A 230,686-nucleotide genomic window follows, 5' to 3' on the forward strand; every position below is an offset into this window, starting at 1 on the left:
TGGCTGCGAGTTTGTCGCGATGCTTTCCCTCCAGACGCTGATCCAGGTCATCGGTGGCATGCGCCATGGCCCGAACCTGATTTTCCATGGTCATGAGCGATGTCCGTCGCGGGAGCGTGCCGAGCTCGGCCACCTTGCCGTCCAGCGCGGCATGCCGGGCGTCGAGTTCCAGCACGGCGCTGTTCAACGATTTAAGTTCGTCGATCTCCCGGCCAAGCCCGGCCACGTTTTGGTGCAGGGCGTAAAAAAAGACAAAAAGAAGCAGGATGGTGCAGGCAGCAAGCCCTGCAGCCAAGCGGTCCTTTCCGAACACGTCTTTTGATTCCATGATACCTCCCAATCAGCACTCGTCTGAAAAATACCGAATTTCAGCAATCGGAATAACGTGAAACAAACGGCAGGCTCAGGGTCAGTTGATGAGAGCCTGCAAAGGCGCCGGAATGCCTCCACCCCGGTTAATGAAGCCTGCGGAAACGCCGTTGCTGCGCACGGGCATGATTTCGGCCTCGCCCAGCAAGCCCCCGAAATGAACCCGGTCGCCGGCCTTTTTGCCGGGCACCGGGATGAGGCGACAGGCCGTGGTCTTCTTGTTGATCATGCCGATGGCCATCTCGTCAGCAATGATCGCGGACAAGGTTTCGGCCGTGGTATCGCCCGGCAAGGCCACCATGTCGAGCCCGACTGAACACACGGCGGTCATGGCTTCCAATTTTTCAAGACAAAGGTGTCCGGCGGAAGCGGCAGCCGCAATGTTCAAATCCTCGCTGACGGGGATGAAGGCGCCGCTTAAGCCACCGACTCGCGAACTGGCGAAAGCGCCGCCCTTCTTGACCGCGTCGTTGAGCATGGCCAGGGCCGCCGTGGACCCGGGCACGCCGATGGCTCCCAGGCCCAGGGACTGAAAAATTTCGCCCACGCTGTCGCCGACGTTGGGTGTCGGGGCCAGGGAAAGATCGACAATGCCGAATTCCACGGCCAGAATGCGGGCCACTTCGCGGCCGATGATCTCACCCACGCGAGTGACCTTGTAGGCCGTGCGTTTGATCACGTCGGCCAGTTCGCCCAGATGCGCGCCCGGATTGTCCTGCAAGGCGCGGTCAATGGCCTTCTTGACCACGCCGGGGCCGCTGACGCCGACATTGATGACGGAACTGGCCTCGCCCACGCCCAGATACGCGCCGGCCATGAACGGCACATCCTCGGGGATGTTTGCGAAAACCACCAGCTTGGCGCAGCCCAGGCCGTCACGGTCGGCCGTGCGCGCGGCAGCGGCCTTGATGGTCCGCCCCATGAGGGCCACGGCGTCCATGTTGATGCCAGCCCGGGTGGTGGCCACATTTATGGATGAGCACATGCGATGGGTGATATCCAGGGCCTCGGGAATGGCATCGATGAGGGCCAGATCGCCTTTGGCCATCCCTTTTTCAACCAGAGCCCCGAATCCGCCGATGAAATCGACGTTCACGTCCTTGGCGGCCTGATCCAGGGTCTTCGCCACCTCGACCATGCCCCGGCTGTCGAAGGGAGCGGCGGCCACGGCGATGGGACTGACCGAAATGCGCTTGTTGACTACGGGAATGCCGTAACGGTCTCCAACTTCGTCGCACACGGTGACCAGATCTCTGGCCAGGGTGGTGATGCGTTTATATATGGTATCGGTAAATCTGGACAGGTCGTGGGACGCGCAGTCGAGCAGGCTGATGCCGAGCGTCACTGTGCGTACGTCCAGATTCTCGTTCTTGATCATGGAAAGGGTGGAAAGAACCTCGCGGTCGTTGAGCATGCCTGGTCTCCTAAACTCTGTGAATCGTTTCAAATATGTCACGGTGCTGGACCGACGCGTCAAGTCCGAACCCGGAACACGTCTCCTGCATGACCCGCCGCAGGTGGCGATGCTCCACTCCCGCGGGGACATCGACCTCGAAGATCATGATCATCTCGTCCACGCCGTCTTCCTGGGTGATGATGGCCCGGAAATGAACCACGTTGCACGCGAGCGAAGCAATGGCCTCTGTCACGGCGGCGATGGTCCCGGGCTTGTCCACGCCTCTGGTGGTTATGACAAAGGGCTCCGTCGCAGCGACCGCAGCCGGAGCGGAAGCCGCCATGGGGCGCAGGTGGGCGCTGAGTTCCATTTCTCCCAGAGCGGCGTTCAGGCTGCTCCCGATTTCATCCAGTGGATGGCCTTCCGGGTTGAGAACGATAAAAATGGATGCGAACTCGGTTTGCAGGATGGTCTGGCTGACATCTTCGATGTTGCAACCATGGGTAAACAGGATGGTCGATATTTTTGCCAGGATACCCGGCTTGTCTTTGCCGATGACCGACAGCACGAATTTATTCATTGATCCTCCAAATCGTGGGAAAGTCCTGGTCTATTGCTTGGGGCGCGGGCATGCGTCAAGCCTTATCCCCACGCCGCGCTGGCCAAACAAAGTGGAAAAGGCTAGGTGGCTGGCACCTTAGTACATCAACCCCACCCGAGGTAATAATGACACAAATAGGAACCCCGCTCTCCCCTTCAGCCACCAAGGTCCTTCTGCTCGGCTCCGGCGAATTGGGCAAGGAGGTCGTCATTGAACTGCAGCGACTTGGCGTGGAAGTCATCGCCGTGGACCGATACGAAAATGCCCCGGCCATGCAGGTTGCGCATCGCAGCCACACCGTTTCAATGCTGGACGGCCCTGCTCTGCGCAGGATCATTGAGACTGAAAAACCGAATTTCATCGTCCCCGAAATCGAAGCCATCGCCACCGACACCCTGGTGGAACTTGAAGCCGAAGGGTACACCGTCATCCCTACCGCCCGCGCCGCAAAACTGACCATGAACCGCGAAGGCATCCGGCGCCTGGCCGCCGAGGAACTGGGCCTTCGGACTTCGCCCTACCGCTTTGCCGCGACCTACGAAGAATACATGGACGCCATCCAGACCGTGGGCACCCCTTGCGTGGTCAAACCCATCATGAGCTCCTCCGGCAAAGGGCAATCTGTGGTCAAGGCTCCCGCCGATGCCGAGAATTCCTGGAAATATGCCCAGGAAGGCGGCCGCACGGGCAAGGGCAAGGTCATCGTCGAAGGATTTGTCGACTTCGATTACGAGATCACCCTGCTCACCGTGCGCCACACCGGAGGAACATCATTCTGCGCCCCCATCGGCCATTTCCAGAAAGATGGAGACTACCAGCAATCCTGGCAGCCTCAACCCATGAGCGAGGCGGCCTTGGCCGAGGCCAAACGCATGGCCGAGGCAGTGACCGGAGCCCTGGGCGGACGCGGGATTTTCGGCGTGGAATTCTTCATCAAGGGCGACACCGTCTATTTCAGCGAGGTTTCCCCCCGCCCTCACGACACTGGGCTGGTCACGCTTATCTCCCAGGATCTCTCGGAATTCGCCCTGCACGCCCGCGCCATCCTCGGACTGCCCGTACCGGTCATCCGCCAGCTCGGACCCGCCGCCTCCAGTGTCATCATGGCCGAAGGATCTTCGAATAGCGTGTCGTTCGGCAATCTTGAAGCCGCGCTGTCCGAGCCGGACACGGACGTAAGGCTGTTTGGCAAACCCGAAGTTTCCGGTAAGCGGCGCATGGGCGTGCTCGTCGCCCGCGACGAAAGCCTGGAAAAGGCCCTGGAAAAAGCCAAAAAAGCCGCCAAGGCGGTGACGATCACACTCTGAGGCGTTTGGAGGCCGAGGATTGTCTTGTCAACGCCTGTGGCTTGGCATAGACAGCTTCGGTCCTGGCGATATCCGCCGCACCCACCCGGCGCGAATCCGGCACGCAGGCTTTGACAGCCGGACCGCCGCCGAGCCCCACAAGGAGACAACATGTTGAAAAAATTTGCTTTGCTTCTGTGTTTGATGCTGATCTGCAGCACCGCCTACAGCGGTGAAAAAGAACATCGCGCCCTGGCTGAAGAACTGATCAAAATCACCGATGGCGACACCGTCATGGAAAAGATGAAAGCCCAGGTGACCATGATCTTCCAGCAGATCGCGTCCCAGATGAACATTCAGGAAGCCGACAAGCCCAAGCTGGAAAAATACTCGGCCCGCTTTGACGCCATCCTGAAAGAAGAGATGTCCTGGGAAAAGGTCAAGACGCAGTATCTGGACCTCTACACCTCCGTTTTCACCGAGGAAGAAACCAAAGGACTGGTTGACTTCTACAAATCCGACCTGGGCAAGAAAGTCACCGCGAAGATGCCCGAGCTCATGCAGCAGAGCATGACCGTGGCCCGCACCTATATGCAGGGCGTGGTACCCAAACTCGAAGAATTGACCGAGGAGATGCGTGTGGAGTTCGAGGGCGCGAGTTCCCCGGCCCCGGCCACGCAGGCTCCGCAGGAAGAGAAAAAGCAGTAAGTCCCCTTTTTCGTGCTCTGCAAAAGGCTCCCCCGGCATCCCGGCGGAGCCTTTTTTCATGCCTTCAGGACACGAGCGCGCGGATTTCGCGGCGCGCTGCCTCCAGAAATTTCGGATACTTATCCTTGACGGGAGCCGACAACTCCATGGACCACTCGCTGATGGTCAAGGGTTCGATGCCGATGACCATGAGTTCGGGTTTGTTTCCCAGCAACTCCGCCATTTTCAGCGAATCCAGCAGATCGATGTCATGCAGCGACAGGCGCTGCTGATAATTGTCCCGCAGGTTCTCCTCCGTAAAACGATACACCGTTCCGGGTTCCCGGCCGCCCTTGACGGTGTCGAGCACAAGAACGCGTTCGTATTCCTGAAAAATATAAAAAATATCCTGAGTAAAGGTGGCTCCGTCCAGAAAATCGACCTTGTCCGGATCCCACTCATTTTCCTGGCCGAGTTCCTTGACCGCGTGCACACCTGCGCCATCGTCGGTCAAGAGAAGGTTGCCCACTCCGAGCACCAAAAGTCGTTTCATGCCATACTCTCCACATCCAGCGTTCTCGCGGCAGCAATCATCTGCGCTGTCGTAATTTTGATCCTAAAAAAAAGGGCCGGTTTCCCGGCCCTTCATGGTTCATTCAATCCGCGTTAGTCAATGTTGACAACGTGTTCTTCACCGGTCTCAGCGTGCAGCACGTGCACGGCACAGCCCAGTCACGGGTCGTAGGAGCGAACCAGGCGCCCCACATTGACGGGATTCTTGATGTCGGGAACCGGCACGCCGATGAGGGCTTCCTCGATCGGACCGCGCTGGCCCATGTCATCTCTGGGGTTGGCGTTCCAAAGAGTCGCAGACACGATCTGATAATTCTCGATCTTCTTGTCTTTGATCTTCAGATAGTGCAGCAATGCGCCGCGGGGAGCTTCCGTGAAACCGGTGCCTTCGGCGGCATCCGGAATCTCGGACTTGACGTAGGTTTCGGCGCCGGGCTGAACCTGCTTGAGCCATTTTTCAACGGCAACGGCGGTAAGCCAGGTCTCTTCCGCACGAGCCACGTGGCGGCCCATGATGGAGAAAGCCTTGTCGCCCAGATCGCGGAAGTTCTTGGCTTCAATGCCGTAGAGTTCCTTGAGCAGCTTCTGGCCAACGGGGCTCAGTTCCGGGTTCTGGACCCACATGCGGGCCAGCGGACCGACTTCGCAGGGCTTGTCCTTGTAACGGGGAGCCTTGACGAAGCTGTATGCGCCGGGCTTGTCCGGATTGGGATTCGTCTCGCCGACGCTGTAGTGCAGGCCGCCGGGAGCGGAATGGTCAAAGAAGGAATGTCCGACATATTCCTTGACCAGCTTGGAATCGAATTCCTCGTCCTTGCCGTCGATGTAGACACCGGGTTTGAGCAGGAAGGTCTTGTAATCGTCGTCTTCGGGGAAAACACCGAAAGCGATGACGTTCTTCCAGCCGATGCCGGTCTCGAACAGATCGGTGTACACGGAACCCAGAGTGTAGATCAGAGGCAGATATTCCTCGATCACGAATTTCTGGACTTCCTTGAAGCGGGCTGCGTATTCGGCAACCTTGTCCGCTGTGGGAATCTCGGTTGCACCGCCCACGACCATGCCCTGAACATGAGGCATGCGACCGCCGAACATGGCGACCATCTCATGACAGATGCGGCGGATTTCCAGTGCCTTCAGGTACTGATTCAAGCCGTAGGTGTTGGTTGCATCGGCCTTGGCTCCGTCCTTGATGCGATCCGTCAACAGATCCGCATTGGCGTAACGGGGAACAAAGGGGGATACATCGGGGCCCTTGACATAATCCAGGGCGGCCAAGTGATAAAAATGCAGAATATGAGACTGCAGATAGTTGGCGCCGAAGATCAGGTTACGGGTAATGCGGCCATTGGTGGTTACTTTGACGCCGAAGGCGTCATCCTGGGCCATGACGGAAGCCGTACAGTGCGCCGTGGGGCACACGCCGCAGATGCGCTGTACGATCTGGGAAGAATCCCTGGGATCGCGGCCGCGCAGAATCTGCTCGAACCCACGGAACATTCCGCCGGAACACTTGGCATCGACGACCTTGCCGTCTTTGACTTCAACTTCAATCTTGAGATGACCTTCAACCCGGGTCAACGGATCAATGGAAATCTTAACTTTCCCGTCAGCTGCGGGAGTAGCTGCTTGTGACACGTGCGTCCTCCTTGATTATTCCGCTACATAGAAAGGAGACTTTCCGTCCGGAAAGTCCGGTTCCACACAGCCGATACACACGGCGTTCTCGACACACCAGTTTATGCCGTTGTTCCAGCGACGCTTGGCGCAATCGGCATAGGTGGACGGACCCTTGCAGCCAAGTTCGGCCTTGCAGCCCGGCTTGGTGAAGGTTTCCGCGAATTCGGAGTTGTCGTATTTATCAAGATACGGACAGTTCTCGTGGATGTTGTCGCCAAAGAACAGCAGCGGGCGGCCGTCATCATCCAATTCGGGCAGGGGATGCTCGGTCGGATTGAGGACATGGCTCCATGCGGCAACCAGAGTGCCGACCATCCAGTCCGGATGGGGCGGACATCCGGGCACGTTGACCAGCAGTTTTTCGATCTTCTCTTCGGCAAAGAAGTCACGCACGCTCTTGGAGCCGGTGACGTTGCCTGCAGCCGCGGGAATGCCGCCGTAAGCGGCACAAGTACCTATGGCCACGGTGGCCAGAGACTTGGGTGCCAGATCCCGGATCAGTTCCATCATGGTGATTTCATGATGATGCCCTTTGGCATCCAGAGTTTCACCGACAACGCAGTAGCGACCTTCCTTGGCGGTGGGGATGGCACCTTCCACCAGCAAGAAAAAGTTGCCGTTAAACTTTTCAGCAATTTCGTACATATGCGCCAATGCCATCTCACCTTCACTTGCCATGACGGTGGGATGGAACTCAAGGCTGATCACATCCAGCAGAATCTCCTTGATTCTGGGATGGACTGCGTTGAGCAGAGAAACGGAGCAACCAGTACAACCCTGTCCCTGTACCCAGATGACCGGAGCTTTTTTGGCTCCTTCGGTCATGGCGTGCACGATGCCCGGATGATAAATCTGGGAAATTCCCAATCCGGCGACACCTGCGGAGCACAGTTTTACGAACTCACGTCTGCTAAGACTCATACCCTCCTCCTTCAAAAAGGTAATAGCGTGCAGAGACTTCGGCCTTTTTTTCACGAGCTGTCAGATATCCTTAAATTTATTGATATGTCAACGCACTTTGGATCGAAAATCACGATCACTCCAATCTGCGCACAGCAACAGATACAGAGCAGCAATTCGTGGCATGATAATACAATGTGAACAGATAAAATGTTACTTATTAAAAATAAATAACACAATACTGTTTTGCTTTATTCACCTTGATTATCGAAATTTCCGCAAAAGCGTGCGTGTCATATGATTGATTGCTTCGAAAAAACGGGGGTCCGCAAAAAGTCATTTCATCACGCGAGAAATCACTTATTCTCGGGCAGGTAAAATATAAAAACATTGATTTGAAGAAAATGACGACTTTTTGTGGTGAGATGTCCACCTGGCAAGCGGGAACAATGGCATTCATTCACGGCGAGGATAATAGGCATGAGTCGAGTTATGCTGCCATAAAAAATTGTTGATATGATACCCGTCGGAAAAAAAGGTCACTGAACCGAGAATAGGCTCGGGGGAATCGGGGCTCTCTCCGTAGACATAAATAAAACGGTTGAACCGAAAAAGCTGGCGTCTGAGGCCCATTGTTTCGGCATGTAAAATAAGATGCCCGCTGCCGGCACGGTCATCTTCGATCCACACCTTGCCGGACTTGCCCATGGAATACTCGCCAACATAATTTTCCTCGACGAACTCCTCCGTGGCCACGCCATGCATGAAGCGGGCTTCGGCGCCGTGTTTGAGAGCGTCTTGTCCTGATTCATTGGCCAGCACGGTCACCCCGGCGCGGGGAACAATCTGCCCGATCGGCGTTTTACTCTTCACGCTCTCCTGCAGCGCGGGGCTCGGATTGCGCACACGTTCCGGAGCAGGCTCTGCCTGGGCACGAGGTTTTGACTGTGCGGGAGGGGATTTTTCTTTGGACACGGCTTTCACCTCCGGGACTGGCTTTCGAACCGGACTGGAACTGGCAGCAGAAACTGACGATGTGACATCCGAGGAAGTGACTGGACGCGGCGTTACTTTCTCGGCCACGGGGACTTGGGCAGCAGGAGATACGGTCTCGTCAGATAGCGCAACGATGTCCAACAGCAGGAGCCTGTCTTTGACCAACTGCGGCACGGGGCGAAAATCCGCCATCCAACCACTTAGAGCGTGGAGAAGCAGCGACAAAACAATGCAGCCCATCAACACGAACTTTCGGATGCCAAAAATACGGACATCCTGTCCCATCCTCTTCAATTGGGCAGCTTGAATGCCCTGATCAAAGTCCGAAAGTGTCAAAAAACCCGTCTCGGAAGGACTCATATTGTTATTTCCTCCGACCCGTGATAATTTGGAATAATATCATAGCGTTCCACGGGAGGCGGATATGCTGAAGCTGTCCTTGACTATGCTTATCTTGTGCGCGGTCACAGCCGACGCAGCAACACTATTAAATATAAGCATTGTTCATAGCTATCACAAGGAGTACGCTTGGGAACAAAGTTTGACCAGCGGCCTTTTGGACACCTTGCCGAAAAACGCAACCCTCGATCATTTTTACCTGGACACCAAGCGCCTGCCAAAAACCCAGCACGAGGAGCGTGCCAAAACAGTTTTGCAGCAACTGGCCGCAAGCCAACCTGACCTGATCATCCTCTGCGACGACAATGCGGCCAAATATCTGGGCCCGCACCTCAAAAACGGTTCAACTCCGGTCGTATACGTCGGCATCAATCGCAACCCCAGAGACTACGGCCTCTTTCCTGCCCTCAACATGACCGGAATTCTCGAGCGCCCTCTTCTCAAGCGTTCGCTGCATTCCATGTGTCGACTGGTCAACCCGGATGATACCAAGGTGCTTGTCCTGTTTGACTCTGACTCCACATCCGATGCCGTACTGCACGAAGCTTTCAAAGGAGAATCGTATTTCAACCTGGGCAAGGTGCGCGTAGAACTCAAGCAATTCGAATTGTTGGAAAACTGGCAAAACGCACTTCGTAACGCCAAAGCCGAGGGTTTCGACACCGTCTACATCGGCCTCTACCACACTTTGCGCAACAGCGTGGGCGAGCATGTGCCGGATGCAGAGGTGATCGCCTGGGCCAACGCCCACGCCCCTGTACCCATTTTCGCTTTTTGGGATTTTGCGGTCGGCAAGGGTAAAACAATTGGCGGACATGTGCTCAGCGGACGCGACCAAGGTCTGGCAGGCGGCGAAATCGTGACCGAAATTCTGAACGGCAGACCGCCAGCGGCAATCCCTCCCCGTTCCGCAAAGGAAGGTTCATACCAGTTCAGCATTCATGAATTGAATCGATTCGGCATTACGCTGCCGCAAAAAATCCGGCAACAGGCAGTCATGCTTCCGTGAACGAAACAAAACCGCTGGCCCAAAAGAACCTTCCATGCCTTGACCCGGAGCAGGTCACTCATTACCAGCCTTTTCCATGAGCATAAAAAACGCCAACCAAAAAAAGCAGCAGATTTTGGACCATGAATCGCAGCTGGCCCGCCAACTGGCCATGCAGGTTCTCGAAAAACCCAAACCGCCCATCTGGATGATTTTTGTACCAATATTCTTTGTTTTCTTCGTACAAAAGATGAACCAGTACAAAAGCGGGCTAACGGAATTCGTCGACAACTACATAAGGGCACGGCGGCACGCCTTGGAGGCGGCCCTGGAAGCCGAAGAGACCGGAAATCCTGCGAACGTGGCGGGACTTGTGGAAAAAGTGGGGAATATTCCGGAGCAGGCAAAGCCTTTTTTCGCGGACTGGATGGCCGTCCTGGTCGACCACTATCGTCTGCTGCTGACCGCACAGGGCAATAGCCATTCAACGCTGGTGCGCGCCGGCTACCACAGCAAAACGAACTATCTGCTGTTCTGCAATTGCCTGAACAAAGCCGAAAACGCGTACAGCATGGCACTTCTTCCGGAAATGGAAGGAGACAACCAGGACCTTCATCATGTCATCAAAAAAATAGACGCCTGCGTCACAAATCTGCGTCGACAGGATGCTGACGCAATCTTCCCTTAAAAACGAATACCCTGACACGGCCCAAAGCTCTTAAGCCAAGCTTGCTTCAACATGACAATAGATTGGCAATGCCGCACGAAAATAGCGCATTGCCAATTTTCATTTCAAAGCCATTTCTCCATCAAAACACAGCATTATTGACACTTCACAACAAATAAAAACGTATTCAATGGCTTAATTTTCCTGCGGGATACACTCACGCTGAAATGAAAGCCGACGCCCTGGTAAACTACAGCATATCTTGCATCTGAGTAAAAAAATCTCCGCGTTCAAAGGCCGGAGAATGCGCTTTTTCCAGTCGGTCCAAACTTGCAAGAAACGCTTCCCACCCCTCAATCTCCTCAATTTTGGCCTTGTCGCAGAAGATCTTGAAACGTGTGCCACGTGGGCACTTGGTCAGATTTATCTCAAAACTGTGTCCTTGCGTGTACACGGTCCAATGTGCGGACCAACTGCTTCTATCGCCTTCTGTTTTTTTGAATTTTTCAAAAAACGCCTCGAATATTTCGACAATACGCTTCTCGTCCATTTTTCCTCCTTATATCCTAAAATGGTTCTTTTGCGCGTCATTAACGGCAAGAAGGTAAGCACTTTCTCCGCGCTTCGGCAACTCTGAAACGCAGACTTGCCTTTTGACCTCAGCCGGGCGTATTGGTAGGACCAATTTCACGGGAGAAAACTGTGACAACATCCATTCAGCAAAAAAGAACTTACGAAGAAATCACCACACGTCTGCAGACAATGGTGCAGAACGATGACCTGAAACCTGGCGATCGCCTGCCGCCGGAACGCCAACTCGCAATACTGTTCGGAGTTTCGCGCAATTCCGTACGCGAGGCAATCAAAAGCCTGGAGCAGCACGGCATGCTGGTCAGCAGGCCAGGGGCAGGCACCTTCATTGCCGAAAATAATCCGGCCAGCCTGGCGTCGGCCATGGGCGACGCCTTTGCGCGGGAAAGACACCGTCTGGACGACATCTTTGAACTGCGCCTCCTGCTTGAGCCTCAGATCGCTCATCTGGCCGCCCAGCGCATCAAACAGCATGAGCTTGCGGAGTTGCAGGACCTTATTCACGCCTATAAAAAAAACCTTGGGGATGGCCTGCCCGTCTTTTTTTTCGATCAGGCTTTCCACGACGCCATTGCCGCCGCTACCGGCAACCAATCCATCATCCTGCTCATGGAGCAGATGCATGATCTGCTGCGCGAAAGCCGGGATGAGGCGCTGCAATCGCCCGCCCGCAATGCCAAGTCGCTGGAGGATCATCATGCAATCCTGGCGGCCTTGAACTCACACGATCCGGAGCGTGCCCGGGAAGCCATGACGGAACACCTCAAACATACCAGAGAGATAGTTTTTACCTCAACCACGGGAGAAAAATAATGAAGGAAATACGAAAAACCGCCCGCGATCTGATGACCGGCTTCTGTCGCGTGTGCCCTGTTTGCAACGGCAAGGCTTGCGCAGGAGAAGTTCCAGGAATGGGCGGACTCGGCACCGGCTCGGCCTTCATGTCCAACGTACAGGCTTTGGCCAAAGTGACTTTCAACATGCGTTTGGTGCATGAAATCACCGAACCCGATACCAGCACCAGCATCCTGGGACTGGACTTGTCCATGCCCGTCATGGCGGCGCCCATCGGCGGAGTTTCATTTAATATGGGCGGGAAGCGCACTGAAGAAGAGTACATAAAGGCGATCATCGACGGGAGCCGGCAGGCAGGAATCATCGGCTGTACCGGAGACGGAGTGCCGCCCTTCATCCACGAATCCGGGCTGGCAGCCATCGCGACTGCGGGCGGACACGGCATCCCGTTCATCAAACCCTGGGAAGACGCCGAACTCTACGAGAAATTAGCCAAGGCCAGGGACTGTGGAGCCAAAATCATAGGAATGGACATCGACGCGGCCGGCCTTATCACGCTGCGCAAAATGGGACGCCCGGTCTCTCCCAAATCGGTGGACACGCTGCGGGAGATCATTGCCAAGGCGGGAGTGAAGTTCATCATCAAGGGCGTCATGACCCCGGAAGACGCGTCACTGGCTTTGCAGGCAGGAGCCGATGCCATAGTCGTTTCCAACCATGGCGGACGAGTGCTCGATCATACGCCGGGAACAGCCGAGGTATTGCCGGGCATCGCAGGACAGATGAAGGGAAAACTGGGAATAATCGTGGATGGAGGGGTACGCACAGGTGCCGACGTACTCAAGATGCTCGCCCTGGGAGCGGACGCAATCATGGTCGGCAGGCCTTTCAGCATAGCAGCCATGGGCAATCTGACCGAAGGCGTTGCTACCTACAGCGCCACACTTCGCACCGAACTCATGCAGGCCATGGTCATGACCGGCACGGAATCGATAGCGAAGGTTTCACCGACGATACTCTACAGCAAGGCCTAAAAAAAGGGCCGGAAAACCGGCCCTATCCCCTGTATTTCAACCCGGTCTCGTAAACCGGCAATCCTCTCTCGGGGATTTCCTTGCTCCAGCAAACGGCCACAGGGTAACGGTCGAATTCGCCCATGGATGATTCGGGAGAATAACCTTCCAGAGAAAGCTCGAGCTTGGCGTCCTTCTGGATGGGCGTACGGGTCTTGAGACACAGGCCACCGTCGCTGTAATTGATCAAACGGGCATACTGGGTCTTGCTCTGACCTTCATAGACATACCGAACAGGCACCAGGCAGTCTTTGCGAATATGCATGCGCTTGTTTTCAGACATTGGATTCCTCCTCGCGTTTGGCCCCGACCTTCAGGAGTCGGGAGTGAAACTCAAATATTTAAAAGACGACATAATTATAGCCGATTCCAGCAAAAGAGGCAATTATCCAATTTTTGAAAATATCAGCAAAAAAAATACTTGCCATTTGCAACACCCCTCTATATTAACCGACTTCGCTTTCGGGGCAACCCAAAGCAAATACGGCGAGGTAGCTCAGACGGTTAGAGCATGCGGCTCATATCCGCAGTGTCGGGGGTTCAATTCCCTCCCTCGCTACCAGAATCAAAAAAAGGACTTAAGCCAGACAGCTTAAGTCCTTTTTTTATTTTCCGTTTCCAATTGCACACAAATCGCAAAATCTTTTCCAATAAGATTCATCACCGATCAACAAATTCCGCACGCTGCCAATCCAAAAACGACGAGAACAAAACCGGTAACCGTTTTCAAGAAAACCAAGCCAATGCGGTCTGGATTTAAACTATAGAGTGAAGCAAACAGAATCGCCCCCCACGGGGCATATCGATAAAAATTCAACATATTGAATAGTTGCATTTATTCATAAAAACTATAACAGAAAATTGATTATTGAAAAATAGCCCGAAATGTGAAAATGAAGACACGTTAAAGAAAGACGGGTTTGAACGATTCCCAAATACGGATTATAGTGGTGACGCCTGATGAATATTTTCGACAAAAAAGGAACACGTAAAAACACGAAAATCTCATTTCGCACAGACGATGAAACTTTCGCTAAACTCAAATCAATTTGCAGAATAGAAAACAAAACGACTTCATCTTTAATTGAAAACATACTTACAGAATATGTGCTGATCCATGATAACGACTCGCTTCTAGAACAAGAAAAAAGGCTTTCTCCGCGAAAAAAATGCTCAATACCTGCCGTGATATTTGCCAATAACGACAATGATAAAATCTATTATAATTGTTTAATCAAAAGTTTATCAACAAATTCCGCACAACTTGTTTTAAAAAATGTTTTATTGAACGAAAAATTTCAAAATAATTTTCATATCCTTTTTAATTTACCAAAAAGCAATCATCCGCTACTTCTTCCTTGTCAACTTATCCGCTCAACTTGCATGGAAAAAGAATGCCTGATTATTTCAAAAATTATTTTTTCAAACAATGCAGACAGCGAAATTTTACTAAAGTATTTGCAAAAAAATGATTTTACAGAAATTAATGATAAAAAATAATATTTTTTACCGAATCATCAATAATTTTATGAAAAAAGGACATACTGATGGAAACTAAAAATTTGCTAAAAAGAAGAGTTTTGCGAGACGATGTTGCGGAATACTTGATGGAATCCATTCTCAAAGGGGATCTCAACCCTGGAGACAAAATAATCGAATCAAAATTGGCAAGAGAACTGTCCATCAGCCAAGGCGCAGTACGAGAGGCCATCCGCGACCTCATCGCTCAAGGCGTATTGGAGACGGAACCCTACAAGGGAACGCGCATACGGACCCTCACGAAAGAACAGCTCAATGATTACTATGACGTACGCACGGAAATTGAAGCGCTGGCTGTGAGATGGAGCATCATCAAACATGAATCTAAATATCTTGATCTCGCCTTTTTAAAAAGCTGCGTGGACAATATGAAAATCTGCGTCGATAACAATGACTCGAAAAACATGCGAAAACACGACATGGCTTTTCATTTGGCCATAGTCCAAGCAGCGCATAGCGAATCACTTGAAAAAGCGTGGAACTCACTGGGAAATTACTACTGGACCTACATTGCGGTTTACTACGACCATGCCGCTTCATTGCTGCAAGCTCAAGTCGTAAAACACCAAACCATGTACGAAGCCATCGCAGCAGCCGACATCAACGCCTACGCGAACTGTGTACGCGGCCACTACTTCGATACTGACCAACTCTTTCCAGAAAAGAAATAAATCACGGCAAACTGCTAGAAAAAATCACACAGCATAGAAAAGAGAAAGGCCGCTAGTCAACTAGCGGCCTTTCTCTTTTCTATGCGCAGAGAGAGAAACTACATGATACGAGGCTGAATGAATATGAGCAGTTCAGCTTTGGACTTGGCATCGTAGGTGTTCTTGAAGAGCCAGCCAAGGCCAGGCACATCACCCAAACCGGGTATCTGGTTCGTATTGCTGGTTTCCGTGGTTTTTTGCACACCGCCGATAACAATGGTCTCGCGATCACTAACCATCATTTTAGTTTTGGTCTGCTTTGTGTCGATATCACGCCCGTCACTCTTGGGGCTATCGTCACTTATCTCCAGATCCAGAATAAGCTTGTTATCCGGAGTTATCTGAGGAAGGACTGAAATTTTTAAAACAGCTTCCTCGTACTCGGTCGTGGTGCCACCACTCTCGGATTCAGTCGCGGTGGCAAGCTTGGTGCCCTGTTGTATCTCAGCTCTGTTGTTGTTGAGCGTCAGAATTCGAGGAGAGGAAATCGTTTTAACCAGATTGTTGGCTTCACCGAGTTGCAGTGCGGCATCCAGCGCAAACAAGTCTTCGCCCAAAAATTTACCTATTGTCCCGCCAAGGGTGATTCCATTGACAGTATTGATTGCATTAAGGCCCGTGGAAGCAAAAGTGCCGCGCCATTGCTCACTCGGAAGGTTTGCTGCCGTTTCCGTAGCATAAGACGTACCCCATTTGACCCCAAGACTTCTCTGAAATTCATCCGTAGCGTAGACAAGCCGGGCCTCGATCATAACCTGTCGTTCAGCGCGATCCAGTTTCTTGATGAAACTGTCCACCCGCTTCAAGGTGTCTTCAGTGTCGGTTACAATCAGAATGTTCGTACGCGGATCCGAAGAAACGGAACCGCGACCGGTCAACATCGTCTTGACCTTGCCTTCAAACTCGGCGGCGGTGTTATAATTGATTTGCATGTATTCAGTCTTCAGCGGAGCAAGATTCTGCATGCTGACCTGCGCCTGAATGGCGGCCTCGCGGGCTTTCTGCAGCTGAACGCGTTCTGCTTCAAGTTTGGTGGTCGAAGCGATGCGCATGATGTTGCCCTTTATGACCATGCCCAGACCTCTTTGCAAAAGTACCAGATCAAGAGCCTGATCCCAAGGAATATCGACAAGCTTAAGAGAGATTTTCCCTGAAATATCATCATCAAGAATCAAATTGTAGCCGCTGATTTCAGAAATAAGACGCAATACATGTTCAACATCAGCGTCCTGTAAATCAATAGATATCCTCTCACCAGTATAACGCTCTTTCATGCCTGGAAAAAGGGTATTGAGCTCTTGAATTTCGCTCGCATTTTCAGCAATCGCGTCTCCGGCTCCAGCAGCTTCGGCGACGGCACTATCGGCTTGAGCCACCTGAGTGCCTTTCCCCTTGATCAAGATATGTGTTTCGTCTCCTTTACGCAGAACGGACAAAGCGGGATTTTTTGCGCCGGCGAATGAAAGATAGGCGTTGCCATCATTACCGTTAAGCGCGGTGACGTAATCAATTGATGATCCAAGCTTTGTCACATCATATTTTTTCAGCAACGAATCCTGAAATTGCACTTTGCGGAACGTAAGTTTGAAATCTCCATCTTGCCCAGGGGTCACTTCAAAAGGCAAACTCGAATAAGTGACGACCTGCAAAGAATCATTTTTAGGTTTGAAATTCAGAGACGTAATGTAGTTCGATGGAAGCTGTGGAGATATCGCTTCGTCTGCTACCAACATCAGGCGTCCAAGGGTGTCAGATTGTTTCGATAAAAGAAATTTACTGTTCTCATTCAAAACAATATTCAAAGAGGCAACCCTTTCTCCATCCATATCTTTTTTAATATCAGAGACAAGCGCTGTAACACTTGCCGGTAGTTCAAAATCAGTAACCGGCGGAGTGAATGAAACTTTTATATTGTCATTAGCATCGTGATCAGCATAAATTTGCGCATTGGCATCCAGTGGAATATCGATGATTGTTTTGCCTAACGCTTCAGAAACCACCACTGTTTGCAAATCTTGAACAGAAAGGCCAGCTGCATCACCTGTTTCCATATTAGCAGGCTTAGAGTGCGTTGCGCAAGAAGTCAGCACAACGATACAACCTAAAAATAAAAATCCAGATATCGCTCTGAAGATCTTCATAGCACTCTACTCCTTCTCTTGCCGCAATCTTAAATTAATTAATCGCTTTTTAGCTTCACCAAAAACATCAATGACATCTTCCTCGACGACAAGAACTTCATTCCCGATAGAAGTAACGACGCCATCATACAATCCTATAGTCATCCCAGGGCGAATCAAATACCCTTTGCCATCCGGCAATTCAACCATCGCCATGGAATTTCCGCCCTCTTTGTTGATAATCCCGATGAGCTTTAAGCTGCGGACATCCACTGTTTCCAGCGGGGTGGCCGCCTTCTTTTCAATTTTGGCTTTTTTGGCGGCTTGCATGAGCTCGTATTCGCGAATCTTCACGAAAGATACGAACGGGTCTATTTTACCCTTCGCGTCATACGGGGGCTGTTGTGGCGTTATCCAGTCCGGAAATTCCTGACCGGGCGTATCCGTCGTACCCTCGGCGGCATAGACAGTCCCACATAAGAAAAACAAAACTGTCAGGGTCCAAATGTGTACTTTCATGGCGTCTCATTCACTTTTTTTTCTTATTTTGTGATTTTTGCGCTTCACGAGCCTTGATTTCGGCCTCTGTAAGAGCCCTGTAGACCTGAAGAACAAGACTGGTGTTCAGATACTTTTCCGTCGGAGAAAAATCCGAAACAGGCGAAAAAGTGATATTCTGAATGGTTACAAGCCGATCAAGACGCGAAAGGCGATCAAAATAGGTGACAAGGCGATGAAATGTCCCGCTTATTTGCAGTTGAACCGAACGCGTTGCGTAAAATTCCTGTATTTGCTCGGCACCAGGCTGAAACAAAATAAACTCCACATTTTCGTCTCGGCCCAATTTCTCAAATGAAGAAAGGAGCATCTCAAGTGCCCTGGCATCCTCAGGGAGCAAGGTCTTGGCATAATAAAGTTCTTTTTTCCGCAAGGATAAATTACGCTCCAACTCGGGTAGTTTGGCTACTTGGGCGCGATAAAGGGCGATATCCTTGTCGAGTTTTTCGATGGTCTGCTCGGCCTTTGCAATCTGAGCCAATTTGCCATCAAGGATAAAGTACCAATACGCCCCATAAACCAAACCAGCCAAACCGAGCAGTATCAACAACAACTGCAGGGATGACAATTCAGCAAATTTTTTGGAAACTGTAGATTTATCCATTTGTTGTTCCATTCGTACTTATGTTCTCGAAATACTCCTGGGCCTTGACAGAACATTCGAAGGAAACCAGGCCAAGCCCGTCAATTTCGCGACGAGAGGTCCTTCGCGTGTCCACACTGGCAATATATTTCGACAGACGAAGCCGTTCAACGAAGCTCACAAAAGCCTGATTATCCAATGCGACTCCGCTGAGGGCAATGTTGCCATTGGCGTCAACATTGAATTTTTCAAACCATAATTTATTCTGCGGAATATTGATGACGACCTCATCAATATATTTGACCGGCAATCCTTGGCGAAGGCGAACTTGCTTGATGATCTTGATCCTTCCATCGATATCCTGAAGTTCTTGTATGGTTTGATTCACCTTTGCTACTTCTTTTTCCAAAAGCGTCTTTGTCTGCGTTTTTTTAGATACTGACGCATTCAATTCCGCTAGTTGAGAAGAAAAAAAGTAGTCTACGGCAAAAACGGATCCCAGCACCAACAGGACCCCTAACACGAAAAAAACAAAACTTTTTTCAATGTTTGTTGTTTTAGTTCGCTTTTGCTGAGGAAGTAAATTAATTTTGATCATAGCTGGCTTCCAATATTAAATTGCTCTCAAGGCAAGGCCAAAAGGAACAACCATTTGCGGACCTATTTCTTCAAGATATTCTTTCTGAAAAGAATTCCTGTCGACAAAAATTTTACGGAACGGGTTGTGATATTGAACATCCAGATCGAGTTCTTTCTGGAAGACATCTTTCAGTCCGCCGAGCAACGCGCCACCACCAGACAGATAAAGGGACTCCGCAGGCACAACATTGCTCGAAGATGAATGATAAAATCCTATCAAACGCTTCAATTCGTCACACCAATTCTTGAAAGTCTTGTTCACGGCGTCCGCAATAGCCTTGGCGTTCTTTTCATCAAGATCATCCTTGCCACCCAACTTAATACGCTCCGCTTCCATTCTTTTCAAATTGAGAATGGAGGCAAGGGCTTCAGTTACAACCCGACCGCCAAACGATACTTCTCGCAAAAAAACCGGCTGTCCATTATGATAAATGCAAAAAACGCTTTGCGCACCGCCAATATCAAGGAGATAAACAGGCTTTTCCTGCAATTCTGGGTAGTTATACTCAAAGCTATTACATATCGCAAAAGAATCGACGTCTATCACCGAGAGGGACAATCCAGACTGGGTGATCACATCGCTCAAGTTCTGCACAACCTTCTTTTTGCTGGCCACAAGCAGAACGTCATAACTCTTTTCTTTTGCCCCGGGGCCCAGAACTTGAAAGTCGAGGTAAACATCGTTGATATCGAAAGGAATGTACTGACGAGCATCTTTGTGGACCGTGTCTCCCAAAGTCTTGGGTGAATCAGACTCAAAAGTGACACGCTTAACTATAACCGCATGTCCCGCCATAGAGGAAGCGACCACTTGGTCCTTTAGCAGAAGCTGCGACCAAAGACCTGCGATCTTCTTTGCTGTTGCCGAATTATTATCAAGATCACCAGGCTGCCATGGGCTTCTGGCAATGCTCTCCAAAATAAAATCACCTTTTCCCGGCCGAATCTTTACCATTTTCAGCCATTCGCTTCCAAGATCCAAACCGACACCGGCATTTTTCTTAGAAAATAAACCTAATTTTTTCACAGTGTTATATCCTCAACGATTTTTTTCTCCACTCAAAACCCTGCATTTACTCGTCGATAGTTAATTTATTAACACAAAACATTCAGCCCATGCAAGAAATAATGCGTTGAAAAACAGTGAGCAGCATAATCGACTTTCTGCCTTTTGAAACTTAATCCATCGACACAAACAAAACTCATTCTGTCTACCTGCGCAGAAGTCAACGCCATAACTCCATCTGAAATTTTCACCGATACGTATCGATCTGACCAAATAACGAGCAATTAAACTTCTTGCCGTGGTTTAAAAGATAGCGGCAAAAGCTTTCGCGCCTCAAAATTCTCATTTTTACCCTGGTCCCTCATCCTTTCAGCAGGTCGAACAATAAACCCGAGTTCTTGCCTACGGGGACAGTGAGACGTCAATTCGGCAAAAAAAAGCCCGATTCTTATGAAAGAAACGGGCCTGCGGGAATCAAACAATGCTGATCCGATAAAAAAAGCATCCACGCGATACGAAGTTACTGTGGCGCCCTACAAACAGATCGGTAAAAATGAACGATAGTGAAAAATTCAAACCATAAATACTTTTTTAAAACAAGCTCACGGCTATCCACTTAGCGATCAGAAAAACCTTTGAGCAGCGATTGTCATAAAAAGGAGCTCATCACCAGCTCTCGCGTAGCGAGAAGTCGTCATCCTCAGAAAAAGGAAATCCTGCTTTCCACGTTCCGGAAAGCACGGGACTCGACCTGACGGGTACTAGCCCGTCTCCCCATCCAAGGCGCGCGTTCGCGGGAATTGCATTTTTCCGTAAGCAAACACCAATCACTCTTTCCCATTAGACCTTTTCAAGATTGGCAAGTAAAATCTGACCGAACTCGGCACATCCCACCTGCTTCGCTTTGGCCATCTGACCTGCAAGATCAACCGTCACTCGGCCCTCGGAAATGGCCAGTTCAACCGCGCTGCGTATTTTTCTGGCGGCTTCGTTCCAACCCACGTGCTCAAGCATCAACGCCCCGGAAAGAATCAAACTGCCGGGATTGGCGAGATCTTTTCCTTCGATTGTCGGAGCGGTCCCGTGCGTGGGCTCGAAAAAGGCCAAGTCGCTGCTCATGTTCACACCCGGAGCCAATCCAAGTCCACCGACCTGGGCGGCGAGGGCATCGGAAAGATAATCACCGTTCAAGTTCGGCGTGGCGATGACATCGTATTTCTCCGGCCTGATCAGCACCTCTTGAAACATGGCGTCGGCGATGCGGTCCTGCAGCACAACCCGGCCAGGAGGACAACACTCCTCCCCCTCGCGAACCACCACCCCGGAAAACTCCTCCGCGGCAAGCTCATAACCCCAGTTGCGAAAGGCGCCTTCCGTGAACTTCATGATATTGCCCTTGTGGGCCATGGTCACGCTTTCACGTCTCTGATCCAGGGCAAATTGAATCGCTTTGCGAATAAGTCTTTTGGAGCCCTTTGCCGTCATCGGCTTGATACCTATGCCGCTTTGCTCATCCACGTTCGCGCCCATTTCGTCCCTCAGGAAACTAATGAGCTTTCTGGCTTCAGGACTGCCTGCCTGCCATTCAATTCCTGCGTACACATCTTCGGTATTCTCGCGAAAAATAACCATGTTGACGCGTTCAGGATGCTTGACCGGACTTTCAATCCCCTTGAAATACTGAATGGGCCGGATACAGGCAAACAAATCCAGCGTCTGGCGCATGGTCACATTCAGGCTGCGAAAGCCCTTGCCGACCGGCGTCTCAAGTGGTCCCTTCATGGCCAGATCAGCCGTCTTCAACGTGTCCAGGGTCTCTTGCGGAAGATAGGAGCCTGTTGCCTCAAAAGCTTTCTTGCCTGCCAACAGTTCAACCCATTCAAAACCGCGGCCGTCTCCAAAAGCCAATTCGACGGCTCTGTCGAGAACAGGACGACCGGCCGCCCAAACTTCCCGTCCAATCCCGTCGCCTTCAATAAAATATACTCTGCGTTTCATACTTTTCTCCTCGATCAAAAAAATAAAACCCCTCGCGGGGTTTGGGGATAGTAAAAGATTATTGATCACGCAACCGCCAAAAAACGGCATCAGCGCGGCCAATGACATAGCCAGGGCATCAATTTCGAAAAATTCCGCTGCAAGTCATTCCCGAGCGCCTGTCCTGACCTGCAGGGGTAGGCGGACTTGCGCCCGTCAGGACGAGGCCGTTCTTTTCAGGCGGTATAAAAAGACATGGAGCACCTTCTTCAAGACGAAGACTCTATTTGGCATCAACTAAAGCAGACTTCCACCATAAGAGCGCCATGCTGCGTTTCAAAAGGGATTGCCAAAATGGCGCTTGTTGAAACATGCCTGATTATATGTCCGGCCCCAGTGATCACAGAGGGTATCGCCCCCTCGAAAATCATGCCCATGCCGACCAAGCCTTTACGGGCCTGTCCGGAGATCATGTTTGTCAGTTCGCCGACAGCGTCAGTGACAACATCGTTTATTTCGGACTGCTCCTCGTAAAGCATCGCGCTGACAATACCCAATGCCGACGCCGTGGTGAAGGTCAGGGACATGGTCCCCCTGCTCTTGCCTTTGGGATTGGAAAATCCAATCACGCCCGTTACATCCCCTTGAGCGCCGGCATGCTGCTTGACAAAAGGAGTACCCACCTTGACATCGGTCATCGCCATCGTCTTCAAAACAGAGGTCGTCGCCTCCACGAACTGCGCAATTATTCCCTTTATGGTATCATTCATATTGACCCGCCATGTTGAACTCGAAATTTATTGAATACAGGCACACAGTCCATGATCGTAAAAAAACGCATACGTCACTGCGAGCGCACCATCAAGTGAAACAAGGTCTGCACATACTTCCCCGAAACCACGTCGGCCAGGGCGAAAAGCGGCAAGGAGCCCCGGGCAATTCCTCCGGCAAAGGCAAGCCACAATTCAAGAGACAGATTGCCGAGCGCCGGGTCGAGAGCTGTTTCCCATAACCCGCCGGCCCTCTCTTCATCCAACCCGAAAAAACGGCATCGCAGCGGTCGTCCGGCAAAAAGAATGCATTTTCCATTCTCCAGCAAGGGGCACCTCGCGCTGGCGTCGGACAAACAATACGCTTCGGCCGAAACCTGACTGTCGGCAAGACGTTCCCTGCGCGCGGTCTCCACGGCCCTGGCGATGACCTCCAAGCGTTTTTCGCTGGTCAGTCCGACGTTCATCCTTTGGGTCAGATACACAGCCTCGATCATCGATAATTTGATCGGCGTGCTGCAACACTTGTCATGATCGCGTCCGCATTTGGAGGCGATATCGCGCGTCTCGTCATCAACCCTGGCCTGCAGCGCTTCGTAATCACGAAAGAATGGACTCAGATCAACGGCCTTGTGCATTTCCAGAGAAGGCTCGCGCACAGTGAGCTTCGGGCTTTGCTTTCCATATTTCCGGATTGTCCACCACTGCGAGAAATTGGCGGGCTTGGATCTGAGCGTTCTCAACTTGAACCAGGCAAGGCGGTGCCCCAAACCCCTGCGCAGCAGGTACGCGTTGAGCACCGTTCCGGTCCGCCCGATTCCATGACGGCAATGTATGAGCACCTTCTTGCCCAGGTAGATGGCTTCATCGAGCCAGGCCAGCGCCTTTTCCAATTCAGCCAGTTCCGGGGCCTCTTCGTCGGCAAGGGGCATGTGATACACTTCAAAGCCGGCGGCGCACTCGATGTCGTGCAGATCGCAAAATTCACCGCACAGATTGAGGATCGCTCCAATGCCCTCAGCGCGCAGGCAATCAAGCTGCTCATAGCTCATGGGAGCCGCCCCGACTGCGAGCTGATCCGTGACCCAGGTTGCGGAATAGGCGCTACGGCTCATGCTCTTTCCTCCGGAAAAAATCGCTGCAGAAAAAGGGACGCCTCACTCTTGGCCTCGGCCGAATCTGCAAGCTTCACATCCATGAGCCGCGTCACCGCCAAAACCAGGCCCAAGACCTCCAGGGCATGAGCGGTCTCGGCCGCGGGCATGCGCATGTACGATGCATCGAGCATGTCGCCCTTGATGGTTGTTTCGTAACCGAAATATTCCAGGACCTGGCGCACAAAGATCAGCCGGTGCATGCGTTGCGGCAGGGCGGCGCCGCCGCCTTTAAAACGGAATTTGATGTAGTTCGCACCCGGCAAATCTCCACAAAGGGCATCCACAATGGAAAAATGATACCCGAAGCGGATGTTCAAGTGCATGTACTCCGAGGCAATAATCGAGTAGCTGGCAAGAATCCGTGAATCCTTGCTGAAAATTCCCGCGCTGACCCGGTCAAAGGCCTCCCAATCAACGTGCAGCTGACTTTCATCCCAGGCCACGCGCTCATCGGCCAGTCCGGACCACAGCGCGCGAAGCGGAATGCAGGACAGCGCGCCCACATCCACCGGACCTTTTTCTGCTGCGCTGTCTGCAAGCCCGCCTCCCAGATCGAGCACATACATGACCAGCGGAAGGGTCGTCTCCAGCCGCCTGGATTTGCCAAGCCCCCTCCCGCCCCTGTCGACCAGAGAAAACATTTCAGCGACGCTCTTTTCATGACAAAACCGGACCAGGTCATGCAGCGATCGACACCCCTCCGGCGTGAAATTTTCATCCTCGGGGTCCAAAAGGCTGAGACGCACCGTGCATGAAGCCAGCTCCTGGTTTTCGGCCCGGACCTGGGCGTGAGTCTTCTCGGCCTCCTCGTTGCGCGCCATGATGCTCGGCAAGCAGCGGTCGAAAATTTTCCCTGCCGCCGCATCCACCGTGACGACCGCGCCCTCCTCCAGGATGCCGGGCTCGCATCCCACGACCACAGGCACCCGTCGCTCACGGGCCACTGAGGCCAGGTGGCTGGCTCTGCTTCCGTTACCCGCCACGATGGCGGCAATGCGATCCAGAAACTGCGAGAGCGCAGGGCGCAGCGTGCTGGTCACCACTACCGACCCCTTGGGAATTCCGCGAAAATCGGCTCCGGATGAAACATGATGGACCGGGCCGCAGGCAGCCCCCGGAGACGCGCAATCCAGCTCTGAAACCAGTTCCATCGCGGTAGCGATTTCTTCTGCGGAAAAAGCCTCCCTGTCCTGTTCCTGCTGCAAGGGTCTGGACTGCAGGATCGTGAGCCCGTCCGGCCCGAAGGCCCATTCCACATCCTGAGGCTGTCCGAAAACTTTTTCAAGATGCATGGCCTTTTTGCCGAGCTCGCAGAGGACCTGGTCGGGGATGGCCGCTGAGCTTTCACAGACACAGCCCATCAAGATGGACGGCTCGGGCTCCCGGGTCAGGTAATGCTTGCCCGGGGTCACCGATCCATCCACCAAATCCGCAGCCAGCCCGCCAACCACATAGACCCCCACTGCGTTGCCGCCCACCGCCGAGCATGCGGGATCGAAGGTGTAGACAACTCCTGCGGCCGAAGCCTCCACCATGGGCAGAACAAGGGCGGCCATGGCCGTATTGTTGTCGGTGAGGCCATGTCGCACCCTGTAGGCCAAAGCCCGGGGGCAATATTTCCCGGCCAGAACTCGCTTGTAGGCGGCAAGCACGTCAGACAGCTCAACATCCAGCTCGCTGGCGTATTGACCGGCAAAGGAGATGTTTCCGTCCTCGGCCAAGGCGCTCGAACGGACGGCCAGACGCCGGCCCTCAAGATTCATGTTCTCCACCGCCCGCAGGATCTCGTCTGCGATATCCGCAGGTACTTTGGCCGCCAGGATAAGTTCCTGCAATTCTCCGGTTACACGGACAATGGCGTCATTATTGGACAGGGACACGTCCTCGAAACGCTTCTCGATCTCCTTTTCAAGGTCGTTGTCCCGCAGATAGCGGGCGAAAGCCGAGGCCGTGATGACAAATCCCGCAGGGGTCGCTACGCCATTGCGACGGACGATGGCCAGGTTGGCGGCTTTTCCTCCGACCTGGTCAGGATGGTCCGCGGCTTCATCCAGGGTCAGCACATAAGGGGGGGCAAAATCGAGCGGAGGCTGCGTCACCAGAACGGAAATATCCGCCGCAATGCGCTCCAGCGCCTCCGGGAGACTGGCGTACGCATGAGGGTTCATGTCATAGAGACTGGTTGTCATGTCGCGAACAGCCTGCACGAGCTGTCCGGTCAAGAATCTGACCCGGGCCACGTCCGCCGGATCATAGCCGTATATGGGCGCTTCAAGATCGGCGATCAGGTCCAGGGCCTTGGCATCGCTGTCCAACAGCTCCTTGAAGTGTTCGTATTTTTCACGAATGAGCCTGTTCGGAGCCAGCAGACGGGTGAACCAGTGTCGTAACAGGCGGGACGCGGTCATGGGACCTCATCCTGGTGATCAGCACCCTGCCGCAAAACATCCGCGACCTTGGATTCGAGCTCTTCCTTGTCGATGGGCTTGACGCAGTACTCGCTGGCTCCAAGCTTCAAGGATTCACGGGCTGTTTCCAAGGTGGGGTAGCCCGTCAGCATGATGACCTTGATCCGAGGGGCGAGCTTCTTCATCTCCGCCAGCACCTCGACCCCGGTCATCCTTTTGAGCTTGATATCGAGAATCGCAAGATCCGTAGCGCCTTTGGCCGCGTGACGGATGGCCTCCTCTTCTTCGGTGAACGCCGTGACCTGATGTCCCTGGCGCTCCAGAATCCTTTTCACCAGAACGCCCGCATCGGAAACATCATCCAACACAATAATCGATGCCATGCATCTCTCCTTACGATAAATTCTTGGCCAGCGGAGTAATATCGCCAAAGCCGTTCATCTATGCCCGCTACGCAGCACAATTCGTCAACGCGGATCCTAATATTCGGATCCGTGATCCAGGGGAATATCAACAGTAAAGATTGTTCCCGGTCCCTTCACGGCCCCCTCCGGCAAAGGAGGAAGGTCGAAATCCGCCGGCAACGGGCTGTCCGCGCGAATGTCGCCCATATGATCCTTGACGATGCCAAAGGACACGGACAGCCCGAGCCCCGTTCCCTTGTCCACCGCCTTGGTGGTGTAGAAAGGATCAAAAATCTTCTTCAAAGACACTTCGTCAATGCCGGTGCCGCTGTCAGCGACCTCAAGCGTCACTATCCCAAGAGGCGTCCTAAGTTTGGTGACCACGACGATGACGCCTCCGCTCTCGGGCATGGCATCTTTTGCGTTGTTGAGCAGATTGATCCAGACCTGCTTCAACTTTTCCGGGTCTCCGTAAATGATGGGAAAACTGTCATCAAGCCTGGTCACGATCCGCACCCTGTCCATTTCAAAGGAATGTCGAACCAGACTTACTGATTCCATGACCGAATTATTGAAGCACATCTCGCGCTTATCAGTCTGGCCCTGGCGGGAAAAGCCCAGCAGGTCGGCCACGATCTTGCGGCAGACCTTGGCCTGTTTCTCGATGACCGCCAGATCCTGACTCATCTGGCCGTCAGCGGGCACATCCTCTTTCAGGAGCTGCGCATATCCGAGGATGATGCCAAGGGGAGTGTTGATCTCATGCGCCACGCCTCCGGCCAGCTTGCCGATGGATTCCATTTTTTGCGCCTGGATAAGCTGCTGCTCATATTCCTTGATATCGGTAACATCCCGATCCATGCGCAACAGGCTGACAATGCGACCCGACTCGTCGTGCACCGGAATCTGGACCACATGAAACCATTTGCGCCCACCCGGGCCATCGACGCGCTCCTGCCTGTCCACGCGCTCACCGGTGATGAGCACCTCCCGCCCTTCGAGATTTCTGCGCTCCGCCTCTTCCTCCGAAAAAAGGTGAAAATCGTTGAGCCCCCGGATTTCAGCCACGGTCTTCCCCACGCTCTGCGCAAAAGCTCGGTTGGACGTCTGATAAATCATGCGCGTGTCCACCAGGGAAATGAGGTCGGGGTTCATGTCCAGCACCGTGGACAAAAGCCGTTGCTGGTTGGTCAGAGTCTGCTCGGCCTCGCGCAGGCCGCGGATGTGGTCGCGCAGGGTAAAGGCCATAAAATCCAGCGATTCGGCCAGGTCCTGAATTTCATCACCCACATTCTGCAGAAAAACAGGACAATCCCGGCAACTTGAGGGCTTCGGCCCGATTATACAGGCATGACCGGCACATTTCGTGTCCGGCACCAGCCAGCAACGACGTACGCGGTCATGATGGGCCGGACAGCTTGTCTCCGTGCAATTCATGATTTCCCAGCAGAAATGCTCGCCCGGTAACACGGACAGGTTGTCGAGGCTCCCCGTGACCAGATCTTCGGCATGAGCGCGAAGCTTGGCCAGGCGGCGGGTCACTGTGCGGGCAAAAACGCTGCCCAGGGCCATGGCCGCAAGCAGCACCCCGCCGAACATGGTCGCCAGGGCCGATACGAATTGCTTGGTGGTTGCGTTCAAGCGGGACTTGGACAGGCCGATCCGTACTGTCCCGATACGCTCTCCGGCGACCATTATAGGCGCTGCGAAATCGTAGACGAATATCTGCCCCGTATCGATGAGCTGGACATGCACCCGTTCATCGCTGCCAACGCTGTTGGCCCCCACCAATTCGACGGGGTAACCCTTGACGAAGGAGTGGGTGACGACCCGGTTGTCCGCGTTCTGGACAAAAGCATAAACCACATCGCCAATTTCGCTGACCAGATTTCTAAGGACCAGATAATCCTGGGCCAAAAGCGGATTCACGGCGCGGGCGGCGAGGCTCTCGACCAGGGCGGCCCCGCGCAGCTTGTTCTCCGCCACCAGAGCCGAGGACGTCATTTTGGACACAACGGGCAACAGGACTGCCGCCATGCCAAGCACGATGGCGATGATGCCCAGATTGAGCTTTGTCTCGAATTTGAATCTGGCAAAAAAGGATTTCACTGAAAATCCCCATTCAGATTCAAGCGTCGCATCAGGTTTCTGATAGGTTCATAGTCCTCGTCGCGGGCCGAAATGATGTCGATCATTCCAGCGGCGGCAAGGACCGTGGCATCCTCGCGCCGATTCATGCTGAGGTCCAGCAAAGCACGGGCGATCTTGTCCTTGATGGCCGGGTCGAAACCTTTGCGTACGGAATACACCCAGCCCGGGTACGGACGGCTTTCAGCCAGTACTCGAATCTGCTCCATATCTATCTTGTCGCGCACGACATCAAGCGTGCCCTTGCGGATGGTGCCGACATCGTAGGCGCCCGTATACACCGCCAGAACTACCGCCTCCTGCCTCCCGCCGGCTCCGGTGGCGAAAGAGAATTCCTGAAAATCCTTTTGCGTGATGCCATGGTCGAAGAAGAGGCCAAGGGGATATAAAAAACCCCCTGCGGAATTGGGGTCAACGGCGATGATTCGTTTTCCTCGACAGTCCGCAAGGCTGTTTATGGCGGGGTTGTCGGCGCGCACGATGATCTGGCCCTGGAAATTGGCGCCTCCATCAGGCTCGACAATGCGTGCGAAGGCTTCGGAGCCAAGCCTGGCCAAGGATATGTAAACGAATGGATTGGTGAAGGAGATGTCTATCTCCCCGCGTTCCACCATCTTGATGTGTTCGGCGAACGTATTGGGAAAGACCTGCCGCAGGGACAGCCCGGTCTTATGCCGCAGGTATTCAAGCAGGCGGCGATGGCGTTCAAAAGACACGGAGTGGGAATACTGGGGCAGATAGGCATAGGTAATGGCCGAGGTCGACCCGAGCGGGGCGACGCTTTCGACCTTTGACATGTCCACCTTCACGACGGACTCGTTCTCCGTGCAGGCGGTCATGGTGAACACCAATAAAAGAATCAGGAGTCGCGCAAACGTCATGGTCCCTCTTCGGCAATATTATTTCTATCCGATGCCTTACCTCAAAAGGCCAAAACCAACAACCAGAAGGTTTCTTCGTCCTTTAAGCGCAAGCGCTTCCGGCCATCCGGATTCATTGCGGAAAGCGGCATCATCAGAGGATGGTCCAAGGCGTAGGCCGAGGCAATCGTCCACGCTGCATGCAGGCCGGAGGCTTTTTTTGGGAGCAGACCCTTGCGTCCTTCATCAATGCTTGATGCGCGGCCGCCGACATTGTATCGGTATGCACGTCGATAAACCTCAACACCGGATACAATCATGCACTCGGTCAAACGACTTGCCCACATCGATTTCAATATTCCGGGCGTGAAAGCCGTCGGAATGGAACTGATGAGACTGATCAACTCCCCAAACCCCGATATGGAAGCCTTCGCCCGGACCGTCGAACTCGACCCGGCCATATTTGGCTCCATCCTGGCCTGCGCCAATTCCCCTTTATTCGCCGGCATTGCGGAAATTTCGGATTTGCGGGTTGCGCTGAACCGACTTGGCATGAAGGAAATTCGCCGAATCATCTTCCATGTGGTCCTCGAATCGGCATTCAGATCCGACAACGCGGAAATCAACAAGCTCCTGCGCGCCATCTGGAAACAGAATCTGGCCGTTTCACTGACGATGCAGCGACTTATCCAGGAATGCCCGCAGGTAAAGGCCCTGCCCATGGAAATGGTCTCCATGATCTACCCCCTGGGCCTCATGCACGTCATCGGCATTCCGGTGCTCGCCATCAATTTTTATGAGCCATTCGCAAAATTCATCCATGAAGACCTCTCGCGTCCGTTGCCGGAAATCTATGCGCGTGAAAAAGAGCTCTTCGACGGATTCGATCACTTTGAACTGGGCGCGGAATTGATCAAGCGCTGGGGCTTTCCGGATTTTGTGCCCGATATCATCTCAACCTACCATGTGCCTGAACCGAGCCTCGACGCACACAGCCGCACCTTGCATTCCCTGCTGCGCTTTGCCCGCCATCTTGCCCAGGAACTTGGTTTTGCGGCGCTTCCCGGCGCACCCGAGGGCTTTTGGCTCGAAAGCAGCACTCTCGACGTATCCAAGGTGAACACCCAGGAGATCATGGCCGATGTCACTGATCAGCTCAAGAAAATAACCGCCATGTTTTAGTGAGCCGCCCTGGATAAAAAACAAGGCCGCCGCGCCCATTGCGGACGCGGCGGCCTTGTTTCGTGCCAAACCGGATTGACCGGACGGTCAGAATTTATACGTCACGCTCAAGCCCGCCATGTGGGCACTGGCGTCTTCACGGGTCAGTTCGAGGATGCCTGCTTTGGGTCTGGCCTCATAATCTCGATCCTTCATCCAAAGATAGCCGTAGGACGCGTCCACGGCCCAGGCTTCGTTTATCTTCCAGCCGGTGCCCAGGGTCACAATCTGCCGGTCCGTACAGGGCACGGCATAATCCTCATAATCGTCATTGACCGGAGACTGGTCGTAAACGTAGCCCGCGCGCAGATCGATGCTATCGGTCAATGCGTACTCGGCGCCGAACTGGAATCTCCAGGTGTTGTGCCAATTTTTGGTACTTTCCAGCTTGTCGCCGAATCCGGGTTGCGGGTCATCATAATTGACGATCAAAGATTTGTAGGAACTCCACCTGGTCCACACCGCATCGAATTCCAGACTAAGGCGCTCCATGGGCTTGACCATCACCCCCATGGTCACGGACTCGGGAATGGGCTCGGTGCCGGTAACATCCGTGCTCTTGAAAGAAAGAGGCACTGTTCCCTTCTGCGTAAAGTCTCCATCGCCATGCACCGTCAGCTGGATTTCGCTGCGCCACATGAGGCCGAACGCAAGCCAGTCGAAGGGTTTGTAACGCGCTCCGAGATTCATGCCGTAGCCCCATCCATCGGCGGATATTTCATGCAGGTAATCGGAGTTCGGTACACCCGGAGCCTTAAAGGTCATATCATATCCAAAATCCAGATATGTCGCCTCCACGCCCACGGCCAGGGAAAAGGCGTCGGAAAACCTCAGGGCCATGTTGGGATTGATGGAGACGGACTTGATGGCCGCGCGGGAGCAGTTGTAGCGTCCCGCCCAGGTATCGGCATCCTCGTACTCGGTACCCAGTCCGACCCGGGAGAACATGCCCAGCCCGAACCAGTAGTTGTCCGAAAGCTGGTGCGTGTAATACATGGTGGGCAAAGCCCAGACCGAATCCGCGAAGTCCATGTCTTCCACCGCATCCGATTTCACATCCATGGTCGCAGAAGGTGCAATGGCCGTGGCCCCGATCTGAATCTGCTTGCCCGGTACGTCGGTGATGCAGGCCGGATTGTAGGCCACGGACGAAGGGTCCCCGTCCCGGGCCACCATGGCCCCGCCCAGAGCGTTGCCCCTGGCGCTCCACTCATAGACGCCATAGCCTGCGGCCCATGCCTGCAATGGATAAAGAACAACGCACAGCACAAAAATCCATCTTCGCATTTCTCTTCTCCCGCTTGTGATTTGGCCCGCCAGTGTTGACAGGGCCGCGATACTGTAGCAGGCAAAAATATAACGTCAATGAACTATTGTGCGTTTTTAGTTCATTTTTTATGAATCACCCTTTTTGCCATACAGCGTCGGTGAATCGATGACAGTAAACGACCTTTTGGATTTCTACTCCCCTCGGCTTGAGGACATGAGCGATCTGGCATTGATCCTTGACCAGACGGGCGCGGTGCTCTTTGCCAACGAGGCGGTGCGCAAAATCCAAAGCGCTCCGCCCAAGAGCCTTGCTCCAGAGGACATCATCGAACAGTTGCAGAACCAAGGCCGGGCCGGAGAATTCTCGAACCTGCCAGACAACACCCCGCCTGTGCGCGAGGCCCGGTTACGCGTCATTCTCCCCGATGGCGCGGGGACACGCCACGTGAACTGGAAATTCGTCGGCATCCCGGCGACTGACGGCGCGATTACGCTTGCATGGGGCACCTTTCGTGCTACCGGCCCCGGCCAGGAAATGGGTTTCACCGTCCTGCCAAACGGCATCATCCAGGCCGCAAGCCCTGCCTTGTGCAGCATCTGCGGCTACTCGCGGGACGAACTTGTCGGCAGGCCCGCAAGACAATTCTATTACACTGCCGCCTCGCGCAAGCGCATCGTCAATCAATTGAATGAGCGCAACGAAGTCGAAAACGGAGCGGTCACCCTGCGCTGCAAGGATGGCTCCCCGCTGACTCTCTGGTACAGCGCCGAATCCATACGGGGCACAAGCGGGCGGCTTCTTGCCTACAGCGGATTCTTCCAGCAACGCCCCTTCACCTTTTCCTCCAAGCTGGCCGGGGAATTCACGCGTATCGTCGACGCCCTCCCCGACCTGGCCTGGGTCAGCGGACGGGACTTGCGCATCGTCGCGGCCAATCAGGCCTATCTGAGGGCCTACAAACGCGAACGCGCCGAAGTCATCGGTCAAAGCGAATACGATTTTCTCAATCCCGAACAGGCGCGTTTTCCCATCGAGGCGGCTCTCAAGGTCTTTGAAGAAAAGCAGGAGCTCCTGCACCCCGCCGTGCCTCATCTGACTGATCCGCAGGTCTGGTACAGGGTCATCCGCCGCCCCATCTTCGACGACGACCGCCAGGAGGTCATCGGTCTTCTGGGGATTGCCCAGGATATTTCCGCCAAGGTCGTGCAGGAAAACGCCTTCATGGAGCAACTGCGCGCCCGGGAGGAGGATGTGGTCGTGGTCACCGACGACCAGGGCCGCATTCTGCGCCGCTCGGCCCAAACGTTGAACCCTTCGATATACGGACGGCCACAAACCTTTGACGCCTACACCCTCGACATGCGGCCGGTACTCGACCTCTTGCATGCCGATGATCTGCCCGCAGTGCGAAAGGCCATGCACCTTGTCCTGCGCGAACGTCGTGAACAGCACCTGGAATGCCGCATCCGCAACCAGGCCGGAAACTACTCCACCGTCCTCGCCAGGTTGCTCTTTCACGATGCCATATACGGCGAACCTCGCATGTACGTGGTCGTGCGCGACATTACCGAACAGATGGGCTTGCGCAAGGCGACCATGGTCATCGAACGGCTCAAGCTGGCCTCGGGCGCGCACACGGACCGGGAGCTGGCATCTTTTCTCAATGTATCCGCCGCAGCCATTTCCAACGCACGCAAAAACGAGAGAGTCCCTCCGGACTGGATCATCGACACCGGATTGCGCACCGGCCGCTCCATCGACTGGATCGTCAGCGCGGTGGTGCCCAATCAGGTCTGAATGCGACTCGCCGCACCGCATCATGGGAACATGTGAGCATTGTGCTTGCGGCGCGACATGGATAGAAATCCCACTTTGAACACCAACCGGAGATTTTCCGTGAAACCATTACTTCATCTACTGCTGCTGCTTTTCGTGATCCCGGCCTGCGCAGGCCATCAGGCAAACTCCTCGGCGGCACAGGATAAATGGCTGGCCCTGAACAGGGAATTCATCGCGCTTCACACCAAAGGCTCCTATGACCAGGCCTTGACGGCGGCCCTGCAAGGAGTCGCGCTGGCGCAGGGATTCATGCCCAGGGATAACGCCGACCTGGCTACATCGCTGAACAATCTCGGCGTGACGTACGCGGCCATGGGCAGGTTCGAGGAAGCCAGGGACCCGCTGGAAAGAGCCCTGGCCATGCGCGAAAAAGTACTGGGTCCCAATCACATGGAAGTGGCCACGACCCTAAGCAATCTCGGAGAACTTTACGTGGACATGAACCTGCCTTCCGACGCGGAAGATGCGTTCATCAGGGCGCTTGAAATCCGGGAGGCCGAACTTGGATCCGAGAACGCCGATCTTGCCGAAACCCTGAACAACCTTGGCGAACTCTACCTTCGCAGAGGACTTCTCGATCAGGGCGACACATTGCTGCGACGGGCGCTGGCCATCAGGGAGAACAAACTGGGGCCCGGTCATCCGCAGGTCGCCCGCACCCTCGACAATCTGGCCGCAATAGAACAGGCCCGCAAAAACTATCCGCAGGCCCAGGAGCTGCTGGAACGATCGCTGCGCATCAAGGAAGCGGCCCTGGGACCTGATCACCCCTGGCTGGCCGTCACCCTGACCAGCCTGGCTGAAGTCCTCATGGCCCAAGGCATGATCGCCGACGCCGAACCTATGGCGCGCAGGGCCGTAAACATCGGAGAGGCGGCGTACGGCAGGGACGGCGTGCGCATGGCCCTCCCCCTGGCGACCCTGGGCAACCTGATGCGAAGCCAGGGGCGGTTCGACGAAGCCGAAGAGATGCTCACCCGTGCGCTGCACCTGCAAGAACAGGCGTTGCCGGCGGATCATCTCGACATCGCAATTTCCCTTGGCAACCTGGCCTCGGTTCATTATGCCCAAGGTCGCTTTGCCGAGGCCAGGTCGGATTATGAACGCGCGCTCGTCATCAGCGAAGCAGGCCTAGGCCAAAAGCATGGGGATGTAGCCCAGCTCCTGCATAATCTGGGAGTGGTGAACCGCAAGCTCGGCGATCTGGATCAGGCCGGAACCTTGCTCATGCAGGCCCTGTCCATCCGTGAAACTCTGTTCGGCCCATCGTCTCCCTCTGTGGCCGACACTCTGGAGGCGCTGGCTTTCACCGTGAAGGATGCTGGCGACACGGCTTCAGCCAGCGCATATCTTGAGCGGGCCAAGGCCATCCGCGGACAGAAAGAGTGACAAAAACGACCGGGAAACCGCAACCTTCGGCGTTTTCCTGGTTCGTTTCGGGAAAAAGTCGGAATCTCGGGATTAGACGTTTCACTTCTTTTTCGATAGGTGGATAAACTTCTTGCCGTGGCGATATTCCGCCACCACGATTCAAGACGAATTTCAATTCAAAGACAGGAGCGAGTTACAACGCAATGTTTGCGATCATAGGCTTATTGGTTGTTATAGGCTGTGTTGCGGGCGGCTACATCATGGCCCACGGAAACTTCAGCGTTCTGTGGCAGCCTGCGGAATTCGTCATCATTCTCGGCGCGGCGATCGGCACCTTCCTCGTCGCCTCGCCGATGAAGGTCATCAAGCTTACGATGAAGGGCTTCCCAGCGCCTTCACGGCCAAGGCGCCAGGCAAGGACGAATACCTCCAATTGCTGCGCACCCTCTACGACCTGCTGACCCTGGCCAAGCACGAAGGCATCATCGCCCTTGAAAGCCACGCCAACAAACCCAAGGAAAGCAGCATCTTCACGCCATACCCCTTTGTCATCAAGAACCACCACGTGCTCGATTTCATCTGCGACAACGTGAAGACCTATGCCATGGCCGGCATGGAGCCTCATGAATTCGAAACTCTCATGGATATCGACATCGAAACGCATCACGAAGAGGAGATGATCGCCGTCGGCTCCATCAACAAGCTCGCTGACTCCATGCCCGCTCTGGGCATCGTGGCCTGCGTTCTGGGCGTGGTCATCACCATGGGCGCTCTCAACGAACCGCCGGAGGTTCTGGGCGCGCACATCGGAGCGGCCCTGGTCGGAACGTTCTTCGGCATCCTGATGGCTTACGGCTTCGTCGCTCCGTTCTCCACCAACGTCGAACACCAGGTCCGGGACCAGCACACGCTCCTGAATGTGGCCAAGACCGCCATCATGTCTTTTGCCCTCGGGTGGGCTCCGGCCCTGGCGCTGGAGGCCGCCCGCCGCGCAGTGCCCAGTTCGTCCCGCCCCACCTTTGAAGAACTTGAAAACGCCGTGCGCAAGAAATAGTCCGACCATGGTTGAACAGGATAAAGTGAGACATCATGGCCGATAAAAAAGCCGTCATCATCAAAAAGGTCAAAAAAGGCGGACACGGAGGGCACCATGGCGGTGCCTGGAAGATCGCCTACGCGGACTTGGTCACGGCAATGATGGCCTTTTTCCTTTTGATGTGGCTTTTGAACAACGTGAGCGAAGAGAAGAAAGAGCAACTGTCCATCTACTTCAAGGAATTCTCGGTCATAGACGGCCTGCCCCCGTCCATGAGCGTGGGCGCAGGCGGACAAAGCGCCGCCGATCCGCAGCTCAAGCCGCTCATCATGGAAGGAACCACCGGCATGTTCGCCGAAGGCAAATCCCAGGAGGAAATCCTCAAGGAAGCCATGGCCAAGATGATCGAAGAGCGCCTGAAGGAATACAAGGAAGAACTCATTATCGACACCTTTGATAACGGGGTGCGCATCCAGATGCTCTACGGCGAGGGAAACCCTTTTTTCGATTCGGCCAGTTCCCAGCTGACCGGCGACGCGCGCAATGTGCTCAAGGTCATCGCCGACACCGTACGCGACCTGCCCAACCAGATCGCGGTGGAAGGCCACACCGACGCCGTCCCGCTTGGAGGCCCCAGTTCTCGCTACACCAACTGGGAACTCTCCACGGACCGGGCTTCATCCGCACGCGTCATCCTTGAAGAATTCGGGCTGGACCCCAAACGCATGGTCAGGGTAGCGGGATATGCCGCCACGCAACCACTGATCCGCGAAAATCCGGAGGATCCCCGCAACCGCAGAGTCAGCATTCTCCTCTTCAACGACCCCACCCGGGCTCCTGTGGACATGAATTCGACGTCCGGGGAAAATGGCCAGCTGTCCGTCAATCCCCTCCTCAACGGAACAGCCGTGCCGATGGCGCCTGCAAGCGCGCCGCCCCTGCCCTCCAGAAACTGAACTGTGTCCTTGTGTCGTCACCATGCCTGCGACACGAAAAAAGAAACCCCTGCTCGCAGTCACGCGCAGGGGTTTTCCTTTTTTTAACTGGGACAACAGCCAGTCACATCAAAATCCGGCTCAGGATGCGGCTGACGCCACCCCGAATACGCCCCGTCCCGGGGAGCTTGAACGGCGGGGATTGCCGGAACGTCCGGCAGGAGAGCGCGAGTCGGAGGTATTTCTCGGCGCAGGCCGTCCTGATCTGCCGGAAGGGGCATTGCGGCCGGGAGTTCTGCCGGGCGCGCGGGCAGGACGCGGTTCTTCAAAGGAAGCCTCGTCGCCGCCGCTTGAATAGGCAAAACCTTCAAGACGCACCCGCTCCAGACGGCCACCCAGGATGCGCTCGATGGCATTGATCTGGGCCGAGTCTTCCGGCGAGACCAGGGTTATGGCCTCGCCGCTCTTGTCGGCGCGGCCGGTGCGTCCGATACGATGAGTATAGCTCTCGGCCGTATCCGGCAGATCAAAATTGACGACATGGGAAATGCGCACGCAGTCGATGCCGCGAGCCGCTATGTCCGTGGCGACCATGATGCGGTATTTGCCGCTGCGAAAACCATCCAGGGCTTCCTGTCTGCGATTCTGGGACAGGTTGCCCTGCAAGGATGTCGCAAGCATTCCTTTCTGCTCCAGCTTGCGGGCCAGGCTCTTGGCGCGATGCTTGGTGCGGGTGAAGATGAGCACGCAGTCATGCGGAGTCCTGCCCAGATACGCTTCAAGCAGGCCCATCTTCTGCCCGGCGGAGACCGGGTAAAGAGTATGCCGGATCTTTTCGGGCGGAGCCGTATTGGAGACCTGCACCACCGCGGGCTGAACCAAAACCTGATCGGCGATCTTGCGGATCTCAGGGGGCATGGTCGCGGAAAAAAGCAGATTCTGCCGTTTGGCCGGCAACTTGGCCATGATCCGGCGCAGGTCCGGCAAAAAGCCCATGTCGAACATGCGGTCCGCTTCGTCGAGAACCAGGGCATTCACATGAGACAAATCCACCAGACCGCGATTGACGAGATCCAGCAGACGTCCGGGACATGCCACAAGGACGCTCGCCTGGCGGGCGGCTTTGACCTGCGGAGTTTCGCCAACGCCGCCGAAAACCGCCGCGGAGCGGATGCCGGTCTGTTTGCCAAGCGAAATGAACGTTTCGTGAATCTGCAGGGCAAGCTCGCGGGTTGGAGCCAGAACAAGCACGCGCACCGGGCCGCGCACGGAAATACCGTCCGTGATCATACGCTGCAACAGCGGCAGGGCAAAGGCAGCGGTCTTGCCGGTGCCGGTCTGGGCCAGGCCGAGAACATCCTTGCCGGCGAGCACCGAAGGAATGGCCTGAATCTGAATGGGGGTGGGGGTAACATAGCCGCAGTCACGGATGCCAACGTTCAAACGCTGGTCAAAAGAAAAAGAGGAAAAATCCACAAATGGTCCTGTGGTTGGAGGAAAATCAACGACTGGCGTGATGAACAATCGAAGGCCGGACGTGCCGGAAGAATGGAAAATCTCCAAGACGAGATGATGACGGGCCGTTGCCGGACAGGGTCCACAAGGCTTCAAGGCTCTAGTCTGCTCACGCGAGAGAGGTGAGCCATAAGCCCCTTTGATATGGAATGCAAAGGAAATAATGGCGGCAAAAATGCAAAAAGGCTGCCCCGATAACGAAGCAGCCTGATTTTTTTGTGGTGGGCCAACAAGGAATCGAACCTTGAACCTGCTGATTAAGAGTCAGATGCTCTACCAATTGAGCTATTGGCCCGCGCAAACAGAAGGGCTTACTAGACAGCCGGGCGAACATTGTCAAATAAAAAATTGTGATCCGGTGAATGAAACTGCCTCGCCAGCAGCCATCCCCTTCATGACGTCGCTGCAGAAAGTTGCCATCCCCGTGAAGAAAGGGATCCTTGTATTCTCAACTAGCAGTAGCGTCCTTTAAGGCGGTTGTGCATCTTCCAGACACGCAGTATGCACAGGCACCCTCATCAAGCAAGCCAAGGACGCCATGCCCGACGTATCCCAGCTCCACTCCATCCTCGACTCCGTCAGCTATGCCATCGTGGCCATGGACCTGGATGGCAAGGTCGTCCACCTCAATGAACGGGCCAGGGCCTTTCTCGAAGCCCAGGGGCGCCGCTTCTCGGACTGCGTAGGCCGAGACGTGGCCGAGTTCCTTCCCATCGCGGCCCCGCTGGCCAAGGCCGCCCTCTCCACCGCGGCCTTCCGCAACGGCACCGGACGCATCGTGGACCGAGGCGTGAAGCTCTTTTTCGAAATCACCCCGCACATGCGCGACGGCGAACTGGCCGGGGCGATCGTCAGCCTGCAGCGCCCCGAGCGCTTCGAGGAACTGGCCACCAAGCTCGATTCACACCAGAAACTCCTGCAGACTTTTCAGGCCGTTTTCCAGGCCTCCAACGACGGCATCTGGGTCTGCGACGGAAGCGGCACGATCATGTCCATCAACAAAGCCTCCGAACGCCTGAACGGCATCAGGGCCGAGGATTTTCTGGGCAAAAACATGTCCGAGGTCGTGGCTGGCGGTTTCGTGGACCAATCCGTGACGCTCATGGTGCTCAAATCCAAGGCCCAGGCCAGCATCATCCAAAGCGCGACCAGCACGGGCAAGCAGCTGCTGGTCACCGGCACACCGACCTTTGACGGAAAGGGAAACGTGTCCCTGGTTGTGGTCAACGAACGCGACCTGACCGAACTCAACATGCTGCGCCGGGATCTGGACCAGGTTCAGCGCGAGCAGGCCAAGGTCAAGGACGAACTGGCTGGAGTGACCATGCTTGAACTGAACTCCCAGGGCCTGGCCATGGAGAGTCCGGGCATGCGGCGCGTGGTGGCCAAGGCCATGAAACTCTCCCACTTCAATACCTCGAAAATCCTCATCCTGGGCGAGTCGGGCACGGGCAAGAGCATGATGGCCAAGTTCATCCATCAGAACAGCGCGCGCCGGGACAGGCCGTTCATCTCCGTCAACTGCGCGGCCTTGCCCGAATCCCTGTTCGAGGCCGAGCTGTTTGGGTACGAGCGAGGAGCATTCACCGGGGCCCTCAAGGATGGCAAGGCAGGCCTTCTGGAGGTTGCCCAGGACGGAACCTTCTTTCTGGACGAGGTCGGCGAGACCCCACTGCATCTGCAGGCCAAACTGTTGAAATGCCTGGATGACAATGAATTCACTCCCGTAGGCGGCACCAGACCCAAGAAGATTCGCTGCTCCATCATCGCCGCCACCAACCGCAACCTCGAAGAACAGGTCAAGGCCAAGGCCTTTCGCAAAGATCTTTACTACCGCCTGAACGCCCTGGCGCTGGAGATCCCGCCCTTGCGCAGCCGCCCCGAGGACGTGCTTGAGCTCACCGAAAAATTCCTGACCATGTACAACGCCCAATACCAGACAGAGAAACGCATCAGCCCCAAAGGCATGGAGCTTTTGCTGGGTCATTCCTATCCGGGCAATGCGCGCGAACTCAGAAACCTGATCAAGCAGGCAGTGGTCATGAGCGACGAGGGTGTCATCGACGAGGCTCTTGGTATTGCCATGAGCGGAGAAGCGCAAAGCGAGGACCTGAATCTAACCATAGCGGTGGAGAAAGTGGAGCGGGAGCTGCTCGCACGGGCCCGGAAGATCTACGGCAGCACGCGGGAAATCGCCCGCCACCTGGGCATCAGTCAGCCCTCGGTCGTGCGCAAAATGGGCAAGCACAAAATCCGATGATTTATTTTTGAATCAAAAACAACCCTTTGTTTTATCTATATCTTTTTTGACCTAAATATACATAATAGCCTGATATTTTGAACATATTCATCCATCACGCTACTTTTCTCTCCATATCCGCCATTTACAGCCCCAAACATGATTCATTAATGAATCAACCAGTTCTCCATTCCTGACGTACGTTCAGAGCATCCGCGAACATAAAGATATAATCCGCCCTTTTCATCAATTAGGCTCTTGCCATGGCTCCTGATCACGATCGGACCCGTATTGTTGGGTCAAGTGGTCCAAGGATGCATTTTTGACATCCACCGCAAAAATCACGTTCCTGAACGATTATGAAGCGGCTACCTAGGCGAATTTTCGCACAGCCGCAGGCAATCCGCCCCAATCCTGAGCAAAAAAATTGCAAATTAGTCAATCGCTAAATATTTGCGATGCTTGAGCACCCAATTGAAACAATTTCGATTCAAAAATGAATCAAAAAGCTCGCCTTTTCACGCAACTACAATTCAATCACCTTGAATACTTGAATTTAACAAATTGGTTCGTTACTTGCTTTATGTCGTGAAAATCTGCACCAGGAAGTGGACCATGACAAATAACGCATTGTTTGAACGCAGGAAAAAGGCTGTCCCGCGCGGCGTGTTCAACACCGCCCCCATCTTTGCCAAGAGCGCCTCCGGTGCCACGATCACGGATGTGGAAGGCCGCGTGTACATCGACTTTGTCGGCGGCATCGGCGTCATGAACGTCGGCCACTGCAACCCCAAGGTGGTCGAGGCCATCAAGACGCAGGCCGAGAAGCTCGTGCACAGCTGCTTCCATGTCGTCATGTACGAGGGCTATGTGGCTCTGGCCGAAAAGCTCATCGAACTCGCTCCCGGTGATTTCGAGAAAAAGGCCGCCCTCTTCAACAGCGGGGCCGAGGCCGTGGAGAACGCTATCAAGGTCGCCCGTCACGCCACAGGCCGTCAGGGCATCCTGGCCTTTGACGGGGCATTCCACGGCCGGACTCTGCTGGCCATGTCCCTGACCAGCAAGGTCAAGCCCTACAAGCTGGGTTTTGGCCCCTATGCCCCTGAAATATATCGTCAGCCCTACCCCTATTGCTACCGTTGCCCCGTGGACTGCGAGTATCCGTCCTGCGGGATCAAATGCGTGGACGTGATCAAAAAGAGCTTCATCGGCAACGCCGCGGCCGAGCATCTGGCCGCCGTCATCATCGAGCCCGTGACCGGCGAGGGCGGCTTCATCGTCCCACCCAGGGAATACTTTCCCAAGCTCAAGGCCCTGTGCGAAGAAAACGGCATCGTCTTCATCGCCGACGAGGTCCAGACCGGATTCGGCCGCACGGGCTCCATGCTGGCCATGGAGCACTGGGGCGTAATCCCGGACATCACCGTGGTCGCCAAGAGCATGGGCGGTGGCATGCCCATCTCCGGCATCGTCGGCCGTGCCGACCTGCTGGACGCGCCGCAGATCGGCGGCCTCGGAGGTACCTACGGCGGCAACCCGGTCAGCTGCGCCGCGTCCCTGGCGGCCATCGACGAACTCGAAACCCACGTTCTGGCCAAGGGCCAGGCCCTTGCCGCCAAAGCCCAGAGCGCCTTTAAGTCCTGGCAAGAACACTATCCTCTCATCGGTGATGTGCGCGGCCTTGGCGCCATGCTGGCCCTGGAACTGGTCCATGACCGCACAACCAAGGAACCGGCTCCCGACAAGACCCAGGCCATGGTCGCCCGCTGCCGCGACAACGGCCTGTTGCTGCTGGCCTGCGGCAACTTCGGCAACGTCATCCGCACGCTCATGCCCCTGGTCACGTCCGCAGAAGAACTGGAAAAAGGACTCGAGATCATGGAAGAAGCACTGGCTTTCGTATCCGCCAAATAGCGTAGCCATTTCGAGGCAGGAAATCGGTTTCACGCTCGGGCGGAGCCTCGCATCTTGATAAGGAGAAGAAGTGAAAGGTTTTTACAATCGCATACTTCTGGTCGACCTGAGCAGCCGGTCCTTTACCATCGTATCGCTACCGGACGAGCTCCTGTCCGTCTGGCTGGGTGGCAAGGGCCTGGCGACCAGGCTTCTCATGGACTTGAACCCGGCCGGGGTGGAACCCATGTCTCCTGAGAATCATCTCATCTTCGCCACGGGCTCCTTCTGCGGAACGAGCATGTGGGGCGGGAGCCGCTACGGAGTGTTCACCAAGTCGCCCCTGACCGGGCGCTACTGCGAATCCTACTCCGGCGGCAAGGCGCCCGAAGCCATGGACGCGGCCGGATTCGACGCCATCGTCCTGCGCGGAGCTGCGGATACTTTCATGGCCCTGACCGTGCACGCGGACGGCTGCGTCTTCCACGACGCGGGCGAACTGTGGGGCAAGGACAGCTTCGAGACCGAAGATCTGGCCCTTGAGCGCTTTGTCATGCCGGAGCTGCCCCACGCCAGGAAGGGCGCGGTCGTTATCGGGCCCGCCTCCGAGCAGGGCGTGCGCTACGGCATCATCAGCAACGACTACTGGCGCTGCGCGGGCCGATCGGGGGCGGGCACTGTCATGGCCGCCAAGAAGATCAAGGCCATCGTCTTTCAAGGCGACCGCAAACGCGAGCCAGCCAATCCCGAAGGCGTGACCGAGTTCGCCAAGAATTTCATGCTCAAGAACCGCGAAGGCGCGGGAGTGAAGGCCTACAAGGCCTACGGCACGACCATGATGGTGGCCATCATGAACACCGCCGGAGCCTTCCCGGCCAAATACTGGACCCAGGGGACCTGCGACCACTGGGAAAAGATCAGCGGCGAGACCTATCACCGCGAGCACCACGTCACCCCCCACGCCTGCGCCAAATGCTTCATGGCCTGCGGACGCATGGCCACCCTCGCCAAGGGGCGCCACAAGGGGCTCAAACTCGAAGGCCCGGAATACGAGACCATCTACGCCTTCGGCGGGCTGTGCATGATCGAGGAGATGGACGAGATCGCCTACTTGAACGACCTCTGCGACCGCCTGGGAATGGACACCATCACGGCCGGGAACCTTTGCGCCTTCGCCATCGAGGCCGCCAAAAGAGACAGGATCGAACTCGACATCGACTACGGCAATGCCCGCGCCATCGCCCTGCTCATCGAACAGATCGCCCGGCGCGAAGGCATTGGCGCGGTCCTGGCCGACGGCATCGTGCCCGCCGCCAAGGCCTGGGGCCTGGAAGACCTGGCCGTGCACGTCAAAGGCATGGAGCCGGCCGGATACGATCCGCGCGTCCTGAAAGGCATGGGCCTGACCTACGCCATCTCCGATCGCGGCGCCTGCCACCTGCGCACCACCTTCTACAAGCCCGAACTGGCGAAAATGATCCCGGCCGACATCGTGGAAGGCAAGGCCGCCATGCTCATCGATTTCGAGGACCGCCTGATCATCTTCGACACCCTGGTCCTGTGCCGCTTCTACCGCGACATGTACGACTGGCAGACCTTGAGCCAGGGCATGACCGAGATGATCGGCGAGGGCTGCTCCGCCGAGAATCTGCGCGCCACGGCCCGGCGCATCCGCAACCTGGTGCGCGAGTTCAACATCCGCGAAGGCCAGACCCCGGACGAGGACCTGCTGCCCAAACGCCTGCTCGAAGAAGCCCTGCCCAGCGGCCACAGCCTCTCGTCCGAGGAGATGGCCTACATGCTGGCCGACTATTACGCCTTGCGCGGCTGGAACGAATCCGGAGCGCCGAGTTGAACGTGCCTCGAAGCCCAAGATTCAAGCGCAATTCAAGGAGACCCCATGGAGTATAGTCTTGAGGCCTACGCCATCTACAAGAACTACGGATCCGTCACCGCGCTGACCAATGTGGACGTGCGGGTTCGGCCCGGGGAGTTCTTCACCCTGCTGGGGCCGTCAGGATGCGGCAAGACCACGCTGCTGCGCATCATCGCCGGGCTCGAGATGCCGGACTCGGGCACGATCATGCTCCGGGGCGCCAACCTGACCTCCCTGCCGGCCAGGGAGCGCAACGTGAACACCGTGTTCCAGAACTACGCCCTGTTCCCGCACCTGAGCGTGGCCGACAACGTGGCCTTCGGGCTGCGCTCGCGAAAATTTCCCGAAGAGGTGATCGGCTCCAAGGTTCATGCGGCCCTCGATATGGTACATATGACCGAGTTCGCCGCGCGCATGCCCGACCAGCTCTCCGGAGGCCAGCAGCAGCGCGTGGCCATGGCCCGCGCCCTGGTCAACGAACCCGAGATCCTGCTCCTCGACGAACCCATGTCCGCCCTCGACGCGAAGCTGCGCACCACCGTGCAGGAAGAGCTGCGCCAACTGCAGCAGCGCCTGGGTATCACCTCCATCCTCGTCACCCACGACCAGGACGAGGCCCTGACCGTGTCCGACCGCATCGCGGTCATGAACCAGGGGCAATTCGTGCAGGTCGGCACGCCCATGGAGATTTACGAGCGGCCGTGCAACCGCTTCGTGGCCAATTTTCTGGGCAAGGCCAACATCATCGAGGCCACCCGCGCGCCGGGCGGAGTCCAGTCCGAACTGGGCTTCTTGCAGGTGAACGGCGTGGACTGGGAAACGGGCTATCTGGCCATCCGGCCCGAACGGGTCCGCCTGCGCGACGAGGCCCCGAGCGTCAACGGCGTGCAGAGCCGGGTGCGGGACGCCTTCTATCGCGGCGACCATCTGGACATCTGGCTCGAAGCCGGCAACCTGCGCCTGCGCACGGCCCCGCACCGGGCCATCGCCAGCGGCGACATGGTCTGGGTGGAGCTGCCGGCCGAGGCCCTGGTGGTGCTCCATGACTGACAACGTCATCTGGTATGGCGAACTGACCACCTCGCGCAGCCTGCTGCGGCGCGGTCTGGCCCATCTCTCGCCGGGCATCGCCTGGACCCTCGTCTTTCTGGCCATCCCCATGCTGGCCCTCATCCCCGTCGGTTTCGCCTCGCGCGGGAGCTACGGCCAGATCGTGTGGGAATTCACCTGGAACAATTTCTACCGTCTGCTGGGGTACGGCACCTTCGGCTGGTCCCCGGACTACCTGATCATCCTCGGGCGCAGTTGCGTGGTCGCGGCCGTGACCACGATCATCTGCGTGCTGCTATCCTACCCCCTGTGCTTCTACATCGCCTGCAAGCCGGCCCGGAAGCGCTACTTCTGGCTGACCCTGGTCATCATCCCGTTCTGGACCAATCTGGTCATCCGCACCTATGCGTGGCTGCTGGTCCTCGCGCCGCAGATGCCCCTGGCCAAACTCGCTTCCTTGCTGGGCTTCATCGCTCCCGACGCGCCGCTCTACCCCACGCCGTTTGCCGTCTATCTCGGCATGGTCAGCACCTTCCTGCCCTTCGTGACCATGCCGCTCTACGCCAACGTGGAGAAGCTGGACTGGTCCCTGGTCGAGGCGGCCCGCGATCTCTACTCCGGCTCCTGGCGTGTGTTCCGGCACGCCATCTTGCCCCAGACCACGCCGGGCCTGGCCGTGGGTGTGACCCTGACCTTCATCCCGGCCATGGGCATGTTTCTGGTCCCTGATTTCCTGGGCGGGGCCAAATACATGCTGGTCGGCAATCTCATCCAGCAGCAGTTCGGCACCAGCCGCGACTGGCCCTTCGGCGCGGCCGTGAGCCTCGGGCTCATGCTCCTGACCTTCATTGGCATCTGGGTGCTGCGCAAGACCGGCGGCAAGGAGGCGGTGCATTGAAGATCCATCCCTTCTTCCGTCTGGTGGCCATCGGAGCCCTGTGCTTCCTTTACATTCCCCTCTTCGCCGTGGCCGTGTTCTCCGTCAACGCGTCGCGCTTCGGCCTGACCTGGAAGGGCTTCACCCTGGACTGGTATTTTCAGCTGGCCGCCAACTCCCTGGTCCTGGAAGCGGCCCGCAACACCCTCTTTCTGGCCGTTGTCTCGACCATGGTCTCCACGGTTTTGGGCACGGCCGTGGCCATCGGCATCAAGCGCCACCCCTGGGGCAAGCGCTGGGCCGGATTCTTCGACCTGATCCTGCATCTGCCCGTGGTCACGCCGGAGATCGTCTTCGCCGCCGCCCTGGTCATCGCCTTCGCCCTGCTGCGCTATGTTTCGTCGATCTTCGACCCGGGCATGCTGAACATGGTCATCGGCCACATCACCTTTCAGATCGCGTTCGTGGCCCTGGTCGTGGGCAGCCGTCTGGCCGCCATCTCCACGAAAATAGAGGAGGCCGCCCGCGACCTCTACGCCGACAACCTCTTTCTGCTGCGCCACGTGACCCTGCCGCTGCTGCGGCCCGGCATCGTGGCCGGGGCCATGCTGGCCTTCACCATGTCGCTCGATGACTTCGTCATCAGCTTCTTCACGGCCGGGCCGTCGTCCATGACCCTGCCGCTCTACATCTATGCCCAGGTCCGCCGGGGAGTGACCCCGGACATCCACGCCCTGTCCACCATCGTTCTGCTGATCACCATTCTGGCAGTGGTTATCGCTGAACGTTTTTCACGCACTTCCACCAAGGAGAAAAAACATGCGTAAGATCCTGCTCACTCTCGCCTTCGTGTTGCTGACCACCGCCTCGGCCTGGTCGGCCCAGGAACTGAACCTGTACATCTGGTCCGAGTACATGGGGCCGGAGATCGTCCCCAATTTCGAGAAACAGACCGGGATCAAGGTCCGCGTGGACTACTACGAGACTATGGAAGACATGATGGCCAAGCTCCAGGCCGGCGGCGCCAGCCAGTACGACCTGGTCGTACCTACAGACTACGGTATTCCGGCCATGATCAAGCTCGGCCTTCTGCAGGAACTGGATCACTCCAAGATCCCGAACATGAAGAACCTCAACCCCAAGTTCATCGACGTGCCCTACGATCCCAAGAACGCCCACACCGTGGCCTATCAATGGGGTACCCTCGGCATGCTCTACAACAAGAAGAAGATCACCGGCCCCATCTCCTGGGCAACCATGTTTGATGCGGACAAGCACGCCGGGTCCTTCGTGCTGCTCGACTCCGTGCGCGAGATGCTGGGCATCGCCCAGTGCTACCTCGGCATGAGCGTGAACACCACGGACACCGAAGAGCTCAAGAAGGTGGTCGAACTAATGCTCGCGACCAAAAAGAGCCCGAATTTCCAGGGCTTCGAGGGCGGAGTCGGCGGCCGGGCCAAGGTCCTGTCCGGCGGGGCCGTAGCCGCCGTGACCTACAACGGCGATGGACTGCGCGGCGTGGAGGAAGACCCCGAAAACGTGGCTTTCGCCAACCCGATCGAGGGAACGGTCATCTGGGTGGACAACATGGCCATCCCGTCCAAAGCCCCAAACCCTGAAGCCGCTTACGCGTTCATCAACTACATCCTGGACGCCAAGGTCGGGGCAGGCCTGTCCAACTGGACCCGCTACCCCACCCCCAACGACGCGGCCAAGCCCTTCATCACCCCCGAAGACCTGCAGAACGAAGCCATCTACCCTTCGGATGAGTACATGGGCAAACTGCAGTTCATCAACGACCTGGGCGACGGGGCGCGCATCTACGACGAGATGTGGACCATGATCAAGACGCGCTAGCTCATCAGCAACGCCACACTCCGCGGACGGCACCCCCGTCCGCGGACAACCCGCCGCACCGAAAGCCCTGACGCCCGGATCGGGCGAGTGCGGCCCGTACGCAAAATTTTTTGGAGAACATCATGCATCGCGACATCTCAAAGGCCCGGGCTGAAGCCCGTTTCATGCTCGAAGCCATCCACACCCCCGACGACCAGCTGACCCTGGAGCAAAGGCAGGACATCGCCAGGAAGACCGTCGAGAACTTCCGGGACAACATCAACAAGGGCTTTCTGAGCTACCGAAAATCCGTGACCCAGGCCGAGGATTTCGCCTACACCGAATGGCAGGGCCAGGGTTCGGTCATGCGCGACGTGCTGGGCCGGGAATTCATCGACATTCTCGGCGGTTTCGGCCTCTACAGCCCCGGCATCCGCCACCCCAAGATCGTGGCCGCCGTCAAGGCCCAGCTCGACCGCTCCCCGCAATACAGCCAGGAAATGCTCGACCCCCTGCGCGCCCAGCTGGCAAGGGTCATCGCGCTTTTGACCCCCGGAGATATCCAGAACGGATTTTTTGCCAACAGCGGCACCGAGGCCGTGGACGGGGCCATGAAGCTGGCCAAGATGTACACGGGCAAAGCCGGTTTCATCTCCACCTTGAAGGGCTTTCACGGCAAGTCCCTGGGCGCGCTCTCGCTCCTGGGCAAGGCCGTGTACCGCGAACCGGCCATGCCGCTCCTGGAGAGCGTGATCCACGTGGAATTCGGCGACGCCGAGCAGGTCGAGCGCGCCCTGTCCATCGCCCGGGCCGTGGGCCAGGGGGTGGCCGCCGTGGTGGCCGAGCCCATCCAGGGCGAAGCCGGGGCCGTGGTGCCGCCGGACGACTACTGGCCGCGCCTGCGCGAGATCTGCGACCACTACGGCGTGCTGCTCATCGCCGACGAGGTCCAGACGGGCTTCGGCCGCACGGGCACGATCTTCGGCGTGGACCACTGGGACGTGACCCCGGACATCATGTGCTTCGGCAAGGCTCTCGGCGGCGGCGTGGTGGCCATGAGCGCCTTCTTCGCCAAGGCCAGGATCTGGGAATGCCTGACTCCCAACCCCTTCATGCACACCACGACCACGGGGGGGAACCCGCTGGCCTGCGCGGCGGCCCTCGCCCACATCGAGGTCATGCTCGATGAGGACACCCCCGGCCAGGCTCGGGACAAGGGCGCGTACGTCATGGGCAAGCTCAGCGAACTCAAGGGACTCTACCCCGGCATATTGGAGAGCATCACGGGCAAGGGCCTGCTGATCGGCATGAACTTCGTGGACGACGAGATCGGCTACAAGGTCGCGGCAGGACTCTTCGCCCGCCGGGTGCTGACCGCCGGGACGCTGACCAACGCGAAGGTCATCCGTTTCGAACCGGCCCTGACCATTTCCTATGAGCAGATCGATGAAGTCTTGAACCGACTGGAAGACACCTTCAAAAGCATCGCCGTGTAAGGAGGAGACATGAATCTGTACACCGGCTCCGTTCTGCATGTGGATCTGACCGCGGGAACAGCTCTAGCCATGCCCCTGCGCCAGGATTGGCTACGCGAGTACTGGGGCGGATGGGGTCTGGCGGCGCGGTATTTTCAGGAATACTCCGCGCCCGGCACCGATGCCCTGTCTCCGGACAATCCGGTGATCATCATGACCGGCCCGCTCTGCGGCACCCTCGTGCCCTTGAGCGCCCGCTTCTGCTTCATGTCCAAGAGCCCACACACGGGCACGGTCTTCGAGTCCAACGCGGGCGGAGCCTTCGGGCCTGAGCTGAAATTTGCCGGCTTCGACGGGATGGTCATCACCGGCAGGTCCGAAAAACCGGTGTACCTCTTCATCCGGAATGGCCGGGCCGAGCTGCGCGATGCCTCGAAACTCTGGGGCCTTGGGATCTTCGAGACCGAGGAAAAACTGCAACAGCTGACCGGCGGGGCCAAGACCCTGTCCATCGGTCCGGCGGGGGAAAACCTCGTTTCCTTCTCCTGCATCGGGACCGAGGCCTACCGACAGCTGGGACGGGGCGGCACGGGCGCACTGTTTGGCTCCAAGAACCTGAAGGCAGTGGCATGTAAGGGCACGGGCGCGGTGCGCGTAGCCGACATGAAGGGCTTTTTGTCCATCATGACCCAGGCCAAGACCGAATCCCTTTTGACCGGCGACAACCTGTGGGCCAAGACCGACGGCACCCCGGTGCTGGTCGACCTGACCAACGAGATGGGCATCCACCCGACCCGCAACTTCAGCCTTGGCGTGAACGCGGAGAAATCCGGCCTGGACAGCGACGCCATGAAGGCGGCACGCGCCGGAGAGCGGGCCTGCTGGTCCTGCCCCATGGCCTGCGGCAAGTTCACCCGCATAGACGGGGTGGAGATTGAAGGCCCGGAATACGAGACCCTGTGCCTGGGCGGCTCCAACTGCGGCGTGAACGATTTGGCCAGCATCGCCCGTTTCAACCGCCTCTGTGACGACCTGGGCCTGGACACCATCTCAAGCGGCGCGACCATCGGCCTGGCCATGGACATGGCCGAACAGGGACTGCGCGACTTCGGACTGCGCTTCGGCGGCGTGCCGGAGTATCTGGCCGTGGTGGAGGAGATGGCCCGCCTGTCCACGGACCGGGGCCGCGACCTGGCCCTGGGCGTGAAACGGCTGGCCGCAAAATACGCGGCCGAAGACCTGGCCGTCGAGTCCAAGGGCATGGAGTTTCCCGCCTACGAACCACGCGGCAACCACGGCATGGGTCTGGCGTACGCCACCAGCGAACGCGGGGCCTGCCATCTGCGGGCCTTCACCATCTTCGCCGAGAATCCCTTTGACGGCGCGCAACTGGCCAAGGACGTGGTCGCGGCCCAGAACCTGAACGCTATCAAGTGGGCCATGTGCATCTGCGATTTCTGGGGCACGATCACCACCGAATACCTGGCCCGGCAGCTCACGGCGGGTCTGGGCGAAACCGTCACGGCCGGGGAGCTGGACCGTGCCGGCGAGCGCATCTGGAACCTGCTGCGCCTGCTGAACAACCGCGAAGGGTTCACGGCCGCCGATGACAGCCTGCCCAAAAAGATCCTTACCCAGGCCTTGCGCGGCGGACCGCACGAAGGCCGCACGCTGGACATGGATGAGCTTGAAGCCATGAAATCACTCTATTATGCGGCGCGGGGCTGGAATGCGGACGCCGTGCCCAGGCCCGCAACCCTGGCCGCCCTAGGTCTTGAGCCATTGACGAACGCGGAGGTGCGGCATGCCTAGAATATTGGTGGCTCTACCGGAAAAATGCACGGGTTGCGGCCGCTGTCAGGCTGCCTGCTCGGCCGCCCACGACGGCGTCTTCGCTCCGTCCCTGGCCCGCCTCGGGATGGACAACTTCCCGCTCCTGGGCCGCTCGGTGCCCAGCGTCTGCTTCCAGTGCGCCAACCCCGACTGCCTGGCCGCCTGCCCGGAAGGAGCGATCCGCCACGACGAGTCCGGCACAGTGCTGGTTCACACGGACAAATGCACAGGCTGCGGCGGCTGCGTGGACGCCTGCCCCTGGGGACAGATTCGGATGGGCGCGAAAAATGTGGCCATCAAATGCGATTTGTGCGGAGGCGAGCCAAGCTGCGTGGCCGAATGCTCGGCGGAAGCCCTGGTCTTCACCGAACCGGACAAGGACCTGCGCAAACGGCGCGGGATGCAAATGAAAGAAAGATGCACGGTTGGATCGCCGGAGGGGAAAAGGGCGGAGCTGGCGCAAAGGCTGGTGGAGTCGAAAAACGGCATGTAGGGCCGCGAACGGTTGATGCTGTACACAATGACAGCATCAACCGCGCAAGGTCCGCTGTTTCAAAGAGGGATGGACTTAGACATTGGAGGAATCACAAGACCCGCTACAGGGCGACTGAGGTGATTCCGATTAGTTCGGCTGCGGGCTGGTTTGGCTCAATCGTCATGACTCTTCGCTTATATGCTCCAACTCCTGCAGCGTCGGGATGTTATCCTTTCCAGCAGACTGCCGAATCTGCCACTGCGCACTTCTCGGGGTCGGCGGCGATGCGTGTGCAAATTTTTCACGCAGACATCGCTTTTTTTTGATCGGGCGGTATCGTCTATTCACCACAAAACGTTACGAGCCCTCTCTGGACGACGCTTTTCCCGTGCTAGGGTTAATCAGTGGTACAAGAATACCCTCTCGCACGCTTTATGCTAGAAACGTGCTCTCGCGCATAATTAAAAATGCACAATCAAGGAGCATGAGCGGTCATATGAGAATTGTTCAAAAAGTCGTGCTGATCGGATTTCTCGGAGTTTTGGCCACCGGATGCATGTATCCGGGCGGACGCCCCGACTACACCGGTTCCGGCGCTTTGAGCGGCGCGGCCACGGGTGCGGCCATCGGCGCCATGGCCTCGCATTCCGGAGAAGGAGCGTTGGTTGGCGGGGCAATCGGCGCCATCGCCGGAGGCATCATAGGGCACGGCATGGATGCGCAGCAGGAAGCGCAGATCCAGGCCCAGGCCCCGCAGACGTATGAGCGGATTCAGCAGAATGAGCCGCTGCGCGTCGCAGATGTGAAAGAACTGGCACGTGCGGGGGTCAGCGATGAGCTTATCATCAGCCAGATCCGCAATTCTCGGACGATCTATCATTTAGCCACAGCCGAGATCATCGGCCTGAAAAACGATGGTGTCAGCGAGAACATCATAGATTTCATGATCAACACGCAGACCCACACGCCCTCGGAGCAGTTCGTGGCCAGACCAACCCGGACAGCTCAAATTCCAGAGACGATTTATGTGCTGCCCAGGCCGGGCCTTTTCTGGATCGGCGGCGCATGGATGGGGCCAAGAGATCATTGGGGCGGGCACAGGGGCTGGCACCGTCCGTACAGGCCATACCGCCACGGACACTACGGTCCAAGTCGCAATGGCCGCTACGGTCACTCAAGACGATGGTGATGGATAACGGGAACTTCGACAGCGGGGGAGCGAGCTTTCAAATGCTCCCTCGCTTGGGCTTTACGTCTGCTACCGATCCAGTTCCTTGATGGTTCTGACCGGAGGCAGACGAAGTGTCAGATCGTCCAATTTCTTATAGTCTGCCCAGTTTGAACAGCAAAGCGCTCAACGCATTGTTTTGCTGCAGGGGATTGCTGGCGATTGAGATGATGTTCTCGTTGATGCTCGGGTCGTCTTTTCCGAAATCCGGATTTACGCTCAATATCTCGAATATATAATCACTGGCTCTCTTGGGGCTGTTTTTTTGTTTGATCATTTTCAATTTTCCATGCGCGATATGGTGACAAATTGCGGCATTATACAGTGCCGTGGACCAGAAATCGACGTCCATTTTCGTGCTTCTCTTCTCTTCTCTGACCGCCAAAAGAGAATAAATACTGCAGGCTCCATCCGGATCACTGAGTTTATTCATCCGAAAATAGGCGATCTCGCTCAGCAACGTCTTATCGACGTGTCCGTTTCGTAGCGCAATTGTCACATACTCTTTCGACATCTCGACCGATTTATGGTCAACACAGACATTTGCGATGTCAACAATCAAACTGGACACGCGATCTTCAGATGTGATCTTGCGAGCTGCGTAGATTGACTTTCCGAAAAACTCTTTCGCCTCATCCTCTTTATTGAGTGACAAGCATAAATCGCCGATCTTTTCGAAATTCGTGTAATCGAGCGTGTTGATCTGCGCGAACTTTTTGAGCCAAAAAATCTCGCCACGTTTCCTTTTGGTCACCGAGCACAGTTTCGCGAGGCTCGCATACGCCTGAAAGCTGAGTTGCTCGTCCTGTAACCCGCGTATGTAGCACCGGCCGGCCTTTCTGTATTCCCCAAGCGCCAGATGCACATCCCCGCAAAAAAGAAGAGCCGGGTGCGTTTGCTCGTATTCCGCAGCTATTTTCTGACAGATCGCAAGCGCCTTCCCGTGCTCTTGCTTCTCAAGGCAGCCCTTTCCAAACTCGATAAGACGATCCAAGATGGAAGCTTCCGCAAAAAGGGACATGATCCGGGACTTGAGATCATTGGGCATAAACGGCTTTATCAGAACAGCCCGGGTTCCGCGGGCGTAAAGCAGACTAATCAAACCATGGTATGCCTTATCAACAATTGCGATGGCTTTTAGTTTATCCTGATACTTTACATAAATATCATCCAGTAAATGAAAATAGACGGCACTATTTTCATTGTTGAAGTCCAATATAAGCAGCAATTCTTTGTATTCTTCCAAAGAATTAATAAAATTCTTGTGCGCTTTTGATTCCCTGAAGTCATCCGTAACGAGAATAACGTAAGCAGATAAGCCAAGCTCGTTAACCATAGTGGTGATTGTTTTCCGAATCCCCATTTCCCGGCATAAAATACATATCTTGCCATTATTGCTAACAAAAGAAGCCAAGCTGGAGAATTGTTCCTGCGCCATGATCCCCTCAAAAAATGTTTTTCTCGATGGAACACATTTTGTCTCTTTAGCCAAGAAATCAATAATCATAACAATTTCATGGTATTGTAGTAAAACTGCCCCCTCTTTTTTTCCAATCGAATATTCTAAAAAAACAGCACAGGGCAAAAGACATTTGAGGTGGATTCTTTCGATGACCGCCGAAAGATGCTGCCTTGTCCGACTTGATGGTTCGAGCAGATCAGGCACTGTTCAAAGCCAAGAACATGGGACGCAATCGATTTGAATGCTTTGACTGAAGCTCTGAAATGACAAAGGGGAGTTTTCTCCCCTTTGTCCGCGTAGCCGAGTGTGCCGCAGACAGTTTATCCCCCGGCACAGGCCAAAACCGGAGACAGTCGTTAAAGCGAGCTTAAGGTCAATCTTTCTTCACCTGCTTGTCCTGTTTTTCCTTTTTCTTCCCGGCTTCTTTGCTGGCTTTCTGTTTTTGCAACTTTTCCTTATCCTTCTTTCCGCCTTTGTCGCCCATGATCCGCTCCTTGGTGTAAAAGATCCTGTTCATACAATGGCTCCAGATTTCAGGCCCTATCTGCGCGCAAGGGGAATCGGAGCTGCCATAAAGGAAATTTGATATCTGGTAGCACGTTGGCAACCGCGCGGCAATGTCTTCATAAGATTGAAATACTAAATTTCATATCACGCAGCGAGCTGTCATCTCCCGCATCTTCGCGGAGTGGACACACTCACCGGAACTGACTAGATAATGATTTGCGGAAATCGTCGTCAGGGTCTTGCCCCTTTTTTCTGACTTGATCCAATCCCCGGAAATCCCGATTCGCCCACACGCTTTTTTATCAACAGAATTTTGAAGGAATATTATGTCATTTGATCAACTTGGCCTGCGGGTCGAACTACTGAAAGCTATCAAGAACAAAGGATATGAAGCCCCCACCGCCATTCAGGCCCAGGCCATACCCGTCATCCTTGCCGGAAGGGACATTCTGGCCCGCGCCCAGACCGGGACAGGCAAGACAGATGCCTTCGGCCTGCCTATCGTCCAAATTCTCGGTTTAACGCGAGGCAACGGCCATCACCCCCGTGCCTTGATCCTCACCCCCACGCGGGAACTGGCCCTGCAGGTCGGCGAGAGCATCAAAGCCTATGCCCGCAAGGTCTCCCTGCGCTGCACCGTAGCCTTTGGCGGGGTGCGCATCGAACCTCAGATTGCGCGCCTGGAACGCGGCATTGACATTCTGGTGGCCACGCCGGGACGTCTGCTTGATCTTGCGAGCCAGGAACATCTGAGCCTCGCATCCATTGAATTTCTGGTTTTCGACGAGGCCGACAGGATGCTTGACCTGGGGTTCAGCGGAGAGATCAACGCAATTCTCGACCTCCTGCCCACAGTGCGCAGGACCATGCTCTTTTCCGCCACCTACACGCCGCAGATCAAGGCCCTGGCCGCAAAGATGCTGGACAAGCCCGAATACATCGAGATCACTCCCGACACCGCCGCCGCTGAAGCGGTGCAGCAGAAAGTGCACCACGTGAATAAAGACAACAAGCTTCCCCTGCTGCTGCATCTCATCGAGAAGCAAAAACAGGATCGCATCCTGGTCTTTGCCCGCACCCGGACCTGGGCCAACAGGCTGACCGACAAGCTGGCCGCCCACGGGATCAGTGTCGCGGCCCTGCACGGCAGCAAGAGCCAGTCCCTCAGAAAGCGGACCCTGGAAGAATTCAAGGACGGCAAGATCCATATCCTCGTGGCCACGGATGTGGCCGCGCGCGGACTGGACATCAGCAACCTGCCCCTCGTGGTCAATTATGATATCCCCAACTCCCCCGAGGATTACGTGCATCGCATCGGACGCACAGGCCGGGCCGGCGTCAGCGGCATCGCCGTGTCCCTGGTCAGCCCCGAGGAGCGCAACCTGCTCCTGGCCATCGAAGACCTGCTGCGCCACCAGATCCCGGTGGAAGCGGTCAAGGGATTCACTGAAGACAGCGACGTCCCGGATTTCGTGCTCTACCGCCCCGGTAATCCCAAAAGCGAGCGAAACGCCCCCAGGGCGATCAAGGAACTGGTGGCCAAAAAATCTCCAGCCAAGCTGACCGTTCAAGGCCGAGGCAAGAAACCCAAAGACGCGGGTCCGGAATCAACGACGCGCGGCAACAAGAACGAAAAATCGGACGCCCGAAAAGCAGAAGACAAAGACACCAGGCCGGATTCCAAGCCACGCGGCAGAAGCACCGGAAAGCCAGACGCGCGGTCAGGGAAAGACTCCGGTCCGGACGCCAAGGGACGCGGCAGACGAAACGAAAGAACAGATACCAGGACAGGGTCCGAGAAGAATTCCGGTCCGGAGTCCAAGGGACGCGGCAGAAGGAACGAACGGTCGGAAGATTCCCGCGCCGGGGCCGATAAGCGCGGAGGAAACACGCGCGGCAAGGCCGCCCGGCCCGATTCCCGGCCCGCCCAGCCAGCCAGGGGGCGGTCCAGAGGCAGAGGCTAGGTCTTCTCCAATCAACGTTCAAACTAACGTGAGCTGACACATGCATATCGCAGACAGGATAAGCAGACTGGGAACCGAGACGGCCTTTGCGGTTGCCGCCCGCGCGGCCGCGCACAAGGCCGCCGGGCATGAGGTTTTCCCTTTTCATCTGGGCGACATGAACATCCCTACCCCGGCCAACGTCATGGAGGCGGCCTGCCGCGCCATGCGCGCCGGCAAGACCGGCTACTGTCCGAGTCCCGGCATCCCCGAGCTGCGCGACGCCCTGGCCTTGGACGTGAACGCGGCCAGAGGGACCTCCTACGCCATGGAAAACGTGGCGATTCAACCCGGCGGCAAACCGGTCATCGGCAAGTTCATAATGGCCTGCATGAATCCCGGCGAGGAAGTGCTCTACCCCAATCCCGGCTACCCCATTTACGAATCCCAGATCGAATACCACGGCGGAGTCGCCGTGCCCTACCGCTACCTGCGGGATACGAGCGGATTTCATATCGATCTGGATCATCTTCAGAGCCTGATCACCCCGCGCACGCGAGCGATCATCATCAATGACCTGCAGAACCCGCTCGGGGCGCAGTGCTCGGACGCGGAACGGAACCGCCTGGCCGAACTGGCCATGCGCCACGACCTGGCCGTTCTTCTGGATGAAGCCTATTTCGACATCCGCTACGGCGGGAAAAGCGTCTCCCTGGCCTCCATCCCGGGCATGGCCGAGCGCAGCGTGATCCTCTACACCTTCTCCAAGAAATTCGCCATGACGGGCTGGCGTCTGGGCGCAGCCATCGGCCCACGTGAGATCATCGATGTCGTCGCCAAGCTCAACGTCAACGACGAGTCCTGCTCCAACCATTTCGTGCAGCACGGCGCCCTCGAAGGCCTGACCGGCGACCAGTCCGGACCATTGGCCATCCTGTCCACACTCAAGGAGCGGCGCGATGCTGCGGTGGAACTTCTCAACTCCATGTCTGGCGTTGACTGCCCCAGCCCCGAGGCCACCTTCTACCTCTTCCCCGAGGTCACGGAACTGATGTCTCGCAAGGGCTTTACGGACGATTATGCGAGCTTCGCCGAGGACATCCTGGTCAAAACAGGTGTCTCGCTCTGTACCCGGCTGCATTTCGGACGCCCACTCCATGGGGAGGAACGACGCTTTATACGCCTGGCCTATTCCGGGATCGACGTGGACGGAATCCGCAAAGGACTCCTCGCATTAAAGACGTATGCGGCTCAATAATCTCACTGCAAAAAGCCTTCATTCTTTTCAAGAAATGGATGCATGTGAACTATGCGGAAATACTGAATTCCACCTGACAGCTACATGCCCGCGTTCCTCCGCTGGACGCGCGTTCACGGGCATGGCTTTTTTAGACATGTGCCGGCTTTTTGCAGTCACCTTTCGTATGGCTGAAAAAAAAAACGAATATGCTGATAAAATTTACGTAGCAGCATAATATGTCAATTCCATTAATTCGTATTTTATCTTTTCAATTTATACCGCTTATTGTCTCCAAGACATAGGGCTTTCCTTGACGAAGCTCTGACAGGTTGTGGATTCCGAGTTTTACGAGAATATTTGACCTGTGCTTGTTCACCGTCTTAATGCTTATAAAAAGAATTTCAGCGATCTCTCTGCTTTTATTCCCATCGATAATGAGTTTAACAATTTCTTTTTCCCGTGACGTAAGGTTATGCAAAGGGGGAAGAGAATTTCGATGGTGGTTGACCAAAAGATAATCCTCAACAATTATCTTGGCCAACTTTGGACTTATAAACATCTCGTTTTTCATGGAATAATGAATCCCTAAAAACAATTCTTCCGGGCCGGAACCCTTGAGCACGTAGGCGTTGGCGCCGAGGGCAAGGGCCTGAAACAGCAGTTCGTTATCCTCGCAGATGGTCAGCAGAATAACAGGGACATTCGGCGCCACCTGTTTCAACTGCCGCAAAACCTCCGTGCCGGAAATGTCAGGAAGCATCAGGTCAAGCAGGACAATATCCGGATGCAACATGCCAAAAAGCCTTACCGCCTCCTTGCCGCTGCCGGTATCTGCATCAATGCTGAACCCACCCCGCATCTCGATCATTGTCTTCAGCCCTTTGCGCAATAAAAGATCGTCTTCAACCAAAAGAATCTTTTTTTTCATACCCTTCTCCGTAAAAATTGCGTCTACTCATTGCTCGTTCAGCGTACCTGACTTGGATTTGAGGATAGGCTTGAGAAGATACTGCAGCACGGTCTTCTTGCCAGTGAGCACATCCACTTCCGCCACCATGCCGGCTATGATCGGAAGATCTTTTCCATCCCGGCTTTTCAGGGACGCTTTGTCCGTACGCACCTTGATAAGATAGTAGCTCAGATTTTCCTGCTCGTCTGTTATGGCATCGGCGCTTATGTGCTCCACGACGCCTGGCATGCTTCCATAGATAGAAAAGTCATAGGCCGTGATTTTCACCTCAGCAGCCTGACCGGGGTACAGAAAGGCGATATCCTGCGGCAGGACCTTGGCCTCTATCAAAAGAGTGTCTTCCTGCGGTACGATTTCAAGCATTTCCTTGCCCGCCCCAACGGCTTCTCCGATTGTGGTCACAAAAACCCGCTTCACCGTGCCATCTACCGGAGACCGGACACTCGTGCGGTCCATTTTGTCTTCCAACGCTGGCAAGGTCTCTTTCACGCCCTCCATTTCCGTGCGGATCTTACTCAACTCGTCCAATATGGCGGAACGCTGCTTGCCTTTCTCTTCTTCGATGCGATGGTTTGCGCCCTCGACAGCCGCTGCCGCCTTCGGAATTGCCAGACGCGACTCGGCAATCTCGCCGGAAAGATCGGAAAGTTCCCGTTGCGCTCGCAAGAGGTCCATGTCCGAAGCCGCGCCCTTGGCCGTCATGCTGCGGATCATGTCCACTTCTTTCAACAGAAGCGCATGCGTTCTGAGCTGAAAGTCCATCCTGTTCTTGAACTCTTTGAACTCCTGCGAGCGCTGCTCCCGCTCACGCTCAAGTACGCTCAACGCGGCACGGCGACTGTCGTTTCGAGACCGCAAAAGCTGGCGCTGGTTTTCGACAAGGTGCGGCTTTTGGCTCAAAATATCTGGCGGAAAATCTATGTCTTCCCTGGCGTTCAGTTCCGCTTCCAACCGGGCGATGGCGAGGGTCGAATCAAGGAAGCCCGACTGCTGCTCCCGATACCTGGACTCCATCTGAATCTGATCAAGCAAAATGAGCAGTTGCCCTGTGCCGACCAGATCCCCTTCCCGCACCAAAATCTCTTTGACTATCCCCCCCTCGAAATTTTGAATGCGCTTTATTTCGGATGACGGGATGACCTTGCCTATACCCCGCACCACTTCATCAAGCGGTGCATAGGCTGCCCACGAAACGGCGACTATAAAAACAAGGGCCACCGCAATCAGGAGAACATTGGCCGCAAACTGACGGGAGGAATCGAGTTCGCGCAAGTCGTTCACGAATCCGCCTCCTTCGCCTCGGATGCTTTTCGATCCGGACCGGCCTGTTTTGAAAATCTTCCTGGGAGAAGAAGCATGCGAGCTGTCCGCGGCAGTGGCGTTCGTATCTTCTGCCTGAAAACCGGACTGATCGTTTTGCGAACTCATTTCTTTTCTCCCATGCATTGCAGTTGTGCTTGAACGTCAGAATTTTCTTAAGATGCAGTTGCAGCGAAAACAGATTCCAAGACCATTATCTGTTACCAATCATAATATATGAAACTAAAATTTATTTCATAAAAAATCTTTAAATTTTATTCATAACAAAATAAATCTTTGATAATTAATATTTCATTCAAAGACGCAACAAATACATCTACAAGTTTAGAATCAAAATGCTTATCTTTCTCACTTACAATGATTGATACCGCATCGTCTACTGAAAAAGAATCCTTATAGGACCTTCGAGAAAGCAATGCATCAAAAACGTCAACGAGTCCGACAATCCGTGCTTCAATGGGAATATTCGCACCGCGCAAACCTTGAGGGTATCCTTTTCCATCCCAACGCTCGTGATGAGACAAGGCAACAATATGCGCTACCCGTAGCAAATCAGACTTACCATCTGCCAAAGCTCTTGCGCCAATCACGGTGTGTTGCTTCATGATTTCAAACTCTTCAGGTGTAAGCTTGCCGGGCTTAAGCAAAATATGATCTGAAATACCAATCTTTCCAAGATCATGCATTGAACTCGCCAAACCCAATTGCGCAGCGTCTTCCTGAGACATTCCACACTTCAATGCGATCAATTCTGTATATGCCTGGATTCGTTTAATGTGATTCCCTGTGTCTGTATCACGCAATTCTGCAGCAAGGCATAATCTGAAAATTGTTTCCCGCTTGACTTCATTCAGTTCGATATTTTTTTCTTCAAGCTTTTTGGTCCGTTCTGCCACCTTAAATTCAAGGCTCGTATTATATTCTTTCAATTTTCTTTCTGCGATTTTGAGCTTTAAATGAGTTTTTATCCTTGCATTAACTTCAATTATATCAAATGGTTTTTTTATATAATCAACAGCACCAAGCTCAAAAGCTTTATTCAAAGTTAATGGATCACGTTCTGAAGTTATAAAAATCACAGGAATATCATTAGTATCTTTATTTTTTTTTATATATTTACAAACATCAAGGCCATTCATATATGGCATGGAAATATCAAGCAGTATTATATCAGGCAAAGCGTAAGATAAAGAATCAAACGCTATCTTGCTATCTTGCGATACTGAAATTTTTGAATAAGAACTTAGCGCCTCAATCAATACAAGTATGTTAATTTCATAATCATCGACAATTAAAATTTTGCATTCATTCAACTCTTCATCAATTTGATCATTCGGTACTTGCAAATTAATATTAAATTCAGAGTATTCGTCAATACTGTATTTATACTGCATAAATCCCCCTGCGATAAATTATTAATTCATTTTGAAAAATAAATTATCACTAATATCAAAGAATCACCATCAATATGTACTCAAACTACTTGGTTATATGCCGCAGCTACAATGCCTAACCAACAGTATATTTATCATCATTTTGATACATAATTTTATACGCAATTACGCATGGAGCGTTGTTTAAAGCGAAACCAAGTCACGAAAAATTAATCGCCACTCTAAAAAAAACGCTATTAACTACTTGTAATGTTATATATAATAGCTTCGGAAATAAAACAGCCAAACTCGCACCGAACATGGTTTTTTCCATGCAACAGCAAGCAAAAATCAGCAGCACAGTCCTGAAATGATGGCCACGCACAAGATATTGAAATGAGTACGTATTCAGAAAAATGAAAGGCAAACAAAAGCGGAAATGAAGGCATGCCACACCATACAAATTTAATTATAACATAAATTCGTATAGTTATACTAAAAAAATACAAGCAGAAAAGCTAAATTTTCGAAAGAAGCGAACTGGAGGAAAAAATCGACCAAAACGCGGATACCTCAGAAGCGGACTGGGGACCCGATCCCTGCACCCCATTCACCTCTTTCTCCCCACTTCCGCTGCGCCTCAAGCGTTCCGTCGTGGGCCGGGCGAGGGCTGGCGGCTGTTTGACCGAGCCCAGGCATCGTTTGCTTTCCGGCCGCGTGCCGGACAACGCTCCGCACGCTGTCCAAAACTCAAGGCTGGGAAGCATTACGAGGCCCGCGAGGGAGTTCCGGCAGACCTTGTCCGGTCCGCGACGGAACGCGTTTCCCGCCAAAAACATGCCTCCAGCATACGAGGGGACGCGCCCCCAGCACCCCGTTCACCGTTCTTTTCTCACCCCTTACGCTCCGCCTCAAGCGCTCCGTCGCGGGCCGGGCAAGGGCTGTCGGCTGTCTGACCGAGCCGGGCATCGTTTGCTTCCCGGCCGCGTAGCGGACAACGCTCTGTCCCCCTGTCCAAAACACAAGGCCGGAAAGCATTACGAGGCCCGCGAGGGAGTTCCGGCAGACCTTGTCCGGTCCGCGACGGAACGCGTTTCCCGCCAAAAACATGCCTCCGGCGGGCAGGGGGCGCCCCCCCTGCATCCCATTCACCTTTCCTCACCCCTCATTCACGCAAGATCAAGTACCGCCTATGCTTCAACCTCCACGACCGCTGCTTCGGAAGCATTGGTCATGACGGATTGAATCCCGTTATCCCTTGAAGCCACTGACTCATACTGCTGACTGGCGCCGATGACCTGATGATTTGCGGCAAGAAGGCTGAATGCATATTTCCCGGACTTTGTGTCGATCTTTTTGAACCGCCCTTCATCAACTGCATTCTTTTTAACCGATTCAATCCCGTTTTTACATCCGCTTTTGTCTTTGTAGCCTTCACTTGCGAGTATAATCTGCCCATTCCCGGCCTTAAGACGAAAACGAAATTCCCCGGCCTTATCCTTGTACATTTCAAATTTCCCAGACATTTTACCCTCCTTATGCGGTGAAAATTACGTAAGAAACATCGATTTACACTGTTCTAGTTGCACAATTTCGACACCCAAGGCAAGAACGGAGCATATTTTTTGTTCATCGCATAAGAAAAACATAAAATGACATCGTCAAATCAATTTACCAACAATTCCGAATCACTACAGTCCAAAACAAAAGGCACGAATTTCCGCTGCCGCAAAAATTCGTGCCTCACCAAAAACGCCCTTCAAACAGACGTTTAACGCTTCCGAATCTGCCTCTTATCTCCAATACGCATAGTGATCTTTTCCTTGTCCAGATATTCGAGCACCGGGATGGCAAACTTGCGCGTCAGGTCCGTCAGATCGCGAAAGTCCTGGGGGCCCATCTCCTGATTGGACCCGAAGAAGCCCCGCACGCGGGCGACAATCTCGTCCATGGCCGTTTTGGCGTAATAAAACTCCTCGCTGATCTTGATGAGCACGCCCTCTTCCATCAGCAGCCGGTACATCTGCGCCACATCCTTGGCTGTCAGCCCGTTTTCCTCCAGAAACGCCTTGGTGGTGGGCGGCATGAATCTCGCTTGCACATAGGCCGTCTCCATCAGCGTACGCAATCCCGACTGATCCGAGGCCAGGGAAACCACATGTCCCGGCAGTCGCAGGATGTCGGCTTCGAGCACCACCTGGCCGGATTTGACCAGCCGCTCAACCAGGAAGTGCACCAGCTTGGGGTGCATGCCCCGTCCGAATCCCGAAATCAGCTCAGCCCGCGACAATCCCTGACGCATGGGTTCGCGGCGATGATAGTCGCCAAGGTAGGCCAAACAGTCTCCGGCCAGGCCGTCGAGCACGTCCGCGCCGACAAAGCGCCTGTCCTCGCGGTCGAACTGGAAGGCCAATTGCTTCCCGCCCAGGATCTGCAGGGTCTTGTCGAGAAGCTTGGACTCCATGTCCGTCATGATGCGCAGTTCGGCCACGGTCAGGCCGCCGCGCCCGGCCAGGCGCAGCTGTGCCAGCAGAAGCTCCTCGCCGGATATGGACCCCAGGGTGCTTAAGGTCTCCATGTCCTTGGAGTGGCGGCGAACCTTGCGGCCCAGCGGGTTGATGATCCGGCCGCCGGCCACGGTCTGCAGGGGCGAAAAGGAGCGCACGATGCAGCGGTCCCCGAATACGCCCGGCAGGGGTCGCGGAAAGCGGACCTGGCAGACCGCTGTCTCGCCCGGTTCGAGCTTGTCGCGGTCGAGAAAAAAGAGCTTGGCCAAAATCTCGCGCGAGCCGTGGTGAAAATGAACTTCCGTGCGGTGTTTCAGGGGGTTGGGCGAGGATGACAGACACATCATTTCCACGTCCCAGACCGGGGAGGGAAAAAGGGTCTGGGGATGGGCCAGCACCTCGCCGCGCTCAAGCTCCGCCACCTCCAGGCCATACAGGTTGACGGCGGTACGCTCGCCGGCGTGGGCCGTTTCGGCGGCCGTGCCATGCACTTGCAGGCCGCGTACCTTAGAGCGGTGTCCGGACGGGACAATCTCGATCTCCTCACCCAGGCGCAGGGCTCCGGAAATGGACGTGCCCGTGACGACCGTGCCATGCCCTTTCATGGTGAAGACGCGGTCAACGGGCAGACGAAACAGGTCCGAACGCCGGTCAGGGGCAAAAGTCGAGGACAGTTCGGCGATGTGGCCTTTCAGCTCTTCCAGTCCCGCGCCCGTGTGGGCCGAAACCGGGACAATGGGCGCGCCCTCCAGAAACGATCCGGCCAGATAAGCCTGCACTTCCTCATGCACCAACTCAAGCCACTCCTCCTCGACCATGTCGGTCTTGGTCAGAGTCACCAGCCCGGCCCTGATACCCAAGAGCGAACAGATCTCCAGATGCTCGCGGGTCTGAGGCATGATGCCCTCGTCGGCGGCAACCACCAGCAGCACGAAGTCAATGCCAGCCGCTCCGGAGACCATGTTCTTCACGAAGCGCTCGTGCCCGGGCACGTCGATGATGCCGAGGCGAATCTGCGGGGTCAGGTCCAGGTAGGCGAAACCCAGCTCGATGGTGATGCCGCGCTTCTGCTCCTCGGCCAACCGGTCGCAGTTGATGCCGGTCAAGGCCTTAATGAGGCTCGTCTTGCCGTGATCGATATGTCCGGCCGTACCCATGATGACAGGCATGCGTCTTTCTCCCTAGCTGCGATAGAATGCGTTGTAGGCTTGCACCGTGGCCAAAAGGTCGGCCTTGGAGCTGATCTCGAAAGGGCTGTGCATGGACAGGACTCCGGGGCCAAAATCGATGATTTCCATGCCGTAGATTGCCAGCTCCTTGGCCACAGTGCCTCCGCCGCCCTCGTCCACCTTGCCCATCTCGGCCATCTGCCAGGGGATGTTTTCGGCTGCCAAAAGCGCGCGGAACCAGGCCACGTATTCGCAGTCGGCCTCGCTGGCTCCGTACTTGCCGCCGTGGCCGGTGAACTTGGAAAAAACGGGGCCAAAGCCCAGCAGGGATGCGTTGTATTTGTCGTGCACGTCCTGATAATCAGGGTCCATGGGGCAGTGCACGTCGGCGGACACGGCCTTGGTTCGCCCGAGGACGTGACGCAGCTTTGTGTCCGGCTCCCAGGCATCGAGGATGTCGGCCAGGGCGTATTCCATGAAACGGGACTTGGCGCCCGTCGCCCCGTCGGACCCGATCTCCTCCTTGTCCCACAGGAGCAGAATCTGGGTATGCCCCCCAGCCGGCGCGGCCATGAATGCCTTGAACGCCGCGAATACGCACAGGCGGTCGTCCTGTCCGTACCCACCGAGCAGGGCGCGGTCCAGGCCCACGAAACGGGCCTTGCCTGCGGGTACGATCTGCAGCTCGGCGCTGTAGAGATCCTCCTCGCGGATGGCGTAACGCTCGAAAAGAAGCTCCAGCACCCGCTGGCGGACTTTGGCGTCCTCGTCGGTGGCGGCCGGTTCGTGGCCGATGGCGATGTTGAGTTTTTCGGCCACGAAAGCCTTCTCCACGGTCTCCTCGCGTTGCTTGCGGGCCAGATGCGGCAGCAAATCGAGCACCGTGAAGACGGGATCGGTCTCGTCCTCGCCGATGCAGACCGGGATGACCCGGCCGTCCATGGCCACGATGGTGCCGTGCAAAGCCAGGGGCCGGGCCAGCCACTGGTACTTCTTGAGGCCGCCGTAATAGTGGGTCTTCATCAGCGCGACCTGACATTCCTCATGCAGCGGATGCTGCTTCAGATCCAAATGCGGGGTGTCGACATGGGCCGTGATCAGACGCAGGCCCTCGGACAAAGGCTTGCTCCCTCGCCGGGCCAGCAGCGCGGCCTTGGAACGGAAGGGCAGGATGACCAAATCCTGCCCAAGGTCGGCGGAGAACCCGCAGACCTCGGCCTGTTCGGCCACCCAGGCGACGGTTTCGCGCTCGGTCTTGCACCGGGTCAGAAAGTCCAGGAATTCATTGGCCAACAAATCCATGTCGGCCCTATCATCGCTTGCCCCGTAGCGGTCCCAGCAACTTGCAGTCTTGTGCTTGAGCACCTCATCCATCGCAGCCTCCCATTGCAACCCGGACAACCGCCCGGAAACGAAAAAAGGGAGCGGAATCACTTCCTGCTCCCCACGAAACCGAGGACAATCCGGCATCAATCCATCTTGTCGAAAAACTCTTTTTCCGCGCCGCACTTGGGGCAGACCCAATCTTCGGGCAAATCCTCGAAAGCGGTTCCGGCAGGAATGTTGTTTTCCGCATCGCCTTCCGCCGGATCATACACATAGCCGCACGGGCATTCCCATCGTTCCATGGCCATAGGAGCCTCCATTGTATTTAAGGTGAACGAATCTGCTCTCGCAAAAAAGTCTAGCTTTTCTTCTTCAAGGCCTCGGCCAGGGCGCTGCCCAAAGAGCCCATGTCAGGCCCGGAAGACTGGGGCTTGTACCCCTTCCAGTCCGACACTTCCTCTTTCTTGCCGGTTCCGAGGCTGATCTTGCGCTCGCGGAGGTTCACGCTCTCGATGCTGACCACGACGGTATCGCCCGTGTTCAGTTTGTCGAATTTGACCTCACCATCGGCCCTGGACATGACGGACTGGGGCAGGAGTCCGGTCACGCCCGGCTCCAGGGAGATGAAAAGACCGAACTGCTGACGTTTCTCCACAGTGCCCTGCACGGTCTGGCCCACGGGATACTTTTCGGCCACATTCATCCACGGATCGCCTTCGGCATCCCGCATGCTGAGTGAAATGCGCTGCTTCTCCACATCGATCTGCTTGACCACGGCCGCGACCATGTCGCCGACCTGGACCACGTCACCGGGCTTGTTGATGCGCTTCGCGTAGCTCATCTCGCTAACGTGCACCAGACCCTCGATGCCGGGAGCGATCTCCACGAAGGCACCAAAATCCATGAGCTTGACCACTTTGCCCGTAACCTTGTCGCCATCCTTGAAGCGCTCGCCAATGGTCTTCCAGGGGTCGTCCTGCGCCTGCTTGATGGACAGGGACAGGCGGGTCTCGCCGGGCTTCTTGCCCGCGCTTGTGCCAAGATACTTGACCCGCACCTTGTCGCCCACGCTAAGGATCTCTTCCGGGCTCTGAATTCTGGCCCAGGCGATTTCGGAAATATGCACCAGCCCTTCCACGCCCGGCACCAGCTCCACGAAGGCTCCAAAAGCGGCCAGGCGGGTGACCGTGCCTTCGACGATGTCACCGTCGCTCACAGTCTCGAAAAAGCTGGCGCTGGCCTGCTTCTGCTCCTCTTCGAGCAGGGCCCGGCGGGATACGACGATGTTGCGACCGTTCTCGGAAACCTTGGTGATCCGGAACTGCAGGGTCTGACCAACATAATCCTCGGGGGTCGCGACGTAGCGCGCATCGATCTGGGAAACCGGACAGAAGGCGCGATGCTTCAATATTTCCACATGAAAGCCACCCTTGATCTGCTCCCTCACTTTCCCTTCCACCGGCACGCCGCTGTTATAGGCGTCTTCGAGCATATTGAGGCCGCCGATGCCCGTCAGAGCCTTGGACAAACGCACGCTGTCGTCAGTCACGCCCACCACGTAAAGTTCCAGCGTATCGCCTTCGGCGACACTCAACTCTCCGTCGTCGTTCAGCAATTCCTCGCGGTCCACGATGCCATCCACGGACGCTCCGCAATCCACGAAAGCCGCCTTCTGACCAATGGAAATCACTGTACCGGAAATCTTGTCCCCAGCCTTGAGGGCTGTCTTGCGCTGGGATTCATAGGATGCGAACAGCTCGGCAAAATCTTCACTCATGATTGACTACCTTACTTCACCGTAAACCGTCATTCAAAACGGGTAATGGAGTTAATGGACACCTGATCGGCGGGTGCGTGTTCGTGATCGCCCTGGGGTTTGACCCGGACTTTTTCAATTTTCTTGACCACATCCATCCCGTCAATGACCTGACCGAAAACGCAATAGCCGAACTCATCCTCGCCCTTGTGATCAAGGTCCGGGTTGTCGACCGTGTTGACAAAAAACTGGGCGCAGGCGCTGTGCGGATCGGCGGTGCGAGCCATGGCCACGGTGCCTTCGAGATTTTCGAGGCCATTGGCGGCCTCGTTGGCGACAGGCGGCCGGGTGGGCTTTTCGCGCATCATGTTGTCGAGTCCGCCACCCTGGATCATGAATCCTTTCACGACCCTGTGAAACAGGGTGCCTACATAGAAATCATCATCCACATAACTCAAAAAATTGGCCACAGTCAGCGGCGCCTTGTCCGCGAACAGTTCAACCAGAAATTCTCCTTTGGTCGTATCCACCAGGACCACCGGATTGCTCATTCTTCCCTCCAGAAAATGGTCTCCAATAAAGGAGCATAAAAATATACGGCTCTCCCCAATTTGGCAAACTCTTTGCCGTGTCCCGGCCAAATGAATGCCAGGGCGAAACCGGCCTCGCTCCGAGGCGAATATCACATTATTTACGGCATGTCCGCAAAACGAATCAACATGCTTGAATCATTCGCCAAAAAGGACTAAAAAGCCCCTCGTCCGGGCCCCGCGCGCGTTGCTTCGCCCTGAACCCGACGCACGCCACAAGGCCGCTACTCGCTCTTGCCCCTGCGGTATCCGTCCTTGAAATCGTCCGCCGCGTTTTCCACGCCCTTGACCGTTTTGCCGGTCACTTCACCCACGGTCGAACAACCAGCCCCCAAAAAGACCGCCAGGCAGACCAGCGCCACCCATTTCCTCCACATGCAAACCTCCTATGCGGATGCGCGGCGAGGATGCAAAGCCCCGCCACGCGCTTCGTTCAACTCTGCCTGCCCTTTTGGCAGGCGGACCTGTCGCAGAGCCCCCCCACTTTCCAGCCGTCAAACGAGGCATGATCCTCGCGAGGCTCCACGTGGATGGTGGTCTGGCTCCCCGGCAAGCCGGCCTTTATGGATTCTTCGATGTCGCAGCACAGATCATGCGACTCCTGCACAGTCATGGATCCGGGCACGAGCAGGTGAAAATCCACGAACCTGACGGACCCGGACTTGCGCGTGCGCAGAGCGTGAAAGCCTGCCTCCGTCCCCCCGATGCGTTTGATGACATCCGTGATCAGGAAAATTTCATCCGTCGGCAACCCCTCGTCCATAAGCCCAGCGGCAGAGCGGCGGACCAGCCCCACGCCGGTCCAGATGATGTTGACGGACATGATGAGCCCCAGGATCGGATCAAGTATCTGCCAGGAAGGCGGCGCGAAATGCATGACCGCAAGCGCGGACACCAGCCCGGCCGAGGTCCATACGTCGGTCAGCAGATGTTTCGCGTCGGCCTCCAGCACGATGCTGTCATATTCGCGGGCGGCGCGGAGCATTATCCTGGACACTGCGAAGTTGACGGCACCGGCCAGCGTGGCCACGACAATGCCGGTTCCCAGAAAATGCAGCTCCTGCGGATGCAAAAAGCGCTGCGCCGAGGCGTAGGCGATACCCAGAGCCGCGATGCAGATCAAGATGCCTTCCATCCCGCTGGAAAAATACTCGACCTTGCCGTGACCGTAGGCATGGCTCTGGTCCGCAGGACGGTACGCGAGAATGATGGCCATGAGCGCGATGAGCCCGGCGGTCAGGTTGACCACGGACTCCACGGCGTCGGAAAAAAGCCCCACCGACCCGGTCAGGAAAAACGCCCCGAATTTGAGGGCCATGGTCAAAAGCGAAGCGCCTATGGAGAGGTAGGCATATTTCCGGGCATGGACCAACATCGCGGACCTCTTATATTTCAGGAGCTCCGGCGGGTACCAGGCAAATGAATGTCAGTGCGCGGTCTCCGGCGTTGCGGATCTGATGCTCCTCGTCCCCGGGAACAAAGACCGCATCTCCCCCAGCGACACGGGTCCATTCGCCGGCATGGAAGACCTCTCCTTCGCCTGCGTGAAAAAAAATCTCGTGCTCCCAGGCATGAGCGTGGCGCGGCGTGTGTCCGCCCGGCGCAAGATCAAAGCGGCGCATGCAAAAATTGTTTGCCCCGTCGATGCGGCCGATAACCACCCTGCCCGTCACCCCTCTGGCGACGTCGGAATCAAAATGCACGGCTTCCGCGGCCGTTGTAGGCATGATTTTCATTGTATCTCTCCTTTCCGGCGCATTGCAATGCCGGATCAATAATTCCAGACATCAAAGAAATTAAACCCGATAAGCACATGCACATCCTTGCGTACGGACAGAAAAACGCTTCCGCGCACCGGACAGTAGGAAAATTTTCCATTGTCGAGCATCCAGAAATCATCCGCACGATCCTGGACAATGGCGAAGGAGTGCCTTCTGCCCGCGAACTCGACCGAAACCACGCCCAGGGAGTCGTCGGGAAACCCTGCGTCACGCAGTCTGTGCATGATGGCTATGGACTGATCCAGGCTGATCCCCCGCCCCTCGTTCATGGTCACCGAAGAAGGACGCCAGAGATCTCCCAGTTCGTGCCGGATCTCAAGCAGGGTACGCCGATGGATGCGGCGCATGAGCGGCAGGTCCACCGTACCCTTGACCTCTTTGGTCGGACGGTCATTTTCAAACGTCATGGACTCCATCTGCGCCTTTTGCCAGGCACAGACATCGTCATAGAGAGGACTGTTGCGAACCCGGTCATTCCTGACGAAGGCTCTCTTGCCCGGCCGCAGCCCGTAAAGACGGGCGCGCAAGGCTGAAAACACGTATCCGGACCAGTATTTCAAGGCATTCATTCATTGCTCCTTGCCGACAGTGGACGTTTCTTATTCAAGATCAGAGCGTTGTTTGTCAATTTATGCGAAATCCCGTGCCGCGTTGACAAAAAACAAGACGTTGCATATTGATTGGGTATTCAATTTAAAGAGTTAGCTTGTTTTTCCGCATTCTTGTGTCCGCCGGGCGGACATTTTTTTGAAATTTCGGAACACCCTTTTTCGCTATCCACCAACAGACGCACGAGAAAAACCATCATGGCCACGGGACCGACCAAAAAAGAACTGCTGCTCAAGGCTGCCAAAGAACTGTTCAGCGAACACGGTTATTCGGAAACGACGTTCAAGAAAATCTCAGAACGGGCCGGCGTGGCTCTCGGGCTTCTGACCCACCACTTCGGCAACAAGGAAAAGCTCTTCCTCACAGCCGGCCTCGATGTCGTGCACGAACTCGTGCAGACCATGCGGACCAACCTGCAAGGCGTTCCCAATGGCCTTGAAGCAGTCCGGCTCTTCGCCAAGACCTATTTTGATTTTGCCCGCAATCCACGCCAGGATTTCATGGTTCTGGTGCGCTGCTCACCTTTCAGCGATCTGAAGACCGTCGAAGACAAGGATGTGATGATCCGCAACTTCTCGGAACTTTACGACATCCTGGAAGAATGCGTGGAGCGCGGGGTGCATGACGGCAGCATCCGCAGTCTCGACCCTCACAAAACCTCGGTTGTCGTTTTCTGCAACCTTGTCGGCGGCATCAGGCACGGTCTGCTGACTCCCTACGGAGATGAAGGCCTGTTCGACGATATCGTTGAATTTGTCATTTACGGACTCAAAGCAAGATAAACGCAGCCACTGCGGTTCTTTTTTCTTATTTTTCCAATTGGCCTTTTGCTCTCGTAAGGTTTATCGGGAACTCATATCCCGGACTTTTTTCCACCCCGCGCTGGGCGGTGCAGGAGCAGGCAATGTTTGAAAAAAGAAAATGGCCACGAGTCCTCTGCCTGGAACTTTGCGAGATGCACCCAGGCTCCGACAGCGCCCGGAAGCAATCCTCGCGTGTACTCAACTACAGCTATAACGGACTGCTGCTCGAAACGGACATGCCGCTTGGCACGGGGCAATACGTCAAGATCGACGTACGGGGTAAGGCCATGGAGAACGCGCTGACAGGACTGGGCAGACGCGTAGGGAAGGTACGCTGGTGCTCGCCCCGGCCCGAACAGCTGTCCGGCTATTTTGCAGTGGGCGTCGAGATGCTCGGCGGCGTAAGCGAGGAAGCTCCCAGCCGCGAAACAGTCCGCTAACACACATGGCCACGGCAGCCGGAACGGCTCTTGGAGCCGCGCAGGATTCTTGCGTCATGACCGCGACCCCTCGGCCGGAACATCGACAAAATTCCGAACATCTGTCCACCCGGGAAACAAGTGCTTGAGCTTGAAGTCTTACACAGCTATGAGGGCACGACCAATTCAACGCAAAGCCCGGGCGTGACCATACCCAGCCGATCAAAGCATCATCCGGGCCATCGCCAAAAAAGCCTACGGACGTATGACAAAAAAGAATCGACATAAATTTCGCCGACCGGCCAACCTGTCCCTGAAGCGCAAAACCGCGTCTTCTCGGCTGACCGTGCCTTTTTTCGCCCTCCTGGGGGCGACACTCATCGGGGCCGCCATTTTCTTCAACTTCCTCGCGCCAAACGAAACCCAGTCCAGCATCGACTGGAGCGTTCAAGGCGTAACCACCCGGCACGAATACCAATACGACGATCTTAAAGACGATGGGGAGTTTGCAGATCCGCAACAGGAAGACCAGGAACTGCCCGAAGCGTACGCCCCGCGGGAACCGGAAATCACCCGCATGAGCGACACCATAAAAAGCGGAGATACGCCTTCGACGCTTCTGGAAGGCCATCTCGGACTTCCCGAGATCTATTCCCTGTGCAACGAAAGCAAGGACTTCTATCCCCTGGACAATCTCAGGGCAGGCCAGCCCTGGACCATGATCTATTCCAACAAGGCCCTGATCGGTCTGGAATATGAGATCGATTCAAACGAACGTCTGGTTGTTTCCCTGACCGATTCCGGCTATGAATTCCGACGCGAAGCCATCCCCTACGAAACGGAAACCAAAACCGTATCGGGAGTGGTCGAGAGCAGCCTGTTCGGAGCGGTGACCACCGCCGGCGAAAGTGAGGAACTGGCCCTGCGGCTGGGCAATGTTTTCGCCTATGACGTCGACTTCACGCGGGATCTGCGCACGGGTGACACGTTCAAGGTCATCATCGAGAAGAAATCCAGGGAAGGCAAATTCGTCGGGTACGGACAACTCGCGGCAGCCAGTTTCACCAACCAGGGGCAGACCTACTACGCCTACCAATACACGGACAAAAAAGGTAACACGGCCTATTACGACGAAAAAGGACGTCCGTTGCGCAAGGCCTTCCTCAAATCACCGCTGCCCTTCACGCGCATCTCCTCTGGCTATTCCATGAGCCGCCTGCACCCCATTCTGAAATACCGACGTCCGCACCAGGGCATCGATTACGCCGCGCCCACCGGAACCCCGATCAGCACGGTCGCCGACGGCATCATCGCGCAGGTCGGCTCCAACAAGTCCCAAGGCCGATTCGTACGCGTGATCCACAGCAACGGCTATGAGACCATCTACAATCACATGAGCAAATTCGCCAAAGTCTCCAAAAAAGGGGCGAAAGTGAAGCAGGGCGCGACCATCGGCTATGTCGGCAGCACCGGATACGCCACCGGCCCGCATCTTGACTTCCGCATGAGACAAAACGGCAAGCTCATCAACCCCTTGAAGCTCAAGACGATGCCGGCAGACCCCATTGCAAGCAAGGAAATGCCGGCCTTCAAGGCTGTGGTGGCCGCGTACAAAGCCCAGCTCGAAGAGCCCGTGCAGTCCGCAAAACTGGAGCAGGCCCCCGCACCCAATCCATAAGCGGACAAGGCGATAGATCCGCCCCCGCCCCGCGAATGCCTGCCGCCATCACCGGGCCATGTTTTGGCCCGTAGATCATTCCCCCGCGGCGTGCCTCGATGAACCCAAATCCAGCCGCGCAAGACAGACCTCCTTCGCATGCTCAAGGTGGCGCATCTGCAGAAGCACGGCGCCCTCGCCCGTCACGGCATGCCGTACCTCGAGCTTGTCTTTGTCCCTGACCTCCCGCGCGTGGCGAATGCGCACGCAGCCAAAAGGCGTTTTCATGCCGAACAGGGCCAGATGGTCCGCAATCCAGTCAAGGTAACGCAAATTGTTCATGTGCCCGAGGCCATCCATGTCGCTTGCGCGAACAGTGCGGATATCCGCGAGGCAATCATCCTGCGGTGCCTGCAAAGCCGCAAGCGGGTGGTCAAAGACCGGCTCCGGCATAAGCTCGGCCGGCAGATGGAAAAAGGAATCGGCCTTGCGTGGATGCCTTGTGGCAAGGTCCAGCCCGAGCCAGGCGCTCGTCCCTCGGGCGACCAACTGACCGTTTTCATCACAGATGCGGTAATCGCGATGGCAGAGAATTCTTTCGGCCCGGGTAGGCCACGTCGAAATTCGCACCATTTCGCCAAGTTCGGGATACCGCGATACATGCATGGCCTGTTCGCGCAGCACCCACGCCGTGTTCTGTGCAGCCAGCTGCTTCATGCCAAGCCCGAGCCGCTCGGCGTGCCCTCCTGCGCTCTCCTGGGCAAAACGGCACAAAGCCGAAAGCGTTATCCGGCCGGTTGCGTCCGTATGGTAGAGCTGTATTTTTCTGGTCTGTTCAAAAACCATCGCGCCGTCAGTATTCATTTAGTATCCTTGTGTTTTTTTTAAGAGGGCTTTTACACAAAATCTTGATATCAGTTATCTGGACAAAAAAATCGTCATACCCTCGAAGAAGGAGATCCATATATTTTAACCACTTGAAAAGAACAAACTCCCTTCTGAGCGGGAATGACTTTTTACGGCATCTCCCGACTTTTTGCCGCGAAGTCATAGGATAGTCTTGAAAAATTCGCGCACCCTCCGACTTCCAGTGTGACGTACATACTATTTCACATTGGCCAAGGGTCTTTGGTTGCATGATCGACTGAAGATGCTTAGAAACCCGTCTAGACTTGAATAGAGTCCTCAAAGCTCATGAACGTTCACCATTCGCAATCCCGGAGGAGCCATTACCTTGCCCCCTTTTCCGAGCAAAAACACGATATTGATCGTTGATGACGAACCCGTCAACATCAGGGCCCTTGAAATCGTCCTGGGAGATGAGCATGACCTGACCTACGCCACCACTGGCGAAATGGCTCTGGAGATGGCTCGCGCAGAACCACAGCCGGACCTCATCCTCATGGACATCGTCATGCCTGGCCTGGATGGCTTTGAAGTTTGCGCCGAACTCAAAAAGGATGACAAGACCCGCAACATCCCCGTCGTTTTTCTCACCGCCAAATGGGAAACCAGCGAAGAGGCCAAGGGACTTGAGCTCGGAGCCGTGGACTATATCCGCAAACCTTTCAGCCCTCCGATCATTCGCGCCCGGATACGCAATCATCTGGAACTCAAAAGGAATCGTGACCTGCTCGAAAACCTGTCCACCCTCGACGGGCTGACCAACATTCCCAACCGGCGCAGGTTCGACGAAATTTACATCCAGGAGTGGAACAGGGCGTTGCGTACAAAATCATCGCTGTCCCTGCTTTTCATCGATATCGACCACTTCAAGAACTACAATGATCTCTACGGCCACATGGCCGGCGACGACTGTCTCAAGGCCGTGGCCCGGGTTCTTCAGTCTTCCCTGGGCCGTCCGGCCGACTTTTTGGCCCGCTTCGGCGGGGAGGAATTCATCATCCTGCTCCCGGACACAAAAGAGCAGGGTTGTCTCCATCTGGCAGAAAACATCCGCCGCGCTCTGAAGGAATTGCATATCGAACACCTGGATTCTTCGGTGGCCGATTACCTCACCGTGTCCATTGGGGCGGTGACCTGCAACGACGTCACCCAGTGCGACCGCTCCTTTCTCCTGGAGCAGGCGGACAAACTGCTCTATCAGGCAAAGCACGAAGGCCGGAATTGTGTCAGGGCGAATAGCGTATCCTGCAAGACAAACTGACTCACGATTCCCGCCGGACCTTTCCGGCACGACTCAGGAGCAAGGGATGGTTTTCAAAACTTCACGGAGGAAATGATGGAACTGACAGGAAAGAAATTCGTGCTTCTGGTTGAAACACAGTTCAACGACCATGAATTCTGGTACCCCTATTTCAGGCTCAAGGAGGCTGGAGCACAGGTCGTGGTGGTCTCGGGCAAGGCCGGTCAGAGCTACGAGGGCAAATACGGAACTCCGGCCAAATCCGAAAAGGCTCCGGCAGATATCAATGTGGCTGAATTCGCGGGGATCATTGTTCCCGGCGGATACGCCCCCGACCACATGCGCCGGGATCAGAACACGGTCAGCCTGGTCAGGGCCTTCGACCAGCAGGGCAAGATCGTCGCGGCTATCTGCCATGCGGGCTGGGTGCTTGTTTCGGCGGGTATCCTTAAAGGTCGCACCGTGACCTCCTTCTTCGCCATCAAGGACGATCTGGTCAACGCCGGGGCCAAATGGCAGGATAACGAGGTCGTCATCGACAAGAACATGATCACCAGCCGCACGCCCGATGATCTCCCCGCTTTCATGCGTGCCATCATCGCCGCCTGCAAATCCTGACCAGCGGTCCAGCCGGGATGGCAGGCTATGGGCACTGCAAGACCAGGCGTGAGATTTCGTGAAATAGCTCCTGCTCGCGCACGACGCCCACAATCCTGCCTTCCTGCTTAACGGCCACACGACGACGGTTTTCTTCAAACAAAAGGTCGGCCACCTGCATCAGATTGGCTCCGCAATCCACCACCGGGGGCCTTTGGTTCATGATGTCACGCACGCATCTGGACTCAAGATCGCGCACCCGCGTGTTGAAAAGCCCCTGCCAGAACATTCCTGAATATTTCACTGCGTGATTCATCCCACCGTGCGCCGCTGCGACATAGTCCGGCCGCAGCGCCTCGATAAGATTGCGCATGTTCAGTACGCCCACCAGCTCTTCCCCTTCAAAAACCAGCACCGCCCTATGACCGCATTCCATAACCAGACCTGTGGAAATGAAATTCTCCGCCGCGACTTTGAGACGCTCTATGCCTTCCCGGACAGTGCTTGAAGCCTGCACGCAGGTGTACTCGTCGATGGGGATCATAAGTTCGGCGATCGTCCGCTCCCGCTCCTGGATTTCAGGCACCGGACGGACGGCGTCATGTATGCGGGCCACAAGGACATCCACATCGCAGGGCTTGCACAGGTAATCGAACGCTCCGGCCATGAATGCCCTTCGCGCGGCCCGCTCTTCGCCGTGTCCGGTAAGAATGATGACCTTGGTCTTCGGCTTCATAGCCAAAATACGCGGCAAGGCCTCGTCTCCGTTCAGCCCCGGCATCCGCACGTCGAGCAGAACAACGTCGGGGGTGATGGTCTCCAGAAATTCCAAAGCCTTATCGCCATTTTCCACCAAACTGACCACAAAGCGCTTGTGTTCCAGAATTTTTGCCATCGTATCCCGAAAACGCGCCTCATCGTCCACAATCACAATATGGGGCCTGCTCACCGTGCCTCTCCTCGTCTGTCCTTAAAAAAAATCACGTATCGGAAGACAATTTCCACATTTCATAGGCCACTTTGACCCTGTCAAGAAGGTGGCTCATTTCTATCGGCTTGATCAAAAAATCAAAAGCGCCGCTGGTCAGACACACTGCGGCATCGTCGGAGGTGGCATGACCGGTGAGAATGATGACCTGCACGGCCGGAAGGCTGCCCTTGATTTCCCGAAGCACCTCTTGCCCGGTCATTCCGGGCATCTTCAGATCGAGCACGACCACCTGGCATCTCTTGTCTTTAAGAATATCCACCACATTCTTGCCAATGGAACACAACTCCACGTCGATGCCCTTGCGCCGGAATATCTTGGCAGCGGTTTCCAGATAGCTTTCCTCGTCGTCGACCAGCAGAACCCGCAATGTATCATCCATGATCACCTCTTCATAAGCTCGAACATTCACGGACACTCCGTCCATCCGGCAAAAGAACCGCCAAGTCGGCGTGTTCCCATCACTCCAGGGAAGACGGAACTCTGGGCAAAAGGAGATAAAACGTCGACCCCTGCCCCTTCACGCTTGTAAAATCCAAAACTCCCTTCATGCTCTCAACTATCCCGTGACAGACCGACAGTCCCAACCCTGTCCCGCTGCCGGCCGGCTTGGTGGTGTAGAAGGGCGTGAAAACCAGCGTCTTCTGCTCTTCGCCAATGCCCGCGCCATTGTCCCTGATTTCGATACGGACCGTGTCCGCGCTCTCGGCGGAACAGGCCAGACCGATTTCGCCAGGCCGGACATGGGCGGTCTCGCTGATGGCATACATGGCGTTATTGAGCAGATTCAGTAAAACCTGCTGCAACCGGGCAGGATCGACGTGCACGACCAGACGCGTGGGTGGAATATCGACCCGCAGGGCAATGTTGCTGAGCTGAATCTTTTTTTGAATCATGGTCAGCACTTCGGGAATAAACGTGGACACATCGATGTTCTGCGCCTCGGACTTGCCCGCTCGTCCGAAACTCAGAATCGAATGGGTGATGCGCGCGCAACGGTCGATCTGAAGCTTGATCTGGTTGACGCTTGCGGCCATCTCGTCCACGTCGCCAAGAAACTCGGCGTCTTCTCCAGCCCTGGCCCTGAAATCCTGCAACAGCATTTCGATATAGGCCTGGTCGCTCTTCATGATTTGCAGAGGATTGTTGATCTCATGCGCAAACCCGGCGGCCATTTCGCCCAACTCGGCAAGACGCCCGGCCCGATACAGCTGCTCACGCAGCTTTTCGCGTTCCTCGTCACGCTGCAGCAGCATTTTCTCCACATATCCGGTCAGATACAATGACGACAAAAGGACAATGATGCCTCCGGAAAGCAGGGACATTCCCAAAAAAAGCAGCGTCGAATCGGCGGCGCTGAATAGTGTGCCGCAATGCTTACGCGCGCCCAGGATCCACCCGCCATGGCTCATGACGGTGCTTGAATAGGCGGCGTCGGAAAGTGAATCCCGGAACGCCGTGCCGACACGATCCATGAACACATGCTCTACCAGCGCCCGGTCTCTGGTCAGAACCTGCCCGCCGCTTCCGGCAATGACTTCCCCGTCAGGGTTGACGAGAAACAGATCGACTCCCTCGCCGCGTCCGACCGTGAACAAGCTGGTGAAAACCGCCGGATCCAGAGAAGCCCGCATGACAACGATCTCATCGCCGGCATTGACCCTCAAAGCCACAATGCAGAGAGGGAGGCCCATTTGGCCGGAGACCACGCTGCTGATGCTGCTGCCCCTTTCCAACGCTTCGTCCAGCCATCGCCCCGGCACAACGTGAGTTCCCTTGTAGACGCTTGGCCCCGCGTAAGCCAGCACCATCCCCTTGGGGCTTACGAGAGCGACATCGACAAGCCCCTTGTGCTTGACGGCCAAGGTCTCGAAAACGACGCGCAATCCGGCGGAATCGGGATATTCCAGCTGGGCCCTGGCCATGGCCAGATCGCCCAGAAAGTCATCCAGAAAACGATCCACCACACGCGCGTTGTACGCGGACAGCAGCGTCAATTTATCGAGACCGCTCTGCTGGGCATGATTCCAAAAAAGATACCCGCCCGTTCCCAAAGCCAGCAACACGGGAATGAACGGAGCCAGCAACATGGCCACGAAAAAATTCCGTTTTATGGTTTGTCGCGTGTACTGGCGCATGGCGTACCGCTAGCGGACCCCTGCTTCTTCAAAAGCGGTGTATGCCGTCTCGACGATTGTCTTCAAGGCCACGGGCTTGAGCAGATAGGCATAGGCCCCGTAGGCCATCCCGCGTATTCCCATTTCTTCGCCGCCATGTCCCGAAAGGAGGATGACCTGGATCTTGGGCCAGGCGAGCTTGATTTCGCGCAAGGTTTCTATTCCATCCATCCCCGGCATCATCACATCGAGGATGATCACATCAAAATGCTCTTTTCCAAGCAGCAGCAGCGCCTCCTGTCCGCTGCCTACTCCAGTGACCTTGAATCCCCTGCGTTCCATGCGTTTGACCAGGGTTTCCACAAAATCCTGCTCGTCATCGACCACCAGCACGGAAGGTCCTGCATGCACGAGCGCAATCTGAACGTCGGTCTTTTCAGTCATGATGTTTCACCGGCAAAAGAATTATGAACTCGGTCCCCTTTCCAGCCTCGGACTCGAAGCGGATGCTTCCCCCCAGCTTGTTGATGATCGAGTAGCTGATGGACAGGCCCAGGCCCGTGCCCTCACCCACATTTTTGGTGGTGAAGAACGGGTCGAAAATTCGCCGCTGCACCTCCTTGTCCATGCCCGGACCATCATCACGGAGGCTAATGCTGACCATATCCGTTTCCGCTTCATATCCGGTCTTCACCGTGATGTGGCCATTGCGGCCGATGGCGTCGATGGCGTTATTAAAAAGATTGAGGATGACCTGCTGGATCTGGGCGGCGTCGGATTGAATGGTCGGCAGGTCCGGATTCAGCGCCCAGATCAACTCGATATTTCTGAATCGGATTTCGTTTTCGAGAAAAGCGGTGGTCTGCTTCAGCACGTCGTTGATATAAAGGTCGTTGCAGACCGGCTCCATGCGCCGCGCAAAACCAAGCATGCGATGCACGACCGTGCCAGCCCGCTCGACATGCTGCTCAATCTTGTCCACGGCATCCACGAACTCCTGAAAATTCGGGCTGGCCTTGACATCCTCCTCTTCGAGCAGGTCGCGCATCCAACCCGCCTTCTCCCGAATGACCGCGAGCGGGTTGTTGACCTCGTGGGCCACCCCGGCCGCCAGCTTGCCCAGGGCGGCCATTTTGCTGGACTGGATCAGCTCCTCGTTCATTTGCGCCTGCTGTCTGCCCGCATTCTCCTGCTGGGCGACGATCATGCGCGTGATGATGAGGGTGCCGAGGATGATCACGGCGAAACCGCCCCCCATAACGCCCCATGTCGCCATCCGCGTCTTGAAAAGAGGCTGGAGCTCTCCGCGCTTGTCCTCTTCAATGACCAGGAGCCATTCCTTTTGCTCAAGCCAGATGCCGCCCACGAAAATTTCTTTCTGCTCGGCCTCGTGCTGCAGGACCTTGGCCCCGGAAAATGGCGTACCGAGCAGGGGCGCATAGATATCCCGACTCTTGTTCCCGAATCTGGGCCGGGTCTGCAGATCCCCGGCACGATTGACAAGATACGCATCTCCCAGATCCCCGAGTTGCAGCCAGCGCACCAAGGAATCGAAAATATCGGAGTCGATGGTGGCCCTCAGAATCCAGACCTTGCCCTTCTCTTGTTTTTGCACGGCGATGACCATGTGCGGAAAGCCACGAAAACCTTCGAATACGTCGGAGACGTAGACCTTGCGCAACATGACTTCATTGAACCACTTCTCATTCTTGTAATTGGCATGGGACAGATTGTAGGGGCCGGAATAACTGACATGCACCCCGTCCTCGTTGATCAGCCCGAGGTCGATAAACGTCTTGGAACTGAGCTGCATGGTGGCGAGAATGCTTTCCAGCAGCTCCGGAGAAGAGAGGTCTTTGACACTGTGGGAGTAGGCCAGTGTACGCAGCTGCGCGATCTGTTCGCGCAAAAAGAGATCAATGCCCTGACGTTTGTTTTCCGCGAGGGTGGCCAGGTTCGTCTGAACCTTGGAGTTGTAGGTGGCGGCGAACATGGAATACATCGTCACGCCCAAGGCAATGAGCGGAACCAGAGAAAAGCTCAGGGCGGTTATGGCAATCTTTGCCCCGAGCCCTTTGAGACCAAGTCCTGACATACCGGCTCCCCCAATCGAAATTCCCGCCGAACCTTGTTTCCATATATCCACAGCGCATCGTATACATATATGAGCCCTTCGGCGTGCGCAACAAGGCCGCGCCGCAAAAAGTCATCATTCCCTTGAAGAAAGCGAAAACCGGACTTGCCGGCCGTCGGTGAGAGGCGGCCTCATTATCTAGACTCTCGCGTTATCGGCCGGACGCACATAGCGGGTCGCGGGGCCCTGGCCGACACGGGTCAACAATCCCCGGCTGACCAGATCCTGCAGGTCATAGCTCGCGGTTCGCTTTGAAATTCCACCATCCAGGAGACCGAGCAGATCCTTGCTCGAAATGCTCCCGTGCTCGCGCACATATTCGCATGCGATGACCTGCCGGGAATTCAGGTCAAAAGGCAACCCGCCGTCATTTTGCGCGTTATCGTATTTAGCAGGCATTGAATTTTCAAAACCGTCCCCATTCTCCCGCGCAAACGAATCCGCGCTCTCGTCCTCGCCCTCGTTACGCGCCTTGCCGTTGATGCCGAGTTGCTCGGACTGTATCACCCGCCCCTCGGACATGACGGCCGCCGTGATGATCACGTGCTTGAGTTCACGAATGTTGCCCGGCCAATCATAGGAAATCAGAGCTTTCAAGGCTCCGCGTGAAAGGGCCAAGCCGGTTCTTCCAGCCATGTGCTCCCCCTCTTTCAAGAAATGCATGGCCAAAAGAGGGATGTTCTGGCGCTGCTCCCGCAGCGGCGGGGTCGTGATGGTGATGACCTTGAGCCGGTAATAAAGATCCTCCCGGAATTTCCCCGTGCCGATCAGGGCCTTCAAATCGACATTGGTGGCCGTGATCAGACGCACGTTCACGTCCACATCCTGGTCGCTGCCCAGTGGTTTGATCTTGCGCAGGGAAAGAGCCCGCAACAAGGCTTGCTGGACCTTCAGGGATGCGGACTGAATCTCGTCCAGAAAGAGCGTTCCGCCATCGGCCTGCAGAAAAGCACCGCGCCGGTCCCCCTTGCCGTCCGTGAACGCACCTTTGACATGACCGAAGAGGGAGTCGAGCAGAAGATTTTCATCCAGTTCACCGCAATTGATGGAAATGAACGGCTTGCCGTTTCGCGAGGAAAGACGGTGCACGGCTTCGGCGGCCAACTGCTTGCCCGTGCCGGTCTCGCCTTCGATGAGCACGTCCACTTCGACCTGGCTGGCCTTGACGATGTCTCGTTTCATCTGCTTCATAAACGGCCCCGCTCCGACAAGTTCGGGGAAGCTCTCGTCCAGCGTGGAGGCGGCGGGTCCCATGCTGAGCTCCACAGGCTCTTTCAAGGTCACGGATTCGATCTTCAGGTCCTTTGATTTAATCTCCTCAAACTGCGCCTGCAGCGTCCGGATCATGGAATTGATCGAATCCTTGAGCATCTCTGCCTCGTATCCCGTCTCGACCAGCCGAACCTCCTCCCACTCTCCCTTTTCCGTCAGATTCTTCACCGCATAGGCGAGCTCCTGCAGGCCGAGCGTGGTCCCCCTGGCCACCAGAGCGATGGCCAGCACCAGAACCAGCACGGAGATGGCACTGATGATGAGCATGACATCGATGTGCCTGTATCCTGCAAGATCGACCAGCACGCTACGGTCCTCGTAAGCGATTCCACCGATGACCGCTGCGTCCTGACCCGGCGACAAGCCCAGGCGCACCGGTGCGTAGGCAAGAAAATGTTCACTGTAGGGAGAACCTGAGTCCGCGCGCTTGAGCGGGCGGACAATATCTTTGTGACCCTTGCGAACATCCTCGACGGTCCGCCAATAGTTCTCATTGCGCTCCGAAGGACGGAACGCCTCGGGCAAGCCAGGTCTGCCAAGCGTTCCGGATAGCGTTTTGCGGATATTCAAGGTCCGCAAAGGCGAGTCATCATCAAGCTCCGACTCCGATTGGAATAGCGCCCAGCCGTCGACATCGAAAAAAAAGGTGTAACGCTGAAACTTTGGATTGCGCGGAAAAGCGAAGACGGGAGAGTTGGACGATTCATAGAGAGACAATACATTGCGGATCACCTGGGCGTTCAGGGAAAGATAGGCGTACCCGCCCAATTCCCCAGCAGGCCCCACATAGGGCGTGACCATGCGCAACGCCACGCGGGACACACGTTCACGCGGGTTTTCAGCGCTCGGATACGGTGTCTCCACCTCCCCGAACTCCGACAGCCATACTTCCCCGGCTTTCAACCCGCGAACATGCTCATACAGAAGCGCTGGACCAGGCCGAATGCCGTCCACTTCCTCCTGCGCCAATCGCCTGCTTTCCCCTTCGCGGCTCACAAAGACGACAGGCTCCCCTTCACGCAAGGGCATGAAGCCAAACTCCACAAACTCCAGCCCTTCAAGCTCTCGAAGATCCTTCAGATAGGCGGCCACGCCCTCCGCGTTCATCGGGTTGCGGGCTACAAAAAGCAGATGCCGCTTGCAACGTTCAAGCAGCGCTTCCACCGCGTGGGCGGTGGTCACGGCATGAATCCGTGAATTGCGTTCAAGGGCGAGGGAAATGAACTCCGAAGAAGCCCAATAGGTCGCATACCCCATCAGCGCGAGCACTATGAGGGAAGTGGGGATAAGCGTCACGAGCAGGCGCGTCCTCAGTTTGCGCCTGACAGGCGTGGATCTGACGCGCCATACCCGGGGCAACCATTCCAAAAAGACCTTCAGCTTGACCATACTCCCTCCCACTTTCCGATCCTTTCAAACGCGCCGCAAAATCGTGCAAATTAGCCTTCCTGCTAACAGATGCAGCGCACTTTGTTCAAGAAGAAAAGAAGCAATAAGCAGCAAAATTATGCAATTTTATTAATTCTTCATCGAGAATAAAAAATCATTGTGAAATTTATATCAAAATAATTATCATTTAAAACAAATTGTTAAATATAAAAAAACATATCGCGCAAAAAAACTTGGCACAGGAATTGTTAATCTCATCACAGCGTTTGCAAGATTATTTTAAGACTTGAAATCGGCAATAACCCTGCGTCGGAAGCGAAGATGGTGCACACTCTTCAACTCCGGCCCAACCCCAAGGAGCGATGGATAATGGAAGCATCCGTAAAAGACTTTATGGTCCCCATAGCCAAATTCCCCAGAATTTCGGACACGGCCACTTTCTCGGGAGCGGTCATGGCCCTGGAGCGGGCCAACGAGGAATACCTTTCCGGGAAGCGTGAACAGCGCATCCTGCTGGTGACCGACAGTGAAAACAAGGTCGTCGGCAAGCTCTCCCCCCTCGACGTGGTCCGCGGACTCGAACCGGACTACGAAAAGCTGGTCGACGAGCAAAGCAGCGTATACGTTGAAAAGTTCAGTTACGTGATCCAGCCCATGAAGGAGCAGACCACCCTGTGGGCCAAGCCGCTCGATGACCTCTGCACCACCGCCAAGGACATCCTGGTCAAAGATTTCATCCAGCCTGCAAAATCGTCCCAGATCATCGATCTGGACGCGAACCTGAACAATGCCTTCCACCGCTTTGTCATGTTCAAGCATGACTCTCTTTTCGTCATGGAAGGCAAGAAGCTCATAGGCCTTTTGCGTTTTTCCGACGTGTACAAGGAAATCGGCCGCAGAATCAAAGAGTCCTGCGGCCTTTGATACGCAGTTTGCTCAAGCGAAGTTGTCACCGACAAGCTAACACATAGAATATAAAAGGAGAGAATCCATGAGTGCACAAGACGTGCGAGATACTTCCCCAGATGAGCTCCTCATGCACGAGGAAGAGCCCCAGGGTCCGACGCAGTCCACCAAGGCCATGGTCATCAAGCTGCTGATCGCGGCAGGCATTTTTCTCTTGATCTATTTTCTTCCGCGCCCCGAAAGCCTGCCCGTTGAAGGCCACCGGCTCGGTGCCATCCTGGTGCCCGTGGTCTTCCTGTGGGTCTCCGAGGCCATCCCCATCGGCATCACCGCCCTTTTGGCCACAGCGCTCATGATCATTTTCAAAGTCGCCAAGTCGTCTGCGGCCTGGGCTCCCTACGCCAACCACACCGTCATGTTCGTCATGATGATCATCATGTTCGGCGTCATCCTGAACGAAGTCGGGCTGGCCAAGCGTTTGCTCTTTTTCATCCTGAAGTTCGCGGGAACAAAGGTGAAGCAGCTCAGCTTCTTCATCGCCGTAAGCAGCACCCTGCTCTCAACCCTCTTTCATGACGCGACCATCACCATCATCATGCTCTTCGCCATCCTGCCCCTCTTTCAGAGCATGGGCATCACGCCGAAGAAGAGCAACAACCTGAGCAAGTTCTTCATCATTCTCATACCACTCGCGGCATCGGCCGGCGGCTTTGGAACCATGCTCGGCGGCGGCCGCTGCGCCCTGGCCGTGGACATCACGCAGAAATACATCCTGGATACAACGGGTGTGGCTGTAAAAATCGGCTTCCTCAAGTACGCCATCATCGAATTCCCGGTTGCTCTCATCACTGCTGTCGCCACTTGGGCCATCTGTTACCTGATCTTCCGGCCCAAGGAAAAGGAACTGCCCGCTTCCGTCAAGATCGAGTCCATGCCGCCCATGAGCAACGCCGAGAAGGGCGTGGCCGCGATTTTCTCCGCCGCCTTCATTCTGTGGTTCGCCGGCGACCTGACCGGCTGGCACGTCAGCGTGGTCGCGGCCCTTGCTCTGGCCGGGTTTTGCGCCCCCGGCTGGGTCTCCTTCAAGACCATTTGCGACAAGTTCCCTTGGGAGTCCTGGATCGTCTTCGGTTCCGGCGTCTCCCTCGGCGCGGCCATGCTCTCCAGCGGCCTCGGCAAATACCTCGCCTCGGTCTGCCTGCCCTTGCTGGAAGGCCATGGCCAGTTCGTGACCTACTACGGAATCAGCTTCTTCGGTTCGGCACTATCAAGCATGATGAGCAACTCCGCAGCCGTGGCCCTGAGCTTGCCAGTGACCCTGCCCATGGCCAGCATGATGAACATGAGCGTGGAGGCCGTCGGCCTACTCTCGCCCATGGCCACATCCTTCATCATGCTCGTCATCGGTTGTCCTCCGACAATCATCGCCTACAGCACCGGCTACTTCACCCAGGTCGAATTCTCCAAGGTGGCCATCCCCTGGTGTCTCGTCCTGCTCGCCATCTGCGTACTTTCTGCCATGATCTACTGGCCGATGATCGGATTCAGCTAAGCCTTCTGTTCACGGGGAGGGAAAAGCGCCCCTCCCCCCTGCTCATTGATACGCCATATCGGATACGTTATGTGAAAAGAGAGAATTGCATCAATAACGACAAACGGTTGACCGTCCCGGACTGACGGTCAAAACGAGGAGGATATAATGGATAATCTGCCAAGATTGCTGCTGATCGATGACGAAGACCGTTTTCGCGAAACACTGGGCAAGCGTTTGATGGAAACCGGATACAATGTGAGCGGCGCAGCCAGCGGCATGGAAGCGCTGGATATGCTCGCCACCAACAAGTTCGACGTGGCCATACTTGACATCCAGATGCCGGGAATGAGCGGTATCGAAACCCTGGCCGAGATCCGCGCCAAGCACATTGGCGTGGAAGTGATCATGCTCACCGGCCACGGAGATGTGTCTTCGGCGGTGGAAGGCATGCGCCTCGGGGCTTATGACTACCTCATGAAGCCATGCGAGTACGAGTACCTTGTGGTCAAGATCCAGGAAGCCTACAAAATCAAAAAGGATCGCGACGAAAGGCTGCGCAAGGCCGAAGAAAAGGCCCTGCTCGACAAGCTGCAGAAAAGATGGGTCTAGGAGACGCCAGCCATAAGCCGCCATTGCGCTGGCACCTGATTTGACGGGCCGGGGGAAAACTCCCCCGGCCGCTTTCCTGAATTTTTCCTCATCATGTGGGCATACAAGGGGAAAACATGCTCGACGCTGGACGCTCATCACAAAGTCGAAGCCTGAGATACACGGTCGCCATGTACCTGCTCCTGCCGACGTTCTTCATCTTTATCTGCATTTTTTCGTACGCACTTCAGACCCTGGAAACACATTTCAGAACTCTGCGCGAAGCCGAAATCCACACGCTCGCAAACACATACCGCGAACGGGTCGAGCGGGAACTGCATGCAGCCGCGCAAGCGCTGCAGGCACTCGGACCGTCCTTGAAAAACAAGGCAAATATTGAAGCGGAACTCGCTGACGCTTATGAAACGTGGCACAAGGACATGGCGTGGCTGAAAGGCATTGTCATAACGGCACAAGACGGGGAACAGCTCGCCGTTGCCGGGCACCCCGATCTTGGGGATCTCAAGCCCACCCTCTCCGATCTTTCAGGCAGAACGCGGACGCCGTCCGGCCTTATCATCACGAAAATCCGCACCGGGTCCGACGGGCTTACGAATTTTCAGATCGCAGCCCCGTTGCGCAACGATGCACACGGTCGCCTCGCATGCCTGTCCGTGAACGCGGTCCTGTTCAGCGCCCTTCTGGACAAGGAAAGGATCGGCCGCACGGGAGAGGTTTTCCTGATCAACAAGACAGGTATTCTGCAAACCAGATCCGTGCTGCACGGAGGGATCCTGGACAGCGTGGATCCGGACCTGGCCGTGACAGCGCCGCGCAAAGACGTTATTTCCAAGCGGGAATGGAGGGGAACACGGCTATGGTCCAGCATCCTCTCCGTGGCCGGAAACCCCGACTGGCGCCTTGTGGTCCAGCGCGACGAACGGGAATTACGTGAGCCGCTCAACGTTCAAACCGTCCGTTTCCTGTTTTTCGGCGTGCTTGGGCTGGCCATTCTCATCGCCGCCGCGCTGTTCACCACCAAAAAGATACTGGCATGGCAGGAAAACATGGAACAGGAACGCGTCCGACTGGCCGACCATCACATGCAGGTCCGGAAACTTGACGCCATAAGTCAGCTTGGCGTGGGCATCGCCCACGAGGTCAACAATCCCCTGGCCATCATCGGCGAGGAGGCAGGCTGGATGCAGGACGTGCTCAAGCGCGAATCCTTCAAGGACCATCCCGATGCCGGAGAATTGCGGGACGCCCTGCGCCAGATTGTGACGCAGACCGCGCGAAGCCGTGAAATCACCCACAAGCTCCTCAGTTTCGGCGGCAAAACCGATGGCACCATCCGCGACGTACAACTCAACATTCTTGTATTCGACGTCGCCACCCTGCGCCGCCGCGAGGCTTCGCAAAAGAATATCGAGATCCACGAAAAACTGGAACCGGGCCTGCCTGTCATTCTCAGCGAACCGGCCTTGCTCCGCCAGTTGCTCATCAACCTGATCAACAATGCCATGGACGCAATGCCCGAAGGCGGCAGCATCACCATCAGCACGAAGCGCGATGACGACGACGGCGTCTGCCTGCAGGTCGAAGACACGGGATTTGGTATCCCCGAAGAAAACATGCACAAGATTTTCGACCCTTTTTTCACCACAAAGGCTCCAGGCAAGGGCGCGGGACTCGGCTTGTCCATCAGCCACGGCATTCTGCAACGCATAGGCGGACAGGTCTTCGCGACAAGTCGTCCAGGACGGGGGGCAACCTTCACGGTCCGCCTTCCCCTGGAAGCGCGGGCCATGTCCTCGTGACCAGAAAGGATGAAGGCTTGAACATGACGGAGCGCACAGCCACCAAACTGTCCGGGAATGCGCCCGACGCCCGCCAGAAACTGGAACAAAAATACCAGTTTTTCAAAAATCTGCTTTCCCGCAACAACATCGTTCTGGAACAAATGACGTCCCTGGAGCGCATGATCCACGAAGGCGGATCCTTCACCCGGGAAGAGGCCGTGACCCTGGTCGAAGCCATGGCGGAACATTGCCGTCATCTGGCGCAGGACGTGAACGCCCTGTGCGATGGCCAATTCCCCGAACTTTTCGAGAGCATCGAAACTGCCGCCGGGAACGCCTTGAATGCGCTGAACCGGCAAAGAACCTTCGACTTCTCCACTCTCATCCTGCCGCTTGAAGAGATCACCCTGGAACACCTGGAGGAGGTTGGAGGCAAGGCCGCGAACCTGGGAGAAATCCGCAACAAGATCGGTCTGCCCACCCCGTCCGGTTTTGCGGTCACGGCCTCGGCGGCCGCCCTCTTCCTGGAACAGACGGACCTGCTCGACACCTTGCGGCATCAGCTGGCGGCAATGGATTTATCGGACATCGCGGCCCTGGAAAAGGTCTGCGCCAAAGCCAGCGAACGGATCATGACCGCGCCGCTCCCTCCTGCCCTTGAACAGGGCTTGATGGACAAGACACGGGAAATAATCAACCGCTTCGGCCCGAAAGTCCGCCTGGCCGTGCGGTCATCCGCTGTCTGCGAGGACTCGGACGCATCCTTTGCCGGCCAGCACGCCTCGGTTCTCGGAGCCGCCCCGGCGACCTTGAGCCGGGCCTGGAGCGCCGTCGTCGCCAGCGCCTTCACCGCCAGAGCGGTGTTCTACCGCCGGACCAAGGGCTATTCCGAGCAGGACGTGATGATGAGCGTGCTGGTCCTGACCATGATCGAGTCCAAAGCCAGCGGCGTCCTCTACACCATCGATCCGAACTCGGCCCACAGCGACGACCTGCTGCTCGCGGCGGCCTGGGGCCTGGGAGTCAGCGTGGTCGACGGCTCCATGGACGTGGACTTCTGGCGCGTGCGCAGAGAGGACAAACAAATTCTTGTCACGCACGTCGCGGACAAAAAATCCGAATTCGTCGTGCTAGCCCAAGGCGGCATCGTGTCCAGGCCCGTGCAGGAGACACTGCGGGAGCAGCCCTGCCTGACGCCCACGCAGGTCGACATCCTCGCGGATTACGCCCTGCGCCTGGAAGCCCATTACGGCATGCCCATGGACATCGAGTGGGCGCTGGACGAAAAAGACCAGTTGATCATCCTTCAGGCCAGGCCCCTGCAACGCGCCGACGGCTTGAATCAGGCCGAATGCTGCAAACTCGTGCCGGGCCGGGCACCGCTTCTGTTCGGAGGTCAAACGGCCTCCCCCGGAGCCGCCTCGGGCCCGGTCTACATCGTTCAGCCGGACCATGAACTGAGCGCCGTTCCTCAGGGAGCCATCCTGGTGGCCCGGCAAACTTCCCCGACCTACGTCGCGGCCATGGGCAAGGTCGCGGGGATCATCACCGATGTGGGCAGCCCCAACGGCCACATGGCCTCGGTGGCGCGGGAGTTCGGCATCCCGACCCTGGTCGGTGCGGGCACGGGCACCGCTCTGCTGACCCATGGAATGGAGATCACCCTCGATGCCACCAACCAGGTCGTCTATGCCGGCCAAGTCGCGGAAATCCTGTCCAAGCGCAAGCCCGTGAACCTGATGAAGGGCAGCCCCGTGTACAAATCGCTGCAGGAGGCCATGAAGTTCATCAATCCCCTCCATCTGGTGGACCCGCAACTTCCGGAGTTTTCAGCGCAAGGCTGCCGCAGCCTGCACGACATCATCCGTTTCGCGCACGAAATGGCCATGCAGGAGATGTTTCGCCTCTCCGACGGCCTCTCCCCGCACACCGGCGTGGCCCGCGAATTGCGGGCAGTGCTGCCCTTTCGCGTCCTGCTGGTCGACCTGGGGGGAGGCATCACCTCAAAAGCCGCTTCATCCTGGGTTGAGCTGGCCGACCTGCGCTGCGCTCCCCTCATCGCCCTGCTCCAAGGCATGGGACATCCCCGGATTCCCAAATTTGCAGGGCGCACCCAAGAAAACCAGCCCCCGCCCACCTGCTATGCGGTCGTGTCGGACACCTATGTCAATTTAAGCGGACGCCTGGGCAACCACTTCGCCACCATCGACTCGTATTCGGGGCCGGTCATCAACGACAACTACATCACCTTTTCCTTCAAGGGCGGGGCCGCGCAATACGAGCAGCGGGTCCGGCGGACGCTGGTTCTGGCCGGAATCCTGCGCCGCCAGGGGTTCAGGGTCACCCAGAGCGCAGACTCGCTCAGGGCTGAAATCCGCAAGTACGACCAGCGCCGTTTTCTGGAGCGCCTGGACATGCTCGGTCGTCTCCTCGCCGCCGTGCGGGCTTTGGATTGGCGGCTCGACGACGACTCGGAAATCGCCAGGTACGTGGATGCGTTCATGAACGGCGATTACGCCTTCAGCCACCAGTAACTTTTCGCATTCCCCCGAAATGACCGATCCTGTCCGGTTGCCTGGACCCGCCGGTCTGTGTCACTACTCGTTTACACAACACGAGTACCCGGCCCAGCCCTCGGACGGATATCGCGGAGCACGCATGAACCTGATCCAGCGCGTCAAGAACATCTTTTCCCCTCCAGCCCCGACCAAGGAGCAGGACAACGAGCAGGAAGACCTTTTCAGGGCCAGATACCAGGCCTTTCGCAGGCTCCTGTCCGCGAACAACGGCGCGCTGGACTTCATGACGGAACTGGAGGAGGCCGCCCAGGGGCATCGCCACTTCGGCATGCATTTCGTCAGATCCAGGGCCACGGGAGCCACGGCCAAAGTCTACAATATCGTGGAAAACCTGCTTTACCTCGCGCCTGGAAAATATCTGGGGCTGCGCGATGCCCTGCGCACCATACAGGACCAGATTCAACAGGAACTCACGCTCAAGCAGACAAGCCGCCGTCAGGAGCTTGTGCTCGACCTGGACCGGATAACCGCCCATGACGTGGAGGACGTCGGCGGCAAAATGGCCAATCTGGGTGAGCTGCGCAACACTCTGCAGATCCCCGTTCCTGCCGGATTCGCCATCACCGCGCAGGCCTACATGGTCTTCATGCAACAGAGCGGTCTTTGGGACGAGATCAACTGCCTCGTGCTTGGGCACCCCATGGCCTCGCACTTCGGGGCCTGCACCCTCCCCGGGCACTCCGACGATGACGAAGACGAGACGGAAAATAACGGCACCGACCAGCCCATCGCCCTTCTGGAGATGTGCGCCAAGATCCGAGGCATGATCCTCGCGGCCGAGGTGCCCAAAGAGCTGGAAGAGGCTCTCCTCTCCGCCTACGACCGCCTCTGCGCACGCGAAGGCGGGCAGATCAACGTGGCGCTGCGCTCAAGCGCCCTGGGCGAGGACAGCGCAGGCGCGTCCTTTGCCGGGCAACACCGCTCGCTGTTGAACCTGGACCGGGACAGCCTCCTGGAAGGCTACAAGGAGGTCGTGGCCAGCAAATATTCAGCCCACGCCATGACCTATCGCTACATGCTCGGCATCAGGGACGACGACGTGCTCATGTGCGTCGGATGCCTGAGCATGGTCACTTCGAAGGCGGGCGGGGTCATGTACACGTCCAACCCGCTCAACGCCGCGGACAACCGCCTCCAGATCACTTCGGCCTGGGGAATGGCCAAGGGCGTGGTCGACGGCACCGCCACTTCCGATCGGTTCCTGCTCGAAAAAGGCCCCCCGCCCCGCATCGTCGAACGATCCGTGCCGCGCAAGGAATCCGCCCTGGCCTGCTCCGGGACCGAAGGCGTTTGCAGGGTTTCCGTCGATCCGGAGCTGGTGGGATTGCCGACCCTGGACGATGCTCAGATTTTCGAACTCACGGCCATGGCCTCTCGCATCGAAGCCCATTACGGAACTCCCCAGGACATCGAGTGGGCCTACACTCCCGAAGGCCGCCTGTTCCTGCTGCAAACGCGCCCCCTGGACATTCGCCAGACCCAGCCTGCGCCGGAATTGCTGCCGGGCGCACAGCCCCTGATCCAGGACGGGCAGACGGCCAGCTCGGGCACAGCCCACGGAGTCGTGCATATCGTCAAGAAGGACGTGGACATTCTCGTGCTTCCGGAAAAGGCGATCCTGGTCTGTGTCGAGGCGACACCCAAATGGGCCGCCGTCCTGAACAGATGTCAGGGCGTCATCGCCGAACAGGGCAGCGCGGCCGGCCATCTGGCCAACGTGGCCCGCGAATTCAATGTGCCGGCGCTGTTCGGCGTTCACTCCGCAACAAGCATCCTTGAAGCCGGTCAGGAGATCACTCTCGACGCCGACAACAGGGCCGTTTACGCAGGATTGCAGGAAGCGTTGCTGGACCGGAACCCGGCGCGGCCGAACATGATGGAAGGCAGCCCGGTTTTTCAGACCCTGCTGAATGTCAATCGCTTCATCACGCCGCTGGGGCTTCTCGACCCCGACGGCATCGACTTCACTCCGGCCAACTGCAAGACGCTGCACGACATAACCCGCTTCTGCCATGAAAAATCCGTGCAGGAGATGTTCAGTTTCGGCCGCGACCACAATTTTTCTCCCAGGTCGAGCAAGCAGCTCAAGACCATCGTGCCCATGCAATGGTGGATCATCAATCTTGAGGACGGATTTCTCACTGATACCGGCGACAAAATGATCCCGCTGGACAAGATCTCCTCCGTCCCCATGCTTGCGCTCTGGCGAGGCATAGTGGCCTACCCCTGGGAAGGACCTCCCTGCATCGACTGCAAAGGCTTCATGTCGGTGCTTTTCCAGTCCGCGACGAACCGGAACCTGGAACCGGCCATGGCATCCCAGTTCTCGGAAAAAAACTATTTCATGATTTCGAAACACTTCTGTAATCTGCAGTCCAGGTTCGGGTATCACTTCACGTCCGTAGAAGCCCTGGCAGGGCCACGGCCGCGAGAGAACTACATCCGCTTTCAGTTCAAAGGCGGGGCCACGGACCACCAGCGCAAAGTCCGCAGAGCACGATTCGTCGGAGAAATACTTGACGAGTTCAATTTCCAAACACGGGTGCGGGAAGATGCGCTCTTCGCCCGACTGGACGACTGCGACCAGGAATTCATCGAAAATCATCTGGAGATCCTGGGCCACATCCTCATCCATACACGGCAGCTGGACATGATCATGAACAGGGAAGACGTGGTCCAACTCTACAAAAAACGCATCCTGAACCAGCTTCACGCTATGATGGATGCAAAAAACACGGCCTGATTCAGGCCCGCATACGAGGAAAAATGAGCGACAGATCAAATGAAAACACTCCAAGCCATGCCGTCATGCGCGGAGTCATCATCGGCGGTTCCATCGGCATGATCGCCAGTTGGTTCGGCTATGAGCCGGTCAAGGCTTTTTTCATGGGCGTCGTCTGCGGCATCTTCGCCGCAGGCACCAAGATCATGGCCGACAGAATGCGCAAGAAATAGGCCTTGACTTTTGCTTGCTTTGCAGTACTAGCTGAAATCAAGAACCAGCCGCATGCGGATTTAAAATGGTTCCAATGTCTCAAGGTGGCGTTCAAAAGAAACCGACAACCAAATCTGTACCGCAGAGGCGTGTTGGAAGGAAATCAGGAAAAAACCTCTAAGCAGGCGTGTCGGCTGTAAACATCCCTAGGGAACGTCTTTCGATTTGAAGAAAGAGGCGCGTTGGTCAGAAACCAAAAACAAATTGTTGGTTGAAAGGCGCGTTGGAAGGAAACTCCCAAGGTAACACAGGTAACAGACTGTAGAGGCGTTTATTCCAGTCACAATGACAACATGGATGCCAACCGCCGGCCCAGAACCGGCCCGGCGAACAGACCGGAATCACATCGCATTTGGTATTTAGTCATCTCGGTTTTACGCGAGGCGGGAAGCAAAAGTCTCCCGCCTCCTTCTTTTTTGAAACCGCCGCGAACAACCCGGGCCCAAGCCGTCGCACACACCCGGTATAGAAACACCTCCCTCTTTACGCGACCCACATGACGCTTTTTCATTTTTCACCAATGGCCAGGCAGCTTGCATAAGAGAAGCATTTCAGTGTACGTGGGTACGCGTAAACATAAACCAACGCCAATTCAGGACACCCCATGTACTGTAAAAAATGTAAATTCCATTCCTTTGATCATGTCAGCGCATGCCCCAAGTGCGGAGCAGACTGGGAAGAATCCCGCAAGGCTCTCTACCTGAACTGGATCCTCGCCTCGGGAACCAACTGGCTGGTCCATGACGCAGTAGCACCACAGTCCGTGCCCGAGTCTTCAGCAAAGCCGGCGAAAGTCGAGGCTCATACACACAGCATGAGCGCTTCGGCGACGGACTATTTGGCAGCGCCCCCGGCACACCCTGCGGCAGCCGCGACGAAAAATACCGACATCGACGTCTCGAATTTTCCGGATCTGGATTTCAGCATGGCCGAAGCCCCGGCCAAAGACCCAGTTCCCGCGAAAAAAGCCCCGGCACCCAACGCGGACGAGGACCTGTTTCTGGAAACACTCCCGCCCGAAGACATGGTCGAGCTTGACTTCAGCGCGTCCTTCGACACTCCGGCCGCTCCGCAAACACCTGCTCCGGCCAAGGCGAAGCGCGAAGACCTGTTCATTCCGGAACTGGAAGAAATGCTCGCGCCTTTGGATGACGAGCCTCGATCTAAAGGCGCTTCGGCCAAGAAACCTTCATTCTCCCCGGAGACGGAGATTCTTCTTGATTTCGGAACCGATTCTTCGGAAAATCCTTCCGGGAAATCAGGCGACGACGACCTATCCTTCCTGAGTCTCGAAGATCCCAAGAAATCCTCATAGGTTCAGCCACAAGTGCTCACGCAAGAAAACCAGAGCCTCATGCGGGCTCTGGTTTCTTTATGCGCGACTCAATATGCCCAAGTGCAGCGCGGCGCTTGAATGAAGCGCGCCGCCCCCGGTGCAAGCCGGCAAAAGGGCCTGAAATCGTGAACGGAAAAGGGGGAGGCGCTCTTGATGCAGGAAAAAAAGGCTTGACTTTTATGTTTGATTCGAAAAATAAAGCGAGTTTCCGGTGATCAGCGTGAAGCCGCTATTTTCACCGGCCGAAGACGCGGCAGCATTTCAGGACAAAATTATGGAGGAGCCTCATGGCAGTAGATTTCAGTAACGCCGTTACGACCGACGAAGGCGTTCAGGTCAACGGCGTTGTAATGCACCAGATTGTGGAACAGTGTGAAGGCTGCGAGCGGATCAAGGAATTCGAAGGCGCCAAGTACTGCGGCACCTATCCCCAGCCCGCCGCCAAGTGGAGACTGGGAATCTGCAATTTCTCGACCCACACCAAGACCGCGCCCGGCAAGGGCAAGGCCAAGGTCAACCCGCTCAAGGCATCCAAGCGCGCAGCCAAAGGCCGTTAGAGCCTTTCATCACGGACTACGTACAAGGCAGGACTTTCCTGCCTTTTTTTTCTTCAAAATTCCGGGCACAAGAGACACCACACGTCATCCAGATCCCCGAAGGACGCCACCATGCTCAGCACTGTACTTGAACTCCTGAAAAACAGCCGCGAGGAATTGCTGCGACTGCAGACGGACCTTGTGGCCATCCCCGCCCTCGGGCCGACCAACGCGGGTCAGGGCGAAAAGGCCAAGGTGGAATACCTGGCCGAGTATGCGAGCCGATTCGCAGGCGTCCGGACGGAAATGATCAAAGCTCCGGACGACAGGGTCGAGTGCGGCTACCGGCCCAGCCTGATCGTCAGGCGGCCGGGAAAAAGCCCGCGCACGCTGTGGCTCATCGCCCACACCGACGTCGTGCCCACCGGCGACCTGTCCCTGTGGGAAAGCGATCCGTTCGTGCTGCGCCAGGAGGGCGACCTCATCTATGGGCGGGGCGTGGAAGACAACCACCAGGGCATGGTCAGCGCGCTGCTCCTGCTGCGCGCCCTGGAAACGGTCGCAGCGCGGACTGACCTCTCGTTAGGCATCCTGCTCGCGGCCGACGAAGAGACGGGCAACACGTACGGCATCGAATACATCATGACCCATCACCCGCAGGTCTTCGCGCCAAATGACCTCATCGTCATCCCGGACTTCGGTACTCCGGCAGGGGATGCCATCGAGGTCGCTGAAAAAAGCGTGCTCTGGCTCAGATTCACGGTACAGGGCAGGCAATGCCACGCCTCGACCCCGGAGGCCGGAGTCAATTCCCTGGTCGGCGCTTCGGCGCTGATTCTGGCCCTGGACAGGCTGCACACGGTCTTCGACGCGTGCGATCCGCTTTTCGATCCGCCCATGTCCACCTTTGCGCCGACCAAGATGGAAGCCAACGTCCCCAACGTGAACACCATCCCGGGCCAGGACGTCTTTCATCTCGACTGCCGCGTGCTGCCCTCGTACCCGCTGGAAGAGATCGAGCAGGAGATACGCCTCATCTGCGACAAGGTGGAGGCCGAACGGGGCGTGCGCATCGCCTTTGCGCCCGTGGTCAGGGAGCAGGCCGCCCCGGCTACTCCTGCAGATTGCGAGGCCGCAGAACGACTGACCGCCGTCCTTGAAAAAACACGCGGGCTTGCGGCACGCGCAATCGGCATCGGCGGCGGCACGGTGGCGGCCGCGTTCCGCAAGCGAGGACTTCCCGCCGTGTGCTGGTCCACCCTCATGCATACGGCGCACCAGCCCAACGAACACGCGTCCGTGACGGCCACCCTCGCCGACGCACGGGTGTTTGCCCATCTCCTCTTCGAAGACCAGGCATAAGAACATGATCATCCCAACCGTGCCCGAAACATTCGACATCATTGTCGTGGGCGCCGGCCATGCCGGGTGCGAAGCGGCCATGGCGGCCGCGCACATGGGCATGCAGACGCTCCTCTTGACCATCAACGCCGACCGCATCGGACACCTGTCCTGCAATCCGGCCATCGGCGGCCTGGCCAAGGGCCACATGGTCAAGGAGATCGATGCTTTGGGCGGGATGATGGGCAAATGGGCCGATCAGGCCGGAATCCAGTTCCGCATACTGAACACCCGCAAGGGCCCGGCCGTGCGCTCCAGCCGCGCCCAGATCGACCGGGCCGAATACGTGAAGGTCGTGCAGCAGGACATCTTCACCTGCCCGAACCTCTTCGTGCGCCAGGAGACCGCCGCGTCGCTGACCGTGGAGGACGGACGCGTCACAGGCGTGGTCACCACCCTGGGCGAGACCATCCCCTGCCGGGCGGCGCTTTTGACCACGGGCACCTTCCTGCAGGGCCTCATTCATGTCGGCCTCAACAATTTCAGCGGCGGCCGCTACGGCGATCCGGCCAGCAGCGGCCTCTCGCCCCGGCTGCGCGAACTGGGCTTCGAACTGGGGCGCCTCAAGACCGGCACCGTGCCCCGGCTGCTCAAGTCATCCGTCGACTATTCGGTCATGGAGGAACAGGCCGGCGACAACCCGCCCCGGCCTTTCAGCTTTGACAGCCCCGGCATCAGGCTTCAGCAGCTGCCCTGCTTCGTGACCTACACCACGGAGCGCACCCACGAGATCATCCGCACCGGGTTCGACCGCTCGCCCATGTTCACCGGCGTCATCAAAGGCACCGGGGCGCGCTACTGCCCGTCCATCGAGGACAAGATCGCCCGCTTCCCGGAGAAGGATCGGCACCAGATCTTTGTCGAGCCCGAAGGCCTGACCAGCCACGAGGTCTACCCCAACGGCATCCCCACCAGCCTGCCGCTGGACATCCAAAAGGCTCTCGTCGCGTCCATCCCCGGCCTGGAAAAAGCCCAGATCATCCGGCCGGGCTATGCCATCGAATACGATTACGTCCCCCCGACGCAGCTCAGACCCACCCTGGAGAGCAAGCTCGTGCGCGGGCTGTACATGGCCGGGCAGATCAACGGCACCTCCGGCTATGAGGAAGCGGCCGGGCAGGGCCTGTGGGCGGCCATCAACGCGGTCCTCGCCCTGCGCGGCGAGCCGGAGCTGATCCTGACCCGCAGCCAGGCCTACATCGCAGTCCTCGTGGACGATCTGGTCACCAAAGGCACGCTCGAACCCTACCGCATGTTCACCTCCAGGGCCGAACACCGCCTTCTGCTGCGCGAGGACAACGCCGACGAGCGCCTGACCGCGATCGGCCGCGACCTGGGTCTGGTCGATGACAGCCGCTGGCAGCGATTCACCCGCAAACAGACCGCCGTGAATGAGATCATGGCCGGAATGGAAGCGCTGCGCGTGCGCCCCGATGCCGCGACCAGAAACCTGGTCGAGGCCATGGGCGGCACCATCCCGCAAAAGGCCGTCAGCCTCAAAGAGCTGCTGCGGCAGCCGGAGCTGACCATCGACATGCTCACGCCGCTGTGGCCGGAGCTTGAAAATTTTGACGGGGAAGCATTGGAAGAGGCAGAAATCAAGACCAAATACGAAGGCTATCTGCGGCGCCAGCAGGAATTGGTGGATCGTTTCGAGAAGATGGAGCAGACCACGCTGCCCGAAGACATGAACTATACGGGCATCCCCGGCCTCTCCCGCGAAGTCGTGGAAAAACTGACCCGCGTCCAGCCCCGCACCCTGGGCCAGGCCGGACGCATTTCCGGGATCACGCCCGCGGCTTTGTCCTGCCTGGAAATTCAGCTCAAAAAAATCGGCCGGCTCTGATCAGGGCCGGTCTTTCAGCCCTGCGCGGTGGTATCGGGCGGCCCAACCCAGAAAAAGGGGTTGCAGGCCACTTCCCACAAAAATCCGTCAGGATCGCGAAAATATCCGGAATACCCACCCCAGAAAACCTTCTGCCCCGGCTTGACCAGTTCGGCGCCCGCAGCCACGGCCTGGGCCAGCACGGCATCGACCTCGGCTTCGCTGGCAACATTGTGGGCCAGGGCAAATCCGGGAAAACCTCCACCCTCAGGCGATACGGTGGCATCCTCAGCCAGCGCTTCCCGCCCGTAAAGCCCCAGCCACGTGCCGTTCAAGGTGAAAAACGCAACTTGCGGGTCTTCGCCCATCAGCGGGAAACCCAGTCCGTCCCGATAAAACGCCTTGGACCGTTCGAGGTCCGCCACTCCAAGTGTGATCATGCTGACGCGCGGCTGCATGGATTTCTCCTTCATGAAGTTTCGTCGCCCAATTCCGAAGCGCAGTGAGCGAAAGACGGCACATAAAACCCGTCCACCAGCTCCTGCGCCAGGGCTTCGAGCCGCTCCACGAAATCGTCGTCCAGGACCGACTCCAGGGTTTCATCCGAGGGCATGACGTCTTCCGCCGGCCCCCGCACCTTCAAGAGGATGACCCGGCCGTTGCTCATGACCTCGTAGCCCACGACTTTGGCCAGGCCGCGACCATGCAGTTCACTGACACGATTCTGAATAATCTCGAAAAGTTCCAGTCCCGTATCGGGTCTGGTCACGATGGAAAAAACACGTTCCGCCACGTTCACCTCCTGTGCAGCCTCCCGCTTTCATGTTTATCCAGGCTTGTAAACCATTTGCCCAGCCCTTCACAATCGCGCAAAAGACACATACCCTTATTTTTTTCGAACCACATTCATGGGAAAGCACTTATGAAACAACTCGTCGCGACCCGCATGGACCGATGCATCGGCTGCCATTCATGCTCCCTGGCCTGCGCCCGCGCGGTCCACAAATGCCTGTCCTGGGAAAATGCCGGCATCCGCATCCTGTCCTCCGGCGGCCTGTCCACCGGCTTTCTGGCCAAGGTCTGTCTGGCTTGCAACCCTGCCCCCTGCGCGGCGGCCTGCCCCACGGGCAGCCTCAAGCAGCGAAAAGGAGGCGGGGTCATCCAGCAGAAGAAGCTCTGCATCCAGTGCGGCAAATGCGTGGCCGCCTGCCCGGTGGACGCCATCGCCCAGGACCGCCAAGGCAATCCATATGTCTGCATCCATTGCGGCAACTGCGTGGGCTTCTGTCCTCACGACTGTCTGGAAATGCAGGAGGTGGAAGCATGATCTCAAGCACCTTCAAAATACTGGAAGTGAACCTGTCCTCGGGCCGCTCCACCATCCGCAGCCTGCCCGGCGTCGCCACGTATCTCGGCGGATCGGGTCTGGCCGCGAAGCTTCATCTCGATTACGCCAAGCCCGAGCTGGCCTGGGATGATCCACTGCAACCCCTGATTTTTTGCATCGGCCCCCTGACTGGATTTTTTCCGCTCATGAGCAAGACCGTCTGCGCCTTCACATCGCCCCTGCACGGCCAGTACGCCGAGTCCCACGCCGGAGGCCGCAGCGCCCTGGCGCTGCGCTTTGCGGGCCTCGATGCACTGGTCATCATCGGCCGCTCCGAGCGTCCCATGGTCCTGCATCTGGGCGCCAATGTCATCGAGTTCATGGACGCGGGCTACTTGTGGGGCAAGGACGCCCTGACCACTGGCAAGCTGCTGCGACGTATCCTCAAGGGCTCCGGCCACCGGACCATCATGCGCATCGGCGTGGCTGGCGAGAACAAATCGGCCATGGCCTGCATCAACGTCGACACCTACCGCCATTTCGGCCGCCTCGGCGGCGGCGCGGTCATGGGCGCCAAGAACGTCAAGGCCATCGCCATCGAAGGCAACGGCTCCCAGGGCCTGCCCGAGGGCAAGGACTACGGCGCGCTGTACGACGACATCTACCGCAAACTCACCGACACGGACATGATGCGCAAGTACCACAACCTGGGCACGGCCTCGAATCTGGAGGCGCTCAATGAACTCAAAGCCCTGCCCTGGCGCAACCTGCAGGCCACCTCGGACCCGGGCATCGAGGGCATCACGGGCGAACGCTTCGCCGACGACACCTTGTTGCGCAATGCGGCCTGTTCGGGATGTCCGGTGGGATGCATCCATATCGGATTCGTGCGCGAGAAGTTCGACAAGGACAACCAGTACCTCTACAGGCAGGTCGGTTACGACTACGAGCCCATCTTCGCCACCGGCTCCATGCTCGGCCTGACCCATGCCCCGGAAGTGCTCACGGTCATGGACGAAGTGGAGAAGGCCGGACTCGACGTCATGAGCGGCGGCGTGGCGCTGGCCTGGGCCACGGAGGCGCTGGAAAAAGGAGTGGTCACGGCGGAACAGACCGGGATCGAACTGCGCTTCGGCGATGTCCAGGGGTATCTGAAAGCCGTGCACCTGCTAGCCGGGGCGGCCAGCGAGTTCTGGAAACTCCTCGCGGCCGGGACCATGGTCGCGGCCAAACATTACGGAGGCGAGGATTTCGCCTGTGTCCTGGGCCAGGAAATGGCCGGGTACGCCACGGGCGAGGTCTTCTACGTGTCCCAGTCCCTGGGCCTTCGGCACTCGCACCTGGACACCGGGGCCTACAGCTACGACCAGTCGAACGCGCCCAAGGACGTGGACAAGGCCCTGGCCTTTCTGCTGGAGGACGAGCGCGAGCGGGTGGTCCTGACCTCCATGGTGGCCTGCCTCTTCGCCCGCAAGGTCTATGAGCCGGACACGCTGCGCCAGTGCCTGACGGTGCTCGGCGGACGCGAACTGGCCGACAACCTTGACGACGCGGCGGCCTCCATCCAGAAACTGCGTTGGCAGGCCCGGATGGCGGGCGGCTTCGACCCCATGGCCGTGAAAATTCCCAAACGCTTTCTGGAGGTCACCACCTGGAAGGGTCAGGCTGACCCAGAATACCTTGAAAGCTTGCGCCTGGCCTATGCCACGGCCATCATCGAGATGAGCAAGCTCCCGCAATAGACCGCATTCAACGACAAGGCGCAGGCCGGGGAAAATGTCCCCCGACCTGCGCCTTGCGCTCATTTCTCCAGTCCCACTTCCGCCACTCTTCGATACTCCGGCCCGGAGGACTTCAGGATGCTCTGCCAGAGCACGACATGACTCACCGTGAACGCAGGCCAATCCCTCTTCAAATCTACGAGCAGACCGGACCAATCGTCGCTTCGCATGGCGGCCTTGACCCGGGCCACGGTCAGGTGCGCGGCAAAGGGTTTCGACTCGGCCACAAACCCGGCCTGAGCCAATCCTCCATCAAGTTCCTCAAAATACGCCGCGCACTCCTCGCGCCCCTGGCGCAAACCGACCCAGATCACACGCGGCGCGCCTTTGGGAGGAAAAAAACCGCCCGCGCCCCCCTGCATCTCAAAACTTCCCCGAGCCGCCTCCCGCATCGCCTGGACAATGGCCACAACCCTATCCTCATCCACTTCGCCCAGAAACTTGAGCGTCACATGAGCCAGATCCGGCCGCACCCACGACATCTTCGAAGTCAGACGCTTTTTCCACGCCTCTTGAATCCTGCCAATGATTTGCGCGTACTCGCCGGGAAGGGGGATGCCTATGAAGAGACGCATGGATACCGCTCCGATAGATTTTCTTCACGCCGCCGAAAAGACATGGATCCCCGCCTGCGCGGGGATGACGCGGAGACGGAACGACTGGGATTCATTAGGAACGGACAAATGACAGGTGTGACTGCGCTCTTTCCATTTCCCCTTCCGCGCTGTCGCCAAGCGTGGGCGGGGTTGGGCGGAGACGGTGCGTCGACTGTCTGACCGAGCCAGGCATCGTTTGTTTCCCCGCTGCTGGTCCGCCCAAAGCGCATGCCGATGTTCTCTGCACGCAGCGGGGAAACATTACGAGGCCAGCGAGGGAGTTTCGACGCTCCGTCTCCGTCCAACCCTGGCCACGCGTCCACCGACCAATCGCCAACTCCAAAACTGACTCCAACTCCGGTTCCGGCCAGCCCCGACCACGCGCCCGGCCAAGCGCCAACTCAATTCACACTCGCGCCTTAAAACGCCGTCTCCCCCTCCTGCCCGGCATACGCGTCAACCAGCTCCCACAGGGTCCGCACGCCGAACCCGGTCCCGCCGGGTCTGAAGATGGACGCATTCTCATCGGTCCAGGCCGGCCCCGCTATGTCCAGATGGGCCCAGTCCACTCCTTCGGGCACGAAATTCTTCAAAAACATGGCCGCATAGATCGCCCCGCCCTCGCGCGTGGCGATGTTCTTCAGATCCGCCACTTCACCCTTCAGCGGCACGCCGTACTCCTTCCACAGCGGCATGGGCCAGAACCTTTCGCCCACCCGGCTGCCGCTTTCGCGGATGCGCTGGTCCAGCTCCGCCGTGGTGGAGAAAACCGCGGCGACCTTGGTGCCCAGGGCCACGAGGCACGCCCCGGTCAGGGTGGCCAGATCGACCAGGATCTCGGGCTCAAAGCGCTCGCTGTAGGCCAGGGCGTCGGCCAGGATGAGGCGGCCCTCGGCGTCGGTGTTCAGGATCTCGATGGTTTTGCCGTTCATGGCCGTGACCACGTCGCCGGGTTTGGTGGCCCTGCTGCCCGGCACGTTCTCCGTGCATGGCAAGAGCCCGACGACGCGCCGCCCTCCTCCCCCGGCCTGGCCCAGGGTCTTGAACAGCCCCAGGATGGCGGCGGCCCCGGCCATGTCCCCTTTCATTTCATGCATCTTGGCGGAAGGCTTGAGCGAGATGCCGCCCGTGTCGAAGGTCACGCCCTTGCCCACAAAGACCAGTGGCTTCGCATCGCTGCCCGGCATCGAATCGAGCACGATGAACCGGGCGGGGGTGTCGCTGCCGCGAAAAACCGAGGCAAAGGAGCCCATGCCCATGCCCACGATCTCCTCGGGGCCATAGACCTGCACGCCAAACCCGAATTTTTCAGCCAGATCACGGGCAACCCCTGCCAGATATTCGGGTGTGGCCACGTTGGCCGGGGTGTTGACCAGATCTCGGGCCAGGGCGGCTCCATCCGCCACAGCCAGGGCCCGGGCCACTTTTGCCTCCATGTCCGCCTCGCCGCTCCAGACCGCCAGGCTCGCAGGACAGTCCTCTTCGCCGGGGTCGGATTTGAAGGCGACGAAACGATAACTGGCCAGCCGCGCGGCCACAACGCATTCCAGCGTCAGGTCGTCGGCCAGCTCCAGCCGATCCAGATGGTCGGAAGCCACCGCCAGGGAGGCAATCTCCTGGCTGGCCGCGGCCCGCACAGCCGTGCCCACGGCAGCGCGAAATCCTTCCAGATCAAGATCGTCCGCCTTGCCAAGGCCCACCAGCAGGCAGGTTCCGCCCGCTGCGGAGCACAGTCTGGTCCGCCCGGCCTTGCCCGAAAAAGAAATCTCCGGATCAAGCCCGACACGTCGTGCGCGATCCTGATCCGCTTTGTCCCACCCCTTTCCTTCGAAACGAAACATGAGCAGCACGGCATCTTTCAACTCGCCACCATCCCGAAATACATGTATATTCACGGCAACCTCGTCAGTATGAAATATTTGAATGCTTTCCCGAAGCAATAGGTCTCTTGAGAACGAGAGTAAAGACGGTTGCCAGACGCCGCAAAGGAACTATCTGTAACTTCAAATATTATCAGGAGTTGAAGCATGGAACAGAACCGGACTGTCGCCGTCCTCGGGGCCACGGGTTACATCGGAGGCCGTCTGGTTGCAGCGCTGCTGGAGCGCGGCTGGAATGTACGCGCTGTGGGCCGCAATCCGGAAAAGCTGCGCTGCAGGCCTTTCGCCGCCCATCCGAACGTGGAGCTGGTCCAGGCCGACGCCCTGGATCAGCCGGCGCTGACCGACGCCCTGCGCGGATGTCACGCGGCATACTATCTGGTCCATTCCATGTATCCCGGCGTGAAGAATTTTGAGGATCGCGACAAGCGAGCCGCCATGATCATGCGTGATGCGGCCCGGGAAGCCGGTCTTGAGCGAATCCTGTATCTGGGAGGGCTTGGCGACACGGACAAGGATTTGAGCGAACATCTCAAATCGCGCATGGAAGTCGGCGAGATTCTCGGCAGCGGGCCGGTCCCCCTGACCTGGCTGCGGGCGGCCATGATCATCGGTTCGGGCAGCGCGTCCTTTGAAATCCTGCGCTACCTGGTGGACCGCCTGCCGCTCATGATCACCCCGGCCTGGGTCAAGTCCCTGTGCCAGCCCATCGCCGTGACCAATGTGCTCGAATACCTGGTCGGCTGCCTGGAACATCCCGAGACCTCCGGCCGCACCATGGACATCGGCGGCCCGGACATCCTCAGCTACCGCGATCTTTTCGACATCTATGCCCGCGTGGCCGGACTACGGCCGCGCATCATCATCCCGGTGCCGGTACTGACGCCGAGGCTCTCCTCCTACTGGATCCAGATGGTCACCCCGGTCCCATCCAGCCTGTCGCGCCCCCTGGCCGAAGGACTGCGTAACAAGGTCGTATGCCGGGAAAACAGCATCCGGGAGCTTGTTCCGACCCGCCTACTCGGCTGCGAAGAGGCCATCACGAGGGCCCTGGACCGCACGGTTCGGCACGAGGTGGAAACCTGCTGGTCCGACGCGGGCCTGCAGCGCGTACCGGAATGGATAGACTGCGGCGACGCACCCTACGCCGGAGGCACGGTGCTGGAATCGGCGCACACCCTGACCCTGGCCGCCACCCCGGCCCAGGTCTGGAATGTGATCGTCCGCCTCGGCGGGGACGAGGGCTGGCTGCATGGGAACTGGATGTGGAAAATCCGCGGAGTGGCCGACAAACTCATCGGCGGCCCAGGCCTGCGTCGCGGGCGGCGTGATCCCGAAGAACTGCGCGTCGGTGACGCCCTGGACTTCTGGCGGGTGCTGGTCGTCGAGGAAAATCGCCGCCTGCGCCTGCTGGCCGAAATGAAACTGCCGGGCGAAGCGCTGCTCCAGTTCGATATTGATGAAGAGGACCCAGGCCGCACCAGATTGACCCTGCGCGCCCGTTTCCTGCCCCGGGGATTGTGGGGCATGATCTACTGGTATCCGCTCATACCTGTGCACGGCCCGCTCTTCCGGGGCATGCTCACGGCTCTGGCCCGCAAGATTGGAGGAAAAATTCTTTTCGGACCCGTCACCCCACCCAAGGAGGGCTCGCAATGCCGACTCTGATGACACAACCAAACTTTGTAGAAACCACCATAGCCGAACCCGAGATCCGCGAAACCCTGGAGAACATCCTGGGAGAACAACGCTCCGGAGTCCTGGCCACCTCCTTCATGGACATACCGCTGTGCAGCCAGATGGCTTTCGTGACTTCGCATGACTTGCGGACCATTATCATCGTCACGCCACGGAAGACCGCGAAATACGACAACATGAGCTCCAATCCCAACGTGTCCTTCCTGGTCAGCACGGCCCGCAACGATCCGTCCGATCCGGCCAGCGCCCAGGCCCTGACGGTGACTGCGTTCGCCACCGAGCTCGACGGAGAACGCAGACACAAGGCGGTGACTCTTTTTTCAAGGAAGCATCCGAATTTGAGCGCCTTTGCGGCCGCATCCGACAGCGCGGTCATGGAGCTTAAAGTGGACAGCTACTGCCTGGTCAACAACTTCCAGCAGCTGACCCGCATCGGACTTGGATGACGACGCTGGTAAACATTCCCTGATCCTGGACACCAAGGCCATAATCAGGGAATATTTCAAGAAACAAACCAGAACCGACGCATGCAGCCAAGGGTTTGCTGCCTAGGCAAGGAGAATATCATGAACCGACCCATCCGGCTGGGTGTCAGCCGTTGCCTGCTCGGGGACAAGGTCCGTTACGACGGGGGGCACAAGCACGACCCCTTTCTGACCAAGACCCTGGGCGAATATGTGGAATACGTCCCGGTCTGTCCGGAGGTGGAATGCGGTTTGCCCATTCCGCGAGAAGCCCTGCGTCTGGTGGGTGATCCGGATTCCCCGCGCCTTCTGACCCAAAAAACCCGCGTCGACCACACCAAGCGCATGCAGGACTGGGCCGCGGGTCGTCTGGCCGAGCTGGAAAACGAAAACCTGTGCGGCTTCATCTTCAAGAGTAAATCCCCGTCCAGCGGCATGGAACGGGTCAAAGTCTATTCGGAATCGGGCAACCTTGCCGGCCAGTCCGTGGGCATCTTCGCGCGCATGTTCATGGAGCGCTTTCCCCTTCTGCCCGTGGAGGAGGAGGGCCGCCTGCACGACGTGCACCTGCGCGAAAATTTCATCGACCGCATCTTCGTGCTCCGCCGCTACCGCGATACGCTCAAAGGCGGTCAGAACCTCGGCAACCTGATCACCTTCCATACGCGGCACAAACTCCAGATCCTGGCCCACAGCCCCGAAATCTATCGGGCCATGGGCAGGCTGGTGGCGAGCGGCAAGTCCATGCCCAAGGAGCAGCTTTTCAAAAACTACCACGAACATCTCATGACCGCGATGCGCATGAAGGCCACTCCGCCTAAACACCGCAACGTGCTGCAGCACATCATGGGCTACTTCAAGAACGATCTGCTCCCGGATGAAAAGCAGGAACTGCTCGACCTGATCAACCAGTACGCGCGCGGCGTGCTGCCACTCATTGTTCCCGTGACCCTGCTCAACCACTATGTGCTCAAATACGAGGAATTCTACCTGCAGAACCAGACGTATCTCAGGCCTCACCCCCTTGAACTCAAGTTGTGCAACCACGCCTAGGGCACGCCGCAGGAGACGCGCATGACGAACGCTTATGAGGTCATCAGCCGCTTCGACCCGGACTTCCCGCGCAAGCGGGCCGGACAGCTGCTCACCGACACCTCGGAATTCATGAACATCAGTTACGGCGATGTGATCGATCTGAATGGGAAATATTTCCTGGTGCTGCGGGACGAAAAAGAGCGCAGCTTCGGCGTGGAAGATCCCAAATATTGGGTCAAGCGATGCCGGGAGCTGTCCACGGGAGAACGAAAGATCCTGAAGCTGGTTTTTTACGAGCGCTTCCCCGTCTCCATGGGCAGCATGGAGATCGAGTGCTTTCGCAGCCCGCGCAAGGAGGCGCGCATCCTGGACCTGGTCAAGGGAGACATGCGCTTTATGCAGGGCTACTCCCACGATGATGCGGCCGGGAACAACGTGCGCGTCCTCGACGTGGTCAAGGGCAATCTGCTCTCCCTGCACATCGACCGCCTGGAGGCCGATCATAAAACCTATTTTTTTGAAATGCTGCCCGATATTCTGGATAAATTCGCCGCAGCCTGCCGGGCCATCGAATTCCTGCACAAAAATGGCGAGAACCATGGCGATATCCGCCGCGATCACCTCTGGCTGGAACAGGGCACGGACAACTATGTCTGGATTGATTTCGACTACACCTACGAGTTCCAGGAAAACCCCTTCGGCCTGGACATCTTTGGCCTCGGCAACCTGCTTTTGTTCCTGGTCGGCAAGAAATTCTGCACCACCTTCAACATCCCTCGCCCGGATTTTGACGGCAAGGCGGATGTTTCCTTTGAAGCGGCGGATTTTTCCCTGCTTTTCAGGAACCGCCTGGCCAACCTGCGCAAGGTATACCCCTATGTGCCCCATGCGTTGAACAACGTGCTCATGCACTTTTCCTCCGCCTCTGAGGTGTTCTATTTCACTGTCGGAGAAATGCTTGAAGACCTTACGCCCTGCATCGACGAAATTCGTCGCGGGCGACTCAACACGTAAGGAGAAATCATGGACCCGAAAAAAATTCTCATTGCCGTGGATGCTTCGGACAACGCAGCCCGCGCCGTGACCTATGTCGCCGAACTGCTGGGAGCCAGCACGGGCTTTCTGATAACGGTCCTGTATATCGAACGCCCGCCCAATCGCGACCTGTATCCCGACGAGGCCTCCTGGGTCGAGGCGGGTCAAACCCAGGAGCTGCGCATCCGCACCTTCCTGCAGCAGGCCAAGTCCAACCTGACCGGGCAGGGCATTCCGCCGGACGCGGTAACCATCTCCTACGTTCCGCATTGCCAATCCCCGGTGAATCCGGCGGCGCAGCAGTGCAGCATCGGCACGTCCATTGCCCGCGACATCCTGCAGGTGCAGCAGCAGGGCGATTTCGGGACCCTGGTCATCGGTCGCCGGGGAGTGTCCCGCGCGGAAGAGTTTCTTTTCGGCAGCGTGACCACCAAGGTCACCCATCTGGCCAAAGACTGCACCGTCTGGGTGGTGCAATAATTCATACGGAGGAAAACATGCCCTGCCTTGAACTTACGACCAACGTGCGCGTTCAGGACAAGAACACGCTCATGCGCTCTCTCTCCGCCTGCGTCTGCACGGAGCTTTGCAAGGCCGAAACCTATATGATGGTCATGGTCAAGGACGAGATGCCCATGCTGTTCGGAGGCAACGACGAACCCGTGGCCCACATGAGCCTGCGCGCCCTGGGCCTCAAAGATGACCTGATCCGGAAACTTGCCGGCGCGCTGACGGAGATGATGCACACGGAACTGGGCATTGAAAGCCAGCGCGTCTATATCGCCTTCACGGACGTGGACCCCGGCATGTGGGCCTGGGACGGCCGCACCTTCGCCTGACCCGGCGTCTTGCCTGCTGCGGGAGCCTCGTGTAAAGGAGCCGGGCGTCGGGACGACTTCGTCCCGGCACCATCCAAACGAGGTATCCATGACAGAAAAGAACTACGCCCAGAGCATCGCCGGCGACCTGTTCCACATGATCGAGTCCGCCCGGGAACAAGGGGTGAACGTGGACGCGGGCTTTCGCAACCAGGCCATGTCCAGTCCGAGCATGACCCTGACCTACATGTTCCTGACCAAGAACGACCTGCTGAAAGTCCCGGCTCTGCCCGCCCAGGTCAAGCAGCAGGTCCGCCGCTCCAACGCCATGGCCGTCATCGAGCTGGCGAACGCCAAAGGCGTGAAGCAGACTGCGGGCATCCACCTGATCTGGTCCAGCGCCACGGCCTGCTCCAAGATCGAGTCCGAGGCCCAGATGCTGGAAGGCATCCAGATTCAGGGACTGGCGGCCTTCACCGCCCAGATCAAGAGCACGCTCAGAAACGATATTCCACGCACCATGGACCAGCAGGTTCCGGCCGACGCAAAGTAGGGACGCGGCCCGTCCCGCTGGATTCGCATTCGCCTTCCGGAGATTTTCATGCTTTTGAAACTGTGCTTTTCGACGCTGATCTGCGCCTTTATCGGCTGGATCACCAATTTCATCGCCATCAAGATGCTCTTCCATCCGCGCCGCCCGGTGCAGATCGGCAGCCTGACGGTGCAGGGCATTTTCCCCAAACGCCAGAAGGCGCTGGCCATGAACCTGGCGGCAGTAATCGAAGGCGAACTGCTGTCCCACGACGACATCCAAAGCGCCATGCGGCGGCCGGAATTCGCGGCCAAAATCAAGGACAAGATCGAGGATGGATTCGCCGAGTTCCTGTCCAAACGCCTCGGGACCCTCAGCCCCATGATCGCCATGTTTCTGGACGGCCCCATGATGGACAAGATCAAGGGGCTGCTGGACAAGGAACTGGACCGCATTGTGCCGGGCTTGCTTGAAACCGCCACCAATGAACTGGAAACGTCCCTGGATTTCAGGAAGCTCATCCAGGACAAGATCGAAAACCTCTCCATGGAACGGCTTGAGGTCTTGCTCATGTCCATCATGTCCAAGGAGTTCAGGTTCATCGAAGTGGTGGGAGCGGTGCTCGGCGCCATGATCGGGCTGATCCAGGGGCTGATTTTTTTCTAATCCCGCTCCCTTGCCCGCCCTGCAATGGCCGCCTCGCGCGGCCATTCGCATTTCAAAGCCCCTCCGCCTGGTTTCCCCCGACATGAATTTCAATCCCGCTTGCCTTGAACCGAGAAAACGCGATACGGACAACGGCAGATATCCCGTGAACTCGTGCCCGGCAGCGCTGCCCACGGCATCCGAAATTCACTTGCTTTGTCCGAAAACGTCATCACATCCGAGGTACAACCATGAACAACTCCCTTCCGGAACCATCGCGGGGCTTGAGCCGCCGAAAATTTCTGGCCGCCACGTCCAGCGCCGCCCTCCTCTTCACCCTGGGCGGCCTGCGCGGCCTCGCCTGGTCCGCGCCCATCGAAATCGCCGCCCTGCCCTACGCGGAAAATGCCCTTGAGCCCGTCATTTCAGCCAAGACCATCGGCTTTCATTACGGCAAGCACCACATGGGCTACCTAGGCAACCTGAACAAGCTCATCGCCGGCAGCGAATACGCCGACATGCCGCTGGAAAAGATCATCACCGAAACCAGCGGCAAAGCGGACAAGATCGCCATCTTCAACAACGCCGCCCAGACCTGGAACCACTCCTTCTACTGGCAGAGCCTCTCCCCCAAGGGCGGAGGAACGCCGCCCGCCGATCTGCAAAACAGGATCAAGGACTCCTTCGGTGACCTGGACACCTGTCTGAAGGATCTGAGCGCCGCCGCAGTCGGGCGTTTCGCCAGCGGATGGGCCTGGCTGGTGGCCGATGGCGACGAGCTCAAGGTCATGAACACCATGAACGCGGACACGCCCATCACCAGCGGCCTGAAACCCCTCTTGACCATCGACGTCTGGGAACACGCCTATTACCTGGACTACCAGAACCGCCGCGCCGACTACGTCAAAGCCGTGCTGGAGAAGCTGATCAACTGGGAGTTCGCGGCCAAGAACCTGGGCTGATTTTCATCCGCCGCAAACCACATAACGCCTTCCGCATCACCAATGTGGAAGGCGTTATGTGCTGCGTAAGGGCAATGCGGCCTCATTCCCCGATAATCTTGACCAGCACCCGCTTTTTCCTGCGCCCGTCGAACTCTCCGTAGAATATCCGCTCCCAGGTTCCGAAATCGAGCCGCCCCCCGGTCACGGCCACGACCACCTCGCGGCCCATGATCTGGCGTTTCATGTGCGCGTCGGCGTTGTCCTCGCCCACGTTGTGGCGATACCCGGCGACGGGTTCGTGGGGTGCCAGCTTCTCCAGCCACTTTTCGTAGTCATGATGCAGGCCGGACTCGTCATCGTTGATAAAGACCGAGGCGGTGATGTGCATGGCGTTGACAAGCACAAGACCTTCCCTGATTCCGCTCTCGTCCAGACATTTTTCGACCTCGCCGGTGATATTGATAAAGGCCCGACGGGTCGGCACCTGAAACCAGAGCTCCTGGCGATAACTCTTCATGCATTCCTCCGTTCTATTTGGTTGTGCGTGATCGTTCTCTAGTCGTCGCTCACTCCCGGTTCAAGGACAGCCTGAGCACACGTCCTCCTCATGTCGGTCCGGGCGCAGCGTAGCGGCGTTACGACCCAACTGCCCGGGAATATGAGCTTCGCTTTCAAGGGGAGACGACCAAAGATTGTACGTACTGGGCGTTGACCCAAAGCCTGCGCCCTGATATTGGTAGGACCAATTTCCATTCCAACCATAGGAGCAGCCCATGACTTATATCCCTGTCGGCGGATTGAACGTCGCAAAGCCCCTTCATGATCTGATACGCGATAAAGCCACGCCCGGAACCGGCGTGACGGACACGGATTTTTGGGCCGCCTTTGAAAAAATTCTGCACGACCTGTCCCCGCGCAACCGCGAACTGCTGGCCAAGCGCCAGTATCTGCAGGAAACCATCGATTCGTGGCACAAGCGGCACAAAGACGGACCACATGACGCCGTCGCCTACGAGCAGCTCCTGCGCGAGATCGGCTACATCGTGCCGGAGGGCCTGCCCTTCTCCATCGGGACCAGCGGCGTGGACCCGGAAATATCATCCATCGCCGGGCCACAACTCGTCGTCCCGGCCACCAACGCCCGCTACGCCTTGAACGCGGCCAATGCCCGCTGGGGCAGCCTGTACGACGCCCTGTACGGAACGGACGTGCTCTCCGAAGAAGGCGGCGCGACACGGGAGGGAGCGTACAACCCTGTGCGCGGGACCAAGGTCATGGAATTCGCGGCCCGTTTCCTGGACAAAGCCCTGCCCCTGGCCCGAGGCAGCCACGGTGATGTCCAGGAGTACCGGTTGGTGCCCACAGGCAAAGGCGCCACGATGGAGATTCATTTGCAGGACGGCCTGACCGCGCTGCAAAACCCGGAGGCTTTCGCCGGATTCGCGCCCGATGTCCTGCTTTTCAAAAACAACGGACTGCACATCGAACTGCATTTCGACCGCAATCATCCCGTGGGCAAGGCCCATCCCGCAGGCGTCAAGGACGTGGTGCTGGAAGCGGCCATGACCACTATCGTCGACTTCGAGGACTCCATCGCCGCCGTTGACGGCGAGGACAAGGCCCAGACGTATGCCAACTGGCTGGGCCTGCTGCGCGGCGACTTGTTGGCGTCCTTTCCCAAGGGCGGCAAAACCGTCAGTCGCAGCCTCAGTCCCGACCGCGCCTACACCGCTCCCGACGGCTCGCCCCTGACCCTGCCCGGACGCAGCCTGCTGTTGGTGCGCAACGTTGGCCATCTCATGACCACGAACGCGGTCCTGCTCGGCTCCGACGAAGTCCAGGAAGGCATCCTTGACGCCATGGTCACCGGCCTTATCGCCCTGCACGACCTCAAGGAGCTCGGATCCCTGCGCAACAGCCGCTCCGGCAGCGTGTATATCGTCAAACCCAAGATGCATGGCCCCGAAGAAGTCGCCTTCGCCTGCGACCTGTTTGACCGCGTGGAAGACGCGCTGGGCATGCCCCGCCACACCATGAAAATCGGAATCATGGACGAGGAGCGCAGGACATCGGTCAATCTGGCGGAATGCATCCGCGCGGCCAAGGACCGGGTCATCTTCATCAACACGGGTTTTCTGGATCGCACCGGCGATGAAATCCACACCAGCATGGAAGCCGGTCCCATGGTGCCCAAGGCGGCCATGAAGAACGCCCGCTGGATTCTGTCCTACGAGGATTGGAACGTTGACACGGGCCTGGCCTGCGGGTTTTCCGGCAAGGCCCAGATCGGCAAGGGCATGTGGGCCATGCCGGACCGTATGAAACAGATGGTCGAAACCAAGCAGGCGCATCCCCTGGCCGGAGCCAACTGCGCCTGGGTTCCGTCCCCCACGGCCGCGACCCTGCACGCCATGCACTACCATGAAGTGGATGTCTTTGCCCGTCAGGCGGAACTGCAGCGCACCAAGAGGGCCAGCCTGAACGAGCTTCTGACCCTGCCCCTGCTTGACCATCCCTTGTCCACGGAGGAGATCCAGCGTGAACTGGACAACAACTGCCAGGGCATCCTGGGCTACGTGGTACGCTGGATCGACCAGGGCATCGGCTGCTCCAAGGTGCCGGACATAACCGACGTGGGGCTCATGGAAGACCGCGCCACCCTGCGCATCTCCAGCCAATACATCGCCAACTGGCTGCACCATGGCCTGTGCAGCCTGGAACAGGTCCGCGCCACCCTGGAACGCATGGCCGCCGTGGTCGACAGGCAGAACCAAGGCGACCCGGCCTACCGCCCCATGGCCCCCGACTTCGATGCCAGCATAGCCTTTGAGGCCGCCAGCGACCTGATCTTCAAAGGCCGCGAGCAGCCGAGCGGGTATACGGAACCCATCCTGCACGCCAGAAGAAGGGAACGCAAAGCCAAATAACCAAACGGGCGGCATGGCGAATCACCGCCATGCCGCCCGTTTTCAAGCCTTTCGGACAGTCTTGGCCCGGCGTTTACAGCACCCGCCGCGCCTCCTGCACCAGAATCGAACACCCTACCCCGCCAAAGATCACGCCTACGCCGCCGTCGATCCAGCGCGCCACGCCCGCGTACATGCCGCGCATGCGGCCCGTGGACAAAAAGAGCGCCAGAAGCACGAACCAGACCGTGACGATGACGATGACCTCGGCCCCATAGACCCAGCGCAGAAAGCTCGGCGTGGCGGGGGTCATGAACTGGGAGAAGATGCTCAGGAAAAAGAGGGCTGCTTTGGGATTCAAGAGGTTGCACCAGAATCCCTCCCGCCAGCCGCGCAGGGGAGAGTCCGTGCCGGCTGCCATCCCCACCTGGACGCAGGCGTCGGGCATGGCCGTTTTGCGGCCGAACAGACAACGCGCGGCGATAGAGATCAGGTACAGGGCTCCGCAGATGCGAATCAATCCGAACACGGCCGGGCTGGAGGCGATGACCAACGCCAGCCCGAGCACGGAATAGAGCACATGCACGACCAGGGCCGACCCGATGCCCAGAGCGGTCATGACCCCGGCCAGACGGCCGCGGGACAGGCTGTTACGCAAAACCATGAAAAAATCCGGCCCCGGCGCCACCGCCACAGCCACCCCCACCGCAAAAACCTGCAAAAAACCACTGTCCACGATTATCCTCCGTGGTTGGGGTGGGGGGCGAAACATTTTTCGCCCCCACGGTGTTGCGCCCTGGTATTCGTCATCACATGGCCGCCATAATTTAATATATGCACACCGTGGCCGCAACGATTCGATATATGCATACCGTAGGGGCGGCCCTGCGTGGCCGCCCTTCTTCTTCCCTGGGGCCCTGCGTGGTTGTCCCGCCTTGCACCGAGGTTGGGCAGACACGTAGGTCTGCCCCTACGGTGTTGCGATGTCGGTGTGGGCGGACGACCGGGGGGGGGCGAAAAATTTTTCGCCCCTACGGTGTTGCGCCCTGTATGGTTGTCTCGCCTTGCACCGAGATTGGGCAGACACGCAGGTCTGCCCCTACGGTGTTGCGATGTCGGTGTGGGCGGGCGGTGTTGGATCCATGTTGGCGCCGTGTTGGGACGGTGTAGGGGCGAAAAATTTTTCGCCCACCCCACGATTGCACCGGCCACCCTGTTTCACACGGACCGCACAGGCCGCACGTGAAAACGGCAACTTCGATCCTGGGCCAGCACCGCGCCTCCTCCCACATCGACGAACCACGCCGATGTATAGCTGCGCCGGTCCCCTGTCCAGACCCATAAGTACCTGCCCTCAAAGGGCCTGTGGCAGAACTCCACCAATCCCTGTCCGGGCCGCAGCAAGGAGACGACCTCCTCCACCGTGGGCATTCGCCAGTCATCGGCCACGGAGGCCACGCCCTCGTCCCAGGTCATGGGCCAGGAGGAGACGGGGCCCCAGACCAGCCCCGTGCAGCGGTCCAGCCAGCCGTCTGCGACCTCTTCCAGCTCGGCCTCGTGAAACTTCAGCGGGCGGTACAGCTCGTCCAGAAAATCAAAAGGACGCGGCCCCACGCCGGTGCGTAGCGGCACCGAACGCAGCGTGCCCATGACCGTGCACTCGGGCTCGGCCAGCACGCAATCGTTGTCCGAGCGGCTTTGCAGGTCCTCATCCAGAGAGTCCAGGGCCGCGCGCATGACGCCTGCATCCTGAAAACGCGCAGCGGGATCAGTAGCCAGGGCGCGGATGAAAAATTCCCGCCACGTCTGGGAAAAAAGAGGCAAATCCGCCAACCCGTCCACGGGCAGCAGCCCGCTGACCAGACGATGCAGAACCACCCCGACGGCATACAGGTCGGCCCTTTCGCCCGCATTCTCCGGATTCTCCTCCTGTTCCGGCGCGGCATAATAGGGAGAACCGATTTTGAGGCCCCGAGGCTTGACCCAGGCCTCGCCGCGCAGCCGCGACAGCCCGAGGTCGATGAGTTTGATGGTGCCGTCGCCGGCGAGCATCAGGTTGCCGGGTTTGACGTCGAGATGGACGATGCCGAGGCCGTGCAGATACTCCAGCCCGTCAAGGGTCTGGCGCACAAAATCAAGGGCCGTGCGCGGCGGGACAATCCGTGTCGCGTTCTCCACCACCCGGCCTTCACCGATGAGATCCCCGACATTCATGCACAGATACTCAAGAACCATGAACGGCCGCCCCCGGTCCTCGTCCAGATCCCAGACCGAGGCAATATTGCGATGATCGCACGAGCCCAGGAGCCGCGCCTCACGCAAAAATGCGGACCGCACTTTGTCCTCACCCATAAGCTCATTCAACAGCTCATGAGGCTGCAGGAGCTTCAAGGCCATGACCCGTCCCAGGGCCTGATGTCCGACCTTGTAGACGCCGCCCATTCCGCCCCGGCCAAGGGTTCCCAGGACATTGTAGCGACCTATCCTCATGGTCACCAAAGCCTCGTCGCGTAATAGTCGGGAAACCCCCGTTCGCGGATTTTGGCGACGGTGCGTTCAATATCGTAGGGAACGAAGCGGACCTCGATACGACCCGTTTGCGTATTCCAAAGCAGATATTTGGCGTTGTTGTTCCCGTCCCGGGGTTGTCCCACGCTGCCCGCGTTGACTATGCAGGGGCGCCCGTCCAGCATGAAATTTTCCCGGCCAAGATCCCTGCGCTCCACTTCGGTTCCGGTCCAGCAGGCCAGGCCCAGTTCATGAGTGTGCCCGACAAAAGTCAGCGCCTCACCCCGGGCAAACCAGCTTTCAAGGGCCTCGTCATCGACACTGAACAGATAGGTAGTCACGCTGTCAGGCGGAAACCCGTGCACGAACCTGGCCCCGGCCAGACACACGAAACGCGGCAAGGCATTGATGTACGCCAGGCTCGCGGAAGACAGCAGGCTCGCGGTCAGTCCCAGCCCCTTCTGCGCCGTGGAGTTGAACCAGGCTCGTTCCGTCGCATTGACGATGCCCAGTTCATGGTTGCCCATGCAGCACAGCACGTCATGCTCGCGCACCGAAAAAACGGCCTCCTCCGGATTCGGCCCATAGCCGACCACATCCCCCAGGCTGACGATGCGGTCGACAGGCAACGGCGCCATGTCCTGCCAGACAGCTTCCAGGGCCTCGATGTTGCCGTGAATATCCGAAAGAATCGCGACCAGCATGCATTCTCCAAAAGGGACGGAGGGCTTTACCCCCCTTTTCATTTAGTGAAACCGATGTTAAGCGATCGCTCAACGCTGCCGAATTATTTATAGTACAATCTCAATATTTCAAAATGATAGCAATAAAGGGTTCACTCATGATCCGCAAATACATCTTCACGTGCCTGATTATTCTGAGCATCGCATCCCCTGCCTCGGGCGGCCAAATCGGCGACGTCACCCTGCCCGACCAGATCACCGTGGCTGACTCCACCCTGACCTTGAACGGCCTGGGCATGCGCACCTTCACCTTTTTCGACGTCTACGCAGCCGGCCTCTATCTGCCCACACCGTCCACGGACGCCGGAAAGATCCTGGCGACGGACGCCCCGCGAGGCATGACCATGCATTTCCTGCGCAAGGTCGAAGCCGAAAAGATCGCGGATGCCTGGCTGGAAGGGCTGGCGGCCAACACGCCCGCCGCCGACGCGTCCCTCCAGGAGCGCTTCGTGGCGCTCGGAAGCATGATGGAAACCATGGACAAGGGCGAAACGCTGAGCTGCCTGTATAATCCGGCGGACGGAACCACGATCATGGTGCGCGGCCAACTCAAGGGCGTCATTCCGGGCAAGGATTTCAACGATGCCCTGCTGGGCTGCTGGATCGGCCCCAAGCCAGGGCCTGGCGAAAAATTCAAGGCCGGGATTCTGGGCCAGCGCTAAGCAAAGCCGAAAGCCAAAGGCGCCTGAGGGCGCCTTTATTTTTTCCTGCGCCATGGAAAATGGCAGCTCAAGGCCTCCCACGCGTACCTGATTCCCCGCACAACAAACAAGCCCAGCACTGTGAGCAGCGCCGCATTGACCTTGGCCGCCTGGACCGAGGATTCCTTGAAATAGGACTTGGCGTGCTCATATTCCTGCTCCACCGGCGTGACGGAAAGCTCTTCCTTCTTTTCCACCGGCACCAGAGCACCCTTTTTTTCTTCCATCAAATCTTTCTCCCCATGAATTCGTCGATCAGTCGTTTGAATGCCGCCAAATCCCCCCGGCCACTGTAGCGCAAAGCGACATACGCGTCGACAATAGACCGGGCAGCCAGGGCCAGTTCGGGGCGCTGCCTACCTATGCGCCGAGCATAATCGCGCGGCCCCTCGGCCAGTCCCCTGGCCAATCCGAGCCTGGCCAATTTGCGGCAAAAACGGCCGTACAAAAACGTAGCCTGATCCCGCTCGCCATGCCGCGAGCGCAGTATGACGCCGAACACCCCGCCCAGAATGATGCACAGCCCCACGGCCAGGACGCCCGCCAGCTTTCCGGCCCCGGCCCTGGTGGTCGAATCGATGCCCAGGCGCTCCCACAAGCTTCGCTGCCTGTCGTGGCTGAAGCCCAGCACCCATTGATTCCAGGAGTTGTTGGCCGCGTCCCAGCCCAGCTGAAAAAAACGTCCCACTTTGCGCAGGGCCTGAGCCCCTTCGGGCAACACTCCGCCCTGCCCCTGGGGCACGAAGGACTCCACCCCCGTCACCAGACGCTGCGGAGCGACCACGGAGGTGGGGTCGACGCGCAGCCAGCGGCCGTCCGTCCAGACTTCGACCCAGGCGTGGGCGTCGGACTGACGGACAATGAGATATCCGCCCATGGGATTCTCTTCCCCGCCCTGATAGCCGACCACGACCCGGACCGGAACCCCGGCGGCGCGAAGCAGAAAGGCCATGGCCGAGGAGTAATGTTCGCAATATCCCAGGCGGGTTGCAAACAAAAACTGATCAACGATGTCTTTGTCCGCGGCTCCGGGCCGCAGGCTGTAGACAAACCCGCCCTCCCGGAAAAGTTTGAGCGCGGCCGCGACCATCTCGTCCGGCGAGAGGCCCGCGTCCTTCCATTCAGCGGCCAGGGCGCGCGCCTTGGGATTGCCGACCTCGGGCAGTGCGGTCCACGCAGGGCCAGGAACAGGCGAGAGACCGGGAGCCTGGACCGCCGCGAGTTCGTAACGCACCCGCGAGCGGACCATGCGCAGGCTGGCCAGCGTCTGATCGGACCGCAGCACCGTGCCCCGAGGCGCGAGCACGGGCAGATCAAGGGCAAAAACCCACTCCCTGTTGTGCGGTTCCATGGTCAGCGTGTAGGACACGCTTTGCGCGGGGAGGGCATCAATACGCGGAGGAACGAGGTCGAAAGGCACATCCCGAAACCATGTCATGCCATCGAAACTGTCCAGCACCAGCCCGCGCCAATACAGACTGTCACGGTCAGGGATGGTGCCGGGAAAATCGACCCTGAAGGCCACCTCCCGGGACAGGGACAGACTGGCCACCGAACCCGGCTCCAGCGTCTCGCTGAAGCCGCTGACACCTTCGTCCCGTTCATCGTGCACGCCCCACAGGGCGCCCTGCAGACGCGGAAAAAAGACGAAAAGAATCAAGGCCAACGGCAGGGCCTGGACGAGAAGCAGCCCCCCGCGCCGCAGATCGGGGAGCAGGCGGGGTTCCCCGGAATGCAGATGAACCAGGGCCGCGGTCACGGCCATGACCGAAAAAAACATGTACGCGCTCATGACCAGGGTCTGGGAATAAAGCACGTTGGTCACGACCACGAAATATGCCAGGAACAAGAGGGCCAGCATGTCGCGCACGGATTTGCTCTCCACGGCCTTGAGCCCCAGCATGAGTGACAGCAGGGCCACTCCGGCGTCACGTCCAAAGGATCGGCCGTACGTGGAGAGCACCAGGGCAAGACAGGCCAGGGCCAGGATGGCGCGCAGCCAACGGGGAGGGACGGGCCAGCCCCGGTACTGCATCCCCAGGGCGTAGCCCCAGGCCAGAAAGACAAAAAAGCCGACAAAGACCGGCACGCGCGGCAGATGCGGCGCGAAGGCCAGAGCCAGGGCCAGCAGCGTCACGCTGAAGCGGCGCTTGTCGTGAATCATGCGGCCTCCGGCAAAAGGGCCAGCGCTTCCAGGCAGCGATGCGCCTGGCCCGCGCCGCTGCCTGGCGCTATCGTAAGGCCCGGCAAGCGCAGGCCGTAGCACAGCCCCTCCCGCTCCGCCTCCCGCACCAGCCCGGCCAGCAGGCTGATGCGTTCTTCGTAGCCGGTTGCACGGACTTCATCCCAATCAAAGACAAGAGTCCGGGCCACGCCGGAACGGAATTCCTTGGAAAAAAGGCCCGCGCCCCTGGCCGAAGCTTTCCAGGAAACCCGGGAAAGGCCGTCTTCCGGCCGATAGGGGCGCACGCCGCCAAACTCTCCGGACTGGCTGACGACCCCAATCCCTCCTTCATCTCCATCTCCCTGCAGATGGTGCCAGTCCATCCTGTCGAGAGCCAGAGGTTTGGGATAGACCAGCCCGGTCACGGGCAGGACAAGGGGAGACCAGGCTCGAAAAAGCCCCAGGGGATAGCGGGTGCTGATCACGACCTGCCCCAGAGGCAGCAGGCCGCGCCTGGACGTCGTGACGTTCAGGTCCATCTCCCGGCCGGATCCGACAGAAAGAGAAAACTCGTCCTCGGCAGTGCCGATGCGCACATTGAGTCGCCTGCGCTCCCGTCCTCCGGCCCGGAAAAAAAGCTGCAGCCTCGCGTCGTCTCCGCAGTACGCCGGAAACAAGCGGCCGGCCTCGACCTCAAGCCCGGCCAGGTTTGCATAGGCATGAATGGCGGAAAGAATGGAGATGCTGCCCAGCAGAAAGGTCAGCAGGAATGCCAGATTATTGGTGTAATTGATGGCCGCGACCAGCATGGCCAGGAGAAAAAAGGCAAAGACCGTCCCGGCCCTGGTGGGCAGAATGTAAATCCGTCGCCGGTTCAAACGCAGGGGCAGATCCGCGCGTTGCCGCGCCAGGATCACATTGCGGATGAACCGTGGCAAAACCATGTTTTCCTCCCCACGCAGGTTCAGGGGATGGGCACCGCGGCCAGAATCGCGGCCAGATCGACGCCCGCGCCGTCGGCCGAACGCAATCTGTGACCGGCGAGGCTCGGAAAGACGGCCTGCACGTCCTCGGGCAGCACAAAGTCGCGGCCATCGAGAAAGGCCCAGGCGCGGGATGCACGGACCAGGGCCTGGCCCGCGCGGGGCGAAAGACCATTGACAAACCGCCCTCCAGTCCTGGTCCAGTCCAGGAGATCACGCACATAGCGCAGCAGCGCTGCGCTGGTCCGGACATGATCGACCCGCTCCTGCAAATCCAGAACTTCCTCGGCGTTGCTGACCGCCTCGGGCAGAACCGGCCGCCCGGCGGTCTGGCTGCGCCCCAGAAGCTCCAGTTCGGAATCAAGGTCCGGATAGCCGAGGCTAATGCGGAACAGGAAACGGTCCAGCTGTGACTCCGGCAGTGGGTAGGTTCCGGCCTGATCGAGGGCGTTCTGGGTGGCCAGGACGAAAAAAGGCCGGGGCAACAGGCGGGTGCTGTTGTCCAGGCTGACCTGCTGCTCCTCCATGACCTCAAGCAATGCGCTCTGGGTGCGCGGCGTACCCCGGTTGATCTCGTCGGCCAGGAGCACGTTGGTGAAGACCGGGCCGGGATGGAAGACAAAGGAGGACTCGGCCGCGTCAAAGACCGAGACCCCCAGCACGTCCGCCGGGAGCAGGTCGTTGGTGAACTGCACCCGCTTGAACTCCAGGCCCAGGACCACGGCCAGGGCCTTGGCCAGGGTCGTCTTGCCGATGCCGGGAATGTCCTCGATGAGGAGGTGTCCTCGGGCCAGGAGACAGGCCAGGGAAAGACGCAGCTGCCTGTCCTTGCCCAGGACCACGCCACCGAGCAGATCGAGAGCCTGCCGCAAAGTGCCGACCATCTATTCTCCCAGGAGCTGGCCCATGGAATAGAGCCGGCCGGGTTTTTGACTCGCAAGCCAGGTCGCCGCGCGCAGGGCGCCGCGTGCGAAGTTTTCACGGGAATGGGCGCGGTGCGTGACCTCGATGCGCTCGCCCGGGCCGAAGAAATAGACCGTATGATCGCCGACCACGTCGCCGCCGCGCAGGGCATGCACGCCCAGCTCCTTTTCCGGCCGCGCGCCGATTATCCCCTGACGGCCGTAGTTGCCGACCTCGTCCATTTTCCAGCCGCGCGACTCGGCCAGCACCTGGGCCAGCTTGACCGCCGTGCCGCTGGGCGCGTCCTTCTTGTGGTGATGATGAATCTCGGTGATCTCCATGTCGTAGGCCTCGCCCAGGATGCGCTCCAGCATGGGCAGGACGCGGACCAGGGCGTTGACGCCGATGGACATGTTCGGAGACCAGAAGATCGGGATGTCCTTGGCCAAAGTCTCCAGCTCCGCCAGCTGTTCGGCGGAGAGCCCGGTGGTGCCGATGACGACGGGGTTGCCCGTCTTGGCGGCCTTGCGGGCCGAACTTAGGCTCACTTCCGGAGCGGTAAAGTCGATGACCGTCGCCCCGGGACAGGATGGCAGCAGCTCTTGCAGATCGTGCGCCACGGGACAACCCAGCACTTCCAGCCCCTTGCTGTATTCAGCCCGTTCCACGACTCCGCTTAAGGAAAACTGGTCGGACTCCATAGCCAAATGGGTCAGGGTAGAACCCATCCGCCCCTTGGCGCCCATGATGATGACTGGAATACTCATAGTAGACTCCTCGTGTTGAATTACCCTACCGCGCCGATGAGGCGCAGATATTCATCTTCCTGCAGGATGGCCGTCCCGAATTGCCGGGCCTTGGCGAGCTTGCTCGCGCCAACGTTTTCGCCGCAGATCAGAAAATCGGTTTTGGAATTGACCGCGCTCTGCACCAATGCTCCCTGGGCGCGGGCCTCTTCCTGCATGTCCTCGCGCGAGCCGCGCATCTTGCCGGTGAAGACCACGTGCTTTCCGGCCAGGGGACTGTCCGTGACCTTTTCGCGGGCCGCGCCGGTGGGCATGATGCGAAAACCCAGGTCCAGCAGGTGGCGCAGGGTCGGACCCACTCGCTCAAGCCCCCTGGCGATGGAGGCCGCAGTGATGGCGCCGAAGCCATGAACGGCCTCGATCCGCTCCCGGCTGACGGTCAAGAGATCCTGGAGACGAAACTGCTCCAGGAGCTTGCGGCTGTCGCCCTTGCCCAGATCCTCAATGCCAAGGGCGGCCAGAAAACGCCAGTCCTCGACCTCGCGGGTGCGGCTCAGGTACACGGCCTCGGCCAGATTGCCGGACAGCACGGGGCCGAAACCCATGGCCCGAAAATCATCCTCGCCCAGCTCGTACACCTTTTCAAGGCTGTCATAACCTGAACGGACCATCTTTTCCACGGTTTTGCGTCCGAACCAATCGGCGTTGCCGAGGGTCTTGAACCAGTGCTCGATGGTCTGCACGACCTGATCCGGGCAGTGTTCGTTGCGGCAGAGCAGAAAATCGTTCTCGCGTTCAAGAGCCGCCCCGCAGGACGGACAGGCCGTGGGCAGCGTGGTCGCGGCCGGGACCAGCACCGCCTCGACCTTGGGAATGACCTCGCCGCTGCGGATGATCTCGATCTCCGCGCCCGGACCCAGCCCCTTCTTCTCCAGCAGACCGGCATTGTGCGCCGTAACCCGGCGAATGGTCGCTCCCGACACGTTCACGGGTTCGACCATGAGCACCGGGGTGACCTTGCCGGTGCGGCCGACCTGCCAGACCACGCCTGTCACCACGGTCAGGGCCGTCTCGCCCTTGCGCTTGACCGCGATCTGCCAGCGGTAGTGATGGCTGGTGGCGCCCATGGTCCGGCGCACGTCCTCGTCCACCACCTCCACCACCATCCCGTCCAGGGGATAGTCCACTTGCGCCGAAAGCTCCTCCGTCAGCGCATCCATGCGCTGCAGCAGCTCCGCCCCGCTCCCTTCCCAACTCGGCAGCTCGGCGTAGGGCACAAAACGCACGGCTTCGTCGGCCAGGGCTTTTTTGGCCAGTTCGTTGACCGTGTCCGAGGACACGATGCCCACCACCAGATTGCGCGGATGCTCGAAGGCGTCGGAGAGGTGCTCCTGAAAATAGCTCTGCAGGATGACCATCTCGCCCACGCCCCGGCCCCGGCCGCCGAGCGGGATCATGCCCTTGGCAAAGGCCGAGCTGACCTCGTAGCCGCTCTCGCCGTTGCCGCGCGTGACAAAAAAAGTCCCGTCGTCGCGCCCGGCCAGTCCGTCGAGCTTGGGCGTGACCCGGTAGCGCACCTCGCTGACGCCGATCTCCCCGGCCTCTTTTTCCACGCGGGCCACAAAGCGCTCCAGTTCTTCGGACGTATAGGCCTTGTCGGTGGAGAGCATGGGCACGGGATGGCGGATTTCGCGCTTGCCGGAAAAGGTCTCGGGCTCGACCCGGTGCAGAAACGGGTGATCCGGGTCGAGCTCGCGCAGCCGCGCGAGCAGCAGGTCGTACTGGGCGTCGCCGACCAGGGGCGCGCCCCGGCGGTAGGCATCGTTGTATTCGGCCAGGCGCTCGACCAGCCGGTGGGCCTCGGAAGGAAGGTCCAGCGGCAGGGTCATGCTTCATCCCCGTTGGCGAAACGACACACGGCCTGCAGTCCGGGAAAGTTCTCCGGAGGACCGACGGCGATAAGCGTATCCCCCGCCTCGATGGTCACTTCCGGATGCGGGTTGAAGGTCATCCTGCCCCCGGCTTTCTCGATGGCGATGATCATGAGGTTGAAGCGCGGGCGGATGCCGGAGGTGATCAGGTTCTTGCCGACCAGCTCCGATCCCGGCCGCACCGGGATCTCCTCCATCTGCAGATTGTGCCCCTGGGTGGCCAGATCCATGAAATCGGTGACCGTGGGTCGCAGCATGACCTGGGCGATGCGCTTGCCGCCGATCTGATGCGGGGTCAGCACGCGGTTGGCCCCGGCCCGTTCCAGCTTGGTCACGGATTCGGGCCGGTCGGCGCGGGCGATGATGGTCAGGTTGGCGTTGAACTGACGCGAGGACAGGGTGATGTACACGTTCTCGGCGTCCTGGCTGACGCAGGCGAAAAGCCCCTTGGCCCGCTCCACCCCGGCGGAGAGAAGAAATTCATCCGCGGTGGCGTCCCCGGCCAGAAAAAGGAATCTGTCCCGCTCCAGGTCAAAGAGAAGTTCCGGATCCTTCTCGATGACCACCACGGTCAGATTTTCCCGCCGGAGTTCCTCCGCCACCACCGCGCCAATGCGGCCATAGCCGCAGATGATGTAATGATCCGCCAGGGAATCAATGATTTTCTGCACTTTACGTTTCCCCCATAAATCCTGCAGCCGCCCTTCGACCACGACCTGAGTAAATGCGCCCACCAGGTAGGCAAAGCTGCCCACGCCCATGAGGATGAGAAAAGAGACCATCAGCCGCGCCCGGTCCGAAAGCGGGTGCAATTCCATGAACCCGACGGTGGAGAGGGTCATGACCACCTGATAGAAACTGTCCAGCAGGCTCCAACCCTCGACCACCAGAAAAATGAACAGGCCGTAGGCAAAAACCGTGAGCAGAAACCCGGCGCCGAGGACCAGCGGAAAAAAGGACCCGAAGCGGAACTTGACGGTCTGGTAGAGGCCGGTGAACCCGCGAATCCCGGCGGAACAGCCCGGCAGAAAGCGACGCAGAAAAGATGTGCGCAGTGAGCATGTCTTCATGATCGTGTCGCCCTGGAACCGTCCAGACCATAGCGTTTTTCCAGGGTCTTGATCCGGTCCCGGATACGGGCCGCCTCCTCGAATTCAAGCATTTCCGCCGCCTTGCGCATTTCGCGGCTCAAGCGGGCCACTTCCTTGGCCGCGTTCTCGGGGCCGGGATCGTAGTCCGCCGTCCGCTCCGCCGCCCGTTCCTGCTCCTTGATCTCGCGGTGCAGGTCGTACAGCGTGTTCTCCGAAGTCTTGCGGATGGACTGCGGCGTGATGCCGTGCTCCTCGTTATAGAGGGTCTGCCGCTCCCTGCGCCGCTGCGTCTCGCCCATGGCCTCGGCCATGGAGCGGGTCACGGTGTCGGCGTAAAGCAGGACCTTGCCCTTCACGTTGCGCGCGGCCCGGCCGAAAGTCTGGATCAGGGAGCGGGTCGAACGCAGGAACCCCTCCTTGTCGGCATCAAGCATGGCTACCAGAGAGACTTCCGGAATATCAAGGCCTTCGCGCAGCAGGTTGATGCCGACCAGCACGTCGAACTCCCCGGCGCGCAGGGCCTGGATGATGGCCACCCGTTCCAGGGTGTCGATGTCCGAATGCAGATAGCGGGCGCGCACGCCCCGGGCCTGCAGGAACTCGGTCAAATCCTCGGCCATGCGCTTGGTCAGAGTCGTGACCATGACCCGCTCATCCACGGCGATGCGCGCCAGGCACTGCGCCATGAGGTGATCCATCTGTCCCGCCGTGGGCACGACCTCGATCTGGGGGTCAACCAGGCCCGTGGGCCGGATGATCTGCTCCACCACCACGCCCTGAGCCCGCTCCAGCTCCCAGGGGGCGGGGGTGGCCGAGACAAAGACCGTGGTGCCGATGCGCTCCAGAAATTCCTCGAAGTTCAGAGGCCGATTGTCCAGGGCCGAGGGCAGGCGGAATCCGTAATCGACCAGGGTCTGCTTGCGCGAGCGGTCTCCCTTGAACATGGCGCCGACCTGGGACACGGAGATGTGCGATTCGTCCATGAACAGCAGGAAATCTTTGGGAAAATAGTCGATGAGCGTGGACGGCGGCTGCCCGGTCCTGCGGCCGTCCAGGTGCAGGGAATAATTTTCGATGCCGTTGCAGTAGCCAAGCTCCTCGATCATCTCCAGATCAAGCTGGGTCTTTTGCTCCAGGCGCTGGGCCTCAACCAGCATGTTGTTGTCCTGAAAATACTGCAAACGAAGCCGCAGCTCGTCGCGGATGTCGGCCATGGCCCGCACCAGATTGTCCCGGTCCGAGACATAGTGACTGGCCGGGTAGATGACCGTCTTCTGGACCCGGGACAGGATCTCGCCGGTCAGCGGATCGGTCTCGTAGATCCCGTCGATCTCGTCTCCGAAGAATTCCAGGCGCAGGGCCTGCTCGTGCTCGTAGGCCGGGATGATCTCCAGCACGTCCCCGCGCACGCGAAACGTCCCGCGGTGCAGGTCGTAGTCGTTGCGCTCGTACTGCACGTCGACCAGACGCCCGATGACCGTCTCCATGGCGACGTGCTGTCCGCATTCCACCGGGATGACCATCTTGGCATAGTATTCGGGCGAACCCAGTCCGTAAATGCAGGACACGGAAGCGATGATGATCACGTCACGCCGGGTCAACAGGGCGTGGGTCGCGGCGTGACGCAGTTTGTCGATGTCGTCGTTGATGGCCGAATCCTTCTCGATGTACGTGTCGGAATGCGGCAGATAGGCTTCGGGTTGGTAGTAGTCGTAATAACTGACGAAATATTCGACGGCGTTGCGCGGGAAGAGGCCCTTGAACTCGTTGTAGAGCTGCGCGGCAAGGGTCTTGTTGGGAGCCATGATCAGGGCGGGCCGGTCCAGCCTGGCGATGACATGGCCCATGGTGAAGGTCTTGCCGGAACCGGTCACGCCAAGCAGCACCTGATCGCGCACGCCCTGCCGGATGCCCGAGCAGAGGGCGTCGATGGCCGCCGGCTGATCGCCGCGCGGAACATATTCGGATTCAAGCTGAAAGAGGGACATGGATACCTGCACGCCGGACCGCTGCCCGGCGTCATGAAGGGCTATTTGGGCCGGATGCCCAGCACGTTGGGCGCGGGCCAGAAATTCTTGTTACTGCCTTGGAAAAAATCGGACCGGTACTCGCCCACGAAACGCCCCACAAAGCCATCCACATCGACATACATGGCTGCATCGGCTCCGCCTTCGACATACATGGCCCCAATCAGATCCAGAGGAAGGTCGATGAGGGCCTGGGCGAATTCGTGCAGGGACAGCCGCGCGCGGCAATGGATGAAGAGCAGCCGTCCTTCCCTGTCCATGGCGATGGCCGCCCCGGAATGCCGGCGATCGCTCGGCTCCCAGAGATTTTCCCGCTCCCGGCTGATGAGACGATAATTCTGAATGATCCCGTCGTAGTCGGCAAGCACCGCCTGCCAGTCGGGGTCGCTCTTGCGGTCCACCCAGCGCAGGGCGGGCAGGGACGGATCCCGGGGCTGAAAGGCCAGGAACGCTCCATAGTTCGGATGAATGAAGGAATTGATCATCACGGCCGCGTCGCGCATGTAGCCCGTGCTGCGCATCCGGTCATCGGCCCGGAACATGCCCGCGTTGATGACCGCGACGAATCCCGAATGCCGGGCCCATTCCTGCATGCTGCGCATACGTCCGGTGCCCAGGGCGGAACCCAGGGCCACGTCGAACCTGTCGGAGTCGATGCGCAGCACCGCCATGCCGCTCTGCCGGCCCTCCAGATCCCCGACCTGATCGGGAATCAGAAACTCGCGCAACTCAAGCCCCGGCGCCAGCAGCCGCCACTCTTCCGCATGCAGCGAAGCGACCGGAGCGCAGAGGACCAGGCAGGTAAAAACAGCGCGAAGAAGAAAGGCGGACATGCTCGATGCTCCCTGATGGTCTGAAGGCCCAACTCGCAATTACATTCCACAGAAGCGGAATCATTTCAAGCAGAACCGGGAACACGGCATTGAAGCCCGTCCCAAAGCGTGCTAGACGTCTCCCAAAACACTGACGCAAACAACACGTCCAGGGAGGAAGGTTTCATGGAGATAGTTCGACAGGAAGCAAAATCCGCGCGCCTCTGTCCCCGCGGACATGTCGCCACCATCTGCATCCGGGTCTTCAAAGGCCGCCGGGATGTCCTGGTGCACCTCTTTCGACCCGACTGGACTTCAGAGGAAGCCGTTTATTCCTGGCCCGAACTCGTGCAGGAAGATCCGCAAACCGGCCCGCCCACAAGCCGGGGCGACAGCCGGGCGGTCCTGCTCGAATCCTTCAATCGGGAGGAAATGGACCGGATAGTCGAATACCTCACCGCGCGGTACGCCGACCGCCTGACCCGCATCAGCATCAATTCCCTGGAATTTCCCCTGCCCGCGGGCCTGCTCCCTTTGAGCGCCATGCCCGAAGGCAAGGACATCGGTCGCATCCGTTTTGAAATCGTGCCCCGTTATCCCCTGCCCTTTGTCGTGCACGGGCTCTACGATCTGAGCCAGCACAAGCCCCTGGACCCCGGACCGTCCCAGACCTAATCCGGGGCCTGTTCGCGCTCGAAACTCTGGCGCAGTAGCCTGAACAGGGCGCGGCCGTTCTTGGAAGGCTTGCCTGCGGCCTTCTCCGCCGCGGCCAGCCGAGCCAGCTGGCGCAATTGCTGGGGATCAAGCCCAAAACGTCCCACCAGCTCCGTCAGCACATCCGCGTCCCCGTCAACGAGCGCGTCGCGCCAGATCTCGATCTGATGAAACGCCTCGGCCTGCTGAAAACGAAGCTGATCCAGCTCCTCCAGGGCCTCTCGCAGGGGCACGGGATCGATCTTGCGCATGACCGTGCCGATGAACTGCTGCTGGCGGCGCCTGGCTTCTTTGTCTTTGAGGGTGTGAAAAAAGCGGATGGCCTCGACCAGATCCTCATGCAGATTAAGCCGGCCGAGCTGTTCCGGGGCCAACTCGATCAGGCTTTCCCCAAGCTCCTGCAAGGCGACCATGTCCCGCTTGCGTTGCGACTTGCTTGGCCGCCCTACCCAGTCTTCCTCGTTTCCACGTTCAAAATCAGTCATCGTTTGGCTCCGTTACATTTATTCAGGGTCCCTGCCGATCAGGGCTCCGGCACGCAGGCTCCAGTGCCCGCAAGGAGTATGCAGCTTCAGGGCCCCTTCCAGGCGGGACAGAAATTCGCCGCGCGGCACCTCGAACCCGCCGAAGCGGAGCATGTGCGCGGTGGTCTGCTGGCAATCAAAAAGAACAAACCCGGCACTTTCGAGAGCCCGCATCAAGGTCACCAGACCGGCCTTGGAGGCGTCCGGCTCAAGGTAAAACATGGACTCCCCGAAAAAAGCACCGCCCAAGGCCACGCCATAGAGACCCCCGGCCAGATTCGCGCCCGACCAGACCTCGATGCTGTGCGCGAACCCCAATTCGTGCAGGCGGCAATATGCGGCCAGCATTTCCGGGACGATCCAGGTCCCGTGCGCGCCATTGCGGGGCGTAGCGGCGCAGCGGGTGATGACCTGCTCGAAGACCGTATCCAGGGTGAAGCGAAAGCGCCCCTGTCGCAGAATGCGATCAAGCCTTTTGGGCACGTGGATACGCGCAGGCTCCAGAATAAGCCTGGGGTCGGGGCTCCACCAGAGAATGGGGGAATTCTCGTTGTACCAGGGAAAAATGCCCTGGCCGTAGGCCATGAGCAGTCTGTGCGACGACAGATCCCCGCCCACGGCCAGCAGTCCGTCCTCGTCGGCATGCGCCGGATCGGGAAAGACGGGCTGGGCGGGCAGGGCAAAGACGGTCATGGCAAAATCACGTGAGGGAGAAGGTGAAATCCAGCTTCCCGCTCTCCGTCAATCCGATACGCACGCTTCCGCCGCCGGCGAGTTCTCCGAACAGAATCCTGCCGGCCAGTTCGTCCTTGATTTCCTTCTGGATCAGCCGCCCCAGCGGTCTGGCCCCGAACGCGGGGTCAAAGCCCTTTTTGGCCAGCCAGGCACGGGCCTCGGGCGAGAGCTCCAGAGTCACGTTCTTGGCTGCGAGCTGGACACCCAGTTCGCCCATGAACTTGTCCACTATCTTTTCCATGATGTCCTGGGTCAGGGAATGGAAAGGAATGATGGCGTCGAGCCGGTTGCGGAATTCCGGGCTGAAGAGCTTTTCGATGGCGGCCAGCCCGCGCAGCCCTCTGTCCTCCTCGGCCCCGGCCTTGAAGCCGATGGCGTTGCCGCTCATCTCGCGGGCGCCCGCATTGGAGGTCATGAGCAGGATCACGTTGCGGAAATCGGACTTGCGGCCGTTGTTGTCCGTCAGGGTCGCATGGTCCATGACCTGCAACAGGATGGAGAACATGTCCATGTGCGCCTTCTCGATTTCGTCGAGGAGCAGCACGCAGTGCGGAGTCTTGCGGATGGCGTCGGTCAAAAGGCCGCCCTGCTCGAAGCCGACATAGCCGGGAGGCGCTCCGATGAGCCGGGCCACGGCGTGCTTCTCCATGTACTCGCTCATGTCGAAGCGCACGAAGGCCACATCCAGGCAACTGGCCAACTGCTTGGCCAGCTCGGTCTTGCCCACGCCCGTGGGGCCGCTCAACAGGAAGGAGCCCAGGGGCCGCTCCGCGTTGCCAAGGCCCGCGCGGGAGCGCTTGATGGCCTGGGCCAGTTGCGCCACCGCCTCCTTCTGTCCGAAGACCTTGGAGCCGAGCTCGTATTCGAGGCCGGCCAGACGGTCACGGTCCGAAGCGCTGACGCGGGCACTGGGAATACGCGCCATGCGCGCCACCACTTCCTCGATGTCGCGCCGGGTCACGGACTTGCGCCGTTTCTTTTCCCCGGAGAGAACAAAGATGGCTCCGGCCTCGTCGATGACGTCGATGGCCTTGTCCGGCAAAAAACGGTCGTTGATGTGCCGGGCGGAAAGCTCCACGGCGGCGGAGATGGCCGAGGGCTGATACTTCACCCCGTGAAAATCCTCGTAATAGGGCCGAAGGCCCATGAGGATCTTCTCGCTCTCGGCCACGGAGGGCTCGACGATGTCGATTTTCTGGAAGCGCCGGGACAGGGCGCGGTCCTTCTCGAAATGGTTCTTGTATTCCTCGTAGGTGGTGGAGCCGATGCAGCGCAGTTCGCCCGAGGCCAGCACGGGCTTCAAGATATTGGAGGCGTCCATGGACCCGCCGCTGGTCGAGCCCGCGCCGACAATGGTGTGGATCTCGTCGATGCACAGGATGGCCCCGTCCATGGATTTGAGCTCCGAGATGACGCCCTTGAGGCGGGCCTCGAAGTCGCCACGGTACTTGGTCCCGGCCAGGAGGCTGCCCATGTCCAAGGCGAAGATACGAGCCTCGGCAAACTGCTCCGGCACCTCGCCGCGCGCGATCTTGAGCGCCAGGCCCTCGGCCACGGCGGTCTTGCCTACGCCGGGGTCACCGACGAAGATGGGATTGTTCTTCTTGCGCCGGGCCAGAACCTGCAGGGTGCGTTTGAGCTCCTCGTCGCGGCCGACCAGGGGATCGATCCTGCCTTCCAGCGCCCGGGCCACCAGATCCACCGTATATTTATCCAGAGCGCTCTGCTTGCCGCCATCCCTGGTTTCGGCCTCGCCGGCCACGGCCCCGTCGGGAACCTGATGGGAAATGTACTCGATCACCGCCAGCCGTGTCAGACCTTGGGCCTTGAGGTAATAGACGGCAAAGGCGTCCTCCTCTTCGAGCATGGCGGCCAGAAAATCACCGGCCTCGACCTGGTTCTTGCCCGAGGACTGAATGTGCAGGATGGCCCGCTGCATGGCCCGCTGCACGCTGACCGTCTGCACGATCTCGTGCTCGGGACGGGGGCTTACATCAAGATGATCGATGAAAAATTGAGCCAGCTGCTTGCGCAGACGCTCCAGATCGATGCCGCAACCGGCAAGCAGGCTTTGACCGTGGGTGTCGAGCGTGTAGCTGTAAAGCAGATGCTCGAGGGTCAAAAACTCGTGCTGGCGCAGTTTGACCTCGCGCACAGCATTGCCAATGATTCTTTCCAACTCCTTACTCAGCATTTACACCTCTTCCATGGAGCAGCGCAGGGGAAAAGACCGGGCTCTGGCCATCTGATGCACAAGCTGCACCTTGGTTTCCGCGACCTCGGCCGTGTAGATTCCGCACAGGCCAATCCCTTTCTCGTGAACACTCATCATAATGGCAAACGACTCGGATTCGGATTTGCCAAAGACATTCATAAGCACTTCCACGACAAAATCCATGGACGTATAATCGTCGTTATGCAGCAATACCTTAAACTGCCTGGGCTCCTGCAACTGGTCCTCGACCATGATGTCGGGATCTGAACCCGGAACCTCAAATGGTTCGGTCATGACACACTCCGGCCCTACTCATCTTCACCGTATTCGTCGATCCAGGCCTGCAGAATCTGCACAACCTGCTTGGCCTGCTTGACCGAGGAGATATTGAACTTGGAATGCGGCGAAAAACGGCCGTTGCGCTTCTGATAACGCCCGACCCTGAACTTGACCGGCCCAAACTCCTCTTCGCCGCGGCCCACTTCCTGATAGGCGAACATGAGCGTCGACCATGCTCCGCGGGTCAACACTTCCTTTTTCAGTTCCCGTACTTTCTGGACCCCTTCTTCATCGGTCCAGTCTATGGAAATATCATCGATGGTTTCAGCCATTGTCTCTCCTCGTAATTGATTCATCCAGCATCGCAGGTCCGGGTTCCAGGCAACACTGCCCGAAAAGCGCCTTCTTTCGACCGGGGACCGCCCCCGCTGCCCGGGACCGACCCCGCTGCCGGGGAACTATTAATGCCGCGTTCGCTAAAAGCAAGTCTCAATCCTGCTCGTGATCCATGACATGTCGCGCGGTCGCATGCCGGCCCGACATGTCGGCCCGACATGCCGGTCCCAATGCATTTTTCCACTACCGCTCCCGGACGAAATATATTACCCAAAGCATGTTTTTTCCAAAACAGCTCCTATTTTTTACTATCAACATATTTAATTTCAAGGAGTTTTCATGTCTCTCAAAGTCGTTGTCATCGGCGGCGTGGCCCTTGGCCCCAAGGCCGCATGTCGCATCAAACGCGTGGCGCCTGATGCCGAAGTTACCCTGGTGGACGCCAGCAAACTCATCTCCTACGGCGGCTGCGGAATCCCCTACTATGTATCGGGAGACGTCAGCGATCACCAGCAATTGCAGGAAACGAGCTTTCACATGGTCCGTGACGAGCAGTTCTTCCAGGATTGCAAGGATTTCAAAGTCATGACCGAAACCAGGGCGCTGTCCATCGACCGCAAGGCCAAGACCGTGCTGGTCCAGGCCAAGGACGGCACCCAGACCACGCTGCCCTACGACAAGCTGGTCCTGGGCATGGGCAGCACCCCCCGCAAACTGCCCATCCCCGGACGCGAGTTGGACAACGTCTTCACCGTCAGCACCCTGGGCGAAGCCATCCGCATCAAGGAAAAGGTTGCGTCGGGCAGCGTCGGCTCGGCCGTCATCGTGGGAGGAGGCTTCATCGGCCTGGAGATGGCGGAATCCTTTGCCGACATGTGGGGTATCGAGACCACGGTCATCGAAGTGGCGGATCAGATCATGCCCGGCTTCATGAGCAAGGCCATGGCCACCATCGCCGAAAAGCACCTCGCGGAGAGCGACGTCACGGTCCGCACGTCGGAAATGGTGCAGGCCATCGAGGGAGAAGACGGCAAAGTCACGCGCGTGGTCACCAACAAGGGCGCCATCGACGCCGATCTGGTCATTCTGGCTGTCGGCGTCATTCCCAATGATATCCTCGCACGGGAAGCCGGACTGTCCTGTTCCGAGCGCGGCGGCATCATCGTCTCCAAGACCATGCAGACCTCGGACCCGGACATCTACGCCGGCGGGGACTGCGTGGTCGTCGAGAACATCGTCACGGGCAAAATCGGCTACTTCCCCCTTGGTTCCCTGGCCAACAGCCAGGGGCGCATCATCGGCACCAACGTGGCCGGAGGCAGGGAAACCTTCGACGGCGTGGTCGGCACCTATATCATCAAGCTCTTCGACCTGGCCTTCTCGGGCACCGGCCTGTCCCTGCCCGTGGCCCTGCGCGAGGGTTTTGACGCCTTCAGCGCCCACGTCATCATGAGCGACCACTCCCATTTCTATCCCAAGCGCGACATGGTCAGCCTGGAAATCGTGGTCGAGCGCCGCTCCGGCCGGGTCCTTGGACTGCAGGGCGCCTGCCAGAACGGCGATTCCCTCAAGGGCCGCATCGACACCATGGCCGCCATCCTCAAGTTCCGCCCGACCCTGCGCGACGTGTCCAGCCTGGAAATGGCCTACGCACCGCCTTTCGGCTCAGCCATGGACGTCTTGAATGCCGCGGCCAACACCGCCGAAAACATGCTGGTGGGCAGAAACGTCTCCATCCAGCCGACGGAATTCGCCAAGCTCTGGGAGAACCGCGCCAGCGAGAACCTACTGTGCATCGACACCCGCGAATGGGGCAACGCCGAGCCGTTTGTAAACAAGCACCCGGATTTCTGGAAAAACATCCCCCAGGGACAAATCCGGGGCAGACTGGACGAGATCCCTAGAGACAAGAAAATCGTGCTGCTGTGTAATACGGGCGGCAGATCGTACGAATCCCAGGTCATCCTGCGGCATGCCGGGTTCTTGGAACCGGTCAACCTGCAAGGCGGCATGGGCTTCATCAAGCAGCTCGGATTCGACCCGAGCCAGGAAGAGTAAGACCACGGCCAGCCTTCGGGCTGGCCTTTTTGTTCCACAGGAGGACACATGAACAGAATTCTGACCGCGATCATGCTTCTCTTTCCCTGCTGGGCCTGGGCCGCGCCGACTCAGGTGACCCTCTTTCCGGATTCCGCCCAGGTCGAAGAGGTCTCGGCCGTGACGCCGGAGGCGGGAGAGGCGGGTCTTTCGGCCTGCAGCCTGATCCTGCCCGGACAGGCCGACCCGGCCAGCCTTCGCTTCGGCCGCCTGGCAGGCAGCGGCACCATCGCGGACCTGAGCTGGAAGACGCGGCGCGAGCAGAACCAAAGCGCCATCGAGCCGCTCAACCAGAGTCTGAAGGCTTTGAAAGCCGAGCGCGGCGAAGTGCTGTCCGAACTCGAGGGCGTGCGCGGGCGCATGGCTTTCTGGAAGGCCCAGAGCCTGCCCGCTGAAAAGACCGTGGCCTCCCTGCGCGAACTGGCGGGGGAAATGGGCAAGGCTCTGCGCGAAGATTCCGCCCGCGCCCAGAGTCTGGAAGCCAGCCTTGAAGAGCTGAACACCAAGATCGCCTGGGTGGAAAAAGAAATAGCGGACGCGGTGGGCCAGGGCCGCACGGTCTGGGAAGTGCGCGTCCTGGTCGCCGGGCCCGCGCCAAAAGAGCTGACCTACGCCTACACCCTGCGCGACTGCGGCTGGGCTCCGCTCTACCGCCTGGAAGCCTCGCCGGCCCGCGGCAACATCGACTTTTTCTGGCAGGCCAAGGTCTGGCAACGCTCGGGGCAGGACTGGAACGACATCAGGCTGCACCTGGCCACCATGCAGCCGGAAATGCAATCCGAGCCATCAACCCTGCCGCCTTGGGAAATTGGTCCCCTGCAGGTCTTCCGCAAATCCATGGCCGGCGCGCCTATGATGGCCATGCGTTCCGACGCGGCCAAAGAAGAAATGTTCGAGTCCGCGCCACCCGAGCCGGTGCAGGTCCGGCACAGCACCTACGCCGCCTGGGACATGGGACAGAAATCGGTTCCGGCTGGCGAGACCCGCATATTCGAGATCGAGCAGGGCGCCTGGCCGGCCGACTTCGTACACCTGCTCCGACCCAGCCTCGACTCCAAGGCCTTTTTGCAGGCCACGGCCGAATTCACCGAGCCCAAGGAGCTGCCTCCCGGCATGGCCTTCTTCTTCATCGACGGGGCCATGGTCGACCAGCGCCAGTTCTCCCTCTCCGGACGGGAGGCGACCATGTTTTTCGGCACGGACCCGCTCGTAACCTGCACCACGACCTTAAGCGACAAGAAGACGGGCGAGAAAGGCCTGTTCAAGCAAAAACAGACCTTCCTGCGACAGTGGACCATGACCGTGCGCAACGCCGCCGACCGCTCGGCGCAGGTGCGCATCGAGGAGCCGCGTCCCCTGCCGCGCGACGAGCGCATCACCATCGAACTCACGGCCAAGCCTGAGCCCCTGCAAGAGGACAATTCGGAAATCCTGGCCTGGAACAGCACCATCGCGCCCGGCAAGGAACTGGCCATCTCCCTGGACCTCAAAATCACCGCGCCCGAAGACCTGAGCATCGACCCGGGCTGGCGATGGTAGCCTCCGCCTGAATCCAAATCAAAAACGCGGAAAACGCGCTCCGGGCACATGCCTGGGGCGCGTTTTTCGCGTCGATGGATTCAACTCCTCTGCCGAATTTCAGATTTGAAATTTCAAATTTCAAATGCCCTGCACGCTACCCCTTGTCCTTGGCAGGAGGCAAAGGGGCTCCGCACTTCTCGCAGCGCTCCCTGCGCTTCTCCCCGGATCGCACCGGCTGCCTGTGCCCGCAACTGGGGCAGACCTGGACTTGAGAAATCAGTCTGCGCATCATCTCAACGAGGAACATGTCTTCACCCCATCGTTATAATCCATTCCAGGACTCGCCTTCTTCTCCGATGAATAGCACGGCTTTGCGCGAAATCAAATCCTGCTCGCCAAAGACATGCACGCGGTCTCCTGCTTCAAAAATCCATTGCGGATCGGGATTCAGCCGAGTCCGGCCATCACGCTGCACGGCCACGACGGTCAGACCGTGTTCCTTGCGCAAACGCGACTCTATCAGACTTTTGCCCTCGACGAACGCACCCGGAACTACCCTCAGCACCGTCGCGCCGAAGGAAGAACAGACCCCGCCCAGATTGCAGGCATCGGCGGTATTGAGCATGGGCCGGCGCAGCATTCCGTAGCCCTCTGCCCGGATCTCGCGCACGAATCGCTCGATATCGCCTCGTGGTACCAGATATGTAGACAGGACGCGAATGAACATCTCCACGGAGGTCTCGTATTCCTCGGCCACCACCTCTTGCGCCCCCATTTGCAGCAGCGGCTCGATCTCGCTGACAAAACGCGTACGCACCACGATGTGCAGAGCCGGGTTCTGGAACCTGGCCGTGGCCACGATGCGCCCGATGGCGGCCGGGTCGGAGATGACCACGGCCAGAATGCGGGCTTTGGAGACGTTGATGTGCTCCAGCACTGCCACCTGGGAAGCGTCACCGAAAAGAATGGGCTCGCCCTTGTCGCGTTCGCGCCGCACCGTGTCCGGGTTCATTTCCAGAATGACATAACGGATTCCGGAAGCCCGGGCCGCCCTGGCCAGATGATGCCCGCCCAGGCCAAAGCCGGCGATGATGAGATGATCGGACAGGTCCGTGTCCGCATCCTTCTGCGCCTTGAGACTCATGCCCACGGGCAGAAGGCGGGCCAGTCGGCCGGAGATGGAAGGCACGCCTGCGATGAGAAAGGGCGTGAGCGCCATGGTCACGATGGCGACGGCCAAAAAGTATTGGTATTCCATGGCGCTGAGCAGATTGTGCCCCATGCCCACCCCGGCCAGGACAAAGGAGAATTCGCCGATCTGGCACAGGCACAATCCGCCCAGAATGGACACATGCAGGGGATAGCCCAGGATGCGACCTGCGGCCGCGGCCAGCAGCGTCTTGGCCAGCAGCGCGGCCAGGGTCAGGCCCATGACCTGCGGCAGGTGCGTGGCCACAAAGGCGGGGTCCAGCAGCATGCCGATGGACACGAAAAAGACGCTGGTGAAAACATCGCGAAACGGCAGCACCCCTTCCAGAGCCGAATGGCTGTATTCGGACTCGCTCATGATCAGCCCGGCCAGGAAAGCCCCCAGAGAGAGGGACAACCCTGCCGTGGACGTCAGCAGGGCAATGGCGAAGCACAGCCCGAGCGTGGTCATGAGAAAAAGTTCCCGGCTGCGGGTGCGGATGACCGCGCCCAGGACCAGCGGCACGACCTTGCGAGCGCCGATGAAAATGACCCCGGCCACAAAAGCGCCTTTAAGTCCCATTTCACCCAGGGCGAGCCACGGATTACCCGAAGCTCCGGCCAGCACGGGCACCAGGAGCATCATCGGCACCACGGCCACATCCTGGAAAATGAGCGCCCCAAGCGCGATGCGCCCATGCGGCGCGGCCAGTTGCGCCTTCTCTCCCAGCACCTTGAGCACGATGGCCGTGCTGGACAGGGCGGCCAGGAATCCGATGAACAGGGACTTGCCGAGCCCCACGTCAAAGAACATCAGCGGCAGCCCCATGACCGCGATGGTCAGCAGGACCTGGGCCGCACCGCCGACAAAGACCGGACGCTTGAGCCGGATCAGTTCATCCAGGGATAGTTCGAGGCCGATGACGAACAGGAGCAGGATGACCCCGACCTCCGCGAACATCTCGACCTCATGCGACGCCCCCACCAGGCCAAGGCAATGCGGCCCGGCCAGCACGCCGGTGAGCAGAAAACCGATGATGGTCGGAATGCGCAGCTTGTGACTGGCCACGATGACCGCGCAGGACAAACCAAAGATCATGACCGCATCGGCCAGAATAGGAATTTCGACGCTCATCGCACTCCTCGAAAATTGTTTTGCCGCATCTTCACGCTGCCGTGCCTCTCCTGATGATCCACCAAGCCAAAAATTTCGGCGGGACCATTCCCGAAAAAACCGGTCAAACCCGCACAGTGCTTGACCGGTTGAAAGTTAGAATATGGATATGGAGAAGTCTAGCCGAAGTACTCCGCCATGTACTTGAGCGCCGTGCCCAAGATGATGACGCACAGCATGGCCTTGATGAGGCGCGCCGGGACGTGCTTCTGCATTCTGGCCCCGCAATACATACCGCACATTCCGCCCAGGCCGAAAAGAATGCCAAGCCCCCAGTCGGGAGCGATGGACTGGCCGGCATGAAATGCGGCCAGAAACTGGTAGAAGGCCACCCCGGCCACGGACGTGACCAGCGTGCCCATGAGCGCCGCCCCCGCGACCGTATAGACCGGCAATCCGCAGATGGAGACAAAGAACGGAGCGATGATGGAGCCGCCTCCGATGCCGTACACACCGCCGACCACGCCGACGACGAGGCTCATCGTGAAGATGGTCATCGTGGAGCAGGTGTAGGTTTCGCCGAAGAACTCATAACTGATGCGCTTCATGGAGAATTCCTTGACCGTGACCTGGCCTGCGGCGGCGCCCCCCCTGGAATCCTTCACCGACTGCCGAAAAGTGCTCTCCGACTTTTTCTCCTTGTGTTTCAAAAGATCCCTGATCATGCGAAACCCGATGTATGCGAGCACCAACCCGGCAAAGACCTTGAAATTTTTTGGGTCAGGCAGATAGGAGACCCGGATCACGGCCCCCAGAAGGACTCCCGGCAAGGTCCCGACGACCACGACCCAGGTCAGGGGCCAGACCATGCGCTTTTCCTTGAGATAGCGGTACACGCCGCTGGGAATGGCCACGATGTTGAAGAGCTGGTTCGTGGCGCTGACCGAAGGGGCGGTGTACCCAAGAAAGGACATCTGGAAAGGCAGGAGCAGAAACGCTCCGGAAACCCCACCCATGGAGGTGAAAAAAGACACGACAAATGCGGCCAATGGGGGGAGCCACAAGGAAACTTCAATTCCGGCTGTTTCAAAATACATGCATTCCTCCTCGGGTGACGCCAGACGATTTCAAAGCATCATCATCCCTGCCCGGCATCCGGATCTTTCGGTAACAGAAACTAAAAGACATTTTTTTAATTTTTATCGTGTCACTAAATAATCAGTTTCAAACTTTTCTGTCAAGACAATCCACTCGTCGCCGACATGAAAAAAAGAGTACCGACAGCGCTGCCCGTGCCTGCATATTGACGAAAAGCTCCTTTCCGGCTCATCTGCTGCCCGGGAGGGACAACCATGCGCGGTTTCCGTGGTTCTTTGCAGTTCAAGTTCATGTCGGCCATCATTGGCATCGTGGTGCCGCTTCTGGGCATCATCTTTCTCTGGCAGGGCGTGGCCGAGGAGCGGCAGGCCTGGACCCAGGTCGTCAACCAGGCCCGCCTCCTGACCCGCCAGATCATCCTGACCCGGCAGTGGGTCTCGGACACCCAGGGCCTGTTCCTGCGCCAGGACACCCCCGGCGCTCAAGGCGGCGGCGCGTTCTATACCGATCTTCTGCCCACGGATCGCGGCGTCATGCAGCGCTTCACCCCGTCCATGGTCACCAAGCAGCTCTCCCTCTACTCCTACCGCCAGAACCTGTACCGCTTCAGGCTGGCGGGCATCGCGCCCATGAATCCCGAAAACAGGCCGGATGCATTCGAAACAGCGGCCATAAAGAGCTTCGCCCAGCCGGAAAACACGGAATATTATGCACTTGTCGACCATGACGGGGAGGCGGTGTTCCAGTATTCGGCCCCCCTCTATGTCGACGAGACCTGCCTGTCCTGCCACAAGAATTACACCAGCGGAACCGTCAGCGGCTGCCTGAGCATTCACCTGCCCGTGCAGAACGTGCTCGACTCCCTGAGCCGAAGCAAGATGCAGCTCTTCGTGTCGGCCCTCGCGCTCATCGTGCTCACGGTCATGACCCTGTATTTCCTGGTCCGCTACCTGGTGCTTAGGCCCCTTGGCACCCTCGAATCCGTGGCCGACGGCATCAGCCGGGGGCACTTCCCCGGGCGGATCCGCATCGGCAGCAGCCATGAAATGGACCGCGTGGGCCAGACCTTGAGCAGCATGAGCGCCAAGCTGGAAGAGGGGCGCAACCGGCTGGAGGAAGAGGTGCAGAACGCGACCAGCGAACTGGCCCTGGCCAATGAGGAACTCAAGACCCTGGACCGCCTGAAGAGCGAATTTCTGGCCACCATGTCGCACGAACTGCGCTCCCCCCTGACCTCCATCCGAGGAGGACTCGATTATCTCAGGCGCACGGAGACCTCCGCCGACAGGCAGGACTATCTGCACATCATGGACAAGAACGTGAGCCGCCTCACGCATCTGGTCACGGACATCTTCGACATCACCCGCATCGAGGCGGAAAAGATCGACTGGAACTTCGGACCGGCGGACATGACCGAACTGGTGGGAGAGATCGTCGAAATCATGAGCCCGCTGGCGGAAGAGCGCGGACTGCGCCTCGGCCTCCTTTCAAGCGGTCCCATGATCGCCCTGGCGGATGTGGAGCGCATCGAGCAGGTTATCGTCAACCTGACCGACAACGCCATCAAATATTCCCCCGATGGCGGGGTCATCAGTTTTACCCTTCAGAACGAGGGCGGAGAGATCCGCATCCTGGTCCGGGACCAGGGCCCGGGCATTCCTCCTGGCGACAGGCAAGCCATTTTCAAGAAATTCCACACCGCGCCCTCGTCCGGCACAGGTGGAAAGCCTGGAGGAACCGGGCTGGGCCTCGCCATCTGCAGCCAGATCGTGCGCGCCCACGGGGGACGCATCTGGGTCGAGGACAACCCCGGCGGCGGCAGCGTCTTCACCTTCACCCTGCCCGCAACAAAAGAATGAGCGCGCTCCGAAAAAAGCACGGATGCCCGGCGCGATCGCCCCTGAACGGAAAACGGCGGGCCGTTTCGGACCCGAACGGCCCGTGTCCGAAAAATGGGCGCAAAATAATTTAAAAATAAATAGATGTTCTATTCAAGCCTGTTGAATTTATTTTTCGCCATGAAGCACTGGTTTCCGTCAAAAATAAAAATAATAAGCGTTGACATTAAAATCCAGCCCACCTAGTGACTGCTGACTTTGGCGGAAATGAAAATCTGAATTCAAAATCGAATCCAATTTCATTATTCCGCAATCCTGCCGGTAACTGTTTCCAGCAGGAACAGAGTTTTTCTTTTTACTTTTTTTTCTTTGGAGTTACTGTCTTGTCTAAGAACATCTATGTTGGAAATTTGTCCTGGTCGACCACTGATGCTGATCTGCATGCCATGTTTTCCCAGTATGGTCAGGTCAGCTCTGCCCATGTCATCGAAGACCGCGAAACCGGTCGTTCACGCGGCTTCGGCTTCGTGGAAATGGACGATGAAGGCGCACGCAAGTCCATCCAGGCGCTGAACGGAACCGACTGTCAGGGCCGCAACCTGAAGGTCAACGAAGCGCAGCCCCGTGAAAGCCGCTCCGATAGCCGTTCACGCTACTAAGCTGAACACTACGATCGCGATGAAGCCCGTCACCTGACGGGCTTTTTTTTGCCCAAAATTCCTCAGCAAACCGGTAAACTCCTGCACCGGCCTCCTTGATCGACTGCCGCACCAGCGGCCTCGCGCCAACAACTCTCCCCCTGCTTCGCGGCGCAACTGCCGCAGGACGCCCGTTACGGATTGGGTTCGAATCTGTAGCCGACTCCGGCCACGGTCAGGATGATGCGCGGAGCCTGGGGATTCTCCTCGATCTTTTTACGCAGGCGCTGCACATGCACATCCACTGCCCGGCTGTGGGAATAGAGCTTGGAATCGCCCCAGTTCTGGCTCTGGATGAAATCGCGGGTCAGGGTCTCCCCGGGATGGGCGACGAAGAGTTCAAGCAGCGAGAACTCGGTCCGGGTCAGACGCACCTGGCGGCCCTGGATCGTGGCCTCATGGGAACGGTAATCCAGAATGATATTTCCGTTACGTTGCGCAGTAGCCGTTTCGCTGCGCCTGATCCTGCGCAGCACGGTCCTGATGCGGGCCGAGAGTTCCAGGGCGTTGAAGGGTTTGACCAGATAATCGTCGGCCCCGCATTCCAGCCCCAGGAGCTTGTCCGCGACGGTGTCCCGGGCCGAGAGCATGATGACCGGCACCTCGCTGTCACGCCGTAAGGTCTGGCAGACCTTGATCCCGTCGATATCAGGCAGGCCCAGATCCAGAAGCACAAGGTCGGGCGCGTTCGCCTGCACGGCTGCAAGCCCGGAGGCCCCGTCCGTTGCGCTCAGCACCATGAAACCGTCGAGCTCCAGATTGGCTTTGACGGTCGTAACGATGTCCGAGTCGTCGTCGATGATCAGGATTCTCTGCTGCGTCAAACCACCCTCCCTGTCGGCGCGATCCCTTCAAGGGTTGCGCATCTCCGGCTCATGCCGATACACATGTTTCAATCCCGTTACAACTTTAACTGCACAAGGTTGAAATTTTCTGCTAGGTGGGACAACATGAATACGGAGTACGGCCTGATCGTTCTGGAGACGAACAGGCGCTGGAAACGGTCCGGTTCCAACATACCTGTACAGGAGGGAGTATGACTCCAAAAAATGATGCATCCAGCGGTCGGGGCTGGCGGTTCGCCCTGCTTCCGGCCATAGCGGGCATCGTGTTCACGGTTGGAGTGGCCCTGGCCATGACCACCACGGATCAGGCCTCGTTCTGCGGCAGCTGCCATTCCATGGCCGAGGCGGCACTGACGCACAAGCGCTCGGTCCACGCCGAACTGGCCTGCAACGAATGCCATGCCCCGCACAACTTGGTGGCCAAGATTCCGTTCAAGACCAAGGAAGGGACCAGGGACATCCTCGCCACTGTCACCAGCAGCATCCCCGACCTCATCCACCCGGGCGAGGAAACCAAGGAAGTGACCCAGGCAAACTGTCAGCGCTGCCACGGCTCCACCACATCCACCGTGGTCATGCAGAGCAAGAAATTCTGCACCGACTGCCACCGTCACGTGCCCCACACACCCAAAATCCCCGTAGCCAAAAGGAGCGCCGCCGATGCGTAAAAACTTTCCTCTTTTCGCCATGCTGGCCGTGGGAGTGGCCTTGGCCTTAAGCGCTTGTTCCGAAGCGACCGAGCCCGTGCCGCCGACCTTCAAGACCAACCTCAAGTCCGACGAGATAAATAACTCCGCCTTCAAGCCCGAATTTCCGCTGCACTACGAAACGTTCCTGCGCAACAACGAGTCGGAAATCATGACCGAGTACGGCGGGTCCGTGGCGTACAATAAGCACGACAACGTAAATCCCCTGCCCGAAGGATACAAGCACGCCCAGCCATACCTGAAGAATCTCTGGCTCGGCTATCCATTCAGCTACGAATACAAGGCGGCGCGCGGCCACACCTACGCCATAAAGGACATCCTGCATATCGACCGCCTGAACCGCTACGACGAAAAGGCCGGGCTGCCCGCCACCTGCTGGAACTGCAAGACAGCCAAGATGAACGAGTGGGTCGGCACCTACGGAGACGAGTTCTGGGCCAAGGATTTCAACGAATTTCGCGAACAAGTCGATCTGGACGAGAACACCATCGGCTGCGCCAACTGTCATGACCCGGCCACCATGGAACTGCGCCTCTACTCCGTGCCCCTGCAGGATCACTTGAAGGCTGAGGGCAAGGACTTCAAGACCCTGCCCCGCAACGATCAGCGAGCGCTTATGTGCGGCCAGTGCCACGTGGAGTACTACTTCACGGACAAGGGTCAGGGCACGGCCAAGAAGCCCGTCTTCCCGTGGGCTCAGGGCAAGGACCCCGAAGAGATGTACACGTACTACAAGAGCCACGGCGATACCACCACGCCCGGCTTCGAAGGCAACTTCGTGGACTGGGTGCATCCCGTGTCCAAAACTCCCATGCTGAAAGCCCAGCACCCCGAGTACGAAACTTGGCATAACGGCGTGCACGGCGCGGCCGGCGTCAGCTGCGCCGACTGCCACATGAGCTACACCCGCCTCGACGGCAAGAAGAAGATGTCCAACCATCACTGGAACTCGCCCCTGAAAGACCCGGACATGAAGGCCTGTCGCCAGTGCCATACGGACAAGAGCCCCGAATACCTGAAGCAGCGGGTCATCTACACCCAGGACAAGGTCTGGGAACAGCTCATGACCGCCCAGGACATCTCGGTCAAGGCGCATGAAGCCATCCGCATGGCCAGCGAGTTCGAGGGCGAGAAGCCGGCCGACTACGACCAGCTCATGATCGACGCCCGCGAAATGTGCCGCAAGGGCCAGTTCTTCTGGGATCTGATCTCCGCCGAGAACAGCGTGGGCTTCCACAACCCGACCAAGGCCCTCGATACCCTGGCCAAGTCCCAGCAGTACAGCCAGAAGGCCGTGGATATCGCCATCCAGGCGGCGGCCTTCACCACTGCCCAGGCCCTGGCCGGAGACATCAAGACCCTGGTGCCGCCGATCATGGAACACAGCCGGGAACTGCAGATGGACCCCGAGCACATGGCCAGCCACCAGTGGTTCAAGTATCTCAAGCTCACCCCCAAAGCCGAGAAAATCTGGGAAGGCAACAAGCGCCTTGTACCGGCTCCGACCGCAAGCTAGACATCGGGTTTCCCGAATCGCGACGGGGACTTTGGCATGACGCCGAAGTCCCCGTTTTTATTTTTCCCGTCGCCCCCGAGAATTCTCCTCTTTTATTGATGAAATATCGCCACCCCCCTTGTTCTTTCGACTTCGATAAAATAAGCAGGAACTATCGATTTTGTAAAAGCGTATCGTTATCATCAATACAACCTTCGGAGGCCCACTATGGGAGAAGAATTGGCGGCAGGCTGCACCAGGCCCACGGCCGAGGTCGAGCAGGCACCGGAAGAAACACCACAAACGGCGGCAACACCAGTCCAAGGAGCGCGTCCCATGATTCAGGTCGGAAAAAAAGCACCGGACTTCGCAGCTCCGGCATACTTCAATGGCGCTTTCACCAATATCAGACTGTCCGACTTCCTGGGGAAATGGGTGGTGCTGTGCTTCTACCCGGGTGACTTCACCTTTGTCTGAGCAACCGAAATCTCGGCGGTCGCCGAGAAGCACGCGGAATTCGCCAAGCTGGGAGTGCAGGTCCTGTCCATGAGCACGGACAGCATGTTCGTGCACAAGATGTGGGTCGACGACGAACTCTCGAAAATGATCACGGCCAAAACCGTGCCCTTCCCCATGCTGTCCGACGGCGGCGGCAATGTTGGCAAAATGTACGGAATTTACGACGAAGCCAGCGGCGTGGATGTGCGTGGCCGCTTTCTTATCGACCCGGACGGAAATGTGCAGGCCTATGAGGTTCTGACTCCCCCGGTGGGCCGCAACGTGAACGAAACCCTGCGCCAGATCCAGGCGTTCCAGCTTGTGCGCGAGAGCAAAGGCACCAAGGCTACCCCTTCCGGCTGGAGACCCGGCAAACCGGTCCTGAGCCCCGGCCCCGGCCTGGTCGGCAAGGTTTGGGAAGTATGGACCGTGGACAAGGCCTTCGACTAGCCCAGCCCTCCCGGCACAAAACCGCGAAACGCCCGGAAATCCGGGCGTTTCGCATTTCAGGGCCGGTCCGTAAGGACACAGGCCGTCAACTGTGACCTAGGTGAAGTCAGAAACGGTCATTGGCTTAAGCATACGGCTCATAATACCCGATCAACCTACCGACAACCTAAGGAAAAAATCACCCTTTCAGCATGCGCACGATCTCATCCTCACCCATGGGCTCTGGATGCTTGACCTCAAGACTGCGGGACCATTCGCGCGCGAAATCCTTCTGCAACCGCATGTTCAGGCCAAGGGTGATCAGCATGGCGATGAGCGCCCCGATGCTGGCCAGGAGCATGTCCTTGTGCGCGTCCCAGACATCGCCCTGAGTGCCTAGGTAGGCAACGCCCAGATCCCCGCCAAAGAATTCCGCCGCTCCCCATTCGATCAGTTCATAGAGCATGGACGTCGACATGGCGAAATCAAGGGGCAGAAAATAGCCCCAGAACCCATCCGCCTGGGCGACACGGAAATAGACCTCGCGGATGGGATAGGCCAGCAGCAGCCCATAGAGAAAGTGCACGATGCGGTCAAAATTGTTGCGCTCCCAACCGACCAGCTCGTTGAACGTCGTGCCAAAGGCGGACTGGAACCACGCGTCGTAGGGGACCTCGGAATAGGTGTAATGGGAGCCGATCTCGTGAATGGCCAGAAAGACGAAAATGAGCGTGTAGGAAATTCTGGAGAAGGGAAATTTTTTCGCGGAAAGAAACAAGACAAGCAGAAAAACCACGACAAGGACATTTTCCAGAATCCAATCTTTCCTGTGATAAGGATCAATGGCCAGAAAAATAAATTCTACGCCAAACAGACAGGTCAGAAAAAATAGATACGACCTGTGTGAAGCGACTTGCATCCATCTCATGAAAAAACCTCTTTGCATTCGAATTTAACAGCCCATTCATGGTAAAATCGCGTCCTTCGGAATGCTGGTTACTTACGGAGCAGTAAATAAGCAATAGACATAAAATCGTAGAGGATAGTTCATCCGGAAAAGCGCAACAATTCCGCCAGACACGTCAGGATGTAAGCTGTGCGATGAGGCGAGACAGTGAATTCATGTCCACAGGTTTGGAAAGATACGCCGTCATGCCGCAGGCCATAAAATGCTCCCGGTCTCCCGGCATGGCGTGTCCGGTCAGGGCGATGACCGGAATTTCAGGAGACACGCGGCCGATGGAGCCGGAACGGATTCGGCTGGTGGCTTCAAGTCCGTCCATGATCGGCATCTGGATGTCCATGAGCACGCAATCGAAATCCTCCAGCGCCAGCAGGTCGAGGGCCTCCTGGCCATTGCGGGCCAGCGTCGAATAATGGCCAAGCTTTCTGAGCATCCGGGTCAGGGCCAACTGGTTGACCGGGTCATCCTCCACCACCAGGACGTGCTTGTCCCGGACCTCCGGCAGCGGAGGCTCTTCAAGATTCTCACACACCGACCGGCCGGGAAGCAGCGGAACCCTGACGGTCATGGTCGTGCCGTGGCCGGGCTCGCTCTGAACCGTTATCGTCCCATCCATCATGTCCACCAGGCGCCTGACTATGGCCAGGCCCAGCCCAACGCCTCCGTGCTGGCGCACGGCCGAACCATCGACCTGGGTGAAGGCGTTGAATATGTCCTCCTGCCGCTCCCGGGGGATGCCGACACCTGTGTCCTGGACCGTGAATTCGACGTGCATCTGTCCACCCTGGTCCAGTCGCCGGGCCGTGACCTGAACGCTGCCCCGGGGCGTGAACTTCGTGGCGTTGCCGACCAGATTGAAAAGAATCTGCCGCAGACGGCCCTCGTCGCCCACCACATGCGAAGGGATGGCCTCGTCGATCTCAAACGAGAGCTCAAGCCCTTTGGCCTTGGCCGGGATGACAAAGAGGTCGCGCACGGAGTCGCGCAGGTCCACGAAATGAAATTCCTGAGCGACAACGTCCAGCTTGCCTGCCTCGATGCGTGAAATTTCGAGGATGTCGGTCAGGAGCTGGGTCAGCCGTTTGGATGAGCGGATGGCCGTGAACACAAACTCCTTCTGCTCCGCATCCAGGTACGTGTGACTCAAGAGCTGCAGCATGCCGACGATGCCGTTCAATGGAGTGCGGACCTCATGGCTCATGTTGGCCAGAAACTCCGACTTTGCGCGGCTGGAGGCTTCGGCGGCGCGCCGCGCCGCGGCCAGATCCGAGACATCGGTCAGCACGTTTATGAACCCGGCCAGTTGACCCTGACTGGTATGAAACGGCGCGCAGGAAGACAGCATGCGGCGCATGCAGCCGTCCGCCGCGCGGCATTCAAACTCGTCCGGCCCCAGCCCCTCATTTTTGGCCGGCTCCAGAACAAAGGAGTCCCGAAGCCGGGATTCATGCTCGCCGACAAGCTCCTGCCCGGACTTTCCGACCAATGCGCTGAAAGCATCGTTGCATCGCAGAATCCGGCCGTGAATGTCCTGCACGAACACGGGGTTGGGCAAACTTGAAAGCAGGGATGACAGGAAGGCGTGCTGCTCTTCCAGCCGGTCGCGAGTGGCCTGCAGCTCGGCGGTGCGCTCCCGCACGGCCAGCTCCAGATCCCGGTACTGATCGGCCTGACGCATGATCAGGGCCAACAACGAGGACAGACGGTCAAGACTGTGAACAATGGTCTCAATGCCGCAGGTGTCCATGAGTCCAAGCAAAACCAGGGCGCCGATCACTTCACTGCCAACGCGCAGCGGCACGATCACGGAATCCGACAGGCCAAGTGAACGCAGCAATTCGCCGGACACGGTCCGGTCCTCCGGGCTCACGGTCATGGCCAGATGCGAAGCATGACTGGCATGGATAAGCTGTTCGACCGCGTCCTTCTTGAACAATGCCTCCTGCCGCAAGGGACGCACGGCCAAAAGGCGATGCGGACTTCCGTGCCCCTGACAGGCGACCACGGCCACGGCCTTTACCCCCAGAAGCTCCCGGACCTGCGACGCCACATACTCGGCGCACTTCACCGGATCCGTCACATGCTCAAGAGTTCCCGAGGCCAGATCGGCAAAAAGCTGGTAAAAGGCCCGCGGCTCTCCGGCATCACTGTGCATCGAGCATCTCCTGGGCGTTTGCGACATTGTGTTCCAACCGGCCAAGTCCCAGCGTCAAGACGGTCATGGGCATCTCCAGTTCCCGACTGATTTCATCCAGAAGCGCAGATGGCACAGGCATGACCCCGGTGTCCAGATAGATGAAGTGGCTGTGCACCTCGCGCAACATTTCCCCGGCCCCGCGCACGCCCGCAAAGCCCAACTCGCGTTCGAAAACGTCGCGCCAGCGCAGGGTCCATTCCGGCAGGAAAAAAAATGCTCCGGCCCTGCGCAAACGCCGGTAATCCTCACGGCCAAGCACTATCTCGCAGCAGTTGATGCCTGCCGTCTTGGCGTAACCCTGCTGGCGGGACAGCTCGACAATGCGCGGAGTACAGTCGCCATAGATGAAAAGCGTCTTGCCGCGCGGATGCGCTGCGAGCACGTCGTCGATGCGGTTCTGCAGCAGATTCGGGCGCATGTGCAGCATGGAATCGGCGAAAACGAAGTGCATACGGGGAAATCGCGGGGCCAACTGCTCCATTTCCGCCTGAAAAATACCGCAGGTTATGGCCAGAATGTCTTTCATGCGACCTCACCGGCATCCATGACCGCCTTGCGCACTGCCAGCAGGGTGTCCGGACTTGTGTCATAGGGGATGTCCGCGTGCGAGGAGGCGAGCACGAAATTTCTGTCCGAAGCACGGTCAGCCAGAAGCGTGGACACGAATGCATACGCTTTGTCCGGCTGCATGCGTGCCAGGCCCGGACCGTTCACGTTGCCGAGCATAAGCCGCTGCGGGCCCAGAATCTCCCGGGCCTGAGACAGGTCGTCGCGCGGATCGAGCAGGAACCCGGCCACATTTGGCAGGCCGGAGCAAAGCTGAAGATGATCCAGAATGCGGTTGCCGCCGTGATGGTAGACAAGCGGCCCCTGCGCCTGCGCAAAGGCCCGGGTCAGTTCGGGCAGGATGGTTTTTTCAAGCAGGGCCGGGGTGACGATGCGCAGGTTGGCGAACATGACCGGAATGGCCACAAAGGCGGCGCCGGCGGCAAAAAAGGCCCCGGTCAGGCGCAGGAAATGGTCCGTGGCCAGGTCCATGAGACGCGCGGCGCGCTCCTGGTCAAAAAGCAGGATCTCAAGCCAGGTCTCGATGCCCAGCAGCATGGCCGGCAGGTCCACGGGGGCGGTGGCCACCGCGCAGACAGGCTTTGCGGAGCCCCACTCCGCCGCCAGAAGACGCGTGGACTCGACGAGATAGGCTACCCCTTCATCCCGCAGCAAGCCCTCGCCCAGCGACTGGGCCTCTTCCTGCCCGCGAAACGGGGGTTTACGGACGTTGGGAGGAAAATTGTCCAGCCAGATCCCCTCCCCGCCGTAGGCCAGGGCTTCAAAGGGCAGGGCAAAGGGGGAGAACACGATATCAGGATCGATGAAGCGCACGACCTCGCGCTGCCCTTCCAGGTAGCGCCCGGGCGCGGAATAATACTCCCGGGCCTTGCACCCGGAAAGTCTGGATCCGTAGAGACTCAGGGCCAGAGTGAAAGCCCGGCGGTCCGAAGGCTGCCCATGCAGGGCGCAAAGCACGCGCTCCATGCCGGTCATATCCCGTCCGTCTCAAGGCTTTTGGCCCAAAGCCGGTCAAACAGCTCCGGGGCCTGGATGGCACTGGAGGCCGTGCCGTCGCCGCCGACCTCAAGCGTCAGTTCCGGCCGCAGCTTGAAGACCGCCCCGCCCACGGCCAGTTGAACCTTGCCGCGAAGCCCCTGGGCATCGATCTCGGTCCGCAGGGCGCGGATGTTCTCGGCCGTGGTCAGCATCATGGCCGAGACCCCGACAACCCTCGCATCGTGCTCCAGGGCCGCCGCGATAAAATTCTGGGGTGTCACGTCGTTGCCCAGATCAATGACCTTCCAGCCGGCGGCGCGCAAAAATACCGCGACCATCTTGCGCCCCAGCGAATGGTAGTCATCCTCCACATTGCCAAGCACCACCGGCCCTTTGACATCCAGCGGCAGATCCCCGCCGGATTCGGCAGCGGCGACCAGAAGGTCCTCGGCGATCTTCCCGGCCACATAGCCTTGGGCCAGGGACAGATTTTCCAGATGCCAGGCTTCCCCTATCCGCTCCAGCACAGGTTCGAGCAGAACGTTAACCGCCGCCTGAAAGCCGTGGGCCCCCGCGTGTTCGAGCAACAGTCCCAGAGCCTCTTCACGCTCAGCGTTAAGCATCAATGAATACAAGGCTTCCCTGCGCGATTCCAGATTGACGCCACTCTTTTCAGTCATGACCGCTCCCTTGCAAGCTTGGCAGTAAATCCGTCGCTGTTTGACCACACTCTCCAGATCTTGGCAACGTGTCCTACGCCATTACCTCGTATATCTTACATTCTTTTGTTTCCCGGCGAACGCTGGTTCATTCCTTTTGTTGACTTCGCAGCCCATGGTGGCACAATCGGGATTTACTTTTCCGACACATCCCCCTATTTCACCCGGCTTCCGCAAACACCGCGTTTCGCGGCTGCCACATCCAGGCGCGTGGTTTCCACGCCCGACACACCCGGAGGAAAACATGAAGCGTTTTCTGGTCTCCCTTGGTCTTATGACCGTGCTGCTCTTCCCGTCCCTGGTTTCGGCCAAGGACCTCACCATCGGCCTCATTCTGGTCGGCCCGTACAACGACAAAGGCTACAGTCAGGCCCAGTACGAAGGCGGCAAATACGTCGAGGAAAAACTCCCCGGCACGAAGCTGATCTATCTGGACAAGGTCAACCCCGCCGACCGTCCCGGCCTGACCATTCCGCAGATCGTCGATGATCTGGTGGAAAAGGGCGCGGACCTGATCATCGCGGGCTCCGACGACATGAAGGACGGCATCCGCGAGGCCGCGAGCCTGCACCCGGACAAGACGTTCGTGCATGTCTCCGGCGACGACGTCATCACCGGCAAGGCCCCGGCCAATCTGGGCAACCTGTTCGGCCGCATGGAATACGGCAAGATGATGGCCGGTTTCACCGCCGCCCTGACCTCCAAGACGGGCAAGGTCGCCTACCTGGGTCCGCTGATCAACGAGGAGACCCGCCGTCTGGCCGCTTCCGCCTTCCTGGGCGCCCGCTACGCCTGGACCGAAGTGCTGGGCAAGAAGGCCGAAGACCTCAAGTTCAAGGTCAGCTGGATCGGCTTCTGGTTCAACATCCCCGGCGTGACCACGGACCCGGCCCAGGTCGCGGGCTCTTTCTTCGACGGCGGATACGATGTCGTCATTTCCGGCATCGACACCCCCGAGGCAGTGGCTGTGGCGCGTCAGAAGCGCGACCAGGGCCGCGAAGCCTGGGCCGTCCCGTACGACTACGCCAAGGCCTGCGAAGGCCAGGGCCCGACCTGCATCGGCGTGCCCTACTTCAATTGGGGCCCGTCCTTTTTGCGTCAGGCCAAGGCTGTTCAAGACGGCTCCTGGAAGCAGGACTTCCAGTGGGAAGCTCCGCACTGGGCCGACATCAACGATCACGACGCATCCACTGTCGGCTTCATGGCCGGCGAAGGCCTGTCCGCCGAGAACAAGGCCCGGCTCGATGCCTTTGTGGCCGATCTGGGCGCGCACAAAATCAATCTCTTCAGCGGACCGCTCAACTTCCAGGACGGCACGCCCTTCCTGAAGGCCGGCGACACGGCCACGGACGAGCAGGTCTGGTCGCTGCCGCAGCTGCTTGAAGGCATGGAAGGCCAGTCCAGCGCGCAGTGACATGATCGTTTTACGCGACATCAGTAAGCACTACGGCCGGGTCCGGGCCAACGACTCCATCAGCCTGACCCTGGAACCCGGCCGCATCTACGCCCTGGTGGGAGAAAACGGGGCCGGCAAGAGCACGCTCATGCGTATTCTGGCCGGCCATACCGTGCCCGACTCCGGAGTCATCACCCTGCGCGGCGAGGAACATCCGGGCCTGACCCCGGCCATGGCTGCGCGCCTGGGCGTGGGCATGCTCTACCAGGATCCGCTGGACTTTCCGGCCCTGCCGGTCTGGGAAAATTTCCGCCTGAGCGGCCCGTCCCGGAACAGAACGCAGGTTGTGGACCGCCTGGGCGAGCTCTCCAACCACCTGGGCGTCTGTTTCCTGCCGGACGAGCCCGTGGCCTCCATGACCGTGGGCGAACGCCAGCTGCTCGAACTGCTGCGCCTCCTTGACCTGGGCGCGACGACCCTCATCCTCGACGAGCCGACCACGGGCATCACCCCGGAACAGAAACGCGACCTCTTCGGCCTGCTCTCCCGCCTGGCCCGCCAGGAAGGGCACACGGTCATCCTGGTCACGCACAAGCTCTCCGAAGCGCTGGAGATGGCCGACGCCATCTTTGTCATGCGCCAGGGTCGCCTGGAAGCCCGGCTGACCCCGCCTTACGACTCCGAAGAGCTGGTCCGGCGCATGTTCGGCGACACGGCCGCGCAATCCACGGACAGCGCCCTGCCCGAAATCGGACAAAGCAGGCGCGTGACCTTGGCCGAGACGGTCTTCGCCGGGCCCAAATACCATTTGGGTCCGCTGAATCTTTCGGCCGCGCCCGGCGAGATCATCGGCCTGGCCGGACTCGACGGCAGCGGCCAGGAACTTTTCCTGCGCGGCCTGTGCGGACTGGACCGCATGGCTGCGGGCAGCCTCACGCTCAACAACGCCGCGCACGCCCGGACACATTTCAAGACATTGCGCCGCGAAGGCGTGCATTTCGTGCCTGCCGACCGCATGAGCCAGGCCCTCTTCCCGGACCTGTCCATCCGCGACCACATCCTGCTCGCCTTTCCCAAACACGCCGCGAGGCTGGAGGAATTCCACCAGTCGCAGTGCGTGGAGCGCTTCGATCTGCGCGCCCATCCGGACACCCCGGCCAAGGCCCTGTCCGGCGGCAACCAGCAACGCCTGCTCCTGTCGCTCATCCCCGACGACGCCCCGCTCTTGCTCATGGAGCATCCCACCCGGGGCCTGGACGCCGGATCGTCCAGGCAGGTCTGGGAGCACTTGCGCAAACGCTGCGCCGCGGGCGCGACGCTCTTCTTCTTTTCACCCGATCTGGATGAGGTCATCGAACACAGCCACCGCGTGCTGATCTTTTTTGACCGCGCCCTCGTGGCCGACGTGCCGCGTCACAACGCAAGCGTTGAAATTCTGGGGGCCCTCATGGCCGGAAAAAAACCGGAGGGCGCCCATGCCGCGTAACTTCTGGCTGCAACAGGCGATCTGGATCGCCGCCGCTCTGGCGCTGACCCTGGCCCTGACCGTGCTCGTGGCCCTGCCTTCGGGCGCGCCCCCTTTTGCGACCCTGCGCATCCTGCTTCTGGGCGGGCTTGGCTCCATGTCCAAGTTCGGGCAGGTGCTGACGGTCTTCGTGCCGCTGCTGCTCTGCTCCATGGGCCTGCTCATCCCTTTCACGGCCCGGTTGTGGAACATCGGCATCGAGGGGCAGATCGTGCTCGGGGCGATTTTCTGCACCGGCGCGATGATGCCTTTCGACCAGGGCGGACCCGCCCACATCGCATTGGCGCTTCTGGCGGGCATGCTCGGAGGGGCGCTCTGGGCGCTTCTGGCCGGTCTGCTCAAGACCCATGGGCGCGTGCACGAGATCTTTTCCGGGCTGGGGCTCAATTTCGTGGCCATGGGGCTGGCCATCTGGCTCATCTTCGGTCCCTGGAAACGTCCGGGCGTGGCCTCCATGAGCGGCACCGAGACCCTGCACCCCTCCCTGTGGCTGGAGCGCATCGGGAGCCTGGCCGCCAGCTGGACCGCCCTTGGCCTGGCCTGCGCCGCGCTTGCGCTGGTGGCCATTCTGCTCGTGCGCACGCAATGGGGGCTGGGGCTCAAGGCCGTGGGACAGAACCCCAAGGCCGCCCGCCTTTTTGACCTTGCCCCCCGCCTGCGCATGCTGCAGGCCTTCGCCCTGTGCGGGGCGCTGGGTGGGCTCGCCGGGGCCGTGCAGGTCCTTGGCGTCTACCATCGCCTGCTGCCGAGCATCTCTTCGGGCTACGGGTACACGGCCCTGTTGATCGGCATGATGTCCGGATTCAGGATCCTGCCTGTACCCTTCATCTGCTTCTTTTTCGCCGTGCTGAACGTCGGCTCCATCCAATTGCCCCTGCAGCTGAATTTGGATTCGTCTTTGAGCGGCGTCATCCAGGGACTCCTGGTTCTGTCCGTCTTTGTCACGCAGGGCCTTCGCACCTCCATGAACCGTCGCCGGGAGGAACGCTGATGCAGGAATTCGCGCTCATCATGGCCGGCATCCTTCTGGCCGGCGCGCCCCTGGTCCTGGCAACCCTGGGCGAGACCATCACCGAGAAGGCCGGGGTCATCAACCTGTCCCTGGACGGAACCATGCTCCTGGCCGCCATGGCCTCCTTCGCCCTGGCCTCGGCCACGGGCAGCGCCTGGACCGGAGCGCTCGGCGGCATGGCCGTGGGTGCCGCCGTGGCCTCGGTGCTGGGGCTGACCAACATCTACCTGGGACAGTCGCAACTGGCCGTGGGCTTCATCCTGACCCTCCTGACCCGCGACCTGGCCTATTTCCTGGGCCATTCCTACTCCCGCCAGCCCGGCCCGAGCCTTGGCTACTGGGGCATCCCCGGACTGTCCGAAACGCCGCTGCTGGACCTTCTGCTCGGACGGCAATCGCCAGTGGTCAGCATCAGCCTTGCGGCCATCGCGCTGTGCTGGTGGTGGATGTACAAAACCAATGCGGGCATGCGGCTGCGCGCCGTGGGGGAATCGCCCCGAGCGGCCTTCGGTCGCGGCATCCGGGTGCGGTTTTCACGGCTCATGGCCTGTCTGGCCGGGGGAGCGTTGGTGGGTCTAGCCGGAGCGGCCTACTCCCTGGCCGTGAAGCCGGGCTGGGGACGGCCCCAGGGCTGCGAAGGCGCAGGCTGGATCGCCTTGGCCATCGTCATCTTCGGCGGCTGGCATCCGGTGCGGGCGGCCATCGGAGCGTATTTCTTCGCGGCCCTGCAGGTCTCGGGCATCTACCTGCAGGACATCTTCCCCTCCATCCCGGCCCAGGTCTTCCAGGTCGCACCCTTCCCGATGATGATCGTGACCCTTCTGGCCGTGAACCTCGGCCGGGTCGGCTTCGTGCAGGACCTGATGCGCCGCTACCCCTTCCTGAAACGTTTCTCAGGAAGCTGGCCCATCACCGCGCCTGCGGCGCTGGGACAGGATTTTGACCCGAAGAAGGGGTTGTGACGGCCAAGTGAATACGCAATTCAGCAGAATGCAATGCTTGGGCCTTGCCGTCCTGGCGGTTATGTCAGGATAATCGGATAACAGCCGCTTATCCTGACAAATACTGCGAAAATCATGCGACTGGTGCAGGTCTGCGTTCCTGCTTTATGCGCCTTGGCCCCGGGACTCCTTAGACAGACAGTTTGCCAGCAAGACCACCCATGGCCGGATCGACCGTGGTCACGCCCCTGCCGTCAGGAGCGACGTTGCAGATAATCAAGGAGGGCCGTCTCGTCCATCACCGGCGCCAGGGCGTCGCCCTGGGCATAGGTGCAGCCGTGGTCCTGCAGTGATTGCAGGCGCGCCTTGTCCTCGACGCCGGGGGCGACGAGAATGAGCCCCGTGCTCCTGGCGATGGAGGAGAGGCTTGCAAGCACGCCCTGATCGTTCTGCAGTGCAGTGTCCAGCTTGAGCCCGCGCAGCGGAAAGCGATGCAGGTCCGCAAGCGAGATGTGGGTCGCGTCGAAATGGTCCACGACGATGCCCACACCGGCTTTGTTCACCTCCGCAAAAACATTTGAAAATCGCTCCGCGAAATATTTCAGCCACTCCTCGCGCACTTCCAGGACAATGGATGCGGGACTGAGCCCGTGCTCAAGAACAACCTCTATCAATTCTTCAAGGAAGCCGAGGCGCAGGGCATTTTTGAGAGAAACATTGAGGCCCAGAAAAAACGTTTCCCCCATGACCTGCTGGAAACGCCTCAGGGCCGAGCAGGCCCTTCGCACCGCCCACGCCTCCAGCTCGAAAACAACATCGCTGTGCTCCGCGAAAGGCAGGAACCATTCAGCCCGCAGCAGCCCTTTTCGCTTGTGATTCCAGCGCATGAAAGCCTCGACGCCGCTGATGGTCCCGGCTCCGAGATGCACTATCGGCTGATAGTGCATGCACACTTCATTCTCCAGAAGCGCGCTGCGCAGCCCGCTCTCGATCCGCAAAAACTGCACGGCCTGACTGTTCTGCCGGTCATCGAAGATCACGATCTGCCGTTCGCCCCGCTGCACGGCACGACTCAACGCGGTCTGCGCATCCTGCAGGATGTCCTTTTCGTCCGTATAATTCCTGGGGGCCAGGACCACGCCAAAGCTGCACGTCACGCGCAGTTCGCTCTGCCCAAGCCTGAACGGTCTGGCTGTTTCCTCTTGAATGCGCTGGGCCACGCGTACTGCGCCGATGACGTCCGTGACGTTGTCGAGCAGTATGGAGAATTGCTCGGAATCCAGACATGCCGGAATATCGAGCGTGCGCAGACAGTTGACGGTCCGCTTTGCGAGCAGTTCCAAAAATGCCTGCTGATCCTCGATCTGGAGAAGAACCTGCTCCGCGTTGTCGATCCCCATGACCAGCACGGCGAAAGCGTAGTCCGGGTGCCTGATCGACCGCTTCAGGGCCAGCTCAAGGCTGTCGGAAAAAATATGACTGGATGTAGGCTGCGAACTTTTCGGGTCCGGAGAACTCGTTGCCGGATTGTAATGCGCGGAAAAGAAAAGCGGGCGCCCTTTTTCATCCTTGTGCAGGAACACGCTGACATTGCAGGGCACGTACGCCCCTTTGGACGTCTGCAACTCCGTGTGAAATTCTTGCATGCGGCCAGTTGCAAGGAGAGACGCGAAGACCTTTTCCTGCAAAGCCTGAAAATCGAGGCTTGCAAGATCGATTGTCCAGTTCCGTGTCACAAGGTCGTATCGTGAATATCCGCAAAGATTGAGAAAAGCCTCGTTTCCACCCAGAATGCGCCCGTCTGCGTATCCGGCCAATACCGGGGTTTCCAGCTGGCTCAGCACCTCTTCCATGAAAACATTTTTCTGGGCCAATCGGTGGTACTCGACAAACCCGTCAAGAACCGAATCGGCAGGGGGAGTCGCCTCGGGAGGCCTCTTTGCTTCGGAAGATAAACCCGGCCGCAGGTAGACATCCGAGTCAATGATCACGGCGGGAGATGTCAGCAGAGCGCCTAATGCTTCGGGCCGCAGGGGCGAGCGGATGAGCGTGAAGAACACCATGCTCGGCGTGTGTTCGCTGGCCAGCACCGGCGCCGGACCTCCTGTGAACAATTGGGAAGAACGCAGGGCACGTACATGACAAATCGTGGACGCATCGCCCCCCGCTTCATCCAGAAAAAAATCCATTGCCGAGGGATTGATTTTTCCCTCGGCAGTGAAAAGTGTATCCCCGTGCACATAGTTTCGCGCCTGAGCCCAGCACTTCCAGTCTGCTTCCCCTCCATCAAGCACAAGCCGAGTGCCTGCACGGCGCGTCTGTTCTTCCAATGCGGCAAGAAAATTCTGAACGCCCTGATCGGAAGTACAAATCACAACGCACGAGTCAACGGGCAAAAGATGGAGAAATTCATCCAGGTCGGGGGAAACTCGACGCAAAGGAAAATTTTCCAATTTTCCTGAAGCGTTCAAGGAAGGAAATGAGAAAAAAACCAGTTCTTCCGGAGACAGGAAATTATTACTCATGGCGCATTTCCGACTGATTTCCTTGTTCTTATAAAAAAACAATCTTATACAAAACGGTTAAAATATACTTTATAAATCTGGATATTGCTATCTCAAAATCAATGGAATTACCTTGTAGCGCAACACAAAGTATTATTAGAATATTCCAAGGAGGCAAAGGGATGCGACCATTGCAAGGGCGTCCCGGCCCTCACCGCGCTCTTCAGGAAGTGGAAGGGGGCAATGGACGCGACTGGTCTGAAAAGAGCCGGGCAGATCAGATTAACAAGGGATGGTCCGAAACAGCACCACTCGATTCTTTGATCCCTTGGCTTCATACATCGCCATATCGGCATTTTTGAAAAGAATATCAACCGTTTTTCCATCTTCAGGATACATGGCAATACCGATACTGCTTGTTATGGAAAGAACCGTTCCGTTAAACTCGCACGGTTCTGCAATCCGAGTCACCAACTGCTCTGCAATGCGAGTCACGTCGGATTCCTGCTTGACTTCAAGCAGCAGACACACAAATTCATCGCCTCCCCAGCGACTGACCATATCTGCGCCTCGCACAAATGACTTCAAACGGTTCGCCAGCGTCCGCAGCACATGGTCTCCCATGTCATGACCATAAGAGTCGTTGATATTCTTGAATTTGTCGATATCGATAAAGAGGACGGCGAGTCCCCAATCGTGCCGTTTTGCCTGGATCAACCCGTGGGCGAGACCCTGTTCAAACGACGCACGGTTCGGCAGGCCGGTGAGTACGTCCTGAAGCGCAAGCTGCTGTGCTATTTCCACGTTCCCTTCCGCTTTTGACAAATCCTCACGCACTTCGGCCAAGTCGATCTTCATACCGGCGAGTTCGGATTCAATACCCATCCGCTCGGCCACTTCATTGGCGAGTTTGACATTAACCATTCTCAAATCGTCAGCGGCTTGCGCGACTTTTTGTTCGACATCCTTATTCTGAACGAGGGCCTGCTCCATAATCTGAACAGTGACATTTTCCTGCTTGAGGACTTTATTTACCGAGGTGAGGTCACCGGCAGCCTTCTTGACATTTTTTTTAATTTTTTCATTTTTTTTAAGCACTTGTCCGAGCAAAGCTTTCTTGTCGAAAGCATTTTTTTTAGAATCTTTTGATTTCATAAGTATCACCCTGCGCCTAAAGCGGGCCAACGTTGATCATCCAAATATCTCTGCCATAAATGCATGACGCCCGGGACAACCCCATAACACCTTGAAATTTCTATCTCACAACCCCTAACAAAGCCTTGAAGGGGTGCCGGAAAATTCGATGAGCCCCGCAAAGGCGGAAAAACCGACGCCAAACGCGAGGAGCATGCCCCTCTGGCCTGGCTTTGCAAGACCACTGTCGAGAAGTTTCCGCAGCACAAACAGAACCGTAGGCGACGACATGTTGCCGTAGTTTTGGAAGACATCGTAGGAAAAACGCAGATCCTCGCGGGTCAGTTCCAGTTCCTTGGAGACCTGGTCCAGCACGACCGTGCCGCCCGGATGCACCGCCCACCAGTCGATGTCACTCGGCGAAAGGCCGTGCCAGGCCAGCAGCCGGGATGCCACCTCCTTGCCGGTGCGCGCCCCGACGATCGGCACACGCATGCTCAGGTGATTGCGCAAAAGGCCTCCTTCAGTCCGGTAACACAGCTCCGCGCGGTGTTTGGGAAACAGGCCGGTGGCAAAGTCCACCATGCGCAGCAGCCCGCCCGGACTGTCATCAGGCAGGAAGTCGAGCACTGCAGCGGCGGCGCCGTCTCCGAATATGCAATTGCTCACCACCTGTTCCGGATCATGGCTGGGGAATATGGTGGCCGTACAGACCTCCACCGCGATGCTCAGGATCGGCCCCTCCACGCTGCGCATCAGCATGCCCGCAGCAGATTCAAGATTCGGGATGGCCGCGCCGCACCCCATGCCCATCAGGTCCTGAAAACGGATGGACGTCCGAAGCCCCAGATCCTGCGCGATATATGAGGACAGGCCCGGGCAGAGGTAGCCGGTGCAGGTGTTAACGATCAGACCCGCGATCTCGGCGGGTTCGACGCCGGCCTCCGCCAGGGCCTCGCGCGCGGCGGCGACGGCCGTGGAGCGGCCGAAAGTCAGGAAGCGGGCCAGGAGCTTGTCGGGGTTGGTTTCAAGAGCGTCCTCCGTGGTCTCCATCCCCAGATAGCGGCCCTTGATCTTCCCATCCAGGAGAATGCGGCGGTACAGATCCTGTTCACTCTGTTTCAAGGGGTAGCGCGTGTTGAAGAACTCATAGGCCTCCTCTTGCGTTGCATAGAGGGGCGGCGTGGCCGTGCCCAGGCCTCTGAGGATGACGCTGTTCATGTATTTTCTCCCTGGTTGAATCGAATGATGGCGGCAATCCGGAACCAGCGGGCCGGAGCCACCGAAACCGTGGTCCCGCCCAGTTGCCCGAGCAACGCCTTCAGTTCACGGATTGTGAAACCGCGCCGGATGGAAAGCAGGGCGTCATGCCGGACTCCGGCCGACATGCCGGTCCCCGTCAGCAGCAGCCGCGCAGCAAAGTCCGCCAGCCGGGAGCGCCGCAGGTCGTTGATCAGCACGCTGCCGCGCACGAAGCCTCGCAGCCGCCGCAGCAGCGCGAGGATGTGCTCATTGCTGAAATGATGAAAACACATGGAGGCCACGGCGCAATCGTACGGTTCTGCAGGGTGGTGACTGAAGACGTCTTCCTGCAGCAGCCGCACCGCCGGGTCGCCAGCTTTTGCGAGCTGTCCGCGCGCGATGTCCATGGCATGATCGGCCATTTCCAAGCACGTGAAATGCAGGGGAATGCCGCGCACCTGCGCCCACCGGCTCACCGCGAGCGGGATGTCGCAGCTGCCCGAGCCGATGTCGAGCACCCGCAGCGGGGCAGCGTCATGACGCCCCGCCGTTTCGGCGTGCAGGAAACGCCGCACGACCCGGATGCCGCCGAAGTAGCCATTGACCAGCTCCATGAATCGGTAGCTTGCGGCGGCCAGTTCGGGGTCACAGTCCGGCCGATCCAGAAATTCGTGCGCCGTTGCGCGGGAATCAAACACCCCAGAGCCCTCCCGTTGCCATGGCGTCATCCATCTCTTCGTATTTTTTTAGCACTTCGGCCCGGTAGCCGGGCGAAATCGAAACGGCCTGCGCGGCAATCCCCTCGCAATAGCCACACGTCCGGCAATCCAGGGAGGCGCAGTCCCGAGCGCGAAAACCGTCCAGGAACGTATCCGGAATTTGCGATGCGTCTATGCGGATCGGGCTCTCAGTCAGCGGCGAGAGCCAGCCTTGCAGCCGCGCCAGATCGGTCAACGGTTTGAGCCGCAGCGGGCTGACCTGCCTCGGTTTCCAGAAATTCCGCAGCATCCAGCGAGACTCCTTGCGGACCGGTTCCTTGAAACCATACGAGAGCAGCAGCTCGGCCAGATTCCCTTCGAACCGCCGCTCACTGTAGGCTTTGACACGCCGCAGCAACTCGGTCGATGGAATGCCGCGTTCCAGAAGTTTGAATGTCGTATAGCCCATTGCTTCATAAACGGCGATATCTTCGGGCCTAATCCAGGCCGATTTGATGAATTGCGACGGGTCCGTAAGACGCGTGCGCGAACAGCGCATCAGGCAGTAATCGATGAAAAGCGTGCCGGTGTCGCCGGAGGCGTGGGCAAAACCGTTCTGATGATAGCTTTGCAGCGGGCAGTTCAAAAGGCAGCTGTGGTTCGCGATCAGCTCCAGGTCGCAATCGACCGCCTGCCGGATGGCCTCAAGGCGCGGAAAATTACGGTTGATCGAAAAGCTCTCCAAAACAATGGCGTCCGCCCCGAGATCCTCCCAGAAACGGGCCCGCCGGGGCGTATCCACCTGGGCGTAGATCCCGACCCTGACCCGGAACTCGGGAAAGCGGCGTTTGACCAATTCCAGCAAAAAAGGGGTGGACACGGTCACCCTGCGCACACCCAGGTCCCCCAGGGTGGTCAGGAGGGCCGTGACCCGTTTCTGCCAGGGGCGTGTCCATTCACGGTTGCCGAAACAGGCGCCGTTCAGGAGATAATTGAAGGCAATGCCCTGCTCGCCCAGCAGGCCGACATAACGGCGCAGATTTGCTTCGGACAGCGGCGTGGCCAGATAGCGGGGACGGCCGCCACTGATACCGTCGCCCGGCAACTTGCCGTACACTTCATCAACCGGGTAGGCTTTGAGCTCCGGAACCAGTTCAGGATCATAATTTGCCGCCAGTGAAAATTTCGTTGCACAGGGGGCGCGGCTGGAACCGGTCGGCTCGGTCGGCATAGGGTTCACGCCTCCTTTTTTGAGTTTCAAAGCCTTTGCTCACTTCTTCCACGTTTACTTGATCGTCTCATGCCACAGAACATCAAACACCAGCCGACTGGCTTTATCTGGATTTGCCGCACAATTTTGTCGCGGGCGGTCATCATTTCCTCCTAGACCATGTCGTGAAACACATCAATCCATCTCTCGAAATCTGGACGTCTCTCGCCAGTGTTCCTCGCGCATCTGATGTATACAGAACGATGGCAGTGCCTGGCACGTAGCTGAAGGATGAACCCATGAAGAAAAGCGCTGTGAGCAAAATCCAAAATTAATCACGATCTCTTTTCATTTTTACATTAAGATCAATAGCAACAAGCGTTCCACGTAAACGCTTAAATATTTTTGTTATAATGCACTGAATTTATGATCGAACATAATCCCAAAAGCATTTTCGAAATAAATTCGGTCACAAAAACCGTCATATTTGCCGGCGGTACCATTAACGACCATCCGTGGCGTCATGAGGATACCCCGTCGCCTTCGCATTATAAAAAGGCAACAGGGAAGTGCATGGGGTCTTGCTGGCCAAGGGAAGGGGCAGCGTCAATGCTGTACGTAGGCCTCTATTTCAAGACCCACCGGCAGTGTTATTATGAGTTGCTTGATGCCGCGCGCGTGACCGGTGATTGGGAAGCATGGCTTGATTTCTTTCCCGAGGCGGTCATCATCACGGAACTCACGGCCCAAAAACGCAAACGGCTGTTCAGCTACACGGGATACATCGAGATCATGAGTCGCGGCACGGAACTGCCGGACAGGAAGGACGGCCAGGTTTGATCATGAATATTGAGGAAGAAAACATCCGAGTCGTTACCTGCTACAGGGCATGGATGCCTGCGTGGACACGCCCTTCATTCGTAGTGCGTCCACATGCGGATCCGCTCCCAGTTCCGTGACAAACCCAATCGGCCAGCGGTTTACCTCGGAAGCTCCGCTGGAAGGGCGAAGATCCACCCGGGTTCAACCGTTGTAGAGATAGAGCACCAGATTATGCCCCGGGCTCACGACGATCACGCCAATCCGTCCATATGCGTAGTAGCTGCCGGGAGCGCTCACGATCCCGTTCGCCAGGCTCTCGATTTCCGGCTTGATGTCGATACAAAAGCCATACGCGCAAATGTAGTCGTAGATATCAAGCAGCTTGCCTTCCTTTCCCAAATTCCAATGTCTCCCGGTCTTGATCGGCGTCTCTTCCCAATTCGTGTAGCGCCCGCGCCACTCACGCTCGTTCTGATCCGTGTTGGGGGGCATGGTAGTGAAAAAATCGATCCCGCGCGCCTCAATTTCTTTGGATACGTGTTCCGGAAGCGGATACACCCTGATCCCGGCCTCATTTCCGCCAGGGCCAAATCCCCATGATTCCTCCTCGCTGTACACGATGGAACTGACGCCAAGTGCGTCCGGAACGGCACTCAGCATGAACCGCCGTTCATACATCTTGAAGCTCGCCACCGGCACGGCAACGAGGGTAAGAATGAGGGCAATGAAAATACATTTCGGAAGCTTTCTATAGGCGAAAACAAGCCCGCCGATGAAGGCGGCCGCAATGAGGAGGAGAGCAAGCAGAAAGAGATGTATCATGACCGTTCAAGGTTCGACCCGATGCGGCGTGTGCGGTCCATGCGCCCCTCCCGTGTTTTTAAAAACGTAGTCCACCGCAGCAATCGAGAAAGTCGAAGAGGTCAGGCCTGCCGTTGGCATTTTTACTTCGGAAACACCGCCGGATGGGTGAAGACCCAGTCCCTGTCCTGCACCGGGGTATGGCAGGACGTGCATGACTCGGCGCCCTTGTCGAAGGGCTTCTGCTCCATGCCCAGCCAGCGCCCCCAGCCCCAGCCGTAGGTGCTGGCGTATTTCTTCGAGTCCTTGAACATGAACTCGGCGTGGACCAGCTCGCCCGGAACATTGGCCTCCGCCCAGGCATCGAGCGGCACCACTTTCCAGACCACCTTGCCCAGAACCGCGCCATCGGGCCAGGGGTTGATCTGTCCGGCGCGGGCCGCCTTCACGGCGACGTCGTTTCCGACGATGAGACGAACCGTGTCGTTATCCGTGCGATGGGCCACGCCAATGGCGGCCCAGTCCTGCCATCCGGCCGGGTATTCGATGCCGTTTGAAGGAGCCGGGACCGACTCAGTCGGAACCGACGCAGTCGGAACCGACGCAGCCGCCACCGCTTGCGCCGCCAACGCAGCCGCGAACATCACCGCAAGAAACATGAGCTTTCGCATCGCACCCCCTCCTTGAAATTGCACATTCATGGATAAATAGCCCCAGCGTCGGCGCGCCCAGGCTACAGTCTGATCTCCCCGCCCGCCAATTCCTGCAACCGCTCCGCGTTCAGGATGCTGATCTCCTTGCCCTGCACATCGATCAGCCCCTCCTGGCTGAGCTTGCCCAGCACGCGCGAGAGCGTCTCCTGGGACGTGCCCAGGATGTTGGAGAGCACCCCCTTGGTCACGCTGAGCTTGACCCGCGCCGAGACGGGTTTGAGGGACTGCTGGTGCAGCAGGTAGGTGGCCAGGCGTTGCGGGATCTCCTTTAACGACAGATTTTCGATCAGGACCGTGAACTCGCGCAATCGCCGCGACAGCACGGCCAGCATGTTCATGGCCAGGGACGGGCTCTCGCGGTACAGTTCGATGAGTTTCTGGCGGGGAAAGAAGTACAGGCTCGACTTCACCAAGGCCTGGGCATTGGCCGGGTAGGTCTGCCCGGCAAAGACCGGCACCTCGCCCAGGGGGTCGCCGGGCCCCAGAATGTGCAGGATCTGCTCCCGGCCGTCGAAGGACATCTTGAAGACCTTCACCTGGCCTGCGGCCACGACATAAAACCCCACGCCTTCCCTGCCCTCCAGGAAAAGAATGTCGCCCTTGTCAAACTCGCGCGGCTCGCTGATGCGCTCCAGCTGCCGCAGCTCATCCTCGGGCAGGCCCTTGAAGAGCGTGCTCCCGGCCATGGTGGTCATGAAATCCATTCAAACCGTCCTTATCGCTTGAAAACAAAAATGTTCGCCGAAAAAACCTCCGCATCGAACCCGCTGCCGGCATAGTCGGACACGTGTTCGACCAGCCGGAATCCGCGCTCCTCATGCCCCGCGATGATCTCGGCCGAGGTCAGGGGATAGAGGCGCACCTGGTCGTCAAAGACCCTGCGGCCTTCGATGTCGAGACCGGTATGGAAGGTCAGGCCTTCCGGGGTGATGTCCTCATAGGCGCGATGAAAGACCGCCCCGTCCATGACCTTGGCCGGGAAGGCGAAGGCGGGCAGGCCCAACACATAGTCCCAGTTCATGACCTGCACGATCCAGATGCCGCCGGGCAGAAGCCTCGCGGCCACGTCCTCGACGCACCCCCAGAAACGGTCCTCTGGCAGGTGGGCCGCAGTGTTGCCGATGGAGTAGATCATGTTCCAGGGACCGCCGATGGTCGCAAATTCCGCCATGTCCAAAACATGAAACTCGGTCTCCGGCCCACGGGCGCGGGCCTGGGAGATCATGGATGAATCGAGGTCCACGCCCACGGCCCGCACGCCGTCGCGGGTGAACGCCGCGCAATAGTCGCCCGTACCGCAGCCCAGATCCAAAACCGGCCCGCCGAGGTCTCCCAAGTGGTGCGTCAAGTAGGCATAGACACCGGGGCTAAAGGGAAAAATGCGATCGTACCAGACAGCGAACTTGGAATACATGGACATGACGACCTCCTAGCATACGTGTTCATACGAATATTCTGAATATGTCCTCCCCGCTCAGAGGTCCAGTCCGAAGGAAAGCAAACAGGGGACCCGAACCGGGAGTCCGTATAAAAGTGGACGAAATTCATCCACAAAATGGTTGATAATCATCCATCAGATGGATGATTATCAACCAAATTTTCAACATGTTTTATTCATAATATTCTAATATTATTTTCTATTTTTACAGAAACCCATCCATCTCTCCAATCAAATTGCTTTCCATTGCGCGGTTCAGTATTGCCATGAAAAAATTTGTCTAAGTACACACTCAATAAGCCCACTCACGAGGAAAACCCCAGATATGAACATCACCATGCATGGAAGTCAGCAACTCCTCATCAAAAACATCTTTGAGTCCCCGATCCAGGACCATCCGGACCAGGAGATCGTCTACGCAGGCATCCTGCGCTTCACCTACGCGCAGTTCCGGGAACGCGTGGCGAGGCTCGCGGCCATGCTGCTGGCTCAGGGCGTAAAGGCCGGCGATACCGTGGCCGTCATGGACTACGACAGCCATCGCTACCTGGAATGCTACTTCGCCATCCCCATGATCGGCGCGGTCATGCACACCATCAACATCCGCCTCTCCCCCGAGCAGATGGTCTATACCATCGGGCACGCCGAGGATGACATCATCCTCGTCAACTCGGATTTTTTGCCTCTCCTGGAGCAGATCAAGGGCCGCCTCGACACCGTGGAAAAATTCATCCTGCTCTCGGACACGGGCGACACGCCCGCGACCACCCTGCCCCTGGCCGGTGAATACGAAGCGCTGCTGGCCGCAAGCACGCCCCTGCAGGACTTCCCGGACTTCGACGAGAACACCCGCGCCACGACCTTCTACACCACCGGCACCACCGGGCTGCCCAAGGGCGTGTTCTTCAGCCACCGCCAACTCGTCCTGCACACCCTGGCCAGCATCGCGGCGCTGAGTTCGAACGCCACCCAGGGCCGCTTTCACCGTGAAGATGTGTACATGCCCATCACCCCCATGTTCCATGTCCACGCCTGGGGCATCCCGTACATGGCCACCATGCTCGGCGTGAAGCAGGTCTATCCGGGCAGGTACATCCCCGAGGTCCTGGCGCGGCTCATCGCCACCGAAAAGGTCACCTTCAGCCATTGCGTGCCGACCATCCTGCACATGCTCCTGTCCGACCCCAAATGCGCCCAGTTCGACCTTGCCGGATGGAAAGTGGTCATCGGCGGCGCGGCCATGCCCAAGGCCATCTGCGCGGCGGCCCTGGACCGGGGCATCGACGTCTTCACCGGCTACGGCATGTCCGAGACCTGCCCCATTCTGAGTCTGGCGCACCTCTCCGACGCCGAACTGCAGCTTGACCGCGAGACGCAGATCGCCCTGCGCACGCGCACGGGCAAGGGTCTGCCCATGGTCCGCCTGCGTCTGGTGGACGACAATGGGACCGAAGTGCCCAGTGACGACAAGACCCCCGGAGCCCTGCAGGTCCGCGCGCCCTGGCTGACCGCGTCCTACCTGAAAGACGAGAGCAACTCCAAAAAGCTGTGGACCGACGGCTGGCTGAACACAGGCGATGTGGCCTGCCGCAACGCGGAAGGCAGCCTGCGCATCACGGACCGCACCAAGGACGTGATCAAGGTCGGCGGTGAATGGATAAGTTCGCTTGAACTCGAAGACATCATCCTGCAGCACCCCGACGTGGCCGAGACCGCGGTCATCGGCAAGCCGGACCTGCGCTGGGGCGAGACTCCGCTGGCCCTGGTGGTGCCCAGGAAAGGCACGACCCCGCAGGAAAAGGAGATCGCCCAGCACGTGAAAAGCTTCGTGGACAAAGGGGTGCTGCCCAAGGAAGCCATCCTGCTCAAGGCCCGACTGGTCGAGACCATCGCCAAGACCAGCGTCGGCAAGATCAGCAAGGTGACCATGCGCGAGCTGTATTTGAAAGACGGCGAGGAATAGACGAGCTTCCCCGAACGCCCAGATAAAAAAAGCTTTCCCGCACAGTTGCGGGAAAGCTTTTGTTTGGTAGAGTAGCAATGAACACACATCAGGGAGTCAAACATGAAAAAAGCAAATCGAGCCCTCCTCGTCATCGACCTGCAAAACGACTACTTTCCCGATGGAAAATTCCCCCTGTGGAACACCGAAAGCACGCTGACCAACGTTCAGAATGCCATCAAAAAGGCCATCTCAAACGACATCCCGGTCATCCTCGTTCAGCACGTCGCAAGCGGCAAAGCAGGAGCCGCGCCCTTCTTCAATGCGGGAACTCCTGGAGTCGCCTTGCATCCCGGCATTCTTGAAGTCGCGCACGACGCGAAAATCGTCATCAAGAAATTCGCGGACAGCTTTCTTGAGACCAATCTTGAAAATATACTTGCTGAGGAAAAGATCGAGGAAATACTCTTGTGCGGGATGATGACCCAGAACTGCGTTACGCACACTGCGCTTTCAAAGTCGGCGGAAAAATACAAGATCTCCATCCTGGCGGACTGCTGCACCACGGTCAGCGAAATGATTCACAACATCGCCTTAAACGGCCTGGCCCCGCGAGTGACGCTGACAACGTCCACGGACGCTCTTTAAGCTGCTACGGGAGAGGGGGGATGCCAGATCTTCCCCCTTGGGCAGGCCTTAGGGACAGCTGGCGCATTCCCAGACCGACGCCACCACATCCCGCACGGCCCCCAGAACAGGCTCGACCTTCCTGGCTTCCCGGCACACAAAGGACAATGGCAGGCCCAGCCGCTCTCCTGGCCAGATTGCGAACTGCCCGCGCTCCCGGCCGACAAGCGCCTCGTCCTCGCGCATGAGGGTCACGCCTTCTCCGGCAAGGACCAGGGCGCGCAGAATGCTCTCGTGATCGGCCTCGATGCGTTTCTGCGGGTGCTGCCCGAGCTCGGAGAATTTCCGGTCCAGGATGTCCAGGAAAGGACAATTATGGGCCATCCAGATCCAGGGCATGGCCGCGATCTCCGGCCATCCGGCGCTCTCCAGCCGCGCGGCCCATCCGGCCGGGCCCACGACGCGAAAGGGAACCCGGGCCAAGACCGTCGCCAGCACGCCCTCCTCCGAAATCTCGCCATACGCGAATCCCGCATCCAGCACGCCCCGACGCACATCGCGCACGATTTCCCAGGAATTGGAGTTGACCAGCGACATGGTGATGCCCGGATAATCCGTGCGCATCAGGGCCGAGATCTCGACCAGGCGAATGAAGACCGAATCCGTGTTGATGCCGAGGGTAATCTGGCCGTTCAACTCGCCGCTCATGTTCCTGGCCGCGCCGAGCAGCGACTCGGCATCATCGAGAATGCGCCGGACGCGGCCCAGGAGCTTCTCGCCTTCCCGGGACAGGATCATGCCCTTGGGCGTGCGATGAAAGAGGACAACGCCAAGCTCCCCCTCCAGCGCCTTGATGTGGCTGCTGACCGCAGGCTGGCTGACGAAAAGGCGCTCGGCCGCGCGGGTCAGGTGATTCTCTTCGGCCACAGCCACAAAAGTCCGCAGATGGTGCAAATCCATATTTTCTCCATAACGAAATCAGAACGGCATCATCACATAATCACATTGGATTGAAAACAACGCCAGGTGGTACCTCCGCAGGCATCAACCAAGGAGGACCTCATGGACATGACTCGACTGGCAGGCATGCTGCGCTATTTCCTGATCCCCGAAGACACCATCCTGACCCGGCCCGAAGCGCAATGCTTCGCGGGCGGCGCGGCTTCGGCATTCAAGACTTTGATCTGGATCGCCCTGGCCCTGGGGCTCGGCTTTCTGCTGGCCCGGCTGAACTGACCGTGCGGCGACCGGCGAACGATTCCGGCGTGGTCCGGCGGAAGCACATTTTTCAAGACACGACGGGGACCATGAAAACAAAAATTTCAGTTCATCAAACCCGCGCTTGGAGGTAGTGTCTCCTCAACACGTTCCATGGAGGAAAACATGAAAGCGCAACTCTTGCAAACATACGGGGATACGCCCGATTTTCGGCTGGCGGATACTGACATTCCCGCAGTCAAACCCGGTCATGTGCTGGTGCGCGTGGCCGCGACCAGCGTGAACCCCATCGATATCAAGATTCGGAAGATGAAACCGGCCTTCGCCCCGGCGCTGCCCGCCATTCTGGGCATGGACGTGGCCGGGACGGTAGAGGCCGTAGGCGAGGGCGTGAGCGGCCTTAAACCCGGCGACGAGGTCTTCGGCTGCGCGGGAGGCCTTGCGGACATGCCCGGCGCCCTGGCTGAATACATGCTGGCCGACGCGAGGCTCCTGGCCCTCAAACCGGCGAACCTGACCATGGCGCAGGCGGCGGCGCTGCCGCTGGTGACCATCACTGCCTGGGACGCGCTCTTCGACCGGGCCAGGATCAAGGCCGGGCAGTTCGTGCTGATCCATGCTGGCACGGGCGGGGTCGGACATGTGGCCGTGCAGCTGGCCAAATCCTGCGGAGCCCGCGTGGCCACGACCGTGTCCTCGACCGACAAGGCCGAGCTGGCCCGGTCTCTGGGCGCGGACGAGATCATCAACTACCGCGAGGAGAAGCCCGAGGAGTATGTCGCAAGGCTGACCGGCGGGCGAGGCTTCGACGTCGTCTTCGACACTGTGGGCGGAGCCAACCTGGACGCGTCGTTCCTGGCGGCCGGAGCTGGCGGGGTGGTCGTCTCCACCAACACCCGCTCCACGCACGACCTGTCCCTCCTGCACGCCAAGGCGCTGACCCTGTCGGTGGTCTTCATGCTTCTGCCGCTCGTCACCGGACAGGGCCGCGAGCGCCACGGCGAGATCATAGCCCAGGCCGCCGCGCTGGCCCAAGGCGGCAAGCTCAGACCGCATCTGGGCGAGGTCTTTCCCCTGGAGGACATCGCAAAAGCCCACGACTTCCTGGACAGCGGCCGGGCCGTGGGCAAGGTCGTGATCCAGGTCGCATGATCCTGACCGACGAGGCGGCTTCGGTGCGTCCGGGGCCGCCCCCGAGTTGCCCGGCGGAGGATCGTGCTTATTTGAGTGCGGTCGGCATTTTTCGCCGTGCGACCAAAGAAACCGGAGCCCGACATGCACCAGCCCCCCATCGATCCCGAGCGTTTTTTCTCCCACCGGGGAGTGAACCGCCTCCAGACCCTGCTTCTGCTCGGCCTCATGACCGGCTACGCTTGGCTGGTGAGCTGGCTGCTGTGGGGAGCGGACGGATTGTGGTTCGTCGTTGCATGGAGCGCGGTCCTGCTTTTCTTCTCTCCGCAGCTCTCGGGCCGCTGGGTGCTCCGGATGTACAGCGCAAGGCCCGTACCCCCCGCCCAGGCCGCCCAATATCATCAGGCCCTGACAGTTCTCGCGCAACGGGCCGGCCTGCCCAGACCGCCATCCCTGTGGTGGGTGCCAAGCCCCATGGTCAACGCCTTCGCCGTCGGCGGCCGGGACGAGTCCGCCATCGCCGTGACCGACGGTCTGCTGCGCACGCTCTCCCCGCGTGAGCTGGTCGCGGTCCTGGCGCATGAAGCCGCGCACATCGCCCACGGCGACCTCTTCGTCATGAGCCTGGCCGACACCATCTCCCGCATCACTTCGGCCATGAGCTTCGCGGGCCTCATCCTCATCTTCCTGTCCCTGCCCCAGGCCCTGGCCGGCGGCGATGTGGACTGGTGGCCGCTCATCCTCCTGGCGGCCGCCCCGCAGGTCAACCTGCTGGCCCAGCTCGGGCTGTCCCGCACCCGCGAGTTCGACGCGGACCTGACCGCCGCCCAGTTGACTGGCGACCCCGAAGGGTTGGCCTCGGCCCTGGTCAAGCTGGAGAGGATCGAGCGCGGCTTACTGCGCCGCATCTTCTTTCCGGGCCAGGGCGTACCCGAACCCTCTTGGCTGCGCACCCATCCGACCACGGAGGAACGTATCCGACGCCTCATGGATCTGCAGCGAAGCCGCTACAGTCCCTGGTCCGACGACTATTCCTTCGAACCTCCCCAGTTCCCGCACATCAGGGTACGACAACGCTCCAAAGGCGGCTGGTGGGGATTCTGGTACTGAAGACCAACGGAAGGCGCCTGCGATCAATATGACGTCAAAAAGTCATCATACATGCCTCGAAAATCCTCGACGACCGAAGGCGTAAGCCAGCGTTCCAAGGCCTGCCTGTACTGGAGCGAGCCTCGATTCCGGAGCAGAATTTCGTTGACGCGATCGATCATGGCCGTGCCCCAAGCGGTGCGTGGCGCCGCAATGCGGCCCTGCAGGGGGACCATGCTTTCGCGCAATGGAGCGATGGTTATCCGGTCTTCCAGGTTCTTCATCCGTGCGCTGTACACCGCTTCGAAAGGGTAGGCGAGGATCCCATCCACCCGGCCCAGAAGCAGCATCTCAAGCAGGCTTTCAAAAAGATTTGATCCCTGATTGACAACCACGCGGGACAGATCGGGAGACGAGAGCAGAACGGAATCAAGCTCCGGACCGTACGACCTGTCAGCGGCCACGCCCAGGCGTTTGCGGGCGATGAAATCACGCAGGCTGACGTGTCCGCCCAGCCCCAGGGAATCCTGCTCCCCGGCCCGAACCACGAGACAGACCGGAGGAACCAGAACGCAAGGCACGGAATACTGCATCACCCGGTCGCGCTGCGAATTGGGAATGATGCCCACGGCCAGAACGTTCCGGCCGTTCTCCATCCAGTTGAGGGTCCGGCTCAGGTTGGCGGTGACAATAGCGTGTTCGAATTCGACCAGTTCGCGACCCATCAGTTCGTGAATCATGTCCGAGATGCCCTGTCCGGCATAAGGGCCGCTGGTGATGCGCAGGGGCGGAAATTCGGCATGCATCCACGTCACTTCATCACGCGATTGCGCCATGGCCACGCAAGGCAGGAAAACAACCAAAAACAGCAGGGTAGTTCTGAATGATTTCGAAAACATAGCCGAATTGTAAGACAAGCAGCACAAAACAGCAACATTCGAACGCCATGTCTTACAAGCTATCGACAAGCGATTTTCATGCTCACTTCCGGCATTCCAAAGCCACAAAAGCCACATTTTTCCTTTATTTGCGGCCAAGTCGGGCTTATGCTCCCGCCAAAAAGAAGGAGGAGAAATGTCGCACCATTCGCATCGCTCGGGATATTCCGAACTGACCGACCGGCTGAACCGCTGCCCGCAGGGAGCTCCCCCCTCCGAATCGCTGCACAAAATCCTGAAAATCCTCTTTTCCGAGCGCGAGGCCGAGCTCATTGCCATCCTGCCCATCAAACCGTTCACGGTCGAAAAGGCGGCCGAGGTCTGGAAGATGGACCCGGTCAAGACCAGGAACATCCTCGAAGATCTGGCCGGACGGGCCATGCTCGTGGACATCGAAGGCGAGGACGGGCAGACGACCTATGTCCTGCCCCCGCCCATGGCCGGTTTCTTCGAATTTTCCATGATGCGCACGCGCGGCGACATCGACCAGAAAGCCCTGGGCGAACTCTTCTACCAGTACCTGAACGTGGAGGAGGATTTCATCAAGGCCCTCTTCGTCGACGGCGAGACGCAGCTCGGCCGCGTCTTCGTACAGGAGCCCATGCTCCCGGCCGGGAGCGCCGTGCACGTCCTCGACTACGAGCGGGCCACCGAGGTCATCCGCACCGCCAGCCACCTGGCCATCAGCACCTGCTACTGCCGCCACAAGATGCAGCACATGGGCCGGGACTGCGATGCGCCCAAAGACATCTGCATGACCTTCAACACCTCGGCGGCATCCCTCTCGCGCCACGGTCATGCCCGGCCCGTGGACACTGCCGAGTGCCTGGATCTGCTGGACCTGGCCCAGGAGCACGGACTGGTGCAGTTCGGGGAAAACGTGCGCGAGCGCGTCAACTTCATCTGCAACTGCTGCGGCTGCTGCTGCGAGGCCATGATCGCGGCCCGCAAGTTCGGCAATCTCCACCCCGTGCACACCACCAACTTTCTGCCCGTGGTGGACGAGGATCTGTGCAACGGCTGCGGCAAATGCGCGAGCGCCTGCCCGGTGGAGGCCATGAGCATCGTGTCCGCCAACGACCCTCGCCAGCCCAAACGCAAAAAGGCCCGCGTGGACGAAAACATCTGCCTGGGCTGCGGAGTCTGCGTGCGGGCCTGCCCGGAAAAGACGCTGTCCCTCAAATCCCGTGAAAAGCGGGTCATCACCCCGCTCAACTCCGTGCACCGCACCGTGGTCATGGCCCTGGAGCGCGGCAAGCTGCAGGACCTCATCTTCGACAACCGCGTGCTCTGGAACCACCGCGCCCTGGCAGCGGTGTTGGGCGTGATCCTGAAGCTTCCGCCCGTGAAGCAGGTCATGGCCACGACGCAGGTCAAGTCGCGGTTCATGGAGTATCTGGTGAGAAAGTTCCCGGTCTGAGCAGCGGGGAGGCGCGTCACAGCACTCCGAGCACCAGATACACGCAAAGCATCACGCCCATGAAACCGACCACCGCGTTTATGCCCATGGCCGCCTTGGTGTTATAGCCGAGAGGGATGTCCATCTCGTGCAGCGTGGCCAGAAAATGGCGATGCTGCAGCACCGAGTAGACCTCGACAAAGGCGCCAAGCAGGATGAAGCCGATGCCGCCGATGAAGGACAGATGACGCTGGGCTCCGAGCCCGCCCTGCACGCCCAAAAGCTGCATGTAGAGGCCGAAACGCTCCACCACGAAGCCGAAAGCCATCAGGGAAATGCCTGTCCTGTTCCAAGAGAAGAGAGTCCGTTCCGCGGCGAAAAGAACGCGGGGGTCTGTCTGGCCGATCATTATGCCTCCGTGTGAGAACAAAAAAAAGCAAGGAAAGGCCGCTACATGGCCCCGCGCCCCAGGTTCACGCCCGTGGCCTCGGCCGCGCGGATGAGCTGATGATCCACCGGCACGGTGCGGCACAGCCCGGCCAGCTCCGAGAGAGGCACGAGCACGATGTCCGGGGTTTTGAGGGCCACCATGGTCCCAAAATCCCCGCGTGCCGCAGCATCCACGGCCGCCGCGCCCAGCCGCGTGCCCAGCACCCGGTCAAAGGCCGTGGGCGATCCGCCGCGCTGGATATGGCCAAGCACAGTGGTGCGCACTTCCAGCGGAATCCGTTCCCTGATCCGGCAGGCCAGATGAAAGCCGACGCCGCCCAGTTGCTCCACGCCCTGCAGCCGCGTCGTGGCCGTGCTCTGGGTGATGCGCTCCCCGCCCTCCTCCCTGGCCCCTTCCGCCACCATGATGATGCTGAACGGACTCTTGCCGCGGATGCGGTGCTGGATCTTGGCCACCACGTTATCGAGGTTGTAGGGAATCTCGGGGATGAGGATGATATGCGCGCCCCCGGCCAGCCCCGCCTCCAGGGCGATCCACCCGGCGTTGCGGCCCATGACCTCAAGGATCATGACCCGGTCGTGACTGCGACCGGTCGTGTGCAGACGGTCCATGGCGTCACAGGCCACCTGCACGGCGGTCTGGAAACCGAAGGTATAGTCCGTGCCTTCGAGGTCATTATCGATGGTTTTGGGGATGCCGACCACGGGCATGCCCATCTGCTGAAATTTGTGCGCCAGCTCCAGGGTGCCTTCACCGCCGACCACGAAGAGGCAATCCAGCCCCTGCGACGTGAACGTATCCATGGCCTGCGCGGAAAGGTCGCGGACCGTGATATGCCCGTCTTCGTCGAACTCGCGGTAGGCGAAGGGGTTGCCCTTGTTGGTGGTGCCGAGGATCGTCCCGCCCAGGGTCAGAATGTCCTTGGTGTTGCCGGTGGTCAGCCGCATGGTCCGGCCGAAGATGAGTCCGTCGAAACCGTTCTCAAGCCCCAGCACTTCAGCTCCGTACTGTATGATCGCCGTCCGGGTCACGGCCCTGATCACGGCGTTGAGGCCGGAGCAATCACCGCCGCCGGTCAGAATTCCAACACGCTGCAAACCCATAATTCCTCCTGGAAGATGCGGTGATCACATGACATTTGTTCCGACATCGGGCCCCGCCGCGCGTCCATCCCCAGGGTCAGAACCACGAGGCGGGCCATGACGAGCGTGAAAGAGGACGCAACTCATTTCATGCCACTGCATCCGCATCCGCTTCTGCGTTGCATATCGTTAAAAGATGCCGGCCCGGCGGCGGGTCTGCTCGAACCTGCTGATCATCTTTGGAACCGAAGGCGAAGAGCGGAAAAACTCCCGGCGATCACGCCCCTCCGCACCAGAGACAGCAGGTGTTCTTACCTGAACATTTCGAATCATAGAGCGCGATATCCGCTTTCTTGAACAGCGACCCGAAATCCTCATCGTCCGAAGAAGTCACTGCGATGCCGATGCTTACCGAAAGATCCTGGTGTATGGATAATTTTTCAAGTTCCGAGATGATGACCCTGGCGCAACGGTGTGCCGTTTCCAGCATCTGTTCTTTGGCGTGCCGAGTCCCGGGAAAGAGGACGGCGAATTCATCGCCCCCTAAACGAAAAATGTTCTCCGGGTCAAAATTATCCCGCAGTATGTGTGCAAACGCGACAAGTATCCTGTCCCCTTCATCATGGCCGTACTGATCGTTGATCTGTTTGAAATTATCGAGGTCGGCCAGCAGCAACGCCGTTCCGGACATGCACGGGGTATCCCGCAAAAAATCATGCAGTTTACGGCGGTTGTTCAGCTTGGTCAGATAGTCCGTATTGGCGTCGAAGATGAGTTGGTGCTTCTGATAGTACTCTTTTGTAACATCGAGAAACAAATAGATATATCCGGCGAATTCGCTGAATACATCAAGCAGCTTTTCCTGTTGTATTTTGAAAACACGCTCACTGGCGAGAAGAAAAACCCCATCCCTGGAATCCTCGATCAACCGTTGTTCCGATGAACAGTCATCCGCAAAGGCTTTGAGCAGCCCATCAAATTTTTTCCCAAGCAATCCCTTCGACTGGGCGGAAAACAAAGCGAGGGATTTCTGGTTCCCCCCCGTGACGTGCTGATCCTTGTCGGTGGCAATCACGCCGAAGGGCAAACTCTCGAAAAGGATGTTCATTTCTATCTGAAGATTCTGCAGGTCCGTGACATCGCGCGCGACCCCTACCGTGCCGAGCACATCCCCGTTGCGGTCGAACAGAGGCGACTTGTACGTCTTGAATTTACGCATGGAGTCTTTGATCTTGACCATCTCGTCGAAAAGGCAGTTCTTCTTTTCCCGAAGAACTATTTCCTCCGACTCAAGGCAGACATATTCCCCTTTGGCATATTCATCAGGTTCGATGTCCCATATATAATAATGACCACGGCCTTGAACATCCGCCTTCGTTTTGCCGACCGCTTCACAGAAGCTCTTGTTCACCCGCAAATGAGCTCCACGGGCATCCTTGAACCATATCAGATCAGGCAGGCTGTCAATGAGCGTATCGAGATATTTTTCCGTCAGACAGGAATCTTCATTCTTTTTTATGCGTGAAACAATCTTGCCAAACAGAAATGCAATTTTTTCAGCATCCAACGGCCCTGTCCACAATTCATCGAAATACTTGTAATTCTCTGAACAGACTCTAAAATCTTGAAAATTTGAACACACAACGAAAATTGATTCGCTTTTTTTCGCGTCATATATTTTACGAATCATTTGTGAGCTGAATGCAGTATTCAAAATGATTATTGAAAAATCTCTTAATACTTCGAAATCAACTACTTCAGATGTGAATATCTCATACTCAAGATTTGGAAGCGGATCCACACTCTTCAGTACGCCGGAAATAATAAAATCATCTGCAAATATGCATACTTTCACGAGTCTGTGGTACATAGAATAATTTCCCTCAACACACAGTAATGTCCAGATCGAAGATGATTCCCCGGCCTTCCGCGCATTGAAAATCCTGTATCCCGCCGAATACGTTTCGCGCTTTGTTGAAAGCGAGATTCAGCCTGAGTTCTGTTCCGCAACGCCCATGCGCTTGGGTGGAAAAAGGGATTGAAAACCCTTTTGCGCAGAATCGGCAATGTCCATCCCAACCAGCGTGAAGGTGACGAGAAGGGCGGCCCGGCAGACGATGGATCAACGGAATTTCAGGACGGTGCGTCAACTCCCTGCACGGGAGCAAAGCCACGTGGGGAGCTTTGACTCAGTACACCCACTGAGTCAAAGCTCATAAATGCCAAAAAAATGGAATATTCAAGAACTAGTAAAAATCATTACTATTTTTATAATCACTTAAAAAGGCGCCTGATCTTTAGCAGCCAGAACCGCCCTGCGCAAAACATAAAGAAAGAGCCCGCCGGAGTCACCGACAGGCTTTTTCTTCTGGATCATGATGCGACGGAGCGTTCTTTGGCTCTCAACCCTCGGACGTGGTCGGGTCGATGATGGTCTTGACTTCGCTCACGCTGTTGGCCGGGAAGCCGCCCTTGGTGGCGTGCTCGCGCACCGCCGCTTCGCTTGGGGCGATGTATACGCAATAAATCTTGTCCGACGTCACGAAACTCTCCACCCACTGGATGGACGGCCCCATTTCCTTAAGCACGCCGCAGGAATGCTGGGCGATGCCCTGCAGGGTTTCGGCGGTCATGTTACCCGCGCCGGGGATCTCGCGTTCAATGATGTACTTCGGCATACAGTCTCCTCTCGGGTTAAAAGTCCATGCTGCATGGATGGCTCCCTGAAAAAAAGCCCCCTTCGGGCCATACAAAAATGCGGCCAAAAGTACGTTTGATCCGAAAATCGGCCCACCGCCTGCCTATCCGGCCTGTGCACCTCGCCATGGGAAGTTCAAAGATGCGCATTTGGGCTCCGGTCTGTATCCATAACGACCAGCTTCCGCGCCCTCGACTGTGTCAAAAAGAGCCAAATATAAAATCGCAGCCCCTCTTCTTCAAATGGATCACGTTTTTTTGCAGTTTCATCATTCCAGAGCCTGATCCAGATCCGCCAGGATATCGTCGATGTGTTCGATGCCCACGGAAAACCGGACCAGATCCGGGGTGATGCCCCCTGCCGTCTGCTCCTCTTCCGAGAGCTGGGAATGGGTGGTGCTGGCCGGGTGGATGGCCAGGCTCTTGGCGTCGCCGACATTGGCCAGATGCGAGATCAGGCGCAGGCGATTGATAAAATCCCGTCCGGCCTCAAGACCTCCCTTGACCCCGAAAACGACCATGCCGCCGAAGCCGCGCGGGAACATGGTCCGGGCCAGATCGTAGGACGGGTCGCCCGGAAGGCCGGGATAGCGCACCCAGGACACCTTGGGGTGTCCGGCCAGAAATTCCGCCGCCTGCAGGGCGTTCTCGCTGTGCCGCTCCATGCGCAGGGCCAGGGTTTCAAGCCCCTGCAGGAAGATCCAGCAGTTGTCGGGCGAAAGGCACGCGCCGAGGTTGCGCAAGGGGACCAGACGCATGCGCATGATGAAGGCCAGCGGGCTAAGCTCGCCCAGGTCATGGGCGTAGCGCAGGCCGTGGTAGGACGGGTCGGGCTCGTTGTAGAGGGCGAATTTGGGGTCGGTCCAGTCGAAGGTTCCGCCGTCGATGACCGCCCCGCCGATGGCCGTGCCGTGCCCGCCGATCCATTTGGTCAGCGAATGCACGACGATGTCCGCCCCGTATTCCAGCGGCCGGAACAGATAGGGCGTGGTGAAGGTCGCGTCCACCACCAGGGGCAGGTTATGCTCATGGGCGATGAGGGACAGGGCTTCGATGTTGGCCACATCGAGGGCCGGGTTGCCGATGACCTCGGTGTAGATGAGCCGGGTGCGCTCGTTTATGGCCGCGTGCACGGCATCCGCATTGTGGATGTCCACGAAGCGGGTGGTGATCCCGGCATCAGGCAGGATGGCGGCGAACATGGTATGCGTGCCGCCGTAAAGGGTGCTGGACGAGACCAGCTCGTCACCCTGGCGGCAGATGTTGATGACCGTGTAATGAATGGCCGCCGTCCCAGAGGCCAGGGCCAGGGCGGCCTTGCCGCCTTCGAGCTGGGCCAGGCGCGTCTCCAGCGCCTCCTGGGTCGGCCCGCCCAGGCGGGTGTAGATGTTGCCCAGCTGGCGCAGGGCAAAGAGGTCGGCGACGTGGTCCGCATCCTTGAACAGGTAGGCCGAGGTGCGATGCACCGGAACGGCGCGGGAGCCCGTGGCGTCGGGAGCATAGCCGCCGTGCAGGGCCTTGGTTTCAAATCGTTGCATGGTTCCTCCTGTCCGGAATCTGCCGGACTGCGCGTCCGTCAGAAGACTTTTTGACGTTGAAATATATCTCCCCGAGACCGTTCATAAGCCGTTCTGGCAAGGCGCGCTTGTGCCCAGCATGGGTAAACCGATTTTGGCGGGCGCGGTGTAGCCGACTACATAAGCCCGCCAAAAACGGGGAGCAACGCAGTCCAGAACGGATTTTTCAACGGTCCCGTATCATGAAGATTCCGTACGAGGCGAGCAGATTGGGCCAGAACCGGACCTCGCGCATGCTCCCGTCGCCGGACGGATTCACGGCCAGGGAGCGGATGATGGAAAAGGGCACGGCCCGCGAATAGGCCCGGAAATCCTCCAGGCTCAGCACCCTGATGTTGGGCGTGTTATACCATTGGTAGGGCAGCTCCGGCGTGACCGGCACATGCCCGGAAAAAGCCATCTGCAACCGGATGGGCAGACAGCAGAAATTGGGAAAACTGACGATGCCCCGGCGACCGACCCGAAGCATCTGCTGCAGCAGGGCGGTGGGCTCGTAGGCCTGTTGCAGGGTCTGGGACACGACCACGTAGTCGAAAGCCTTGTCCGGAAAACCCGGCAGCTCCGTGTTGATGTCCCCGTGGATGACCGACAGGCCCTGGGCTATGCAGGACACGACCTCGTCCTCGTCGTGCTCGATGCCAAGACCGTTCACTTGCCTTGTGTCGCGCAGAAAGCGCAAGAGCTTGCCGTCGGCGCAGCCAAGGTCCAGCACCCGGCTGCCCGGCTCGATCCAGGAAGCCACCACGCGCAGGTCGAAACGCAGCTCGTGCCCGTCCATGGCGCAATGCTCAGCAGCCATGCAGCCCTCCCAGAAATCCCCGGATCACGGTTTCCAGGCGCTCGTCCGGCAGCAGGAAGGCGTCGTGACCCCAGGGGGCGGTGATTTCGCAAAAGCTCACGTCCCGGCCCAACGTCTTGAGCACGTCCACGACCTGCCGGGACTGGTAGGTCGGGTAGAGCCAGTCCGAAGTGAAGGACACCAGCTGAAAACGCGCCCCGGTCCCGGCCAGGGCGCGCCGGGCCGGGCTGTCCGGGTTGCCCAGGTCCAGGTCGAAATAGTCGGCGGCCTTGGTCACGTAGAGAAAGGCGTTGGCGTCGAAGCGCTCCACGAATTTCCTGCCCTGATGGTGCAGGTAGCTCTCGACCTGGAAATCGCCCTCGAAATTGAAGGCAAACGCCCCGCTGCGCAACTCGCGGCCGAACTTCACGTGCATGGACTCGTCGGAAAGATAGGTGATATGCCCGATCATGCGGGCCACGGCCAAACCCAGGTCCGGGCGCACGCCGTCGTAATAGTCCCCGTTCTTCCAGTTGGGGTCGCTCATGATGGACTGCCGGGCGACCTCGTTGAAGGCGATGGCCTGCGGGGAATGGCGGCTGGTGGTGGCCAGGGCCAGGATGCCGTCCATCATGTCCGGATAGCTTGCGGCCCATTGCAGGGTCTGCATCCCGCCCAAAGAGCCGCCGGTCACGGCCAGCAGGCGCTCGACGCCAAGGTGGCGAACCAGCTCGCGCTGGGCGCGGACCATGTCGGGGATGGTCACGATGGGAAAATCAAGGCCCCAGTAACGCCCCGTGGCAGGATTGATGGACGACGGCCCGCAGGAGCCCATGCAACTGCCGATGACGTTGGAGCAGATCACGAAATAGCGGTCCGTGTCGATGGGCTTGCCCGGGCCCACGTAATGCTCCCACCAGCCGGGCTTGTCGTCGCCGTCGTGGTATCCGGCCACGTGGGCGTCGCCGGTCAGGGCGTGGCAGATGAGCACGGCGTTGGAGCGCTCGGCGTTCAGCTCGCCGTAGGTCTCGTAGGCCAGGGAAACGGGCCCGAGCCCCACTCCGCTGTCCAGAACCATGGAATGCGGGGGATGGGCGAAGGTGAAGGACTGGGTGCGGACAATGCCGACAGAGGGCTGGGTCATCGAATTCTCCATGATTGAAACGACAATTCAAGCGTCTATGAAGCTCCGGCCCCCAGGTCAAGGTCCGCGCTTGAGCTCTGGCCCTCCCGGCTCCGCCGTGATATGCACCTGCGCACAAAGAAAAACATCCTGGAGGCAGCCATGCTCAGATCGGATATCATCGACCAACTCGGCCCAGGCACAACCTGGGACATGATCATCATCGGCGGCGGGGCCACGGGGCTGGGCTGCGGCGTGGACGCGGCCGGCCGTGGATACAAGACCCTGCTGCTGGAGGAGCGCGACTTCTCCCAGGGCACCTCCAGCCGCTCCACCAAACTTGTCCACGGCGGGGTGCGCTACCTGCAGCAAGGCAACCTGGCCCTGGTCATGGACGCCCTGCACGAACGCGGCGTGCTGCTCCGAAACGCACCGCATCTGGTCTACAACCAGGCCTTTGTCGTGCCGGACTACAAATGGTGGGAGCGCCCGTTCTACGGCGTGGGCCTCAAGCTCTACGACATGCTGGCCGGCAAGCTGGGCTTCGGGCGCTCGCGCGTCCTGTCGCGCGCCAAGACCCTGAACATGATCCCCAACCTCGAACCCACGGACCTGCGCGGCGGGGTCATCTACTACGACGGCCAGTTCGACGACTCCCGCCTGGCCATCACCCTGGCCCGCACCATGAAAGACCTGGGCGGGCTGCCGGTCAACCACATGGGCGTAACCGGACTCATCAAGGACGAGGACGGACTGGTTTGCGGCGTGCATGCCAGAAACTCTTTGACGGGCGAGAGCCGCGAGCTGCGCGCCAAGATCGTCATCAACGCCACGGGCGTGTTCGTCGACGACATCCGGCGCATGGACGACGAGGGCGCGGCCAGACTCATCGCCCCGTCCCAGGGCATCCATCTGGTCCTGGACAAGTCCTTCTCCCCCGGCGACACGGCCATCATGGTCCCGCATACCGACGACGGCCGGGTCATCTTCCTCGTGCCCTGGCACGGACGCGTGCTGGTCGGAACCACGGACGTGGCCCTGGACAGCGCAAGCCCCGAACCACGACCCATGGAGGAAGAGATCACCTTCCTGCTTGAACACGCGGGCCGCTACCTGACCCGCGACCCCAAGCGCAGCGACATCTTGAGCGTCTTCGCCGGCATCCGGCCCCTGATCCGGGCCGAAGGCGAAGGCAAGACCTCGTCCCTGTCCCGCGACCATCACCTGACCATCTCCCAGAGCGGGCTGGTGACCATCGCGGGCGGCAAATGGACCACCTACCGCAAGATGGGCGAGGACGCCGTGACCCAGGCCGCGCGCTTCGCGGGCCTGCCCCCCCACTCCTGCAAGACCGAGAACCTGCCCCTGCACGGCTGGCTGAGCGGGGTGGACCCGCGCGACCACCTCTCGGTCTACGGCAGCGACATTGAGGAAATCCGCGAGATGATCCGCCGCGACCCGGAACTGGGCAAGCCCCTGCACTACAAGCTGCCCTACCTGCGGGCCGAGGTGGTCTGGGCCGTGCGACGTGAATGGGCCCGGACCCTGTCCGACGTGCTGCGCCACCGCACCCGCGCGCTGATCCTGGACGCGGCCGTGAGCATGATCATCGCCCGCGACGTGGCCGAGATCATGGCCCGTGAACTGGACCAGGGTAAAGACTGGATCGAGGAACAGGTGGGGTCTTTCCGGGAACTGGCGCGAACCTATCTGGCGGGCTGAAAACGGCGCGGCGGGTGTGAGCCCGCCGCGATCCAACAAAAACTCAGGCCTCGAACGCGGCCCAGGGAAAGTCGGCGTCGTCACGCAGCGTCAGTGTCGCACCGGGCAGTTCCACTGGCGCTCCCGCATCCGCTTCGGGCCAGGCCAGAGTGACGAGGCCGCCCGTGACCGCCGAGGTCACGCCTACGATGGAATCCTCCACGGCCATGCACTCGTGCGGAGCCAGCCCGGCCCGCCGCGCGGCCTCCTGGTACGGGTCCGGCGCGGGCTTGCCGCAGGCCACGTCGTTGCCGCAGACCGTGAAGGCCATCAGCTCCCACAGCCCGAGCACGCGCAGGTTGGCCTCGATGACCGGGGCCTCGCCGTTGGACACGGCGGCCTGGAGCACGCCGAGCGTGTGCAGGCGTTTCACCGCGGCCACGGGGCCGGGGCGCATCATGTCCGCGCGCAGCCCTGCCATGTAGGCGCAGGCGCAATCGGCGCGGAAAGCGTCCTCGGTCAGTCCGGCGGGCAGACGCGGCTGCAGGATGGCCCACTTCTCCGGCATGGTCTTGCCCAGAAGTTCGATGTTGGCTTCCTCGGTCAAGAGGTAACCATGCCCCGCGCACCAGTCGCGGATGACCTCAAAATGCAGGCCCTCGGTGGTGATGAGGGTGCCGTCGATATCCCAGAAAACGGCCTTGGGCCGCTCCACAAGCTTCATTTTTCCTCCTGTTTGCATGCTTCCAGCACCGCCTTGGCCCGGGCCGGAAAATCGGTGATGATGCCGGCCGCCCCTTCGCGGGCCAGCCACAGTATGTCTTCCTCACGGTTCACGGTGTAGACGTTGGTTTCAAATCCGGCCTCGGCAAAGGCCGCGATGCGTCCCGGAAAAAGCCCCTTGAAGGACGGATGCACCGCCACGGCCTCAAGGCTCCTGAGCCGCGCCACGATGTCCTGCGTTGAGCCGGCCATGGCCTTTTCGTCCAGCAGCAGACCCACGGGCACTTCCGGGCAGAGCTCGCGGAACAGCTCCAGCGACTTCTGCCTGAAGGACGAGACCAGCACCCGGCCATCCAGCCCTGCGGCACGGATCAGCCCTACGACAGCGTAGACCAGCCCTTCGTCATCCCCGCCGAGCATGTCCTTGATCTCGACATTGACGGCCAGCCCGCTTTCACGGGTCCAGGCCAGCGCTTCGGCCAGGGTCGGGATCGCCTCGCCGGCGAAGGCGGCCAGCTGCCCGGCTTCCACCTCGCCGCCGGCCACGGTCCCGAACGGGTCGCGCCGCGCGAACCAACTCCCCGCGTCCAGGCTGCGGATCTGATCCAGGGTCAGCCGATTCACCACATGATGCCTGCGCGGGGGCATCCCCGGCCGCGATGCGATGTCCGTGACGCGGCGCAGACCGTGGTCGTGAGTGACGACGACCTTGCCGTCAAGGGTGAGGTGCACGTCCAGTTCCCAGCCGTCCGCACCCTGGGCCAGGGCGGCGCGGGCCGCGGCCATGGTGTTTTCCGGGGCCGCGCTGCGCGCCCCGCGATGCGCCCAGACTTCCGGCAAGGCGAATGTTTTTCTCATGAAATGATCCTCTCCTTCAAAATATCCTCCCGCACGGACGCGCCTATCGAACTTCGTCCGTCAAACCATGCGCAACGTCTTCGCGCGTGCTACCTGATCCGGGAGAAAAGCAAAAGAAGGGAGGATGCCCGAAGGCGGCGAGACGGGATGAGTTCACACCTCTCGAACGGGACAATGCACAGGCCCTGAAATGCTTTCATCCGCCTTCAGCCCGGAAGGATCTGAGAGCCTACGTTTGATGGCTTCCAGCTCGTCCAGGTTTTCGAAGAACAGATCGACGATCCTGGGGTCGAACATCCCTCCCCGCTCCTCGCGAATGAACCGCAGCACCTTTTCCTTGGGCCAGGCGGGCTTGTAGACCCGGCCCAGCGACAACGCGTCATAGACGTCCGCTAGGGCGCAGATCCGCGCCAGCAGGTTGATCTCCTCTCCCTTCAGGCCGCAGGGATAACCGGTCCCGTCCCAGCGCTCGTGATGCTGCAGGGCGATGGCGCGGGCGCCGGCCATGAGCTTGCGGTCGGAGGTGTGCAGAATGCGCTGCCCGATGACCGTGTGGTGCTTGATCTTCTCGAATTCCGCCTCGGTGAGCTTGCCGGGCTTGTTCAGGATCGCGTCCGGAATTCCGATCTTGCCGATGTCGTGCATCGGGGCCGCGGCCTGAATGAGCGCGATGTCTTCCGTGGACAGCCCGTATTTCTCCCCGAGCAGGGCCGAATAGGCGGCCACCCTGCGCACATGGTTGGCCGTGTCCTGCGAACGTGTCTCGATGACATCGCCCAGGGTGGACAAAAGCTCTGTCTGCGTCTCGATCATCTCGCGGTTCAAGTCCATTATTTCGGCATTGCCGAGATTGATCTTGCGCTGCTTGAGCACGTTTTGGACCAGGAGCACGATGATCACCCCGAGAATGGCGATGACCACCAGGGCGCTCAAAATGACGGAGCGATGGACCTCGAAATAGGACAACGGACGGTTCAGCAGGACCGCGTTCTCCGGCAGGACGGACACGGGGATGGCGAAGCGCTGCAGCGCCACGTAGTCGTAGGTGTGCCGGTTCACACCCTGCAACTTGCTGTAGGTCGCGGGCGGATTCTTTCCGGCCAGACGTTCGAGCAGCGTCTGTGCGGCTTTGCGTCCGTGCCCGAAGGCGCTGGTCACGCACCCGCCGACCACGCCTGAATTCAGCTGAAAATCCCAGGCCACGTACACCGGCACGGGCGAAGCGGCGGCAATGGCCCGGGGAATCTCTTCCGCCGTGAACACCTGTCCCGCCGCGTCCTGAAAATAGACCAGCAGGTAGATCAGTTCGCCGGGAACGCGCTGCCGGGCAAATTCGACCAGCTGCTCACGGGTCATGGGAGGGACGACCTCCACCCGGCTGGCCACAGCATGGGTCTGCTGCAGCAGATCGCGCAGGATGGTCTGTCCGGTCAACGTGCCGTCGATCATGACGAAAATTTTCCGCGTGCCCGGATTTTGCTTCAATGCCGCGCCAAGCGTCTCCAGATGCGCCAGGCTTTCGATGATGATGTTCATGTCCCTGGCGTTGGTCGGGATGGAACTTATGTCGTTTATTCCGCAGGCAACGATGGGTGTCTTCGGGAACAGCTCGTCCCGGTATCTGGCTACCAGCTCCAAGGCATGGTCGTCGGTGAGAATGATCCCGTCGAAGCGGGACCTGGTGTACTTCTCGCGATAAAGAAGCAGCAACTGCTTGAGATAGGCGGAGGATCCGTGGTGCTTGGCGTCCATGTATTCCACGCGGTAGCGCCCCCGCACGTCCGGGGCCTGCAGCACCGACACTATCCCGTCATGCAGGTCCCTGGTCCAGGAATAGTCCGGCGCGTAGGAATGCAGCACCAGCACGCTGGGCCCCGCCCCGTCTTCGGCAGGCGCATCCGACTTCCAGACGACAAGCAGCGCCGCAAGGACGAAAAGCGGAAACAAAAGCCAAGAGCGCATGGAAGGGTTCATGGCCGTTTTCTAGCACACCGCTTCCACAAGCGGCAAGGCGCAAGGCGTCCGGCGCGCCTCTTTGCCGAAGAAAGACACTCCAATATACATATCACCCCCGATTCCTTTCCAGTCCTCAAATTTGATACCCCCACGCATGGACCCAAACACCTTGACTCCGTACCAATAATTAGTACAAAGGATGCAACATGACATGGACTGTCACCCTTTCCTCCAGAGTTGCAAAGGGATGCAAGACTCTGCCAAAAGCGGTCAAAAAAGCCCTGGCGCTGCTTTTGACGGATATTGAAGATTCAGGACCCGTTCGAGGAGATTGGCCAAATTATTCGAAGCTGGGCCATGGCCGACATCATTGCCACATCAGGAAAGGGCGCCCAACCTATGTGGCCGTGTGGGAAGAAAATAACGGAAAAGTGAAGCTCGTCGAGGTGACATATGTTGGAACGCACGAAAAAGCCCCATACTGAGAACGTGACCATCCGCATCACCGGCCCTGCAAGCAGGAAAAAAGAAGCTGTAAAGATACTCGCACACCTTGGTTTCGCAATTCAGGAAGAAACTTCTACCACGCCATGGCGCGAAACGTTGGGCTTCGAGAATTCGCAGCTGCCTGGCGTATTTCTGGCCGGAGCCCGGCATCGGGAAGGAATGACCCAGGAGCAGCTGGCCAAGGCCACGGGCATTGCACGGCGGCACATCTCCGAGATGGAGAACAACAAGCGCCCCATCGGCAAGCTGAACGCCCGCAAACTGGCCGCAGCCCTGCATGTCGATCCCAGACGCTTTCTGTCGGCCTGATCCGGTGATATCGAAAAACCTGAAATGATCAGCCGACACTCGAACTGCAGGCCAAAGCAAATAAAAAGCCAATAGATCCAGATAAATACTTATCCATTATCATCAGGAAAGCACATATGGAATACACGTTACGACGCACAAGCAGAAAAAGAGAGAATGATGAAGCATGGGGAGTTCTTCGTCGGTGCACATGGGGTTTTCTCTCCGTAGTCGGACCGAATGCGACGCCTTATGGGGTCCCCCTCAATTACGCACTCCTTGAGCAGGATGATGAAAAACACCTCATCTTCCACTGCGCCAATGAAGGTCGCAAGACAGATTACCTGAAACTCAACCCTCAAGCCGCCTTCGTCGCGGTCGAAAATGCCGAAACGCTTCCCGAGAAATTCAGCACCGCATATGCCAGCGCCATGGTTTCCGGATACATTGAAAGAGTCGATGACCCGGAAACGAAAAGGGCTTTGTTGAAATTTTTTGTGCAAAAACTCGCCCCAGGCTTTCAGGAACGCGGCGACAGGCACATCGAACACCGACTGAGCGACTGCTGCGTTTTGAAACTCAAAATCGAGCACATTTGCGGAAAAGGTCGCAAGAAAGAAGAACCATACGCCTTGGCCGATCTGGGATTCTAGCTCCTCGCGCGACAGGCAAAGCGCCTCTTTGCCCGCATACGGACATGATGCCCGTATGCGGACATGACACGCCGCAAAGTATGTCTTTCTTGATACAACTCCAATGCGACGACTCCATTCAATAATCAAAATTCGCTACTAATCCAGATTATTATAACGACTACCTGAGATTGCATGCAAAGAGGATCACTTCTTGCTTTGAGACCTGCATGCGTATTCATCAAGAACTCCATTGATTTCAATCGACAAACACGAACATCAAAATTTCAAGCGGAGGTTTATAAAAACATGCGATTACAGGACGCGTCACTCCTTTGTTCCAAGTGTCATATCGGCGGTGTATGGGTTGAGGCAGACGGCAACGGTTCATTCCCGGTCATAAACAAAACAACCGGCGACGTGATCTGCACAGTCCCGAATTGCGGAAAATCCGAAACAGACCGTGCGATCGCCTCAGCAGCCGAAGCTTTCAAGACCTGGGGCGCAATGACCGGAAAAGAACGCGGCCTTGTCCTGCACCGATGGCATGCTCTCATCCACGAAAACATTGACGACCTCGCCCTGATACTGACTCTGGAGCAGGGAAAGCCCCTTGCGGAATCCAGAGGGGAAATACTTCTGGGATGCACCTATATAGACTGGTTCGCAGAGGAGGGACGCCGGGCATACGGTGAAGTCATTCCTTCCCCGTGGAGCGGCAAGCAGCCCCTGGCCATACGCCAGCCGATCGGCGTGGCGGCGGCCATAACACCCTGGAATTTCCCGAACTCCATGATCACGCGAAAAGCCGCGCCAGCCTTGGCGGCCGGGTGCCCGGTCATCGTCAAACCCGCATCCGCGACCCCCTTGTCCGCGCTTGCGCTCGGGGTCCTGGCTGAGCGCGCAGGTTTTCCTGCGGGCGTATTCTCCGTGATCACCGGCAACGCGCGCGAAATCGGAGACGCCTTGTGCCAGAGCCCAACAGTGCGCGCGCTCAGCTTTACCGGCTCCACTCCTGTCGGGAAGAAACTCATGGCCCAATGTGCGCAGACCATGAAAAAGCTGTCCCTTGAACTGGGCGGCAACGCGCCGTTTCTTGTTTTTGAAAAAGGGGATGTGGAGGACGCCGTGCGCAGCGCAGTGGGCTGCAAATTTCGGAATGCCGGGCAAACCTGCATCTGCGCCAACCGTTTTCTGGTGGAGGACGCTGTGCACGATGAATTCGTGGAGCGCCTCAAGACGGAAGTCGGCAGGATCATCCTGGGAGACGGAACCAAGACCGGAGTAACCCAAGGCCCGCTCATCGACGGCAAGGCTTTCGCCTTCATGCACGAGTTGCTGCAGGACGCGACAAGCAAAGGAGCCACCATCGTGTGCGGCGGCAAGCCGTCGGCCCTGGGCGGGAACTTCTTCAAGCCCACCATCGTCACCGACGTGACCAGGGACATGCGTCTCTTCCAGGAGGAAATCTTCGGCCCCATCGCCCCGATCATTCGCTTCTCCAGCGAAGAAGAGGCCATCGAACTTGCAAACGACACGCCCTACGGACTGGCCAGCTATGTCTTCACCCGCGATCTGCCCCAGCTGTGGAGAGTCGTGACCAGGCTCGAATATGGACTGGTCGGCGCCAACGAGGTCGCCCTCGCCTCGGGCGAAGTCCCGTTTGGAGGCGTGAAGGATAGCGGACTTGGCCGGGAAGGCGGTCGGCAGGGATTGGATGAGTACCTGGAAACCAAGTACATCCTGCTTGGAGGTCTGGACAAGCGCTAGTGCGCCCGGCGTGGAAATCCTCCAAGAGCATTCACCTGAAAAAGTGATGCCAGGGGCTGCCTTCTCGGCGGTCCCTGGACGCTGATCAGCCCCTTTTCGGTTTGCCGGGATGACCGTCAGCTTTAGCCGCCGTCCCTGGGCGTCTCACCGAGCTCCTTGAGCTTGCGGAAGACCGTGCTGCGGTTGATGCCGAGTTTCTTGGCCGCATCGTTCACGGATCCGAACTGGTCGATCGCCTTCCGCAGGACGCTCCCTTCCAGGTCCTGCATTATTTCCTTGAAAGTGCGGCCCTCCAGATCCACATCGGCGAGATTTTCAGGGCAGACGCAGGGCTTGCCGCGCGTGCCACGGGCGAAAGGAAGATCCTCCACGCCGATAAAGCTTTTCCGGCTGGTGACCACCAGCCCTTGAATCAGATTTTCAAGCTCCCGCGCGTTGCCCGGCCAGGAATGACGCAACAGGGCGTCGTCGGCCTCGGCGCTGATCTTCATCTCGCGTCTGTATTTGGCGCAAAAGAAATCCAGGAATCCGTGAGCCATGGGCAGTATGTCCGCTCTGCGCTCGCGCAGGGGCGGCAGTTTCAGGACGGCCACCTTCAGACGGTAGTAGAGGTCGGAGCGGAAGTTGCCCAGACGCACTTCCTTCTCGAGATCCTTGTTCGTCGCAGCCAGGACGCGCACATCGACCTTGCTTGCAGATGTGGCGCCGACCCGCATCACCTCCCTGTCCTGAAGCAGTCGGAGCAGGCTCGACTGCATGGTCAGGGGCAGATCTCCAATCTCATCCAGAAACAGGGTGCCGGACGCGGCCGCCTCTATGAGCCCGATCTTGCCGTGCCTGCTGCCCCCGGAAAAAGTGCCGCTGGTGTAGCCGAAGAGCATCGTCTCAATCAGGCTTTCGGGGATACTCGAACAGTCGGCCTTGATGAAGGGTTTTTCGGACCTGGGGCTGACCGAGTGGATATGCCGGGCGACGACGTCCTTGCCTACGCCGGTTTCGCCGATGAGCAGCACCGTGGCATCCGTCTCGGCGATGTTGTCGATCTGGCTGTAGATTTTGCGCATGGCCGGGCTGTGGACGACGCGAGGATACTCGGCCGCATATTTCTGATCGGCCATATTCATGGTCTGGTACGCGTCGAGAAGTTCCTTCTGGATCGCGAGCTTGCGCTTCAAGTCCATGAGGGTGGTCACGTCGCGCATAAAGGTGATGACAAACGCCACCTCTCCCGATTCGTCGAGGATGGGCGTTCCTTCCAGGATGAGCTTGCGGCCTCCCGCGTTCTGGATGCTGGAGTGGCTCCGCTTGGTCTTGACGATCTCGGGATTGATGACAACGTCGAAGAGCCCGTGCTCCATCATCTCCACGGCCGACTTTCCGAGCAAGGATTCTCTGGGGATTCCGGTCAGTTCGCTGTGCCGGTTATTCAGATAGACAACGATTCCGGCGTGATCGGTGATGCACACGGCGTCTTTGAAGCTGTCGAGAAACTGTTCGAAGAATTTTGAAAACATGGATTGTCTTGGAAGAATGTTCGGAGTCAAAAGAAATTTCTTCTTCCGATCCCGCGCGCTCTGTCAAGGCGGGAGTTGGGGCGGTTCATGGCGGCGTGCGTTCATGCGCCGTGAACGTGTGCGTGCGGGGCCTGAACCGGACGGCCGGCATGAAAAAGCCCCGTCAGATGGACCTGCGGGGCGTCGGAGGGAGAGGACGGGGCTAAGCGGCTATGGCCTTCAGCCTTGCCATGAGGGCGGGGGCGAGCTTCGCGTCTCCCATGGGAAAGGGTCGCTTCAGGAATTGGTACTTGGGCTGCCCCATGCGGTGATAAGGCAGGAGTTCGTAGGTCAGCCGTTCGCGCTTGGGCAGATGCGCGACAATGGCCCTGATGTCTTCCTCGGTGTCGTTGAATCCGGGAATGACCGGAGTGCGCACCGTGATGGGCAGGTCAGGATAGGCGCGGAGCACGCTCTCAAAGTTTTCGAGGATGAGTTCGTTTCCGACGCCTGTGCCCTGCCTGTGCCGTGCCGAGGACATGGACTTGATGTCGAAGATGAGGCCGTCAAGGAGCCCGCAGGCTTCGAGCAGCGCCTCTGTGGAACAGTGGCCGCAAGTTTCCATGACGGTGTTGATCCGTCTGCGCCTGGCGTCGCGCAGCAGGGCCAGCGCGAATTCGGGCTGAAACATGGCTTCGCCGCCGCTCAGGGTCATGCCGCCGCCGGAACGGGCATAGAAGACGCCGTCCTGTTCAACCGCGTTCAGGACCGCGTCCACGGTCATGGCCTTGCCGTAGACGCTCAAAGCTCCCGTCGGACAGGCGTCGACGCAATCCGGCGCAGTCCCGCAGAGGGCGCAGTCGATGGCCGGCAGCCCTTCGATGTCCATGATGCGGGAGCTTGGACAACTGGTGATGCACCGCCCGCAGACGGCCGGGGTCAGGCATTTCGCCATATTGAAGGCCAGCTCGGGCCGCAGATGCTGGGATTCGGGATTACTGCACCAGTCGCAGCGCAGCGGGCAGCCTTTGAGGAAGACCATGGTGCGGATGCCTGCCCCGTCATGGACGGTGTATTTCTGGATGTTGAAGACGTATCCTTGCTGATTCATGTCACTCATGTCTTTCTCGTCGTTGTCGAAAGGGTGCGAGGGGAGCGCGGCCCCCTCGCACGGATTGATTCACATGTCGCCGTGTTCGGTACGTTCGATGATGTCGTTCTGGAGGTCGCGGGACAGGTCGCAGAAGTATGCGCTGTACCCGGCGATGCGGACCAGCAGCGAACGGTAGCTGTCCGGATCTTTCTGGGCGGCGAGCAGCGTTTCGCGATTCACGATGTTGAACTGCAGGTGCCACAGCTTCAGGTCGCACCAGGTGCGGATCATGTCCATGACCTTCCTGGTGCCCACGTCGCCCGCCACGCACTTGGGTGAGAGCTTTATGTTCAGCAGCCGGGACGCGCGGTTGGTCAGGCCGTAGTTTTTGGTATGGTAGTTGGACAGCATGACCGCGGTGGGACCGTTCCTGTCGGCGCCGTGGGACGCGGACGAGCCGTCGGACAGGGCGGTCCAGGCCAGGCGGCCGTTGGGCGTGGCGGACACGACCTTGCCGAAGGGCACATGCGAGGTGATGGGCACGTAGCGGACGTCGACGTGGATACCGCGTTCTTCGGAGCAGCGTCTGGCTTCGAGCTGGGTGAACCGGTCGATATCCTTGGCGATGCTGTCGGCGTATGGATCGTTGTTGCCGTAGCAGGGAGCGCCCTTGAGCATTTCCCGCACGGGCAGGTACCCTTCGAAGTTGGCCTTCAGGGCCGCGACGACTTCGGCCATGCTCAGCTTCTTGTCCTCGAAGACCAGCTTTTTGATGGCCGCCAGGGAATCGACGACGGTGCCGTAGCCCAGGAACTCAAAGTAGGAGTAGTCGACGCCGCCTTCGATCTTGTATTCGTGCAGGTCCTGCATATTTTCCATGCAGAGGTTGTGCATAAGAGATGAAAAAGGCGCGGCGAAGTGCATGGGCCTCAGGCGGTCGACGACGTATTGCTGCTGGAAGGCCTTGCGCAGCAGATTCAGATGCTGGGCCTTGTAAGCTTCATAGAATTCCTCCCAGGTCTGCATGGCGCAGGGATCGCCGGTCTCAAGGCCGATGACCTCGTCACCGTAGTGCGGCATGCGGCCTTCGTGCATCAGCATCTCAAGCGCGGAAGCGAAATTGATGTAGACGCAGCCGGAGGTGTAGGTGTCGCGGTTGGGCATACGCGCCTCGGTGCAGCCGGAGACGGCGTAGTCCAAGGCTTCGCTCATGGGTGCGCCCTTGATGGCGTACAGCGGCACGACCTCCTCGTCGTTGATCAGCTTGGGAAAGCCGGAGCCATCCTTCACGGTCAGGGCCACCTCATGCAGAAACCGTTCGGGGGAGCGGCTATGGATGCGCGCCGCCAAGTCGGGATAGTTCAGGGGGAAGTCCCGCTTGGATTCGAGAAAGAGGTAGGAGAGGTCGTTGGTGGCGTCCTCGCCGTCCGGGGTCTGACCGCCGATGGTCACCGCCTCCCAGTGCGCGTATCCCTCCTGGAATTCATTACCCGTGGGGTTGATGTACAGGTCGATGAACTGGGCCATGTCGACCCACATGCATTCCAGCAGCTCGCGGGCCTCTTCGCGGGTGATGACCCCGTTTCTGATGTCGGCCTCGTAGTAGGGAAAGAGGTACTGGTCCATGCGGCCATTGGAGATGATGGCGCTGGCCTTCTGCTCGATGCGGGAAAACATCTGTACGAACCACTGGCACTGCATGGCTTCGCGAAAGCTGCGGGCGGGGTATGCGGGCACATGCTCGCAGGTCTCGGCGATCTGGAGCAGTTCCGCCTTGCGCCTCGGGTCCGTTTCCCCGGCGGCCAGATCTCTGGCCAGTTCGACGTGTCGCCTGGCCCAGATCATGACCGCGTCACAGACCAGAATCATGGCTTCGAGGAAAGGCTTCTTGTCCCACATGTCGCGGGAATTGGTCGTATCGAGGGCGGCAAGCCTGGTCTTGGCCTCGTTCTGCATGTCCACAAGGCCGCGTTTCAGGACTTTCTCGTAGTCCGGAACCCACTGCAGGGCCGAGCGGTAGGAGGATGTCTCGCTGACCACGAATTTGGATTTGAGGCCGCGCTCGTCATGGTAGGTCACGTTGCGGAGCTCGGCCGGCAGCACCTGATTCAGGTGTTCGTGGTAGGTCTTGCCCTCCCAATACGGTGCAATTTCCTCCACAAGGATCTTCATGTCGGAGTCCGAAATCAGAAACGGGCTCTTCGTGCGATTGGGCAGGTCCTTCATGACTTCGATGTAGAAGTCGCCGTCGATTTCCGGGTACAGGATGCCGTACCGTCCAAGCTTGCCCACGCGACCGGCGAGGAGCTGGTCGGGAGTGATGTAAACGTTCATGTTTTCAGCGACATGCTTCAGGGCCTTGGCCCAGCGCAGGGTCAGCAGCTCGCCCTCGCTCTCCTGCATGGAGCGGGTAAAATACAGGGCGCGCTCAATGTCGACATGAGGTACCGCAAACTGGTTGCGTTCAAGGATCTTGTAGACCCGTTCACGACCGTTCCGGTTGATTTGAGTTGCTCCCGAGATGCGTTCTTCCTGGGGGGACTGGCAGCAGGTGGTCATATTCGTCTCCTCAGCCTTGCGGCGTGAATGTTTTTTTCAAAGCACGTCATGTGCTTTTTCCTCAAAAGCAGATGGCATGCCATAATCATAACAAACTGTTTTTATGAGACAAAATATTCATAGCCGCATTCAGGTTATGAGGCGCAGGGGTTGCGCAATGATGCGAAACAGAGACTTTTTAATTTTTTAAACAATGATTTCAACGATAAAGCCATATTGTCTCAGTTTTGAGACAGGTCTGGTTGTTGCGAAAGTGCGGGAAGAACCGTGATTGCGCCCCGGAAGGACCGCAGGCCGGGATGACCCGCGCAATCGAACCCTTGAGGGCATTATCTTGCCCGGACGCGCCCACTTCTTGCCCGAAAACAACCAAAGTGCCCGCTTACGGGCAGACGCGACTCCCGCCCCAAATCTGCTCATCTACAAAAATGTCCCGTAGTCTGAGCACATAACGACATCCTCTCATCAGGGAATGCCTTGGAACGCTCTTTGCTCAAGGTTCGGAAGGATGGACGTGACAGGAGTTCTCCTTTTTTTGAACTCGTTAATTTTCCAGAATAATTACATGACAACTTCAACGGAGGCAGACATGCAGATCGGATTCATCGGAGTAGGACTGATGGGAGGCCCACTGGCCCGCAACCTGATTCGCGCCGGCAAGAATGTGCTCGTTTTCGACCTCAGCGAAGAGGCCGTGAAGCGCACCCTCGCCGTCGGCACCACCGGCAAGGCTGCCGCCGCCGTGGCGGACCTGGCCTCCTGCGACATCGTCTTCACCAGCCTGCCCCTGCCGCAGCACATCAAGGGCGTCGTCCTCGGTGAAACAGGACTCTATGCCAAGATGCGCAAGGGCGCGCTGCACATTGAACTTTCCACCATTGATCCGGGTGCCGCCAACGAGATGCGGGCCGCTGCGGAAAAAGCGGGCCTGGGGTATCTGCAGTGCACCCTGGGCAAGACTCCGGCCCATGCGGAAAAGGCCGAAGAACCCATGTTCATCGGTGGCGAAAAGGCCCTGTATGCCGCCAATGAAGACCTGTTCAAGGTCATCGGCATCCCCAGCTATGTCGGAACCGTCGATGCGTCCTGCGCCGTCAAGCTCATCTCCAACATGATCGGCATGACCAACCTCGCCGTGCTCGCCGAAGGCATCAAGGTCGGCGACAAGGCCGGCCTGGATCGAACCCTGCTGCTCGAACTTTTGTCCGACACCGGCGCCCGCAGCTTCCAGATGGACGTGCGCGGTCCGTGGATCGCGGCCGATGACTACAATCCTCGCTTCGGACTGGATCTGGCGCTCAAAGACGTGCGCCTTGGGCTGGAAATGGCCCGCGCCTGGGATCTTGATCTAAAAGCCATGGAAGCCGCCCTGGTCTACTACAAAAACGCCAGCGCCGAAGGCTACGGCAAGGAAGACTGCAACGCAGTCGCCAAGGTCGTCGGCAAATAACCGTTTTTTCTCAAGTTCGAGGGTTTTCGCGATAACGCAGTGAGAAACGCCTTACCATGAGTCCTGCGGGAAGCGGCAAAACCGCTTCCCATATCCTTCAGATACGGTGAATGCCCTGCATGGATGTCCTGTGCAGGCGGAGATATAACCCAGCCAGAGATCAAAGGAGAGACCGCATGAGACGAGTTCTGTACGCCATCACGGCCCTAGTTTTTCTGTTCAGCGTGACGACGGCTTCCGCCGCCGAGTACAAGAAAATGACCATCAGGGCTGCCACGGCCAACCCCGAAGGCAGCCTGCACACCACGGCGATCAACAAGTTCAAAGAGATCATCGAAAAAGAATCCGGAGGACAGATCACCGTCCAGACCTTCTACGGCGGCTCCATGGGCGACGAACAGTCCAATGTCCGCCAGCTTCGCAGCCAGGAAATCCACTTGGCCGTCCTGGCCGTGGGCAACCTGACCCCCTTCGCCTCCCAGGCCAACATCTTTTACCTGCCCTACATGTTCCCCAAGATTGACTCGGCCTACCAGCTGCTGGGCCATGACGACTTCACCGCCAAGGTCGCCGACAAGGTCGTCGAACAAAGCGGCACCCGGCCCCTGTCCTGGCTCATCGGCGGCTACCGTCACATCACCAACTCCAAGCACCCCATCGCCAAGATCGACGACCTGCAGGGGCTGAAAATCCGCGTGCCCCCCGTGGCCGTGCAGCTCGAAGCCTTCAAGTCCTGGGGCGTAGAACCTCACCCCCTGGCCTGGTCCGAGACCTTCAATGCCCTGCAGCAGGGTGTCATCGACGGCCAGGAAAACCCGCACACCGTCAACCGCGACCAGAAGTTCTGGGAAGTCCAGAAGCACATCACCGAACTGCACTACATGCTCTGGGTAGGCCCCATGCTGGTCAGCGAAGCCTGGTACGCCAAGCTTGACGCCGACACCAAGGCCCTCGTGGACAAGGCCGCCAAGGAAGCTGCGCAGCACGAATGGAAGTGGGCAGCAGAACAGGATGCCGTGGCCAAGCAACAGTGCATCGACAAGGGCATGGAAGTCACGGAACTGACCGACGAACCCGTATGGCAGGAAAAAGCCCGCACCGTATGGCCCCAGTTCGAGGAGCAGGTCGGCGGCAAGGCCATGATCGACGAAGCCGTCTCCCTTATGAACTAAACAAACACTGAAGGAGGCAGGCAATCATGTCGACTCAGACGACGTCAATCATTCGCAAGCTGTACGATAATTTCGAGGAAATCCTGAGCGTCGTGTGCGTCGGGGTCATGGTCGCCTGCCTCATGCTTCAGGTCGGAGCGCGCTGGATCGGTGGGCAAGGCTTACCCTGGACGGAGGAGCTCAGCCGCTTCGCCTTTCTGTGGGCCGTATTTTCCGCGGCGGCCCTCGTAGCCAAGCACGGGTCCCATGTCCGCATCACCGCCCAGTATCTGCTCATGCCGCCGAAATACCGGCTGGGCTTCCGGATGTTCACCGACACCATCTGGATAATCTTCAACATCTACATAGCCTGGATAAGCTGGCAGGTGGTCAGCAGCGGGCTGGAATTCCCGGAGCTTTCGCCCACCCTGAATATCGTCAGAGGCTATATAGAAATGATCATCCCGTTCGGCTTCGTGCTCATGAGCTGGCGAATCGTGGAAGGCTACGTCATCAGGTTCAGAAACGGAACCCTCATCGAACTTGTGCAAGAAGAATTTGAAAAGGGGGACAAATAATGGAACTCTCCGTCTTGCAAATGGTCCTTATCACCCTGGGCGTATTCTTCCTGCTGGGGATGCCGGTCTTCATGAGCCTGGCCATCTCGGCCGTCGTGGCCCTGACCTTTGGCGGTTATCTCCCCATGTCCGTCATCCACAACTCGATTTTCGACGGGCTGAACATCTTTCCACTCCTGGCCATCCCCTGCTTCGTCATCGCCGGCACCCTCATGGAGTACGGCAACATCACGAACCAGATCGTTGAAGTGGTCAAGCAGATGGTCGGCCGCATGCACGGGGGCCTTGGAATCACCACCATCCTGGCCTGCACCTTCTTCGCGGCCATCTCGGGCTCGGGCCCGGGCACCGTTGCCGCGGTGGGAACCATCCTGATCCCGGCCATGATCCGCAGCGGTTACAGCAAGGATTACGCGGCGTCCGTGGCCTCATCCGGCGGCACAATCGGTCTGCTCATCCCGCCCAGCAACCCCATGATCATCTATTCCATCCTCGGCAACGTGTCGGTCACGGCCATGTTCACCGCCGGTTTCATCCCCGGCTTCATGGTCGGTCTGGTCATGTGCCTCACGGCCTGGTCCGTGGCGAGGAGGAAAGGATTCCGCGGCGACGAGAATACCCCGCCGTTCAACCTGGTCACTTTTCTGAAAACCCTCTGGAAAAGCTTTTTCTCGCTGCTGACCCCCTTCGTCATCCTGGGCTCCATCTATTCAGGGCTATGCACCCCCGTCGAAGCGGCCGTCCTGGCTATCGCCTACGCCATGTTCGTCGGCATAGTCATCAATCGCGCCCTGCGGCCCGTTCATATTTACAAGGCCTTGCTGGAAGGCGCCCTGCTCTGCGGAGCCGTGCTGCTCATCGTCGGCACCTCGACCCTGTTCGGCAAGATCCTGACCTTCGAGGAAGCCCCCCAGCGCTTGGCCGCAGCCGTCATGAGCATCTCCCAGGACCCCAAGATCGTCCTGCTGCTCATCATCGGCGTGCTGATCATCCTCGGCATGTTCATGGAGACCCTGTCCACCATCATCATCCTGGTACCGGTCCTCATGCCCATGCTGCACGTGGTCGGCATCGATCCCATCCACTTCGGCATCATCCTGGTGGTGACCAACGAAATGGCCCTGCTCACGCCGCCTCTGGGGGTCAACCTGTTCGTGGCGTCGCGATTGGCGAACATCTCGGTGGAGCGCATCTCTATCGGCGTGCTGCCCTTCCTTGCCGCGCTTCTGGTCTGCATCCTGATCCTGACATTCTTCCCCGAAATATCCACCTGGCTGCCGTACACGCTGGGCATGGGACAATAAACAGATACTTCCGGCGACGGGCATTCCGTCGCCGGAAATTGGCTACATAAAATTCCAAGGAGAGCGAAAATGCCGTATGGTTATAACGGAAAAATCCTGGTGGTTGACCTGACTGCGGGCACGTGGTCCGTGGATGAACACGATGAAACATGGTACCGCACCTACTGGGGCGGCGGTGCCCTGGCCAGCTGGTACATGCACAAATTCATCCCGACGAAGACCGATCCCCTCGGTCCGGAAAACGTTCTCATTTTCGCGGCCTCGGTGCTCTGCGGCTGCGGCATGTCGGGTTTCAACCGCTACACGGTGGCGGCCATGAGTCCCCTGACAGGGGGCTTTGGCGAATCCGAAGCGGCCGGATATTTCGGCCCGGAGATGAAGCACGCCGGCTTTGACGCCGTTGTCTTCAAGGGCAAATCGTCCAAACCCGTTTATCTGTGGATCAACAAGGGGCAGGTCGAACTGCGCCCCGCCGGTCAGCTTTGGGGCATGGAAAACGCGCCGTTCCTGGACGCCGTCCGCGAGGAACTGGGCGACAAGAAGATCCGCATCGCCTCCATCGGGCCCGCCGGCGAGAAGATGAGCCGCCTGGCCTGCATCATCAACGAACTGGCCCACGCCAACGGCCGCAGCGGCATGGGCGCGGTCATGGGCTCCAAGAATTTGAAAGCCGTCATCGTGCGCGGAGAGGAAGGCGGCATCGAACTCGCCAACCCCGAGGCCTTCAAGGAACTCAATCTGTTCCACCGCAAGCGCATCGGCGAACACATGCCAAACGTCGGCATGCGCAAGTTCGGCACGGTCCAGCACATGATGGCCCAGCAGAACTCCGGCATCCTGCCGACCCGCAACTGGAAGGACTGCCAGTTCGAAGACGCGGCCAAGCTCGGCTGGGAAGGCTACGAAAAAGTCTTCGACGGCAACCACACCTGTTACAAATGCACCGTGGCCTGCAAGCGCAAGGTCAACAACATCGCCGAAAAGCGCTACGGCGGACCCGAGTACGAAACCCTGGCCGCCCTTGGTTCCATGTGCGGCGTGGGCGATCTGGACGCGGTTTGCCGGGGTCACGAGCTCTGCAACGCCATGGGCCTTGATACCGTAGGGGCCGGAGCCGCCGTGGCCTTTGCCATGGAACTGGCCCAAAAGGGCATCCTCGACGCCAAGGACATGGGCGGACGGCTGATCACCTTCGGTGACGGCGCGGGCATGCTCGAACTGCTGGGCAAAATCGCTCGCCGTGAAGGACTTGGCGACATCCTCGCCGATGGTGTCAAACGTGCGGCCGAGCGCATCGGCAAGGGCTCCGAGGAATACGCATTCCACGTCAAGGGACAGGAACCGGCCTTTCATGATCCGCGCGGCAAGACCGGCGTGGGCCTTGGTTTTGCCCTGTCCCCCACGGGCGCGGACCATATCGAGGCCCCGCATGAGGTCCCCTTCCAGGGTGAAGGCGTGAAACTCGTCAACCCGCTCGGCATCATCGTGGCCCCCAAGGCTCTGGACAACGGCCTGGGCAAAGTGCGCTACTTCATCGCGGGTGAAAAGACCTGGGCCATGAACAACACGCTCGGCATCTGCAATTTCGTGGTCGCGCCCCTCTTCGCGCTGAGTTACGCCAAGCTGTGCGAAGTCGTCGAAGCGGTGACGGGCTGGTCAACCAGCCTGCACGAACTCATGCTCGTCGCGGAGCGCTCCATGGTCCTCGCACGCATGTTCAACATACGGGAAGGCATGGACAGCAAGGACGACACACTGTTCCGCCGCATGTTCGAGCCTCTGCCGGAAGGCCCCCTCAAAGGCACGACCATTGATCCGACGGAATTCAAGAACATGCTGGGCATGTATTATGCCATGATGAACTGGACTGAAAAAGGCATCCCGCGTGAAGGGGCTCTCTACAACCTGAGCCTCGATTGGCTGAATTAGCCGCACAGATGGACGAACGCATGCGCATCAGCCTGACCCTGGAGGCCATCCTCGCCAAATACGCGCCGGAAAACCCGGAGGCATACGAAATTCCCGGCCCCCTGACGGTGGAGGAACTCATCCTCCACCTGGGCATTCCCGAGGATCTCGTCATGTTTGTCATCGTCAACGGACAGATGGCGCCCCTGAAGACACGGCTGCAGGACAATGCGTCCGTATCCCTGTGTCCTTACATATGCGGAGGCTAGCATCATGAACATCACGCTTAAATACGGGTCCCAGTACAGGGATCTCGAACTGCCGGACGACTCGGACGTCACGATAATGAAACCGCGGGATCTTCCGGTCCTCGACGATCTTGGCCTCGCCCTCGATGATGCCCTGGATCATCCCATCGGCACGCCGCCGCTGGAAGGCAGACCCAGACCGCAAAGCGTCGCCATCGCCGTACCCGACGAGACCAGACCGGCGCCCCTGAAGGCCCTTCTGCCCGTCCTGCTGGACCGCTTGTTCCGCATCTGGCCGGACCTTGATCCGGCCGGGGTGCGCATCGTCGTCGGCGGCGGCCTGCACCCGGCGCCCGACCAGGCCCAGCTGGCGCGCATCCTGCCCGAAGACCTGCGCGGCTGCACCGTGGTGTCCCACGACGCCCTGGCCTCGCCCATGACCAGCTTCGGCGTCACCAGCCGCGGCACGCCCGTGGAGATCAACGCCGCCTACGGCGAGGCGGAGCTCAAACTCGTCATCGGCATGATCGATCCCCACCAGTTCCAGGGCATGACCGGCGGGGCCAAGGGCGTGGCCATCGGCTGCGCCTCCGCAGCCTTGATCCAGCACAACCACAGCCTCATGTCGAGCCCCGAAGCCCGGGTCGGCAACATCCTCGATAACCCTACCCGCCTGGACATCAACGAAGCCGGACAGATGATCGGCATCGACCTGGCCATCAACGTCAGCCTCAACCCGGCCAAGCAGGCCGTCGCCCTTCTGGCCGGCGAGCCCGTGGCGGTCCTGAAGGCCGGGGCGGCCTTCTCCGAAAAGGTCTATGGGCTCCCCCTGGAAAAACCCTTCGACATCGTCATCGCCTCCTGCGGCGGCGACCCCAAGGACATCTGCCTCTATCAGGCCCAGAAAGGCCTCAACCTGGCCTCCCAGTGCGCCGCCGAAGGCGGGAAGATCCTGCTCCTGGCCGCCTGTACCCAGGGCGTGGGCGATGACCACTACCTAAACTATGTACGGCAGTTCGCCAGCCCCGAAGAACAGATGCGGGAATTCGAGGAGCGGGGCTTTCGCATGGGCGCGCACAAGGCCTTCCTGTTCAGCAGGACACTGACGCGCTTCACGGTGGTGGTGGACTCGAAGATGGACACCAAGGAACTGGCCGAATGCCATCTGAAGAAGGGCGATGCCCAGCAGACCCTGGACCGTTGGCTCGGAGACGTTCCGCCCGGTCCGAAACCACGCATCGCAGTGATCCCCAACGCCAACACGACCTATTTCTACAGGACCGCGCCATGAGCGGCAACGACGCGCTCATCCCGCTCCCGGATCACATCTACCTTGACAGGGCGGCCCAATCGGGCCGCAGCGTCCAGCAGGAAGTCGCCGCAGGCATCGAAAGCGGCGAGATGCCCATCCGCTACCAGCGCAACGCCGAGACCATCCGTCCCATGGAACAGGCCACTCTGGCGCGCTCCCGGATTCTCCTCGTTGGCTGTGGAGGACTTGGCGGACATGTGCTGGAATTTCTGGTCCGGGCCGGAGTGGGCACCATCCTGGCCTGCGACCCGGACCGGTTCGACCTCACCAACGCCAACCGGCAGGTGCTGGCAACCTCGGACAACTTGGGCCGGACAAAGGTCGAGGTCGCGGTTGAACGCGCCGAGCGGATAAATCCCCTGGTCAGAGTGGTGCCCCTGGCCACGGATTTCCGGAAAGAAGAATCCCCGGCCGCCGACCTCGTCGTCGATTGCCTCGGCGGGGCGGAGTGCCGGAGGGATTTGCAGCGTTTGGCCACGGAAGCGAAAGTGCCGCTCGTTTCGGCCGGAATTTCGGGCTGGACGGCCCTCGTTAGCACGACATGGCCCGGCGAGACGGGACTGGCGGAATTCATGAACGAAAAACAGGCGGGCAGCGAACTCGTTCAGGGCGTTCCGAGCCCGGTGGCCGGTTTCGCGGCTTCGCTGCAGGCCACGGAAGTGCTGCGAATTCTGACCGGCCACATTCCGGCCCTGCGCGGCAGCCTGCTGTTGGCCGACCTGTCCGAAATGCGCTTCTCCTCCATCAGCCTGCAGACAGGCCTGGATTTCTCGATCTGATCCACAGGTCGGTCCATCCCAGGCAGGACAGACCTCTCTTCGCTCGCGTCACCGCGCCCCGTTTTTCGAAGCCGAAGCATCTATCCCCAGCTTGAGCATGCGCCTCTGCAGCGTCGAACGCGACAGGCCGAGCATCTTCGCCGCGCCCTTGGGCCCGGAAATGACGCCGCCGGAGCGGAACAGGGCCTCTTTGATATGCTGCCGCTCCACCTCCTCAAGACTGCAGCTCGAAGGGGGCATCGGCGGTGCCGGAAGGGACTCAGGCGACGCCTGCGGATAAGCCAGCGCATCCGTACGCAGCGCATCCTGGACATCCTGGCGACTCAGCTTTCCGGAAAGCCCATGCTTTATGAGCAGGGTGCTGATGACATTTCGCAATTCGCGGGCATTGCCCGGCCAGCAGTGCGTCTGGAGTTGGTGCAGCAGATCCTGGGATAGCTGGATTTGCGGCAGGGAGTACTGCGAACAGAGCTGGCTGACAAAATAGCTCGACAATGCGGGGATGTCTTCAATCCTGTCGCGCAGGGGCGGAATCTCCAGCGTGCAGGACGACAGTCTGTAGTAAAAGTCGCTGCGCACCTTCCCCTGCGTGACGGCCTCGCGCATCTTGACGTTGGTCGCGGCGATAATCCGGGCATCGACGGAAAAAGACACGCTTTCCCCGACCCGCTCGAAACAGCTGTCATCGAGGACATGCAGCAGCTTGCTCTGCATTTCCTGATTGAGTTCGGCGATCTCATCCAGAAACAGCGTCCCCTGGTGGGCCAGCTCGAACCGGCCGACGCGTTTCGTCGCCGCCCCGGTGAACGCCCCCTTGGCATGGCCGAAGAGTTCGCTCTCAAAAAGCGTCGAGGCCATGGCCGGACAGTTGACCTTCACGAACTGCTTCTCGCGGCGCTGGCTGCGGCAATGTATGTAATGGGCCAGCCGCGACTTGCCGGTTCCCGTCTCTCCGAGGATAAGCACGGGAATATCCAGCACCGCCACGGCGTGTACCCTGGCCATGAAGCGACGCATGGACTGGCTTTCGAAAAAGAACGTCTCGCTCTCACCCGTCTCGCCGGTGTACGGAACCTGATTCAGGCTGGCGCCCTGTTCAAGGTGCTCCATGGCCAGAAGCGCCCCCAGGCCCGCGGCCACATAGGGGGAAAGCTCCAGCAAGAACTCCATGATCTCGTAGAGGTTCTCCGGTTTCTTCCGGAAGGAGCAGTGCAGGGTGCCGATGATCTTGTCGTTGAGGATGAGCGGAAAAGCCATGGTCGTGGTCAGACCCGCCTCGGCCATGGGATGGAGCATGGATTCCACGAAATGCTGCGAAACGTCGGTGATGACGACAGGCTTGCGCGACTCGATGACATGCCCGGCGACGGTGGTCTTCTCGGCCTTGCGAATCGGGGAAAGGGAATTGATGACCGCTCCCTCCGCAGCGGTGAAGTAGCTCAGCAGCTCGCTGTTGGGATCGTAGAGGTTGATGCAAAGACGGTCAAAACTGAATTGCTGGCGGAAAAGCCGAGACAGGTTCTGCAGAAACAGGTTGCGCGAAGAGACCTTGCCCAGGGACGAGACAAGCTCGCGGCCCATGGCCTGCGCACCGATCATGCGCGACGAGTGCGTCCTCATATTTGTTGCCGAATCCATGCTCCGAGTCCCCCTCTCAAAATAAAGTGCTTCAGGTGCCCATCATTTGCCCAAATCCGGGCACATTGTCCAGCTACGCGCACGTCAGGATTGACCGCAGACGATCCGCCTCAGAAAAATTCTTTAATATCAAAATGTTATTTTTTTTATCAAAGACTATCTTTTTGGAATGCTCCTTGCTTGTACTTCTCCAGAAAGCATCAAGGCAGTGTGCGGATGATGCATATGACACATAAAAGAGTTTATACAACTCAATATTTGCAACAAAAATTTATTTTAATAGTGTTATTACAAATTCAGCTATTTTTCTGAGTTGATAACAAATCAATAATTGCAAACATTGAGACAGAATTGAGGCAGATCGAGGCCGTTATTTCGGTATAATACAGTCAATAATATTACTGTATTCCTCGATTCTACAATTTAACCGTTTTAGGAGGCATACATGGCTATCGATTTTTTGGTACACGAAGCCGCGGATGGCGTTGGGGTAGTGGTTGTTGAGGGCTTGAAAGCCAATCAGGAAATCACTGGCTGGGTCATGAAAGAAGACCAGACCATCAAAATCAAGATCATCAGCGACATCCCGATCGGACACAAGCTGGCCCTCAAAGATTTTGCCGCCGGAGATACAGTTTTCAAATACAATACCGACATCGGAAAGGTCGTGGCCCCCATCAAGAAAGGCGAACACTTGCACGTCCACAACGTCAAAACCAAGAGGTGGTAACTCATGCAGACTAAATTTTTCGGATACCGTCGTGAAAATGGCCGTGTGGGCATTCGTAACCATGTTGTCATCCTGCCCCTGGACGACCTGTCCAACGCCGCTTGCGAAGCGGTGGCGAACAACGTTCAGGGCACCATGGCCCTGCCGCACGCCTATGGCCGCCTGCAGTTCGGTGACGACCTGGACCTGTATTTCCGCACCTTGATCGGCACGGGCTGCAACCCGAACGTCGCCGCCGTCATCGTCATCGGCATCGAGCCGCAGTGGACCAATCGCATCGTCGAAGGCATCGCCAAGACCGGCAAGCCGGTTGTCGGTTTCGCCATCGAGCAGAACGGCCAGTACAACACCATCTGCTCCGCCTCCCGCAAGGCCCAGGAATTTGTGCAGATGGCCACCGAATACCAGCGCACCGAGTGTGACGTAAGCGAACTGTGGGTCTCCACCAAGTGCGGCGAATCCGACACCACCTCCGGCATCGCCACCAACCCCACCGTCGGCAACGCCTACGACAAGCTGTATGAAAAGGGCTCGACCCTGCTCTTCGGCGAAACCACGGAACTGACCGGCGGCGAGCACCTGGTGCTCGAACGTTGCGTCAACGACGAAGTGCGCAAGGATTTCCAGTTCTATTTCGACCGCTATGCCAAGGTTGTCGACGACCACAAGACCAGCGACCTGTCCGACTCCCAGCCGACCAAGGGCAACATCGAGGGCGGACTGACCACTATCGAGGAAAAGGCCCTCGGCAACATCCAGAAGATCGGCCGCAAGGCCCCCGTTGTCGGTTGCCTGGAAAAGGCCGTCGCCCCCACCGGCCCCGGCCTGTGGTTCCAGGATTCCTCCTCGGCCGCCGCTGAACAGGTCACCTTGTGCGCCGCTTCCGGCTTCGTGGTTCATCTGTTCCCCACCGGCCAGGGCAACATCATCGGCAACCCGATCCTGCCCGTCATCAAGCTGTGCTCCAATCCCCGCACCCTGCGGACCATGTCGGAGCACTTTGACGTGAACGTTTCCGGCCTGCTGCGCCGCGAAATCAACATGGATCAGGCCGGCGACATGCTGCTCGAAATGATGATCCGCACGTGCAATGGCCGCATGACCGCCGCCGAAGTGCTCAATCATCGTGAATTCATCATCACCCGTCTGTACGAAAGCGCATAACCTCCTGAAAAATCCCCCTCTCCCGATTCATGCTGGGAGGGGGGGACAATTGCATGCCGCCATGGCGGCACTGAACATCGCAACGAATCGAATGAGAATGAACGAAATGTGCAGGAACAACTCAGTACAAAATACGACAGGCGGAAATTCAATTTCAGCCGTGCCTGTCATTACGGATAATAGCGCATAATGTAGGGATAAGCATATCGAATCTGCGCAAAGATCACTCGTACTGACTTTTTCTGCTGTTACCTTTTCAAGGGAAATGTTTCGCATGTCGCGAACATATAAATAGTGAACAAGGAGTTGGTATGAAATTGCGCAAAAGCATGTGTCTTTTCTTGATGGTGCTCTTTATCGGTCTTGCTGCCTCCGGTAGCGTCTTTGCCAAATACCCCGACAAGTCGATCAACATGATCATCGCCTTCACGGCTGGCGGCTCAAGCGACGTGCAGGCCAGGATCATGCAGAAGTACTGGAACAAGTACTCCGATCAGCAATGGGTCTTCATCTACAAACCCGGCGCCGGCGGAGCCATCGGTTTCGGCGAAATCGCCATGTCCAAGCCTGATGGCTACACCATCGGCGGCATCAACATCCCCCACCTCGTTCTCCAGCCCCTGGTCCAGAAAGCCCAATTCTCCCCCGATGATTTCGCCTACATCTGCCAGGTGGTCAACGACCCCCAGGCCGTGGCCGTGCGCAAGGACAGCAAGCTCAAATCCGTCAAGGACGTCTTCGAGTTCGCCAAGGCCAACCCCGGCAAGCTTAAAGTCGGCCTCGTCGGCCCCAACAGCGGCCATCACCTCATGTTTCTTGACGTGAAGGGCAAGTTCGACTTCCCGGTCACGGAAGTTTTCTACAAAGGCGCCGCGGACCAGAATGCCGCTCTGCTTGGCGGCGAAATCGACGTCATGTTCGGCAACCTGAACGACGTCATGCGCAGCCTGGAAGAGATGACCGTGCTGGGTCTGGCCGCTGAAAAACGCAACGCATTCCTGCCCGAGGTCTCGACCCTGCGCGAACTGGGCTACGACGTGGTCTCCGACATCCGCCGCGCTTATGTCGCACCCAAGGCCATCGACACGGCGCAGCTCGACTTCCTGCGCGAAACATTCAAGAAAATTTGTGAAGATCCCGAGTACCTGGCCGACATGAAGACCGCGGGTCAGCCGACAGAATACATGGATGGCGAGGCATTTGCCGTCTACGTCAAGGAGCAGAGCGAATTTGCCAAGACGTCCCTCGAAAAGGCCGGCCTGCTGAAGTAAGAGTACCCCTTCACGTATCGGGGGGGGCTCCCCTCCCCGATACTCTAAGGAGCAGCTGATGATGGAATTCATTTGGCCCGCCATCGGGCACCTTTTCGAGCCTCTCAACATTTTCCTCATGATCGTCGGGCTTACGGGCGGAATCATCGTCGGAGCCCTGCCGGGCCTGACCGCCACCATGGGCGTGGCCCTCATGGTCCCCGCCACCTTCGCCATGGACGCGACCAGCGGCCTGATCATGCTGGGCGCCATCTATGTGGGGGCGATCTATGGTGGCTCCAATTCCGCCGTTCTCATCTGCACGCCAGGCACCCCCTCTTCCGTGGCCACGACGTTTGACGGCTGGCCTCTTTGCAAGTCAGGCCACGCCGACATCGGGCTCTTCACCTCCCTGTTGTCGTCGTCCTTCGGCGGCATTGTCGGGACTGTCATGCTCCTGTTCCTGGCCGCGCCCCTTGCCCGCTTCGCCCTCCAGTTCGGCGGGCCCGAAAATTTCTGGCTGTGCATCTTCGGCTTGTCGACCATTGCGGTCATGTCGTCGGGCAACATGGTCAAAGGGCTTCTGGGCGGCGCGCTGGGTCTGCTTGTTTCCACTGTCGGCATCGACCCCAACGTCGGCGTGCCCCGCTTTACATTCGGATACTACCCCTTGGTGCAAGGGATAGAGGTCATCCCGGCCATGATCGGGCTGTTTTCCTTTTCGCAGGTGCTTTACCTGGTCGGGAGCCACAAACCGTTCCTGGCCGATTATGTGCCGACTCCCGGCGCGCTCAAAAAAGTTTTCCACGCACTGACCTCACGATGCAAAGTCATCCTCATGCGCTCCTCGATCATCGGGGGCCTGGTGGGCATGCTGCCCGGCGCCGGAGGTGAAATCGCCTCCATCATCGCCTACAACGAATCCAAGCGCTGGGACAAGCATCCGGAACGCTACGGAACCGGCGTCGTCGAAGGCCTCGCGGCCAGTGAAAGCGCCAACAATGCCGTTATCGGCGGCGCGCTCATTCCCATGCTGACCCTCGGCATTCCGGGCAGCGCCGTGGCGGCGGTCATCCTCGGCGCGCTTCTGGCCAAGGGCATCCAGCCCGGATTCAAGGTTTTCACCGCCACCGGCGACCTTGCGTACACATTCATCATGTCGCAGTTCGCAGTGAACCTGCTCATGATCCCGGTCGGACTGTTCCTGGCCCGGATCATGACAAAGTTGCTCAGCATCCGCCTGACTTTTGTCGCCATCGGCATCGTGGTCCTGTCCGTGATCGGCGCCTACGCCATTCGCAACAGCATGCTCGATGTCTGGATTGTCATCGTTTTCGGATTCATCGGGTATTTCTCGAACCTTGTGGGCCTCGATACCGGCGCCATGGCCCTTGGCATCATCCTTGGCCCCATGATCGAGGAAAACCTCGGCCGATGCGTTCATCTCTCAAAGGCTTCCGGCGGTTCCGTGATCGCTGTGTTTTTCGAAAGCCCCATCGCCGTGCTGCTCATGGCCCTCACCGCGCTGTCCCTGCTCACGCCGCTTTTTCTCGACTGGAAACGCAAGCGCATGGAGGCCAAATGCGCCTGCGCACCGACATCCTTGAAGGAGGGCCCCCCTCATGCGTAGCCGCACTTCCGATATTGCCGCCGGGCTGGCCACTCTTGCCGTTGCCGGCATCTTCCAGGCTCAAAGCGGGGACCTTGAAGGCGTAAGCCTGCTTTTCCCCAGGATGCTCATCATCTTCATGACCATTGGCGGCGTGTACGTTTTCGTATCCGGCCTTCTGACCCCCCGGGCACATGTCGACGAAGCCCCATGTGAACTCCCGCCAGAGGAACCGGTGGTTGTGAAACGCGTGGCGAGCATTGCCCTGGCCTCCATCGTGTACGTGGGCATCATCCCTGTGCTCGGATTTTATCCAGCCTCGGTGCTGTTCCTCTTCTGCATGGCCATGATCCTGAGCGATTCCAGCGTCACCACCGCCAGAAGGGCCCTGGCGTCGGCGATTTTCACCGTGGTGCTGTGTCTTGCCGTCTGGCTGGGATTTGCATTGCTCCTGGGTGTTCCGACACCGCAAAGCATGTTCTTCTAACCCTGCGCGCTCTGTTGTTACGACACCCCTGCCAGGCACGAATTCGAAATGTGCGTGGCGGGGGTGCATTTGGTCAAAGATGCCCGCAAAAATAAAATCGTAGCCGGCATATGTTCCTCAAGGCCTCTGAATATCAGTCTCTGCGCCCTTTTCCAGATTTGAAGGACACCCCGCGCGACTTGCCGATTTCAGAGAATGACCGTACGCGCTCCTGTACCACGCGGCACTGCCGAACCAAGTTTTTTCGCCCGAGTTCATGATTACGCTGCCAATTAACGTTTACGGAGAGATATATGTCGCTGACCCCACCCAGCTTTGAAGACGTCGCCCGGGAGATTCAGGGCAAGAAGATTCTTGTCGCCAACCGGGGCATCCCTGCTCGCAGAATTGTCCGCTCCATCAAGGAAGTCTTTGGGGCCGTGCCCATGATCACGGCCACGGATGTGGACAAGACCGCGCCCTTCACCGCCGGCGCCCAGGAGCTCCTGCATCTCGGAGAGAACCCGCGCGCATATCTGGACATCGACAAGGTCATCGCCATGGCCAAGGCCAGGGGCGTGGCGGCCATCCATCCCGGATGGGGATTCGCCTCCGAGGACGAGTCCTTCCCCTCCAAATGCGCCGACGCGGGCATCATCTTCATCGGCCCCACCTCCGAGGCTATGCGTCTTCTGGGCAACAAGGTGCAGGTCCGGATGCTGGCCCAAAAGCTGGGCATCCCTGTCGTGCCGGGCTCCGATGGGGCTGTTTCCGTGGAGGAGGCCAAAGAGGTCGCCGCCCAGATCGGCCTGCCGGTCATGCTCAAGGCGGAAGGCGGCGGCGGTGGACGCGGAATCTACGAAGTGTTCAGCGAAGACCAGCTGGCCGACGCCTTCGTCAAGGCGTCCACCCTGGCCCAGGCCTCTTTCGGCAATCCGCGCCTGTATGTGGAGCGCCTGCTGACCTCCATCCGGCACATCGAAATCCAGGTCATCGCCGACAAATACGGCAACGTCTTCGCCTTCGACGAACGCGACTGCACGGTGCAGCGCAACCACCAGAAGCTGGTCGAGATCACCCCCTCCCCCTGGCCGGGCATGACCGAGGAGCTGCGCGACCAGCTCAAGGAGTATTCGCGCCAGCTGGTGCGCGCCGTGGGCTATCATTCCCTGTGCACGGTGGAATTTCTGGTGGACGCGACGGGCCGCGCCTACCTGATCGAGGTCAACACCCGCCTGCAGGTCGAGCACGGCATCACCGAATGCCGCTACGGCATCGACCTGGTCGAGGAGCAGATCGCCGTGGCCTTCGGAGCCCAGCTTCGTCTGAACGACGAGAACTGCAAGCCCCAGAGCCATGTCATGCAGGTCCGCATCAACTGCGAAGACCCGCAGCAGGACTTCAACCCCAATGCCGGACGCATCACCCGCTACATGTCCCCGGGCGGCCCCGGCGTGCGCGTGGATTCCTGCGTCTGCGCCGGATATGAATTCCCGTCGCAATACGATTCCGCCGCCGCCCTACTCATCGCCTACGGCCCGGAGTGGAGCAAAGTGCTCGGCATCATGGAGCGCGCCCTGGGTGAATACGTCATCGGCGGCATCAAGACCACGATCCAGTTCCACCGCCAGATCATCGCGCACCCCCGCTTCCGCGGCGGCGACTACGACACCAATTTCGTGGCAAGCGCTCCCGAGCTCATGAACTACATGGACAAGGAGTCCGAGGCCGTGCGCCTGTCCCGTCTGGTGGCCGAGATCTCGGCCCACGGCTACAACCCGCACGTCAAGCTCGGGGACTACCGCACCCGGGAAAGCAAGCGCATGGACCCCTTCAGGCCGTCCCTGCCCGGCGTCGAGCCCGAATACTATCAGTACCCCTACCCACGCGGAGACCGGGACGCGATCCTGTCGTACGTCCGCGATTCCGGCCACGTCCATTTCACGGACACCACCGCCCGCGACATCACCCAGTCCAACTCGGGCAACCGTTTCCGGCTGGCCGAAGACCGCATCATCGGCCCCTATCTGGACAACTGCGGGTTCTTCTCCCTGGAGAACGGCGGCGGCGCGCATTTCCACGTGGCCATGCTGGCCAACATGACCTACCCCTTCTCCGAGGCCAGGGAGTGGAACGAATTCGCGCCCAAGACCTTGAAGCAGCTGCTCATCCGCTCCACCAACGTGCTCGGGTACAAGCCCCTGCCGCGCAACATCATGCGCCGCGCCGGCAAGATGATCTGCGAGCACTACGACGTGTTGCGCTGTTTCGATTTCCTGAACCACATCGAAAACATGCGCCCCTTCGCCGAAATGGCCCTGGCTTCAAGCAAAAACATCTGGGAACCGGCCATCTCCCTGTCCTTTGCCAAGGACTTCGACGTGCCGCATTATCTGGGCGTGGTGCGGGAGATCATCGCCATGAACGCCGAGATTCTGGGCTGCTCCAGGGACGCGGCGGAAAAGACGTTCATCCTGGGACTTAAAGACATGGCCGGGTCATGCCCGCCGATCTTCATGACCGAACTGGTCACCGCCATCCGCAAGGCCCACCCCGATCTGGTCCTGCACTACCACCGCCACTACACCGACGGCCTCTTTGTCCCGGCCGTGGCAGCGGCGGCCAAGGCCGGGGCGCACATCGTGGACACGGCCATCGGCGCCTCGGTGCGCTGGTACGGCCAGGGCGAGGTCCTCTCCACGGCGGCCTATATTGAGGAACTCGGGCTCAAGACCAATCTGAACAAGGACATGATCCGCACCACCGGTTTCGTGCTGAAGCAGATCATGCCCTACTACGACCGCTACACGGCCCCCTACTTCCAGGGCATCGACTACGACGTCATCGAGCACGGCATGCCCGGCGGCGCGACGTCCTCGTCCCAGGAAGGGGCCATGAAGCAGGGCTACATCCACCTCTTGCCCTTCATGCTCAAGTTTCTGGCCGGAATCCGCAAGATCGTGCGCTACCACGACGTGACCCCGGGCTCCCAGATCACCTGGAACACGGCCTTCCTGGCCGTGACCGGCGCCTACAAGCGCGGCGGGCGGCGAGGCCTGCGCAAGCTTCTGTCCGTGCTGGACCAGGTGGTCACGCTGCCCGAAGAGGCGCTGACCAACGAAATCAGGACCGAGCGCCTGAATATCTATCAGGACGCCAACGACGCCTTCAGGAACCTGCTGCTCGGCAAGTTCGGCCGCCTGCCGCTCGGGTTCCCGCAGGACTGGGTCTATGAATCGGCCTTCGGCCCCGAGTACCGGGAGGCCATCGCCCGGCGCACGGAATGTTCCCCGCTGGCGACGCTTTCTGACATGGACGAAACCAAGGAGCTGCAGAGCCTGGCCGAACACATCGGACGCACCCCGACGGAAGAGGAACTGCTCATGTATCTGAGCCATCCCGGCGATGCCCTGACGACCATCAAGTTCGTGGGCCAGTACGGAGACTGCAACCGCCTGCCCCTGCACACATGGTTCGAAGGCATGGGAGCCGGAGAAGAGATCATGTTCAAGGATTCGGCAGGCAAGCATCATGTCCTGTGCATGCAGCACATCTCCCGCCCGGACGATCTGGGCATGAGCCTGGTCTCCTACACCCTGGACTCCGAATCCTTCACCCAGCAGGTCAAGGTGGCCGAAGCCACGGGCAAGAACGAGAGCGCGATAGAACTGGCCGACCAGCACGATCCCTATCAGGTCGGCTCGCCTTCCAGCGGAGATCTGTGGGTCATGCTCGTCAAACCGGGCGACATGGTCAAAAAGGGCGAGGAGCTCTTTAACATCTCCATCATGAAGCAGGAAAAATCGATCCTGGCCCCGGTGGACGGCATGGTCGAGCGCGTGCTCAAATTCGCCGACTATCAGGAAGACAAGAAGATGGTCCCGGTCAAGGAAGGCGAGCTGCTGGTCGTGCTTGTGCCGGCGCCCCGTAAATGTCCGACCTGCGCGGCTCCCGTGACCAGGGAAGAATTCAAGTTCTGCACCTCCTGCGGCCAGAAGGTATAAACGAGAGCGGGGAGCAAAAAGGCGTCGACCGGACGCTCTTTTTGCTCCCCTTTTTTTAGCACCCCGCACAGTTTGATGATTTTACGGACGCGGCGCCATCAGAGGATTTGAATCATGCCATCCCCGAAAAGCCCGACGCGCATTGAAGAGCCGGTCGATCTGGACGCAGCCCTTGCGGCGGCCCTCGAAGCCGCAGACGAGGCCTGCGCGATCCTTATCCAGGGACAGAGCCAACTCACCGAGGGCATGGTCAAGACCAAAAGTCCGGGAGACGTGACCACAATCATCGATCGTCGGGCCGAAGATGCCATCCGCAACCGCTTGCAGGCCAGGTTCCCCGAGTTCGCCTTCACCGGCGAAGAAGGCGGCGCCAGCGGCCAGTCGCGTTGCCGCTGGATCGTGGACCCGCTCGACGGGACCATGAACTACGTACACGGCTTTCCCTTCTATGCCGTCTCCCTGGCCCTGACCGTGGACGAGAGGATCGTCCTTGGTGTTGTCGCCGACCCGGTGCGCGGCGAGACCTTCTGGGCCGTGGCCGGTCGCGGGGCCTTTCTGGGCGGCAAGCCCATCACCGTTTCTCATGCGGACTCGATGGAAAAAGCGCTGGTGGGCACGGTCTTCCCGCCGCCATCCTGGCCGGGACGGGACGACTACCTGAAACGATTTTGCCGGGTCGCCTCGCACGCGGCCGGTGTGCGCCGGGCCGGGGCCGCAGCCCTCGACCTGGCCTACGTCGCGGCCGGGAGACTGGACGCTTTTTTCGTGGAAAGCCTCAAGGCCTGGGACATCGCGGCCGGGATGCTGCTTGTCACGGAAGCGGGGGGACAGGTCTCGGACATTTTCACGGCAAAACCACCGCTGCAAACAAACCGGCTCGCCGCCGCAAACGCCCATCTCCTGCCCCCATTACTTGAACTCCTTCGCCGAAAAGACTGAAAAACCGCCCATTCACCCCTTGTCCTCTCGGCAGCCGGAAGCCGAGGTGGGCCAAGACCTGCGATTGCTTTCACTTCTGCTTTTTATTTCATCAATGATAGAGAAAAACAGAATCTCTGATACAAGAAGAGTTTCCACTTCACTTTGCTGACATTTACCCCAAAGGGTGTTACAAGGGCATTTACGGATGTCATACTGTGCCCCCATCCATCCTACACGACATCAACAAACCGCATGGCCTGCAGAATTCCTTGACCGGGCTATTTTTTTGGATATTCGGGAGCCATATTTCACGGCATCTTGAAAACACCCTGACTTTCTGCCTCCGCCGGATCACCGCGCCTTCGAAGAGTTGAGCCAAGATCATGAGCATCAAGCGATGGGTGCAAAGGCATTAAGGGGGACCATTTTCAAGGCGGCGATCTGTTTTTACCGTGGCAAACTCGGCCTGTATCCGACATCATTTTGAACACGTTCACCACAGAGTTTCTGCCAGAACACAAATAAGAAGAGCATGAATTCAAAATCCAAGCAAAAAGGCTCGCCACCCCTGAGCCACGAATCCGTACCGCCAGCGCACGAATCTGCGGGACCCCCTATACCCATTGTCGGAGTTGGAGCTTCCGCCGGTGGATTGGAAGCCCTGGAGCAATTTTTAGGGCACGTGCCTGAAAAAAGCGGAATGGCCTTTGTCATCGTCCAGCACCTCGATCCGACGCGCAAGGGCCTCCTGCCGGAACTGCTGCAGCGCGCCACCGCGATGCCGGTGCATCAGGTCAGGGACAGGATGCCGGTCGAGGCGGACTGCGTGTACGTAATCCCGCCCAACCATGACATGTCCATCCTGCATGGCGTGCTGCATCTGTTCAAACCGGCCGCGCCTCGCGGCCTGCGCCTGCCCATCGACTTTTTCTTCCGCTCGCTGGCAGAGGACCAGCAGGAGCGAAGCATCGGCGTCATCCTGTCCGGCATGGGCTCCGATGGCACGCTCGGGCTGCGGGCCATCAAGGAAAAGGCGGGGCTGGCCCTGGCGCAGGACCCCGCCTCGGCCAAATTCGACAGCATGCCCAGAAACGTCATCAATGCCGGGCTGGCCGATCTGGTCGCTCCGGTGGAAGAATTGCCCGCAAAGCTGCTCGACCTGATGCGCCATGCACGGGTTGTCACCGCGTTTGTCCCCTCGCTTGAGGAAAAAACCCAAAGCGGCCTCGAAAAAATCGTCCTCCTGCTGCGCACGAAGACCGGCCATGACTTTTCCCAGTACAAGAAGAACACCTTGTACCGTCGCATCGAACGGCGCATGAGCATTCACCAGATCGACGGGATCATGTCCTATGTCCGCTTTCTGCAGGAAAATTCCCAGGAAACCGAGATTCTGTTCAGGGAGCTTCTGATCGGAGTGACCAGCTTTTTTCGCGATCCGGCGACATGGGAGCATCTGCAAAAAAACGCTCTCCCGCTTCTGCTGAAGTCGTGTCCGCCGAATGGCATTCTGCGGGCCTGGACACCGGGCTGCTCCACAGGGGAGGAAGCCTATTCGCTGGCCATGGTCTTCAGGGAGACCGTGGCTCACGTGGCGCCGGAGTCGGGCATCAAGCTGCGCATCTTTGCCACGGACCTGGACAAGGACGCCATCGACAAGGCCCGCCGCGGCCTCTATCCGCCAAATATCGCTGCGGATGTTTCCGCCGAACGGCTGGATCAATTTTTCGTTCATGACGAACACGGTTATCGCGTCGGCAAAGATATCCGGGAAATGATCACCTTCGCCACGCAGAATGTCATCATGGACGCCCCGTTCACCAGGCTTGATATCCTCATCTGCCGCAATCTCCTGATCTATCTTGCGCCGGAGTTGCAGCAGAAGCTGCTGTCACTTTTTCATTACAGTCTGAATCCGGATGGAGTCCTGTTTTTGGGAAGTTCGGAATCGATCAACTCCAGCACCGATCTCTTTGCTCCGATAGACAGCAAATCAAGGCTGTTTAGACGACGCGAATCAATCCCGACGGCCGCAAAGATTGCATTCCAGCCTTCATTCGTCCCGGTCTTGCCGGGCATTTCACAGGAGACCACAATGCTCAAACCGGCGGTCAATATCCAGTCTCTGGCGGATCAGGTGCTGTTGCAGCACTTTTCACCGCCCGCCGTGCTGGTCAACAGCAAGGGGGATATCCTCTACATCAGCGGCAGGACGGGCAAATACCTTGAACCGCCGGCGGGCAAGGTCAATTGGAATATCCACGCCATGGCTCGGGAAGGACTGCGCTTCGACCTGGGGGTCGCCTTTCAAAATGCCCTGAGGCAGAAGAAGGCGGTCACGGTCAAGGGACTCAAAGTCACAGAAGGTGAAACGGTTCAGACCGTGGACCTCACCGTGCAGGAAATTCAGGAACCTGCGGCCCTGCGCGGCATGGTCATGGTCATCTTCACCGACGTGGCGACCCCTCCAAAACAAAAAAAAGCACGCCGTTCAAAACCTGGCGATGCAGGAAGCGTTAAGGTCACGGAGCTGGAACAGGAGCTGTATCAATGCCGCGAAGAACTTCGGACCACACGCGAAGAAATGCAGGCTTCACAGGAAGAACTCAAATCCTACAACGAAGAGATGCAGTCTACAAACGAGGAACTGCAGTCTACAAATGAGGAATTGACCACCTCTCGTGAAGAGATGCAATCACTCAATGAGGAGCTGCAGACGGTGAACGCCGAGCAGCAATCAAAGATGGACGAGCTCGCGCGGATCAATGACGACATGCGCAACCTGCTCAACAGCACGGAGATCGTCACGATTTTTCTCGACAACGACCTGCACGTCCGGCGCTTCACTCCCGGCGCCAACAAGATCTTCAAGCTCATCCCCGGCGATGTGGGCCGGCCCCTCTCCGATCTTGCCAGCGACCTGCTCTATCCCGAAATATCCGAGCAGGCGGCAGAGGTGCTCAGAACCCTGGCATTTTCGGAAAAACAGGTTTGCACCGCCGACGGTCGCTGGTATGTGGTGCGCATCATGCCCTACAGAACCATGCAAGACATTATCGCAGGCCTGGTCATGACCTTCACGAACATCACCGTGGCCAAGGAGCTCGAAAGGAAACTGCGCGCAGAGAATGACGAGCTCAGGCTTCGGCTCGGCGCAGGAGGATCATCATGAACACGCCCAAAAATCGGAAAAAATCCGCTCCCGGGCTGACGCAGCCTACGGACAAACCGGCGCGCGGCGATACTGCCGGCACTCGTTCCCTGCTGCCCGAAATCGAGATGAAGCGGCTCGTGCAAGAGCTTGAGGTCCACCAGGTCGAACTGGAGATGCAGAACGAAGAACTGCGTCAGACCCAAGAAGCGCTGGAGACCTCGCGCAATGCCTTTGCCGAACTTTATGACTTCGCTCCTGCGGGCTATTTTTCCTTTGACCCGCAAGGATTGGTGCGCAGCGTCAACCTTCTTGGCGCCCAGTTGCTTGGCCTTGAACGGGAGCACCTGCTGGGCAAGCCCATGAGCCGGTGGATCCCCGACGCGGACGGACGGAAGGTTTTCTCTAAGCACTGCGCGGATGTTCTGCGCAGAGAGGGAAACGATATCTGCGAAATCTGGCTGCAGAGAGCTAACGGAATGAAATTCCACGCCCGTCTGCGAAGCATCGCCAAGGAGTCGGTCGAAGGAACGCACGGCGCCATCCGGTCCATGATCGTTGACGTGACCGAAGAGGAGAAGCTGAAGATTGCTCTGCAAAACGCACATGGCGAGCTTGAGCAGAAGGTCATGGAGCGAACACGTGAACTGCTCCTGACCAACAAGCGTCTGGTGCTGGAAATCGGCGTGCGCAAAGACACGGAAGAATCGCTGCGCATGGCGATCAAGGAAATCAAGCAGCTGAAAGACCGCCTCCAGGCCGAGAACATCTACCTGCAGCACGAGGCTGCCCAAAAATTCAACTTCGGCGAAATCATCGGCCAGAGCAGCGCCATCGCGCATGTTTTCGACAAGATCGAGCAGATCGCATCCCAGAATACGACCGTGCTTCTCCAAGGCGAGACAGGGTGCGGCAAGGGGGTCGTAGCGCGGGCCATCCATGCCCGGAGTGCCCGCAAGGATCGGGCGATGGTCACCATCAACTGCACGGCGTTGCCGGCAAACCTCATTGAAAGCGAACTCTTCGGGCGCGAAAAAGGAGCCTTTACCGGAGCCAGCGCCCGGCAGATGGGACGCTTCGAGCTTGCCGACGGAGGAACCATCTTTCTGGATGAAATCGGCGAGATGCCGATGGAACTGCAATGCAAGCTCTTGCGGGTGATTCAGGACGGCGAGTTCGAGCGTCTGGGGAGCCCGCGTACCATCAAGGTCGACGTGCGGATCATCGCGGCCAGCAACCGCAAACTGGAAGAAGAAATCAAAAATGGCAGTTTCCGCGAGGACCTCTATTACCGGCTCAATGTCTTCCCCATCACCATCCCGCCGCTGAGGGCGCGCAAGGACGACATCCGCCTTCTCGTCAATTTTTTCGTCGCCAAGTTCAACAAGAAGATCGGCAAGAAAATTGAAACCATTCCCAAGGAAGCCCTCGAAGCGCTGGAAAATTACGACTGGCCCGGCAACGTGCGGGAACTGGAAAGCGTGATCGAACGGGCGATAATAATCAGTAAAGGTCCGTCATTGCAGATTCTGGATCAATTCAATACGTCGCCCAAACCCAGCGAAACGTCCGGCGCGGACGTCAAGGCTCTGGTGGACCTGGAGCGCGACCACATCATCCATGTGCTCCAGAAAACAAATTGGCGCGTCGAAGGGAAAAATGGCGCTGCGGCCATCCTCGACATCAATCCCAGCACGCTTCGAGCCCGCATGAGAAAATTCGGAATCAATCGCAACTCCATATAGTACGGCAAACACCTTTCTTTCATCCTCTCATTAAAGTCCGGTCAACCGGGGTAAGGCGCACTCCCCGGACCGGCCAATCCACCAGCGCGTTCCACAAAACCATCTTTTTTGCACGCCCCCTGCGTGCACTCAAACATCCATTTTCCCCACGCCGGATTCAGGCGACTATCCGGCTCGCGCAGACTGCCATATACGGCATTTTTGCATAATTTGACGATTTCCAGTGACGGATTTCTCATATCCGCGCTCACTTCAATTTTATTCATTCCTTAAAATCAAATAGTTACACACACGAAATCGCACGGTCTTTCGGGCACGAAAGTTGCGCTTCGAATTTTGCCAGAGTCCGCACAGACTTGGGTTAATGGAATTTTGGGCAGCGCATCCTGAACAGGGATGAGTGCGACCAATCAGTTTCTCTCCGGAACGGAACACTCCATGACTACCTGGTCGTATCGGACCAACAACAGGAGGCAGAAAAGTGTTACAAATCAGATCATCACCCACCGTTGAGTCTTTAGCCGAACTGACCGCACCGCATCAACCGCCGTGCCTGTCTTTGTACCAGCCGACGCATCGCCACGGCCCCGAAAACCAGCAGGACCTGATAAGATACCGCAACCTGCTGAAAATTTTCGAATCATCACTCAGTCTGAAATATCCAAAACCCGAGATCAGACACTTTCTGGAGCCGTTTGAAGAGCTCGCGCTTGATCACGAATTCTGGACTCAGACCCTGGATGGACTCGCCGTCTTTAGCAGTGCGGGCGTGTTTCGGGTGTTCCGACTCAGGCGACCGGTCGCCGAATTGGCCCTCGTGGCGGGCAGCTTTCACGTCAAGCCCTTACGACGTTTTTTGCAATTTGTCGGTCGCTACCAAATCCTCGGACTGAGCCTGACCGAAATCAAACTCTTCGAGGGCGATATTGGCACGCTGGAAGAGATTGAACCCGCCCAGGGAGTCCCGCGGACAATCACCGATGCTCTTGGCGCTGAGTTGACCGAACCGCATCAGACCGTTGCCTCGTACGGCGGCACGGGTGGAAGAAGCGGCCCCATGCGTCACGGCCAGGGCAGCAAGAAAGATGAAGCCGACAAGGATGCACAGCGTTTCTTCCGAGCCGTTGATCGCGCGGTGCTTGAACATCACTCGCGTCCCACCGGCCTTCCGTTGCTTCTGGCCGCCTTGCCGGAGCATCATCATCTTTTCCGAAGCATCAGTCATAACTCGCTCCTCATGAAAGATGGCCTCAATCTCAACCCCTTTGTCCTGACAACCTCCGAACTTCGCAAACGCGCACAAGCAATACTCGAACCGCAGTACCAGACCTGGCTGACCACGTTGCTTGACGAGTACATGGAAGCGCAGTCTCGCGGATTCGGCAGCGATGACCTGGGAGAGGTCTTGAGGGGAGCCGCGTCCGGACGAGTGTCGAAGCTCATGATCGCATCCGATCGCGAGATAGCCGGACGAATAGTAGGTGACGCGGGCAGCTACGAACTGTCGAACACAAACAAATCCGGCGCCAATGATCTGCTCGACGATCTGGGGGAGTTGGTGGACAAGATGGGTGGAAAGGTTCTGGTCATGCCGGCCGATCAGGTACCCGGCAAAACGGGACTGGCCGCCACCTTCCGATATTGAGCGGCGTGGACGGCTGACAGAAGCCGTCCTTTTGATGCGTCCACAGCGTGCATGCTGTCATATATTGCGGATACAGAACATATGATGGACCAAATAAATGGTTTTAGTGCGCAATATTTTCAGTCAAATTATTTAAATAATTAATTCAGCATATTAATTCGACCAAATTGTTGAAAATCAGCGGAACGCTTATTGCTCATATCTTTGCGTCCCCAACATCTAACAACAGAGGTGGATATGATAATTTTCAGATATTTTTCCGTTTTTTTGCTCGCAGGACTTCTCTTTACAGGAGCATCTTCCTGCTTTGCACAAGGCACAACAACCAGTCCTGCGCCGGATGTCGATGGATACGTCTGGATGAAGTCGACCGATCCGGAAAAAAAGGCATTCCTCTTCGGGGCGGGAACGGCCGTCGCCCTTGAATACCAGATGCGGGCAAAACGTTCGGAAGAGCCCTCCAAGTTCATCAAGGGCTGGATCGAGGCTTTTGACAACATGAGCTGGGCGGAAATGGCTTCCAGTCTCGACAAATACTATGAAGCAAACCCCGGCAAAACAGACAGGCTGGTATTTGATGTTCTTTGGCATGAAATGATCAAACCCAACCTGAAAAACTAAGGAATTGGATATGCAAAAAATACTTCTCGCTCTCATGATATTGATGCTTCTGAGTGCTTCCGCCTGTACGAATATGTCCCGTACGCAGCAGGGAGCCTTGTCCGGAGGTGCCATCGGAGCCGGCGCGGGCCTTGGGATCAGCGCCCTGACTGGAGGCTCCCTGGGAGCTGGCGCCCTGATAGGCGGCGCGCTGGGCGGTGTCGCAGGCGGCATTTACGGCAATCAGAAATAATGGCTTTCAACTGTGCAACACGCAAGGGAGTTACCATGAACGAATTCATTAAAAAGCACATGCCGGGCATAACACACGGCGTCTTTCTGCTCGTAATGCTGGCGATGATGTGCGTATGCGCAAGCGCCGCGCTGGCACGAACAGCTGAAGAGATCGACACGCACGCCGACATGACGCTGCAGCGTTTTTACAAAGAGGTAAACGGAGGCAAGGAGGTCGCACAGGAGGCGAAAGCGCTCCTCATCATGTCCGACGTCACCAAGGCCGGCTTTGTTCTTGGCGGTACCTACGGCCAGGGAGCCCTTCGCGTGCACGGCAAGACCACCGGATACTACAATCTCATCGCCGGGTCCTATGGGTTCACCTTTGGCGCGGAACAGATGGATATCATCCTTGCCTTCATGACCCAGAAAGCTCTTGACGACTTTATAAATATCGACGGCTGGGAAATCGGCGTCACCGGCAATGTGGCGTTCATCGACGTCGGCGGCGGCAAGAGGCTGGACACCACGTCGCTCAAAGATCCCGTCGTGGCCTTTGTCTTCAGTCCCGAGGGGCTGATGGTCGATGCTTCACTGAAAGGCGCGAAGTTCACGAAGCTCAATAAATAAATCGCCGTTGACCGCGCCAGGCAGGATCGCGTGCTCGCACGGCGCGATCCGGCCCTGCCGGGCAAGGAAGGAGAAAAATCATGGGCCTTATACTCATCATCATTCTGGTTCTTATACTTATCGGAGCCTTCCCGGCATGGCCGCACAGCAAAAGTTGGGGATACTATCCAAGCGGCGGGCTTGGGCTCATCCTTTTGATCGTGGTCATTCTGATGCTTATGGGAAGGATTTGAAGCACTGCCTGGAAGCCGCTTCAATTTGGCCGCCAGCTTAACACATGACGTCTTTTTCAAAGATTTGTAAAAATTTTGAGGGCCACCATGAACACACAACCGTCGACCGACGCAAACCTGCAATCCCTGATGAAAATGCTTGAAAGCAAAGATGGCCTGGTTCGCCAGAAAGCGCGGATAGCACTGGTGGAAATGGGCGACCCCGCCGTCATCCCCCTCTCGGAGGCACTCAAGCACTCGAAGCTGGACCATACCCGCTGGGGCGCCGCAAAAGCGCTGGGCGAGATCGTCGATGCCAGATCGATACCCGCCCTTGTGCACGCACTCGACGACACTGACGCCGACGTGGCCTGGCTTGCGGGGCTGGCCTTGAAAAAATTCGAAAAGGCCGCCTGGAGGCTCCTGCTGCAAAAGCTGATCGAAAACGGCGTGGATTCCGTGAGACGCCGCAGCGGAACACGTCATGTGTTCAGCGGTCAAAAGTCGGAAGGATTCAACGACCTGCTGGAAGAACTCATGACTGCCCTTGAGGACTCGGCGCTTCCGGAGGCGGGAGGAATCGTCGCGGGAGAAATTCTGAAGCGAATGAGGAGCGATGACGCGGATTGGGACTGAGATGCGTGGCCAAAGTATGAGTCACCATCCACTTCTAAGAACCCATGCATCGAATTTTCAAGAAGCACGAACACTATGTTACTAAAGAAACAATGGAGATAACATCATGGACCGTTTCGTGAATATTTTTAAAATAATTCTATGCACTCTGCTGCTTGCTTCATTTATGGGCTGTGCCGGATCAGACACAAGACAAAGCACCGGGCAGTATGTTGACGACTCCGCCATCACCGCCAAGGTCAAGGCCGCCATCTTTGATGAAGACTCCTTGAAATCACGACAGATCAACGTGGAAACATTCAAGGGAGTCGTTCAACTCAGCGGATTTGTCGATTCTTCAAAAAACTACAACAAAGCAGAACAGATTGCCCGTGATGTGGATGGCGTGAAGTCGGTGATAAACAACATTGTTGTTAAATGACCTGTTTTTTTACAACACGGATGATCTTTCGTTTTTAAAGCGATCTGCAATCGAAGTAAAAACAGGTGATCCATCAAGCAGGAGCGGATCCGAAGAACGATCTTCGGGTCCTAGCCAAACGGAGATAACCACAATGGCCCATACTTACGACAACAAAAAAATCATATCCAAGGAAATGCGCCACATCATGGAGCATGCCGAAGCCCTCGTGGATGCGACAGCAGGAGAGCTTGACGAGCGCATCGCAACAGCCAGAACCATGCTCAAGCAGCGTCTGGATTCGGCCAAAGGCGAATACGATGAACTGGAAGCCAAGGTCATGGACAAGGTTCAGTCCGCCGACGAGTTCATTCACCTCAAACCGTACTATGTCATCGGCG

Annotated in this window: 206 protein-coding genes and 2 tRNA genes (2 of these 208 running past the window's edge); 106 read left to right on the forward strand and 102 right to left on the reverse strand. The window is 58.5% G+C overall.

What is annotated here, in order from left to right; translation table 11 throughout:
* The 3 genes from DBAC_RS09835 to DBAC_RS09845 form a co-directional block, all read right to left on the reverse strand.
* Positions 1 to 328: the 5' portion of a hypothetical protein gene (locus DBAC_RS09835; RefSeq protein WP_015774142.1), read on the reverse strand. Its footprint begins 50 nt before the window's first position; 328 of the gene's 378 nt are visible here — the first part of the coding sequence; its start codon is at positions 326 to 328; its stop codon lies off the left edge, out of view.
* Positions 329 to 409: 81 nt separating this feature from the next.
* Positions 410 to 1,783, reverse strand: coding sequence for a PFL family protein (locus DBAC_RS09840; RefSeq protein ID WP_015774143.1), 1,374 nt, complete (start codon positions 1,781 to 1,783; stop codon positions 410 to 412).
* Between the two features lie 10 nt (positions 1,784 to 1,793).
* Positions 1,794 to 2,345 carry a glycine cleavage system transcriptional repressor gene (locus DBAC_RS09845; protein WP_015774144.1) on the reverse strand — a complete coding sequence of 184 codons (552 nt, stop codon included), beginning with the start codon at positions 2,343 to 2,345 and terminating at the stop codon, positions 1,794 to 1,796.
* Between the two features lie 146 nt (positions 2,346 to 2,491).
* Between DBAC_RS09845 and purT the strand changes: the two genes are divergently transcribed.
* A complete protein-coding gene (gene purT / locus DBAC_RS09850; protein WP_015774145.1) occupies positions 2,492 to 3,673 on the forward strand; it encodes a formate-dependent phosphoribosylglycinamide formyltransferase in 1,182 nt (393 codons plus the stop codon).
* 150 nt (positions 3,674 to 3,823) lie between these two features.
* On the forward strand, positions 3,824 to 4,360 hold the full coding sequence (locus tag DBAC_RS17920) for a DUF2059 domain-containing protein (protein ID WP_015774146.1): 537 nt from the start codon (positions 3,824 to 3,826) through the stop codon (positions 4,358 to 4,360).
* Between the two features lie 64 nt (positions 4,361 to 4,424).
* On the opposite strand, the gene hysD is transcribed toward DBAC_RS17920, so the two are convergent.
* The 4 genes from hysD to DBAC_RS09875 form a co-directional block, all read right to left on the reverse strand.
* Positions 4,425 to 4,892 (reverse strand): NiFeSe hydrogenase maturation protease, encoded by a 468-nt coding sequence (gene hysD / locus DBAC_RS09860; RefSeq protein WP_015774147.1) that lies wholly within the window; start codon positions 4,890 to 4,892, stop codon positions 4,425 to 4,427.
* Positions 4,893 to 5,005: 113 nt separating this feature from the next.
* Positions 5,006 to 6,550: a NiFeSe hydrogenase large subunit HysA gene (gene hysA / locus DBAC_RS09865; RefSeq protein ID WP_015774148.1), complete on the reverse strand. Its 1,545-nt coding sequence runs from the start codon at positions 6,548 to 6,550 to the stop codon at positions 5,006 to 5,008.
* A 15-nt stretch (positions 6,551 to 6,565) separates the two neighbouring features.
* Entirely contained in the window at positions 6,566 to 7,513 is a 948-nt protein-coding gene (gene hysB / locus DBAC_RS09870) for a NiFeSe hydrogenase small subunit (protein WP_015774149.1), read from the reverse strand.
* Between the two features lie 435 nt (positions 7,514 to 7,948).
* Entirely contained in the window at positions 7,949 to 8,848 is a 900-nt protein-coding gene (locus tag DBAC_RS09875; protein ID WP_015774150.1) for a hypothetical protein, read from the reverse strand.
* Positions 8,849 to 8,912: 64 nt separating this feature from the next.
* On the opposite strand from DBAC_RS09875, the gene DBAC_RS09880 reads away from it, so the two are divergent.
* Positions 8,913 to 9,896, forward strand: coding sequence for an ABC transporter substrate-binding protein (locus tag DBAC_RS09880; protein WP_015774151.1), 984 nt, complete (start codon positions 8,913 to 8,915; stop codon positions 9,894 to 9,896).
* Positions 9,897 to 9,972: 76 nt separating this feature from the next.
* On the forward strand, positions 9,973 to 10,563 hold the full coding sequence (locus DBAC_RS09885; RefSeq protein ID WP_015774152.1) for an NF038143 family protein: 591 nt from the start codon (positions 9,973 to 9,975) through the stop codon (positions 10,561 to 10,563).
* Between the two features lie 229 nt (positions 10,564 to 10,792).
* Here DBAC_RS09885 and DBAC_RS09890 read toward each other — a convergent pair whose 3' ends face one another.
* On the reverse strand, positions 10,793 to 11,092 hold the full coding sequence (locus DBAC_RS09890; protein ID WP_015774153.1) for a hypothetical protein: 300 nt from the start codon (positions 11,090 to 11,092) through the stop codon (positions 10,793 to 10,795).
* 152 nt (positions 11,093 to 11,244) lie between these two features.
* Here DBAC_RS09890 and DBAC_RS09895 point away from each other — a divergent pair, with 152 nt between their 5' ends.
* Complete coding sequence (locus DBAC_RS09895; protein WP_015774154.1) at positions 11,245 to 11,946, forward strand: FadR/GntR family transcriptional regulator; 702 nt, start codon at positions 11,245 to 11,247, stop codon at positions 11,944 to 11,946.
* Complete coding sequence (locus tag DBAC_RS09900) at positions 11,946 to 12,962, forward strand: alpha-hydroxy-acid oxidizing protein (protein WP_015774155.1); 1,017 nt, start codon at positions 11,946 to 11,948, stop codon at positions 12,960 to 12,962. Before DBAC_RS09895 ends, DBAC_RS09900 begins: the two co-directional genes overlap by 1 nt.
* Positions 12,963 to 12,984: 22 nt before the next feature.
* Here the strand turns inward: DBAC_RS09900 and DBAC_RS09905 are convergent, their stop codons facing one another.
* Positions 12,985 to 13,284 carry a PilZ domain-containing protein gene (locus DBAC_RS09905; protein WP_015774156.1) on the reverse strand — a complete coding sequence of 100 codons (300 nt, stop codon included), beginning with the start codon at positions 13,282 to 13,284 and terminating at the stop codon, positions 12,985 to 12,987.
* 202 nt (positions 13,285 to 13,486) lie between these two features.
* Between DBAC_RS09905 and DBAC_RS09910 the strand changes: the two genes are divergently transcribed.
* From DBAC_RS09910 to DBAC_RS09915, 3 genes are all read left to right on the forward strand, one after another.
* A tRNA-Met gene (locus DBAC_RS09910) sits at positions 13,487 to 13,563 on the forward strand.
* A 398-nt stretch (positions 13,564 to 13,961) separates the two neighbouring features.
* A complete protein-coding gene (locus DBAC_RS19050; protein ID WP_015774157.1) occupies positions 13,962 to 14,501 on the forward strand; it encodes a PilZ domain-containing protein in 540 nt (179 codons plus the stop codon).
* A 47-nt stretch (positions 14,502 to 14,548) separates the two neighbouring features.
* Complete coding sequence (locus DBAC_RS09915) at positions 14,549 to 15,211, forward strand: GntR family transcriptional regulator (protein ID WP_015774158.1); 663 nt, start codon at positions 14,549 to 14,551, stop codon at positions 15,209 to 15,211.
* Between the two features lie 98 nt (positions 15,212 to 15,309).
* Here the strand turns inward: DBAC_RS09915 and DBAC_RS09920 are convergent, their stop codons facing one another.
* From DBAC_RS09920 to DBAC_RS09980, 13 genes are all read right to left on the reverse strand, one after another.
* Complete coding sequence (locus DBAC_RS09920) at positions 15,310 to 17,391, reverse strand: type IV pilus secretin PilQ (RefSeq protein ID WP_015774159.1); 2,082 nt, start codon at positions 17,389 to 17,391, stop codon at positions 15,310 to 15,312.
* Between the two features lie 6 nt (positions 17,392 to 17,397).
* Positions 17,398 to 17,889, reverse strand: a complete 492-nt coding sequence (locus DBAC_RS09925) for a pilus assembly protein PilP (RefSeq protein ID WP_015774160.1) — start codon at positions 17,887 to 17,889, stop codon at positions 17,398 to 17,400.
* A gap of 10 nt (positions 17,890 to 17,899) precedes the next feature.
* Entirely contained in the window at positions 17,900 to 18,532 is a 633-nt protein-coding gene (locus DBAC_RS09930; RefSeq protein WP_015774161.1) for a type IV pilus inner membrane component PilO, read from the reverse strand.
* The gene (locus DBAC_RS09935; protein ID WP_015774162.1) at positions 18,525 to 19,109 is read right to left on the reverse strand and encodes a PilN domain-containing protein; all 585 of its coding nucleotides are present in this window, start codon (positions 19,107 to 19,109) and stop codon (positions 18,525 to 18,527) included. The genes DBAC_RS09930 and DBAC_RS09935 overlap by 8 nt, the downstream gene beginning before the upstream one ends.
* A 15-nt stretch (positions 19,110 to 19,124) precedes the next feature.
* Positions 19,125 to 20,177, reverse strand: coding sequence for a type IV pilus assembly protein PilM (pilM, locus tag DBAC_RS09940; protein WP_015774163.1), 1,053 nt, complete (start codon positions 20,175 to 20,177; stop codon positions 19,125 to 19,127).
* Between the two features lie 819 nt (positions 20,178 to 20,996).
* Positions 20,997 to 22,154 carry an NADP-dependent isocitrate dehydrogenase gene (icd, locus tag DBAC_RS09945; protein WP_015774164.1) on the reverse strand — a complete coding sequence of 386 codons (1,158 nt, stop codon included), beginning with the start codon at positions 22,152 to 22,154 and terminating at the stop codon, positions 20,997 to 20,999.
* A 272-nt stretch (positions 22,155 to 22,426) separates the two neighbouring features.
* Complete coding sequence (locus DBAC_RS09950) at positions 22,427 to 22,903, reverse strand: chemotaxis protein CheX (RefSeq protein WP_015774165.1); 477 nt, start codon at positions 22,901 to 22,903, stop codon at positions 22,427 to 22,429.
* Between the two features lie 74 nt (positions 22,904 to 22,977).
* Positions 22,978 to 24,018, reverse strand: a complete 1,041-nt coding sequence (locus DBAC_RS09955) for a protein-tyrosine phosphatase family protein (protein ID WP_015774166.1) — start codon at positions 24,016 to 24,018, stop codon at positions 22,978 to 22,980.
* Entirely contained in the window at positions 24,015 to 26,468 is a 2,454-nt protein-coding gene (locus DBAC_RS09960; protein ID WP_015774167.1) for a PEP/pyruvate-binding domain-containing protein, read from the reverse strand. Before DBAC_RS09960 ends, DBAC_RS09955 begins: the two co-directional genes overlap by 4 nt.
* Positions 26,465 to 26,851 carry a response regulator gene (locus DBAC_RS09965; RefSeq protein WP_015774168.1) on the reverse strand — a complete coding sequence of 129 codons (387 nt, stop codon included), beginning with the start codon at positions 26,849 to 26,851 and terminating at the stop codon, positions 26,465 to 26,467. Before DBAC_RS09965 ends, DBAC_RS09960 begins: the two co-directional genes overlap by 4 nt.
* Before the next feature lie 96 nt (positions 26,852 to 26,947).
* Positions 26,948 to 28,981 carry an ATP-binding protein gene (locus tag DBAC_RS09970; protein ID WP_015774169.1) on the reverse strand — a complete coding sequence of 678 codons (2,034 nt, stop codon included), beginning with the start codon at positions 28,979 to 28,981 and terminating at the stop codon, positions 26,948 to 26,950.
* Positions 28,978 to 29,901: a phosphate/phosphite/phosphonate ABC transporter substrate-binding protein gene (locus DBAC_RS09975; RefSeq protein ID WP_015774170.1), complete on the reverse strand. Its 924-nt coding sequence runs from the start codon at positions 29,899 to 29,901 to the stop codon at positions 28,978 to 28,980. Before DBAC_RS09975 ends, DBAC_RS09970 begins: the two co-directional genes overlap by 4 nt.
* A gap of 41 nt (positions 29,902 to 29,942) precedes the next feature.
* On the reverse strand, positions 29,943 to 30,200 hold the full coding sequence (locus DBAC_RS09980) for a hypothetical protein (protein WP_043810811.1): 258 nt from the start codon (positions 30,198 to 30,200) through the stop codon (positions 29,943 to 29,945).
* Between DBAC_RS09980 and DBAC_RS09985 the strand changes: the two genes are divergently transcribed.
* On the forward strand, positions 30,199 to 31,062 hold the full coding sequence (locus DBAC_RS09985) for an HDOD domain-containing protein (RefSeq protein ID WP_015774171.1): 864 nt from the start codon (positions 30,199 to 30,201) through the stop codon (positions 31,060 to 31,062). The two genes, DBAC_RS09980 and DBAC_RS09985, sit on opposite strands and share 2 nt — an antisense overlap.
* Positions 31,063 to 31,149: 87 nt before the next feature.
* On the opposite strand, the gene DBAC_RS09990 is transcribed toward DBAC_RS09985, so the two are convergent.
* Positions 31,150 to 32,388: an OmpP1/FadL family transporter gene (locus tag DBAC_RS09990; RefSeq protein ID WP_015774172.1), complete on the reverse strand. Its 1,239-nt coding sequence runs from the start codon at positions 32,386 to 32,388 to the stop codon at positions 31,150 to 31,152.
* A gap of 148 nt (positions 32,389 to 32,536) precedes the next feature.
* On the opposite strand from DBAC_RS09990, the gene DBAC_RS09995 reads away from it, so the two are divergent.
* From DBAC_RS09995 to DBAC_RS10010, 5 genes are all read left to right on the forward strand, one after another.
* On the forward strand, positions 32,537 to 34,168 hold the full coding sequence (locus DBAC_RS09995) for a PAS domain-containing protein (RefSeq protein ID WP_015774173.1): 1,632 nt from the start codon (positions 32,537 to 32,539) through the stop codon (positions 34,166 to 34,168).
* A gap of 99 nt (positions 34,169 to 34,267) precedes the next feature.
* Positions 34,268 to 35,599 (forward strand): tetratricopeptide repeat protein, encoded by a 1,332-nt coding sequence (locus DBAC_RS10000; RefSeq protein ID WP_015774174.1) that lies wholly within the window; start codon positions 34,268 to 34,270, stop codon positions 35,597 to 35,599.
* 242 nt (positions 35,600 to 35,841) lie between these two features.
* The gene (locus DBAC_RS19955) at positions 35,842 to 36,042 is read left to right on the forward strand and encodes a motility-associated protein (protein ID WP_323740363.1); all 201 of its coding nucleotides are present in this window, start codon (positions 35,842 to 35,844) and stop codon (positions 36,040 to 36,042) included.
* Between the two features lie 179 nt (positions 36,043 to 36,221).
* Positions 36,222 to 36,635 (forward strand): MotA/TolQ/ExbB proton channel family protein, encoded by a 414-nt coding sequence (locus DBAC_RS19960; protein WP_323740364.1) that lies wholly within the window; start codon positions 36,222 to 36,224, stop codon positions 36,633 to 36,635.
* 35 nt (positions 36,636 to 36,670) lie between these two features.
* Positions 36,671 to 37,573 carry a flagellar motor protein MotB gene (locus DBAC_RS10010; RefSeq protein ID WP_015774175.1) on the forward strand — a complete coding sequence of 301 codons (903 nt, stop codon included), beginning with the start codon at positions 36,671 to 36,673 and terminating at the stop codon, positions 37,571 to 37,573.
* A 120-nt stretch (positions 37,574 to 37,693) separates the two neighbouring features.
* Here the strand turns inward: DBAC_RS10010 and DBAC_RS10015 are convergent, their stop codons facing one another.
* Both DBAC_RS10015 and DBAC_RS10020 read right to left on the reverse strand, forming a co-directional pair.
* Positions 37,694 to 39,028, reverse strand: a complete 1,335-nt coding sequence (locus DBAC_RS10015) for a DEAD/DEAH box helicase (protein ID WP_015774176.1) — start codon at positions 39,026 to 39,028, stop codon at positions 37,694 to 37,696.
* 258 nt (positions 39,029 to 39,286) lie between these two features.
* Positions 39,287 to 39,362 (reverse strand) — tRNA-Lys (locus DBAC_RS10020).
* Positions 39,363 to 39,605: 243 nt separating this feature from the next.
* Here DBAC_RS10020 and DBAC_RS10025 point away from each other — a divergent pair.
* The 11 genes from DBAC_RS10025 (at position 39,606) to DBAC_RS17925 (ending at position 53,810) form a co-directional block, all read left to right on the forward strand.
* A complete protein-coding gene (locus DBAC_RS10025; protein WP_015774177.1) occupies positions 39,606 to 41,327 on the forward strand; it encodes a sigma 54-interacting transcriptional regulator in 1,722 nt (573 codons plus the stop codon).
* Between the two features lie 594 nt (positions 41,328 to 41,921).
* A complete protein-coding gene (gene gabT / locus DBAC_RS10030; RefSeq protein WP_015774178.1) occupies positions 41,922 to 43,220 on the forward strand; it encodes a 4-aminobutyrate--2-oxoglutarate transaminase in 1,299 nt (432 codons plus the stop codon).
* A 70-nt stretch (positions 43,221 to 43,290) separates the two neighbouring features.
* A complete protein-coding gene (locus DBAC_RS10035; RefSeq protein WP_015774179.1) occupies positions 43,291 to 45,054 on the forward strand; it encodes an aldehyde ferredoxin oxidoreductase family protein in 1,764 nt (587 codons plus the stop codon).
* Positions 45,055 to 45,099: 45 nt separating this feature from the next.
* A complete protein-coding gene (locus tag DBAC_RS19965; protein ID WP_015774180.1) occupies positions 45,100 to 46,125 on the forward strand; it encodes an ABC transporter ATP-binding protein in 1,026 nt (341 codons plus the stop codon).
* A complete protein-coding gene (locus DBAC_RS10045) occupies positions 46,118 to 47,023 on the forward strand; it encodes an ABC transporter permease (protein ID WP_015774181.1) in 906 nt (301 codons plus the stop codon). The genes DBAC_RS19965 and DBAC_RS10045 overlap by 8 nt, the downstream gene beginning before the upstream one ends.
* Positions 47,020 to 47,829, forward strand: a complete 810-nt coding sequence (locus DBAC_RS10050) for an ABC transporter permease (protein ID WP_015774182.1) — start codon at positions 47,020 to 47,022, stop codon at positions 47,827 to 47,829. The genes DBAC_RS10045 and DBAC_RS10050 overlap by 4 nt, the downstream gene beginning before the upstream one ends.
* Positions 47,822 to 48,859 (forward strand): polyamine ABC transporter substrate-binding protein, encoded by a 1,038-nt coding sequence (locus DBAC_RS10055; protein ID WP_015774183.1) that lies wholly within the window; start codon positions 47,822 to 47,824, stop codon positions 48,857 to 48,859. Before DBAC_RS10050 ends, DBAC_RS10055 begins: the two co-directional genes overlap by 8 nt.
* A gap of 122 nt (positions 48,860 to 48,981) precedes the next feature.
* The gene (locus DBAC_RS10060; protein WP_015774184.1) at positions 48,982 to 50,334 is read left to right on the forward strand and encodes a putrescine aminotransferase; all 1,353 of its coding nucleotides are present in this window, start codon (positions 48,982 to 48,984) and stop codon (positions 50,332 to 50,334) included.
* A 9-nt stretch (positions 50,335 to 50,343) separates the two neighbouring features.
* Positions 50,344 to 52,125 (forward strand): aldehyde ferredoxin oxidoreductase family protein, encoded by a 1,782-nt coding sequence (locus DBAC_RS10065; RefSeq protein ID WP_015774185.1) that lies wholly within the window; start codon positions 50,344 to 50,346, stop codon positions 52,123 to 52,125.
* Complete coding sequence (locus DBAC_RS10070) at positions 52,118 to 52,639, forward strand: 4Fe-4S dicluster domain-containing protein (RefSeq protein ID WP_015774186.1); 522 nt, start codon at positions 52,118 to 52,120, stop codon at positions 52,637 to 52,639. The genes DBAC_RS10065 and DBAC_RS10070 overlap by 8 nt, the downstream gene beginning before the upstream one ends.
* A 478-nt stretch (positions 52,640 to 53,117) precedes the next feature.
* Positions 53,118 to 53,810: a YMGG-like glycine zipper-containing protein gene (locus tag DBAC_RS17925; RefSeq protein ID WP_015774187.1), complete on the forward strand. Its 693-nt coding sequence runs from the start codon at positions 53,118 to 53,120 to the stop codon at positions 53,808 to 53,810.
* 133 nt (positions 53,811 to 53,943) lie between these two features.
* On the opposite strand, the gene DBAC_RS10080 is transcribed toward DBAC_RS17925, so the two are convergent.
* The gene (locus DBAC_RS10080) at positions 53,944 to 55,356 is read right to left on the reverse strand and encodes a tetratricopeptide repeat protein (protein WP_043810812.1); all 1,413 of its coding nucleotides are present in this window, start codon (positions 55,354 to 55,356) and stop codon (positions 53,944 to 53,946) included.
* A gap of 788 nt (positions 55,357 to 56,144) precedes the next feature.
* On the opposite strand from DBAC_RS10080, the gene DBAC_RS10085 reads away from it, so the two are divergent.
* Together DBAC_RS10085 and DBAC_RS10090 are read left to right on the forward strand one after the other, a co-directional pair.
* On the forward strand, positions 56,145 to 57,782 hold the full coding sequence (locus tag DBAC_RS10085) for a DEAD/DEAH box helicase (RefSeq protein WP_015774190.1): 1,638 nt from the start codon (positions 56,145 to 56,147) through the stop codon (positions 57,780 to 57,782).
* 40 nt (positions 57,783 to 57,822) lie between these two features.
* A complete protein-coding gene (locus DBAC_RS10090) occupies positions 57,823 to 59,019 on the forward strand; it encodes a pyridoxal phosphate-dependent aminotransferase (protein ID WP_015774191.1) in 1,197 nt (398 codons plus the stop codon).
* A gap of 250 nt (positions 59,020 to 59,269) precedes the next feature.
* Here the strand turns inward: DBAC_RS10090 and DBAC_RS10095 are convergent, their stop codons facing one another.
* The 13 genes from DBAC_RS10095 to DBAC_RS10155 all read right to left on the reverse strand — a co-directional run bounded on the left by DBAC_RS10095 (position 59,270) and on the right by DBAC_RS10155 (position 72,362).
* On the reverse strand, positions 59,270 to 59,929 hold the full coding sequence (locus DBAC_RS10095; protein WP_015774192.1) for a response regulator: 660 nt from the start codon (positions 59,927 to 59,929) through the stop codon (positions 59,270 to 59,272).
* A 27-nt stretch (positions 59,930 to 59,956) separates the two neighbouring features.
* Positions 59,957 to 61,399 carry an HlyD family type I secretion periplasmic adaptor subunit gene (locus DBAC_RS10100; protein WP_015774193.1) on the reverse strand — a complete coding sequence of 481 codons (1,443 nt, stop codon included), beginning with the start codon at positions 61,397 to 61,399 and terminating at the stop codon, positions 59,957 to 59,959.
* A gap of 146 nt (positions 61,400 to 61,545) precedes the next feature.
* On the reverse strand, positions 61,546 to 62,685 hold the full coding sequence (locus tag DBAC_RS10105) for an HD domain-containing phosphohydrolase (protein WP_015774194.1): 1,140 nt from the start codon (positions 62,683 to 62,685) through the stop codon (positions 61,546 to 61,548).
* Positions 62,686 to 63,854: 1,169 nt separating this feature from the next.
* On the reverse strand, positions 63,855 to 64,190 hold the full coding sequence (locus DBAC_RS10115) for a YegP family protein (RefSeq protein ID WP_015774195.1): 336 nt from the start codon (positions 64,188 to 64,190) through the stop codon (positions 63,855 to 63,857).
* A 245-nt stretch (positions 64,191 to 64,435) separates the two neighbouring features.
* Positions 64,436 to 66,340 carry a selenocysteine-specific translation elongation factor gene (selB, locus tag DBAC_RS10120; RefSeq protein ID WP_015774196.1) on the reverse strand — a complete coding sequence of 635 codons (1,905 nt, stop codon included), beginning with the start codon at positions 66,338 to 66,340 and terminating at the stop codon, positions 64,436 to 64,438.
* Between the two features lie 12 nt (positions 66,341 to 66,352).
* Entirely contained in the window at positions 66,353 to 67,714 is a 1,362-nt protein-coding gene (locus DBAC_RS10125) for an aminopeptidase (RefSeq protein WP_015774197.1), read from the reverse strand.
* 95 nt (positions 67,715 to 67,809) lie between these two features.
* Positions 67,810 to 67,968: a rubredoxin gene (locus DBAC_RS10130; RefSeq protein ID WP_043812375.1), complete on the reverse strand. Its 159-nt coding sequence runs from the start codon at positions 67,966 to 67,968 to the stop codon at positions 67,810 to 67,812.
* Positions 67,969 to 68,024: 56 nt separating this feature from the next.
* Positions 68,025 to 69,443: a 30S ribosomal protein S1 gene (locus DBAC_RS10135; RefSeq protein ID WP_015774199.1), complete on the reverse strand. Its 1,419-nt coding sequence runs from the start codon at positions 69,441 to 69,443 to the stop codon at positions 68,025 to 68,027.
* 29 nt (positions 69,444 to 69,472) lie between these two features.
* Complete coding sequence (locus DBAC_RS10140) at positions 69,473 to 69,973, reverse strand: peptidylprolyl isomerase (RefSeq protein ID WP_015774200.1); 501 nt, start codon at positions 69,971 to 69,973, stop codon at positions 69,473 to 69,475.
* Between the two features lie 263 nt (positions 69,974 to 70,236).
* Positions 70,237 to 70,389, reverse strand: a complete 153-nt coding sequence (locus DBAC_RS19225; RefSeq protein ID WP_015774201.1) for a hypothetical protein — start codon at positions 70,387 to 70,389, stop codon at positions 70,237 to 70,239.
* Between the two features lie 56 nt (positions 70,390 to 70,445).
* Entirely contained in the window at positions 70,446 to 71,387 is a 942-nt protein-coding gene (locus DBAC_RS10145; protein ID WP_015774202.1) for a cation diffusion facilitator family transporter, read from the reverse strand.
* A 10-nt stretch (positions 71,388 to 71,397) separates the two neighbouring features.
* Positions 71,398 to 71,748, reverse strand: coding sequence for a cupin domain-containing protein (locus tag DBAC_RS10150; protein WP_015774203.1), 351 nt, complete (start codon positions 71,746 to 71,748; stop codon positions 71,398 to 71,400).
* Between the two features lie 35 nt (positions 71,749 to 71,783).
* The gene (locus tag DBAC_RS10155) at positions 71,784 to 72,362 is read right to left on the reverse strand and encodes a hypothetical protein (protein ID WP_015774204.1); all 579 of its coding nucleotides are present in this window, start codon (positions 72,360 to 72,362) and stop codon (positions 71,784 to 71,786) included.
* A 237-nt stretch (positions 72,363 to 72,599) separates the two neighbouring features.
* On the opposite strand from DBAC_RS10155, the gene DBAC_RS10160 reads away from it, so the two are divergent.
* The 3 genes from DBAC_RS10160 (at position 72,600) to DBAC_RS10170 (ending at position 75,302) form a co-directional block, all read left to right on the forward strand.
* Positions 72,600 to 73,184, forward strand: a complete 585-nt coding sequence (locus DBAC_RS10160; protein WP_015774205.1) for a TetR/AcrR family transcriptional regulator — start codon at positions 72,600 to 72,602, stop codon at positions 73,182 to 73,184.
* A gap of 122 nt (positions 73,185 to 73,306) precedes the next feature.
* Positions 73,307 to 73,645: a PilZ domain-containing protein gene (locus DBAC_RS10165; RefSeq protein WP_015774206.1), complete on the forward strand. Its 339-nt coding sequence runs from the start codon at positions 73,307 to 73,309 to the stop codon at positions 73,643 to 73,645.
* Between the two features lie 244 nt (positions 73,646 to 73,889).
* The gene (locus DBAC_RS10170; RefSeq protein ID WP_015774207.1) at positions 73,890 to 75,302 is read left to right on the forward strand and encodes a M23 family metallopeptidase; all 1,413 of its coding nucleotides are present in this window, start codon (positions 73,890 to 73,892) and stop codon (positions 75,300 to 75,302) included.
* 75 nt (positions 75,303 to 75,377) lie between these two features.
* Here the strand turns inward: DBAC_RS10170 and DBAC_RS10175 are convergent, their stop codons facing one another.
* Entirely contained in the window at positions 75,378 to 76,145 is a 768-nt protein-coding gene (locus DBAC_RS10175; protein ID WP_015774208.1) for an acyl-[acyl-carrier-protein] thioesterase, read from the reverse strand.
* A 370-nt stretch (positions 76,146 to 76,515) separates the two neighbouring features.
* On the opposite strand from DBAC_RS10175, the gene DBAC_RS10180 reads away from it, so the two are divergent.
* Together DBAC_RS10180 and DBAC_RS10185 are read left to right on the forward strand one after the other, a co-directional pair.
* Positions 76,516 to 77,448, forward strand: a complete 933-nt coding sequence (locus tag DBAC_RS10180) for a GGDEF domain-containing response regulator (RefSeq protein ID WP_015774209.1) — start codon at positions 76,516 to 76,518, stop codon at positions 77,446 to 77,448.
* Between the two features lie 72 nt (positions 77,449 to 77,520).
* Positions 77,521 to 78,045 carry a type 1 glutamine amidotransferase domain-containing protein gene (locus DBAC_RS10185; RefSeq protein ID WP_043810814.1) on the forward strand — a complete coding sequence of 175 codons (525 nt, stop codon included), beginning with the start codon at positions 77,521 to 77,523 and terminating at the stop codon, positions 78,043 to 78,045.
* A 25-nt stretch (positions 78,046 to 78,070) separates the two neighbouring features.
* Here the strand turns inward: DBAC_RS10185 and DBAC_RS10190 are convergent, their stop codons facing one another.
* The 6 genes from DBAC_RS10190 to DBAC_RS10215 form a co-directional block, all read right to left on the reverse strand.
* A complete protein-coding gene (locus DBAC_RS10190; RefSeq protein WP_015774211.1) occupies positions 78,071 to 78,973 on the reverse strand; it encodes a response regulator in 903 nt (300 codons plus the stop codon).
* Between the two features lie 31 nt (positions 78,974 to 79,004).
* Complete coding sequence (locus DBAC_RS10195; protein ID WP_015774212.1) at positions 79,005 to 79,394, reverse strand: response regulator; 390 nt, start codon at positions 79,392 to 79,394, stop codon at positions 79,005 to 79,007.
* Positions 79,395 to 79,473: 79 nt separating this feature from the next.
* Positions 79,474 to 81,102: a sensor histidine kinase gene (locus tag DBAC_RS10200; RefSeq protein WP_228644981.1), complete on the reverse strand. Its 1,629-nt coding sequence runs from the start codon at positions 81,100 to 81,102 to the stop codon at positions 79,474 to 79,476.
* Positions 81,103 to 81,159: 57 nt separating this feature from the next.
* Complete coding sequence (locus tag DBAC_RS10205) at positions 81,160 to 81,573, reverse strand: response regulator (protein WP_050762079.1); 414 nt, start codon at positions 81,571 to 81,573, stop codon at positions 81,160 to 81,162.
* Complete coding sequence (locus DBAC_RS10210) at positions 81,566 to 83,224, reverse strand: sensor histidine kinase (RefSeq protein ID WP_015774215.1); 1,659 nt, start codon at positions 83,222 to 83,224, stop codon at positions 81,566 to 81,568. The genes DBAC_RS10205 and DBAC_RS10210 overlap by 8 nt, the downstream gene beginning before the upstream one ends.
* Before the next feature lie 177 nt (positions 83,225 to 83,401).
* A complete protein-coding gene (locus DBAC_RS10215) occupies positions 83,402 to 85,924 on the reverse strand; it encodes a sigma-54-dependent transcriptional regulator (RefSeq protein ID WP_015774216.1) in 2,523 nt (840 codons plus the stop codon).
* A gap of 369 nt (positions 85,925 to 86,293) precedes the next feature.
* On the opposite strand from DBAC_RS10215, the gene DBAC_RS10220 reads away from it, so the two are divergent.
* The 11 genes from DBAC_RS10220 (at position 86,294) to mnmG (ending at position 101,447) form a co-directional block, all read left to right on the forward strand.
* Positions 86,294 to 86,848 (forward strand): CBS domain-containing protein, encoded by a 555-nt coding sequence (locus DBAC_RS10220; protein ID WP_015774217.1) that lies wholly within the window; start codon positions 86,294 to 86,296, stop codon positions 86,846 to 86,848.
* A 67-nt stretch (positions 86,849 to 86,915) separates the two neighbouring features.
* On the forward strand, positions 86,916 to 88,382 hold the full coding sequence (locus DBAC_RS10225; RefSeq protein WP_015774218.1) for an SLC13 family permease: 1,467 nt from the start codon (positions 86,916 to 86,918) through the stop codon (positions 88,380 to 88,382).
* A gap of 147 nt (positions 88,383 to 88,529) precedes the next feature.
* The gene (locus DBAC_RS10230; RefSeq protein ID WP_015774219.1) at positions 88,530 to 88,973 is read left to right on the forward strand and encodes a response regulator; all 444 of its coding nucleotides are present in this window, start codon (positions 88,530 to 88,532) and stop codon (positions 88,971 to 88,973) included.
* A 116-nt stretch (positions 88,974 to 89,089) separates the two neighbouring features.
* Positions 89,090 to 90,772, forward strand: a complete 1,683-nt coding sequence (locus DBAC_RS10235; protein ID WP_015774220.1) for a sensor histidine kinase — start codon at positions 89,090 to 89,092, stop codon at positions 90,770 to 90,772.
* A 23-nt stretch (positions 90,773 to 90,795) separates the two neighbouring features.
* Positions 90,796 to 93,288: a PEP/pyruvate-binding domain-containing protein gene (locus DBAC_RS10240; RefSeq protein ID WP_015774221.1), complete on the forward strand. Its 2,493-nt coding sequence runs from the start codon at positions 90,796 to 90,798 to the stop codon at positions 93,286 to 93,288.
* A 124-nt stretch (positions 93,289 to 93,412) separates the two neighbouring features.
* A complete protein-coding gene (locus tag DBAC_RS10245; RefSeq protein WP_015774222.1) occupies positions 93,413 to 96,076 on the forward strand; it encodes a PEP/pyruvate-binding domain-containing protein in 2,664 nt (887 codons plus the stop codon).
* A 23-nt stretch (positions 96,077 to 96,099) separates the two neighbouring features.
* A complete protein-coding gene (locus DBAC_RS10250; RefSeq protein ID WP_015774223.1) occupies positions 96,100 to 96,288 on the forward strand; it encodes a hypothetical protein in 189 nt (62 codons plus the stop codon).
* A gap of 644 nt (positions 96,289 to 96,932) precedes the next feature.
* Positions 96,933 to 97,643: a hypothetical protein gene (locus tag DBAC_RS10255; RefSeq protein ID WP_015774224.1), complete on the forward strand. Its 711-nt coding sequence runs from the start codon at positions 96,933 to 96,935 to the stop codon at positions 97,641 to 97,643.
* Between the two features lie 308 nt (positions 97,644 to 97,951).
* On the forward strand, positions 97,952 to 98,221 hold the full coding sequence (locus DBAC_RS10260) for a PxxKW family cysteine-rich protein (RefSeq protein ID WP_015774225.1): 270 nt from the start codon (positions 97,952 to 97,954) through the stop codon (positions 98,219 to 98,221).
* Positions 98,222 to 98,332: 111 nt separating this feature from the next.
* Positions 98,333 to 99,562: a M20 family metallo-hydrolase gene (locus DBAC_RS10265; RefSeq protein ID WP_015774226.1), complete on the forward strand. Its 1,230-nt coding sequence runs from the start codon at positions 98,333 to 98,335 to the stop codon at positions 99,560 to 99,562.
* Positions 99,563 to 99,566: 4 nt separating this feature from the next.
* Positions 99,567 to 101,447, forward strand: a complete 1,881-nt coding sequence (mnmG, locus tag DBAC_RS10270) for a tRNA uridine-5-carboxymethylaminomethyl(34) synthesis enzyme MnmG (protein ID WP_015774227.1) — start codon at positions 99,567 to 99,569, stop codon at positions 101,445 to 101,447.
* Positions 101,448 to 101,461: 14 nt separating this feature from the next.
* Here the strand turns inward: mnmG and DBAC_RS10275 are convergent, their stop codons facing one another.
* A complete protein-coding gene (locus DBAC_RS10275; RefSeq protein WP_015774228.1) occupies positions 101,462 to 101,884 on the reverse strand; it encodes a VOC family protein in 423 nt (140 codons plus the stop codon).
* 11 nt (positions 101,885 to 101,895) lie between these two features.
* On the reverse strand, positions 101,896 to 102,219 hold the full coding sequence (locus DBAC_RS10280; RefSeq protein WP_015774229.1) for a hypothetical protein: 324 nt from the start codon (positions 102,217 to 102,219) through the stop codon (positions 101,896 to 101,898).
* Positions 102,220 to 102,348: 129 nt separating this feature from the next.
* On the opposite strand from DBAC_RS10280, the gene DBAC_RS10285 reads away from it, so the two are divergent.
* A complete protein-coding gene (locus tag DBAC_RS10285; protein WP_015774230.1) occupies positions 102,349 to 102,753 on the forward strand; it encodes a 4Fe-4S binding protein in 405 nt (134 codons plus the stop codon).
* Positions 102,750 to 104,495, forward strand: a complete 1,746-nt coding sequence (locus DBAC_RS10290; RefSeq protein ID WP_015774231.1) for an aldehyde ferredoxin oxidoreductase N-terminal domain-containing protein — start codon at positions 102,750 to 102,752, stop codon at positions 104,493 to 104,495. Before DBAC_RS10285 ends, DBAC_RS10290 begins: the two co-directional genes overlap by 4 nt.
* A 59-nt stretch (positions 104,496 to 104,554) precedes the next feature.
* Here the strand turns inward: DBAC_RS10290 and thpR are convergent, their stop codons facing one another.
* Together thpR and DBAC_RS10300 are read right to left on the reverse strand one after the other, a co-directional pair.
* A complete protein-coding gene (gene thpR, locus DBAC_RS10295) occupies positions 104,555 to 105,109 on the reverse strand; it encodes an RNA 2',3'-cyclic phosphodiesterase (RefSeq protein ID WP_015774232.1) in 555 nt (184 codons plus the stop codon).
* Positions 105,110 to 105,549: 440 nt separating this feature from the next.
* Positions 105,550 to 107,025 carry a leucyl aminopeptidase gene (locus DBAC_RS10300; protein ID WP_015774233.1) on the reverse strand — a complete coding sequence of 492 codons (1,476 nt, stop codon included), beginning with the start codon at positions 107,023 to 107,025 and terminating at the stop codon, positions 105,550 to 105,552.
* Positions 107,026 to 107,157: 132 nt separating this feature from the next.
* Here DBAC_RS10300 and DBAC_RS10305 point away from each other — a divergent pair, with 132 nt between their 5' ends.
* From DBAC_RS10305 to DBAC_RS10345, 9 genes are all read left to right on the forward strand, one after another.
* The gene (locus tag DBAC_RS10305) at positions 107,158 to 108,678 is read left to right on the forward strand and encodes an SDR family oxidoreductase (protein ID WP_015774234.1); all 1,521 of its coding nucleotides are present in this window, start codon (positions 107,158 to 107,160) and stop codon (positions 108,676 to 108,678) included.
* Positions 108,666 to 109,154 (forward strand): pyridoxamine 5'-phosphate oxidase family protein, encoded by a 489-nt coding sequence (locus DBAC_RS10310; protein WP_015774235.1) that lies wholly within the window; start codon positions 108,666 to 108,668, stop codon positions 109,152 to 109,154. Before DBAC_RS10305 ends, DBAC_RS10310 begins: the two co-directional genes overlap by 13 nt.
* A gap of 120 nt (positions 109,155 to 109,274) precedes the next feature.
* Complete coding sequence (locus tag DBAC_RS10315) at positions 109,275 to 110,225, forward strand: YbgA family protein (RefSeq protein WP_015774236.1); 951 nt, start codon at positions 109,275 to 109,277, stop codon at positions 110,223 to 110,225.
* Between the two features lie 21 nt (positions 110,226 to 110,246).
* Positions 110,247 to 111,221, forward strand: coding sequence for a hypothetical protein (locus DBAC_RS10320; protein ID WP_015774237.1), 975 nt, complete (start codon positions 110,247 to 110,249; stop codon positions 111,219 to 111,221).
* Between the two features lie 9 nt (positions 111,222 to 111,230).
* Positions 111,231 to 111,722 carry a universal stress protein gene (locus tag DBAC_RS10325; RefSeq protein WP_015774238.1) on the forward strand — a complete coding sequence of 164 codons (492 nt, stop codon included), beginning with the start codon at positions 111,231 to 111,233 and terminating at the stop codon, positions 111,720 to 111,722.
* Positions 111,723 to 111,739: 17 nt separating this feature from the next.
* A complete protein-coding gene (locus DBAC_RS10330) occupies positions 111,740 to 112,081 on the forward strand; it encodes a phenylpyruvate tautomerase MIF-related protein (protein ID WP_015774239.1) in 342 nt (113 codons plus the stop codon).
* An 88-nt stretch (positions 112,082 to 112,169) separates the two neighbouring features.
* A complete protein-coding gene (locus DBAC_RS10335; RefSeq protein ID WP_015774240.1) occupies positions 112,170 to 112,613 on the forward strand; it encodes a hypothetical protein in 444 nt (147 codons plus the stop codon).
* A 48-nt stretch (positions 112,614 to 112,661) separates the two neighbouring features.
* The gene (locus DBAC_RS10340) at positions 112,662 to 113,258 is read left to right on the forward strand and encodes a DUF445 domain-containing protein (protein WP_015774241.1); all 597 of its coding nucleotides are present in this window, start codon (positions 112,662 to 112,664) and stop codon (positions 113,256 to 113,258) included.
* A gap of 230 nt (positions 113,259 to 113,488) precedes the next feature.
* Positions 113,489 to 114,199, forward strand: coding sequence for a superoxide dismutase (locus DBAC_RS10345; protein WP_015774242.1), 711 nt, complete (start codon positions 113,489 to 113,491; stop codon positions 114,197 to 114,199).
* 82 nt (positions 114,200 to 114,281) lie between these two features.
* Here the strand turns inward: DBAC_RS10345 and DBAC_RS10350 are convergent, their stop codons facing one another.
* Positions 114,282 to 114,698, reverse strand: coding sequence for a secondary thiamine-phosphate synthase enzyme YjbQ (locus DBAC_RS10350; RefSeq protein ID WP_015774243.1), 417 nt, complete (start codon positions 114,696 to 114,698; stop codon positions 114,282 to 114,284).
* 256 nt (positions 114,699 to 114,954) lie between these two features.
* Between DBAC_RS10350 and DBAC_RS10355 the strand changes: the two genes are divergently transcribed.
* Positions 114,955 to 117,108, forward strand: coding sequence for a malate synthase G (locus tag DBAC_RS10355; RefSeq protein WP_015774244.1), 2,154 nt, complete (start codon positions 114,955 to 114,957; stop codon positions 117,106 to 117,108).
* 73 nt (positions 117,109 to 117,181) lie between these two features.
* Here DBAC_RS10355 and DBAC_RS10360 read toward each other — a convergent pair whose 3' ends face one another.
* From DBAC_RS10360 to DBAC_RS10370, 3 genes are all read right to left on the reverse strand, one after another.
* Complete coding sequence (locus DBAC_RS10360) at positions 117,182 to 117,823, reverse strand: LysE family transporter (protein WP_015774245.1); 642 nt, start codon at positions 117,821 to 117,823, stop codon at positions 117,182 to 117,184.
* Positions 117,824 to 118,305: 482 nt separating this feature from the next.
* A complete protein-coding gene (locus DBAC_RS10365; RefSeq protein WP_015774246.1) occupies positions 118,306 to 119,577 on the reverse strand; it encodes a protein kinase domain-containing protein in 1,272 nt (423 codons plus the stop codon).
* A 2-nt stretch (positions 119,578 to 119,579) separates the two neighbouring features.
* On the reverse strand, positions 119,580 to 120,299 hold the full coding sequence (locus tag DBAC_RS10370; RefSeq protein ID WP_015774247.1) for a metallophosphoesterase family protein: 720 nt from the start codon (positions 120,297 to 120,299) through the stop codon (positions 119,580 to 119,582).
* Positions 120,300 to 120,436: 137 nt separating this feature from the next.
* Here DBAC_RS10370 and DBAC_RS10375 point away from each other — a divergent pair, with 137 nt between their 5' ends.
* Positions 120,437 to 121,000: a chalcone isomerase family protein gene (locus DBAC_RS10375; RefSeq protein WP_015774248.1), complete on the forward strand. Its 564-nt coding sequence runs from the start codon at positions 120,437 to 120,439 to the stop codon at positions 120,998 to 121,000.
* A 35-nt stretch (positions 121,001 to 121,035) separates the two neighbouring features.
* Here the strand turns inward: DBAC_RS10375 and DBAC_RS10380 are convergent, their stop codons facing one another.
* From DBAC_RS10380 to DBAC_RS10420, 9 genes are read right to left on the reverse strand one after another with little or no spacing between them, the layout of a single operon-like run.
* Positions 121,036 to 121,266, reverse strand: coding sequence for a hypothetical protein (locus DBAC_RS10380; protein ID WP_015774249.1), 231 nt, complete (start codon positions 121,264 to 121,266; stop codon positions 121,036 to 121,038).
* Positions 121,266 to 123,203: a transglutaminase TgpA family protein gene (locus DBAC_RS10385; RefSeq protein WP_015774250.1), complete on the reverse strand. Its 1,938-nt coding sequence runs from the start codon at positions 123,201 to 123,203 to the stop codon at positions 121,266 to 121,268. The genes DBAC_RS10380 and DBAC_RS10385 overlap by 1 nt, the downstream gene beginning before the upstream one ends.
* Entirely contained in the window at positions 123,200 to 124,147 is a 948-nt protein-coding gene (locus DBAC_RS10390) for a DUF58 domain-containing protein (protein WP_015774251.1), read from the reverse strand. Before DBAC_RS10390 ends, DBAC_RS10385 begins: the two co-directional genes overlap by 4 nt.
* Before the next feature lie 20 nt (positions 124,148 to 124,167).
* Entirely contained in the window at positions 124,168 to 125,070 is a 903-nt protein-coding gene (locus DBAC_RS10395) for an AAA family ATPase (RefSeq protein WP_015774252.1), read from the reverse strand.
* The gene (gene dapB, locus DBAC_RS10400) at positions 125,071 to 125,856 is read right to left on the reverse strand and encodes a 4-hydroxy-tetrahydrodipicolinate reductase (protein WP_015774253.1); all 786 of its coding nucleotides are present in this window, start codon (positions 125,854 to 125,856) and stop codon (positions 125,071 to 125,073) included.
* Between the two features lie 20 nt (positions 125,857 to 125,876).
* Positions 125,877 to 127,724 (reverse strand): BRCT domain-containing protein, encoded by a 1,848-nt coding sequence (locus DBAC_RS10405; RefSeq protein ID WP_015774254.1) that lies wholly within the window; start codon positions 127,722 to 127,724, stop codon positions 125,877 to 125,879.
* The gene (locus tag DBAC_RS10410) at positions 127,721 to 128,836 is read right to left on the reverse strand and encodes a potassium channel family protein (protein WP_015774255.1); all 1,116 of its coding nucleotides are present in this window, start codon (positions 128,834 to 128,836) and stop codon (positions 127,721 to 127,723) included. The genes DBAC_RS10405 and DBAC_RS10410 overlap by 4 nt, the downstream gene beginning before the upstream one ends.
* Positions 128,833 to 130,845 (reverse strand): excinuclease ABC subunit UvrB, encoded by a 2,013-nt coding sequence (gene uvrB / locus DBAC_RS10415; protein WP_015774256.1) that lies wholly within the window; start codon positions 130,843 to 130,845, stop codon positions 128,833 to 128,835. Before uvrB ends, DBAC_RS10410 begins: the two co-directional genes overlap by 4 nt.
* 41 nt (positions 130,846 to 130,886) lie before the next feature.
* Entirely contained in the window at positions 130,887 to 131,717 is an 831-nt protein-coding gene (locus tag DBAC_RS10420) for a phosphodiester glycosidase family protein (protein ID WP_015774257.1), read from the reverse strand.
* A gap of 165 nt (positions 131,718 to 131,882) precedes the next feature.
* Between DBAC_RS10420 and DBAC_RS10425 the strand changes: the two genes are divergently transcribed.
* The gene (locus DBAC_RS10425) at positions 131,883 to 132,371 is read left to right on the forward strand and encodes a hypothetical protein (protein WP_015774258.1); all 489 of its coding nucleotides are present in this window, start codon (positions 131,883 to 131,885) and stop codon (positions 132,369 to 132,371) included.
* Here DBAC_RS10425 and yjgA read toward each other — a convergent pair.
* From yjgA to DBAC_RS10450, 5 genes are read right to left on the reverse strand one after another with little or no spacing between them, the layout of a single operon-like run.
* Positions 132,368 to 132,895: a ribosome biogenesis factor YjgA gene (yjgA, locus tag DBAC_RS10430; RefSeq protein WP_015774259.1), complete on the reverse strand. Its 528-nt coding sequence runs from the start codon at positions 132,893 to 132,895 to the stop codon at positions 132,368 to 132,370. The genes DBAC_RS10425 and yjgA overlap by 4 nt on opposite strands.
* An 18-nt stretch (positions 132,896 to 132,913) precedes the next feature.
* On the reverse strand, positions 132,914 to 133,627 hold the full coding sequence (aat, locus tag DBAC_RS10435; RefSeq protein WP_015774260.1) for a leucyl/phenylalanyl-tRNA--protein transferase: 714 nt from the start codon (positions 133,625 to 133,627) through the stop codon (positions 132,914 to 132,916).
* Positions 133,628 to 133,634: 7 nt separating this feature from the next.
* The gene (gene clpA / locus DBAC_RS10440) at positions 133,635 to 135,863 is read right to left on the reverse strand and encodes an ATP-dependent Clp protease ATP-binding subunit ClpA (protein WP_015774261.1); all 2,229 of its coding nucleotides are present in this window, start codon (positions 135,861 to 135,863) and stop codon (positions 133,635 to 133,637) included.
* A complete protein-coding gene (locus DBAC_RS10445; protein ID WP_015774262.1) occupies positions 135,864 to 136,178 on the reverse strand; it encodes an ATP-dependent Clp protease adaptor ClpS in 315 nt (104 codons plus the stop codon). It abuts the gene before it with no gap.
* 14 nt (positions 136,179 to 136,192) lie between these two features.
* On the reverse strand, positions 136,193 to 136,495 hold the full coding sequence (locus tag DBAC_RS10450; protein WP_015774263.1) for a hypothetical protein: 303 nt from the start codon (positions 136,493 to 136,495) through the stop codon (positions 136,193 to 136,195).
* A 343-nt stretch (positions 136,496 to 136,838) separates the two neighbouring features.
* Between DBAC_RS10450 and DBAC_RS10455 the strand changes: the two genes are divergently transcribed.
* Positions 136,839 to 138,557 carry an FAD-dependent oxidoreductase gene (locus tag DBAC_RS10455; RefSeq protein WP_015774264.1) on the forward strand — a complete coding sequence of 573 codons (1,719 nt, stop codon included), beginning with the start codon at positions 136,839 to 136,841 and terminating at the stop codon, positions 138,555 to 138,557.
* 48 nt (positions 138,558 to 138,605) lie between these two features.
* Complete coding sequence (locus DBAC_RS10460; RefSeq protein ID WP_015774265.1) at positions 138,606 to 140,135, forward strand: DUF4139 domain-containing protein; 1,530 nt, start codon at positions 138,606 to 138,608, stop codon at positions 140,133 to 140,135.
* A gap of 304 nt (positions 140,136 to 140,439) precedes the next feature.
* On the opposite strand, the gene DBAC_RS10465 is transcribed toward DBAC_RS10460, so the two are convergent.
* On the reverse strand, positions 140,440 to 142,440 hold the full coding sequence (locus tag DBAC_RS10465; protein WP_015774266.1) for a monovalent cation:proton antiporter family protein: 2,001 nt from the start codon (positions 142,438 to 142,440) through the stop codon (positions 140,440 to 140,442).
* 158 nt (positions 142,441 to 142,598) lie between these two features.
* Positions 142,599 to 143,516 carry a sulfite exporter TauE/SafE family protein gene (locus DBAC_RS10470; protein WP_015774267.1) on the reverse strand — a complete coding sequence of 306 codons (918 nt, stop codon included), beginning with the start codon at positions 143,514 to 143,516 and terminating at the stop codon, positions 142,599 to 142,601.
* A gap of 255 nt (positions 143,517 to 143,771) precedes the next feature.
* Between DBAC_RS10470 and DBAC_RS10475 the strand changes: the two genes are divergently transcribed.
* Positions 143,772 to 145,376: an ATP-binding protein gene (locus tag DBAC_RS10475; RefSeq protein ID WP_015774268.1), complete on the forward strand. Its 1,605-nt coding sequence runs from the start codon at positions 143,772 to 143,774 to the stop codon at positions 145,374 to 145,376.
* 362 nt (positions 145,377 to 145,738) lie between these two features.
* Positions 145,739 to 146,014, forward strand: coding sequence for an RNA-binding regulator (rbp, locus tag DBAC_RS10480; RefSeq protein ID WP_015774269.1), 276 nt, complete (start codon positions 145,739 to 145,741; stop codon positions 146,012 to 146,014).
* A 173-nt stretch (positions 146,015 to 146,187) separates the two neighbouring features.
* Here the strand turns inward: rbp and DBAC_RS10485 are convergent, their stop codons facing one another.
* Positions 146,188 to 146,877, reverse strand: a complete 690-nt coding sequence (locus DBAC_RS10485; RefSeq protein ID WP_015774271.1) for a response regulator — start codon at positions 146,875 to 146,877, stop codon at positions 146,188 to 146,190.
* A 212-nt stretch (positions 146,878 to 147,089) separates the two neighbouring features.
* Between DBAC_RS10485 and DBAC_RS10490 the strand changes: the two genes are divergently transcribed.
* The 3 genes from DBAC_RS10490 (at position 147,090) to prxU (ending at position 150,048) form a co-directional block, all read left to right on the forward strand.
* Positions 147,090 to 147,566, forward strand: coding sequence for a cytochrome c3 family protein (locus tag DBAC_RS10490; protein ID WP_015774272.1), 477 nt, complete (start codon positions 147,090 to 147,092; stop codon positions 147,564 to 147,566).
* Positions 147,559 to 149,121, forward strand: a complete 1,563-nt coding sequence (locus DBAC_RS10495) for an ammonia-forming cytochrome c nitrite reductase subunit c552 (protein ID WP_015774273.1) — start codon at positions 147,559 to 147,561, stop codon at positions 149,119 to 149,121. Before DBAC_RS10490 ends, DBAC_RS10495 begins: the two co-directional genes overlap by 8 nt.
* 207 nt (positions 149,122 to 149,328) lie before the next feature.
* Positions 149,329 to 150,048 (forward strand): thioredoxin-dependent peroxiredoxin, encoded by a 720-nt coding sequence (gene prxU / locus DBAC_RS10505; RefSeq protein WP_267195237.1) that lies wholly within the window; start codon positions 149,329 to 149,331, stop codon positions 150,046 to 150,048.
* Positions 150,049 to 150,226: 178 nt separating this feature from the next.
* Here the strand turns inward: prxU and DBAC_RS10510 are convergent, their stop codons facing one another.
* The 5 genes from DBAC_RS10510 to DBAC_RS10535 all read right to left on the reverse strand — a co-directional run bounded on the left by DBAC_RS10510 (position 150,227) and on the right by DBAC_RS10535 (position 155,413).
* The gene (locus DBAC_RS10510; protein WP_015774276.1) at positions 150,227 to 150,955 is read right to left on the reverse strand and encodes a DUF2238 domain-containing protein; all 729 of its coding nucleotides are present in this window, start codon (positions 150,953 to 150,955) and stop codon (positions 150,227 to 150,229) included.
* A 154-nt stretch (positions 150,956 to 151,109) separates the two neighbouring features.
* Complete coding sequence (locus tag DBAC_RS17930) at positions 151,110 to 153,146, reverse strand: PAS domain-containing hybrid sensor histidine kinase/response regulator (protein WP_015774277.1); 2,037 nt, start codon at positions 153,144 to 153,146, stop codon at positions 151,110 to 151,112.
* Complete coding sequence (locus DBAC_RS10525; RefSeq protein WP_015774278.1) at positions 153,136 to 153,714, reverse strand: DUF1638 domain-containing protein; 579 nt, start codon at positions 153,712 to 153,714, stop codon at positions 153,136 to 153,138. The genes DBAC_RS17930 and DBAC_RS10525 overlap by 11 nt, the downstream gene beginning before the upstream one ends.
* Complete coding sequence (locus DBAC_RS10530) at positions 153,711 to 154,730, reverse strand: uroporphyrinogen decarboxylase family protein (RefSeq protein WP_015774279.1); 1,020 nt, start codon at positions 154,728 to 154,730, stop codon at positions 153,711 to 153,713. The genes DBAC_RS10525 and DBAC_RS10530 overlap by 4 nt, the downstream gene beginning before the upstream one ends.
* Entirely contained in the window at positions 154,727 to 155,413 is a 687-nt protein-coding gene (locus tag DBAC_RS10535; protein ID WP_015774280.1) for a cobalamin B12-binding domain-containing protein, read from the reverse strand. The genes DBAC_RS10530 and DBAC_RS10535 overlap by 4 nt, the downstream gene beginning before the upstream one ends.
* 283 nt (positions 155,414 to 155,696) lie before the next feature.
* Here DBAC_RS10535 and DBAC_RS10540 point away from each other — a divergent pair, with 283 nt between their 5' ends.
* Genes DBAC_RS10540 through DBAC_RS10555 form a run of 4 tightly spaced genes read left to right on the forward strand, consistent with a single transcriptional unit; the run spans position 155,697 to position 160,347 of the window.
* The gene (locus DBAC_RS10540; RefSeq protein ID WP_015774281.1) at positions 155,697 to 156,866 is read left to right on the forward strand and encodes a BMP family lipoprotein; all 1,170 of its coding nucleotides are present in this window, start codon (positions 155,697 to 155,699) and stop codon (positions 156,864 to 156,866) included.
* A 1-nt stretch (position 156,867) separates the two neighbouring features.
* Positions 156,868 to 158,334, forward strand: a complete 1,467-nt coding sequence (locus DBAC_RS10545) for an ATP-binding cassette domain-containing protein (protein ID WP_015774282.1) — start codon at positions 156,868 to 156,870, stop codon at positions 158,332 to 158,334.
* Positions 158,324 to 159,364 carry an ABC transporter permease gene (locus tag DBAC_RS10550; RefSeq protein WP_015774283.1) on the forward strand — a complete coding sequence of 347 codons (1,041 nt, stop codon included), beginning with the start codon at positions 158,324 to 158,326 and terminating at the stop codon, positions 159,362 to 159,364. The genes DBAC_RS10545 and DBAC_RS10550 overlap by 11 nt, the downstream gene beginning before the upstream one ends.
* A complete protein-coding gene (locus DBAC_RS10555) occupies positions 159,364 to 160,347 on the forward strand; it encodes an ABC transporter permease (protein WP_015774284.1) in 984 nt (327 codons plus the stop codon). The genes DBAC_RS10550 and DBAC_RS10555 overlap by 1 nt, the downstream gene beginning before the upstream one ends.
* A 233-nt stretch (positions 160,348 to 160,580) precedes the next feature.
* Here the strand turns inward: DBAC_RS10555 and DBAC_RS10560 are convergent, their stop codons facing one another.
* The 5 genes from DBAC_RS10560 to DBAC_RS10580 all read right to left on the reverse strand — a co-directional run bounded on the left by DBAC_RS10560 (position 160,581) and on the right by DBAC_RS10580 (position 167,135).
* Complete coding sequence (locus DBAC_RS10560) at positions 160,581 to 162,416, reverse strand: bifunctional diguanylate cyclase/phosphodiesterase (protein ID WP_015774285.1); 1,836 nt, start codon at positions 162,414 to 162,416, stop codon at positions 160,581 to 160,583.
* Between the two features lie 696 nt (positions 162,417 to 163,112).
* Positions 163,113 to 163,985 carry a diguanylate cyclase domain-containing protein gene (locus DBAC_RS10565; RefSeq protein ID WP_015774287.1) on the reverse strand — a complete coding sequence of 291 codons (873 nt, stop codon included), beginning with the start codon at positions 163,983 to 163,985 and terminating at the stop codon, positions 163,113 to 163,115.
* A gap of 114 nt (positions 163,986 to 164,099) precedes the next feature.
* Positions 164,100 to 165,185 (reverse strand): type III polyketide synthase, encoded by a 1,086-nt coding sequence (locus DBAC_RS10570; RefSeq protein WP_015774288.1) that lies wholly within the window; start codon positions 165,183 to 165,185, stop codon positions 164,100 to 164,102.
* On the reverse strand, positions 165,182 to 165,904 hold the full coding sequence (locus tag DBAC_RS10575; RefSeq protein WP_015774289.1) for a methyltransferase domain-containing protein: 723 nt from the start codon (positions 165,902 to 165,904) through the stop codon (positions 165,182 to 165,184). The genes DBAC_RS10570 and DBAC_RS10575 overlap by 4 nt, the downstream gene beginning before the upstream one ends.
* The gene (locus DBAC_RS10580; protein WP_015774290.1) at positions 165,897 to 167,135 is read right to left on the reverse strand and encodes a U32 family peptidase; all 1,239 of its coding nucleotides are present in this window, start codon (positions 167,133 to 167,135) and stop codon (positions 165,897 to 165,899) included. Before DBAC_RS10580 ends, DBAC_RS10575 begins: the two co-directional genes overlap by 8 nt.
* Before the next feature lie 588 nt (positions 167,136 to 167,723).
* Between DBAC_RS10580 and DBAC_RS10585 the strand changes: the two genes are divergently transcribed.
* Positions 167,724 to 167,954, forward strand: coding sequence for a hypothetical protein (locus DBAC_RS10585; protein WP_043810829.1), 231 nt, complete (start codon positions 167,724 to 167,726; stop codon positions 167,952 to 167,954).
* 183 nt (positions 167,955 to 168,137) lie between these two features.
* Here the strand turns inward: DBAC_RS10585 and DBAC_RS10590 are convergent, their stop codons facing one another.
* From DBAC_RS10590 to DBAC_RS10605, 4 genes are all read right to left on the reverse strand, one after another.
* Complete coding sequence (locus tag DBAC_RS10590; RefSeq protein WP_015774291.1) at positions 168,138 to 168,758, reverse strand: hypothetical protein; 621 nt, start codon at positions 168,756 to 168,758, stop codon at positions 168,138 to 168,140.
* Between the two features lie 122 nt (positions 168,759 to 168,880).
* Positions 168,881 to 169,408, reverse strand: a complete 528-nt coding sequence (locus DBAC_RS10595; RefSeq protein ID WP_015774292.1) for a cytochrome P460 family protein — start codon at positions 169,406 to 169,408, stop codon at positions 168,881 to 168,883.
* A gap of 62 nt (positions 169,409 to 169,470) precedes the next feature.
* Positions 169,471 to 170,154 (reverse strand): Crp/Fnr family transcriptional regulator, encoded by a 684-nt coding sequence (locus DBAC_RS10600; RefSeq protein ID WP_015774293.1) that lies wholly within the window; start codon positions 170,152 to 170,154, stop codon positions 169,471 to 169,473.
* An 11-nt stretch (positions 170,155 to 170,165) separates the two neighbouring features.
* Complete coding sequence (locus tag DBAC_RS10605; protein WP_015774294.1) at positions 170,166 to 170,870, reverse strand: class I SAM-dependent methyltransferase; 705 nt, start codon at positions 170,868 to 170,870, stop codon at positions 170,166 to 170,168.
* Positions 170,871 to 171,213: 343 nt separating this feature from the next.
* Between DBAC_RS10605 and DBAC_RS10610 the strand changes: the two genes are divergently transcribed.
* Entirely contained in the window at positions 171,214 to 172,851 is a 1,638-nt protein-coding gene (locus DBAC_RS10610; protein ID WP_015774295.1) for a fatty acid--CoA ligase, read from the forward strand.
* Between the two features lie 102 nt (positions 172,852 to 172,953).
* Positions 172,954 to 173,478, forward strand: a complete 525-nt coding sequence (locus DBAC_RS10615; RefSeq protein ID WP_015774296.1) for a cysteine hydrolase family protein — start codon at positions 172,954 to 172,956, stop codon at positions 173,476 to 173,478.
* A 48-nt stretch (positions 173,479 to 173,526) separates the two neighbouring features.
* Here DBAC_RS10615 and DBAC_RS10620 read toward each other — a convergent pair whose 3' ends face one another.
* The gene (locus DBAC_RS10620) at positions 173,527 to 174,417 is read right to left on the reverse strand and encodes a LysR family transcriptional regulator (protein WP_015774297.1); all 891 of its coding nucleotides are present in this window, start codon (positions 174,415 to 174,417) and stop codon (positions 173,527 to 173,529) included.
* A 102-nt stretch (positions 174,418 to 174,519) separates the two neighbouring features.
* Here DBAC_RS10620 and DBAC_RS19230 point away from each other — a divergent pair, with 102 nt between their 5' ends.
* The 3 genes from DBAC_RS19230 to DBAC_RS10630 all read left to right on the forward strand — a co-directional run bounded on the left by DBAC_RS19230 (position 174,520) and on the right by DBAC_RS10630 (position 176,916).
* Entirely contained in the window at positions 174,520 to 174,693 is a 174-nt protein-coding gene (locus DBAC_RS19230) for a hypothetical protein (RefSeq protein WP_015774298.1), read from the forward strand.
* A gap of 147 nt (positions 174,694 to 174,840) precedes the next feature.
* A complete protein-coding gene (locus tag DBAC_RS10625) occupies positions 174,841 to 175,827 on the forward strand; it encodes a zinc-dependent alcohol dehydrogenase family protein (RefSeq protein ID WP_015774299.1) in 987 nt (328 codons plus the stop codon).
* 123 nt (positions 175,828 to 175,950) lie between these two features.
* Entirely contained in the window at positions 175,951 to 176,916 is a 966-nt protein-coding gene (locus DBAC_RS10630) for a zinc metalloprotease HtpX (protein ID WP_015774300.1), read from the forward strand.
* A gap of 23 nt (positions 176,917 to 176,939) precedes the next feature.
* Here DBAC_RS10630 and DBAC_RS10635 read toward each other — a convergent pair whose 3' ends face one another.
* Positions 176,940 to 177,794, reverse strand: coding sequence for a TIGR02285 family protein (locus tag DBAC_RS10635; RefSeq protein ID WP_015774301.1), 855 nt, complete (start codon positions 177,792 to 177,794; stop codon positions 176,940 to 176,942).
* Between the two features lie 175 nt (positions 177,795 to 177,969).
* Between DBAC_RS10635 and DBAC_RS10640 the strand changes: the two genes are divergently transcribed.
* Positions 177,970 to 179,253 carry a 4Fe-4S dicluster domain-containing protein gene (locus DBAC_RS10640; protein WP_015774302.1) on the forward strand — a complete coding sequence of 428 codons (1,284 nt, stop codon included), beginning with the start codon at positions 177,970 to 177,972 and terminating at the stop codon, positions 179,251 to 179,253.
* 16 nt (positions 179,254 to 179,269) lie between these two features.
* Here the strand turns inward: DBAC_RS10640 and DBAC_RS10645 are convergent, their stop codons facing one another.
* The 7 genes from DBAC_RS10645 to metX all read right to left on the reverse strand — a co-directional run bounded on the left by DBAC_RS10645 (position 179,270) and on the right by metX (position 186,961).
* A complete protein-coding gene (locus tag DBAC_RS10645) occupies positions 179,270 to 179,641 on the reverse strand; it encodes a YidH family protein (protein WP_015774303.1) in 372 nt (123 codons plus the stop codon).
* Between the two features lie 41 nt (positions 179,642 to 179,682).
* On the reverse strand, positions 179,683 to 180,786 hold the full coding sequence (locus DBAC_RS10650) for a 6-phosphofructokinase (RefSeq protein WP_015774304.1): 1,104 nt from the start codon (positions 180,784 to 180,786) through the stop codon (positions 179,683 to 179,685).
* A gap of 256 nt (positions 180,787 to 181,042) precedes the next feature.
* Positions 181,043 to 182,635, reverse strand: coding sequence for a sensor domain-containing diguanylate cyclase (locus tag DBAC_RS10655; RefSeq protein ID WP_015774305.1), 1,593 nt, complete (start codon positions 182,633 to 182,635; stop codon positions 181,043 to 181,045).
* A 532-nt stretch (positions 182,636 to 183,167) separates the two neighbouring features.
* Entirely contained in the window at positions 183,168 to 183,443 is a 276-nt protein-coding gene (locus DBAC_RS10660; RefSeq protein WP_015774306.1) for a DUF4242 domain-containing protein, read from the reverse strand.
* Between the two features lie 288 nt (positions 183,444 to 183,731).
* Entirely contained in the window at positions 183,732 to 185,000 is a 1,269-nt protein-coding gene (locus tag DBAC_RS10665; RefSeq protein WP_015774307.1) for an O-acetylhomoserine aminocarboxypropyltransferase/cysteine synthase family protein, read from the reverse strand.
* Positions 185,001 to 185,205: 205 nt separating this feature from the next.
* Positions 185,206 to 185,838, reverse strand: coding sequence for a methionine biosynthesis protein MetW (gene metW, locus DBAC_RS10670; RefSeq protein WP_015774308.1), 633 nt, complete (start codon positions 185,836 to 185,838; stop codon positions 185,206 to 185,208).
* Positions 185,828 to 186,961, reverse strand: a complete 1,134-nt coding sequence (gene metX / locus DBAC_RS10675) for a homoserine O-acetyltransferase MetX (RefSeq protein ID WP_015774309.1) — start codon at positions 186,959 to 186,961, stop codon at positions 185,828 to 185,830. The genes metW and metX overlap by 11 nt, the downstream gene beginning before the upstream one ends.
* A 141-nt stretch (positions 186,962 to 187,102) precedes the next feature.
* Between metX and DBAC_RS10680 the strand changes: the two genes are divergently transcribed.
* Complete coding sequence (locus DBAC_RS10680; protein WP_015774310.1) at positions 187,103 to 188,662, forward strand: glycerol-3-phosphate dehydrogenase/oxidase; 1,560 nt, start codon at positions 187,103 to 187,105, stop codon at positions 188,660 to 188,662.
* Between the two features lie 43 nt (positions 188,663 to 188,705).
* Here the strand turns inward: DBAC_RS10680 and DBAC_RS10685 are convergent, their stop codons facing one another.
* From DBAC_RS10685 to DBAC_RS10695, 3 genes are all read right to left on the reverse strand, one after another.
* Positions 188,706 to 189,365 carry an HAD family hydrolase gene (locus DBAC_RS10685; protein ID WP_015774311.1) on the reverse strand — a complete coding sequence of 220 codons (660 nt, stop codon included), beginning with the start codon at positions 189,363 to 189,365 and terminating at the stop codon, positions 188,706 to 188,708.
* The gene (locus DBAC_RS10690) at positions 189,362 to 190,222 is read right to left on the reverse strand and encodes a glycerophosphodiester phosphodiesterase (protein ID WP_015774312.1); all 861 of its coding nucleotides are present in this window, start codon (positions 190,220 to 190,222) and stop codon (positions 189,362 to 189,364) included. The genes DBAC_RS10685 and DBAC_RS10690 overlap by 4 nt, the downstream gene beginning before the upstream one ends.
* A 153-nt stretch (positions 190,223 to 190,375) precedes the next feature.
* Positions 190,376 to 192,196 (reverse strand): HD domain-containing phosphohydrolase, encoded by a 1,821-nt coding sequence (locus tag DBAC_RS10695; protein ID WP_015774313.1) that lies wholly within the window; start codon positions 192,194 to 192,196, stop codon positions 190,376 to 190,378.
* 188 nt (positions 192,197 to 192,384) lie between these two features.
* On the opposite strand from DBAC_RS10695, the gene DBAC_RS18415 reads away from it, so the two are divergent.
* The 4 genes from DBAC_RS18415 (at position 192,385) to DBAC_RS10710 (ending at position 195,375) form a co-directional block, all read left to right on the forward strand.
* On the forward strand, positions 192,385 to 192,663 hold the full coding sequence (locus DBAC_RS18415) for a hypothetical protein (protein WP_015774314.1): 279 nt from the start codon (positions 192,385 to 192,387) through the stop codon (positions 192,661 to 192,663).
* Positions 192,632 to 192,994 carry a helix-turn-helix domain-containing protein gene (locus tag DBAC_RS10700; protein WP_015774315.1) on the forward strand — a complete coding sequence of 121 codons (363 nt, stop codon included), beginning with the start codon at positions 192,632 to 192,634 and terminating at the stop codon, positions 192,992 to 192,994. The genes DBAC_RS18415 and DBAC_RS10700 overlap by 32 nt, the downstream gene beginning before the upstream one ends.
* A 116-nt stretch (positions 192,995 to 193,110) precedes the next feature.
* Positions 193,111 to 193,626, forward strand: coding sequence for a pyridoxamine 5'-phosphate oxidase family protein (locus DBAC_RS10705; RefSeq protein WP_015774316.1), 516 nt, complete (start codon positions 193,111 to 193,113; stop codon positions 193,624 to 193,626).
* A 288-nt stretch (positions 193,627 to 193,914) separates the two neighbouring features.
* Positions 193,915 to 195,375, forward strand: coding sequence for an NAD-dependent succinate-semialdehyde dehydrogenase (locus tag DBAC_RS10710; protein ID WP_015774317.1), 1,461 nt, complete (start codon positions 193,915 to 193,917; stop codon positions 195,373 to 195,375).
* Between the two features lie 122 nt (positions 195,376 to 195,497).
* On the opposite strand, the gene DBAC_RS10715 is transcribed toward DBAC_RS10710, so the two are convergent.
* From DBAC_RS10715 to hpsG, 3 genes are all read right to left on the reverse strand, one after another.
* A complete protein-coding gene (locus DBAC_RS10715) occupies positions 195,498 to 196,889 on the reverse strand; it encodes a sigma-54 interaction domain-containing protein (RefSeq protein WP_015774318.1) in 1,392 nt (463 codons plus the stop codon).
* Positions 196,890 to 197,091: 202 nt separating this feature from the next.
* Positions 197,092 to 197,988, reverse strand: a complete 897-nt coding sequence (hpsH, locus tag DBAC_RS10720; protein WP_015774319.1) for a (2S)-3-sulfopropanediol dehydratase activating enzyme — start codon at positions 197,986 to 197,988, stop codon at positions 197,092 to 197,094.
* Between the two features lie 60 nt (positions 197,989 to 198,048).
* Positions 198,049 to 200,520 (reverse strand): (2S)-3-sulfopropanediol dehydratase, encoded by a 2,472-nt coding sequence (gene hpsG / locus DBAC_RS10725; protein ID WP_015774320.1) that lies wholly within the window; start codon positions 200,518 to 200,520, stop codon positions 198,049 to 198,051.
* A gap of 589 nt (positions 200,521 to 201,109) precedes the next feature.
* On the opposite strand from hpsG, the gene DBAC_RS10730 reads away from it, so the two are divergent.
* The 8 genes from DBAC_RS10730 to DBAC_RS10765 all read left to right on the forward strand — a co-directional run bounded on the left by DBAC_RS10730 (position 201,110) and on the right by DBAC_RS10765 (position 209,250).
* Positions 201,110 to 201,970 (forward strand): NAD(P)-dependent oxidoreductase, encoded by an 861-nt coding sequence (locus tag DBAC_RS10730; RefSeq protein WP_015774321.1) that lies wholly within the window; start codon positions 201,110 to 201,112, stop codon positions 201,968 to 201,970.
* 176 nt (positions 201,971 to 202,146) lie between these two features.
* Complete coding sequence (locus DBAC_RS10735; RefSeq protein ID WP_015774322.1) at positions 202,147 to 203,142, forward strand: TRAP transporter substrate-binding protein; 996 nt, start codon at positions 202,147 to 202,149, stop codon at positions 203,140 to 203,142.
* A 26-nt stretch (positions 203,143 to 203,168) separates the two neighbouring features.
* Positions 203,169 to 203,699 carry a TRAP transporter small permease gene (locus DBAC_RS10740; protein WP_015774323.1) on the forward strand — a complete coding sequence of 177 codons (531 nt, stop codon included), beginning with the start codon at positions 203,169 to 203,171 and terminating at the stop codon, positions 203,697 to 203,699.
* Positions 203,699 to 205,003 carry a TRAP transporter large permease gene (locus DBAC_RS10745; RefSeq protein WP_015774324.1) on the forward strand — a complete coding sequence of 435 codons (1,305 nt, stop codon included), beginning with the start codon at positions 203,699 to 203,701 and terminating at the stop codon, positions 205,001 to 205,003. The genes DBAC_RS10740 and DBAC_RS10745 overlap by 1 nt, the downstream gene beginning before the upstream one ends.
* Positions 205,004 to 205,072: 69 nt before the next feature.
* Positions 205,073 to 206,932 carry an aldehyde ferredoxin oxidoreductase family protein gene (locus tag DBAC_RS10750; protein ID WP_015774325.1) on the forward strand — a complete coding sequence of 620 codons (1,860 nt, stop codon included), beginning with the start codon at positions 205,073 to 205,075 and terminating at the stop codon, positions 206,930 to 206,932.
* The gene (locus DBAC_RS10755; RefSeq protein ID WP_228644874.1) at positions 206,920 to 207,180 is read left to right on the forward strand and encodes a MoaD/ThiS family protein; all 261 of its coding nucleotides are present in this window, start codon (positions 206,920 to 206,922) and stop codon (positions 207,178 to 207,180) included. Before DBAC_RS10750 ends, DBAC_RS10755 begins: the two co-directional genes overlap by 13 nt.
* Before the next feature lie 4 nt (positions 207,181 to 207,184).
* Complete coding sequence (larAH5, locus tag DBAC_RS10760) at positions 207,185 to 208,450, forward strand: nickel-dependent malate racemase, LarAH5 family (RefSeq protein WP_015774327.1); 1,266 nt, start codon at positions 207,185 to 207,187, stop codon at positions 208,448 to 208,450.
* Entirely contained in the window at positions 208,447 to 209,250 is an 804-nt protein-coding gene (locus tag DBAC_RS10765) for a HesA/MoeB/ThiF family protein (protein ID WP_015774328.1), read from the forward strand. Before larAH5 ends, DBAC_RS10765 begins: the two co-directional genes overlap by 4 nt.
* Positions 209,251 to 209,298: 48 nt before the next feature.
* On the opposite strand, the gene DBAC_RS10770 is transcribed toward DBAC_RS10765, so the two are convergent.
* Entirely contained in the window at positions 209,299 to 210,849 is a 1,551-nt protein-coding gene (locus DBAC_RS10770) for a sigma-54 interaction domain-containing protein (RefSeq protein ID WP_228644876.1), read from the reverse strand.
* Positions 210,850 to 211,333: 484 nt separating this feature from the next.
* Here DBAC_RS10770 and DBAC_RS10775 point away from each other — a divergent pair, with 484 nt between their 5' ends.
* The 9 genes from DBAC_RS10775 to DBAC_RS17935 all read left to right on the forward strand — a co-directional run bounded on the left by DBAC_RS10775 (position 211,334) and on the right by DBAC_RS17935 (position 225,928).
* On the forward strand, positions 211,334 to 211,618 hold the full coding sequence (locus DBAC_RS10775; protein ID WP_015774330.1) for a UxaA family hydrolase: 285 nt from the start codon (positions 211,334 to 211,336) through the stop codon (positions 211,616 to 211,618).
* Positions 211,619 to 211,621: 3 nt separating this feature from the next.
* Entirely contained in the window at positions 211,622 to 212,782 is a 1,161-nt protein-coding gene (locus tag DBAC_RS10780) for a UxaA family hydrolase (protein WP_015774331.1), read from the forward strand.
* A 311-nt stretch (positions 212,783 to 213,093) separates the two neighbouring features.
* Positions 213,094 to 214,053, forward strand: a complete 960-nt coding sequence (locus DBAC_RS10785; RefSeq protein ID WP_015774332.1) for a tripartite tricarboxylate transporter substrate binding protein — start codon at positions 213,094 to 213,096, stop codon at positions 214,051 to 214,053.
* A gap of 58 nt (positions 214,054 to 214,111) precedes the next feature.
* Positions 214,112 to 215,662: a tripartite tricarboxylate transporter permease gene (locus tag DBAC_RS10790; RefSeq protein WP_015774333.1), complete on the forward strand. Its 1,551-nt coding sequence runs from the start codon at positions 214,112 to 214,114 to the stop codon at positions 215,660 to 215,662.
* Positions 215,655 to 216,128 carry a tripartite tricarboxylate transporter TctB family protein gene (locus DBAC_RS10795; protein WP_015774334.1) on the forward strand — a complete coding sequence of 158 codons (474 nt, stop codon included), beginning with the start codon at positions 215,655 to 215,657 and terminating at the stop codon, positions 216,126 to 216,128. Before DBAC_RS10790 ends, DBAC_RS10795 begins: the two co-directional genes overlap by 8 nt.
* 293 nt (positions 216,129 to 216,421) lie before the next feature.
* Entirely contained in the window at positions 216,422 to 220,111 is a 3,690-nt protein-coding gene (locus tag DBAC_RS10800; protein WP_015774335.1) for a pyruvate carboxylase, read from the forward strand.
* A 114-nt stretch (positions 220,112 to 220,225) separates the two neighbouring features.
* Positions 220,226 to 221,050, forward strand: a complete 825-nt coding sequence (locus tag DBAC_RS10805; protein WP_015774336.1) for an inositol monophosphatase family protein — start codon at positions 220,226 to 220,228, stop codon at positions 221,048 to 221,050.
* Between the two features lie 514 nt (positions 221,051 to 221,564).
* On the forward strand, positions 221,565 to 224,204 hold the full coding sequence (locus DBAC_RS10810) for a chemotaxis protein CheB (RefSeq protein ID WP_015774337.1): 2,640 nt from the start codon (positions 221,565 to 221,567) through the stop codon (positions 224,202 to 224,204).
* Positions 224,201 to 225,928, forward strand: coding sequence for a sigma-54 interaction domain-containing protein (locus tag DBAC_RS17935; RefSeq protein ID WP_015774338.1), 1,728 nt, complete (start codon positions 224,201 to 224,203; stop codon positions 225,926 to 225,928). The genes DBAC_RS10810 and DBAC_RS17935 overlap by 4 nt, the downstream gene beginning before the upstream one ends.
* Positions 225,929 to 225,969: 41 nt before the next feature.
* Here the strand turns inward: DBAC_RS17935 and DBAC_RS19055 are convergent, their stop codons facing one another.
* On the reverse strand, positions 225,970 to 226,194 hold the full coding sequence (locus DBAC_RS19055) for a hypothetical protein (protein ID WP_143890894.1): 225 nt from the start codon (positions 226,192 to 226,194) through the stop codon (positions 225,970 to 225,972).
* 215 nt (positions 226,195 to 226,409) lie between these two features.
* On the opposite strand from DBAC_RS19055, the gene DBAC_RS10820 reads away from it, so the two are divergent.
* The 8 genes from DBAC_RS10820 to DBAC_RS10855 form a co-directional block, all read left to right on the forward strand.
* On the forward strand, positions 226,410 to 227,573 hold the full coding sequence (locus DBAC_RS10820; RefSeq protein ID WP_015774339.1) for a baeRF3 domain-containing protein: 1,164 nt from the start codon (positions 226,410 to 226,412) through the stop codon (positions 227,571 to 227,573).
* A 192-nt stretch (positions 227,574 to 227,765) separates the two neighbouring features.
* A complete protein-coding gene (locus DBAC_RS19060; RefSeq protein WP_143890896.1) occupies positions 227,766 to 228,194 on the forward strand; it encodes a hypothetical protein in 429 nt (142 codons plus the stop codon).
* A gap of 10 nt (positions 228,195 to 228,204) precedes the next feature.
* On the forward strand, positions 228,205 to 228,426 hold the full coding sequence (locus DBAC_RS10830; protein ID WP_015774341.1) for a YMGG-like glycine zipper-containing protein: 222 nt from the start codon (positions 228,205 to 228,207) through the stop codon (positions 228,424 to 228,426).
* A gap of 35 nt (positions 228,427 to 228,461) precedes the next feature.
* Positions 228,462 to 229,037: a lipid-binding SYLF domain-containing protein gene (locus tag DBAC_RS10835; protein WP_015774342.1), complete on the forward strand. Its 576-nt coding sequence runs from the start codon at positions 228,462 to 228,464 to the stop codon at positions 229,035 to 229,037.
* An 80-nt stretch (positions 229,038 to 229,117) separates the two neighbouring features.
* The gene (locus tag DBAC_RS18420; protein WP_015774343.1) at positions 229,118 to 229,270 is read left to right on the forward strand and encodes a DUF3309 domain-containing protein; all 153 of its coding nucleotides are present in this window, start codon (positions 229,118 to 229,120) and stop codon (positions 229,268 to 229,270) included.
* An 87-nt stretch (positions 229,271 to 229,357) separates the two neighbouring features.
* Positions 229,358 to 229,885 carry a HEAT repeat domain-containing protein gene (locus DBAC_RS17940; protein ID WP_015774344.1) on the forward strand — a complete coding sequence of 176 codons (528 nt, stop codon included), beginning with the start codon at positions 229,358 to 229,360 and terminating at the stop codon, positions 229,883 to 229,885.
* Positions 229,886 to 229,991: 106 nt separating this feature from the next.
* The gene (locus DBAC_RS10850; RefSeq protein ID WP_015774345.1) at positions 229,992 to 230,306 is read left to right on the forward strand and encodes a BON domain-containing protein; all 315 of its coding nucleotides are present in this window, start codon (positions 229,992 to 229,994) and stop codon (positions 230,304 to 230,306) included.
* A 133-nt stretch (positions 230,307 to 230,439) separates the two neighbouring features.
* A protein-coding gene (locus DBAC_RS10855; protein ID WP_015774346.1) for an ElaB/YgaM/YqjD family protein crosses the window boundary here: on the forward strand, positions 230,440 to 230,686 show its 5' portion. It continues 50 nt past the right edge of the window; only the first 247 of its 297 coding nucleotides appear in the window; it begins with the start codon at positions 230,440 to 230,442; its stop codon lies beyond the right edge, outside the window.

Origin of the sequence: Desulfomicrobium baculatum DSM 4028, assembly GCF_000023225.1 — a bacterium.
Taxonomy (GTDB): Bacteria; Desulfobacterota; Desulfovibrionia; order Desulfovibrionales; family Desulfomicrobiaceae; genus Desulfomicrobium; species Desulfomicrobium baculatum.

Coding starts and splice junctions, on each gene's coding strand:
- DBAC_RS10260 (WP_015774225.1), top strand. CDS start 97,952: ATGGCAGTAGATTTCAGTAACGCCGTTACGACCGACGAAGGCGTTCAG.
- DBAC_RS17940 (WP_015774344.1), top strand. CDS start 229,358: ATGAACACACAACCGTCGACCGACGCAAACCTGCAATCCCTGATGAAA.
- DBAC_RS10610 (WP_015774295.1), top strand. CDS start 171,214: ATGAACATCACCATGCATGGAAGTCAGCAACTCCTCATCAAAAACATC.
- DBAC_RS09875 (WP_015774150.1), bottom strand. CDS start 8,848: ATGAGTCCTTCCGAGACGGGTTTTTTGACACTTTCGGACTTTGATCAG.
- mnmG (WP_015774227.1), top strand. CDS start 99,567: ATGATCATCCCAACCGTGCCCGAAACATTCGACATCATTGTCGTGGGC.
- DBAC_RS10660 (WP_015774306.1), bottom strand. CDS start 183,443: ATGCCGAAGTACATCATTGAACGCGAGATCCCCGGCGCGGGTAACATG.
- purT (WP_015774145.1), top strand. CDS start 2,492: ATGACACAAATAGGAACCCCGCTCTCCCCTTCAGCCACCAAGGTCCTT.
- DBAC_RS19960 (WP_323740364.1), top strand. CDS start 36,222: ATGGATATCGACATCGAAACGCATCACGAAGAGGAGATGATCGCCGTC.
- DBAC_RS10540 (WP_015774281.1), top strand. CDS start 155,697: ATGAAGCGTTTTCTGGTCTCCCTTGGTCTTATGACCGTGCTGCTCTTC.
- DBAC_RS10615 (WP_015774296.1), top strand. CDS start 172,954: ATGAAAAAAGCAAATCGAGCCCTCCTCGTCATCGACCTGCAAAACGAC.
- DBAC_RS10215 (WP_015774216.1), bottom strand. CDS start 85,924: ATGGTCAAGCTGAAGGTCTTTTTGGAATGGTTGCCCCGGGTATGGCGC.
- DBAC_RS09980 (WP_043810811.1), bottom strand. CDS start 30,200: ATGATTGTATCCGGTGTTGAGGTTTATCGACGTGCATACCGATACAAT.
- DBAC_RS10225 (WP_015774218.1), top strand. CDS start 86,916: ATGAGTGCACAAGACGTGCGAGATACTTCCCCAGATGAGCTCCTCATG.
- selB (WP_015774196.1), bottom strand. CDS start 66,340: ATGCCTGTCATCATGGGTACGGCCGGACATATCGATCACGGCAAGACG.
- DBAC_RS10545 (WP_015774282.1), top strand. CDS start 156,868: ATGATCGTTTTACGCGACATCAGTAAGCACTACGGCCGGGTCCGGGCC.
- DBAC_RS09965 (WP_015774168.1), bottom strand. CDS start 26,851: ATGGCATCGATTATTGTGTTGGATGATGTTTCCGATGCGGGCGTTCTG.
- DBAC_RS09930 (WP_015774161.1), bottom strand. CDS start 18,532: ATGGATAAATCTACAGTTTCCAAAAAATTTGCTGAATTGTCATCCCTG.
- DBAC_RS19225 (WP_015774201.1), bottom strand. CDS start 70,389: ATGTGGAGGAAATGGGTGGCGCTGGTCTGCCTGGCGGTCTTTTTGGGG.
- DBAC_RS10410 (WP_015774255.1), bottom strand. CDS start 128,836: ATGAAGACATGCTCACTGCGCACATCTTTTCTGCGTCGCTTTCTGCCG.
- DBAC_RS10330 (WP_015774239.1), top strand. CDS start 111,740: ATGCCCTGCCTTGAACTTACGACCAACGTGCGCGTTCAGGACAAGAAC.
- DBAC_RS10595 (WP_015774292.1), bottom strand. CDS start 169,408: ATGCGAAAGCTCATGTTTCTTGCGGTGATGTTCGCGGCTGCGTTGGCG.
- DBAC_RS10805 (WP_015774336.1), top strand. CDS start 220,226: ATGCCATCCCCGAAAAGCCCGACGCGCATTGAAGAGCCGGTCGATCTG.
- DBAC_RS10665 (WP_015774307.1), bottom strand. CDS start 185,000: ATGCAACGATTTGAAACCAAGGCCCTGCACGGCGGCTATGCTCCCGAC.
- DBAC_RS10380 (WP_015774249.1), bottom strand. CDS start 121,266: ATGGAAGAAAAAAAGGGTGCTCTGGTGCCGGTGGAAAAGAAGGAAGAG.
- DBAC_RS10365 (WP_015774246.1), bottom strand. CDS start 119,577: ATGAGGATAGGTCGCTACAATGTCCTGGGAACCCTTGGCCGGGGCGGA.
- DBAC_RS10490 (WP_015774272.1), top strand. CDS start 147,090: ATGACTCCAAAAAATGATGCATCCAGCGGTCGGGGCTGGCGGTTCGCC.
- DBAC_RS10100 (WP_015774193.1), bottom strand. CDS start 61,399: ATGAGTTCGCAAAACGATCAGTCCGGTTTTCAGGCAGAAGATACGAAC.
- hysD (WP_015774147.1), bottom strand. CDS start 4,892: ATGAAACGACTTTTGGTGCTCGGAGTGGGCAACCTTCTCTTGACCGAC.
- DBAC_RS09915 (WP_015774158.1), top strand. CDS start 14,549: ATGGAAACTAAAAATTTGCTAAAAAGAAGAGTTTTGCGAGACGATGTT.
- DBAC_RS10450 (WP_015774263.1), bottom strand. CDS start 136,495: ATGGCTGAAACCATCGATGATATTTCCATAGACTGGACCGATGAAGAA.
- DBAC_RS10200 (WP_228644981.1), bottom strand. CDS start 81,102: ATGTTGCTGGCTCCGTTCATTCCCGTGTTGCTGGCTTTGGGAACGGGC.
- DBAC_RS10645 (WP_015774303.1), bottom strand. CDS start 179,641: ATGATCGGCCAGACAGACCCCCGCGTTCTTTTCGCCGCGGAACGGACT.
- DBAC_RS10780 (WP_015774331.1), top strand. CDS start 211,622: ATGCAGACTAAATTTTTCGGATACCGTCGTGAAAATGGCCGTGTGGGC.
- uvrB (WP_015774256.1), bottom strand. CDS start 130,845: ATGTCCCTCTTTCAGCTTGAATCCGAATATGTTCCGCGCGGCGATCAG.
- DBAC_RS10850 (WP_015774345.1), top strand. CDS start 229,992: ATGGACCGTTTCGTGAATATTTTTAAAATAATTCTATGCACTCTGCTG.
- hpsH (WP_015774319.1), bottom strand. CDS start 197,988: ATGAGTGACATGAATCAGCAAGGATACGTCTTCAACATCCAGAAATAC.
- DBAC_RS10475 (WP_015774268.1), top strand. CDS start 143,772: ATGCGCGGTTTCCGTGGTTCTTTGCAGTTCAAGTTCATGTCGGCCATC.
- DBAC_RS17930 (WP_015774277.1), bottom strand. CDS start 153,146: ATGCACAGTGATGCCGGAGAGCCGCGGGCCTTTTACCAGCTTTTTGCC.
- DBAC_RS10090 (WP_015774191.1), top strand. CDS start 57,823: ATGCATATCGCAGACAGGATAAGCAGACTGGGAACCGAGACGGCCTTT.
- metX (WP_015774309.1), bottom strand. CDS start 186,961: ATGACCCAGCCCTCTGTCGGCATTGTCCGCACCCAGTCCTTCACCTTC.
- DBAC_RS10530 (WP_015774279.1), bottom strand. CDS start 154,730: ATGACCGGCATGGAGCGCGTGCTTTGCGCCCTGCATGGGCAGCCTTCG.
- DBAC_RS10525 (WP_015774278.1), bottom strand. CDS start 153,714: ATGAAAGACATTCTGGCCATAACCTGCGGTATTTTTCAGGCGGAAATG.
- DBAC_RS09955 (WP_015774166.1), bottom strand. CDS start 24,018: ATGAGCCGTAGCGCCTATTCCGCAACCTGGGTCACGGATCAGCTCGCA.
- yjgA (WP_015774259.1), bottom strand. CDS start 132,895: ATGACTGATTTTGAACGTGGAAACGAGGAAGACTGGGTAGGGCGGCCA.
- DBAC_RS10345 (WP_015774242.1), top strand. CDS start 113,489: ATGAACAACTCCCTTCCGGAACCATCGCGGGGCTTGAGCCGCCGAAAA.
- DBAC_RS10340 (WP_015774241.1), top strand. CDS start 112,662: ATGCTTTTGAAACTGTGCTTTTCGACGCTGATCTGCGCCTTTATCGGC.
- DBAC_RS10235 (WP_015774220.1), top strand. CDS start 89,090: ATGCTCGACGCTGGACGCTCATCACAAAGTCGAAGCCTGAGATACACG.
- DBAC_RS10650 (WP_015774304.1), bottom strand. CDS start 180,786: ATGGGTTTGCAGCGTGTTGGAATTCTGACCGGCGGCGGTGATTGCTCC.
- DBAC_RS10640 (WP_015774302.1), top strand. CDS start 177,970: ATGTCGCACCATTCGCATCGCTCGGGATATTCCGAACTGACCGACCGG.
- DBAC_RS19055 (WP_143890894.1), bottom strand. CDS start 226,194: ATGAATAAAATTGAAGTGAGCGCGGATATGAGAAATCCGTCACTGGAA.
- DBAC_RS10565 (WP_015774287.1), bottom strand. CDS start 163,985: ATGAAATCAAAAGATTCTAAAAAAAATGCTTTCGACAAGAAAGCTTTG.
- larAH5 (WP_015774327.1), top strand. CDS start 207,185: ATGAACATCACGCTTAAATACGGGTCCCAGTACAGGGATCTCGAACTG.
- DBAC_RS17920 (WP_015774146.1), top strand. CDS start 3,824: ATGTTGAAAAAATTTGCTTTGCTTCTGTGTTTGATGCTGATCTGCAGC.
- metW (WP_015774308.1), bottom strand. CDS start 185,838: ATGGCTGCTGAGCATTGCGCCATGGACGGGCACGAGCTGCGTTTCGAC.
- DBAC_RS10010 (WP_015774175.1), top strand. CDS start 36,671: ATGGCCGATAAAAAAGCCGTCATCATCAAAAAGGTCAAAAAAGGCGGA.
- DBAC_RS10080 (WP_043810812.1), bottom strand. CDS start 55,356: ATGATTATTGATTTCTTGGCTAAAGAGACAAAATGTGTTCCATCGAGA.
- DBAC_RS10205 (WP_050762079.1), bottom strand. CDS start 81,573: ATGACTGAAAAGACCGACGTTCAGATTGCGCTCGTGCATGCAGGACCT.
- DBAC_RS10740 (WP_015774323.1), top strand. CDS start 203,169: ATGTCGACTCAGACGACGTCAATCATTCGCAAGCTGTACGATAATTTC.
- DBAC_RS10045 (WP_015774181.1), top strand. CDS start 46,118: ATGACTGACAACGTCATCTGGTATGGCGAACTGACCACCTCGCGCAGC.
- gabT (WP_015774178.1), top strand. CDS start 41,922: ATGACAAATAACGCATTGTTTGAACGCAGGAAAAAGGCTGTCCCGCGC.
- DBAC_RS09890 (WP_015774153.1), bottom strand. CDS start 11,092: ATGGACGAGAAGCGTATTGTCGAAATATTCGAGGCGTTTTTTGAAAAA.
- DBAC_RS09885 (WP_015774152.1), top strand. CDS start 9,973: ATGAGCATAAAAAACGCCAACCAAAAAAAGCAGCAGATTTTGGACCAT.
- DBAC_RS10160 (WP_015774205.1), top strand. CDS start 72,600: ATGGCCACGGGACCGACCAAAAAAGAACTGCTGCTCAAGGCTGCCAAA.
- DBAC_RS18420 (WP_015774343.1), top strand. CDS start 229,118: ATGGGCCTTATACTCATCATCATTCTGGTTCTTATACTTATCGGAGCC.
- DBAC_RS10350 (WP_015774243.1), bottom strand. CDS start 114,698: ATGAAGAGTTATCGCCAGGAGCTCTGGTTTCAGGTGCCGACCCGTCGG.
- DBAC_RS10810 (WP_015774337.1), top strand. CDS start 221,565: ATGAATTCAAAATCCAAGCAAAAAGGCTCGCCACCCCTGAGCCACGAA.
- DBAC_RS10355 (WP_015774244.1), top strand. CDS start 114,955: ATGACTTATATCCCTGTCGGCGGATTGAACGTCGCAAAGCCCCTTCAT.
- DBAC_RS10310 (WP_015774235.1), top strand. CDS start 108,666: ATGCCGACTCTGATGACACAACCAAACTTTGTAGAAACCACCATAGCC.
- thpR (WP_015774232.1), bottom strand. CDS start 105,109: ATGCGTCTCTTCATAGGCATCCCCCTTCCCGGCGAGTACGCGCAAATC.
- DBAC_RS10165 (WP_015774206.1), top strand. CDS start 73,307: ATGTTTGAAAAAAGAAAATGGCCACGAGTCCTCTGCCTGGAACTTTGC.
- DBAC_RS19955 (WP_323740363.1), top strand. CDS start 35,842: ATGGCCCACGGAAACTTCAGCGTTCTGTGGCAGCCTGCGGAATTCGTC.
- DBAC_RS10095 (WP_015774192.1), bottom strand. CDS start 59,929: ATGAAAAAAAAGATTCTTTTGGTTGAAGACGATCTTTTATTGCGCAAA.
- aat (WP_015774260.1), bottom strand. CDS start 133,627: ATGACCGTCTTTGCCCTGCCCGCCCAGCCCGTCTTTCCCGATCCGGCG.
- DBAC_RS10070 (WP_015774186.1), top strand. CDS start 52,118: ATGCCTAGAATATTGGTGGCTCTACCGGAAAAATGCACGGGTTGCGGC.
- DBAC_RS10800 (WP_015774335.1), top strand. CDS start 216,422: ATGTCGCTGACCCCACCCAGCTTTGAAGACGTCGCCCGGGAGATTCAG.
- DBAC_RS10585 (WP_043810829.1), top strand. CDS start 167,724: ATGCTGTACGTAGGCCTCTATTTCAAGACCCACCGGCAGTGTTATTAT.
- DBAC_RS10460 (WP_015774265.1), top strand. CDS start 138,606: ATGAACAGAATTCTGACCGCGATCATGCTTCTCTTTCCCTGCTGGGCC.
- DBAC_RS10240 (WP_015774221.1), top strand. CDS start 90,796: ATGACGGAGCGCACAGCCACCAAACTGTCCGGGAATGCGCCCGACGCC.
- DBAC_RS19230 (WP_015774298.1), top strand. CDS start 174,520: ATGGACATGACTCGACTGGCAGGCATGCTGCGCTATTTCCTGATCCCC.
- DBAC_RS10385 (WP_015774250.1), bottom strand. CDS start 123,203: ATGATTCACGACAAGCGCCGCTTCAGCGTGACGCTGCTGGCCCTGGCT.
- DBAC_RS10630 (WP_015774300.1), top strand. CDS start 175,951: ATGCACCAGCCCCCCATCGATCCCGAGCGTTTTTTCTCCCACCGGGGA.
- DBAC_RS10605 (WP_015774294.1), bottom strand. CDS start 170,870: ATGTCCATGTATTCCAAGTTCGCTGTCTGGTACGATCGCATTTTTCCC.
- DBAC_RS09975 (WP_015774170.1), bottom strand. CDS start 29,901: ATGACGTTTGCGCGACTCCTGATTCTTTTATTGGTGTTCACCATGACC.
- DBAC_RS10750 (WP_015774325.1), top strand. CDS start 205,073: ATGCCGTATGGTTATAACGGAAAAATCCTGGTGGTTGACCTGACTGCG.
- DBAC_RS10580 (WP_015774290.1), bottom strand. CDS start 167,135: ATGCCGACCGAGCCGACCGGTTCCAGCCGCGCCCCCTGTGCAACGAAA.
- DBAC_RS10255 (WP_015774224.1), top strand. CDS start 96,933: ATGTACTGTAAAAAATGTAAATTCCATTCCTTTGATCATGTCAGCGCA.
- DBAC_RS10445 (WP_015774262.1), bottom strand. CDS start 136,178: ATGACCGAACCATTTGAGGTTCCGGGTTCAGATCCCGACATCATGGTC.
- DBAC_RS10130 (WP_043812375.1), bottom strand. CDS start 67,968: ATGGAACGATGGGAATGCCCGTGCGGCTATGTGTATGATCCGGCGGAA.
- DBAC_RS17925 (WP_015774187.1), top strand. CDS start 53,118: ATGAGAATTGTTCAAAAAGTCGTGCTGATCGGATTTCTCGGAGTTTTG.
- DBAC_RS10775 (WP_015774330.1), top strand. CDS start 211,334: ATGGCTATCGATTTTTTGGTACACGAAGCCGCGGATGGCGTTGGGGTA.
- DBAC_RS10025 (WP_015774177.1), top strand. CDS start 39,606: ATGCCCGACGTATCCCAGCTCCACTCCATCCTCGACTCCGTCAGCTAT.
- DBAC_RS10550 (WP_015774283.1), top strand. CDS start 158,324: ATGCCGCGTAACTTCTGGCTGCAACAGGCGATCTGGATCGCCGCCGCT.
- DBAC_RS10735 (WP_015774322.1), top strand. CDS start 202,147: ATGAGACGAGTTCTGTACGCCATCACGGCCCTAGTTTTTCTGTTCAGC.
- DBAC_RS10635 (WP_015774301.1), bottom strand. CDS start 177,794: ATGTTTTCGAAATCATTCAGAACTACCCTGCTGTTTTTGGTTGTTTTC.
- DBAC_RS10835 (WP_015774342.1), top strand. CDS start 228,462: ATGAACGAATTCATTAAAAAGCACATGCCGGGCATAACACACGGCGTC.
- DBAC_RS10680 (WP_015774310.1), top strand. CDS start 187,103: ATGCTCAGATCGGATATCATCGACCAACTCGGCCCAGGCACAACCTGG.
- DBAC_RS10105 (WP_015774194.1), bottom strand. CDS start 62,685: ATGCAGTATAAATACAGTATTGACGAATACTCTGAATTTAATATTAAT.
- DBAC_RS09995 (WP_015774173.1), top strand. CDS start 32,537: ATGACAGTAAACGACCTTTTGGATTTCTACTCCCCTCGGCTTGAGGAC.
- DBAC_RS10830 (WP_015774341.1), top strand. CDS start 228,205: ATGCAAAAAATACTTCTCGCTCTCATGATATTGATGCTTCTGAGTGCT.
- DBAC_RS10335 (WP_015774240.1), top strand. CDS start 112,170: ATGACAGAAAAGAACTACGCCCAGAGCATCGCCGGCGACCTGTTCCAC.
- DBAC_RS10715 (WP_015774318.1), bottom strand. CDS start 196,889: ATGTTTTCAAAATTCTTCGAACAGTTTCTCGACAGCTTCAAAGACGCC.
- DBAC_RS09935 (WP_015774162.1), bottom strand. CDS start 19,109: ATGATCAAAATTAATTTACTTCCTCAGCAAAAGCGAACTAAAACAACA.
- DBAC_RS19050 (WP_015774157.1), top strand. CDS start 13,962: ATGAATATTTTCGACAAAAAAGGAACACGTAAAAACACGAAAATCTCA.
- DBAC_RS10535 (WP_015774280.1), bottom strand. CDS start 155,413: ATGACTGAAAAGAGTGGCGTCAATCTGGAATCGCGCAGGGAAGCCTTG.
- DBAC_RS10695 (WP_015774313.1), bottom strand. CDS start 192,196: ATGAACCCTTCCATGCGCTCTTGGCTTTTGTTTCCGCTTTTCGTCCTT.
- DBAC_RS19965 (WP_015774180.1), top strand. CDS start 45,100: ATGGAGTATAGTCTTGAGGCCTACGCCATCTACAAGAACTACGGATCC.
- DBAC_RS10150 (WP_015774203.1), bottom strand. CDS start 71,748: ATGAAAATCATGCCTACAACGGCCGCGGAAGCCGTGCATTTTGATTCC.
- DBAC_RS10785 (WP_015774332.1), top strand. CDS start 213,094: ATGAAATTGCGCAAAAGCATGTGTCTTTTCTTGATGGTGCTCTTTATC.
- DBAC_RS10425 (WP_015774258.1), top strand. CDS start 131,883: ATGGAGATAGTTCGACAGGAAGCAAAATCCGCGCGCCTCTGTCCCCGC.
- DBAC_RS10690 (WP_015774312.1), bottom strand. CDS start 190,222: ATGAGAAAAACATTCGCCTTGCCGGAAGTCTGGGCGCATCGCGGGGCG.
- DBAC_RS10230 (WP_015774219.1), top strand. CDS start 88,530: ATGGATAATCTGCCAAGATTGCTGCTGATCGATGACGAAGACCGTTTT.
- DBAC_RS10195 (WP_015774212.1), bottom strand. CDS start 79,394: ATGGATGATACATTGCGGGTTCTGCTGGTCGACGACGAGGAAAGCTAT.
- DBAC_RS10275 (WP_015774228.1), bottom strand. CDS start 101,884: ATGCAGCCGCGCGTCAGCATGATCACACTTGGAGTGGCGGACCTCGAA.
- DBAC_RS10590 (WP_015774291.1), bottom strand. CDS start 168,758: ATGATACATCTCTTTCTGCTTGCTCTCCTCCTCATTGCGGCCGCCTTC.
- DBAC_RS10730 (WP_015774321.1), top strand. CDS start 201,110: ATGCAGATCGGATTCATCGGAGTAGGACTGATGGGAGGCCCACTGGCC.
- DBAC_RS10655 (WP_015774305.1), bottom strand. CDS start 182,635: ATGTACCACAGACTCGTGAAAGTATGCATATTTGCAGATGATTTTATT.
- DBAC_RS10705 (WP_015774316.1), top strand. CDS start 193,111: ATGGAATACACGTTACGACGCACAAGCAGAAAAAGAGAGAATGATGAA.
- DBAC_RS10455 (WP_015774264.1), top strand. CDS start 136,839: ATGTCTCTCAAAGTCGTTGTCATCGGCGGCGTGGCCCTTGGCCCCAAG.
- DBAC_RS10745 (WP_015774324.1), top strand. CDS start 203,699: ATGGAACTCTCCGTCTTGCAAATGGTCCTTATCACCCTGGGCGTATTC.
- DBAC_RS10510 (WP_015774276.1), bottom strand. CDS start 150,955: ATGAGATGGATGCAAGTCGCTTCACACAGGTCGTATCTATTTTTTCTG.
- DBAC_RS10770 (WP_228644876.1), bottom strand. CDS start 210,849: ATGATCGGTGCGCAGGCCATGGGCCGCGAGCTTGTCTCGTCCCTGGGC.
- DBAC_RS09880 (WP_015774151.1), top strand. CDS start 8,913: ATGCTGAAGCTGTCCTTGACTATGCTTATCTTGTGCGCGGTCACAGCC.
- DBAC_RS10210 (WP_015774215.1), bottom strand. CDS start 83,224: ATGTCAGGACTTGGTCTCAAAGGGCTCGGGGCAAAGATTGCCATAACC.
- hysB (WP_015774149.1), bottom strand. CDS start 7,513: ATGAGTCTTAGCAGACGTGAGTTCGTAAAACTGTGCTCCGCAGGTGTC.
- DBAC_RS10370 (WP_015774247.1), bottom strand. CDS start 120,299: ATGCTGGTCGCGATTCTTTCGGATATTCACGGCAACATCGAGGCCCTG.
- DBAC_RS10700 (WP_015774315.1), top strand. CDS start 192,632: ATGTTGGAACGCACGAAAAAGCCCCATACTGAGAACGTGACCATCCGC.
- DBAC_RS10060 (WP_015774184.1), top strand. CDS start 48,982: ATGCATCGCGACATCTCAAAGGCCCGGGCTGAAGCCCGTTTCATGCTC.
- DBAC_RS10315 (WP_015774236.1), top strand. CDS start 109,275: ATGAACCGACCCATCCGGCTGGGTGTCAGCCGTTGCCTGCTCGGGGAC.
- DBAC_RS10185 (WP_043810814.1), top strand. CDS start 77,521: ATGATGGAACTGACAGGAAAGAAATTCGTGCTTCTGGTTGAAACACAG.
- DBAC_RS10765 (WP_015774328.1), top strand. CDS start 208,447: ATGAGCGGCAACGACGCGCTCATCCCGCTCCCGGATCACATCTACCTT.
- DBAC_RS09960 (WP_015774167.1), bottom strand. CDS start 26,468: ATGACCGCGTCCCGCCTGTTACGACACTGGTTCACCCGTCTGCTGGCT.
- DBAC_RS10145 (WP_015774202.1), bottom strand. CDS start 71,387: ATGTTGGTCCATGCCCGGAAATATGCCTACCTCTCCATAGGCGCTTCG.
- DBAC_RS10625 (WP_015774299.1), top strand. CDS start 174,841: ATGAAAGCGCAACTCTTGCAAACATACGGGGATACGCCCGATTTTCGG.
- DBAC_RS10375 (WP_015774248.1), top strand. CDS start 120,437: ATGATCCGCAAATACATCTTCACGTGCCTGATTATTCTGAGCATCGCA.
- DBAC_RS10395 (WP_015774252.1), bottom strand. CDS start 125,070: ATGGTCGGCACTTTGCGGCAGGCTCTCGATCTGCTCGGTGGCGTGGTC.
- DBAC_RS09920 (WP_015774159.1), bottom strand. CDS start 17,391: ATGAAGATCTTCAGAGCGATATCTGGATTTTTATTTTTAGGTTGTATC.
- DBAC_RS10320 (WP_015774237.1), top strand. CDS start 110,247: ATGACGAACGCTTATGAGGTCATCAGCCGCTTCGACCCGGACTTCCCG.
- DBAC_RS10285 (WP_015774230.1), top strand. CDS start 102,349: ATGAAACAACTCGTCGCGACCCGCATGGACCGATGCATCGGCTGCCAT.
- dapB (WP_015774253.1), bottom strand. CDS start 125,856: ATGAGTATTCCAGTCATCATCATGGGCGCCAAGGGGCGGATGGGTTCT.
- DBAC_RS10135 (WP_015774199.1), bottom strand. CDS start 69,443: ATGAGTGAAGATTTTGCCGAGCTGTTCGCATCCTATGAATCCCAGCGC.
- DBAC_RS10465 (WP_015774266.1), bottom strand. CDS start 142,440: ATGAGCGTCGAAATTCCTATTCTGGCCGATGCGGTCATGATCTTTGGT.
- DBAC_RS10085 (WP_015774190.1), top strand. CDS start 56,145: ATGTCATTTGATCAACTTGGCCTGCGGGTCGAACTACTGAAAGCTATC.
- DBAC_RS10790 (WP_015774333.1), top strand. CDS start 214,112: ATGATGGAATTCATTTGGCCCGCCATCGGGCACCTTTTCGAGCCTCTC.
- DBAC_RS10305 (WP_015774234.1), top strand. CDS start 107,158: ATGGAACAGAACCGGACTGTCGCCGTCCTCGGGGCCACGGGTTACATC.
- DBAC_RS09950 (WP_015774165.1), bottom strand. CDS start 22,903: ATGAATGATACCATAAAGGGAATAATTGCGCAGTTCGTGGAGGCGACG.
- DBAC_RS10390 (WP_015774251.1), bottom strand. CDS start 124,147: ATGGTTTTGCCACGGTTCATCCGCAATGTGATCCTGGCGCGGCAACGC.
- DBAC_RS09905 (WP_015774156.1), bottom strand. CDS start 13,284: ATGTCTGAAAACAAGCGCATGCATATTCGCAAAGACTGCCTGGTGCCT.
- DBAC_RS10795 (WP_015774334.1), top strand. CDS start 215,655: ATGCGTAGCCGCACTTCCGATATTGCCGCCGGGCTGGCCACTCTTGCC.
- DBAC_RS10155 (WP_015774204.1), bottom strand. CDS start 72,362: ATGAATGCCTTGAAATACTGGTCCGGATACGTGTTTTCAGCCTTGCGC.
- DBAC_RS10055 (WP_015774183.1), top strand. CDS start 47,822: ATGCGTAAGATCCTGCTCACTCTCGCCTTCGTGTTGCTGACCACCGCC.
- DBAC_RS09985 (WP_015774171.1), top strand. CDS start 30,199: ATGCACTCGGTCAAACGACTTGCCCACATCGATTTCAATATTCCGGGC.
- DBAC_RS09990 (WP_015774172.1), bottom strand. CDS start 32,388: ATGCGAAGATGGATTTTTGTGCTGTGCGTTGTTCTTTATCCATTGCAG.
- DBAC_RS17935 (WP_015774338.1), top strand. CDS start 224,201: ATGAACACGCCCAAAAATCGGAAAAAATCCGCTCCCGGGCTGACGCAG.
- DBAC_RS10420 (WP_015774257.1), bottom strand. CDS start 131,717: ATGTCCGCCTTTCTTCTTCGCGCTGTTTTTACCTGCCTGGTCCTCTGC.
- DBAC_RS10115 (WP_015774195.1), bottom strand. CDS start 64,190: ATGTCTGGGAAATTTGAAATGTACAAGGATAAGGCCGGGGAATTTCGT.
- DBAC_RS10570 (WP_015774288.1), bottom strand. CDS start 165,185: ATGAACAGCGTCATCCTCAGAGGCCTGGGCACGGCCACGCCGCCCCTC.
- icd (WP_015774164.1), bottom strand. CDS start 22,154: ATGAAACGCAGAGTATATTTTATTGAAGGCGACGGGATTGGACGGGAA.
- DBAC_RS10620 (WP_015774297.1), bottom strand. CDS start 174,417: ATGGATTTGCACCATCTGCGGACTTTTGTGGCTGTGGCCGAAGAGAAT.
- clpA (WP_015774261.1), bottom strand. CDS start 135,863: ATGCTGAGTAAGGAGTTGGAAAGAATCATTGGCAATGCTGTGCGCGAG.
- DBAC_RS09925 (WP_015774160.1), bottom strand. CDS start 17,889: ATGAAAGTACACATTTGGACCCTGACAGTTTTGTTTTTCTTATGTGGG.
- DBAC_RS09840 (WP_015774143.1), bottom strand. CDS start 1,783: ATGCTCAACGACCGCGAGGTTCTTTCCACCCTTTCCATGATCAAGAAC.
- DBAC_RS10405 (WP_015774254.1), bottom strand. CDS start 127,724: ATGACCCTGCCGCTGGACCTTCCTTCCGAGGCCCACCGGCTGGTCGAG.
- DBAC_RS10265 (WP_015774226.1), top strand. CDS start 98,333: ATGCTCAGCACTGTACTTGAACTCCTGAAAAACAGCCGCGAGGAATTG.
- DBAC_RS09845 (WP_015774144.1), bottom strand. CDS start 2,345: ATGAATAAATTCGTGCTGTCGGTCATCGGCAAAGACAAGCCGGGTATC.
- DBAC_RS10600 (WP_015774293.1), bottom strand. CDS start 170,154: ATGGATTTCATGACCACCATGGCCGGGAGCACGCTCTTCAAGGGCCTG.
- DBAC_RS10175 (WP_015774208.1), bottom strand. CDS start 76,145: ATGAATACTGACGGCGCGATGGTTTTTGAACAGACCAGAAAAATACAG.
- DBAC_RS10290 (WP_015774231.1), top strand. CDS start 102,750: ATGATCTCAAGCACCTTCAAAATACTGGAAGTGAACCTGTCCTCGGGC.
- DBAC_RS10250 (WP_015774223.1), top strand. CDS start 96,100: ATGAGCGACAGATCAAATGAAAACACTCCAAGCCATGCCGTCATGCGC.
- DBAC_RS10710 (WP_015774317.1), top strand. CDS start 193,915: ATGCGATTACAGGACGCGTCACTCCTTTGTTCCAAGTGTCATATCGGC.
- DBAC_RS10125 (WP_015774197.1), bottom strand. CDS start 67,714: ATGGATGAGGTGCTCAAGCACAAGACTGCAAGTTGCTGGGACCGCTAC.
- DBAC_RS10220 (WP_015774217.1), top strand. CDS start 86,294: ATGGAAGCATCCGTAAAAGACTTTATGGTCCCCATAGCCAAATTCCCC.
- hpsG (WP_015774320.1), bottom strand. CDS start 200,520: ATGACCACCTGCTGCCAGTCCCCCCAGGAAGAACGCATCTCGGGAGCA.
- DBAC_RS10170 (WP_015774207.1), top strand. CDS start 73,890: ATGACAAAAAAGAATCGACATAAATTTCGCCGACCGGCCAACCTGTCC.
- DBAC_RS10325 (WP_015774238.1), top strand. CDS start 111,231: ATGGACCCGAAAAAAATTCTCATTGCCGTGGATGCTTCGGACAACGCA.
- DBAC_RS10470 (WP_015774267.1), bottom strand. CDS start 143,516: ATGTATTTTGAAACAGCCGGAATTGAAGTTTCCTTGTGGCTCCCCCCA.
- DBAC_RS10140 (WP_015774200.1), bottom strand. CDS start 69,973: ATGAGCAATCCGGTGGTCCTGGTGGATACGACCAAAGGAGAATTTCTG.
- DBAC_RS10495 (WP_015774273.1), top strand. CDS start 147,559: ATGCGTAAAAACTTTCCTCTTTTCGCCATGCTGGCCGTGGGAGTGGCC.
- DBAC_RS10685 (WP_015774311.1), bottom strand. CDS start 189,365: ATGAAGCTTGTGGAGCGGCCCAAGGCCGTTTTCTGGGATATCGACGGC.
- DBAC_RS18415 (WP_015774314.1), top strand. CDS start 192,385: ATGACATGGACTGTCACCCTTTCCTCCAGAGTTGCAAAGGGATGCAAG.
- DBAC_RS10555 (WP_015774284.1), top strand. CDS start 159,364: ATGCAGGAATTCGCGCTCATCATGGCCGGCATCCTTCTGGCCGGCGCG.
- DBAC_RS09900 (WP_015774155.1), top strand. CDS start 11,946: ATGAAGGAAATACGAAAAACCGCCCGCGATCTGATGACCGGCTTCTGT.
- DBAC_RS10065 (WP_015774185.1), top strand. CDS start 50,344: ATGAATCTGTACACCGGCTCCGTTCTGCATGTGGATCTGACCGCGGGA.
- DBAC_RS10245 (WP_015774222.1), top strand. CDS start 93,413: ATGAACCTGATCCAGCGCGTCAAGAACATCTTTTCCCCTCCAGCCCCG.